Origin of the sequence: Buttiauxella sp. B2 (assembly GCF_006376615.1) — a bacterium.
Classification (GTDB): domain Bacteria; phylum Pseudomonadota; class Gammaproteobacteria; order Enterobacterales; family Enterobacteriaceae; genus Buttiauxella.
Genome location: NZ_VEXQ01000003.1, coordinates 57,672 through 288,357, shown reverse-complemented (window position 1 = coordinate 288,357; position 230,686 = coordinate 57,672). Strand labels below are relative to the sequence as shown.

The 230,686-nt window shown below is 49.4% G+C and carries 205 protein-coding genes and 1 riboswitch (2 of these 206 only partly in view); of the genes, 96 read left to right on the top strand and 109 right to left on the bottom strand.

The features are described from left to right. A protein-coding gene (yccS, locus tag FH968_RS06270; RefSeq protein ID WP_139878282.1) for a YccS family putative transporter crosses the window boundary here: on the top strand, positions 1–789 show its 3' portion. It extends 1,347 nt beyond the left edge of the window; the window shows 789 of its 2,136 coding nt (coding positions 1,348–2,136); the start codon falls outside the window, past its left edge; it ends in the stop codon at positions 787–789. Here yccS and FH968_RS06265 read toward each other — a convergent pair. Further along, a complete protein-coding gene (locus tag FH968_RS06265) occupies positions 786–1,400 on the bottom strand; it encodes a TfoX/Sxy family DNA transformation protein (RefSeq protein WP_139878281.1) in 615 nt (204 codons plus the stop codon). The two genes, yccS and FH968_RS06265, sit on opposite strands and share 4 nt — an antisense overlap. Before the next feature lie 219 nt (positions 1,401–1,619). Here FH968_RS06265 and sulA point away from each other — a divergent pair, with 219 nt between their 5' ends. Together sulA and ompA are read left to right on the top strand one after the other, a co-directional pair. Beyond that, positions 1,620–2,129: an SOS-induced cell division inhibitor SulA gene (sulA, locus tag FH968_RS06260; protein ID WP_139878280.1), complete on the top strand. Its 510-nt coding sequence runs from the start codon at positions 1,620–1,622 to the stop codon at positions 2,127–2,129. Between the two features lie 359 nt (positions 2,130–2,488). After that, positions 2,489–3,559 carry a porin OmpA gene (gene ompA / locus FH968_RS06255; RefSeq protein WP_139878279.1) on the top strand — a complete coding sequence of 357 codons (1,071 nt, stop codon included), beginning with the start codon at positions 2,489–2,491 and terminating at the stop codon, positions 3,557–3,559. Between the two features lie 110 nt (positions 3,560–3,669). Here the strand turns inward: ompA and matP are convergent, their stop codons facing one another. After that, entirely contained in the window at positions 3,670–4,122 is a 453-nt protein-coding gene (matP, locus tag FH968_RS06250) for a macrodomain Ter protein MatP (RefSeq protein WP_139878278.1), read from the bottom strand. A gap of 175 nt (positions 4,123–4,297) precedes the next feature. Here matP and FH968_RS06245 point away from each other — a divergent pair, with 175 nt between their 5' ends. Continuing rightward, positions 4,298–6,052 (top strand): Lon protease family protein, encoded by a 1,755-nt coding sequence (locus tag FH968_RS06245; RefSeq protein WP_139878277.1) that lies wholly within the window; start codon positions 4,298–4,300, stop codon positions 6,050–6,052. A 68-nt stretch (positions 6,053–6,120) separates the two neighbouring features. Beyond that, positions 6,121–6,639, top strand: coding sequence for a bifunctional 3-hydroxydecanoyl-ACP dehydratase/trans-2-decenoyl-ACP isomerase (fabA, locus tag FH968_RS06240; protein ID WP_139878276.1), 519 nt, complete (start codon positions 6,121–6,123; stop codon positions 6,637–6,639). A gap of 59 nt (positions 6,640–6,698) precedes the next feature. Here the strand turns inward: fabA and rmf are convergent, their stop codons facing one another. From rmf to rlmKL, 6 genes are all read right to left on the bottom strand, one after another. Then, a complete protein-coding gene (rmf, locus tag FH968_RS06235) occupies positions 6,699–6,866 on the bottom strand; it encodes a ribosome modulation factor (RefSeq protein ID WP_034456319.1) in 168 nt (55 codons plus the stop codon). Positions 6,867–7,134: 268 nt separating this feature from the next. Continuing rightward, positions 7,135–7,701 carry a membrane integrity-associated transporter subunit PqiC gene (gene pqiC / locus FH968_RS06230; RefSeq protein WP_139878275.1) on the bottom strand — a complete coding sequence of 189 codons (567 nt, stop codon included), beginning with the start codon at positions 7,699–7,701 and terminating at the stop codon, positions 7,135–7,137. Continuing rightward, entirely contained in the window at positions 7,698–9,338 is a 1,641-nt protein-coding gene (pqiB, locus tag FH968_RS06225) for an intermembrane transport protein PqiB (protein ID WP_139878274.1), read from the bottom strand. Before pqiB ends, pqiC begins: the two co-directional genes overlap by 4 nt. Further along, on the bottom strand, positions 9,328–10,596 hold the full coding sequence (gene pqiA / locus FH968_RS06220) for a membrane integrity-associated transporter subunit PqiA (protein WP_139878273.1): 1,269 nt from the start codon (positions 10,594–10,596) through the stop codon (positions 9,328–9,330). The genes pqiB and pqiA overlap by 11 nt, the downstream gene beginning before the upstream one ends. 14 nt (positions 10,597–10,610) lie before the next feature. After that, complete coding sequence (locus FH968_RS06215; RefSeq protein ID WP_139878272.1) at positions 10,611–12,518, bottom strand: ABC transporter ATP-binding protein; 1,908 nt, start codon at positions 12,516–12,518, stop codon at positions 10,611–10,613. Between the two features lie 5 nt (positions 12,519–12,523). Further along, complete coding sequence (gene rlmKL, locus FH968_RS06210) at positions 12,524–14,641, bottom strand: bifunctional 23S rRNA (guanine(2069)-N(7))-methyltransferase RlmK/23S rRNA (guanine(2445)-N(2))-methyltransferase RlmL (protein WP_139878271.1); 2,118 nt, start codon at positions 14,639–14,641, stop codon at positions 12,524–12,526. Between the two features lie 108 nt (positions 14,642–14,749). Between rlmKL and FH968_RS06205 the strand changes: the two genes are divergently transcribed. Continuing rightward, positions 14,750–15,862: a YcbX family protein gene (locus FH968_RS06205; protein WP_139878270.1), complete on the top strand. Its 1,113-nt coding sequence runs from the start codon at positions 14,750–14,752 to the stop codon at positions 15,860–15,862. On the opposite strand, the gene zapC is transcribed toward FH968_RS06205, so the two are convergent. Next, positions 15,859–16,401: a cell division protein ZapC gene (zapC, locus tag FH968_RS06200; RefSeq protein ID WP_139878269.1), complete on the bottom strand. Its 543-nt coding sequence runs from the start codon at positions 16,399–16,401 to the stop codon at positions 15,859–15,861. The two genes, FH968_RS06205 and zapC, sit on opposite strands and share 4 nt — an antisense overlap. A gap of 165 nt (positions 16,402–16,566) precedes the next feature. Beyond that, positions 16,567–17,577 carry a quinone-dependent dihydroorotate dehydrogenase gene (gene pyrD / locus FH968_RS06195; protein ID WP_139878268.1) on the bottom strand — a complete coding sequence of 337 codons (1,011 nt, stop codon included), beginning with the start codon at positions 17,575–17,577 and terminating at the stop codon, positions 16,567–16,569. A gap of 248 nt (positions 17,578–17,825) precedes the next feature. On the opposite strand from pyrD, the gene ssuE reads away from it, so the two are divergent. From ssuE to ssuB, 5 genes are read left to right on the top strand one after another with little or no spacing between them, the layout of a single operon-like run. Beyond that, positions 17,826–18,401, top strand: a complete 576-nt coding sequence (gene ssuE / locus FH968_RS06190; RefSeq protein WP_139878267.1) for an NADPH-dependent FMN reductase — start codon at positions 17,826–17,828, stop codon at positions 18,399–18,401. Then, on the top strand, positions 18,394–19,371 hold the full coding sequence (locus tag FH968_RS06185; RefSeq protein ID WP_139878266.1) for a sulfonate ABC transporter substrate-binding protein: 978 nt from the start codon (positions 18,394–18,396) through the stop codon (positions 19,369–19,371). The genes ssuE and FH968_RS06185 overlap by 8 nt, the downstream gene beginning before the upstream one ends. Next, positions 19,368–20,513, top strand: coding sequence for an FMNH2-dependent alkanesulfonate monooxygenase (gene ssuD / locus FH968_RS06180; RefSeq protein WP_139878265.1), 1,146 nt, complete (start codon positions 19,368–19,370; stop codon positions 20,511–20,513). Before FH968_RS06185 ends, ssuD begins: the two co-directional genes overlap by 4 nt. A 10-nt stretch (positions 20,514–20,523) precedes the next feature. Continuing rightward, entirely contained in the window at positions 20,524–21,315 is a 792-nt protein-coding gene (gene ssuC / locus FH968_RS06175) for an aliphatic sulfonate ABC transporter permease SsuC (protein WP_139878264.1), read from the top strand. Further along, positions 21,312–22,085: an aliphatic sulfonates ABC transporter ATP-binding protein gene (gene ssuB, locus FH968_RS06170; RefSeq protein WP_139878263.1), complete on the top strand. Its 774-nt coding sequence runs from the start codon at positions 21,312–21,314 to the stop codon at positions 22,083–22,085. Before ssuC ends, ssuB begins: the two co-directional genes overlap by 4 nt. 50 nt (positions 22,086–22,135) lie before the next feature. Here the strand turns inward: ssuB and pepN are convergent, their stop codons facing one another. Further along, the gene (gene pepN / locus FH968_RS06165) at positions 22,136–24,748 is read right to left on the bottom strand and encodes an aminopeptidase N (protein WP_139878262.1); all 2,613 of its coding nucleotides are present in this window, start codon (positions 24,746–24,748) and stop codon (positions 22,136–22,138) included. 777 nt (positions 24,749–25,525) lie between these two features. Between pepN and FH968_RS06160 the strand changes: the two genes are divergently transcribed. The 8 genes from FH968_RS06160 (at position 25,526) to FH968_RS06125 (ending at position 35,204) form a co-directional block, all read left to right on the top strand. Beyond that, positions 25,526–26,302: an RraA family protein gene (locus FH968_RS06160; RefSeq protein ID WP_223271290.1), complete on the top strand. Its 777-nt coding sequence runs from the start codon at positions 25,526–25,528 to the stop codon at positions 26,300–26,302. Positions 26,303–26,326: 24 nt separating this feature from the next. After that, positions 26,327–26,866: a prephenate dehydratase domain-containing protein gene (locus FH968_RS06155; RefSeq protein WP_139878261.1), complete on the top strand. Its 540-nt coding sequence runs from the start codon at positions 26,327–26,329 to the stop codon at positions 26,864–26,866. A gap of 46 nt (positions 26,867–26,912) precedes the next feature. After that, complete coding sequence (locus FH968_RS06150) at positions 26,913–27,311, top strand: cupin domain-containing protein (protein WP_139878260.1); 399 nt, start codon at positions 26,913–26,915, stop codon at positions 27,309–27,311. Between the two features lie 54 nt (positions 27,312–27,365). Further along, positions 27,366–28,769 (top strand): 3-deoxy-7-phosphoheptulonate synthase class II, encoded by a 1,404-nt coding sequence (locus FH968_RS06145; RefSeq protein WP_139878259.1) that lies wholly within the window; start codon positions 27,366–27,368, stop codon positions 28,767–28,769. Positions 28,770–29,253: 484 nt separating this feature from the next. Beyond that, positions 29,254–30,456: a nicotinate phosphoribosyltransferase gene (pncB, locus tag FH968_RS06140; protein WP_139878258.1), complete on the top strand. Its 1,203-nt coding sequence runs from the start codon at positions 29,254–29,256 to the stop codon at positions 30,454–30,456. Between the two features lie 174 nt (positions 30,457–30,630). Continuing rightward, on the top strand, positions 30,631–32,031 hold the full coding sequence (asnS, locus tag FH968_RS06135; protein ID WP_139878257.1) for an asparagine--tRNA ligase: 1,401 nt from the start codon (positions 30,631–30,633) through the stop codon (positions 32,029–32,031). Between the two features lie 596 nt (positions 32,032–32,627). Beyond that, on the top strand, positions 32,628–33,824 hold the full coding sequence (locus FH968_RS06130) for a porin (protein WP_139878256.1): 1,197 nt from the start codon (positions 32,628–32,630) through the stop codon (positions 33,822–33,824). A gap of 189 nt (positions 33,825–34,013) precedes the next feature. Continuing rightward, complete coding sequence (locus FH968_RS06125; protein WP_139878255.1) at positions 34,014–35,204, top strand: amino acid aminotransferase; 1,191 nt, start codon at positions 34,014–34,016, stop codon at positions 35,202–35,204. Between the two features lie 60 nt (positions 35,205–35,264). On the opposite strand, the gene FH968_RS06120 is transcribed toward FH968_RS06125, so the two are convergent. From FH968_RS06120 to cmoM, 7 genes are all read right to left on the bottom strand, one after another. Next, a complete protein-coding gene (locus FH968_RS06120; protein WP_139878254.1) occupies positions 35,265–35,912 on the bottom strand; it encodes an MBL fold metallo-hydrolase in 648 nt (215 codons plus the stop codon). Positions 35,913–35,952: 40 nt separating this feature from the next. After that, positions 35,953–36,501 (bottom strand): YcbK family protein, encoded by a 549-nt coding sequence (locus tag FH968_RS06115; RefSeq protein WP_139878253.1) that lies wholly within the window; start codon positions 36,499–36,501, stop codon positions 35,953–35,955. 181 nt (positions 36,502–36,682) lie between these two features. After that, a complete protein-coding gene (gene ldtD, locus FH968_RS06110; RefSeq protein WP_139878252.1) occupies positions 36,683–38,563 on the bottom strand; it encodes a L,D-transpeptidase in 1,881 nt (626 codons plus the stop codon). Between the two features lie 161 nt (positions 38,564–38,724). Then, a complete protein-coding gene (gene mukB / locus FH968_RS06105; protein ID WP_139878251.1) occupies positions 38,725–43,170 on the bottom strand; it encodes a chromosome partition protein MukB in 4,446 nt (1,481 codons plus the stop codon). After that, on the bottom strand, positions 43,167–43,883 hold the full coding sequence (mukE, locus tag FH968_RS06100; protein WP_139878250.1) for a chromosome partition protein MukE: 717 nt from the start codon (positions 43,881–43,883) through the stop codon (positions 43,167–43,169). The genes mukB and mukE overlap by 4 nt, the downstream gene beginning before the upstream one ends. Continuing rightward, positions 43,864–45,186: a chromosome partition protein MukF gene (gene mukF, locus FH968_RS06095; protein ID WP_139878249.1), complete on the bottom strand. Its 1,323-nt coding sequence runs from the start codon at positions 45,184–45,186 to the stop codon at positions 43,864–43,866. Before mukF ends, mukE begins: the two co-directional genes overlap by 20 nt. Next, a complete protein-coding gene (gene cmoM / locus FH968_RS06090; RefSeq protein WP_139878248.1) occupies positions 45,179–45,967 on the bottom strand; it encodes a tRNA uridine 5-oxyacetic acid(34) methyltransferase CmoM in 789 nt (262 codons plus the stop codon). Before cmoM ends, mukF begins: the two co-directional genes overlap by 8 nt. Before the next feature lie 132 nt (positions 45,968–46,099). Between cmoM and elyC the strand changes: the two genes are divergently transcribed. Next, positions 46,100–46,876, top strand: coding sequence for an envelope biogenesis factor ElyC (gene elyC, locus FH968_RS06085; protein ID WP_139878247.1), 777 nt, complete (start codon positions 46,100–46,102; stop codon positions 46,874–46,876). Here the strand turns inward: elyC and FH968_RS06080 are convergent. From FH968_RS06080 to FH968_RS06020, 13 genes are all read right to left on the bottom strand, one after another. Then, the gene (locus FH968_RS06080) at positions 46,856–47,749 is read right to left on the bottom strand and encodes a YcbJ family phosphotransferase (protein WP_139878246.1); all 894 of its coding nucleotides are present in this window, start codon (positions 47,747–47,749) and stop codon (positions 46,856–46,858) included. The genes elyC and FH968_RS06080 overlap by 21 nt on opposite strands. Positions 47,750–47,891: 142 nt before the next feature. Further along, positions 47,892–48,641: a 3-deoxy-manno-octulosonate cytidylyltransferase gene (gene kdsB / locus FH968_RS06075; RefSeq protein ID WP_139878245.1), complete on the bottom strand. Its 750-nt coding sequence runs from the start codon at positions 48,639–48,641 to the stop codon at positions 47,892–47,894. Next, positions 48,638–48,820, bottom strand: a complete 183-nt coding sequence (gene ycaR, locus FH968_RS06070) for a protein YcaR (RefSeq protein ID WP_034456356.1) — start codon at positions 48,818–48,820, stop codon at positions 48,638–48,640. Before ycaR ends, kdsB begins: the two co-directional genes overlap by 4 nt. 46 nt (positions 48,821–48,866) lie before the next feature. Further along, positions 48,867–50,102 carry a winged helix-turn-helix domain-containing protein gene (locus FH968_RS06065; RefSeq protein WP_139878244.1) on the bottom strand — a complete coding sequence of 412 codons (1,236 nt, stop codon included), beginning with the start codon at positions 50,100–50,102 and terminating at the stop codon, positions 48,867–48,869. Between the two features lie 51 nt (positions 50,103–50,153). Beyond that, a complete protein-coding gene (gene lpxK / locus FH968_RS06060) occupies positions 50,154–51,137 on the bottom strand; it encodes a tetraacyldisaccharide 4'-kinase (RefSeq protein WP_139878243.1) in 984 nt (327 codons plus the stop codon). Further along, complete coding sequence (msbA, locus tag FH968_RS06055) at positions 51,134–52,882, bottom strand: lipid A ABC transporter ATP-binding protein/permease MsbA (protein ID WP_139878242.1); 1,749 nt, start codon at positions 52,880–52,882, stop codon at positions 51,134–51,136. The genes lpxK and msbA overlap by 4 nt, the downstream gene beginning before the upstream one ends. A gap of 36 nt (positions 52,883–52,918) precedes the next feature. Next, positions 52,919–55,189, bottom strand: a complete 2,271-nt coding sequence (locus tag FH968_RS06050) for a ComEC family protein (protein ID WP_139878241.1) — start codon at positions 55,187–55,189, stop codon at positions 52,919–52,921. A gap of 203 nt (positions 55,190–55,392) precedes the next feature. Further along, positions 55,393–55,680 carry an integration host factor subunit beta gene (gene ihfB / locus FH968_RS06045; protein ID WP_034456367.1) on the bottom strand — a complete coding sequence of 96 codons (288 nt, stop codon included), beginning with the start codon at positions 55,678–55,680 and terminating at the stop codon, positions 55,393–55,395. 90 nt (positions 55,681–55,770) lie between these two features. Next, positions 55,771–57,516 (bottom strand): 30S ribosomal protein S1, encoded by a 1,746-nt coding sequence (gene rpsA / locus FH968_RS06040; protein ID WP_139878240.1) that lies wholly within the window; start codon positions 57,514–57,516, stop codon positions 55,771–55,773. A gap of 126 nt (positions 57,517–57,642) precedes the next feature. After that, the gene (gene cmk, locus FH968_RS06035) at positions 57,643–58,329 is read right to left on the bottom strand and encodes a (d)CMP kinase (RefSeq protein ID WP_139878239.1); all 687 of its coding nucleotides are present in this window, start codon (positions 58,327–58,329) and stop codon (positions 57,643–57,645) included. A gap of 342 nt (positions 58,330–58,671) precedes the next feature. Continuing rightward, complete coding sequence (aroA, locus tag FH968_RS06030; RefSeq protein WP_139878348.1) at positions 58,672–59,955, bottom strand: 3-phosphoshikimate 1-carboxyvinyltransferase; 1,284 nt, start codon at positions 59,953–59,955, stop codon at positions 58,672–58,674. 78 nt (positions 59,956–60,033) lie between these two features. Beyond that, positions 60,034–61,119 (bottom strand): 3-phosphoserine/phosphohydroxythreonine transaminase, encoded by a 1,086-nt coding sequence (gene serC, locus FH968_RS06025; RefSeq protein ID WP_139878238.1) that lies wholly within the window; start codon positions 61,117–61,119, stop codon positions 60,034–60,036. Positions 61,120–61,279: 160 nt separating this feature from the next. Next, the gene (locus FH968_RS06020) at positions 61,280–61,972 is read right to left on the bottom strand and encodes a DUF421 domain-containing protein (protein WP_139878237.1); all 693 of its coding nucleotides are present in this window, start codon (positions 61,970–61,972) and stop codon (positions 61,280–61,282) included. A 138-nt stretch (positions 61,973–62,110) separates the two neighbouring features. Between FH968_RS06020 and ycaO the strand changes: the two genes are divergently transcribed. From ycaO to pflA, 4 genes are all read left to right on the top strand, one after another. Next, a complete protein-coding gene (gene ycaO / locus FH968_RS06015; protein WP_139878236.1) occupies positions 62,111–63,868 on the top strand; it encodes a 30S ribosomal protein S12 methylthiotransferase accessory factor YcaO in 1,758 nt (585 codons plus the stop codon). Positions 63,869–64,274: 406 nt separating this feature from the next. Continuing rightward, positions 64,275–65,132: a formate transporter FocA gene (focA, locus tag FH968_RS06010; protein WP_139878235.1), complete on the top strand. Its 858-nt coding sequence runs from the start codon at positions 64,275–64,277 to the stop codon at positions 65,130–65,132. Between the two features lie 53 nt (positions 65,133–65,185). Beyond that, positions 65,186–67,468, top strand: a complete 2,283-nt coding sequence (pflB, locus tag FH968_RS06005; protein ID WP_139878234.1) for a formate C-acetyltransferase — start codon at positions 65,186–65,188, stop codon at positions 67,466–67,468. A 200-nt stretch (positions 67,469–67,668) separates the two neighbouring features. Continuing rightward, positions 67,669–68,409, top strand: coding sequence for a pyruvate formate lyase 1-activating protein (gene pflA / locus FH968_RS06000; protein WP_139878233.1), 741 nt, complete (start codon positions 67,669–67,671; stop codon positions 68,407–68,409). Between the two features lie 30 nt (positions 68,410–68,439). On the opposite strand, the gene FH968_RS05995 is transcribed toward pflA, so the two are convergent. The 10 genes from FH968_RS05995 to FH968_RS23645 form a co-directional block, all read right to left on the bottom strand. Continuing rightward, on the bottom strand, positions 68,440–69,588 hold the full coding sequence (locus FH968_RS05995; RefSeq protein WP_139878232.1) for an MFS transporter: 1,149 nt from the start codon (positions 69,586–69,588) through the stop codon (positions 68,440–68,442). Between the two features lie 289 nt (positions 69,589–69,877). Further along, positions 69,878–70,738 (bottom strand): dimethyl sulfoxide reductase anchor subunit family protein, encoded by an 861-nt coding sequence (locus FH968_RS05990; RefSeq protein ID WP_139878231.1) that lies wholly within the window; start codon positions 70,736–70,738, stop codon positions 69,878–69,880. Between the two features lies 1 nt (position 70,739). Then, positions 70,740–71,357, bottom strand: coding sequence for a DMSO/selenate family reductase complex B subunit (locus FH968_RS05985; protein ID WP_139878230.1), 618 nt, complete (start codon positions 71,355–71,357; stop codon positions 70,740–70,742). Positions 71,358–71,367: 10 nt separating this feature from the next. Further along, positions 71,368–73,812, bottom strand: coding sequence for a dimethylsulfoxide reductase subunit A (dmsA, locus tag FH968_RS05980; RefSeq protein ID WP_139878229.1), 2,445 nt, complete (start codon positions 73,810–73,812; stop codon positions 71,368–71,370). 356 nt (positions 73,813–74,168) lie between these two features. After that, a complete protein-coding gene (serS, locus tag FH968_RS05975; protein WP_139878228.1) occupies positions 74,169–75,461 on the bottom strand; it encodes a serine--tRNA ligase in 1,293 nt (430 codons plus the stop codon). Positions 75,462–75,553: 92 nt separating this feature from the next. Continuing rightward, entirely contained in the window at positions 75,554–76,897 is a 1,344-nt protein-coding gene (locus FH968_RS05970) for a replication-associated recombination protein A (RefSeq protein ID WP_139878227.1), read from the bottom strand. 8 nt (positions 76,898–76,905) lie between these two features. Further along, positions 76,906–77,517, bottom strand: coding sequence for an outer membrane lipoprotein chaperone LolA (gene lolA, locus FH968_RS05965; protein WP_139878226.1), 612 nt, complete (start codon positions 77,515–77,517; stop codon positions 76,906–76,908). A 163-nt stretch (positions 77,518–77,680) separates the two neighbouring features. Beyond that, on the bottom strand, positions 77,681–81,436 hold the full coding sequence (locus FH968_RS05960) for a DNA translocase FtsK 4TM domain-containing protein (protein ID WP_139878225.1): 3,756 nt from the start codon (positions 81,434–81,436) through the stop codon (positions 77,681–77,683). A 121-nt stretch (positions 81,437–81,557) separates the two neighbouring features. Next, positions 81,558–82,052 (bottom strand): leucine-responsive transcriptional regulator Lrp, encoded by a 495-nt coding sequence (lrp, locus tag FH968_RS05955; RefSeq protein ID WP_002439523.1) that lies wholly within the window; start codon positions 82,050–82,052, stop codon positions 81,558–81,560. Continuing rightward, positions 82,042–82,182, bottom strand: coding sequence for a hypothetical protein (locus FH968_RS23645; RefSeq protein ID WP_189389000.1), 141 nt, complete (start codon positions 82,180–82,182; stop codon positions 82,042–82,044). The genes lrp and FH968_RS23645 overlap by 11 nt, the downstream gene beginning before the upstream one ends. A gap of 372 nt (positions 82,183–82,554) precedes the next feature. Here FH968_RS23645 and trxB point away from each other — a divergent pair, with 372 nt between their 5' ends. The 5 genes from trxB (at position 82,555) to infA (ending at position 88,398) form a co-directional block, all read left to right on the top strand. Continuing rightward, positions 82,555–83,523, top strand: coding sequence for a thioredoxin-disulfide reductase (gene trxB / locus FH968_RS05950; RefSeq protein ID WP_139878224.1), 969 nt, complete (start codon positions 82,555–82,557; stop codon positions 83,521–83,523). Positions 83,524–83,654: 131 nt separating this feature from the next. Beyond that, the gene (cydD, locus tag FH968_RS05945) at positions 83,655–85,421 is read left to right on the top strand and encodes a cysteine/glutathione ABC transporter permease/ATP-binding protein CydD (protein ID WP_139878223.1); all 1,767 of its coding nucleotides are present in this window, start codon (positions 83,655–83,657) and stop codon (positions 85,419–85,421) included. Beyond that, positions 85,421–87,151 (top strand): cysteine/glutathione ABC transporter ATP-binding protein/permease CydC, encoded by a 1,731-nt coding sequence (gene cydC, locus FH968_RS05940; protein WP_139878222.1) that lies wholly within the window; start codon positions 85,421–85,423, stop codon positions 87,149–87,151. Before cydD ends, cydC begins: the two co-directional genes overlap by 1 nt. A 44-nt stretch (positions 87,152–87,195) precedes the next feature. Continuing rightward, positions 87,196–87,888: a leucyl/phenylalanyl-tRNA--protein transferase gene (aat, locus tag FH968_RS05935; protein ID WP_139878221.1), complete on the top strand. Its 693-nt coding sequence runs from the start codon at positions 87,196–87,198 to the stop codon at positions 87,886–87,888. Positions 87,889–88,179: 291 nt separating this feature from the next. Next, positions 88,180–88,398 carry a translation initiation factor IF-1 gene (gene infA, locus FH968_RS05930; RefSeq protein ID WP_002211347.1) on the top strand — a complete coding sequence of 73 codons (219 nt, stop codon included), beginning with the start codon at positions 88,180–88,182 and terminating at the stop codon, positions 88,396–88,398. A 107-nt stretch (positions 88,399–88,505) separates the two neighbouring features. Here infA and clpA read toward each other — a convergent pair whose 3' ends face one another. Further along, positions 88,506–90,779 carry an ATP-dependent Clp protease ATP-binding subunit ClpA gene (clpA, locus tag FH968_RS05925; RefSeq protein WP_139878220.1) on the bottom strand — a complete coding sequence of 758 codons (2,274 nt, stop codon included), beginning with the start codon at positions 90,777–90,779 and terminating at the stop codon, positions 88,506–88,508. A gap of 27 nt (positions 90,780–90,806) precedes the next feature. Beyond that, on the bottom strand, positions 90,807–91,127 hold the full coding sequence (clpS, locus tag FH968_RS05920; RefSeq protein ID WP_034456405.1) for an ATP-dependent Clp protease adapter ClpS: 321 nt from the start codon (positions 91,125–91,127) through the stop codon (positions 90,807–90,809). Between the two features lie 323 nt (positions 91,128–91,450). Between clpS and cspD the strand changes: the two genes are divergently transcribed. After that, positions 91,451–91,678: a cold shock-like protein CspD gene (gene cspD / locus FH968_RS05915; RefSeq protein WP_139878219.1), complete on the top strand. Its 228-nt coding sequence runs from the start codon at positions 91,451–91,453 to the stop codon at positions 91,676–91,678. A gap of 90 nt (positions 91,679–91,768) precedes the next feature. On the opposite strand, the gene macB is transcribed toward cspD, so the two are convergent. Both macB and macA read right to left on the bottom strand, forming a co-directional pair. Next, positions 91,769–93,715: a macrolide ABC transporter ATP-binding protein/permease MacB gene (macB, locus tag FH968_RS05910; protein WP_139878218.1), complete on the bottom strand. Its 1,947-nt coding sequence runs from the start codon at positions 93,713–93,715 to the stop codon at positions 91,769–91,771. Continuing rightward, on the bottom strand, positions 93,712–94,827 hold the full coding sequence (macA, locus tag FH968_RS05905; RefSeq protein ID WP_139878217.1) for a macrolide transporter subunit MacA: 1,116 nt from the start codon (positions 94,825–94,827) through the stop codon (positions 93,712–93,714). The genes macB and macA overlap by 4 nt, the downstream gene beginning before the upstream one ends. A 141-nt stretch (positions 94,828–94,968) precedes the next feature. Between macA and FH968_RS05900 the strand changes: the two genes are divergently transcribed. After that, positions 94,969–95,916, top strand: coding sequence for a VirK/YbjX family protein (locus tag FH968_RS05900; protein WP_139878216.1), 948 nt, complete (start codon positions 94,969–94,971; stop codon positions 95,914–95,916). 12 nt (positions 95,917–95,928) lie between these two features. On the opposite strand, the gene FH968_RS05895 is transcribed toward FH968_RS05900, so the two are convergent. Further along, on the bottom strand, positions 95,929–97,584 hold the full coding sequence (locus tag FH968_RS05895; RefSeq protein ID WP_139878215.1) for an ATP-dependent endonuclease: 1,656 nt from the start codon (positions 97,582–97,584) through the stop codon (positions 95,929–95,931). Between the two features lie 379 nt (positions 97,585–97,963). Between FH968_RS05895 and aqpZ the strand changes: the two genes are divergently transcribed. The 4 genes from aqpZ (at position 97,964) to hcr (ending at position 102,505) form a co-directional block, all read left to right on the top strand. Further along, positions 97,964–98,659 carry an aquaporin Z gene (gene aqpZ / locus FH968_RS05890; protein WP_139878214.1) on the top strand — a complete coding sequence of 232 codons (696 nt, stop codon included), beginning with the start codon at positions 97,964–97,966 and terminating at the stop codon, positions 98,657–98,659. Between the two features lie 172 nt (positions 98,660–98,831). Next, complete coding sequence (locus FH968_RS05885; RefSeq protein WP_139878213.1) at positions 98,832–99,731, top strand: lysine exporter LysO family protein; 900 nt, start codon at positions 98,832–98,834, stop codon at positions 99,729–99,731. Between the two features lie 143 nt (positions 99,732–99,874). Further along, positions 99,875–101,527 carry a hydroxylamine reductase gene (gene hcp, locus FH968_RS05880; protein ID WP_139878212.1) on the top strand — a complete coding sequence of 551 codons (1,653 nt, stop codon included), beginning with the start codon at positions 99,875–99,877 and terminating at the stop codon, positions 101,525–101,527. Between the two features lie 9 nt (positions 101,528–101,536). Continuing rightward, positions 101,537–102,505 carry an NADH oxidoreductase gene (gene hcr / locus FH968_RS05875; protein ID WP_139878211.1) on the top strand — a complete coding sequence of 323 codons (969 nt, stop codon included), beginning with the start codon at positions 101,537–101,539 and terminating at the stop codon, positions 102,503–102,505. Positions 102,506–102,551: 46 nt separating this feature from the next. Here hcr and FH968_RS05870 read toward each other — a convergent pair whose 3' ends face one another. Continuing rightward, positions 102,552–102,986: a DoxX family protein gene (locus tag FH968_RS05870; protein WP_139878210.1), complete on the bottom strand. Its 435-nt coding sequence runs from the start codon at positions 102,984–102,986 to the stop codon at positions 102,552–102,554. Between the two features lie 151 nt (positions 102,987–103,137). Here FH968_RS05870 and poxB point away from each other — a divergent pair, with 151 nt between their 5' ends. The 4 genes from poxB (at position 103,138) to FH968_RS05850 (ending at position 108,464) form a co-directional block, all read left to right on the top strand. Then, a complete protein-coding gene (gene poxB / locus FH968_RS05865; protein ID WP_139878209.1) occupies positions 103,138–104,859 on the top strand; it encodes a ubiquinone-dependent pyruvate dehydrogenase in 1,722 nt (573 codons plus the stop codon). 37 nt (positions 104,860–104,896) lie between these two features. Further along, positions 104,897–105,898 carry a low-specificity L-threonine aldolase gene (gene ltaE / locus FH968_RS05860; protein WP_139878208.1) on the top strand — a complete coding sequence of 334 codons (1,002 nt, stop codon included), beginning with the start codon at positions 104,897–104,899 and terminating at the stop codon, positions 105,896–105,898. Between the two features lie 17 nt (positions 105,899–105,915). Then, a complete protein-coding gene (locus FH968_RS05855; RefSeq protein ID WP_139878207.1) occupies positions 105,916–107,364 on the top strand; it encodes an SDR family oxidoreductase in 1,449 nt (482 codons plus the stop codon). Positions 107,365–107,456: 92 nt separating this feature from the next. Beyond that, positions 107,457–108,464 (top strand): NAD(P)-dependent oxidoreductase, encoded by a 1,008-nt coding sequence (locus tag FH968_RS05850; RefSeq protein WP_139878347.1) that lies wholly within the window; start codon positions 107,457–107,459, stop codon positions 108,462–108,464. On the opposite strand, the gene FH968_RS05845 is transcribed toward FH968_RS05850, so the two are convergent. Both FH968_RS05845 and FH968_RS05840 read right to left on the bottom strand, forming a co-directional pair. Continuing rightward, positions 108,465–109,295, bottom strand: coding sequence for an N-acetylmuramoyl-L-alanine amidase (locus tag FH968_RS05845; RefSeq protein ID WP_139878206.1), 831 nt, complete (start codon positions 109,293–109,295; stop codon positions 108,465–108,467). Then, positions 109,292–109,615: a heavy metal-binding domain-containing protein gene (locus FH968_RS05840; RefSeq protein WP_139878205.1), complete on the bottom strand. Its 324-nt coding sequence runs from the start codon at positions 109,613–109,615 to the stop codon at positions 109,292–109,294. The genes FH968_RS05845 and FH968_RS05840 overlap by 4 nt, the downstream gene beginning before the upstream one ends. Before the next feature lie 108 nt (positions 109,616–109,723). Here FH968_RS05840 and FH968_RS05835 point away from each other — a divergent pair, with 108 nt between their 5' ends. The 6 genes from FH968_RS05835 to artJ (FH968_RS05810) all read left to right on the top strand — a co-directional run bounded on the left by FH968_RS05835 (position 109,724) and on the right by artJ (FH968_RS05810) (position 114,238). After that, the gene (locus tag FH968_RS05835) at positions 109,724–110,251 is read left to right on the top strand and encodes a lipoprotein (RefSeq protein ID WP_139878204.1); all 528 of its coding nucleotides are present in this window, start codon (positions 109,724–109,726) and stop codon (positions 110,249–110,251) included. 222 nt (positions 110,252–110,473) lie between these two features. Then, on the top strand, positions 110,474–111,202 hold the full coding sequence (artP, locus tag FH968_RS05830; protein WP_115631865.1) for an arginine ABC transporter ATP-binding protein ArtP: 729 nt from the start codon (positions 110,474–110,476) through the stop codon (positions 111,200–111,202). A gap of 19 nt (positions 111,203–111,221) precedes the next feature. Further along, positions 111,222–111,953 carry an arginine ABC transporter substrate-binding protein gene (gene artJ / locus FH968_RS05825; RefSeq protein WP_139878203.1) on the top strand — a complete coding sequence of 244 codons (732 nt, stop codon included), beginning with the start codon at positions 111,222–111,224 and terminating at the stop codon, positions 111,951–111,953. Between the two features lie 5 nt (positions 111,954–111,958). After that, a complete protein-coding gene (gene artQ, locus FH968_RS05820; RefSeq protein WP_139878202.1) occupies positions 111,959–112,675 on the top strand; it encodes an arginine ABC transporter permease ArtQ in 717 nt (238 codons plus the stop codon). Then, on the top strand, positions 112,675–113,343 hold the full coding sequence (artM, locus tag FH968_RS05815; RefSeq protein ID WP_139878201.1) for an arginine ABC transporter permease ArtM: 669 nt from the start codon (positions 112,675–112,677) through the stop codon (positions 113,341–113,343). The genes artQ and artM overlap by 1 nt, the downstream gene beginning before the upstream one ends. A 163-nt stretch (positions 113,344–113,506) precedes the next feature. Then, positions 113,507–114,238 carry an arginine ABC transporter substrate-binding protein ArtJ gene (artJ, locus tag FH968_RS05810; RefSeq protein WP_139878200.1) on the top strand — a complete coding sequence of 244 codons (732 nt, stop codon included), beginning with the start codon at positions 113,507–113,509 and terminating at the stop codon, positions 114,236–114,238. Between the two features lie 86 nt (positions 114,239–114,324). Here artJ (FH968_RS05810) and rlmC read toward each other — a convergent pair whose 3' ends face one another. The 13 genes from rlmC to FH968_RS05745 all read right to left on the bottom strand — a co-directional run bounded on the left by rlmC (position 114,325) and on the right by FH968_RS05745 (position 126,611). Continuing rightward, a complete protein-coding gene (gene rlmC, locus FH968_RS05805) occupies positions 114,325–115,458 on the bottom strand; it encodes a 23S rRNA (uracil(747)-C(5))-methyltransferase RlmC (protein WP_139878199.1) in 1,134 nt (377 codons plus the stop codon). 45 nt (positions 115,459–115,503) lie between these two features. After that, positions 115,504–116,037, bottom strand: coding sequence for a YbjO family protein (locus tag FH968_RS05800; RefSeq protein ID WP_139878198.1), 534 nt, complete (start codon positions 116,035–116,037; stop codon positions 115,504–115,506). A 21-nt stretch (positions 116,038–116,058) separates the two neighbouring features. Continuing rightward, positions 116,059–116,904, bottom strand: coding sequence for a putrescine ABC transporter permease PotI (gene potI, locus FH968_RS05795; RefSeq protein WP_139878197.1), 846 nt, complete (start codon positions 116,902–116,904; stop codon positions 116,059–116,061). Further along, entirely contained in the window at positions 116,901–117,854 is a 954-nt protein-coding gene (potH, locus tag FH968_RS05790; RefSeq protein ID WP_139878196.1) for a putrescine ABC transporter permease PotH, read from the bottom strand. Before potH ends, potI begins: the two co-directional genes overlap by 4 nt. A gap of 9 nt (positions 117,855–117,863) precedes the next feature. Then, complete coding sequence (potG, locus tag FH968_RS05785) at positions 117,864–118,997, bottom strand: putrescine ABC transporter ATP-binding subunit PotG (RefSeq protein ID WP_139878195.1); 1,134 nt, start codon at positions 118,995–118,997, stop codon at positions 117,864–117,866. A gap of 157 nt (positions 118,998–119,154) precedes the next feature. After that, positions 119,155–120,267: a spermidine/putrescine ABC transporter substrate-binding protein PotF gene (gene potF / locus FH968_RS05780; protein ID WP_139878194.1), complete on the bottom strand. Its 1,113-nt coding sequence runs from the start codon at positions 120,265–120,267 to the stop codon at positions 119,155–119,157. Between the two features lie 506 nt (positions 120,268–120,773). Next, complete coding sequence (locus tag FH968_RS05775; RefSeq protein WP_139878193.1) at positions 120,774–121,253, bottom strand: YbjN domain-containing protein; 480 nt, start codon at positions 121,251–121,253, stop codon at positions 120,774–120,776. A gap of 110 nt (positions 121,254–121,363) precedes the next feature. Then, positions 121,364–122,266: a 30S ribosomal protein S6--L-glutamate ligase gene (gene rimK / locus FH968_RS05770; protein WP_139878192.1), complete on the bottom strand. Its 903-nt coding sequence runs from the start codon at positions 122,264–122,266 to the stop codon at positions 121,364–121,366. A 64-nt stretch (positions 122,267–122,330) separates the two neighbouring features. Continuing rightward, entirely contained in the window at positions 122,331–123,248 is a 918-nt protein-coding gene (locus FH968_RS05765; protein WP_139878191.1) for a LysR family transcriptional regulator, read from the bottom strand. Between the two features lie 66 nt (positions 123,249–123,314). Continuing rightward, a complete protein-coding gene (locus tag FH968_RS05760; protein ID WP_139878346.1) occupies positions 123,315–124,571 on the bottom strand; it encodes a nucleoside permease in 1,257 nt (418 codons plus the stop codon). A 43-nt stretch (positions 124,572–124,614) separates the two neighbouring features. After that, positions 124,615–125,448 carry a xanthosine phosphorylase gene (gene xapA, locus FH968_RS05755; protein ID WP_139878190.1) on the bottom strand — a complete coding sequence of 278 codons (834 nt, stop codon included), beginning with the start codon at positions 125,446–125,448 and terminating at the stop codon, positions 124,615–124,617. Between the two features lie 157 nt (positions 125,449–125,605). Beyond that, positions 125,606–126,328 (bottom strand): oxygen-insensitive NADPH nitroreductase, encoded by a 723-nt coding sequence (nfsA, locus tag FH968_RS05750; RefSeq protein ID WP_139878189.1) that lies wholly within the window; start codon positions 126,326–126,328, stop codon positions 125,606–125,608. Continuing rightward, positions 126,312–126,611 (bottom strand): YbjC family protein, encoded by a 300-nt coding sequence (locus FH968_RS05745; RefSeq protein ID WP_139878188.1) that lies wholly within the window; start codon positions 126,609–126,611, stop codon positions 126,312–126,314. The genes nfsA and FH968_RS05745 overlap by 17 nt, the downstream gene beginning before the upstream one ends. Positions 126,612–126,792: 181 nt before the next feature. Here FH968_RS05745 and FH968_RS05740 point away from each other — a divergent pair, with 181 nt between their 5' ends. Continuing rightward, positions 126,793–127,065: a GrxA family glutaredoxin gene (locus FH968_RS05740; RefSeq protein WP_139878187.1), complete on the top strand. Its 273-nt coding sequence runs from the start codon at positions 126,793–126,795 to the stop codon at positions 127,063–127,065. A gap of 40 nt (positions 127,066–127,105) precedes the next feature. Here the strand turns inward: FH968_RS05740 and FH968_RS05735 are convergent, their stop codons facing one another. Further along, entirely contained in the window at positions 127,106–127,471 is a 366-nt protein-coding gene (locus FH968_RS05735) for an inner membrane protein YbjM (protein ID WP_139878186.1), read from the bottom strand. Positions 127,472–127,772: 301 nt separating this feature from the next. On the opposite strand from FH968_RS05735, the gene FH968_RS05730 reads away from it, so the two are divergent. Together FH968_RS05730 and FH968_RS05725 are read left to right on the top strand one after the other, a co-directional pair. Next, complete coding sequence (locus FH968_RS05730) at positions 127,773–129,455, top strand: aspartate:alanine antiporter (protein WP_139878185.1); 1,683 nt, start codon at positions 127,773–127,775, stop codon at positions 129,453–129,455. Between the two features lie 284 nt (positions 129,456–129,739). Beyond that, complete coding sequence (locus FH968_RS05725) at positions 129,740–130,537, top strand: SDR family NAD(P)-dependent oxidoreductase (RefSeq protein WP_139878184.1); 798 nt, start codon at positions 129,740–129,742, stop codon at positions 130,535–130,537. 133 nt (positions 130,538–130,670) lie between these two features. Here the strand turns inward: FH968_RS05725 and FH968_RS05720 are convergent, their stop codons facing one another. Next, the gene (locus tag FH968_RS05720) at positions 130,671–131,906 is read right to left on the bottom strand and encodes an MFS transporter (protein ID WP_139878183.1); all 1,236 of its coding nucleotides are present in this window, start codon (positions 131,904–131,906) and stop codon (positions 130,671–130,673) included. 159 nt (positions 131,907–132,065) lie between these two features. Continuing rightward, a complete protein-coding gene (locus FH968_RS05715) occupies positions 132,066–132,611 on the bottom strand; it encodes a TetR/AcrR family transcriptional regulator (protein ID WP_139878182.1) in 546 nt (181 codons plus the stop codon). A 106-nt stretch (positions 132,612–132,717) separates the two neighbouring features. Here FH968_RS05715 and FH968_RS05710 point away from each other — a divergent pair, with 106 nt between their 5' ends. Together FH968_RS05710 and FH968_RS05705 are read left to right on the top strand one after the other, a co-directional pair. Then, positions 132,718–133,941 (top strand): MFS transporter, encoded by a 1,224-nt coding sequence (locus FH968_RS05710; protein ID WP_139878181.1) that lies wholly within the window; start codon positions 132,718–132,720, stop codon positions 133,939–133,941. After that, positions 133,938–134,753, top strand: coding sequence for a Cof-type HAD-IIB family hydrolase (locus tag FH968_RS05705; protein WP_139878180.1), 816 nt, complete (start codon positions 133,938–133,940; stop codon positions 134,751–134,753). Before FH968_RS05710 ends, FH968_RS05705 begins: the two co-directional genes overlap by 4 nt. 40 nt (positions 134,754–134,793) lie before the next feature. On the opposite strand, the gene FH968_RS05700 is transcribed toward FH968_RS05705, so the two are convergent. Next, positions 134,794–135,912, bottom strand: coding sequence for an anion transporter (locus FH968_RS05700; RefSeq protein WP_139878179.1), 1,119 nt, complete (start codon positions 135,910–135,912; stop codon positions 134,794–134,796). 2 nt (positions 135,913–135,914) lie between these two features. Continuing rightward, complete coding sequence (gene mntR, locus FH968_RS05695; RefSeq protein WP_139878178.1) at positions 135,915–136,382, bottom strand: manganese-binding transcriptional regulator MntR; 468 nt, start codon at positions 136,380–136,382, stop codon at positions 135,915–135,917. A gap of 190 nt (positions 136,383–136,572) precedes the next feature. Between mntR and mntS the strand changes: the two genes are divergently transcribed. Both mntS and FH968_RS05685 read left to right on the top strand, forming a co-directional pair. After that, on the top strand, positions 136,573–136,701 hold the full coding sequence (gene mntS / locus FH968_RS05690; RefSeq protein ID WP_139878177.1) for a manganase accumulation protein MntS: 129 nt from the start codon (positions 136,573–136,575) through the stop codon (positions 136,699–136,701). Between the two features lie 285 nt (positions 136,702–136,986). Then, the gene (locus FH968_RS05685; RefSeq protein ID WP_139878176.1) at positions 136,987–138,573 is read left to right on the top strand and encodes a phosphoethanolamine transferase; all 1,587 of its coding nucleotides are present in this window, start codon (positions 136,987–136,989) and stop codon (positions 138,571–138,573) included. Between the two features lie 109 nt (positions 138,574–138,682). On the opposite strand, the gene ompX is transcribed toward FH968_RS05685, so the two are convergent. Then, on the bottom strand, positions 138,683–139,186 hold the full coding sequence (ompX, locus tag FH968_RS05680; RefSeq protein ID WP_139878175.1) for an outer membrane protein OmpX: 504 nt from the start codon (positions 139,184–139,186) through the stop codon (positions 138,683–138,685). Positions 139,187–139,554: 368 nt separating this feature from the next. On the opposite strand from ompX, the gene rhtA reads away from it, so the two are divergent. The 6 genes from rhtA (at position 139,555) to ybiO (ending at position 146,211) form a co-directional block, all read left to right on the top strand. Then, entirely contained in the window at positions 139,555–140,442 is an 888-nt protein-coding gene (gene rhtA, locus FH968_RS05675) for a threonine/homoserine exporter RhtA (protein WP_139878174.1), read from the top strand. Positions 140,443–140,746: 304 nt separating this feature from the next. After that, positions 140,747–141,250 (top strand): DNA starvation/stationary phase protection protein Dps, encoded by a 504-nt coding sequence (gene dps, locus FH968_RS05670; protein ID WP_139878173.1) that lies wholly within the window; start codon positions 140,747–140,749, stop codon positions 141,248–141,250. Between the two features lie 364 nt (positions 141,251–141,614). After that, positions 141,615–142,361, top strand: coding sequence for a glutamine ABC transporter substrate-binding protein GlnH (gene glnH / locus FH968_RS05665; RefSeq protein WP_034457213.1), 747 nt, complete (start codon positions 141,615–141,617; stop codon positions 142,359–142,361). Between the two features lie 84 nt (positions 142,362–142,445). Beyond that, positions 142,446–143,105: a glutamine ABC transporter permease GlnP gene (glnP, locus tag FH968_RS05660; RefSeq protein WP_034456474.1), complete on the top strand. Its 660-nt coding sequence runs from the start codon at positions 142,446–142,448 to the stop codon at positions 143,103–143,105. Beyond that, complete coding sequence (glnQ, locus tag FH968_RS05655) at positions 143,102–143,824, top strand: glutamine ABC transporter ATP-binding protein GlnQ (RefSeq protein ID WP_139878172.1); 723 nt, start codon at positions 143,102–143,104, stop codon at positions 143,822–143,824. The genes glnP and glnQ overlap by 4 nt, the downstream gene beginning before the upstream one ends. 131 nt (positions 143,825–143,955) lie before the next feature. Then, positions 143,956–146,211, top strand: coding sequence for a mechanosensitive channel protein (ybiO, locus tag FH968_RS05650; RefSeq protein WP_139878171.1), 2,256 nt, complete (start codon positions 143,956–143,958; stop codon positions 146,209–146,211). Here the strand turns inward: ybiO and rlmF are convergent, their stop codons facing one another. Beyond that, positions 146,212–147,153, bottom strand: a complete 942-nt coding sequence (gene rlmF, locus FH968_RS05645; protein WP_139878170.1) for a 23S rRNA (adenine(1618)-N(6))-methyltransferase RlmF — start codon at positions 147,151–147,153, stop codon at positions 146,212–146,214. Positions 147,154–147,231: 78 nt separating this feature from the next. On the opposite strand from rlmF, the gene FH968_RS05640 reads away from it, so the two are divergent. From FH968_RS05640 to FH968_RS05600, 9 genes are all read left to right on the top strand, one after another. After that, positions 147,232–147,855, top strand: a complete 624-nt coding sequence (locus FH968_RS05640; protein WP_139878169.1) for a flavin reductase family protein — start codon at positions 147,232–147,234, stop codon at positions 147,853–147,855. A 178-nt stretch (positions 147,856–148,033) separates the two neighbouring features. Continuing rightward, a complete protein-coding gene (gene mcbA / locus FH968_RS05635; RefSeq protein WP_139878168.1) occupies positions 148,034–148,294 on the top strand; it encodes a DUF1471 family periplasmic protein McbA in 261 nt (86 codons plus the stop codon). A gap of 363 nt (positions 148,295–148,657) precedes the next feature. Further along, on the top strand, positions 148,658–149,644 hold the full coding sequence (locus tag FH968_RS05630; protein ID WP_139878167.1) for a TRAP transporter substrate-binding protein: 987 nt from the start codon (positions 148,658–148,660) through the stop codon (positions 149,642–149,644). A gap of 151 nt (positions 149,645–149,795) precedes the next feature. Beyond that, positions 149,796–150,293 (top strand): TRAP transporter small permease, encoded by a 498-nt coding sequence (locus FH968_RS05625; RefSeq protein WP_139878166.1) that lies wholly within the window; start codon positions 149,796–149,798, stop codon positions 150,291–150,293. After that, positions 150,293–151,594, top strand: a complete 1,302-nt coding sequence (locus tag FH968_RS05620; RefSeq protein ID WP_139878165.1) for a TRAP transporter large permease — start codon at positions 150,293–150,295, stop codon at positions 151,592–151,594. Before FH968_RS05625 ends, FH968_RS05620 begins: the two co-directional genes overlap by 1 nt. A gap of 162 nt (positions 151,595–151,756) precedes the next feature. Continuing rightward, on the top strand, positions 151,757–153,064 hold the full coding sequence (gene celB, locus FH968_RS05615; RefSeq protein ID WP_139878164.1) for a PTS cellobiose transporter subunit IIC: 1,308 nt from the start codon (positions 151,757–151,759) through the stop codon (positions 153,062–153,064). A gap of 7 nt (positions 153,065–153,071) precedes the next feature. Beyond that, positions 153,072–154,040, top strand: a complete 969-nt coding sequence (locus FH968_RS05610) for a N(4)-(beta-N-acetylglucosaminyl)-L-asparaginase (protein WP_139878163.1) — start codon at positions 153,072–153,074, stop codon at positions 154,038–154,040. Further along, the gene (locus FH968_RS05605) at positions 154,037–155,506 is read left to right on the top strand and encodes a leucyl aminopeptidase (RefSeq protein ID WP_139878162.1); all 1,470 of its coding nucleotides are present in this window, start codon (positions 154,037–154,039) and stop codon (positions 155,504–155,506) included. The genes FH968_RS05610 and FH968_RS05605 overlap by 4 nt, the downstream gene beginning before the upstream one ends. Beyond that, the gene (locus FH968_RS05600) at positions 155,481–155,786 is read left to right on the top strand and encodes a PTS sugar transporter subunit IIB (protein WP_139878161.1); all 306 of its coding nucleotides are present in this window, start codon (positions 155,481–155,483) and stop codon (positions 155,784–155,786) included. Before FH968_RS05605 ends, FH968_RS05600 begins: the two co-directional genes overlap by 26 nt. A 7-nt stretch (positions 155,787–155,793) precedes the next feature. Here FH968_RS05600 and FH968_RS05595 read toward each other — a convergent pair whose 3' ends face one another. Then, positions 155,794–156,615, bottom strand: a complete 822-nt coding sequence (locus FH968_RS05595; protein ID WP_139878160.1) for a helix-turn-helix domain-containing protein — start codon at positions 156,613–156,615, stop codon at positions 155,794–155,796. Positions 156,616–156,976: 361 nt separating this feature from the next. On the opposite strand from FH968_RS05595, the gene ybiJ reads away from it, so the two are divergent. Further along, positions 156,977–157,237 (top strand): DUF1471 family protein YbiJ, encoded by a 261-nt coding sequence (gene ybiJ / locus FH968_RS05590; RefSeq protein ID WP_139878159.1) that lies wholly within the window; start codon positions 156,977–156,979, stop codon positions 157,235–157,237. A gap of 106 nt (positions 157,238–157,343) precedes the next feature. Here ybiJ and FH968_RS05585 read toward each other — a convergent pair whose 3' ends face one another. Next, positions 157,344–158,678: an NCS2 family permease gene (locus FH968_RS05585; RefSeq protein WP_139878158.1), complete on the bottom strand. Its 1,335-nt coding sequence runs from the start codon at positions 158,676–158,678 to the stop codon at positions 157,344–157,346. 200 nt (positions 158,679–158,878) lie between these two features. Between FH968_RS05585 and adeD the strand changes: the two genes are divergently transcribed. Beyond that, positions 158,879–160,645, top strand: a complete 1,767-nt coding sequence (gene adeD / locus FH968_RS05580) for an adenine deaminase (protein WP_139878157.1) — start codon at positions 158,879–158,881, stop codon at positions 160,643–160,645. 38 nt (positions 160,646–160,683) lie between these two features. Here the strand turns inward: adeD and ybiB are convergent, their stop codons facing one another. Further along, positions 160,684–161,652 (bottom strand): DNA-binding protein YbiB, encoded by a 969-nt coding sequence (ybiB, locus tag FH968_RS05575; protein ID WP_139878156.1) that lies wholly within the window; start codon positions 161,650–161,652, stop codon positions 160,684–160,686. Between the two features lie 14 nt (positions 161,653–161,666). Continuing rightward, positions 161,667–163,832 carry an ATP-dependent DNA helicase DinG gene (dinG, locus tag FH968_RS05570; RefSeq protein ID WP_139878345.1) on the bottom strand — a complete coding sequence of 722 codons (2,166 nt, stop codon included), beginning with the start codon at positions 163,830–163,832 and terminating at the stop codon, positions 161,667–161,669. Between the two features lie 166 nt (positions 163,833–163,998). Between dinG and FH968_RS05565 the strand changes: the two genes are divergently transcribed. The 3 genes from FH968_RS05565 (at position 163,999) to FH968_RS23835 (ending at position 166,136) form a co-directional block, all read left to right on the top strand. Further along, the gene (locus tag FH968_RS05565; protein WP_139878155.1) at positions 163,999–165,120 is read left to right on the top strand and encodes a cupin domain-containing protein; all 1,122 of its coding nucleotides are present in this window, start codon (positions 163,999–164,001) and stop codon (positions 165,118–165,120) included. A gap of 83 nt (positions 165,121–165,203) precedes the next feature. Next, positions 165,204–165,959, top strand: coding sequence for a MerR family transcriptional regulator (locus tag FH968_RS05560; RefSeq protein ID WP_139878154.1), 756 nt, complete (start codon positions 165,204–165,206; stop codon positions 165,957–165,959). A 69-nt stretch (positions 165,960–166,028) separates the two neighbouring features. Beyond that, positions 166,029–166,136: a hypothetical protein gene (locus FH968_RS23835; protein ID WP_223271289.1), complete on the top strand. Its 108-nt coding sequence runs from the start codon at positions 166,029–166,031 to the stop codon at positions 166,134–166,136. Here FH968_RS23835 and FH968_RS05555 read toward each other — a convergent pair. The 5 genes from FH968_RS05555 to bglX all read right to left on the bottom strand — a co-directional run bounded on the left by FH968_RS05555 (position 166,117) and on the right by bglX (position 172,312). Continuing rightward, positions 166,117–166,848: an ABC transporter permease gene (locus FH968_RS05555; protein ID WP_139878153.1), complete on the bottom strand. Its 732-nt coding sequence runs from the start codon at positions 166,846–166,848 to the stop codon at positions 166,117–166,119. The genes FH968_RS23835 and FH968_RS05555 overlap by 20 nt on opposite strands. Beyond that, positions 166,832–167,791, bottom strand: coding sequence for an ABC transporter ATP-binding protein (locus FH968_RS05550; RefSeq protein WP_139878152.1), 960 nt, complete (start codon positions 167,789–167,791; stop codon positions 166,832–166,834). The genes FH968_RS05555 and FH968_RS05550 overlap by 17 nt, the downstream gene beginning before the upstream one ends. After that, positions 167,788–168,945: an ABC transporter permease gene (locus FH968_RS05545; RefSeq protein ID WP_139878151.1), complete on the bottom strand. Its 1,158-nt coding sequence runs from the start codon at positions 168,943–168,945 to the stop codon at positions 167,788–167,790. The genes FH968_RS05550 and FH968_RS05545 overlap by 4 nt, the downstream gene beginning before the upstream one ends. 13 nt (positions 168,946–168,958) lie before the next feature. Continuing rightward, positions 168,959–169,870: an ABC transporter substrate-binding protein gene (locus FH968_RS05540; protein ID WP_139878150.1), complete on the bottom strand. Its 912-nt coding sequence runs from the start codon at positions 169,868–169,870 to the stop codon at positions 168,959–168,961. Between the two features lie 144 nt (positions 169,871–170,014). After that, positions 170,015–172,312, bottom strand: coding sequence for a beta-glucosidase BglX (gene bglX / locus FH968_RS05535; protein ID WP_139878149.1), 2,298 nt, complete (start codon positions 172,310–172,312; stop codon positions 170,015–170,017). Positions 172,313–172,514: 202 nt separating this feature from the next. Between bglX and dld the strand changes: the two genes are divergently transcribed. Both dld and FH968_RS05525 read left to right on the top strand, forming a co-directional pair. Further along, positions 172,515–174,260 carry a D-lactate dehydrogenase gene (gene dld / locus FH968_RS05530; protein ID WP_139878148.1) on the top strand — a complete coding sequence of 582 codons (1,746 nt, stop codon included), beginning with the start codon at positions 172,515–172,517 and terminating at the stop codon, positions 174,258–174,260. 119 nt (positions 174,261–174,379) lie between these two features. Then, complete coding sequence (locus tag FH968_RS05525; protein WP_139878147.1) at positions 174,380–174,931, top strand: GNAT family N-acetyltransferase; 552 nt, start codon at positions 174,380–174,382, stop codon at positions 174,929–174,931. A gap of 18 nt (positions 174,932–174,949) precedes the next feature. On the opposite strand, the gene pbpG is transcribed toward FH968_RS05525, so the two are convergent. Then, a complete protein-coding gene (gene pbpG, locus FH968_RS05520) occupies positions 174,950–175,891 on the bottom strand; it encodes a D-alanyl-D-alanine endopeptidase (RefSeq protein WP_139878146.1) in 942 nt (313 codons plus the stop codon). 134 nt (positions 175,892–176,025) lie between these two features. After that, positions 176,026–176,613, bottom strand: a complete 588-nt coding sequence (locus tag FH968_RS05515) for a Yip1 family protein (protein ID WP_139878145.1) — start codon at positions 176,611–176,613, stop codon at positions 176,026–176,028. Between the two features lie 134 nt (positions 176,614–176,747). On the opposite strand from FH968_RS05515, the gene FH968_RS05510 reads away from it, so the two are divergent. Continuing rightward, entirely contained in the window at positions 176,748–177,317 is a 570-nt protein-coding gene (locus FH968_RS05510) for a DedA family protein (protein ID WP_139878144.1), read from the top strand. Here FH968_RS05510 and FH968_RS05505 read toward each other — a convergent pair. The 3 genes from FH968_RS05505 to FH968_RS05495 all read right to left on the bottom strand — a co-directional run bounded on the left by FH968_RS05505 (position 177,314) and on the right by FH968_RS05495 (position 180,309). Further along, positions 177,314–178,087, bottom strand: a complete 774-nt coding sequence (locus FH968_RS05505) for an SDR family oxidoreductase (RefSeq protein WP_139878143.1) — start codon at positions 178,085–178,087, stop codon at positions 177,314–177,316. The genes FH968_RS05510 and FH968_RS05505 overlap by 4 nt on opposite strands. 64 nt (positions 178,088–178,151) lie before the next feature. Further along, positions 178,152–179,597, bottom strand: a complete 1,446-nt coding sequence (mdtQ, locus tag FH968_RS05500; protein WP_139878142.1) for a multidrug resistance outer membrane protein MdtQ — start codon at positions 179,595–179,597, stop codon at positions 178,152–178,154. A 160-nt stretch (positions 179,598–179,757) separates the two neighbouring features. Then, complete coding sequence (locus FH968_RS05495) at positions 179,758–180,309, bottom strand: TetR/AcrR family transcriptional regulator (protein ID WP_139878141.1); 552 nt, start codon at positions 180,307–180,309, stop codon at positions 179,758–179,760. A 107-nt stretch (positions 180,310–180,416) separates the two neighbouring features. Here FH968_RS05495 and FH968_RS05490 point away from each other — a divergent pair, with 107 nt between their 5' ends. The 4 genes from FH968_RS05490 (at position 180,417) to FH968_RS05475 (ending at position 182,922) form a co-directional block, all read left to right on the top strand. Further along, positions 180,417–180,884 carry a nuclear transport factor 2 family protein gene (locus FH968_RS05490; RefSeq protein WP_139878140.1) on the top strand — a complete coding sequence of 156 codons (468 nt, stop codon included), beginning with the start codon at positions 180,417–180,419 and terminating at the stop codon, positions 180,882–180,884. 85 nt (positions 180,885–180,969) lie between these two features. After that, on the top strand, positions 180,970–181,707 hold the full coding sequence (locus FH968_RS05485; RefSeq protein ID WP_139878139.1) for a bifunctional 2-polyprenyl-6-hydroxyphenol methylase/3-demethylubiquinol 3-O-methyltransferase UbiG: 738 nt from the start codon (positions 180,970–180,972) through the stop codon (positions 181,705–181,707). A gap of 29 nt (positions 181,708–181,736) precedes the next feature. Further along, a complete protein-coding gene (yohP, locus tag FH968_RS24160; protein ID WP_370451476.1) occupies positions 181,737–181,895 on the top strand; it encodes a small membrane protein YohP in 159 nt (52 codons plus the stop codon). Positions 181,896–182,007: 112 nt separating this feature from the next. Further along, positions 182,008–182,922 carry a LysR family transcriptional regulator gene (locus FH968_RS05475; protein WP_139878138.1) on the top strand — a complete coding sequence of 305 codons (915 nt, stop codon included), beginning with the start codon at positions 182,008–182,010 and terminating at the stop codon, positions 182,920–182,922. A gap of 39 nt (positions 182,923–182,961) precedes the next feature. Here FH968_RS05475 and dusC read toward each other — a convergent pair whose 3' ends face one another. Beyond that, positions 182,962–183,894 (bottom strand): tRNA dihydrouridine(16) synthase DusC, encoded by a 933-nt coding sequence (dusC, locus tag FH968_RS05470; RefSeq protein WP_139878137.1) that lies wholly within the window; start codon positions 183,892–183,894, stop codon positions 182,962–182,964. A gap of 60 nt (positions 183,895–183,954) precedes the next feature. Then, complete coding sequence (rhlE, locus tag FH968_RS05465) at positions 183,955–185,328, bottom strand: ATP-dependent RNA helicase RhlE (protein WP_139878136.1); 1,374 nt, start codon at positions 185,326–185,328, stop codon at positions 183,955–183,957. A gap of 251 nt (positions 185,329–185,579) precedes the next feature. Between rhlE and cecR the strand changes: the two genes are divergently transcribed. Genes cecR through FH968_RS05440 form a run of 5 tightly spaced genes read left to right on the top strand, consistent with a single transcriptional unit; the run spans position 185,580 to position 191,246 of the window. After that, complete coding sequence (cecR, locus tag FH968_RS05460) at positions 185,580–186,275, top strand: transcriptional regulator CecR (RefSeq protein WP_139878135.1); 696 nt, start codon at positions 185,580–185,582, stop codon at positions 186,273–186,275. Then, entirely contained in the window at positions 186,265–187,263 is a 999-nt protein-coding gene (hlyD, locus tag FH968_RS05455; protein ID WP_139878134.1) for a secretion protein HlyD, read from the top strand. Before cecR ends, hlyD begins: the two co-directional genes overlap by 11 nt. Next, entirely contained in the window at positions 187,256–189,004 is a 1,749-nt protein-coding gene (locus tag FH968_RS05450; RefSeq protein WP_139878133.1) for an ATP-binding cassette domain-containing protein, read from the top strand. The genes hlyD and FH968_RS05450 overlap by 8 nt, the downstream gene beginning before the upstream one ends. Continuing rightward, positions 188,991–190,130: an ABC transporter permease gene (locus FH968_RS05445; protein ID WP_139878132.1), complete on the top strand. Its 1,140-nt coding sequence runs from the start codon at positions 188,991–188,993 to the stop codon at positions 190,128–190,130. Before FH968_RS05450 ends, FH968_RS05445 begins: the two co-directional genes overlap by 14 nt. A gap of 9 nt (positions 190,131–190,139) precedes the next feature. After that, positions 190,140–191,246, top strand: coding sequence for an ABC transporter permease (locus FH968_RS05440; protein WP_139878131.1), 1,107 nt, complete (start codon positions 190,140–190,142; stop codon positions 191,244–191,246). Here the strand turns inward: FH968_RS05440 and FH968_RS05435 are convergent. Next, positions 191,208–191,621, bottom strand: coding sequence for a YbhQ family protein (locus FH968_RS05435; RefSeq protein ID WP_139878130.1), 414 nt, complete (start codon positions 191,619–191,621; stop codon positions 191,208–191,210). The two genes, FH968_RS05440 and FH968_RS05435, sit on opposite strands and share 39 nt — an antisense overlap. A 132-nt stretch (positions 191,622–191,753) precedes the next feature. Here FH968_RS05435 and FH968_RS05430 point away from each other — a divergent pair, with 132 nt between their 5' ends. Genes FH968_RS05430 through FH968_RS05420 form a run of 3 tightly spaced genes read left to right on the top strand, consistent with a single transcriptional unit; the run spans position 191,754 to position 194,760 of the window. Further along, a complete protein-coding gene (locus FH968_RS05430) occupies positions 191,754–192,512 on the top strand; it encodes an endonuclease/exonuclease/phosphatase family protein (protein ID WP_139878129.1) in 759 nt (252 codons plus the stop codon). Next, on the top strand, positions 192,509–193,750 hold the full coding sequence (clsB, locus tag FH968_RS05425) for a cardiolipin synthase ClsB (protein WP_139878128.1): 1,242 nt from the start codon (positions 192,509–192,511) through the stop codon (positions 193,748–193,750). The genes FH968_RS05430 and clsB overlap by 4 nt, the downstream gene beginning before the upstream one ends. After that, positions 193,750–194,760 carry a YbhN family protein gene (locus FH968_RS05420; protein WP_139878127.1) on the top strand — a complete coding sequence of 337 codons (1,011 nt, stop codon included), beginning with the start codon at positions 193,750–193,752 and terminating at the stop codon, positions 194,758–194,760. The genes clsB and FH968_RS05420 overlap by 1 nt, the downstream gene beginning before the upstream one ends. Before the next feature lie 12 nt (positions 194,761–194,772). Here the strand turns inward: FH968_RS05420 and FH968_RS05415 are convergent, their stop codons facing one another. The 6 genes from FH968_RS05415 to moaA form a co-directional block, all read right to left on the bottom strand. Next, positions 194,773–195,483, bottom strand: a complete 711-nt coding sequence (locus tag FH968_RS05415) for a Bax inhibitor-1/YccA family protein (RefSeq protein ID WP_034456535.1) — start codon at positions 195,481–195,483, stop codon at positions 194,773–194,775. Positions 195,484–195,573: 90 nt separating this feature from the next. Next, positions 195,574–196,026 (bottom strand): molybdopterin synthase catalytic subunit MoaE, encoded by a 453-nt coding sequence (moaE, locus tag FH968_RS05410; protein ID WP_139878126.1) that lies wholly within the window; start codon positions 196,024–196,026, stop codon positions 195,574–195,576. Between the two features lies 1 nt (position 196,027). Then, on the bottom strand, positions 196,028–196,273 hold the full coding sequence (gene moaD / locus FH968_RS05405; RefSeq protein WP_139878125.1) for a molybdopterin synthase sulfur carrier subunit: 246 nt from the start codon (positions 196,271–196,273) through the stop codon (positions 196,028–196,030). Next, complete coding sequence (gene moaC, locus FH968_RS05400; RefSeq protein WP_139878124.1) at positions 196,266–196,763, bottom strand: cyclic pyranopterin monophosphate synthase MoaC; 498 nt, start codon at positions 196,761–196,763, stop codon at positions 196,266–196,268. Before moaC ends, moaD begins: the two co-directional genes overlap by 8 nt. Before the next feature lie 3 nt (positions 196,764–196,766). After that, on the bottom strand, positions 196,767–197,279 hold the full coding sequence (moaB, locus tag FH968_RS05395) for a molybdenum cofactor biosynthesis protein B (protein WP_139878123.1): 513 nt from the start codon (positions 197,277–197,279) through the stop codon (positions 196,767–196,769). Between the two features lie 55 nt (positions 197,280–197,334). Further along, the gene (gene moaA / locus FH968_RS05390; RefSeq protein ID WP_139878122.1) at positions 197,335–198,324 is read right to left on the bottom strand and encodes a GTP 3',8-cyclase MoaA; all 990 of its coding nucleotides are present in this window, start codon (positions 198,322–198,324) and stop codon (positions 197,335–197,337) included. Beyond that, positions 198,312–198,440: riboswitch (molybdenum cofactor riboswitch) on the bottom strand. Its footprint overlaps the gene before it by 13 nt. A 205-nt stretch (positions 198,441–198,645) precedes the next feature. Between moaA and yvcK the strand changes: the two genes are divergently transcribed. Continuing rightward, a complete protein-coding gene (gene yvcK, locus FH968_RS05385; protein WP_139878121.1) occupies positions 198,646–199,554 on the top strand; it encodes a uridine diphosphate-N-acetylglucosamine-binding protein YvcK in 909 nt (302 codons plus the stop codon). A 49-nt stretch (positions 199,555–199,603) separates the two neighbouring features. Here the strand turns inward: yvcK and uvrB are convergent, their stop codons facing one another. Further along, entirely contained in the window at positions 199,604–201,619 is a 2,016-nt protein-coding gene (uvrB, locus tag FH968_RS05380) for an excinuclease ABC subunit UvrB (protein WP_139878120.1), read from the bottom strand. An 816-nt stretch (positions 201,620–202,435) separates the two neighbouring features. Here uvrB and FH968_RS05375 point away from each other — a divergent pair. Then, positions 202,436–203,146 carry an ABC transporter ATP-binding protein gene (locus tag FH968_RS05375; protein WP_139878119.1) on the top strand — a complete coding sequence of 237 codons (711 nt, stop codon included), beginning with the start codon at positions 202,436–202,438 and terminating at the stop codon, positions 203,144–203,146. A 44-nt stretch (positions 203,147–203,190) separates the two neighbouring features. Here FH968_RS05375 and FH968_RS05370 read toward each other — a convergent pair whose 3' ends face one another. The 5 genes from FH968_RS05370 to bioB all read right to left on the bottom strand — a co-directional run bounded on the left by FH968_RS05370 (position 203,191) and on the right by bioB (position 207,538). Then, entirely contained in the window at positions 203,191–203,709 is a 519-nt protein-coding gene (locus tag FH968_RS05370) for an AlpA family transcriptional regulator (protein ID WP_139878118.1), read from the bottom strand. Between the two features lie 222 nt (positions 203,710–203,931). Further along, on the bottom strand, positions 203,932–204,615 hold the full coding sequence (gene bioD, locus FH968_RS05365; protein WP_139878117.1) for a dethiobiotin synthase: 684 nt from the start codon (positions 204,613–204,615) through the stop codon (positions 203,932–203,934). Continuing rightward, positions 204,608–205,366: a malonyl-ACP O-methyltransferase BioC gene (bioC, locus tag FH968_RS05360; RefSeq protein WP_139878116.1), complete on the bottom strand. Its 759-nt coding sequence runs from the start codon at positions 205,364–205,366 to the stop codon at positions 204,608–204,610. The genes bioD and bioC overlap by 8 nt, the downstream gene beginning before the upstream one ends. Further along, a complete protein-coding gene (gene bioF / locus FH968_RS05355; RefSeq protein ID WP_139878115.1) occupies positions 205,350–206,501 on the bottom strand; it encodes an 8-amino-7-oxononanoate synthase in 1,152 nt (383 codons plus the stop codon). Before bioF ends, bioC begins: the two co-directional genes overlap by 17 nt. Beyond that, a complete protein-coding gene (bioB, locus tag FH968_RS05350) occupies positions 206,498–207,538 on the bottom strand; it encodes a biotin synthase BioB (RefSeq protein WP_139878114.1) in 1,041 nt (346 codons plus the stop codon). Before bioB ends, bioF begins: the two co-directional genes overlap by 4 nt. Positions 207,539–207,627: 89 nt before the next feature. Here bioB and bioA point away from each other — a divergent pair, with 89 nt between their 5' ends. The 4 genes from bioA to FH968_RS05330 all read left to right on the top strand — a co-directional run bounded on the left by bioA (position 207,628) and on the right by FH968_RS05330 (position 211,571). After that, a complete protein-coding gene (gene bioA / locus FH968_RS05345) occupies positions 207,628–208,917 on the top strand; it encodes an adenosylmethionine--8-amino-7-oxononanoate transaminase (RefSeq protein ID WP_139878113.1) in 1,290 nt (429 codons plus the stop codon). Positions 208,918–208,987: 70 nt separating this feature from the next. Beyond that, entirely contained in the window at positions 208,988–209,668 is a 681-nt protein-coding gene (locus FH968_RS05340; RefSeq protein ID WP_139878112.1) for a type 1 glutamine amidotransferase domain-containing protein, read from the top strand. A gap of 14 nt (positions 209,669–209,682) precedes the next feature. Then, the gene (locus tag FH968_RS05335; protein ID WP_139878111.1) at positions 209,683–210,159 is read left to right on the top strand and encodes a kinase inhibitor; all 477 of its coding nucleotides are present in this window, start codon (positions 209,683–209,685) and stop codon (positions 210,157–210,159) included. 113 nt (positions 210,160–210,272) lie between these two features. Continuing rightward, positions 210,273–211,571 carry a putative acyl-CoA thioester hydrolase gene (locus FH968_RS05330; protein WP_139878110.1) on the top strand — a complete coding sequence of 433 codons (1,299 nt, stop codon included), beginning with the start codon at positions 210,273–210,275 and terminating at the stop codon, positions 211,569–211,571. 70 nt (positions 211,572–211,641) lie between these two features. On the opposite strand, the gene pgl is transcribed toward FH968_RS05330, so the two are convergent. Then, a complete protein-coding gene (pgl, locus tag FH968_RS05325; RefSeq protein WP_139878109.1) occupies positions 211,642–212,640 on the bottom strand; it encodes a 6-phosphogluconolactonase in 999 nt (332 codons plus the stop codon). Positions 212,641–212,782: 142 nt separating this feature from the next. Between pgl and FH968_RS05320 the strand changes: the two genes are divergently transcribed. Beyond that, entirely contained in the window at positions 212,783–213,601 is an 819-nt protein-coding gene (locus FH968_RS05320; protein WP_139878108.1) for a pyridoxal phosphatase, read from the top strand. A gap of 37 nt (positions 213,602–213,638) precedes the next feature. Here FH968_RS05320 and modC read toward each other — a convergent pair whose 3' ends face one another. The 9 genes from modC to FH968_RS05275 all read right to left on the bottom strand — a co-directional run bounded on the left by modC (position 213,639) and on the right by FH968_RS05275 (position 223,592). Then, on the bottom strand, positions 213,639–214,697 hold the full coding sequence (gene modC / locus FH968_RS05315) for a molybdenum ABC transporter ATP-binding protein ModC (RefSeq protein ID WP_139878107.1): 1,059 nt from the start codon (positions 214,695–214,697) through the stop codon (positions 213,639–213,641). Continuing rightward, positions 214,697–215,389, bottom strand: a complete 693-nt coding sequence (modB, locus tag FH968_RS05310) for a molybdate ABC transporter permease subunit (RefSeq protein ID WP_139878106.1) — start codon at positions 215,387–215,389, stop codon at positions 214,697–214,699. Before modB ends, modC begins: the two co-directional genes overlap by 1 nt. Then, positions 215,389–216,162, bottom strand: a complete 774-nt coding sequence (gene modA, locus FH968_RS05305; RefSeq protein ID WP_139878105.1) for a molybdate ABC transporter substrate-binding protein — start codon at positions 216,160–216,162, stop codon at positions 215,389–215,391. The genes modB and modA overlap by 1 nt, the downstream gene beginning before the upstream one ends. Positions 216,163–216,284: 122 nt before the next feature. Further along, positions 216,285–217,712, bottom strand: a complete 1,428-nt coding sequence (mgtE, locus tag FH968_RS05300; RefSeq protein ID WP_139878104.1) for a magnesium transporter — start codon at positions 217,710–217,712, stop codon at positions 216,285–216,287. 81 nt (positions 217,713–217,793) lie between these two features. Further along, complete coding sequence (locus FH968_RS05295) at positions 217,794–219,440, bottom strand: multidrug ABC transporter permease/ATP-binding protein (protein ID WP_139878344.1); 1,647 nt, start codon at positions 219,438–219,440, stop codon at positions 217,794–217,796. 84 nt (positions 219,441–219,524) lie between these two features. Next, positions 219,525–220,166: a DNA oxidative demethylase AlkB gene (alkB, locus tag FH968_RS05290; protein WP_139878343.1), complete on the bottom strand. Its 642-nt coding sequence runs from the start codon at positions 220,164–220,166 to the stop codon at positions 219,525–219,527. Further along, positions 220,166–221,236, bottom strand: coding sequence for a bifunctional DNA-binding transcriptional regulator/O6-methylguanine-DNA methyltransferase Ada (ada, locus tag FH968_RS05285; RefSeq protein WP_139878103.1), 1,071 nt, complete (start codon positions 221,234–221,236; stop codon positions 220,166–220,168). Before ada ends, alkB begins: the two co-directional genes overlap by 1 nt. An 81-nt stretch (positions 221,237–221,317) precedes the next feature. Further along, on the bottom strand, positions 221,318–222,358 hold the full coding sequence (gene apbE, locus FH968_RS05280; protein WP_139878102.1) for an FAD:protein FMN transferase ApbE: 1,041 nt from the start codon (positions 222,356–222,358) through the stop codon (positions 221,318–221,320). Between the two features lie 139 nt (positions 222,359–222,497). Continuing rightward, entirely contained in the window at positions 222,498–223,592 is a 1,095-nt protein-coding gene (locus FH968_RS05275) for a porin OmpC (RefSeq protein WP_139878101.1), read from the bottom strand. Between the two features lie 867 nt (positions 223,593–224,459). Between FH968_RS05275 and rcsD the strand changes: the two genes are divergently transcribed. Both rcsD and rcsB read left to right on the top strand, forming a co-directional pair. Next, complete coding sequence (rcsD, locus tag FH968_RS05270; RefSeq protein WP_139878100.1) at positions 224,460–227,117, top strand: phosphotransferase RcsD; 2,658 nt, start codon at positions 224,460–224,462, stop codon at positions 227,115–227,117. Between the two features lie 16 nt (positions 227,118–227,133). Beyond that, the gene (gene rcsB, locus FH968_RS05265; protein WP_139878099.1) at positions 227,134–227,784 is read left to right on the top strand and encodes a response regulator transcription factor RcsB; all 651 of its coding nucleotides are present in this window, start codon (positions 227,134–227,136) and stop codon (positions 227,782–227,784) included. A 108-nt stretch (positions 227,785–227,892) separates the two neighbouring features. On the opposite strand, the gene rcsC is transcribed toward rcsB, so the two are convergent. Then, positions 227,893–230,686 carry the 3' portion of a two-component system sensor histidine kinase RcsC gene (gene rcsC / locus FH968_RS05260; protein ID WP_139878098.1) on the bottom strand. 56 nt of this gene lie beyond the right edge of the window, so 2,794 of the gene's 2,850 nt are visible here — the last part of the coding sequence; the start codon falls outside the window, past its right edge — the gene reads right to left on this strand; its stop codon occupies positions 227,893–227,895.

Genomic DNA, 230,686 nt, shown 5'->3' with positions numbered 1-230,686 from the left:
GCTATCGGGCTTCCGGTGCTGTACTTCGTGCCGTCAATTGAAGGGCAGCTTATTTTAATCGTTATTACCGGCGTACTCTTCTTTGCCTTTCGCAATGTGCAATATGCTCATGCCACCATGTTTATCACCTTGCTGGTGTTGTTGTGCTTCAACCTGTTGGGTGAAGGGTTTGAAGTCGCGATGCCGCGTATTTTCGACACATTGCTTGGGTGTGCCATCGCCTGGGCCGCGGTAAGTTTCATCTGGCCTGACTGGCGTTTCCGTAGGTTGCCATTAGTGGTGGAACGAGCGTTCAACGCTAACTGCCGTTATCTGGATGCAATTCTTGAGCAATACCATCAGGGAAGAGATAACCGCCTTGAGTACCGAATTGCGCGCCGTGATGCACACAACAAAGATGCTGAACTGGCTTCGGTGGTATCTAACATGTCCTCTGAACCGCGTGTTTCGACGGATATGCGCGAAACGGGATTTCGCTTGTTGTGTCTCAATCACACCTTTAACAGCTATATATCTGCATTAGGTGCACACCGTGAAAAACTGGCTAATGAGGATATCCTGCTGCTGCTTGATGACGCAGTGTGTTATGTCGATGATGCACTTCATCACCTGCCCACCGATGAAGATAGAGTTCAAAAGGCGTTGCAGGGGTTGTCTGAGCGCATAACTTCGCTGGAGCCGCAACCAGATACCAAAGAGCCGTTAGTACTTCAGCAAATTGGCCTGCTGGTTGCGCTGTTGCCAGAAATATCCCGTCTTCAGCAACAAGTTTCACAACAGCACGATTAACGCATGTGCCGTTGCTGGTAAAGATGCCCCCACTCGACTAACTCCCGGCGTGTTGCAGCCGGGAGTGCAGCTTCATGAATACCACAGATAGCTCCAGCCAACGCCAACAAGACCTGCACACCGAGCCTTTTATTTCGGTTCCTCAGCTTAATCCACGAACGTTTCGCCCCATAAGCATGGAGGGTTCGCACATCAGCAATACCAGCTTCCCACAGCATCATTTCCAGGTTGTGCGTTAAATTCGGTAAATCTTTAAGGCGCTTTTGAGCTTTCTGGCGGGATTTTTCGCGACGGGCACTAAACAGGGCACCGGTTGAAAGTTGTAATAGCTTTTCCTGGTCGCGCCACAACTCTTCATCAATACGATAATAATTGAGTTCAATCGTGCGCCCACGTTTGTTGTAAACCAGAGGTGCTGACTCCCTTTTAACGAAATAAACCTCCGATTGTTCACACGCACGTAGATAAAGTTCCCCTTCGGAAACCATGGCAAACACAACATTCTCGACAGTTAAACTGTAACCACCAAATAGTGAGCGATAGCTAATATCGCCTAGAGAGGATAAACATTCTTTTGATTGATGAATCCTTGCATATGATCGCTTCTTCATGAATATATCCTTAAATATCATGCCATAATGCATCACGACGCTTATTACCGCGTCCTGTAACAGGAAAATAAGTAACCTGATGGCTGGCGGCAATCACATTCTTTCTTTCTGCAGATTTACGTGGTGAATTTGCGATATGCTTTCCGAAATTTAGATTGATCTTTGTTCTTATAGGCATTACTGTATATTCATACAGTAACCCATCAGGCGGGATTAACTATGCAATCACATAACGTTCTAACTCACGTTGCCACTGTTCCAACTTCTGCGCCTTCATCAGCTCAGTCATCAGTCGCTAACAACACTAGAGGGTTGATCAGTGAAGTGATTTACAGCGAAGATCAGCCATGGGTTACGCAGTTGGTGTTGTTGCCATTGCTTCAGCAACTTGGGCAGCAGTCGCGCTGGCAGTTGTGGCTCACACCACAGCAAAAATTAAGCCGTCAATGGGTGCAATCTGCGGGTCTTCCACTGACTAAAGTTATGCAGGTAAGTCAGCTAGATCCACTTTTTACCGTAGATGCTATGGTAAAAGCACTGCAGACAGGGAATTACAGCATTGTGATTGGTTGGTTACCGCAAGAATTAACTGACGAAGAACATCTACAGTTGTCCTCTGCTGCAGAAATGGGTAATGCTATTGGGTTCATTATGCGTCCGATGCGCACCTCGGAAACAGGTCATCGACCACGAACTGGTCTAAAAATTCATTCTAGTTTGTATCATTAAGTAAATTTCAGAGAAATCCTGGAACTTTTTCTCAACTACTGACAAATCATTGTGAATTATTGCGGATCCACGTCCCAAGCCGCTTCAGGCGGCCTTTCAGCAAATTCTTAGAGTGTGAATTACACACAAAGTTGTTATAAAATGTGTACAGAAATCGTTTTTTTTCATATGCCTGACGGACTTCACACTTGTAAGTTTTCAACTACGTTGTAGACTTTAGCTCGCTAGGGTTGCTCTTCATAACACCGATTGATCGGTAGAGTAACAAGGGAGCATAAACTCGGGCGAAGGATTTAACCCTGGGCTTTAGAGCGATTTTAAAGCTCATGGCCTTTTTGGATGATAATGAGGCGCAAAAAATGAAAAAGACAGCTATCGCGATTGCAGTGGCACTGGCTGGCTTCGCTACCGTAGCGCAGGCCGCACCGAAAGATAACACCTGGTACGCAGGTGGTAAGTTGGGTTGGTCTCAGTACCACGATACTGGTTTCTACGGAAACGGCTATCAGAACAACAACGGCCCAACCCACAGCAGCCAGCTTGGTGCTGGTGCGTTCGGTGGTTACCAGGTTAACCCGTACGTTGGTTTTGAAATGGGTTATGACTGGTTAGGTCGTATGCCATATAAAGGCAGCGTTGATAACGGTGCTTTCAAAGCGCAAGGCGTTCAACTGGCTGCTAAACTGAGCTACCCAATCAATGACGACCTGGACATCTACACTCGTCTGGGTGGTATGGTATGGCGTGCAGACTCTAAAGGTAACTACAACAACGGTACTACTCGTATCAGCGACCACGACACTGGCGTTTCTCCGCTGGCTGCAGTTGGCCTCGAGTATGCAATCACCCGTGATATCGCAACTCGCCTGGACTACCAGTGGGTTAACAACATCGGTGACGCGCAAACTGTTGGTACTCGTCCAGATAACGGCATGCTGAGCGTAGGTGTTTCTTACCGTTTCGGTCAGGAAACTATGGCTCCTGTTGTAGCTCCAGCTCCGGCTCCAGCTCCAGAAGTACAGACCAAGCACTTCACTCTGAAGTCTGATGTTCTGTTCAACTTCAACAAAGCAACTCTGAAGCCAGAAGGTCAGCAGGCACTGGATCAACTGTATACTCAGTTGAGCAACCTCGACCCGAAAGATGGTTCTGTTGTAGTTCTGGGCTTCACCGACCGTATCGGTTCCGACCAGTACAACCAGAAGCTGTCTGACAAACGTGCACAGTCTGTTGTTGATTACCTGATTTCTAAAGGTATCCCAGCTAACAAGATCTCCCCACGCGGTATGGGCGAATCTAACCCAGTTACTGGCAACACCTGTGATAACGTAGCTCCTAAAGCTAAACTGATTGATTGCCTGGCTCCAGATCGTCGCGTAGAGATCGAAGTTAAAGGTATCAAAGACGTTGTAACTCAGCCTGCTGCATAAGCTAAGTTACCGTTATAAAAAACCCCGCTTCGGCGGGGTTTTTGTTTTCTATTCTCTGAATAAAAGAGCTGAGACTTAAAGCACAGCGACATTACAGCTGTACATTAATATTACTCTTTACCAAGCAAAGCTTGGAGATCTTGTTTGAGAGAAGACATCTGATTCGCGTATTGCTCTTTACGCTCAGCATCCTCAATCAGTTGTACAATAGTTTCTGAGAGTGTGCACCCACGTCGATGAGCAAGCCCTGCTAGTCGCTGCCAAACCAAATACTCAAGGTCGATGGACTTTTTACGCGTATGCTGATGTTCAGCATTAAAGTGCCGTTTACGCCGCGCGCGAATAGTCTGCTTCATGCGGTTGTGGAGTTCTGGATTCATATGTTTCTCTATCCAGCTCAACACATGCACAGGCTCATTTTCCAGGCGTAGCAGTTCATCAACGGCTTCTTTTGCCGCACTAGCTTCGATGTAACGCGTGATAAGCTCGCCTTCGCGGTGTTTTTTTACCAGATACTTCCACTTCCAGCCGCTCTCGAGATTTTCCAACTGTTGGTATTTCATTGTGATCTCAGTGTGACCGTGTAACTCATTTCAGAATAACAGTTTTTTTTATTTTCGCTTACCTGAAAAATAAAAGCTGTGAACTAAGTAAACTTGTCACTCCGCATAAACCGTGTGCTGTCCTCCCTATTCTTGTATAATCGCGCCTTTGACATCTAATTAATAAATAGCGACTTTGACGACTAATCGACTTGAATGGCGTGCTCTTGTACCTGATACCGATAGCTATCAGGAAATTTTCGCACAGCCTTATGATTCCGAAACGGCCCCCTTCTCCGCTGTGCAACCACGTCTGTCTTACGGACTGGTACAACTCAGCCAACCGGTAGCCTCGGCCGATCTGATGCTGGTAAAAGCCGCTGAAGAAGCCGAATACCTTAACCTTATTGCCACTGCTGCGCGCGAATGCTGGTCTGCGGAAGATTCTCTGACTGGCGGTCATTATCTGATTGATGGTCAACGCATTACGTTACGCCCGGTTGAGTCCGTAGATGATAATTTTGCGGGTCAGGCCGAAGTCGTTGCGGCAGACTGGATCGAAGCAGATCAGCTATTTGGCTGCGTTCGTCAGTTTGCAGGGGAAATCACCCTGACTCCTGGCCTGGTTCACCGTGCAAATGGCGGTATTCTGGTACTGTCATTACGCAGCGTACTGGCACAGCCACTACTATGGCTGCGTCTGAAGCAAATGGTGACGCAGGGTCGCTTCGACTGGATTTCTCCAGATGAAACACGTCCGCTGCCAGTCAATATTCCTTCTTTGCCGCTGAGCCTGAAACTGGTACTGGTTGGTGAGCGTGAATCGCTGGCTGACTTCCAGGATATGGAACCTGAAATGTCATCTCTGGCCATTTACAGCGAGTTTGAAGAGAATCTGCAAATCGCCTCAGCTGATGATATGGCATTGTGGTGCCAATGGATTTATGCCGTTGCGAAATCTAAAGCACTGCCCGCACCAGCAACCGATGCCTGGCAGGTTTTCATTCGTGAAGCCGTGCGTTATACCGGCGACCAGGAAACGCTGCCGCTATGCCCATCGTGGATTGGTCGTCAGCTGCGCGAAGTTGCCGCGTTCACAGAAAATGAAACCTTCGATGCTGCTGCACTAACGCAGATGCTGGCTCAACGCGAATGGCGTGAAGGTTATCTGGCGGAACGCATGCAGGATGAAATCCTGCTTGAGCAAATCCTTATCGAAACCGAAGGGGAAATGGTTGGCCAGATCAACGCACTGTCGGTGATTGAGTTCCCAGGCCACCCTCGCGCATTCGGCGAACCTTCCCGAATCAGCTGTGTCGTGCACGTTGGCGACGGCGAATTTACTGATGTTGAACGCAAGGCAGAACTTGGCGGCAATATTCATGCGAAAGGCATGATGATCATGCAGGCATTTTTGATGTCAGAGTTGCAGCTCGATCAGCAAATTCCCTTCTCTGCATCGCTGACTTTTGAACAGTCTTATAGCGAAGTAGACGGTGATAGCGCTTCAATGGCCGAACTGTGCGCGTTAATTAGTGCACTGGCGAATGTGCCGATTTATCAGCATATCGCAGTGACCGGTTCAGTCGATCAGTTTGGTCGAGTACAACCCGTCGGCGGATTAAATGAGAAGATTGAAGGTTTCTTCCGTATTTGCCAGCAACGTGAATTAACCGGGCAACAGGGCGTTATTATCCCCGTTTCGAATGTGCGTCATCTTTGCTTGCATCAGGATATTCTCGATGCGGTAGAACAAGGCCAATTTACTATTTGGGCCATCGATGACGTCACGGATGCACTACCCTTATTAACAAATCTGCCCTGGGATGGCGAAGGGCAAAATACGCTTATGCGTGCGGTACAAGAGCGAATTGCTCAGGCATCCGCGCAAGACATGCGTCACCGTTATCCGTGGCCACTGCGTTGGCTTAACTGGTTCAACACAAACTGATCGGACTTGTTGAGCGTACACGTGTTAGCTAACATGCGTTCTTCATTATAAAAAGGCTTACTGTAAACATGGTAGATAAACGCGAATCCTATACTAAAGAAGATCTTCTTGCCTCTGGTCGTGGTGAACTGTTTGGCGCTGAAGGCCCTAAGTTACCTGCGCCACCTATGCTGATGATGGACCGCGTGGTCAAGATGACCGAGGACGGCGGTAACTTCGATAAAGGTTACGTTGAAGCAGAATTAGATGTGACTCCTGATCTGTGGTTCTTTGCTTGCCACTTCATCGGCGATCCAGTAATGCCTGGCTGTTTGGGTCTGGATGCCATGTGGCAGCTGGTAGGTTTCTACCTGGGCTGGTTAGGTGGTGAAGGTAAAGGCCGTGCGCTGGGTGTGGGTGAAGTGAAGCTTGCAGGCCAGATTTTGCCTACAGCCAAAAAAGTAACTTATCGCATTCACTTCAAACGCGTCATCAATCGCCGCCTGATTATGGGGCTTGCTGATGGTGAAGTACTGGTTGATGGCCGTGTTATCTACACAGCTACCGACCTGAAAGTAGGTCTGTTCAAAGACACTTCTGCTTTCTAGTCCTCTGAAATGCGAAACCTCCGCGCTGCGGAGGTTTCTTTCAACTAAAGAGACAGTGATTACGCGGTAACCGCCCTGTCTTCCATGGCTTCTCGCCAGCCTCCCATCCAGTACGACCTCTGATTCAGTGTCTGATAGGGACACATCTCTTTGGAGCGTCCGACGATACCTGCTTGATAACCACGTTGATGAGCCCGTTCCAGGCGATCTCGTTTTTGTCTCTTCATGCCTCGTTTCCCTCATTTCTTGATCTATCAAATGGATCTGGTGGAAAGAAAACAGTGGCTACAAAACGTGCAACCACATATAACGAATACCTCCAAAAGACGCCACCGTCAATGCGCAAAATTCACGCCAATGTCATAAATGTGAGCTACGCAGAAGAGTATTTGTACAAAAAATGTGAAATCGCACAGGTAACAAACTCATGTCAAAAGAAAAGCTGCGCCCCGTTTTGTCGACGGTTGACGCAGCTTTTTTGTGCTACCGAGGTGATTAATTAATGCGTGTCAGTTGGCTGGCAATGCTTTGAGCCTCTTGCTGCCAAGCCTGAGCTAACGTTTTTACCATGGAATCATAACCATCAGCTTGTTGCTTCAACTCAATGTGAAACGGACGTTTAATCAACTGTCCCTGGTGGTTGAGAAGCCATTCACCACTAACAATGACTTTGCCATCGTAATGCCCATGGAAACCCGTCACGTTAACACTCAGAGTATCCTGATCGTTGCCCAGTGGTTGTGACGCCACAACCCATCCCGGCAAAGCGCTGCTCAGATTGCTCACCAGTGTATTACGCAATTGCTGATCCAGCGGGCTTGCCCATAAATTGCTGGTAGCAATGACATACTGCACATCACTGGTCTGATAGACCACGCCGTTTCCGGCGAGATAATCTTGAACAGCAACCTGATCTACCCACAATAGATGTGTACCAGGCTGACTCACAGCCTGCATAGCAGGCGATGAGCTTTGAGGTAGCTGATAGTATGTCTTTCCATCGCCACTGCTACTACAGGCCGTTAAAACTAAAACAGCAACTAGCGGAAGCCATTTTTTCATTCTTTAGCCCTCTTCGGCTGGGGATCTTTTTTATCCTTCGCTTCAAAGACCAGCGAATTGCTCTTATCGTTCAGCGTTCTCAACACAGGTTGCAGCTCACGCAGAACCTGATCAAGACGCTGCATATCGCCTACCATCTTGTTGTAGGCCGCAGAACCCGGCTGGAAGCCCTGCATGCTGCGATTAAGCTCGCGCAGCGTTGTCTGCATATCTTCTGGCAACGATTGCATCGATTTATTCGACGTAATCTTATTAAGATTATCAAGTGTCTGCTGCAAGTGCTGCATAGTACGCTGGCTTTCAGCAAGCGATTTGGTGGTCTGTTCAATCATCGGATTCAGTGGCAAGTTATTAATCTTATCCAGTGTCTCCAGTAAACGTTGTTGGATTTGAGCCAAGCCACCACTCATGGTCGGGATAATTGGATAACCACTAAACGTCGTCATGCCAGTGATTGGCGGCGCTTTAGGGTAGAAGTCGAGATCGATGTACAGCGCACCGGTAACAATATTGCCTGTTTTCATCGAGGCTCTTAAACCGCGTTTAAGCAGTGCATCCAACGCCATTTGTATATCCGTTGTTTCGCCAACCATGTTCTGCAAACGCTCAGGCTCGATGCGAATCAATACTGGAATACGGAAATCATCATTCAATGCCTGACGCATGCCAGGCGTGAAGAATGGCACTCTTGCAACCGTGCCTAAACGAATTCCACGGAATTCAATTGGCGCCCCCGGTTGCAAGCCTCGCACCGAGTCTTTGAAGAACATCAGGTAATCAATATGCTTGGTATAAAGTGAATCCTGAATGCTTTTCTGGTCATCGAACAGTCTGAATTCACTACCCGGAGAAACGGGTTCACCTTGCTCCAGACTTTCTGGTACATCGAAACTCACACCACCGCTAAACAGCGTTGTCAGCGAGCCCATCTCTACACGCATACCTTGTGAAGATAAATCGACTGCCACACCGCTGTCTTTCCAGAAACGTACGTTGCTGGTGACCAGACGGTCGTTCGGCGCACCGATAAACAACTGATAACTAATAGCACGTTTTGCCGGATCGAAGGTGCTGGTTTCCACAGACCCAACGCGATAGCCACGGAACAGCACTGGGTCACCAGGAGAAAGTTGGCCCGCTTTATTGCTATCGAGCGTAATGCGAATACCCTTAGCGTCAGGTGGAGCAAGAGGAGGCGCATCCAGCAAGTCATATCGTGCAGGCTTCGCCCCTTTGGTTCCTGGTTGCAGTTCAATGTAAGCACCTGAAAGCAATGTGCTGAGACCCGAAATACCTTCACGGCCTATCTGAGGTTTTACCACCCAGAAAACCGAATCCTTATGCAACAGCTTTTCCATACCGGAATGCATGCGCGCAGTAATCTCTACATGAAGGAGGTCATCCGAAAGCACGGCGCTTTCTACAACCCCCACGTCAACACTGCGGCTTTTGATGGTGGTTTTACCACCTTCAATGCCTTCTGCATTGGTGGTAATGAGCGTGACTTCCGGCCCCTGGTGGCTATAGTGATAAAATAAGATCCACGCGCCAATCAGCACAGTAACGATAGGGAAAATCCATATCGGGGACCAGTTTTTTACCTTTGTTACTTTTGCTTCCCCGCTTTTATTTTCCATGCTCAGAAGACTCCTCATGAGTTGAATCCGGTGCGCGATCCCAGGACAAGCGAGGGTCAAAGGTCATCGCTGCAAACATTGTCAAAATAACCACTAGTGCAAACAGGACGGCCCCAATAGCCGGATAGATATTCATTAATCCTCCCATGCGTACCAGAGCCGATAAAACCGCAATCACGAAGACATCAATCATCGACCAGCGCCCGACAAACTCGACCACTTCGTAGATTAAATGCATCCTTTCACTATCACGACGCCCGTGGCCTTTTGCATCCCAACATAGCCACGCAATCGCCAACATTTTGAGCGTCGGTACCATAATACTGGCGATGAAAATGACCATAGCCACCGGATAAGACCCCTCGCCCCACAACAGGATAACCCCGGCAATAATCGTCGAGGGGATTTTGCTTCCCAGGACTTCGGTAATCATAATGGGCAATATGTTGGCAGGGAGATAAAGCATAATTGAAGTCAGCAACAGAGCGAGTGTCCATTGCAAACTGTGGCGACGACGAACATATCCCTTGGTGCCACAACGTGGGCAAACTTCCTGATCCTCAGGGACGATAGCTGTGCAGCATGGGCATGAACGTAACCCTTGTCTAATACCCGATATACCAACCTTCAGCGGTGCAGCAATAGCAGGTTCAGGGGCAATATCATCCCAAAGCCAACGTCTGTCCACACATTGGAACGCTCGCAGCTGTAAAATGCAAAACAGGCACCACGGTACAAAACTACTGCCGACGCCAATGTCACCATAGGCCATAAGTTTGACAAAACTCACCAATACACCGGCAAGGAAGATTTCAGCCATGCCCCAACTTTTTAGCTGGAACAGGATGCGAGCCAGCCGTTTTTTCAGCGGCAGCGGCATTGCCGCCTGATTAACCAACAGCAGAATAGTGATTAAGCAGAACGCAGGCACCGCTTGCACGAATGCCATAAAGAACGTGCCGAGGCTTGCGTAATCCTCGTTAAAAAGCACACCAGGAATTTCAAGCAATGAAACTTCACTGTTGATACCTGCGACTTTCATACTGATGAAGGGAAAAAGATTGGCGAGCAACAGCATAAACAACGCTGCCAACGCATACGCTGTAGGTCGTTGACGCGGCAAGGCCCATTGCGTAACCAGCGTGGTTTCGCAACGTGGACAGACGGCCTTATGGCCGTCTTCCAATTCTGGTAGTGCTACCAGTAAATCGCACTGTGAACACAATATGTGTGAACGATGGTGATGCGTGGCACACATATCGTGTCTCCTGGTTACGCGCCGTTTTTCAGAGCTTCAAGATATTCCCAACGTTCAAAAGCCTCTTCCAGTGCTTTTTCCGCTGTACTCAGGTCGCTCAGTGTTTTTTGCGTGGCATCGTGAGGCTGGTTGAAAAACTCAGCATCCCCAACCTTCGCTTGTAGCACTTCCAGTTCAGCCTCAAGTTGTTCAAGACGTTGTGGTAATTGCTCTAATTCACGTTGCAAGTTATAGCTTAGCTTGCTAGCTGCACGTTTAACAACTTCCGCCTTAGCGGGCTGGTTGTTTTGCACTTTTTCTGCCACAGGTTGGCGCAAAGATTGAGCAGACGCTTGCTGGCCTTTAGCATCGTGATAACCACCGACGTAGCGACCAATTTTGCCTTCACCTTCAAAAATCCAGCACTCTGTCACTGTGTTATCCACAAATTGACGATCGTGGCTCACCAGCATCACGGTGCCCTGATAGCCATCAATCAGCTCTTCTAGTAATTCGAGCGTTTCAACATCAAGGTCGTTGGTCGGTTCATCGAGAATTAACAAGTTACTTGGTTTAAGGAACAAGCGCGCCAGCAACAGACGATTACGCTCACCGCCTGACAACGCACGCACTGGCGTCATTGCCCGTTTTGGATGGAACAAGAAGTCCTGCAAATAGCCCAGAACATGGCGTGGCTTGCCGTTCACCATCACTTCTTGTTTGCCTTCCGCGAGGTTGTCCATCACAGTGCGATCAGGATCAAGCTCTGCGCGGTGCTGGTCAAAGTAGGCCACTTCCAGTTTTGTACCGCAATGTACGCGCCCGCTATCCGCTTTCAACTGATCTAACATCAGTTTCAGCAGTGTAGTTTTACCACAGCCGTTTGGCCCCACCAGCGCGATTTTATCGCTGCGTTGAACCTGTGCGGAGAAGTCTTTCACCAGCGCACGTTGGCCGATGCTGTAGCAAACATCTTCCATCTCAAAGACAATTTTGCCCGAGCGGGCTGCTTCTTCGACCTGCATTTTGGCACTGCCCAGCACTTCACGGCGCTCACTACGTTCGTTACGCATCGCTTTCAATGCGCGAACACGGCCTTCGTTACGTGTACGGCGAGCCTTGATCCCTTGGCGAATCCAGACTTCTTCCTGAGCCAGTTTGCGGTCAAACTCGGCGTTTTGCAGATCTTCAACGCGCAGCGCTTCTTCTTTCGCCAGCAGATATTGATCGTAATTGCCTGGATAAGAAACCAGTTTGCCACGGTCAAGATCGACAATACGGGTAGCCATATTGCGGATGAATGAACGGTCGTGAGAAATAAACACGATGCTGCCCTGGAACTCTTTAAGGAAACCTTCGAGCCAGTCGATCGCTTCAATATCCAGGTGGTTCGTTGGTTCATCAAGCAACAAGACGCGCGGAGAACTCACCAGGGCGCGGCCCAATGCCGCTTTACGCAACCAGCCACCGGACAGTGCAGACAGCTCAGTATCTGCATCCAGACCTAATTGCAGCAGCACTTCATTAATACGGCTTTCCAACTGCCAGAGATTCTGGTTATCCAGGATGTCCTGAATACGTGCCATCTCGTTGAGGTTTTTCTCGCTCGGATCGGTCATCACTTTATGAGAAATATCGTGATACGCCTTGAGGTGTTCAGCCTGCTCTTCAACACCTTCAGCAACGAAGTCATAAACGGTGCCCGCGACATTACGCGGTGGATCTTGCTGCAAACGCGCAACGATCAAATCTTGTTCATAAATCATGCGGCCGTCATCTAACGGCACTTCACGATTCAGTATCTTCATCAGCGTCGATTTACCGGCACCATTACGGCCCACTAAACAGACGCGTTCGTTTTCTTCAATGTGGAGTTCAGTGTTATCTAATAACGGTGCGTCGCTAAACGACAACCAGGCACCGTGCATACTAATTAATGACATAAAAATTAATCCTTGGCTGCGTGAGTAACGAGCCAGCAGTTATGAATTTGGCGATTACGGGCAAAGTCTTGCGACTGAGTTTTCTGAGTGATTTCCTGAGCGTTCAAGCCCAGATTAGCTAGCCCGTCAAAGTCCATTTTGAAGCCGCGTTTATTGTTGGAGAACATAATGGTGCCGCCATGGCGCAACAGACGTTTAAGGTCTTTCATCAGCACCAGATGATCGCGTTGGACATCAAAAGATTCTTCCATACGTTTTGAGTTCGAGAACGTTGGTGGATCGATAAAAATCAGATCAAACTGTTCGTCGGTTTCACGCAACCAGCCCAGGCAATCAGCCTGAATCAGACGGTGCGCACGGCCACTCAAGCCGTTAAGGCGCAAGTTACGCTCAGCCCATTCAAGATAAGTACGGGACATATCGACGGTAGTCGTCGTTTTTGCACCGCCTAAACCTGCATGAACAGTCGCACTACCGGTATAAGCAAACAGGTTGAGGAAATCTTTCCCTTTGCTCATTTTGCCTAGCATATGGCGCGCAATACGGTGGTCGAGGAACAAACCGGTATCAAGATAATCAGTCAGGTTAACCCACAGGCGAGCGTTATATTCGCTGACCTCCATGAAATGACCTTTCTCATCCATTTTCTGATACTGGCTTTTCCCTTTCTGGCGCTCACGGGTTTTCAGAATCAGTCTGTTGGATGGTAACTCAAGCACAGAAAGCGTTGCGGCAATAACATCAAACAGGCGCTGGCGTGCTTTATTCGCATCAACCGTTTTTGGCGGTGCATATTCCTGCACCACAACCCATTCGCCGTAGCGGTCAACAGCGACGTTATAGTCCGGCAAATCTGCATCATAAATTCGGTAGCATTCGATACCTTCCTGACGCGCCCATTTATCGAGTTTTTTTACATTTTTACGCAGGCGGTTAGCGTAGTCATCAGCAATCTGCCCTGATACCGCACCGGTGCTAGTTTCCGATAACTGGTAGTTTTTCTGAACGCAGTCCAGTGGGCCATTTTTCGCTTTGAACTGACGTTCTGCACGCAATTGCAGGCAGCTTAGCAAATCCGGAGATGCACTAAACAAGGACAAGTTCCAGCCGCCGAAATGGGTCTTCATGTTACGGCCTAACAAGCTGTGCAGAGCAATCAGAGCGGGCTCGCTATCCAGTCGCTCACCATATGGTGGGTTGCTGATAACTGTACCTGCAGGCCCTTCAGGCAGTGGATTACTCAGTTTTGCGACATCTCTCACTTCATAGCTGATGATATCGGCCAGGCCCGCACGGCGGGTATTGGCACGAGCACGTTCAATAACACGTGAGTCGTTATCAGAACCGTAGAAACGAGAGGTGTATTCGCCCAGACCTTTGCGCGCACGAACTTGCGCTTCGGTGATGATTTCTTTCCACAATTCCACATCATGGTTCGCCCAGCCAAGGAATCCCCAATGCTTGCGGTGCAAACCAGGCGCACGGTCAGTGGCAATCATCGCCGCTTCAATCAGCAACGTACCGGAACCACACATTGGGTCGAGCAGCGGTGTGCCCGGCTGCCAGCCTGAACGCATAACAATGGCTGAAGCCAGTGTTTCTTTAATAGGTGCAGCACCGGTGCTGTCACGGTAGCCACGCTGATGCAGGCCTTCGCCGCTCAGATCCAGCGCAATGCTGGCGGTATCTTTATTAAGCCAGACGTTAATACGCAAATCAGGTTGTTCGCGCTCAACATTCGGACGAGGTAAGTTTTTGCGCGTGAAGGAGTCAACAATTGCATCTTTCACTTTTAGCGCGCCGTACTGGCTGTTACGAATAACGTCGTTCAGACCGCTGAAATGCACTGCAAATGTGGCATCCGGCCCAAACAGCGCTGGCCAGTCGATGGTCTGTACGCCGAGGTACAAATCCAGATCGCTATAAACTTTGCATTCGTTTAATGGCAGCAGAATGCGGGACGCAAGGCGGCTCCACATCAAGCTTTGATAGAGCAGACGTGAGTCCCCCTGGTAATGTACGCCGCCCTGAACTACCTGGCATGCTTGCGCACCAAGGCCCTCCAGTTCAGTTTTTAATAGCTCTTCAAGCCCACGCGCCGTACTGGCAAACAGAGAATTCATATCGTCACTTAATCAGGTGTAAAAAGAAAATAGTGGCGCATTATAGCTAATCCGCCACGCATGTCATAAAGTTGCCCTCTTATTATTTTTACACGCATGGAGGGCGCAATGATTAACTTATCCCAACTTTATATTCATCCTGTGAAATCCATGCGTGGCCTGGCACTTTCGCATGCTCAGGCAACCGCCAGCGGTTTATCCTTTGACCGCATTTTTATGGTGACAGAACCCGACGGCACATTTATTACCGCGCGTCAGTTTCCACAAATGGTGCTGTTCACCCCTGCCATCACTCATGATGGTTTATTCCTTAGCGCCCCGGATGGTAGCTCCGCCACTGTCCGCTTTGCAGATTTTCAGCCAGACGCCGAACCAACTATGGTTTGGGGCAATCATTTCACCGCTCAGATAGCCCCCGACACAATCAACCAATGGCTAAGCAGCTTTTTTTCACGGCCAGTACAATTACGCTGGCTGGGCGAAACTTTAACGCGCCGCGTTAAACGTCATGAAGAAGTGCCACTGTCCTTTGCCGATGGCTTTCCCTTCCTGCTCACTAACGAAGCCTCTTTGCGCGATTTACAAAATCGTTGCCCAGCAAGCGTGAAAATGGCGCAGTTTCGCCCGAACATTGTGATAACTGGCGCGCAGGCGTGGGAAGAAGACAGCTGGCAGGTAGTGCGCATCGGTGATGTAACGTTTGATGTCGCCAAACCTTGCAGCCGCTGTATTTTCACGACTGTCAGCCCGGAGCGTGGACGTAAACACCCAAGCGGTGAACCACTTGCAACGCTACAAAGTTTCCGCACAGCGCTTGATAGTGGTGATGTCGACTTCGGACAAAATCTGATTGCCCGTAACACTGGCATTATTCGTGTCGGCGATGAGCTTGAAGTGCTGAAAACAAAACCGGCCAGAATTTACGGTGCGGGGGCCGTGGCTGAAGAAGTTGAACCCTTCGAGCAGCAAGAAAGTATGGTTGCCATTGACTGGCAGGGCCAGCAATTTCGCGGTAACAATCAGCAGATTTTGCTGGAACAACTCGAACAACAAGGTATCCGTGTGCCCTATTCCTGTCGGGCTGGAATCTGTGGCAGTTGCCGAATTAAATTAGTCAGTGGGGAAGTGAAAGCGTTGAAGAAAAGCGCTATCAGCGATGACGGCACTATCTTGTGTTGTAGCTGTATTCCGGCGGGTGATGTGGAACTGGCTGGAAATTAAACCGCTGTATCCAGACTAAGGTCGTTGCTTACCGGTTGCGGTCTTAATCTGTCGTTCATCACTTTAATCGCATCACCAAGCTGCATAGTGCGGCCAGCAAGCTGTAAGCCGGGTTGTGCCAGTAAACAAAGTGCGGCGTTATCGCCCGTTTCCACCACCAGCAGATTCACCTGCTGCATATCATCGCTCAACCATACACAAGCGGCATCGCCTGGTATCGGTTGCCAACATTCCCCATGGGAGAGGAAGTGCCAGCTTTTTGGCATTTGCGGCTTGAGATAACGAATAGCAACCAGCGCATTTAATACCAGTTCTGCACGCTGCTCTTTAGTTAAAATAAGCTCACGACATTTTTCTTCAAAGGAAAAGAACAAAGCGGCATCATCAACACAAAACCCTGTGTTTTCAAAGGCATCAGGTGTCAACATTTTACGAGGGAAACGCGAACGGAAAAGCATACCATTGGCTAAATCGAGCATCATGCGATCATGCTCTTCATCATAATACCAACGCCAATTATCGTCCGGTTTAATCCGCATAACTATTTGCCCTTTCGTCTATTCCTGCGATTTAAAATATCCTTATCGCCGCTTGGCTAATGAACACATTAATAAAAGACTAATATGTTCAAATTAGCAACAGTGATGGAATATAAAACAACCAGGGTTGAAAATAAAGCCCCGGTTGTCTGAAAGTAAAAATGATTAGAGACCTGAGACGATTTCTTTAATCAGCGGTGGGCCTTTAAATATGAACCCAGAATATATTTGAACCAATGAGGCACCTGCTGCCATCTTCTCGCGAGCGGCAATCACAGAATCAATACCACCCACGCCAATTATCGGCAAACGGCCATTTAATTCCTGCGACAGGCGACGAATAATTTCTGTACTCTTCAATTGAACCGGCCGACCACTTAAACCACCCATTTCATCGCAATATTTCATGCCCTGAACAAGGCTTCGATCCAATGTTGTGTTGGTTGCAATGACACCATCAATATTATGGCGAACTAAACTGTCAGCAACCTGGATCAATTCTTCTTCAGAAAGATCCGGTGCGATCTTCACAGCAACAGGCACATATTTATGATGTAATTCCTGGAGTGCCTTTTGTTTATTTTTAATCGCAGCTAAAAGATCATCTAGTGCATCACCGTATTGTAGCGTGCGTAATCCCGGAGTATTTGGGGAGGATATATTGATCGCAATATAACCAGCATATGGATAAATTTTATCCATGCAGATCAAATAGTCATCTTTACCCTGCTCAACTGGGGTGTCTTTATTCTTACCGATATTAATGCCCAGTACCCCATCGAAATGGGATTTTTTGACATTCTCAACCAAGTTATCAACGCCGTGGTTATTGAAACCCATGCGGTTGATCAAACCTTCTGCTTCTACCAGACGAAAGATCCGCGGCTTGTCATTTCCAGGCTGTGGGCGAGGCGTTACCGTGCCAATTTCAATTGAGCCAAAACCCATGGCACCTAGTGCATCAATGCACTCACCGTTTTTATCCAGACCAGCAGCCAGGCCAAGTGGATTCTTAAACGTCAATCCCATGCAGGTCACAGGTTTAGACGGCACGTTTTGACGCACCAGCCATTCGAGTGGTGTACCTGTTACACGACGCAATTGCTGAAATGTCACTTCATGAGCGCGCTCGGGATCGAGCTTGAAAAGGGCTTTACGAACGAAGGGGTAGTACATGAACACTCCAGAATTCCCAGTATGCAAACTGGGGCAGTATTATTAACGATAACGTCACCGAATGGAATTGACCTGCGACAAAAAAGGCCGTATCAGCGCAAACGTTTTCCTCTCCACTGTTAGTTATGCATTTTTTAGCAATTGTTTCCCACATAAATCATTTAGTGGAATAACACTTCTGCGCGATTATCACACTCAATTGTTATTAGTGTTATCTAAAAGCAAACAATTAGTTATAAGGAAACGATATGCGTGTGATCACCCTTGCTGGAAGCCCACGCTTCCCATCCCGTTCCAGCGCACTGCTGGAATATGCCCGCGAAAAATTAAGCGCTCTGGATATTGAGGTGTGTCACTGGCATCTGCAGAACTTCGCCCCTGAAGATTTACTGTACGCACGTTTCGATAGCCCGGCGTTATTAGCCTTAAACGAACAATTGCAGCAAGCCGATGGCGTGATCATCGCAACACCTGTTTATAAAGCTTCCTTTTCTGGAGCCTTAAAAACGCTGCTTGATATGCTGCCAGAGCGTGCCCTGGATAAGAAAGTCGTTCTGCCTTTAGCCACCGGTGGAACCGTAGCTCATATGTTGGCGGTCGATTACGCACTAAAACCCGTGCTCAACGCACTGAAAGCTCAAGAAATTCTGCATGGCGTATTTGCTGACGACAGCCAAATAACGGATTACCAGCACAAACCGGTGTTCAGCAATAACTTACAACAACGCCTTGATGGTGCTCTGGAAAATTTCTGGCAGGCATTACACCGTCGGGATTTTATTGTCGCCTCCCCTTTTAAAGCTCAAGGAGTTGCTCATGTTTAATTTGCTAAAACGAACCGCTCCCTGGCTAGCTCTTGCGGGTGCGCTAAGTTTGAGTGCCACACTTCACGCCACCGAAACAGGCCCAGAACAATTACGCATCGGTTATCAAAAAGGCTCGGTCAGTATGGTGCTGGCAAAAAGCCACCAGCTACTGGAAAAAGAGTATTCGCAAACTAAGTTCCAGTGGATTGAATTTCCCGCAGGCCCGCAAATGCTGGAAGCGTTGAATATCGGCAGTATCGATCTTGGTAGCACGGGCGATATACCACCCATCTTTGCTCAGGCCGCAGGAGCAGATCTGGTGTATGTCGGTTCTGAACCGGCAAAACCTAAAGCCGAGGTGATTCTGGTACCAGAGAACAGCCCGATTAAAACAGTCGCGGATCTCAAAGGTCATAAAATCGCGTTCCAGAAAGGCTCCAGTTCCCACAACCTGGTGTTAAGGGCGTTACAAAAAGCTGGGTTGAAATTTACTGATGTCCAGGCTGCGTATTTAACCCCAGCCGATGCACGTGCTGCCTTCCAACAAGGCAATGTTGATGCCTGGGCGATTTGGGACCCTTACTACTCCGCAGCGCTTTTAAATGGCGGTGTTCGTGTCTTAACGGATGGCAGCGAGCTTAATCAAACCGGTTCGTTCTATCTCGCCTCTCGTCCATATGCAGAAAAAAATGGCCCGTTCCTACAACACATTCTGAAAGCCTTTAGTGATGCGGATGCGTTGACCCGTAGCCAGCGCGACGCAAGTGTTTCATTGCTGGCAAAAACGATGGGTTTACCTGAAAACGTCATCGCGACCTATTTCGATCATCGTCCACCCACGGTCATTACGCCGGTTAGTGCAGAGACGGCCGCTAAACAACAGCAGACCGCAGATCTGTTCTATGAAAATCATTTAGTGCCTAAAAAAGTCGATATCCGCACTCGTATTTGGCAACCCACTGCTGCCGCTAAAGGAGATAAATTATGAGCCTCAATCTATTCTGGTTTTTACCTACTCATGGCGATGGTCACTATTTAGGCAGCAACGATGCAGCGCGCCCGGTTGATCATGGTTATCTGCAACAAATTGCCCAAGCAGCTGACAGGCTCGGTTTTACCGGTGTGCTGATTCCAACTGGACGTTCCTGTGAAGATGCCTGGCTGGTTGCCGCATCCATGATCCCTGTGACACAACGTTTGAAATTCCTTGTGGCGCTGCGCCCGAGCGTTGTTTCCCCAACTGTTGCCGCTCGTCAGGCCGCAACACTTGACAGACTTTCCAACGGACGTGCTTTATTTAATTTGGTCACCGGTAGTGACCCGGAAGAGTTAGCGGCAGATGGCGTGTTTCTCAATCATCAGGAACGTTATGAAGCATCAGCCGAATTTACTCATATCTGGCGTCGCGTATTGGAAGGCGAGACGGTGGATTACGAAGGAAAACATATTCAGGTTAAAGGGGCAAAATTACTGTTCCCTCCGGTGCAGCAACCCCGCCCTCCCCTCTACTTTGGCGGTTCTTCGGATGTGGCGCAGGACTTGGCCGCTGAGCAGGTCGATCTCTATCTCACTTGGGGCGAGCCACCGCATTTGGTTAAAGAGAAAATCGAACAGGTACGCGCTAAAGCCGCAGCCCGCGGGCGCACCGTGCGTTTCGGTATTCGCTTGCACGTTATTGTGCGTGAAACTAATGAAGAGGCATGGGATGCGGCTAATCACCTGATTTCTCAGCTTGATGATGAAACCATTGCTAAAGCGCAGGCGGCCTTTGCCCGTACTGATTCTGTCGGTCAGCACCGCATGGCGGCGCTGCACGGCGGCAAACGCGACAATCTGGAAATAAGCCCAAATCTGTGGGCAGGCGTTGGCCTGGTACGTGGTGGCGCAGGTACAGCGCTGGTAGGCGATGGTCCAACCGTGGCTGCACGCATTAACGAATATGCCGCACTGGGTATCGACAGCTTTATTTTCTCGGGCTATCCGCATCTGGAGGAAGCTTATCGCGTCGGCGAATTGCTGTTCCCACATCTCGATGTTGCGATTCCACAAATCCCACAGCCCCGCCAGATTCATGAGAAAGGTGAAGTGGTGGCAAATGATTTTATTCCACGCAAAATGGCGCAAAGCTAAGGAGACACCCATGAACCCATCAACGCACAAATTGTTGTTGAAACTGGCGCCGTGGGTGCTGCCTGTCGCCGTTATTGCGATATGGCAGATTTCTTCGAGCGCGGGCTGGCTTTCCACTCGTATCTTCCCTTCGCCAGAGGGTGTTGCTGCTGCATTCTGGAATCTCTCAGCCAGTGGTGAATTGTGGCAACACTTGGCTATCAGCTCATGGCGAGCGGTGATTGGTTTTAGCATTGGCGGTTCTTTAGGGTTAGTGCTTGGGCTGATAAGTGGCCTTTCTCGCTGGGGGGAGCGGTTGCTGGACAGTTCAATTCAGATGCTGCGCAATGTCCCGCACCTGGCGCTAATCCCACTGGTAATCTTGTGGTTTGGCATTGATGAGTCAGCAAAAATTTTCTTAGTCGCACTTGGCACACTGTTTCCGATTTACATCAATACCTGGCATGGGATCCGCAATATTGACCAGGGTTTGTTGGAAATGGCACGCAGTTACGGGTTATCCGGTTTTAGCCTGTTCACCCAAGTGATTCTGCCCGGGGCCCTGCCTTCGATTTTGGTCGGTCTACGTTTCGCATTAGGCCTGATGTGGCTGACTTTAATCGTCGCAGAAACCATTTCTGCCAATTCAGGGATTGGTTACCTGGCGATGAATGCCCGCGAATTCCTGCAAACCGATGTGGTCGTCGTTGCCATCATTCTTTATGCCCTGCTCGGCAAGCTTGCTGATATCAGCGCACAATTACTCGAACGTGTTTGGCTGCGCTGGCACCCGGCCTACCAGCTACAGGAGGAAAATGCATGAATACTGCTCGTTTAAATCTGGGAACTCCCCTACTCCTTAACAGCGTGACTAAACGCTACGGCAATAAAACTATTCTCGATGAACTCGAGCTACACATTCCTGCCGGGCAGTTTGTTGCAGTTGTTGGCCGCAGCGGCGGCGGAAAAAGTACTTTGCTGCGTTTGCTAGCAGGCCTGGAAAATCCCAATGGCGGTTCGTTAATTGCCGGAAATGCACCCTTGCGTGAAAGCCAGGATGAGACACGTTTAATGTTTCAGGATGCCCGCCTGCTGCCATGGAAATCAGTGATTAACAATGTCGGATTAGGATTAAAAGGAAACTGGAAAGTTGCAGCAGCAGAGGCTCTGGAGGCGGTTGGGCTTGCCAATCGAGCTACTGAATGGCCAGCCGCACTTTCTGGCGGGCAAAAGCAACGTGTGGCGCTGGCGCGAGCGCTGATTCATCGACCACGCCTGTTGTTGCTTGATGAACCGCTGGGTGCGTTAGATGCCCTGACACGTATTGAAATGCAGGAGTTGATCGTTTCTCTGTGGCAGGAACATGGTTTTACGGTGTTGTTGGTGACGCACGATGTCAGTGAAGCCGTCGCCATGGCAGACCGCATTTTGCTGATTGAAGAAGGAAAGATTGGCCTCGACCTGACCGTTGATTTACCTCGCCCACGGAAACTCGGCGTGGCCCGTCTGGCTGAACTGGAAGCGCAGGTTTTGGAACGCGTGATGAAACGGCAGGTTGTGGAAGAACCGGTACGTGTGGTACGCACCGGTTAAGTAATACTCTCACCCCGCCCGATAAAAGGAAGAGGGGTGAGAGCCAATGGCTACGCCAATGCTTTAGTGATTTTCTCGAACAAATCACCCGACAAGTTTTCCAGCCCTTTCAGCTGTTCCAGTGCCGCACGCATCATTTCCTGACGTTTTGCATCGTAACGTTTCAGTCGAATTAACGGCTCAATCAAACGTGACGCTACCTGCGGGTTACGGTGGTTTAGCTCGCTGAGCATTTCCACCATAAATTGATAGCCGCTGCCATCGAGCGCATGGAACGCCGCCGGGTTGCCCGCTGCAAACGCGCCAATCAACGAACGAACGCGGTTCGGGTTACCCATGCTAAATGAACGGTGGTTCAGCAACTCACGCACTTTGCTCAACGTATCAGTCGCCGGGCTCGTCGCTTGCAAGACAAACCACTTGTCCATGACCAAACCGTCCTGATGCCATTTCTCATCAAATGCAGCCAGCAGCTCTGTACGGCAAGGCAATTGCGCCGCAACTGAGGCAGACAAGGCGGCAATAGAATCCGTCATGTTGTCTGCACTTTGATACTGATTACGCACCAGTTGCTCAGCAAGCTGTTTCTCGCCAAAGGCCAGATAACGCAAGCAGGTGTTACGCAAAGCGCGTTTGCCGATATCCGCATGTTCAACGCGATACTCATCGAGTTTGTTAGCGTTGTACACCGCCAGGAATTCGTCAGCCAATTCGTTTGCCAGTGTACGGGTTAACGCTGCATGCACCGCGGCAATCGCCTGTGGGTCGATTTTCTGGAACAGTTCAGCAATTTCGTTTTGCGATGGCAGCGTCAGAATTTCTGCTGCCAGAGCCGGGTCAATCTTCTCATCCAGCAAAATTGCACGGAATGCATCAGCAACATGTAATGGCAGTGACAGAGGCTGGCCCTGTTGGCTACGGTTTACATTCAGTTTGATGTAGGTTGCCAACAGGCTTTGCGCAGCGTCCCAACGGGAAAAATCGTTGCGAGCATGGCGCATCAGAAACGTCAGTTGCTGGTCGCTCCATTTGTATTCCAGTTTCACCGGTGCTGAGAATTCACGCAACAATGACGGAACAGGCTGGAAATAGACGTTATCAAAGACAAACGTCTGCTCGGCCTGAGTCACATTCAGTACATGGTGAATCGGGTGGCCATTTTTTTGCAACGGAATCACTTTACCTTCGTTGTCATACAGTTCGATATCGAACGGAATATGCAGCGGGTGTTTTTCCTGTTGCTCAGCGGTTGGCGGCGTGGCCTGGCTGATGGTCAGCGTATACAGCTCATTTTCTGGGTCGTAGTCATCATGCACGGTAACCACTGGCGTGCCCGCCTGGCTGTACCAACGGCGGAAATGGGACAGGTCAACGTTTGACGCATCTTCCATTGCCTGAACAAAGTCATCGCAGGTCGCAGCGCTGCCATCATGGCGTTCAAAGTAGAGTTGCATCCCTTTCTGGAAACTCTCTTCGCCCAGTAACGTGTGCAGCATACGGATAACTTCAGAACCCTTTTCATATACCGTCAACGTATAGAAGTTATTCATTTCAATAACTTTATCCGGGCGAATTGGGTGTGCCATCGGGCTTGCATCCTCAGCAAACTGCATTGCACGCATGGTGCGCACGTTTTGAATGCGGTTTACTGCGCGTGAGCCAAGGTCGGAACTAAATTCTTGATCGCGGAATACGGTCAGCCCTTCTTTCAGGCTTAACTGGAACCAGTCGCGGCAAGTCACACGGTTACCGGTCCAGTTATGGAAGTATTCGTGGCCAATAACACGTTCGATGTCGAGGTAGTCTTTATCGGTTGCCGTTTCAGCACGCGCCAGAACATATTTGGAGTTAAAGACGTTCAGTCCTTTATTCTCCATCGCGCCCATGTTGAAGAAGTCCACGGCGACAATCATATAAATGTCGAGGTCGTACTCAAGACCGAAACGGGTTTCATCCCACTTCATTGACGCTTTCAGAGAAGTCATCGCCCAGCTTGCGCGGTCAAGATTGCCACGGTCGACAAATAACTCTAGTGCCACATCCCGGCCTGAACGCGTTTTGAAGGTATCGCGAAGAACATCGAAATCACCCGCCACCAGCGCAAACAGGTAGCAAGGTTTTGGGAAAGGATCTTGCCATTGCACCCAATGACGACCGTTGTCCAGTTCACCTTCGGCAATGCGATTACCGTTAGATAAAAGGAAAGGATACTGGGTTTTATCAGCAATGATTTTGGTGGTGAAACGCGCCAGAACATCTGGTCGGTCAAGATACCAGGTAATATGGCGGAAACCCTCGGCCTCGCATTGTGTGCAAAGCGCATCGCCGGAGAGATAAAGACCTTCCAACGCGGTATTGGTCGCAGGGCTGATTTCGTTAACGATGGTCAGCGTGAAGGTCTCTGGCAATGATTCAATAATCAATGCGCCCTCTTCCTGGCGATAATGCTCCCAGGCAGCACCGTTAACATCGATAGAAACCAGCGTCAGATCTTCACCATCAAGACGCAAAGACGCATCTGCTGCGCCCTGCCGGCTAATTTGGCTAATAGCAGTGACCAGGGTTTTTGTGGCATCAAGGTCAAAGGTCAAATCGATATCGGTAATCGTGTAATCCGGCGCACGGTAGTCGTGGCGATATTTGGCTTGTGGCTGTTGTGTCATAAAAAACCTTATACATCATCCGTAAGTTTGCGGAGTTCAGTCTATTCCTGTTGCTCGAATGTTGCCACGCAGAATCATCATCTTTTCTGGGCTTCTCACATGAATTGCTACATAAAGAAGAGATGACCCCTTCCTCTCAGTTGGAACCATCCTGATATCGATGTGTTCGTGAAAACGACCAGTACTGATGGGCTGTTTGCAGTACGAGTATCTGATGGTCAGTGCGAATAGTTAACTCAAATGCCACTGTTTATATTTTCATAATCCATCTTCAACACACGTTTGAGCAACATGGCGATAACCCGTTCAGAATGAACTAACCACCGCATTAATAATTCATATGTGTTTTAAAAACAAAACATCATTCCATAAAATAATAACTTCGGCGTAGATCAAAAAGTGCTTTTTATTAACTTTTAATTATCTAAATAAATACACCCACACTGACTAATTGTTATAGGTTAGCATGCTAATGATCTACTTCAGAACCATCACCTGAAGCAACATTTCCCATCCTTAAACACAAAAAACCGTTACTGCAAAACACGTTGGAATTAAATGAAATAAAATGTGTGAATTTTCATTTCTGGTTGTTTCAATAAAAAACAATCCACAAGGAAGAAACGTTATAGATTAGTTTGTTAATGATTTATATCTCATATCATCGCCCAGGTTTACAATATTTGATAATTACCAAGCCCACACTATTAGTTAGAGTGCTTTGAATTTCATGCTCTGTTATTAAATCAGATCTTGTTTTTTAAACATGCATATGACATGGAATTTCAGCGCAAAAAGAAGGTGTATGAATATCTACATCATGCTCTGATAAACTTAAGGACCGGAGTTGTTATGAATTTTGAACGATTACCTAAAAATATTTTGGCGGTGTTTCGAGAAAGAAAAATAAGTACATCTACTGTGGTAGATATTCTCGATGGGATGGGCACCGGCAACGTATTAACCTCAAAAATACGTGCTATTAATGGCGATGAACCATATCTCGTAGCACAGGCCTATACCGTTAGCTGGAAAATGGTGCGTAAAGGCAGTGACATTCTGCAGCGTCAACCGTCAACGTGGGAACAGGTCAAAGCATTTCTGGTTCCCGAACTTGAGTATGCCGATGGGCTGGTTTATGTAGCAGGCGGAGGTGAACTTATCACGGAGGCCGCGCTGGCTGGCGGGATGAGCTGTACTTACTTCGAAAAAATGGGTTTTTCCGGTGTCATTTTAGGGGGGGCGGTGCGCGATATGAAGGAGCTCAAAATGCTGAATATGCCAGTTCTGGCCAGCAATCCGATACCGACGGATACCCAAGGGGCGTATTTGGTAGCCGAAACAGGTACTCACTGTTTGATTGAACATATCACTGTTCATAGCGGTGATTTAATTATCGTTGATGCCAATGGGGTAGCTGTAGTACCAGCCTCCGCTATTGTTGAGGTTATGGAGAAAGCGTTGGCCATTGACAGTACTGAAAATACCATGTTGGAAAAAATCAGAGCAGGCGAACGACTACCAGAATTGATTAATTTTACCGGCCGTATTTAATCTTATTATTAATTAAGGACTGTCATGATAACCGTTCATACATTAGGACCGGCGGGAACCAATTGCGAAAAAGCTGCCCATCTCTGGTTGGAAAATAATAACCAGGGAGGCGAAGTGAGACTTCACCAGACGCTGGAATCCGCCGCAAAATATATGGAACAGAATGAGAATAATGATGTTCTGCTAGGGTGTATCGTATACCCATATTTGCATCATCTTGTTTTCAAAAATTTACAGCACCTCAAGCTCATCGACTGTTTTGTGATGGATACACATAATATGTTGCTCGCCAGTCGACTGGATAACGTCAGAAAAATAAAAAGTGTTGGTTCTCACCCTGCACCTCAGGATTTAATTCATCAAATTAAAGGTGTTGATAAGAATGTAGCTATTGAATTATTTAATTCGAATAGTGAGGCGGCAAAACAGTGTGCGGCAGGCACTGTTGATGGTTGTATAACCACATTACTTGCCGCTCAGCAATGCCAGCTTAATATTCTGGCTGATTTTGGCCCAGTCCCGATGGGTTTTTCCATTCATGCAAAAGTAAAACAATCTTTATAAACCTACGTTTCGTTTATTAATACGTATTTTAAAAGGAAATTAAATAATGAGTTTATATCTGAATAAAGACATGATTTCTTACGACATGGATCTGAATCGACCAGAGGGGACAGAAAGTAAGATCCAAGCGAAATTTGTACACGGTACAGATTTTACTATCGCTTTTTGGCAGTTCAAAACAGGTGCCCAAATCCCTGAGCATCAGCATGAACATGAAACAGCCACCACCATTCTCAAAGGTTCATTACGTCTGAATGTTGACGGTCGTACTGTTTATCTACACGCCGGTGATACGTTCATCATTCCATCATGGGCTGTTCACCATGCAGAAGCACTAGAGACCTCAGAAGTTATCGACGTTTACACGCCAGTACGGGAAGACTATGTGGCCCGACAAAACGGCGTTATAGAAACCTATCTGACCCGCTCCCAGACGGCAAAATAAAACCACTGCTGGCGCACATGCCAACGTTTGCTGTTGTCTTTTCCTAGGAGATACATGTTGCTTAAGCGTGATATTGATGTACTAACCGGTGACTCTTATCGAAGTTTCCCAGTATCGTTTCTGACTGAAATGAACCCTTTTTCACTCTCAGTTTCACGACAATGGCATCCTGCCTCCTGGCGTGATTTCCCCATTAGCCAGTTGCCGGTGTATCCGGATGAGCGCATCTTGCAGGATTATGAACGCCAATTACGGTCTAGCCCACCGTTACTACTCGCAACAGAAATCCGCCAGTTTCGCCATCAGATGGTTCAGGTTGCTGAAGGGAAAGCGTTTTTGCTGCAGGGTGGCGATTGTGCGGAATCTTTCGATGGTTGTCAGGCGACCACCATCCGCGATCATTGCCTGACCATGGCACAAATGGCAGGTTTAATTCACGAGTCCACCGGACTACCAGTAGTCAAGTTAGGGCGTATTGCAGGGCAGTTTGCCAAGCCACGTAGCCAACAAGAGGAGACTCGTGATGGGGTGACACTGCCCAGTTATCGTGGTGATATTATTAATGGTCAGGACTTTTCACTTCAGGATCGCATCCCTGACCCTCAACGTATGCTCCGAGCCTATTATCACGCAGCCGTGACCGTGAACTTGCTGCGTGCGATGAATACGTCCGTTTTTCCTGACTTCACAGAACCTAATTTCTCCCCAGACCGACGCGGGGATTCTGACAATTATTATCACCTGATGCGCGAGCAACTGCACGGCAGTTACCATCGTCATGTCCGCGATGATTATGCCGGTCGGCCATTGTTCATCAGTCATGAAGCGCTTTTATTACATTACGAAGAGGCGATGACTCGCAAAGATGCGGTAGATGGCACTTGGTATAACTGTTCAGCGCATATGTTATGGCTTGGTGAGCGAACCGGTGATCCCGATGGCGCACATGTTGAGTATTTGCGTGGCATCGGAAACCCAGTTGGTATCAAGTGCGGTCCAAATATGACAACAGAGCGTTTACTTGCACTGTTAACAATCATAGACCCTGATAAACAGCTGGGAAAAATCGTGTTGATCGCCAGAATGGGGAACGACAAAATCGATGAAAAACTCCCGCCATTGTTACACGCGGCCCGCATGAGCGGTCATCCGGTTATTTGGGCCATAGATCCCATGCATGGAAATACTCGCAACACTTTTTCAGGACATAAAACCCGCAGCTTTACCAGCATAGTAGAGGAGGCCCAGCGTTTTATTAGGTTGCTGCGGGAGGAAGGCATGCATCCTGGTTGCCTTCATCTTGAAATGACGGGAGGGGATGTCACTGAGTGTACCGGAGGGTTGCAACATATTGATGATCGCGATTTATCTTACCGTTATTTAAGCTCATGTGATCCGCGGCTTAACCGAGCACAGTCACTGGAATTAGCATTTCTGCTGGGGAAAGCATTGCGTTAAAGAATTGCACGTTCTTATTGCAACCCTGGATATATGTAATGAAAAGGATAGCGAGCACAGCACCTTTGAAGTGAGACGTACATAAACTTCAATAACAGATTCATCCGATATACCTCCCCCTGCCGCTAACCAGAGCAACAGGGGGATTCCGCCAAATCAAACAGTCTCGACGTAACACACGTGTACTGGGTGAGTATGCTGGGTGGATGCCAGGAACAAGTTGCCATACTCAACCAGTAATTATCATTCTAAGCCCCTCATGCCCCATAAGGGTCTGATGGGTAAAGAGTTAGCTGTTAATTCAAAGAGTTACCCATCTTGTTGATACATATGTATAACAAGCGGCACGAATTGCCATCGACCATAAAGTGCCCGTGTGTTGTGATCCAGGTTTAATAAACAGATAATCAGGGTATACTCCTGCGTCTTTTATCTGCTTAGCCCTTGATGGAAACGCTCCTGTGAGAGGATGCTGCAACGCGCCATGACACGACACGCTTCCCCAATTTTGCAAACGCTTCTGGATACTGACGCCTATAAGCTTCATATGCAGCAGGCAGTTTTCCACCGCTATCACGACGTGAATGTCGCGGCTGAATTTCGTTGCCGCGGCGACGATCTGCTGGGAGTTTATGCAGATGCCATCCGTGAACAGGTTGATAATATGCGCCACCTCGCGCTCAGCAACGAGGAGTTCACCTTCCTTGAAGGTTTGCCATTCTTTGAGGCTGACTATCTCTCTTGGCTGCGTACTTTCCGCTACGATCCCACTCAGGTACACATCAGCAATAACAACGGCCATTTAGACATTCGCCTGACCGGGCCGTGGCTGACAGTGATTATGTGGGAAGTTCCATTGCTTGCAGTGATAAGCGAAGTAGTACATCAACATCGCTCGCCGGGCGTTACCCCGCAAATGGCACTGGATAGTCTGGAAGCCAAGCTGGTCCAGTTCAAAGAGCTGACGGCAGATATCAATCTTTCTGCATTCCGCTTGATGGATTTTGGTACGCGCCGCCGTTTCTCGCGTGAAGTTCAGCAGGCAATCGTTGAGCGCCTGCAACAAGAAACGTGGTTTGTTGGCACCAGTAACTACGACCTGGCGCGTCGCCTGAATTTAACGCCGATGGGCACCCAAGCCCACGAATGGTTCCAGGCACATCAGCAAATCAGCCCCGTTCTGGCGAACAGTCAACGCGCAGCGCTTCAGGCCTGGCTTGACGAATATCCTCACCAACTCGGTATAGCACTTACAGATTGCATTACTATGGATGCTTTCCTGCGCGACTTTGACTTGTCTTTTGCCAGCCAGTATCAAGGGCTGCGCCATGATTCAGGTGACCCATTTGAATGGGGTGAAAAAGCGATTGCTCATTATGAAAAGCTGGGAATAGATCCGAAAACCAAAGTTCTGGTGTTCTCTGATAACCTCGATTTACCGAAAGCCATCGAGCTTTACCACCATTTCTGCGCGCGCGTGAATTTGAGTTTCGGTATCGGTACCCGTCTGACATGTGATATTCCGCAGGTCAAACCGTTGAATATTGTTATAAAGCTGGTGGAGTGCAACGGTAAACCTGTGGCAAAACTGTCCGACAGCCCTGGCAAAACCATTTGCCACGATAAAGCCTTCGTTCGAGCACTACGTAAAGCCTTCGATTTACCGCTGGTTAAGAAAGCTAGCTGATTCAAATAAATCTATGGGTGATATTCATTACGCCCATAGGTTTCTTTCTTTATTGTATTTCTTCGCCTCCTTTGATTTTTCTGCTTGTCTGTCGGCTCGCGACAGGTAACATAGATAACCCCCGATTGTGGGTAACTATTTTTTTGCCACTGACCATTTAATAGAGAGAAAAATATGAGCGTTGTGCCTGTAGCCGACGTACTCCAGGGCCGCGTAGCCGTTGACCAAGAAGTCACCGTGCGCGGGTGGGTGCGTACTCGAAGAGATTCAAAAGCTGGTATCTCCTTCCTCGCCGTTTATGACGGTTCCTGCTTCTCTCCTGTACAGGCCGTCATTAATAATTCTCTGCCTAATTACAATGATGACGTATTGCGTCTGACAACCGGCTGTTCCGTTGTTGTCACAGGCAAAGTTGTCGAGTCTCTCGGTCAGGGCCAGAGCTTTGAAATCCAGGCTACTCAAGTAGAAGTGACCGGTTGGGTTGATGATCCTGATACTTATCCAATGGCGGCTAAACGCCACAGTATTGAGTATCTGCGTGAAGTGGCCCACCTGCGTCCGCGCACCAATATGATTGGTGCTGTAGCTCGCGTTCGTCATACTTTGGCACAGGCGCTGCATCGCTTCTTCCATGAGCAGGGTTATTTCTGGGTATCTACACCGCTTATCACCGCCTCCGATACTGAAGGTGCTGGTGAGATGTTCCGCGTATCAACGCTGGATATGGAAAACCTGCCACGTACCGAAGCGGGAAAAATAGATTTCGATAAAGACTTCTTTGGTAAAGAAGCATTCCTGACCGTATCTGGCCAGTTGAACGGCGAAACCTATGCGTGTGCACTGTCCAAGGTTTATACCTTTGGTCCAACTTTCCGCGCTGAAAACTCCAACACCAGCCGCCATCTGGCTGAGTTCTGGATGCTGGAGCCAGAAGTAGCTTTTGCCAATCTGGACGATGTTGCAGGCCTGGCAGAAGCCATGTTGAAGTACGTCTTTAAAGCCGTGCTTGATGAGCGCATGGACGACATGCAGTTCTTCGCCGAGCGCGTTGACAAAGATGCAGTGGAACGTTTACAGCGCTTCATCGAAGCTGACTTCGCACAGGTTGATTACACCGACGCTGTTACAATTCTTGAGAATTGTGGTCAGAAATTCGAGAACCCTGTTTACTGGGGCGTTGACCTTTCCTCTGAGCATGAACGTTATCTTGCAGAGCAGCACTTCAAAGCACCGGTGGTTGTGAAAAACTATCCGAAAGATATTAAGGCCTTTTATATGCGCCTTAACGAAGACGGTAAAACCGTTGCCGCAATGGACGTGTTAGCACCTGGTATTGGCGAAATCATCGGTGGTTCTCAGCGTGAAGAACGTCTGGATGTGCTTGATGCACGTATGACTGAAATGGGTCTGAATAAAGAAGACTACTGGTGGTATCGCGATCTGCGTCGTTACGGCACCGTTCCACATTCTGGTTTCGGTCTTGGTTTTGAGCGTCTGATTGCCTATGTAACCGGTGTTCAGAATGTTCGTGACGTGATTCCATTCCCACGTACGCCACGCAACGCCAGCTTCTAAAAACTTCAATTATCCAAGGCCAGCAATTGCTGGCCTTTTTTCTATCTGCTCTACAAACGTCTTTTTTCTTCAACGAAAGTTAAACAAACGTCAATTTCAACCCCATTCTGCAACTCGCCAGTTACGAATTGTGTCTGCGAAACAAACAATCACAAAACACTCCCGTCTTCAGCTTGCTTACTGCTTCTCAGATTTGACTTAGCACATTCGGATAAATTTCACTCAGATGTCTGGACATCCAAAAATCACTCAAATAATGTACAAATGTAAGCAAAAAACAAACGAGATTCTCAGTTATATGAATTAAATATAAGTAATTCATATATATAGAATAAGAAAGATGAATTTTTAGACGAAGCGGCAAGGAAGTTTGAGATAGTTCACAAAGTTCCACAAAATACACATTTAGTTACACATAGTTTCTTTTTGTGACCAACTCTCGATGTTTGTAGCACTTTCAGGCTAGCGAAACGGTTTCATGGATGGAAAGATGCCTGACAGATACAGAAAGACACCAAACTCTCATCAATAGTTCCGTACAGAATTATTGACGGCAGTGGCAGGTGTCACAAAAAAACCAATGAGGGTAATAAATAATGATGAAGCGCAATATTCTGGCAGTGGTAATCCCTGCTCTGCTGGTAGCCGGTGCAGCTAACGCTGCAGAAATCTATAACAAAAACGGTAACAAACTGGACTTCTACGGTAAAGCTGTAGGCGAGCATGGCTGGACTACTAACGGCCACAGCACAAACGCTGACTCTACCTATGCCCGTATTGGCTTCAAAGGTGAGACTCAGATCAATGACCAACTGACCGGTTACGGCCAGTGGGAATACAACATGACCGCTTCCAACGTAGAGGGCGCTCAGAGCCAGGCTACTCGTTTGGCATTTGCAGGTATGAAATTTGGTGATGCAGGTTCCCTGGATTACGGCCGTAACTACGGTGCAATCTACGACGTAGCGGCTTACACTGATATGCTGGTTGTTTGGGGTGGCGATTCTTGGGCTGCTACCGACAACTTCATGAACGGCCGTACTAACGGTGTTCTGACCTATCGTAACAGCAACTTCTTCGGTCTGGTTGACGGACTGAACCTTGCTCTGCAGTATCAGGGTAAAAACGATCGTAACAGTCCTGTTACTGTCAACTATGACGACAATACTGGTACTCCGCAGTCGGTTAGCCTGAGCGGTAACGGCGCTAAAGCCAACGGTGAAGGCTACAGCACTGCTGTAACTTATGACTTTGCAGAAGGCTTCAGCGTAGCTGCTGGTTATGAAAATTCTGACCGTACCGATGCACAGAAGAATGCGCTAACAGCTGTTAACGCGACTACTGGTACTCGTTATAATGGCGGCGCAAGCGGCGATAATGCTGAAGCATGGTCTACAGCATTTAAATACGACGCAAACAACGTTTATGCAGCAGTTATGTATGCAGAAACTCAGAACATGACTCGCGAGCCTGATGCAAACTTTGCAAACAAAACTCAGAACTTTGAAGCTGTAGTTCAGTACCAGTTCGATTTCGGTCTGCGCCCATCCATCGGTTACGTACAGTCTAAAGGTAAAGACCTGGTTGGCCGTACTGCAAATGGTGCTACCTTCGGTGGTGGCGATGCTGACCTGGTTAAATACGTAGAATTGGGTACTTGGTACTACTTCAACAAAAACATGAACGTCTATGGTGCTTATCAGTTCAACCTGCTGAGCGATAATGACTACTCAAAAACAACGGGTCAAGATACTGATGACCACGTGACTGTTGGTATCGTTTACCAGTTCTAATTATCCAGCAACATTGTTGCGAGGATGGTTTAAAAACAGGGCTTCGGCCCTGTTTTTTTATGCCTGAAAAGATGAAAAAATTTAGTTGTGACGGAGGCTGTTTCTTTTTGTTGCAAACGGTTGGCATTTGCTAAAACAGCGGTTAACCTGAGAGCGTTACTCCCCTCGATATCACAATGGAAACCTGTCATGTTTGAGAACATTACCGCAGCCCCTGCTGATCCCATTCTTGGTTTGGCCGATCTGTTTCGCGCCGATGACCGTCCTACAAAAATTAACCTCGGCATTGGTGTTTATAAGGATGAAACGGGCAAAACTCCGGTTTTGACCTGCGTAAAGAAAGCGGAACTTTATCTGCTGGAAAATGAGAACACCAAGAACTACCTCGGCATAGACGGTATTCCTGAGTTTGGCAGTTGCACACAGGAATTACTGTTTGGGAAAGGTAACGCGCTCAGTGCTGCAAAACGCGCTCGTACTGCGCAAACCCCAGGCGGCACTGGCGCACTGCGTGTTGCCGCAGATTTCCTGGCTAAAAACACAACCGCTAAACGTATTTGGGTGAGCAACCCAAGCTGGCCGAACCATAAGAGCGTATTTAACTCCGCCGGTCTGGAAGTGTGCGAATATGATTACTATGACGCGCAGAACCACTCTTTGAATTTTGAAGGTCTGATCAACAGCCTGCAAGCCGCACAAGCTGGTGATGTGGTGTTGTTCCACGGCTGCTGCCATAACCCGACCGGTATTGATCCAACAGCTGAGCAATGGAAAACCCTGGCAGAAATGTCACTGGCTAAAGGCTGGTTACCGCTATTTGACTTCGCCTATCAAGGCTTTGCTCGTGGTCTGGAAGAAGATGCAGAGGGCTTGCGTATCTTCGCTGCAAGCCATAAAGAACTGATTGTTGCCAGCTCCTATTCTAAGAACTTCGGTCTCTACAATGAGCGTGTAGGTGCTTGTACCCTGGTTGCTACAGACGCAGATACTGTTGACCGCGCATTCAGCCAGGTGAAATCAGTGATTCGTGCCAACTACTCAAACCCACCAGCGCATGGTGCATCAATTGTTGCCACTATTCTCAGCAATGATGCTCTGCGTACCATCTGGGAACAAGAGCTGTCTGACATGCGCCAGCGCATTCACCGTATGCGTCAGTTGTTCGTGAATACTCTGCAAGAGAAAGGTGCAAACCGCGACTTTAGCTTTATCATCAACCAGAACGGTATGTTCTCGTTCAGCGGCCTGACCAAAGAGCAGGTACTGCGTTTACGTGAAGAGTTTGGTGTGTATGCAGTTGCATCCGGCCGTGTCAACGTTGCGGGTATGACGCCAGATAACATGGCGCCACTGTGCGAAGCAATTGTCGCTGTGCTGTAAGTAAATATCGACAAAAAAAGAGCCGCATTAAGCGGCTCTTTTTATTTCGGCAGACCGGTATTACCAGACTGGTAACTCATCTTGCAGGAATGGATTATGTAGGCGCTCGTAGCCAAGCGTAGACATCGGCCCATGACCTGGAATAAACGTCACATCATCACCCAGTGGCAACAATTTACGTTTGATAGAGTCAATCAACGCCGCGTGATTACCTTGTGGGAAATCGCTACGCCCTACTCCACCTTTGAAAATCACATCACCAGAAATCAGCAATTGAGATTGCGCATCAAAGAACACAACGTGGCCTGGCGTGTGGCCCGGGCAATGTAGAATCTGTAAAGTTACATTTCCCACCGACACGGTTTCACCTTCATTCAGCCAACGATCTGGCGTCAGTGGCAAACATTCTTCAAGACCAAACATTTGGCTTTGTGCCGGTAAACCTTGCAACCAGAATTCGTCTTCTTTTTCCGGCCCAACAACAGGAACACCGTAATGCTCGGCTAGTTCAGCTGCCGCTCCCACATGATCAAGATGACCATGTGTTAATAGGATCTGCGTGATTGTCACGCCTTTTGCTGCAACCTGCTGTTTGATCTTTTCGGCTTCGCCACCGGGATCAACCACTGCTGCCTGTTGAGTTTTTTCACACCAAATTAGTGAACAGTTTTGGCCGAAAGCGGTGACCGGAATAATGTGATAGTTCATGACGCTCCAATACCGGCAACACTCGCCGGATTCCGTTGTTTTACCAGCGCCTTAACGGCCCAGTATCAATATGCACAAAGTTGCTGCTTGGGTAGTATCCTACACCACCAGCGCGCATAGATAATGCTGCTTTGCGTACATTGCTTAACGAAATCCCTTCAATATGGAAATCCATTGCCTGGCCTTTGGTATGATAGCTCTTTTTTGCTACACCCCGGCTATGGGCACGTAACTCATTGTTGGTGTCCAGAGAGCGATAACCCGATACCAGTTGCACCGGTTTATTAGTTCCCAACAAGCCTTGCAAGCGATATAGCTGGTCAAATAATTTCGGGTCGATGGATTTAATTTTATTCGCGCGATAGTCGCGGAAGAAATGATTAAGCTTTGCTAATTCGTCCTGAATATAGCCTTTACCATCGAAAAATTCAGCTTTCAGAGACTCACCCGTATGAAGGTTATTAAGAGTCAGAATGCGCGGGCGCGGTGTTGAAAGCATAGCAAACGCTTCTGTTGGTAACAGCGAGGCACCTAAAGCCACGCCACCCAACGCCAGCAGCTTGCGGCGATTTGCGTCAAATTTGTCCATGATATCCAGGTCTACAAGTAAAAACGATCGAATAATACGCACTTCGGGCGCACTGCTCCGCACCTTAACTGCCAAAACAAAGTGAGTCAAGGCGTGCAAAACCCAGTAAAACCGGGCCTCGTAGAGGACCCGGGTAAGTTTTACAGTTATTACGACCGCTAATTCATTAGAATTACTGCATTTAGCGTATCAATAGCTCGGCTTTTGAAAGGATTTGTGCGCCAGATCGCGCGGTGAGATCATAATTGTAAATATCTGTACGGTACTGCGTGCGCCCATCATCCCCGACAAAAGCAGTCAGGTAGTAAAGGTTCACTGGGATAGTCTGGCGAATATTCACGTATTTAGTGCTGCCATCTTTCAGCTGGCTTGAAATTCGTGCATCGTTCCAACCTGCATCCTGCAACAACATGTTTGCCAGTTCAGAGGCTTTGTTGACCCTTACGCAACCAGAACTTAGTGCTCGCACATCTTTCTGGAACAGGGTGTGATTCGGCGTATCATGCAAATAAATCGCGTCAGAGCTTGGCATATTAAACTTGTAACGCCCTAACGAGTTCTGCGTGCCAGGTTTCTGCTGGAAGCGGAAAGGCAAATTGCTGGCAGTAATGGTTTCCCAATCAACATGCCATGGGTCGATAGCCTCAGCATTGTTACTCCAGCCACGTAGTACGCTATAACCGTGTCTATCTAGATAGCCTGGGTCCTGACGTACTTTTGGCAGAATATCGTTGCGAGCAAGCGTAGGCGGCACATTCCATGGTGGGTTAACGACCACATTATTCAGCGCGCTGCTCATCATTGGTGTTTTGCGATCAGGGCGCCCAACAATCACACGCGAAGCCAATACTTCACTTCCATTAAGGTAATAGCTCAGCGAATAGTTAGGAATGTTTACCATAATGCCGGTGTCCAGTTTCTTCGGCAGCAATCGCAAACGTTGAATATTTAATGCCACAAGCGACGCTCGCTGCTGTGGAGTCACATTCAGCCAGTCGCGAGTTAACTGCCCAATTGAACCGTCAACACCTAAACCCTGCCATTTCTGGAAACGCTTAACACCTTCAACCAACTCGCGGCTGTAGGCACTACGCACGGCGGGCGCTGATTTCTTTTTCGCCCCTGCCGCAGCATTAGGAATTTGCTGATCATTGGTATCACTATCTTGCTGAATGGCAGACGGGCTTACTACAGCAGCTGTATCGGGCGCGCTGTCACGTTCTGGAAGAGGAATTGCGGGTTCAGCTTGTAGCATGCCGGTTCGGGCAAGAATTTCACGCAGTGCAGGCACATCATTGCTCCACTGTCCTGGGCGCAGTGTTTCAGTGCCGGCCAATTGTGGCCATGGCCGTGAGTCACTGAGCAAATGCACCAATGACTGATGCAGTTTGGCGTATTGCGGGTGCTGAGGCGCTAATGTTTCAACAAAACTGACGAGCGTTCCTTGATCAACCGCCACCTGCCACTGGTTAATTACCGAAATGGGTGGAGTTTGCAGCTTGTACGGCTTAGTGCTGTACAACCAACGGTTACCTTCCGTTGGGATTCCATAAACAAATTGCAGGTAGCCCATCATCGCGTCAGACAACACGATATCGCGGGTTAAACCTGTTACGGAAGGGTCGGTAAGCAGCTCAACCCAAGTGGTGAATTGTGGCTGTATGCCAGAAATCGCCAGTTCCGCAAGCTGTTGCTGGAAAGCTTTTACCGCATCGCGATTCTCCCACATCGGTTTCATCTCGCGAGCAGCATAGAACGCCGATAGTGCATTCAGGTAAACCGGTGTGTAACCCGCAGGCAAATTAGCCACAAGTTGCGAGCGGCTTTGTGCGGCAGACATACCGGTTGAATTGAGTGGCAATACCCCCACCATGCCGGCGGTAGCGGCAGATTGTGGTAATGGCTGGTCTGGTAAGCTGCTGGGTTCAATACTCACCGCAGAGCTATCTGATGGAACCATGGCGGGCTCATCGGCCTGCGCCATAAACAGTGGAGCGAAACTTAGTGCTAGTCCAAACCCAAGCCCTGACAGTCGAAAGCCATGCAATTTTGTAAGCAACATCCCTGCCCCCTGTTTTCACTTTATATTTCACCCAGATTTGTCGCTGGGTTTTAATACCAGTATATAAACAGGAAAAACTATTTGCCCGCATAAATGTAAATAATATTAAAGATTAAGAAATCTCTCCGTAACAAAAAGCGGGCCGTAGCCCGCGATGATTATTACGTATCGATTGTGCCAGCCACCGGCTCGGGAAGCGGTGGCGCAAAGCCTCTGAGTCCTACAACGTGGACGTGTTCATGGTTCTGAACAACCTTACGCACCAGCTTATAGGTAGTGCCTTTTTCTGGACTAATGTTCTCTGGTGCTGCAATGATCAGTTGCATTTCAAGGCGTTCACACAGCTCAAACAGCGTCGCAATCGACTTCGCATCCAGTCGCGCCGCCTCATCGAGGAAGAGCAAACGGCATGGGGAAATGTCTTTGCCGCGCAGTCGGCGGGATTCTTCTTCCCAGCTTTGAACAACCATCACCAGAATCGACATCCCGGTACCGATAGCCTCACCGGTAGACAACGCACCACTTTCCGCACGTAACCAACCATCTGAACCGCGGTTTACTTCAACTTCCATTTCGAGATAGTTGCGGTAATCCAGCAGTTCTTCGCCAATGGTTTGCGGTGTACGTTGGCCCATATCGATTTGCGGGTTCAGGCGTTGATACAGTTTCGCTAACGCTTCCGAGAAGCTCAGGCGGTTACTGTTAAACAGATCCTGATGCTGCTCGTGTTGTTCAGAAAGCACATCCAGCAACATCGCATGTGTTTCGCGTACGTTCACATTCAAACGCACACTATTCACCTGACCGAATGATACGCTTTGCAGCCCCTGATTGAGCATACGGATACGGTTTTGCTCACGCTGAATAGTCTTGCGAATGATATTCGCCACGCTACGCGAACTGATTGCCAATTTTTGCTCACGCGAGGTCAGTTCTTCCGTCAGACGACCCAGTTCAATTTCCATCTGCTCGATGGCTTCTACCGGATCATCGGTACGGATAATGTCCTGACGGATACGTTCGCGAAGATGCTGATAAACCGCAACGAAGAACTGAATCTTGCGCTCAGGGCGTTTTGGATCTTCTGACATACGCAATACATCACGAAGATGTTCGTTATCTGCCACCGCCAGTCGCAACGCACCCAACGCTTTATCCGAGATAGAACGCAGCTCATCCCCAGTGACGTATGCCAGTTCACGGCGGTGCAGACGGCGCTCAACGCCATTGTCTTTCACCATGCGCATCACTGCACACCAGCCTGCTTTCGCCGTCACAACATGTTCACGCATTTCGAAATAGCTGCGCTCAAGTTGCTTCAGTTTGCGGTTGAGGTTGTTCATTTCTGCTTCGCAGTATGTCAGCGCTTTTTCAAGCTGATTACGACGAGAACGGTTGTTACTCAGCGCGGCGTGCAATTCATCACGGCGCGCACGTGCACGCTCTTCTGCACCGATATCAGCACGAACGCCGATATCCTGTAGTTCTTTATGCAGATCGGTTAACAACTCTTTTTTGGTATCAAAGGAGCTTTTAAGCGATGCCATTAATTGGCTGAACTGACTCAGCTGCTGGGCATGTTGGCGTAATGCTTCACGCGAACGTGTACGTTCTGCTTCAGCTTGCTCCAGACGGCTACGCAATTTCTCATTTAAATCGCTGTTACCATCAAGCATTGCTGCAGAGTCTGAGTAACTGAAGTGCGCACGGCGCTGCACTACCTCAGTCAGGGCAAACGCCTGCTGACGCGCATCACGCTGCACTTGTTGTGCGTACTGATAATCTTCTTTTAGCTGTTCAAACTGCTCAGGGTCGCTTTGCAAAACCGAGGCCACAGCTTCGAGTTTCGCAAGTGGGTTACCAAACTGGTGTAGGAAACGCGCGGCTTCTTCTGCTTCGTCGAGACGTTCACGAATTTCATCACAACGATCAGCCAGTGTTTCATCATTAAGCAAGCTGATTCGCGGCAACAGGCGATTGAGTTGGTCAACACCGTCTTTGGCCTGTTCATATTGCTGGCGCTGCTGCTGGTTGTCGTTTTCATGGCTGCTAATCGCACGTTCAACTTCGCCACGGCGGGTGTTGAGCTGACGAATTTCCGCTTCTGGGTCATTATCAAATGCCACGCCCAAATGCTGGCCGATGAAACGGCTAAATGCCTGGTGCAAACGCTGCGATTTCTGTACGTCAAACGACAGTGTAGCGAAACGCTCAGCCAGAGACTCACGTTCGGCATGCAAGTTTTCAAGGCGATTTTCACGTGCTGCACGGCCAAACAATGGCAATGTTGGCAAGCGAGAATAACGCCATTGGCGCTCGGCAGTTTTCACCAGTACTGCAGCATTCAGTTCTTCAACTGTAAACACGCTATCATCGAAGGAAGACGGGTCTCCTTCAATCAGATACAAGTCTTCCGGACAATCTTCCAGGTTGTCTAATTGCTCGCGAACCAGCGATAAATCTGGCACAACAATGGCGTGACGCGATGGCCCATACAATGCCGAGAAATACGGAGCATCTTCCAGGCTGATATCGTCATAAATTTCTGACAACAGCACGCCACCAAAACGTTCAGCCAACGCATTTAACCGTGGGTCTTCGGCACCACCAGGTTGGCTCAGGCGTTCAATTTCTTCGTCAATGGCACGTTTACGCGCGCCGACTTCATCACGTTCAACCGTGACTTCACGTTCACGCTCAAGTAACTGCTGCATGTATTCAGTAACATGCTGGCTGCTTTCAAACTGCTCGTGACTTTGTTCACACAGCTGATTAAGGCTGGTCTGCGCTGCGACCCAAATTGGCGCACGCAGTAGCAGGCGTTTTGTTTGCGCCTGAATCTGCTCTTGTTCCTGGCGCAAACTGGCACGTTGATCGCTTGCATCAGAAACGCGCTGCTGCAAGGTTGCGATGCGCTCAGAAAGTTCCTCGTGCAACACTTCCAGATCTTCAGGATCAAAGTGTTTGCCCTGGCGCTTGCAGAACTCAGCGAGCATACGCTCAGCTTCTTGCTGTTCGCGCAGGCGTTGCTCAAGCTCATTGAGACGGGAGCGTAGCGGCTGCACTTGATCCATCAGATGGCGCTGGTTATTGCTGTCACGTAATAATTCTCGTGCAACTTCCCAGGCTTCACTGCGGCTGACCGGCCCACTGATTGCTGTTACCAGCTGGTATGCGTGCTCAAACTGGCTATGCGCCGTTTGTGCAACACTCATTTTCTGTTCCAGAGTCAGCAGTTTTTCTGTTGTTTCCTGCTCTTTTGCCTGGAATGTTTCCAGCCATTCCTCCGCACTTTCTACGGTTAGATCAGGCAGGTGGCACAGTGAACTTGCTCGCTCAAGTGCCTGCAATGCTTGCTGGTATTGAATGGCACGGGTCTGCTGCACATCAAGTGCTTGCTGGTAATCGGCAAGCTGGTTTTTCAGCTCATCCACTTCCAGTTCAGCAGCTTCAGCGCGGGCCTCGTTCTCTTCTTGCTGTTCAGAAGCTTCAGCAACAATTTCATTTTGCTCTTCGAGGCGCATTTGCAGTTCATCGAGGTCTGCTTCGTAACGCTCGATTTTTTCCTGCTGGCGAATCGCCGTTTGCACCAGGTTCAAGTGGTCACTTGCCGCCTGATAATCCGTTTCCAGATCACCTTCTGAACCGCTGTGTTCTGCCAGTTCACGTGCCATTTCTACGTGTTTGTATTGCTCTGCAGCCAGTTGTTTACGGCTGGTCAATAATTCACGGCGGAACTCGAGCGCTTTATCCAGATGGATACGGCGTTCGTTGGCGTGACGCATGTAATCCGCTGCCACATAGTTGGTAGCTTCAGAAATCAAATGCTTGAACAGGTCACGGTCGGACTGAGTGACGCGAATTGCTTCCAGCGTCATGCGGTTTTCGCGTAATGCCGCTTCCATATCCTGGAAGGCTTTACGCACGCCACCGTTTTCTGGCAACAGATAGTCGCGCAGTGAACGGGTGATAGCACTGGAAATCCCGCCGTACAGCGAGGCTTCGATAAGACGATAGTACTTGCTACGATCTGAGGCGCTGCGTAGACGGCGTGCAACAATACCCAAATCAAACATCAGCGAGTGGTAATCAGTAATCGAGTTGAACTGTTTAAACTGCACGCCTTCGATGGCTTCAACTTTATCTTTCAGCTCTTGCAGGCTCAGTACGCGAGCCTGGCGCTCGTTCAGCGTTTCCGTCAGTAATTGAGTCGGCTGGATTGACGTCGGCAAACCCTGAATGGCGAACGGTTTGATGTCGACTTTACGGTCACGGCCAGCCACTTGTTGCAAACGCACACCGACCACAACACGCTGGTGACGGGAGTTAACCACATCCAACAATGAGTAACAGACACCCGCTTTTAATTTCCCGTGCAGACCTTTGTCGCGTGAACCTGATGTCGCTCCTGCTTCGGTGGTATTACGAAAGTGCAACAGCGTTAAGTCCGGAATAAGCGCGGTAACAAACGCCGCCATGGTGGTGGACTTACCGGCACCGTTGCCACCTGAAAGCGTGGTAACTAATTCATCTAAATCAAAGGTACGCGCGAAGAAACCATTCCAGTTAATCAGCGTTAGTGAGCGAAACTTTCCGCGTTCAATCATTCCTGTTCATCCTCCGCGTTATCCTGTGCAGCTTGCGACTCTTCAGTTTCATCATTGAGTTGCAAACGAGTTTCTACCGGCATCGCTTCTCCATCGCGGATCATGCGTAATTGCGCTTCACGCGCGTCGTCACCGGCACGCACATCTGCACCAAAGCGGAACACGGATTCGGTTATGCGGAATTTGCTGCTGTCGTGGCCCATAAACCAGATCATGCCCAAACGTCTTAAACGGGTTAACGATGCGCGGACTTTTTCTTGCAGCTTTTGACGGTCCAGATCTGAACCTGTGGAACGATTGTTTACCAGCTTAAGTAGTTTGCTTTCATCTGCTAGCGTCAACAGTTCATCGTAGAGTTCAGCCTGCGTGAAGATGCCTTCATTCGCGAGTCGCTCAGGGCTGAGATAGAGGTAACAAAGAATTTTACCGACCATCATGTCCAGCTCAGACAACACAGAGCGCGGAATCAGCGTAGTGGAGCGCGGACGCAAATAGAAGAAACCTTCCGGAGCGCGAATAAGCTCCACGTTGTAACGGGTGTAAAACTCTTCCAGTTCATCCTGGAAGTCCATCAAATAGGCATGATTATCCAGCTCATCGAGCCCAACGTGCCGTCCGGAACGTAATTGGCTATCGAGCGCCGGAAATAACGGATTGGCCAACGCCTGTGCCAGTTTTACTGGCATCACTTTTTCAATATTTGTTGATGACATGCGCCTGTACCTTGGCTCCGTAATCGTTAATTGCCTGCCACTGTGGCGGCAAGCCAGTAAAGTCTGCTTCAGCCACACCCAGACGTACCGCCTGGTCGACTACGATTCTCGCCACGTCGAAATGACGTGCGCGTGGGTATTGCGCCAAATAGTCCCGCATTACTACGCCTAAATCTAGCGGCACTTGTCTGGTTTTGTAGACCTGAAGTGCAGCTTCAATCATCACTGCGAGTTGTTCGCGGATTTCATTAAATTCTTCGAATTCCAGATCGCTTGGCAGCTCGCCCATCACTTCGTCGTCACGCAGCGTCATTTCTTCATCACGCATATCCAGCAGGCGATCGGCGTTGGCATAAGTCAGTGCCCAGGGTGCATCGAAATAATTCTGAACTGAGATGCGCAAACGCTGCGCAAAGACACGGTTTTTATCCATGTCGATAGCCGTACGAATGAATTTATGGACGTGGCGGTCATAGCCTATCCACAAGTCGATTGCTTGCTGGCCCCAACTGACAATACGGTCAAGTTTGCTTTGCAGATCAAATACCAGACGGTCAACAAAGTGCAGATCGTCACGCCCCAGAATAGAATCTTGAATGCGTAACAAGTTTGCCTGGAGTTTATCGCCAGCAGCCTCGAGGGTGTCTTGCAGCTCACGTAAGGTGCCGGAGGTTTCAGACAACAGCATTTCACAGCTGGAAATAGCAGCGCGCCAGTCTTTATTCAACAACTGCGCGATGTCATCTTTAACCTGTTGTTGGTGTTCATCCATGATGCGTTGGGTGAGATCGATGCTGTCAAAAATCTCGGCCACGGAGTATTTCAGCGGTGCAAAAACGTTGCGGTGCCAGTGGAATTCATCACCACCTTCGTCAGCCGAATCGGCGGCGCGTTTAAGTTCACCAGCCACAATCGATAGCTGCATAGATAAACGCAGCGTAGAAAACTCACGCTGACGGATGTAGTAATCGGTAATGCCAATACCGAGTGGAGTCAGACGATATATAGCATTACCTTCATTGATTTCGCTGACAAAACGGTTGATCAAACGCTGGCGCACCATGTCATTGATGGCGTTATTGGCGCGAACGTTAATAGTTTCGCTAGTTTGGTCAAAACCTTCACTCACATGACGGAAAGCGTCAATCAATTCGCCTTCGCTCATTTCACCGTCGAGCCGCTCACCATTTAACGTTGCGATCGCCAACAAGAACGTCAAACGCTCTGTCGGTAGCGAAATCGAATAGTCATTTTTCCTGGCCCAGGCAACCAGTTCCGGCACTGTCTGGGAAACATCACTCATAATTTTTCCTTGGCTCAAGCGGCTTGATAGCGGTTACGTGGATATAGCGGCCGAGGCTAACAAAAGGTTCCTGGCGGCAATAGCGCGTTTCCAGTTCAAGCAAATCGTCAAAACCATCGCGTTGTTTGTGCTTATCACGCAAGTAATCGTGGAACACTCGCACACCGGTTTTCCCGGTAATTTGCCAGCCAATTTGCTCCAGCCAGTGATACACCTGTTCTGGCTGCAGCGGATTGTCAGGAGAAAGCGTTTTGCGTTTATTCTTTTTCATGCCCTGAAGAACGTATTCGAAGTTTCCGACAAACATGTTCCGCATTAGCAAGCCGTTAGCATTGTAGAACATCAGGGATAAAGCACCGCCTGGTGCCAGACAATCCCATAACGTTTTGAGCACGGACTTTGGATCAACGACCCACTCCAACACCGCGTGAAACAATATCAGATCAACCGGCTTTTCCAAATGTTGACCAATATCCTGGGCGGAAGAATGTACAAAATGCATGTTATCGCTCACACCTTTCTCACTGGCCTGGATTTGGGCACGAGAAATCATCTCAGCAGAAACATCACAAAGCAGAACTTCATGGCCGCGTTCAGCAAGACCGCACGCGGTTTGCCCTTCACCACCACCGGCATCCAGAACCCGTAATTTTTCAGGTAGGGTGGACAGCAACACGTCAAGATCTTGCCATAAGATGGCCTGACGGAGTTGTCCTTTAGTTGTACCGTAAATGTTGCGTGAGAACTTCTCAGCAATGTCGTCAAAATTGCGGTCACGCACGGGTACGGCTCCATGGGGAAAGGATCATCTGAGAAAGTGGGTATTTTGGCACAGCCGAGCCAAGAATGAACCCGTCTGGTGTAATATCACCAGCGTTTACCTGCTGTATGGCTAAAAAAGGACCCATAATTCATGCTTTTTATCCTGAAAAAATTTATCGGTGGTTTGCTACTGCCCTTACCTTTTTTATTGTTGATGATGGGCACAGCACTTTGCTTGTTGTGGTTCACCCGTTGGCAAAGAAGCGCAAAAGCGTTGTTAAGCGTGAGTTGGTTAGTTTTGCTTCTGATTAGTTTGCAGCCGGTCGCCGACAAAATGCTTAAACCCATCGAAGATACTTATCCCACCTGGCGTGGTGATACGAAAGTAGATTACATAGTGGTGCTCGGCGGTGGCTATACATGGAACCCGGAATGGGCACCAAGTTCCAATCTCATCAGTAATAGCTTGCCACGCCTAGCTGAAGGAGTGCGTTTGTGGCAGACGAATCCTGGGGCAAAAATGATATTCACTGGCGCGCGTGCGATGACAAATCCGGTGAGTACCGCTGAAGCTGGTGCGCGAGTTGCGGAAAGTTTAGGGGTTCCGCGCTCACAGATAATCACGTTAGATGAACCCAAAGATACCGAGGAAGAAGCGGCTGCGGTGGCAAAAGCCATTGGTCAGCAGCCATTTTTATTGGTGACGTCCGCATCTCATCTGCCACGGGCGATGATTTTCTTCCAGAACGCGGGGTTGCATCCGCTACCGGCCCCCGCTAACCAACTGGCGATTGAATCACCGCTGAACCCATGGGAACGCATCATCCCATCACCGGTTTGGTTAATGCACAGCGATCGTGTTGGTTATGAAACCTTGGGCCGTATCTGGCAGTGGCTGAAAGGTCTGTCAGGAAATCCAGGGAAGTAGGTTTTTCGCTGCCATATCAAAGGCGGGCCGATTTAGTCGACCCGTCTGTACTAGTTGCGCTACACCATCCCACAACACATACAGCCAGCGCCGCCACAAGAACGACTCTGCAACAGGGGCTCGTTGCAGGTAATGCCACAGCAGGCTTTCCGACTGGCCTTGCTCATGTAGGCGAAATATTTCATATTCTCGCGGCGCCCACAGCGTCATTCCAGGATTGACCATTGCCAGCAATTGGTCACTGCGCCCGTCTTTCAACATACTGCTGAGTGTGAAGTTGCCATGTACCAGCACACAGTTGTCGTTAAAATCTTCAAACAAGCGTGGTAAACATTCACGAGTACGGAACAGAATGCGCCTGTCCTGCATGGTCAGGCCATTGCTTGGGTATTGATTGAGGGTTGCCCAAAGTGTTTCAACACGCTGCCGATACCATGAAGGCCATATATTTTCTTGCGTGCTATCGACGTTGCCAACACAACCGCGGCTATCGACACGATGCCAGGCGAGAAGTCCTTCAACGATTTGATCTTTGAGCTGTTCCCAGCGTTCTGGAGTGCGGGTTGGCGCTTCAACTGGAACTCCGCGCAAGCGCTCCATTAATAGCACGTCAGGCCCCGGCGTATCATCATGAGTCACTACACCGTAAACCACAGGTAAACGCACTGTGCCAGAACGCGCCAGCATGGACATTTTCCAGGCTAACTGGGCAGCAATGCCTGGGGTACTAAAACTTTTCGCCAGTAACGACATCGCATTCCCGTCACTGTCATACAGCGACCACAAGGCGGAGTTTGGCTGTTCATTAATACACTCTATCCGGCTTAGTTTTTCACCCAGCAGATGACTCAATTCCTTGCGTAGCAACTCCATGGCTTATTACCCCTTACAACACAGGTGTTTTTATAATGAGCTTGCAAACGCGTGATGTCATCACCTCAGATCAATATGCGTACAGATAATAAAAAACCGATGCTGGGCATCGGTTTTTCAAAGAATGAGAATGCGCAAATTACTACGAACGCATCGCTTCTCGTACTCGTTCCAAATCTTCTGGTGTATCAACACCAATACTCGGGATCTCTTTTGCGACAGCAACATGGATTTTTTCACCATTCCACAGTACGCGCAATTGTTCGAGCATTTCGATTTGTTCAAGCTGGCTTGGTTCCCAGGTCACATAACGGCGGATGAAACCTGCGCGGTAACCGTAGATACCAATGTGACGCAAAAGAGAATCACCAATCGTTTCACGCGACTGAGCAAAACGGTCTCTATCCCATGGAATAGTCGCACGGGAAAAATAGAGCGCATAACCCTGTGCATCCATGACCACTTTTACTGCATTCGGATTAAATGCTTCTTCAGCGGAGTCGATTGGTACAGCAAGTGTCGCCATACCCGCCTGGCTATTCGCCAGATTGCTGGCAACCTGACGAATAATCACCGGAGGGATCATCGGTTCATCGCCTTGCACATTCACAATCACGGTATCATCGCTAAAATTATATTTTTCAATAACTTCAGCAAGGCGTTCTGTGCCTGAATGATGATCGGCTCGGGTCATACAGACTTCACCGCCAGCAGCTTCAACCGCACGTGCAACATCTTCATGATCGGTTGCAACAATGATACGTTCAGCACCCGACTCACGAGCACGTTCAAGAACGTGTACCACCATCGGTTTACCGTTGATGTCTTTTAGCGGTTTGCCCGGCAAGCGTGTAGAAGCATAGCGAGCAGGAATTATTGCCACAAAACTCATGGATTTTTCTCGTCAGAAGTCAGAACTCGCGCTTCAGTCTCCAGGAGCACTGGAATACCATCGCGCAAGGGAAACGCCAGGTGATCAGGTTTGCAGATAAGCTCCTGCTTTTCCTGATTAAAGTAGAGCTTACCGTTACAAACCGGGCAAGCGATGATTTCAAGTAATCGATGATCCATGGTTACTCCAGAATGGCTGCCATCAAAGGCAACAGAATAGCATAACTCACTCGCTCTCCGGTCTAATTTCCCAGCCTTCACCCCATGACGAAGCTAATACAGCGGGAATATTTCCGAGGTGAATTTGCTTTGCACCTTGCCAGTTAGCAAAATCCGTAAGTGCCGTGTGCAAGCCGTTAATCAGTGACTGACCGGGCTTAACATCGTCTTCAAGATACAGACTGATAATTTCCAGCTCGTCAGTTTTACGATGCATTTTTGCATCCATTCGCCCCACCAATACCCCTTGATGTAACAGAGGGAGAACAAAGTAACCGTATTTGCGTTTTTCAGCCGGGGTATAACACTCAAGACGATAAGTGAAGTTAAACAACTCTTCGGCGCGTTTGCGATCCCAGACCAGGGGATCAAACGGCGACAGCACCGCGCTGTGAGTTGCGCGTAAAGTGTTTTGTTCAGCCTTAGCAAGCAAAGGATGTTGCTCACGGTGTAACCACATCTCGCCAATCCCTTCAACATCAACAGGTATAGCAATGCCATTTTCCTGCCACTGGGATAAAAGCGGTTTAAGCGGAGCTTTCCGCAATCGATAATAATCGGCAAGCCATTCTGGCCGGAAAATACCGAGACTACGTGCACTGTTTTCCAACATTGTTTGTTCAGCATCTTGCTGATGAATGAGATGTAAATCGTCATTCCAATGGGGCATTACACGCGAGGTAAGATCATACACTCGCTGAAAATTGCGCCGCTCAATCACCATCACTTTTCCGGCAGTGAACAGACCCTCAAGGTGCTTTTTATGCGGTTTCCATTCCCACCATCCGCCTGCCCCCTTACGAGGATGTTCAAAGTCAGCAGAGCGCACCGGGCCATTATTCTCAATATGCGCTAATAAGTTTTCTATTTCCTCGGCGTGTTCGGCCATCCATTCAGGGCGGTATTTCCACCCCATGCTTTCGGGATTCAGCATCCGATGGCGCACAAGTGAAAAATCTTCTCTCGGTAAAAAGCACGCTTCATGCGCCCAATATTCCATTAATTCGCCGCGAACCAAAGCGTCATCCAGCCAGGTTGATGGGAAGTTACCCAACCGGCTGAATAACACCAGATAAGGGCTGCGGGCGACAATATTGATGGTGTCGATTTGAAGCAGAGACATGCGGGAAATGGCAGCAACTACATCGGCAGGTCTGGGATGGCGACGAGGTTTTTGTAATAAGCCTTGCGCCGCAAGATGAAGATTGCGGGCTGCACGTAAAGTCAGTTGCGGTACAGACATGAAAGAGTCCCGTCGTCAGCAAACTCAAATTCTGGTGCGTTAACTTTTCGTTTAGTGCACCAGATCCAATAGTGACTGCAATAATGCGTCAGCCTGGGGTTGTGCTAAACGCGCATCAACCGGCAGATACCACCAGTTGTCGTGGCCCGTTACGAACGCACGGCATTTCACCGCATCTTTTTCCGTCATTAACAGGGTTTGCCCCGGCTGAACTAATTTCGCGACATCATTTTCGCTCAACGCTTGATGGTCCGCGAGACTCACTGTTCGAATCGGGGTAACACCACATTGCTCTAGAGTGGCAAAGAAACGCGGTGGATGACCGATTCCAGCCATTGCTATCACACTTTCTAGACTATGCACCGGACGGCGTTCACCACTCAGCAAATTAACCGCATCACCTGGTTGCAGCGTCATGGCAATTTCTCCAAACTGAGCGTTGCCACCGTTGGTAATAACAGCATCAACAGAAGCCAGTCGCCCTATTCGTTCGCGCATCGGCCCGGCCGGAAGCCACCAGCCATTGCCAAATCGCCTGACACCATCAACTACCACAATCTCTTTATCGCGTGCGAGTGCGTAATGCTGCAAACCATCGTCGGTGATAATCAGTTGTGGCTTTGCGTTATCCACCAGCATTTGGACCGCTTCACTTCGGCGTGGTGCAACAGCAACTGAAGCACCGGTACGCTGATAGATTAGAACGGGCTCATCACCAGCCTCGAAAGTCGTGGTGTTCTTGTTCAGCAATAACGGATAGTGCTCAGCTTTGCCACCGTAGCCTCGGGAAACAACGCCAACACGAATTCCGTGTTGCTGCAGTTGTTCAACAAGCCAAATGACCACCGGTGTTTTACCGTTGCCACCTGCAGTTAAATTTCCGACTACTACCACTGGCACAGGTGCACGCCAGGTTTTCTTTAGTCCTAATCGATAACTAAGGCCAATAGCTCCGCTCACCAGGCCGTACAGCCAGGAGAGCGGTAATAGCAAAAGGTAGAGGGGAGATTTTCCCGACCAAATGCGTTCTATCATGAACCGAATTGCATCCGGTGCAATTGGGCGTAAACCCCACGATGTTCAATCAGTTCTGCATGAGGACCGCGTTCAACAATCCGGCCATCTTCAACCACTACAATTTCATCAGCCTGTTCAATGGTTGATAAGCGGTGAGCGATAACCAATGAAGTGCGGTTCTTCTGCAATTCATCCAATGCAGCCTGAATTGCACGTTCTGATTCCGTATCCAACGCAGAGGTTGCTTCATCCAAAATCAGGATTGGGCTATCGCGCAATAGCGCACGAGCAATGGCGATACGCTGACGCTGACCACCGGAGAGCAGTACGCCATTTTCACCAATTATCGTATCCAGACCATCATCCATCTTACTGATGAAATCCATGGCATAAGCCATGCGAGAGGCTTTCTCGATATCTTCTCGGTTATATTGTTCGGTACGCGCATAGGCGATGTTGTTTGCAATGGTATCGTTGAACAAGTGAACGTTCTGCGAAACAAGAGCTACCTGATTACGCAAGGACGTTAAGGTATATTCGCGGATATCCACCCCATCGATAGTAATACTACCTTCCTGAATATCATAGAAACGCGTCATCAGGCTGGCGATTGTTGACTTACCTGAACCGGAGCGCCCAACCAGTGCCACGGTCTTACCTGCAGGAATTGTCAGGTTAATGTTACGCAACGCAGGCACTTCACGCCCAGGATAGGTAAAGGTAACTTCACGGAATTCGACATCACCTTTAGCACGTTCAATAACGCGTTTGCCTTCATCTTTTTCCTGTTCAGTATCCAGAATAGAGAACAGAGTCTGGCAAGCTGCCATGCCGCGCTGGAACTGAGCATTGACGTTAGTCAGTGATTTCAGTGGGCGCATCAGGGCAATCATTGAAGAAAACACAACGGTAATGGTACCGGCAGTCAATGTTTCCATCACACTTGGGAAGCTTGCAGCGTAGATAACAAAAGCCAGAGCCAAAGAAGCAATCAACTGAATGATAGGATCAGAGATAGACGAAGCAGAAACCAGTTTCATACCCTGGCGACGCATACGGTTGCTGACTTTGTTGAAACGCTCAGTTTCTACTTCCTGACCACCAAAGATCAGTACTTCTTTGTGTCCCTTCAGCATTTGTTCAGCGCTGGTCGTCACTTGCCCCATGGTGTTTTGCATGTTTTTGCTGATGTTACGGAAGCGTTTAGAAACCATGCGAATAGCAAAGGAAACTATCGGAGCCAGTACAATCAGAATCAGCGAAAGCTGCCAGCTATACCAGAACATCAACACGAACAGGCCAATGATAGAAGCACCTTCACGTACGACGGTTATCAATGCGCTGGAAGATGACGAGGCAACTTGTTCAGAATCATAAGTAATTCGTGAGAGCAGCGTACCTGTAGATTGCTGATCAAAGAATGAAACCGGCATCCCCATCATATGGCTGAACAGACGACGGCGCATATTCATTACGACCTGGCCTGAAACCCAGGAGATACAGTAGCTAGAAACATAGCTAGTCACACCACGCAGCACCATTAGTGCGATAACAACTAGCGGCATCCACAGCAGCACGGATTTATCCGTTTTTCCAAAACCATCATCCAGTAACGGTTTAAGCAAAGACAGCATATAGGTATCACTGGCAGCGTTAAGGATTAACGCAATACCAGCCACAATCAGACCAGGCTTGAAAGGAGCGATCATCGGCCAAAGACGGCGGAAGGTCTGCCATGTGGAAAGATCTTTATCGTTATGCATTCAGTAAACCAGCATTAGATGAAATAGCCGCATATTCTACCCATTATCCCGAGATACACCAAACCACTGATGATACCAACGGGGTGAAATTTGAGCTCTGAAGCTATTGATTTGCCATTTATCACTATTTATCTCGATAGTGAGTTGGCCTGATTGCGCCGTGTCATACCAAATGTAGCCCAACGACTTGTAGCGCTGAACAATTTTCCCTGAGGGTAAATGCCATGCGTTATAGCGCGATGCTGATGCCAGCGCAGCACTTCCAGAAACCGCGCGTAACAGCGGTAGCCCAGAAGATGTACGGCTTCCGTGATGAGGTACCTGAATAATATCAGCATGTAAGATACCCCATCGCCTCTTCAGCATAGCCAACTCTGCTTCAGCTTCCACATCACCGGTTAATAAAATGCGAAAATGCCCGTCACTGACCATCACAACACATGAGCCATTATTGCCTGTCATTACAGGCTGCGCTGGTGGCCAAAGGACCTGAAATAGCAATCCTTGCCACTGCCATTGCTCCCCTTGAAAACAAGGATGATGTCCTGCCCATCGCAAAGGACTACGAATGTACAAATTTGGCCACTCACGCTGCAAACTAAGTAAACCACCGCGATGGTCAAGGTGTTCATGGCTAATCAGTACCTGCTCAAGAGACAAATGATGCCAGCGTAACCAGGGAATAATGACTTGCTGAGCCGCATCGCCACTCGGCCAGGCATTTCCGGTATCGTATAAAAAGACTTTGCCTTGCCGAATAATAGCCATTGCCAGTCCGTGTCCGACGTCCAACATCGTGATTTGCCATGAGTCGTCTTTTTTCCCCGCCAGTATTCCAGGGGTAAGCACTGACAGCATCAGAACAATTATCGAGATATACGAACTACGCCACAGCGCAAGTCGATAGATAATGACGGCTAACCAACCACCTAAACTAAGAGTCTGGAAACGTTTATCGACGTCTAACCAACCGTCAGGTAACAGCGACAACGCAGTAAAAAGCAGCCCCAGCATTTGATCCACTAGCCACCACAAATGTTCTCCTAACCATGGAACACCAGTTAGCACTAACCCTGCTAGTAATAAGGGCACGACTGCAAATGAAATCAGTGGAACCGCCACTAAGTTCGCTAGTAGCGCACTGAGGCTGATGCCGTGGAAGATAAAAATCTGTATTGGCATCAGTAAAAGCATGATGCCAATTTGTAGATGCAATAGCTCTAAGGGGTAGCGATAGTACCATTTGGTAGATACCATACCTTCTGGAAGTGGCACCCATTGGTACCAAAAAATGAGTGCCGCTACCGCCAATGCCGATAGCCAAAAACTGTCTGACAAAACGGTCAGTGGATCATAAATCAGAATGCCTGCAATGCAGCAAAGCCAGACTTCCCACCCCGACCAAGACCTACCTTGCAGACGAAGCAGCAGCCAGATCACTACCCCGATTAATGCCCTCACAGCCGGAGGATTTCCCCCCGCGAGCCAGGTATAAATTCCTGCGGCGAGAACACTGGCGAGTAACGGCATTCTGAAGTGAATTCGGTGTGGAGGAAAACTCAGCTGTACCAAGCGAGCGATTAACCAACCAACCATCGCTGCAAGTGAAATGTGCATGCCGGATATTGCCATCAGGTGTGCAGTCCCACTCTGCCGCAATAAGTTTTTTTGTTCGTCACTCACTCCCGCACGTTCCCCAAAGGCCAATGCCAGAATGACGCCTTGATAAGGTAACGATTGGGTCGCATTTTCCACAGCAGAAAGCCACTGAGCACGAAAACTACACTGCTCAGTCATTCGATGAGACTCAATAATGCGGGCGCTTAAGGGCTGATGCTGCGCAAGAGCATAACGTTGGCTATCAAAACCGCCTTCGTTGAGCTGACCATGTACTGGCCGTAGACGCACTTTCATGCGCCATCTTTGCCCTGCACAAATACTATCTGATAAGTAACTGCCTTGAACCCTGATACCTACAGGCGGGAAAATTGTTCTTCCCTCTACCGAAATTATCTGCAGTTCATGATTTTGCCTACCATCACTACGGCCAATCACTGCTTCGATAGCAACTGGTTTGCTCGCCCATGCTTCAAAAGGTGTCAGACTTTCCCTGGCAGAAAATAGTGCCCAGCAAAAACAGAGCAAGCTTAAAGCAACATAACGCATGAATCGGCAAGGAGCTGCAGCAATACACAATGCAGCAACAAATAGTGCTGAAATAACCGGCAACTGTGGGATAGCAGGCAACCACATCAACGGTATAATGCCAATAATTACGCAAAAGCAGAGCCCAATTAGGTTCTTCACAGCCACCTCCGTGTTACAGGCAGTCTGAGTTATCTAATTGCTTGCGTCAGTCATGATTTATCGGCAATACGAGAAGGGTTCCAGGCATTTAGTGGGAATGTTAGGACCTGCTTCACGGTTTTGCGGGCTGGCTCTAAAAAAAGGATTTTAGACATAAAAAATGGCACCCGAGGGTGCCATTCTTGAGGAGTAAATCCGAAGATTTAATTACCATAAATGTTGGCGCGGTCACGCAACTCTTTACCTGGTTTAAAGTGAGGAACGTATTTACCTTCCAGATCAACTTTATCGCCAGTTTTTGGGTTACGTCCGGTGCGAGGCGCGCGATAGTGTAAGGAAAAACTGCCGAAACCCCGGATTTCAATACGCTCACCTTGGGCGAGAGTAGAGGCCATATGCTCCAACATCTCTTTTACTGCATCTTCTACAGCTTTCGCTGGAATGTGAGATTGCTGGGTTGCAAGTCTTTCTATCAATTCTGACTTGGTCATGATTCCTCCGGTTTCCTTTCAGGAAAATTAACTTACAGCTATCAATCGAACAAGGGCGGCCGTAGCCGCCCTGATTTAGTGCTCGGGCGATTACTCGCCTTTAGCTGCTTTAAATGCTTCAGCCATAGCGTTAGAGAAGTTCGGTGCATCTTCCTGTTTGTTGTTAACAGTAGCGATTGCATCTTTCTCGTCAGCTTCGTCTTTAGCACGAACAGACAGGCTTACAACACGGTTTTTACGGTCAACGCCAGTGAATTTAGCTTCAACGTCGTCGCCTACGCTCAGAACCAGAGTTGCATCTTCAACGCGGTCACGGGAAGCTTCAGAAGCACGCAGGTAGCCTTCTACGCCATCTGCTAATTCAACTGTAGCACCTTTCGCGTCAACTGCTGTTACTTTACCAGTAACGATAGTACCTTTCTTGTTCAGTGCAACGTAGTTGTTGAACGGATCTTCTGCGAGTTGTTTAACACCCAGGGAGATACGCTCACGTTCTGCGTCAACTTGCAGAACCACAGCCGCGATTTCGTCGCCTTTCTTGTATTCACGAACTGCTTCTTCGCCTGTAACGTTCCAGGAGATATCAGACAGGTGAACCAGGCCGTCGATGCCACCGTCCAGGCCGATGAAGATACCAAAGTCAGTGATAGACTTGATTTTACCTTCAACGCGGTCGCCTTTGTTGTGGGTCTCAGCGAACAGCTGCCATGGGTTAGATTTGCACTGCTTCAGACCCAGGGAGATACGACGACGTTCTTCGTCGATATCCAGAACCATAACTTCCACTACATCACCAACGTTAACAACTTTGGATGGGTGGATGTTTTTGTTGGTCCAATCCATTTCGGAAACGTGAACCAAACCTTCAACGCCTTCTTCGATTTCTACGAAGCAGCCGTAATCAGTCAGGTTAGTCACGCGACCAGTCAGTTTGGTACCTTCTGGATAACGCTTAGCGATAGCGACCCATGGATCTTCGCCCAGTTGTTTCAGACCCAGAGACACACGAGTACGCTCACGGTCGAACTTCAGTACTTTAACGGTAATTTCATCGCCAACATTCACGATTTCGCTTGGATGCTTAACGCGTTTCCATGCCATATCAGTGATGTGCAACAGGCCGTCAACGCCGCCCAGATCAACGAATGCACCGTAGTCAGTAAGGTTCTTAACGATACCTTTAACTTCCATGCCTTCTTGCAGGTTTTCCAGCAGTTGATCACGTTCTGCGCTGTTTTCGGATTCAATAACTGCACGACGAGAAACAACAACGTTGTTACGCTTCTGGTCCAGCTTGATGACTTTAAACTCAAGCTCTTTGCCTTCCAGGTGCAGAGTGTCACGTACCGGACGAACATCAACCAGGGAACCTGGCAGGAACGCACGAATACCGTTCAGCTCTACAGTGAAGCCACCCTTAACTTTGCCGTTGATGATACCGACCACAGTTTCAGCTTCTTCGTAAGCTTTTTCCAGCGTGATCCAAGCTTCGTGACGCTTAGCTTTTTCACGGGACAGCAGAGTTTCGCCAAAGCCATCTTCAACAGCGTCCAGAGCAACATCAACTTCGTCACCAACCTGGATTTCCAGTTCGCCAGCAGCATTTTTGAACTGCTCGATAGGAATTGCAGACTCAGATTTCAGACCAGCGTCAACCAGAACGATATCTTTGTCGATAGCAACTACTACGCCACGAACGATGGAACCCGGACGGGTTTCGATTGTTTTCAGGGATTCTTCAAAGAGTTGAGCGAAAGATTCAGTCATGTTGTTAATCTTCAAGGTTCTTTTGTTTAACGTCCATTTAGCATCCCGCCGAATGGGGTTGTTTGACATACCCCGCCATTGGCTCCATGCCGACAGGGTTTAGGTTACAGGGGTAAAAAACTACCCGATATGTCAGGATACCACTATGGCAATATCATGACAAATATGACAAAACACACACCAGCACAATATTTACTACTGTGCTGGTGTTAAAATTTTCTGCGCATAAGTCAGCGCTTGTTTGATGACTTCATCAATGGACATGCTGGTTGAGTCCAGCACCAACGCATCTGCGGCTGGCACTAACGGTGCTACTGCACGGTTACGGTCTCTGTCATCACGTTCTTTTATTTCTGCCAAAAGGCGCTCAAAGTTAACACTAAAGCCCTTTTCCTGCAACTGTAGCATACGCCTGTGAGCACGCTCTTCCGAAGAAGCATCGAGGAATATTTTTACCGGTGCATCAGGGAAAACGACAGTCCCCATATCACGCCCATCAGCAATCAGTCCTGGTGCTTCTCTGAACGCACGTTGGCGGCGTAATAACGCTTCACGCACTCGAGGGAAAGCAGCGGCTTGAGAGGCTGCATTAGCAACTTCCTGAGTACGGATTTCGGCGCTGACATCTTCCCCTTCGAGGATAACTTCCAGGTTGCCATTGTTAGCTACAAAGCGCACATCGAGGTGTGCGGCCAACGGAACCAATGCGTCCTCAGAGGTGACATCAACCTGGTGATGCAAGGCTGCCAATGCCAAAACTCGGTAAATTGCTCCAGAATCAAGCAGATGCCATTGCAAAGCTTCCGCCATGGCTTTACACAGCGTGCCTTTACCTGCGCCGCTTGGGCCATCAATCGTTATTACCGGGGCGGGTGCCGTCATCGTACTCTCCTTTCGCTGGAATTGCGGACCTAAAATATCAACGCCGAATATTATACGCCGCCAGAATCCTGACCGTTATCTTTCCTGCCAATTATCGTTGTTAATCAGGCTGAGTGTAGAAGAATTGCGCAACTTAGGTGCAAGCAGGCAGAAAGTCAGGTCGAAGAGTGTGAAATAGAGTTATTTTTTGGCTGCTGCGATACGGTCACAAATATGTTGTACATGTTCAGCTGAAACCGGGTGCAATAAGAACAGAGGTACGAAAACGGAATTTCATCAGGGAAGTATTTGTTACAGGAAATCGCTCCGGAGCATAGTGCCACCGGAGCAAGTTTTCACGTATTAAGCGAGCGTACTAATACGTGCCAGTTGTTCAAAATAGTCAGGGAAAGTTTTCGCGGTACATTTAGGATCAAGGATTGTGACTGGAGTGTCTGACAACGCCACAAGCGAGAAGCACATCGCCATACGGTGATCATTATAGGTACCAATTTCAGCGGCTTGTAGCTGTGCGGGTGGCGTTACAGTGATGTAATCTTCCCCTTCTTTCACAACTGCACCCACTTTACGCAACTCAGTAGCCATTGCGCTGAGGCGGTCAGTTTCCTTCACACGCCAATTGTAAATATTGCGCAGTGTGGTTGTACCTTTAGCAAACAAGGCTGCTGTAGCGATAGTCATCGCCGCATCTGGGATATGGTTCATGTCCATATCAATGGCGTTCAGTTCACCACGCTGGCATGAGATAAAATCATCACCCCAGGTGATTTTTGCACCCATTTTTTCTAGCACGTCAGCAAAACGAATATCACCCTGCACGCTGTTGCGACCAATACCGGTCACTTTCACCGTGCCGCCTTTGATTGCGCCAGCCGCCAGGAAATAAGATGCTGAAGACGCATCACCCTCCACCAGATAAGCTCCTGGTGAAACGTATTGCTTACCGCCACGAATAACAAAACTGCGGTAGTCGCGGTTTTCCACTTCCACACCAAAAGTTTTCATCAGGTGCAATGTGATGTCGATATACGGTTTCGATACCAGCTCACCTTTAATGGTGATTTCGGTGTCAGTTGCAGCCAACGGAGCTGTCATTAAAAGTGCTGTCAGGAACTGACTGGAAACGCTGCCATCAACAGAAACCTGACCGCCGCTAAAGCCACCACGTAAACGCAATGGTGGATAATTTTCCTGTTCCAGATAATCAATCTGAGCCCCACCCTGACGTAAAGCATCAACCAAATGGCCGATTGGGCGTTCTTTCATCCGTGGTTCGCCGGTCAGCACAATGTTATTGCTTCCCAGGCACAATGCCGCTGCCAGTGGGCGCATTGCAGTACCCGCATTACCTAAAAAAAGTTCCAGTTCACCTGCAGCTTGCAGTGAACCACCCATGCCAGTGACTTCACAACGCGTACGATCAGCAGAAAGCGTATAGCTAACCCCCAACGCTGTGAGTGCGTTAAGCATATGACGCACATCGTCGCTATCGAGCAAATTAGTCAGCTCAGTAGTGCCCGAAGCCAGTGCTGCAAGCAGCAGAGCACGGTTAGAAACACTTTTTGAACCAGGAAGATTAATCGTGCCGTCGACCAGTGCGATGGGTTGTAACGTCAGGGATTCCAGCATGGGGAAAATACTCTCAACTCAAACAGAATAAAAACCCCGCGAAACATGCGCGGGGAGAATAACAACGAGCAACGATTAACCGTGGCGACGTTCGAATTCGACCATAAAGTCGGTTAAGGTTTTTACGCCTTCAAGTGGCATCGCATTATAAATAGATGCACGCATTCCGCCCACGACACGGTGGCCTTTCAAGGCATGTAGACCGGCAGCAAACGACTCTTCCAGGAACACTTTATCTAGCGCGCTATCCGCCAACTGGAATGGTACGTTCATGCGTGAACGACTAGCCGAGGCGACATCGTTGCGATAGAAGTCACTTTTATCGATAACACCGTATAACAGTTCAGCTTTCGCCCGGTTAATTTTATCCATTACTTCCACGCCACCTTGTTCTTTCAGCCATTTAAAGACCAGGCCTGAAAGATACCAGGCGAACGTTGGTGGGGTGTTGAACATGGAATCGTTATCGTTAAGCACGGTGTAGTCAAGAATTGATGGGCACGCTTTATGCGCTTTACCAAGCAAATCTTCACGCACAATCACCAGTGTCAAACCAGCCGGTCCGATGTTTTTCTGCGCGCCTGCGTAAATCACGCCAAAACGGTTAACATCCAGCGGGTGCGACAAAATAGAAGATGAGTAATCAGCAACGACGACTTTATCGCCGAAGTCAGGCGTTTCATGGATTGCGATGCCATCAATGGTTTCATTCGGGCAATAATGCAAGTAGGCACTGTTTTCAGAAACTTGCCATTCGCTCATCGGTTTGATGGCGCGCAGGCCGTCGATTGTCACTTTGGCATCGATAACATTTGGGGTGCAGTATTTATGCGCTTCTTTTACTGCACTACTTGCCCAGTAGCCACCATCAACATAATCAGCCGTCGTTTTGTCACCCAGCAGGTTTAAGGGTACACCAGCGAATTGACCGCGACCGCCACCATGGCAGAACAAAACTTTGTAGTTCGAGGGGATTTGCAGCAGATCGCGAAAATCTTTTTCAGCTTCTTCAGCTACCTGAATAAATTCTTTACCACGGTGGCTAATCTCCATTACGGAGGTGCCTAAACCTTGCCAGTCGCAGAGTTCACTTTGCGCACGACGAAGCACGTCAGCCGGTAGCATCGCCGGGCCGGAACTAAAATTGTATACCTGAGTCATTTCCCCTCACCACGCTTAGAGCAATAAGTTTTATCACGATATCGGTTTTATCATTCAGATGCTGAGGCTGCAACGGTTAATCAGGCATGCCGGGGGAATGTGCGCAAAATCACACAACAGAATCAACTGGTCGCTGAAATAAACACCCGATAAACCTCCGTCAGGTCACTCGTGTGGCGGCACTGGCTTTGACCCAGTATTTGTGAGCACAACGCGGGCAAGGTGATTCATCGTAAGCGTTGAACGTCACCACTTCACTACAACGAATGCAGGCATATGCGGCATCTTCCGGCACTTTAATAAATCGCTCGCAACAAGCTTCAGGCAAAATAGGCAACCCTGGCTTGACGAGTTTATCCGGGAAGAAATAAACACTAATTTGACCGTTGGTTTCCAGTATCGCCAGACGGACTTGCCCTAGATGCTCCACACCCAGCAAGCGCAACTCCATAAAAAACTCAAATTCTGTCATGTTCTGAGCTTTCATCTTTTCCCAAGAAAACTCCCCTTCTTCTATGATGACCGACGGTTTTCCTTCAAACAAATTTTCAAGTTTTTCACTGTGGCTCATTAGCCACATTACCAGGCGGTAAAGCAGCCCCAGCGTGACGAAAACAATCAAAACCGGCAACATGGGAACGTCATGATAAAACGCCACATCCCCTGCCGCCGACCCAAGAGTCAAGATTATTAAGACTTCAAATAGCGACATCTGCCGTACGCCACGCCGCCCAGTTATCTTTAAAAACAAGAACACCAATATAAAGGTATAAAGACTGCGAAAAGCCACTTCCCAGAGAAAATCTAGCGGGACGTCGTTTAATGCCATTCTCTGGAGATCAAAGCTTTTCATTTTTACCGCCATTACAGTGAGTTACTGACAGTAAGCATAGCCTGTTATGCTAATGCCGCCTGCTTGCTGCTGACGATGGCGTCAGTATGCTAAAACCCGTATCATTGCGCGCTTTGCGTACGACAAAAGTGAAATCTCATGACTCAAACCTTTATTCCTGGCAAAGATGCCGCTCTGGAAGATTCCATCGCTCGCTTCCAGACCAAGCTCACTGATCTTGGCTTTAATATTGAAGAAGCCTCCTGGTTAAACCCGGTTCCTAACGTCTGGTCAGTGCATATTCGTGATAAAGACAGCGCACTGTGCTTTACCAATGGTAAAGGCGCGACTAAAAAAGCAGCGTTAGCTTCAGCTCTGGGTGAATATTTCGAACGTCTGTCGACTAACTATTTCTTTGCTGATTTCTGGTTGGGCAAAACCATCGCCAATGGCCCGTTTGTGCATTATCCGAACGAGAAATGGTTCCCAATTCCAGAAGATGAGCAACTGCCGGAAGGCATTCTCGACGATCGCCTTCGCGCGTTTTACGATCCTGAGAACGAAGTTACTGCGGGTATGCTTATCGACCTGCAATCCGGTAATGAAGAACGCGGTATCTGCGCTCTGCCATTTACCCGCCAGTCCGATCAAAAAACCGTTTATATTCCGATGAACATCATCGGTAACCTGTATGTTTCAAACGGGATGTCTGCGGGGAACACTGCAAACGAAGCTCGCGTACAGGCGCTTTCAGAAGTTTTCGAACGCCATATTAAGAATCGTATTATCGCCGAAAGCATCAGCCTGCCAGAAATCCCACAAGAAGTTCTGGCTCGCTATCCAGGCGTAGTTGAGTCAATTGCAACCCTGGAAGCTGAAGGTTTCCCAATCTTCGCATACGACGGTTCATTAGGCGGCAAATATCCGGTTATCTGCGTGGTATTGTTCAACCCGGCAAACGGCACCTGTTTTGCGTCGTTCGGTGCTCACCCTGATTTTGGTGTAGCGCTGGAACGTACTGTGACAGAACTACTTCAGGGTCGTGGTCTGAAAGATTTGGATGTGTTCACCCCGCCAACGTTTGACGACGAAGAAGTTGCCGAGCATGCAAACCTCGAAACTCACTTCATTGACTCAAGCGGTCTGATTTCCTGGGATATGTTTAAGCAAGATGCCGACTATCCTTTTGTTGACTGGACCTTCTCTGGCACCACTGAAGAAGAGTTCGCCACATTAATGGCAATCTTTGATGCAGAAGATCAAGAAGTCTACATCGCGGATTACCAGCACCTGGACGTTTACGCTTGCCGTATCATCGTTCCTGGCATGTCTGATATTTATCCTGCGGAAGACCTGCTGCTCGCTAACAACAATATGGGCTATCACCTGCGCGACACCATTCTGGCTCTGCCAGGAAGCGAGTGGGAGAAGCAAGATTATCTGAACCTGATTTCTCTGCTAGATGAAGAAGGCCATGATGATTTCACCCGCGTACGCGAACTGTTAGGCCTGGCAACAGGTAAAGACAATGGTTGGTACACGCTGCGTATCGGTGAATTGAAGGCAATGCTGGCATTGGCTGGCGGCGATACCGAACAGGCACTTATCTGGACTGAATGGACGATGGAGTTTAACGCGTCTATCTTCAGCGCCGAGCGTGCTAACTATTACCGTTGCCTGCAAACGTTGCTGTTACTGGCAATGGAAGAAGAACGCCAACCGTTGCAGTATCTGAATGCCTTCGTTCGTATGTATGGCGCAGAAACGGTAGAAGCGGCAAGTGCAGCTCTAAGTGGTGAGGCACCGTTTTATGGTTTGCAAGCTGTCGACGGTGATTTGAAAGCCTTCCCAGCCCACCAGGCACTGTTAGCTGCTTACGAAAAATTGCAACGCGCAAAAGCGGCTTTCTGGAAATAAAGCAACAAAACTAAACTCAAAGGTGCGTAAACCATAATGTTTACGCTATATTACGGGGCGATTTTTATTGCCCCGTAATTTTATTGGCAGTGTAATAATTTCACTTGTAACTCAATAGTTAAATATTGGTGAAATATTATTATTTTAAGCTACAAATAATGTTGCCAAATTATTGAAATACTCCATTCTAATTAACCCATCACAGGAGCGATGAGGCTAAATATCAAATTACATTATAAAATTTAAACTTTATTTTTATCATGAAAATCAACAATTTAAGCTGAAAAACAGCTAAACACCTGCTTTTTTCAGGCCTATAAGCTTGGCGAGATATGATCCATATCAAATTTTACTCTATAATGCTTTGTTAGTATCTCGTCGCCGAATTAAATAAGAGAGAGTTAGTGTGAAAGCTGACAACCCTTTTGATCTATTGCTTCCAGCAGCTATGGCGAAAGTCGCCGAAGATGCTGGCGTCTATAAAGCAACAAAACACCCGCTGACCACGTTTTATTTAGCGATCACTGCGGGGATGTTCATCTCGATTGCCTTTGTCTTTTACATCACTGCCACCACAGGCACTGCAACCATTCCATTTGGTATTGCAAAGCTAATTGGCGGTACTTGCTTCTCCTTAGGACTCATCCTGTGTGTCATCTGCGGCGCCGACCTTTTCACCTCTACGGTGTTGATTGTTGTTGCTAAAGCGAGTGGCCGTATCACCTGGGGTCAGCTAGCCAAGAACTGGGTTAACGTTTATATCGGTAACCTGTGTGGTGCTCTGATGTTTGTGGTGCTGATTTGGTTGTCAGGTATGTATATGACAGCGAACGGTGCGTGGGGTCTGAATGTGCTACAAACTGCAGACCATAAAATGCATCACACCTTTATTGAAGCTGTGTGCCTCGGTATTTTGGCTAACCTGATGGTCTGTCTGGCTGTCTGGATGAGCTACTCAGGTCGCAGTTTGATGGACAAGATGTTTGCTATGATCCTTCCGGTCGCCATGTTTGTTGCTTGTGGTTTTGAGCACAGTATCGCAAACATGTTCATGATCCCTATGGGTATCGTAGTGCGCAACTTTGCAAGCCCGGAATTCTGGACCGCTGTAGGGTCTTCTCCGGACAATTTCTCTCACCTAACCGTGTTGAATTTCATCACCGATAACCTGATCCCTGTAACTATCGGGAACATCATTGGTGGCGGTTTACTGGTTGGGTTGACGTACTGGGTAATTTATCTGCGCGGTGGCGACAAGCACTAAGTGCCGTCCATCACGCAGGGAATAAGAAATCCACATTAGAAGGTAGGTGTTAAATGTCCGAACTTAATGAAAAGTTAGCCGCAGCCTGGGAAGGTTTTACTAAAGGTGACTGGCAGAATGAAGTCAACGTGCGTGACTTTATTCAGAAAAACTACACCCCTTACGAGGGTGATGAGTCCTTCCTGGCAGGTGCGACTGACGCAACTACCGAGCTGTGGGACAAAGTTATGGAAGGCGTTAAACAGGAAAACCGCACCCACGCGCCTGTTGACTTTGATACCGACCTTGCTTCAACCATCACTTCTCATGATGCTGGTTACATCAACAAGTCCCTCGAAACTATCGTTGGCCTGCAGACTGATGCTCCACTGAAACGTGCAATTATTCCGTTTGGTGGCATCAAAATGGTTGAAGGCTCTTGCAAAGTATACGGTCGTGAACTTGACCCAATGCTTAAGAAGATCTTCACCGAATACCGTAAAACCCATAACCAGGGTGTGTTTGACGTTTATACCAAAGACATTCTGAACTGCCGTAAATCAGGCGTAATCACCGGTCTGCCGGATGCTTACGGCCGTGGTCGTATCATCGGTGACTACCGTCGCGTTGCGCTGTACGGCATCGACTTCCTGATGAAAGACAAATTTGCTCAGTTCAACTCTCTGCAGTCCAAACTGGAAAACGGCGAAGATCTGGAAGCAACTATTCGTCTGCGTGAGGAAATCTCAGAGCAACACCGTGCTCTGGGTCAGATCAAAGAAATGGCTGCTAAATATGGCTGCGATATCTCTGGTCCTGCTAAAAACGCTCAAGAAGCAATTCAGTGGACTTACTTCGGCTACCTGGCTGCGGTTAAATCTCAGAACGGCGCTGCAATGTCCTTCGGTCGTGTTTCCACCTTCCTGGATGCATTCATCGAACGTGACCTGAAAGCTGGCAAAATCACTGAGCTTGAAGCACAGGAAATGATTGACCATCTGGTCATGAAACTGCGTATGGTTCGCTTCCTGCGTACCCCTGAGTATGATGAGCTGTTCTCTGGTGACCCAATCTGGGCTACAGAATCTATCGCCGGTATGGGTGTAGATGGCCGTACTCTGGTTACCAAATCAAGTTTCCGCTTCCTGAACACCCTGTACACCATGGGGCCGTCTCCAGAGCCGAACATCACTATTCTGTGGTCTGAAAAACTGCCACTGAACTTCAAGAAATTTGCTGCTAAAGTCTCCATCGATACTTCTTCTCTGCAATACGAGAACGATGACCTGATGCGCCCTGACTTCAACAACGACGACTACGCGATTGCTTGCTGCGTAAGCCCAATGATTGTTGGTAAGCAAATGCAGTTCTTCGGTGCTCGTGCAAACCTTGCGAAAACCATGCTGTATGCAATCAACGGCGGCGTTGATGAAAAACTGAAGATCCAGATCGGTCCTAAAGAAGCGCCAATCATGGCTGACGTTCTGGACTACGACAACGTTCTTGACCGTCTTGATCACTTCATGGATTGGCTGGCTAAACAGTACGTCACTGCGCTGAACATCATTCACTACATGCATGATAAGTACAGCTACGAAGCGGCTCTGATGGCTCTGCATGACCGTGATGTTGTTCGCACCATGGCTTGTGGTATCGCGGGTCTGTCTGTTGCTGCTGACTCCCTGTCTGCAATCAAATACGCGAAAGTTAAACCAATTCGTGATGAAGACGGCCTGGCTGTTGACTTCGAAATCGAAGGCGAATATCCACAGTTCGGTAACAACGATTCTCGTGTAGATGACATCGCTGTTGACCTGGTAGAACGTTTCATGAAGAAAATTCAGAAACTGACTACTTACCGTAACGCTATCCCGACTCAGTCTGTTCTGACCATCACCTCTAACGTGGTTTATGGTAAGAAAACGGGTAACACCCCAGACGGTCGTCGTGCAGGCGCTCCATTCGGTCCAGGTGCTAACCCAATGCACGGTCGTGATCAGAAAGGTGCTGTTGCCTCTCTGACTTCCGTTGCTAAACTGCCGTTTGCTTACGCTAAAGATGGTATCTCTTATACCTTCTCTATCGTTCCTAACGCACTGGGTAAAGACGACGAAGTTCGTAAAACTAACCTCGCAGGTCTGATGGATGGTTACTTCCACCACGAAGCGTCCATCGAAGGTGGTCAACACCTGAACGTGAACGTGATGAACCGTGAAATGCTGCTGGATGCGATGGAAAACCCTGAGAAATATCCTCAGTTGACCATTCGTGTTTCTGGTTACGCTGTACGTTTTAACTCCCTGACTAAAGAACAACAGCAGGACGTTATTACCCGTACCTTCACTCAAACCATGTAATTCACGGTTTGTCTGAAAAGGCGTAGAATAAAGGCTCCACTCCGGTGGGGCCTTTTCTTATGTCAGAACCGGTTTTGCAAGATAACTGCTACGTTTAAACTATCTTGCAAAATTGATTCGACGCGGCAAGACTTTATTCGACCGCGCTCAACCTGGTTCTTGCTTTAAAAGCATGGACCAATACTGGAGAGAACACCGCAATGTCAGTAATTGGCCGAATTCATTCCTTTGAATCCTGCGGTACCGTGGATGGTCCCGGTATTCGTTTTATTACCTTTTTCCAGGGCTGCCTGATGCGCTGCCTGTATTGCCACAACCGTGATACATGGGATACACACGGCGGCAAAGAAATCACTGTTGAAGAGCTGATGAAAGAAGTGGTGACCTATCGCCACTTTATGAATGCATCAGGTGGCGGTGTAACTGCATCGGGTGGCGAAGCTATTCTGCAAGCCGAATTTGTACGTGACTGGTTCCGCGCTTGTCGCAAAGAAGGTATTCATACCTGTCTGGATACCAACGGTTTTGTACGCCGTTACGATCCGGTAATTGATGAATTACTGGAAGTTACCGATCTGGTGATGCTGGACTTAAAACAGATGAACGATGAAATTCACCAGAATCTGGTAGGTGTTTCTAACCATCGTACGCTGGAATTTGCACGCTACCTTTCTGATAAAAACATTAACGTCTGGATCCGTTACGTTGTCGTGCCTGGTTGGTCTGACGATGACGACTCCGCGCATCGCCTTGGCGAATTCACGCGTGATATGGGCAACGTCGAGAAGATTGAGCTATTGCCTTACCACGAGTTGGGTAAGCACAAGTGGGTGGCGATGGGCGAAGAGTACAAACTTGACGGCGTACATCCGCCGAAGAAAGAGACCATGGAACGCGTAAAAGGCATTCTGGAGCAGTATGGTCACAAGGTGATGTACTAGAAAAAAGGCCCTCGCGAGGGCCTTTTTTTATCAGGCGTGAGCAACTGGGGTTGTATGATGCCCTGCTTTGCGCAGTAACATCAGCAAATAAACAAATGCCACACCAGCTATCATGACAAACAGCAAATTGTCCGAGTAACTTTGCATTAGCATCGAAGTAAACGTCGGGCCAAGTAAACTACCCAGCGTGTAACTCAACAGTAATGCCTGATTCATCGCTACTAATTGGTGATGTTCAACTTTTTCGCAGGCCCAGGCCATTGCCACCGGGTAAAGCGTAAAACCTGCAGCCCCAAGTACAAACAAAGCTGGCCCCATCGCTGCATTGCTCAGCATCGCCATGCAGCCCAAAATGACGGTAAATACCTGAACACGCAGTACTAATAAACGACCAAAACGATCGGCCAGACGCCCTATCGGCCACTGCCCAATAATTCCGGCGCTAACCATCACTGCCATCCAAAAACCAATACCGGCATCACTGACACCCTGATGGTTTAAATACAGTGGCATTAACCCGTACAAAGAACCAAGAACAATCCCTGAAATGACGCAACCATTCACCCCCAGGCGGGCATGGCGCAGGCGTAGCATCGGCCAGATAGCCGTAGCTTCCTGGCTTTCGCTGCGGTCGTTCACTATACGAGTGAACAGCAAAGGAAGGATTGCCGTGAGTATAAGTGCAGTTACCCAAGGCAGAACGCTGGCTAAATCCGTTGGCATTTTGCTTATCATCAGTTGGCCCAGTACAGTGCCAACGTAATAAACCATCATGTATGCCGCCAGCAGGCGCCCACGGTTACGTGAAGTCCCGCTGCACATCAATGCACTTTCAACTACCACCCAAATCATCGCGCAACCAATACCCGCAATGAAACGCCACATCATCCAGCTCCAGAAGCCAACCATCAACCCCAGACCTACACAACCTATGGCAAAAATCAGAGAAGCAAGATAATAGCTACGGTTAAATCCCTGGCGCTTAATGAGCCAGCCAGTTATCAGTGTGCCCAACAAGTTTCCGGTAAAATACGACGAGCCGACCATTCCGACTTGCCAGGTTGGAAGTTGTTCGTGAGCTAACCAAAGTGGAACCAGGGTGTTCAAAACCGCAATCGCCAGGGTCAAAAGCATCAGACCACAGAGCAAAAGCATCACTGGCCGGGTATAGGTGGACATGTAAAAAACCGCGAGGAAGAGAATAAATTTGTGCGCATCATGCCACTGGAAAAATGATTGTCAATCCAGCGCCAGCGAGGCCTGGCACGATTTGAACGGTGTCGATTTGAAAAACTTATTCAACTTGTGAACGAAGCGCTGAATGGAAAGGCTATCTGACTGTTTTTGATGAAATCTGGAATTATGAATCGAGCTAGATTGGATGAAAAATTTCATGGTTAGTCGGATGATATTTTCTCATCGATGACAAAAAAATGCGCCCGAAGGCGCATTTAATATAGAGCGTCTGTTAGCTGGCTATCGCCATACCCACTGTCATATGCAAACCATAGAACACACCACGCCCGATTAGCTCCCCGGCAATCACCAATACGAAGGCAAATGCCAGCACGGCAGGACTTGCCATACCACCTTTAAGCTGCGGAACAACCCAGCACACCAAAGCCGCAGCCAACACCAGCAATCGCCACGACATCAGCGCCCCATATTGCGGCACAAGAGCAGAGGCTTGTGCAATTGAACTTTGAATCGTGGCCAAATCCATACCTTGCAACAGCACAACAGCCGTACTCACAACGACCGCCAGCAGCGAAATAACAGGCAAAATACGCATTCCCCAACCTGTTACACCTGCAACACGCAGAAGCAAATAACCAAGCAGCGGCCCACCAATAAACATCGTCAGGAAGAAACTGAGCGGCGTATAAACGCTGTACCATGTCGGTACAGTATCAATTAGATAAACCTTGCACATCATCCAGACGAAAAATACGCCCAAAATCATCGTCAAGACCATCCAGATTTTACCCAGCGCCTGCGGCATTTTGCCCAGCACGGTAATCAACCACCAGAAACCACCTACTGCAAAGAATACTGAGCCACTGGCAATTTCATTACTCAGCGCCGAATCACCGATGCGATTAAGAGAGTTAAAGGCGCGCAACGGTGAACCAAGGTGAAGAACAGAGGCCATAAAGCCAATCCCCATCAGCACCCACAAAACAATCATCGCCCAGTGCACACGCTTTTGTTGCGCACGATCAGAAACACCAGTCAGCAAAGCTAGCGCCATGACGATAAAACCACCGGCTACGCACTGCCCCAAAACCGTAAAGACCATTAGCGGCCATTCATGCCATCCGTTACCCATCTCACACCTCCTTCGGGTTTGCCAGATAGCCGGTTTTATCCCCACAAGGACGGCTGTTGGCGTTCGGTTTAATAACGATATTTGGCTTCGTAAAGTGTGCTGATGGCAGCGGGGCAATAGCCGCCTGCTCACCATACTTCTTACGCAGTTCGTCAATAGGAGCCATATCCAATGCACGCAACGGGCAAGACTCCACACAAATCGGTTTCTTACCCTCAGCAATACGTGAATAGCAGCCGTCGCATTTCGTCATATGCCCTTTTTCTGCGTTGTACTGTGGCGCACCGTATGGGCAAGCCATATGGCAGTAACGACAGCCAATGCAAATATCCTCGTTTACAACGACAAAACCGTCTTCACGCTTGTGCATTGCACCGCTTGGACAAACCTTGGTACAAGCCGGATCTTCACAGTGGTTGCAGGCAATTGACAGATAATAGGCGAACACATTTTGCTGCCAGACACCGTTGTCTTCCTGCCAGTCGCCACCTGCGTATTCGTAAATGCGGCGAAAGCTGACATCCGGGCCTAAGTTTTTGTAGTCTTTACAGGCCAGCTCGCAAGTCTTGCAACCGGTGCAGCGGCTGGAATCAATGTAAAATCCGTATTGAGTTGTCATCAGCTATTCCTTACGCCTTCTCGACCTGGACGAGGTTACTATGGGATGGGTTACCTTTCGCCAGTGGCGATGGTCGCTGGGTGGTCAACACGTTAATGCTACCGGCATGGTCAACTTTATTGGCATCCGGGCTGTACCAAGCCCCTTCCCCCATCGCGACAACACCAGGAATAATGCGCGGTGTCACTTTGGCATTGATTTGGACTTCGCCACGTCCATTGAAGATACGCACCATGTCGCCGTTTTTAATTCCACGTTGTTGCGCATCAATTGGGTTGATCCACATTTCCTGACGACAAGCCGCTTTCAATACATCGACGTTACCGTAGGTTGAGTGAGTGCGCGCTTTGTAGTGGAAACCAGTCATCTGCAATGGCCATTTCTTCGCGAGCGGATCGCCATAGTTTTCGAAGCCAGCACTGTAAACCGGCAGTGGATCGATAACGTCGCCTTCATTGAGTTGCCAGGTCGCCGCAATCTCAGCCAATTGCTCAGAGTAGATTTCAATTTTTCCGGACGGTGTGGTCAGTGGATTAGCGACAGGGTCTTCGCGGAAATCTTTATAGGCTACGTGATGCCCTTCAGGATCTCGTTTTTTGAAAATACCCTGCTTGCTAAACTCTTCAAAGCTTGGAAGTTCAGGGATAGCTTCCTGAGATTGTTTATACAGATGGCGCATCCACTCTTCTTGGTTACGACCCTCGGTAAATTGCGGCTCGACACCCATGCGTTTGGCAAGCTCAGTGGTCATCTCATAAATAGTTTTGCATTCAAAGCGCGGTTTGATGGCCTGGCCGGCAAAGATCACGTACGCCATGTTGCCGCAAGATGCATCGAGGCAGAAATCCATCTGTTCGGAAGCTGTGCAGTCTGGCAGCAAAATATCAGCGTATTTGGCTGAGGACGTCATGTGGTTATCAATCACCACAATCATTTCGCATTTTTTGTCATCCTGGAGGATGTCATGGGTGCGGTTAATTTCAGAATGCTGATTGATCAAACAGTTACTGGCGTAATTCCAGACCATTTTGATCGGCACATCGAGTTTATCTTTGCCACGCACACCATCACGTGTAGCGGTCATTTCCGTGCCACGCTCGATTGCATCGGTCCACAGGAACATAGATATACTGGTCTGTACCGGGTTTTCCAGCGTAGGCATACGTACGAAAGGCAAGTCATAAGAGCCTTCACGCGCGCCACTGTTACCGCCGTGAATTCCCACATTACCGGTCAAAATAGACAGCATCGAGATGGCACGAGAAACCAATTCGCCGTTTGAATGGCGCTGCGGCCCCCAACCCTGGCTGATAAACGCTGGTTTCGCCGTAGCGATTTCGCGGGCTAGCTGTATGATGCGTTCAGCCGGAATGCCAGTGATTTGGGCAGCCCACTGTGGTGTTTTCGCCAAACCATCAGCACCCTGACCAAGAATATAAGCCTTGTAATGGCCATTAACAGGGGCACTTTTTGGCAGCGTTTTCTCGTCATAGCCGACGCAATATTTATCAAGGAATGGCTGATCAACAAGATTTTCATTGATCATCACCCATGCGAGTGCGGAGATAAGAGCAGTGTCTGTACCTGGTCGAATCGGAATCCATTCATCTTCACGCCCGGCACCGGTATCGGTGTAACGCGGGTCGATAATAATCATGCGGGCGTTAGATTTTTCGCGCGCTTGCTCGAGGTAGTAAGTCACCCCGCCACCACTCATACGTGTTTCGCCTGGGTTATTACCAAACAACACAACCAATTTGCTGTTTTCTATGTCTGATGGGCTATTACCATCCGCCCAACCGCCATATGTGTAGTTCAGACCAGCGGCAATTTGCGCGGTTGAATAGTCACCATAATGGTTCAGATAACCACCGCAGCAGTTCATTAGGCGAGCGATTAATGTAGAGCCCGGTGGCCAAGAACGGGTCATCGTGCCGCCCAATGTGCCTGTGCCGTAATTCAAGTAAATAGCTTCGTTACCATACTCTTTGATAATGCCTTTCATGCTATTGGCAATGGTGTCGAAAGCTTCATCCCAGCTAATGCGCTCAAACTTCCCTTCGCCACGAGCACCAATGCGCTTCATTGGGTATTTCAGGCGATCGGCGTTATAAACACGACGGCGCATTGAGCGGCCACGCAGACAGGCACGAACCTGATGCAGCCCTTCGTAATCATCATTACCCGTGTTATCCGTCTCAACGTATTTGATTTCGCCATCAACCACATGCATACGAAGTGGACAACGACTACCGCAGTTAACCGTGCAGGCGCTCCAGACCACTTTTTCTGCAGCGGTTACAGTGTTTTCTGGTGTTTGGGCAAAAGCCATGCGGGAAAATGGTAAAGAGAAGGCACTACTTGCAGCGGCTAAGCCACCAATTGCGGTGGTTTTGACCAGCTTACGCCGGCTGACCTCTGCTGCGAGGATCGCATTAGGGGTTTTCTCAGTCATAATGACCTACTTATTATGCTCACAGTTGGGAATAAGCTGGCAGGGGTAACGCAGACATCGAACGGCCTGCTGCTCCATTGCACAGCCAAAGAGAGAAAGGAGTGTCGAGAAAAATTAGTGTTATACAGATTGGTTTTGCCGCGTCACATCATGTAAATCATGGCAACCAAATGATAAAAATCTTGAATGAATAGTTTTAAGGATCATCACTCGCTTTCTGCGACAATAATACTTATTAATGGGTATTTGTTATTGTTTGGCGTCAATAAAGGCAGATTATCTATGGGAATGAGAATATTTTCGGCATAAAAAAAGCGCCGGAAGGCGCTTTTTAAGAGCAAGATAACATCAACACATTAGCCGATGTACTCAAGCCCTTTCATGTACGGACGCAGCACTTCAGGAACTTCGATACGACCGTCAGCTTGTTGATAGTTTTCCAATACAGCGACCAGAGTACGACCTACAGCCAAACCAGAACCGTTCAGTGTGTGCACCAGACGTGTTTTCTTATCTGACTTGCTGCGGCAACGAGCCTGTAGGCGGCGCGCCTGGAAATCCCACATGTTCGAACAAGAAGAAATTTCACGATAAGTATTCTGCGCTGGCAACCAAACCTCAAGATCGTAGGTTTTAGCAGAACCAAAGCCGATATCGCCACTGCATAGCAGCACTTTACGGTATGGAAGACCCAGCAACTGCAACACTTTCTCAGCATGACCCGTCAGTTCTTCCAGAGCATCCATGGAGTCTTCCGGACGAACGATCTGTACCATCTCAACTTTATCGAACTGATGCTGACGAATCAGACCACGGGTATCGCGACCATAGGAACCCGCTTCAGAACGGAAGCATGGGGTATGGGCAGTCATTTTCAGCGGCAGAGAGTCTTCTTCAATAATCTCGTCGCGCACCAGATTGGTCAACGGGACTTCTGCGGTCGGGATCAGCGCATAATTGCTGCTGTCCGCTTCTTCATCCAGTGGGCGAGTATGGAACAGATCAGCACCGAATTTCGGCAATTGACCCGTACCGTACAGCGTTTCATGGTTCACCAGATAAGGAACGTAGTTTTCAGTGTAACCATGCTGCTCGGTATGCAGATCCAACATGAACTGGCTCAGAGCGCGGTGCATACGAGCGATTTGCCCCTGCATCACGACAAAACGGGAACCGGTCAGTTTCACCGCAGCGGCAAAGTCCAGACCTTTGGCCATTTCACCGAGGGTTACGTGATCGCGCACTTCAAAATCGAATTTACGCGGCTCGCCCCAGCGGCTAACTTCAACGTTTTCGCTATCGTCTTTACCCAAAGGCACGCAATCATCCGGGATATTCGGCAGAGTCAGCGCAATATCACGGATTTCAGACAGCAAAGAATCAAGCTCAGCTTTCGCTGCATCCAGCTCTTCACCCAACTGGTTGACTTGCAAACGCAGCGGCTCAATGTCTTCGCCACGCGCTTTCGCCTGGCCAATGGATTTCGATCGCGAGTTACGCTCAGCTTGCAGATTTTCAGTTTTGACCTGCAACACTTTACGACGCTCTTCCAGAGAGCGCAGCGTTTCTACATCCAGCTTAAAGCCTCGGCGTGCCAGTTTTTCAGCGACTGCGTCTGGCTCTGTACGCAGCAGATTGGGATCGAGCATGCTTATCCTGTGCTTATCGAATTGAAGGAGGGAGTGCGGCTACAGCCTGCAACCGCATTGATATTCTTGCTAACCTTACCGCAACGCCTGCTTTAGCGGTAGCGTTTTGTCGGGCTATTTTGATCCTGTTCAGCAAGCCAGGCGAGCTTTTCACCAATCTTGCCTTCAAGACCTCTGTTTGTCGGCTGATAATAGCGTGTTTGTGCCATTTCCTGCGGGAAGTAGACTTCCCCGGACGCATAGGCGTTGGGTTCGTCATGAGCATAACGATACTCCTGGCCGTAACCCATTTCTTTCATCAGCTTGGTTGGTGCATTGCGTAGATGAACAGGAACATCGTAATCCGGGCGTTCGCGAGCATCCGCCATCGCCGCCTTGAACGCGGTATAAACGGCATTACTTTTTGGCGCACAAGCCAGGTAGACAATAGCCTGAGCAATTGCGCGTTCACCTTCTGCAGGGCCAACTCGAGTAAAACAATCCCACGCAGAAATAGCGACCTGCATCCCTCGCGGGTCAGCATTACCCACATCTTCGGAAGCAATCGCCAGCAAACGACGAGCTACGTAGAGTGGGTCGCCACCCGCAGTGATAATACGTGCATACCAATACAGCGCTGCATCCGGCGAGGAGCCGCGCACCGATTTATGTAATGCAGAAATCAAATCGTAGAAACGGTCACCTTTATTATCAAAGCGCGCACTGCGTTCCCCTGCGATCTCAGTCAGCAGCGCAATTTGTAATTCACGTTTGCCATTCGCATTGGTTTCAGCCATATCGGCCATCATTTCCAATGTATTGAGCGCACGCCGCGCATCACCGTTTACCAGCTCCGCAATCGCCCGGCGAGTATCTTCCGGCAGAACAATATTTTGGCCGCCGTAACCACGAGCAGTATCGCTCATCGCTTGTTCGAGTACTTTTTCAATGTCTTCAGTGGTCAGCGATTTGAGCAAATAAACACGAGCGCGGGAAAGGAGTGCTGAATTGAGTTCGAATGACGGATTCTCGGTAGTAGCACCAATGAATGTGATCGTCCCGTCTTCGATATGAGGCAGAAAAGCGTCCTGCTGACTTTTGTTGAAGCGATGCACTTCATCGACAAACAGAATGGTGCGTCGACCCGCATTGCGGTTCTGGCGCGCACGTTCTATAGCCTCTCGGATTTCTTTCACACCAGAGGTGACAGCAGATATACGTTCTACATCCGCATCGGCATAGTGAGCAATCACTTCAGCCAGTGTTGTCTTGCCTGTACCCGGTGGTCCCCATAAAATCATAGAATGGAGATGCCCCGCTTCGATAGCTTTTGGAAGCGGTTTGCCTGGCGCTAGCAGATGTTGTTGACCGATATATTGCGCGAGGTTTTCTGGCCGCATACGCGCGGCCAGAGGTTTGAAGGTATTCTCAGAAAAATCGAGCGACAGGTTGCTCACTCATACCTCTACTTACGTTGGTCGTCCACCGTCACGCCTTTAGGCGGGGTAAACGTAAACTTACTCATATCCACCGCACCATTTTGCTGGGTTTTCAGCGCATAGCTGCTGCGTTGATCGTCTTGCTCAATCGCACTGAACTGATGGATAGTCCCGTCGTTTCCGACGTTAATAGTGAACTGCTTGAGGTTACCGGCGCTGGTTTTTGGCGTCAGCACAAAATCGTCACCACTTTGTTTGATGTTGTATTGCTGCCAGTCACTGCTTTGATTACGCGCAATCAGCATAAATGGGGTATTGCCGGTCGCATCTTTCAGCCAGGTTGCACTTACCTGCTCAACAAACGGGTTGTAGAACCACAATGTTTTGCCGTCGGAAACCAAAATACTTTCATCTGGCTGAGTCATATGCCAGTTGAATAAGTTCGGACGTTTCACCCACAAATCACCCTGGCCTTCCTGAACGGCGGCACCACTGCCATCTGTCACTTTCTGGGTAAAGCTGGCGTGGAAACTGCTGACTTTGTCCAGACGAGCTTTCAAGTCGCCTGCAGCGTCAGCCCAGGCAGCGGTTGCAGTCAGAGCAGTCAACAAAGCACAAGTTATAGCGATTTTTTTCATTATGATCCCTTAAAATTCATCCGCCACAAAGCGACTGCGCTGTGGCATTTCTGCTGCCCACTCTAATTGAGAGTTATTCCACAGCAACAGAAGAATAAGCTGATTTTCTAGTAATTTACCCTTCTTTGCAAAAGAGCCGCAACGGCGGTTCTTTTGCTCAGGGCTATTCGAATGGCGGTGGGGCAAGCACTTCCCGGTTACCGTTATGCCCTTGCGGGCTCACAATACCTTGTGCTTCCATTTGTTCAACAATTCGAGCCGCGCGGTTGTAGCCGATACGGAACTGGCGTTGAACACCAGAAATAGACGCTTTACGTTTTTCGACCACAAAAGCGACAGCCTGATCAAATAGCGGATCGAGCTCTTCATCACCGTCAAGACCACCACCAGCACCACCTTCACTTTCATTATCAGAAGTAATACCCGTGATATATTGTGGGCGACCACGTGCTTTCCAGTCCTGAACTACTGCATGAACTTCCTGGTCGCGAACAAACGCGCCATGAACACGAACCGGCAGAGTTGAGTTTGGACCAGAATAAAGCATGTCCCCCATCCCCAGCAGTGACTCAGCGCCAGCCTGATCCAGGATAGTGCGAGAATCAATTTTGCTCGACACGGTAAACGCAATGCGCGTTGGAATATTCGCTTTAATCAGGCCGGTAATGACATCTACCGATGGTCGCTGTGTTGCAAGCACCAAGTGAATACCTGCCGCACGCGCTTTCTGTGCCAGACGAGCGATCAACTCTTCGACTTTTTTGCCGACCGTCATCATCAGGTCAGCAAATTCATCGACCAGCACCACGATATACGGCAGTTTTTCGAGCATTGGATGTGCCACTTCCATGCTATCGCCAGGCTTCCAGAATGGGTCTGGAATCGGACGACCCATACGCTCAGCTTCCAGAATACGCTCGTTGTAGCCTGCGAGGTTACGCACGCCAAGCGCCGACATCAGCTTATAGCGACGCTCCATCTCGTTAACACTCCAGCGCAGCGCATTCGCCGCATCTTTCATGTCGGTGACCACTTCGGTCAACAGATGGGGAATGCCTTCATAGACCGACAGCTCGAGCATTTTCGGGTCGATCATGATGAATTTCACTTCATCCGGCGTGGCTTTGTACAGAATGCTGAGGATCATGGCATTCACGCCTACGGATTTACCTGACCCCGTAGTACCCGCCACCAGTAAGTGAGGCATTTTCGCCAGATCGGCCACTACCGACTCACCGCCGATATCTTTGCCCAGCACCACTGTTAACGGTGAAGGGCTATCGCGGAATTTGGCGCAATCGAGCACTTCACGCAGATAAACGGTCTGGCGTTTTTTGTTTGGCAATTCCAGACCAACGTAAGGTTTACCCGGAATAACTTCTACAACACGCACCGCTACCGTAGACAATGAACGCGCAAGGTCACGAGACAAGTTAGAAATACGTGCAGCTTTAACCCCTGGGGCTAAATCAAGCTCAAAGCGCGTGATGACTGGACCTGGCGAGTAGTCAACAACATCAGCTTTAATACGGTAATCCGCAAGCCTGGCTTCGACCAAACGCGCCATTTGCTCCAAAGCAAAGGTATCTACCGGCTCAACTTCTGCTGGCGGAGACGTCAGCAGATCCAGAGATGGCAACGGTGTAGTTGGGCGCTGCAACGGGCGATCGTCGCCATTACGCATCAGGAAAGGATGTATCAAACTTTCATGAATCTGCGGTGCGGCAGCTGTCGCAGGCTGTTGCTGTACGTTTTGTGGCTGCACATTGTGTTGCGGTTGTGCTGCCTGCCAATTTTGCGGTTGCTGAACGGGGGCCGGTTCTTCAACCGGGCTGAGTGTAAACAGCGGCTCACTTGGCCCATCGTTTACCAGCGTTTTCATTGGTGAGAAATCAAAATCATCCAGTGAGAACGGCACATTATTTGGCTGTTGTTGTTGAGCAGGAGAGTCTGAGTAACGCTGTTGCTGTTGAGCTGCAAATTGGCGAGCTAGCTCCGCCTGCTCGGCTTCATCCTCATCTACTTGCGATACATCATCTTCGTACTCTTCACCATAACGTTGCTGCTGTTGAGCTGCGAACTGACGAGCTAATTCATGCTGCTCCATTTCTTCAGCATCATCAATATAGCCATCTTCGCTGTCCATACCATTCTGGCGACGCGCTTCTTCTTCCGCCATACGCTGAGACGGTAGCTTTATCCCGTAGGAAGCAAGTTCGCGACGAGTCGGAACACGCACACGATTCGGGCGTGGCAATTGTGGGCCAATCCCCTCTTTCACCTGTGGGCGGGGTGCATCACTGGCAATACTGAATATCGGACTAAAGGCCGCAGCTGCACCAGCAACTTTTGCTACTTCTTTAACACCAGAAGGAATCCCGGAAGAAATAGCCGCGCTACCTGGAACAAGCATTTCTGGTGCTGCATCGAAAACCCCAGGCGGTGTTGTAGAGATCTGAGTCGTTTGGGCAAAAGCAGGGCTTTGATCATAGCCGTAGGGATTGGGCTTTGGTTCATTTACCGGCTGGTACCAGGCTGCCAATTGTTCACGTTCACGCGCTCTTCGCTCTTCTACTTCTTCGAAATGATAAATCGGTGGGCGCACCGCCGGTCTCATTTCTTCAACAGGCTCAGGTTGTGCGATGGGATCAACTGGAGCGGGTTCGAAATAACCAGTCTCAACAGGCAATTGCGCAGAAGCAGGTTGAATAGCATCAGGCTCTGACCAATGACTGGTGACGTGTTGTGGATTGTATTGATCCGTTGCACGAAGCCCATCATAACTTTCAGGCGCAGGGGCAATGACCGGCTCAGGTGTTACTGTGGTTGGAGCGGGTTCCCAGGCAATAGCAGGAGTATGTTCAACGGCTGGTGCCGGTGCTGTAACAGGAGCAATAGTTGCCGTAGGCATAACCGGTGCTGCATATGCAGTGTTCGCCATCGCAGCGGCAGCCGTAGCAGCCACGGGCGCAACGATAGACTGGCCGTGCAACAATGGATCGTATTCGTCGCTTTCCGGCAAGGTCGCTTTATTGCCTGAGAACAGTACGTCGTCTTCCGGCAGCGTTGCTTTGTTATTTGAAAACAAAACATCGTCTTCAGCATCGTCCATACGTTTACCGGAAAACAGCGCCGAGTCTGTTTTACGTGCGTTTGGATTGGCAAATTTTTCGGAGATGCGCTGCTTACGGGCTAATGCGCCGCGTAAAATACGCGCACGACGAGACTCACGCTTTTCTACTGCTGGCGCGTGTTCTTCATCTTCGTAGTCGTAATCATCGTCTTGCCAGGTGTTATCCCGGCGTGTGCGGTTACTGGCAAAAGTCAGGACGCTCAAGGTAGCACTGCCAATTTTCTCAGCAATACCAACCCAAGACCAGCCTGTAAAGAGGGTTAAACCTGCTGCCCATACACACAACAACGCGATAGTGCCACCACTGCTGTTAAGCAGGGGCATCATTGCAGTACTCAGTAAACTACCGATAACGCCACCCGAAGCGAAATACCAGATGTCATCTGCGTTAATCGCCGCAAGGCCACAAGCCGTTAGCACCATAGCCAACACGCCAATCAGGCGTAAGGAAACGGCAAAATAATCGACAAACTCTTCGCTATCACGATTGCGGAAAGTGAACCAACACGCGCCGATGATAATCACAGGGATGGTGTAGGCCATTATGCCAAAAATGAAAAGCAGAGTATCGGCCAACCACGCACCAGGCATCCCACCCAAATTATGGATAGGTTCGTGCCATGCGGTTTGTGACCAGCTGGGATCTGAAGGATTAAAACTAAGCAACGCCACCATCAAATAGACGGCAAAAATGGCAACAAGAAGCAATAAGGCCTCTAATGCCCGACGCCCGCTGCTGAGTTTCCTCAATGTAACTTCTTTTTCTTCGGTGTATTCCTGGCTCAAGTAAGACTCTCCAGGTCCTTAATAAATATGGAGAGCAACAGTGCCGAGTATTCCCGGCACTGTTGCTGTATGAATTACCAGGAGTGTAACCAAAATACGCAGATTTTGCACCTGGCCCGTGTTAACGGGTCTTAATTACCAGACGATTGCTTTGTTTGACCTCTTCCATGACCACATAGGTACGGGTATCGTTCACACCCGGCAGTCGCAACAAGGTTTCACCTAATAATTTACGGTACGCAGACATATCAGGTACGCGGGTTTTCAACAGATAGTCGAAATCACCGGATACCAAATGACACTCTTGAATTTCTTCAAGTTTTTGAACTGCAGAGTTAAATTGCTCAAACACATCCGGTGCGCCACGATTCAGAGTAATCTCAACAAAAACCAGAAGTGATGCATCCAGATAATGCGGGTTCAGCAGAGCTGTATAGCCCTGAATGAAACCCTGTCGTTCCAGACGACGCACGCGCTCAAGGCACGGAGTCGGTGAAAGCCCTACTCGCTTCGAAAGCTCGACGTTTGAAATACGTCCATCCTTCTGCAGCTCATTAAGAATGTTACGATCGATGCGGTCGAGATCTTTGCCAGGGCGCTTCTTACTATCTACCATTATTATTGTCTCTCTGTGTTCCTTCCTTCACCTGCCATAACCCGGTCAACGTCAATGTTCCGGGTGTACGTGAGAAGACCGGTGCCCAATGGCCGCCATCGACATCACTCATCGCGTCTGTCCACGCCATGAGTAAATTTCAATAACCCGGTAAAATTGCATCAGGTATGCGTGATTATTTTACTACTCTCACACCAAATGTTTTTCTTCCTCGAATGTTTTCGCAAATGCTTAGCGGATTGTCAAAGCAAAACATCGAAATTTAGTGGAACGTGCCATATATCTGGGGTACTTGACGATTATTCATCACTTTACCTGCGTGACTAATTACCCTGTTTAGATGGATTTTTATGCGGTTCATACCTATTCGCTTGTGGCTGATTGAGCACAGCTATTGCACATATAGTTAACACTTTCTCCAACACTGCCGTTGCACCCTTTTTTTAACCCGCCAAATTCCCTACAATCCCTCGATTGTCTGCCAACGAACAATGAGGATCTCATGGGCACCGCTAAACACAGTAAATTGCTAATTCTTGGCTCCGGCCCTGCGGGCTACACCGCAGCAGTCTACGCGGCACGCGCCAACCTCAAACCCGTTTTGATTACCGGGATGGAAAAAGGGGGTCAGCTAACCACTACGACCGAAGTTGAGAACTGGCCGGGTGATCCTAACGACCTGACTGGTCCTGCGTTAATGGAACGTATGCACGAGCATGCGACCAAATTCGAAACAGAAATTCTGTTCGATCACATTTCTAAAGTTGATCTGCAGAATCGTCCGTTCCGACTGACAGGCGACAGTGGTGAATACACATGCGATGCGTTAATCATCGCAACAGGCGCTTCAGCACGCTATTTAGGGTTGCCTTCTGAAGAGGCGTTTAAAGGCCGCGGTGTTTCCGCCTGTGCGACTTGTGACGGCTTCTTCTATCGCAATCAAAAAGTTGCGGTAATTGGCGGCGGTAACACCGCCGTTGAAGAAGCACTTTACCTGGCAAACATTGCTTCTGAAGTTCATTTGATTCACCGCCGCGACAGCTTCCGCGCCGAGAAAATCCTCATCAACCGTCTGATGGAGAAGGTGAAGAACGGCAATATCGTGCTGCACACTAACCGTACACTGGACGAAGTGACTGGCGATCAAATGGGTGTGAGCGGTTTGCGTCTGCGTGATGTACACAACACCGATACCACTGAAGAACTGGAAGTTGCAGGCTTGTTCGTGGCAATCGGTCACAGCCCGAACACGGCGATTTTTGCAGGTCAGTTAGAGCTTGAAAACGGCTACATCAAAGTACAGTCCGGTATTCATGGTAATGCAACACAAACAAGCATCCCGGGTGTGTTTGCCGCAGGTGATGTGATGGACCATATCTATCGTCAGGCGATTACATCCGCAGGTACCGGCTGTATGGCGGCACTGGATGCAGAACGTTACCTGGACGGCCTTGCCGAACAGAACAAGTAAATCTCGCCGCCCTCACAGGCAGTTTGAAGATACGTAAAGGCGACTGAATAGGTCGCCTTTATTTTGTCCTCGTTGTAACATTGCCCGCAAATTTTGCCTGATAATTCATTATCAACCTGCACTGGCAACCCATGAATAAGACCCGTCAACAAGAACTTAGCCGTTGGCTAAAAAACCAAAGTATTATCTCGCGCCGCTGGTTAGGACTTTCCCGTATTTTAGGGCTGGTCAGTGGGCTTTTGATTGTTGCACAAGCCTGGGTTTTAGCCCGGATGCTACAGCACATGATCATGGACGGCATCCCCCGCGAAGCCCTTTTACTGTTGTTCGTTATCCTGATACTGATTTTTGTATTACGTGCCTGGGTAGTGTGGTTGCGCGAAAAAGTCGGCTTTCACGCAGGGCTGCACATTCGCCAGGAAATTCGTCGCAAAGTGCTCAATCGCGTGCATGAAGCGGGCCCGGCCTGGATTCAGGGTAAACCTGTTGGTAGTTGGGCAACCCTGCTGCTTGAACAGATTGAGGATATGCACGATTACTACGCACGTTATCTGCCGCAAATGTCGCTTGCGGTAATGGTTCCAGTGCTGATTTTAATCGCAATTTTCCCATCTAATTGGGTCGCAGCACTTATTTTGCTGTGCACCGCCCCACTTATCCCGTTGTTTATGGCTATGGTGGGAATGGGAGCGGCCGATGCTAACCGCCGTAACTTCCAGGCACTCGCACGCTTGAGTGGGCATTTCCTTGACCGCTTACGCGGAATGGAAACGCTACGCCTGTTTAACCGTGGTAGTGCGGAAACAGAAAATATTCGCACCGCTTCTCAAGACTTCCGCCAGCGGACCATGGAAGTTTTACGCCTCGCGTTTCTTTCTTCCGGCGTGCTGGAGTTTTTCGCCTCTCTTTCGATTGCGTTGGTCGCGGTTTACTTCGGTTTCTCATATCTCGGTGAGCTTAATTTTGGCCACTACAGCACAGGCGTAACGCTATTTGCGGGCTTTTTGGCACTGATTCTGGCACCTGAGTTTTTCCAGCCATTACGCGACCTGGGCACTTTTTATCACGCAAAAGCGCAAGCAGTCGGTGCCGCAGATAGCCTGATGACATTCCTTGATGCGCCGTTACAACAGCGTAAACAAGGTAACGCACAATTTAATAGTAATGACCCCATCAGCATTGAAGCACGTGATTTGGTTATCACATCATCCGAAGAAAAACCACTCGCCGGGCCACTGAACTTTACCCTCTCAGCCGGACAGCGTGTGGTGCTGGTTGGGCAAAGTGGTGCGGGGAAAAGCTCTCTGCTAAACGTGCTATCTGGTTTTTTACATTATCAGGGGCAGCTATTAATCAATGGCGTTGAGCTTTCAGAGCTTGACCCTAAATGGTGGCGTGAACAACTCAGTTGGGTTGGGCAAAATCCTCAACTCCCGGCACCCACTATCCGTGAGAATGTTTTGTTAGCCGCACCAGATGCCAGCGCTGAGCGCTTAGCTGCCGCACTAGACAAAGCCTCCGTCAGTGAGTTTTTGCCATTATTACCTCAAGGAATTGACACGCCACTTGGTGATTCCGCAGCGCGTTTGTCGGTCGGACAAGCGCAACGTGTTGCCGTCGCCCGCGCCTTACTGATGCCATGTGGATTACTATTGCTGGACGAACCGGCCGCAAGCCTGGATGCCCACAGCGAACAACGTGTGATGGATGCGCTGAGCACCGCCTCACGTCAGCAAACCACATTGATGGTGACGCACCAGTTGGATTACATCAATGGCTGGGATGAAGTGTGGGTGATGCGAAATGGTCGCATCGTGCAGCAAGGTAATTTTGCAACGCTTGCCTCTCAGGAAGGCCCGTTCGCTACATTACTGGCTCATCGCCAGGAGGAGATTTAATGCGCGCGTTACTCCCCTATCTGGCGCTTTATTGCCGCCATAAATGGCTGCTGACACTTGGCGTGGTACTAGCAATTATCACGCTTCTGGCAAGCATTGGTTTACTGACACTTTCCGGCTGGTTCCTGTCGGCTTCAGCCGTGGTCGGTGTAGCGGGTATTTATAGTTTTAACTATATGCTGCCCGCGGCGGGCGTGCGTGCAGGTGCTATTACTCGTACTGCGGGGCGCTATTTTGAACGTCTGGTCAGCCACGATGCAACGTTCCGCGTGCTCCAGCATTTGCGCGTTTCCACATTCAGCAAACTACTTCCCCTATCCCCTGCTGGGCTGGCACGTTTTCGCCAGGGTGAATTACTCAACCGCCTTGTCGCAGACGTTGACACTTTAGATCACTTATATCTGCGCGTGATTTCGCCAATAGTTGGGGCATTTGTGGTGATTTTGGTGGTCACTTTCGGTTTGAGCTGGCTGGATGTTCATCTGGCTCTCACGCTCGGCGCTATTTTGATGGCGACATTGATCTTGTTACCCCCCGTATTTTATTACGCTGGGAAATCAACGGGTGAAGCGATTACGGTGCAACGCGGGCAATATCGTCAACAACTCACAGCCTGGTTACAAGGCCATGCTGAGCTCACTATTTTTGGTGCGACGCAACGTTACCGCCAGCAGCTTGATAAGACAGAAGATAGCTGGCAAGAAGCGCAACGCCGTCAGGCGGAGCTTACTGCGCTCTCACAAGCTGTAATGCTGCTTATTAGCGGTGCCGCAGTAATATTGATGCTGTGGATGGCAGCAGCAGGCGTTGATGGGAATACAACACCTGGCGCACTCATTGCGCTGTTTGTGTTCTGCGCGCTCGCCTCCTTTGAAGCACTGGCTCCGGTCACAGGAGCGTTCCAACATTTGGGGCAGGTTATCGCGTCTGCATTGCGGGTGACTGAAATCATCAGCCAAAAACCAGAAGTCGTTTTCTCGCAGCAACTTCATGCAGTACCTGAGCGTGTCGCACTGGACATTAGCAATCTAAGCTTTGCCTATCCTGAGCAATCTCAAATGGCGCTACGCGACGTTTCACTTAACGTTACAGCAGGCCAGCATGTCGCTATTTTGGGCCCAACAGGCTGTGGTAAATCGACGTTGCTTCAGTTGCTGACTCGTGCCTGGGAACCGCAACAAGGCGAAATTCGCCTGAATGGTGAAGCACTATGCCAATATGATGAAACAGCGCTACGCGCGTCCACCAGCGTCGTATCACAACGCGTTCATTTGTTTAGCGCCACCTTGCGTGACAACCTTTTGCTTGCCGCTCCACAGGCCAAAGACGAAGAATTAAACCAGGTTCTTACACACGTTGGTCTTGATAAATTGTTAGACGATGCAGGCCTTAATAGCTGGCTGGGTGAAGGTGGCCGACAGCTCTCAGGTGGTGAACTGCGCCGCCTGGCGATTGCGCGTGCGTTACTGCACGATGCACCGTTGTTCTTATTGGACGAACCGACAGAAGGTCTGGATGCTGAAACTGAGCGTCAGATTCTTGATTTACTAACTGAAGTGACCAAAAACAAAACGGTATTAATGGTCACTCATCGTCTGCGCGGACTTGCTGATTTCGACAATATAATTGTGATGGACAACGGAAAAATTATTGAGCAAGGTAATCATGCCGATTTAATGACTAGCGGTGGGCGTTATTATCATTTCCACCAGCGTTTGCAGGCTGTGTAATTGGTCTATTATCAATACTTATTGCTCCCTGGAGTTCAGAAGTCATGCGCCTTATTCAGCTTTCCCGTGACTCAATTGCCTTCCCTTCACCGGAAGGCGCGTTGCGTGAACCTAATGGATTACTGGCGCTAGGGGGCGATTTAAGTCCAGCTCGTTTGTTGATGGCTTATCAGCGCGGTATCTTCCCGTGGTTTTCGCCAGGCGACCCGATTTTATGGTGGTCGCCCGATCCGCGCGCAGTGCTTTTTCCTGAGCAGTTTCACCTGAGCCGCAGCATGAAGCGTTTCAATCGCAAATCTCCATACCGTGTAACGCTTAATCATGCATTCGAGCGCGTAATTGGTGATTGCGCCGATGACCGCGATGAAGGCACATGGATTACCCCTGACATCATTGATGCCTACGTACGCCTGCATGAATTGGGCCATGCTCATTCGGTCGAAGTCTGGGAAGGTGATGAATTGGTTGGCGGAATGTATGGCGTGGCGCAAGGTGCGTTGTTTTGTGGTGAGTCGATGTTCAGCCGCAGGGAAAATGCCTCGAAAACGGCGCTGCTGGTATTTTGCCAGCACTTTATGAGTTATGGCGGCAAGCTTATTGATTGTCAGGTACTTAATACTCATACCTCATCGCTGGGTGCAATAGAAATCCCTCGACGCGAATATCTGGAGCATTTGTCCATATTTCGCTCACATCATCTCGCATCTTATTGCTGGGTACCACAAATCCTGTCGTAACGATAATGTTTACGGCACATTACTGTTAAGAGTGTTATAATTAGCCCCGCAGAGTGAGCTCTGCTCATTACCCCGCCGCCGTTTGGGATTAGCTTTTACAGGGACCGCCCATCGTTTATCTCTTTGCAGCCCTCATCGTAAGCGCCAACAGTGCAGCTTTTGAGTGGGTTTTGGGTAATGCGCAAATTGCACTTTCGCTGGTGATTTCACCAACAATTCTTTACATGATACGTGAACTTGGGCATTATCTTGCCGGTTCAAAACTATGGTAGTGATACCCTCGAGGATTAGATGGCCAAAGAAGACAATATTGAAATGCAGGGTACCGTTCTTGATACGTTACCTAACACCATGTTCCGCGTTGAGCTGGAAAACGGGCACGTGGTAACCGCTCATATCTCCGGTAAAATGCGTAAAAACTATATCCGCATCCTGACGGGTGACAAAGTCACTGTAGAGCTGACCCCGTACGACCTGAGCAAAGGCCGCATTGTCTTCCGTAGTCGCTGATAGTTTTATTTAGCGCTGCGTTAACAGGCGGCGTAAACAATTTAGTAATAGAAAGGCCAGGTTAATAAATAACCTGGCCTTTTTTTATTGCGTCATTAATTAACTAATTAGTGTGCCGCTTCCGGCTTATGCTTCTGCGCGCTATGGAAGTCATAAATCAGTTTCTGATTATCTTTATCCAGCGCGACCGTCACCTGACCACCATCCACCAGTGAACCAAATAGCAGTTCGTTGGCGAGTGGTTTTTTCAGGTTGTCCTGAATAACACGCGTCATTGGGCGAGCACCCATCGAACGGTCATAGCCTTTTTCTGCCAGCCAATCACGTGCTTCCTGGCTCACTTCCAGAGACACACCTTTCTGATCCAACTGCACCTGAAGCTCGACAATAAATTTGTCGACCACCTGGTGAATCACATCCGTAGACAGATGGTTGAACCAAATAATGTTGTCCAGGCGGTTACGGAATTCTGGGGTAAAGATCTTCTTGATCTCTTCCATCGCATCGGTGCTGTTGTCCTGACGAATCAAGCCAATAGACTTACGTTCGGTTTCGCGAACACCTGCGTTGGTGGTCATGACCAGAATCACGTTACGGAAATCAGCCTTGCGCCCGTTGTTATCGGTCAGCGTACCGTTGTCCATTACCTGCAATAGCAGGTTAAAGACATCCGGGTGCGCTTTTTCGATTTCATCGAGCAGCAACACGGAGTGAGGATGTTTAATCACAGCATCCGTCAACAGACCGCCCTGGTCGAAACCAACGTAACCTGGAGGTGCACCAATCAAACGGCTCACGGTGTGGCGTTCCATGTATTCCGACATATCAAAACGCAGTAACTCAATGCCCAGCGATTTCGCTAACTGAACGGTCACTTCCGTTTTACCCACACCTGTTGGCCCAGCAAACAGGAATGAACCCACTGGTTTATGATCGTGTCCTAATCCAGCACGGCTCATTTTGATGGCTTCGGTTAATGCCTCAATAGCTTTATCCTGACCAAACACTAGCATTTTCAGACGCGAATCAAGACTTCTCAGCGTGTCGCGATCGCTTGCTGAAACACTCTTCTCTGGGATGCGAGCAATACGTGCAACCACGGTTTCGATGTCTGCGACATTGACCGTTTTCTTACGTTTACTCACCGGCATTAGGCGGCTACGCGCACCCGCTTCGTCTATAACATCAATGGCTTTATCTGGCAGATGGCGATCGTTGATGTACTTCACTGCCAGTTCTACCGCCGCACGAATCGCTTTCGCGGTATAACGCACGTCATGGTGCGCTTCGTATTTCGGTTTCAAGCCGTTAATGATTTGTACAGTTTCTTCAACGCTTGGCTCAGTAATATCAATCTTCTGGAAGCGACGAGCCAGAGCACGGTCTTTTTCGAAGATATTGCTGAACTCCTGGTAAGTGGTTGAACCGATTACGCGGATCTTGCCACTCGACAGCAGGGGCTTAATCAAGTTCGCTGCATCAACCTGCCCACCAGACGCTGCACCCGCACCAATAATGGTATGAATTTCATCTATAAACAGGATGCTGTTCTGATCCTGCTCGAGTTGTTTAAGCAACGCTTTGAAACGTTTTTCAAAGTCCCCGCGGTATTTAGTGCCCGCCAGCAACGAACCGATATCGAGTGAGTAAATCGTGCAATCAGCAATCACTTCAGGAACGTCGCCCTGCACGATACGCCAGGCAAGCCCTTCAGCAATCGCGGTTTTACCTACGCCTGACTCACCCACTAACAGCGGGTTATTTTTACGACGACGACAAAGAACCTGAATAGCGCGTTCGAGCTCTTTCTCGCGACCAATCAGCGGATCTATCCCTCCCACACGTGCAAGCTGGTTGAGATTGGTGGTGAAGTTTTCCATACGATCCTCCCCGCCTGCTTGCTCTTCATTGACCGGATTTTCTGCACCCGGTGCCTGGTTAGGTTCGTCTTTACGTGTTCCGTGAGAGATAAAGTTGACCACATCAAGTCGGCTAACTTCATGTTTACGCAGCAGATACGCTGCCTGAGATTCCTGCTCGCTGAAAATAGCGACCAGCACGTTTGCACCAGTCACTTCACTGCGACCAGAAGACTGGACGTGGAACACCGCACGTTGCAGCACACGCTGGAAGCTAAGCGTAGGTTGAGTGTCACGCTCTTCTTCACTGGCTGGCAGAACCGGTGTGGTTTGTTCGATGAAGGCCTCGAGTTCCTGTCGCAGCGCCACCAGGTCTACGCTACACGCTTCCAGCGCTTCACGAGCTGATGGGTTACTGAGCAATGCCAGTAACAGATGCTCGACAGTCATAAACTCATGTCGGTGCTCGCGCGCTCTGGCGAAAGCCATGTTTAAACTGAGTTCCAGTTCTTGATTGAGCATAGGCACCTCCCCCAAATTTTGCCTTCTTCAGGCTTTTTCTAGCGTACACAACAATGGATGCTCATGCTCCCTTGCATACTGGTTCACTAACGCGACTTTGGTTTCCGCTACTTCTGCAGTAAAAATGCCACAGATAGCTTTACCCTGATAGTGCACAGTGAGCATCAATTGCGTTGCACGTTCTACATCATAAGAAAAGAACTTTTGCAGCACGTCAATAACAAATTCCATCGGCGTGTAGTCATCGTTCATTAACATAACTTTATACATCGAAGGTGGTTTCAGCGCTTCGCGCAGTTTATCACCCACTAGCTGGTCAAAATCCAACCAATCGTTCGTCTTACCCATTGCAAATCGTCATCATGTTTAATCGCCCATTGTCATTAAGGCGAAGCCCATAGGTTGAGTGTAATACGCTTTCAATTAACGTGACTCATCATGTTCAAAAGGGACAGTAATTCGCAATCGAGAGCTCTGTCACATTAATCACAATAGCGTTAACTGCTTCAAATTTTTGATTCATTTTCGCTCGCCCCCCCCTGTGCAACGCTTGACGACATGGTTAATTTATCTACATTGTACAAGCGTGAGTTGGCGAGGTTTTGAACAGCCCGTCCTCACCCACCGGTTCATTCCATCTCACTTATAAGATTTACGAAGGATGTAGAAGCATGGAGACGGGTACAGTTAAATGGTTCAATAACGCCAAAGGGTTCGGTTTTATTTGCCCTGAGGGCGGCGGCGAAGACATCTTCGCTCATTACTCCACCATTCAGATGGATGGTTACAGAACGCTTAAAGCCGGACAAACAGTCAGGTTTGATGTACATCAGGGGCCAAAAGGCAATCACGCCAGTTTGATTGTGCCTCTGGAACTCGAAGCAGAGGCGGTAGCCTGACCCTTTTATTTCATTGTGTACATCCCCAAGTCAAAATGCCAGCCCATAGGCTGGCATTTTTATAACCAAACGTAATACCTCAGATGAAAATCATTCACGCGCCAGTGCGTCAATAGGATTCAATCTCGCGGCATTTCTCGCCGGTAGCCAACCAAAAATAATTCCTGTGGCAGTCGAACAGGCAAACGCTGTTAACAGTGCCATCGGTGAAAAACCAATTTCCCAACCGGGCAATACCAACTGCAAAGTGAAGGCAATTAACAGGGATAATGATATCCCCAACGCGCCGCCCACCAGGCACACCAGCACAGCTTCAATCAAAAACTGCTGCAATACATCGCTTGCGCGAGCGCCGACCGCCATGCGAATGCCAATCTCTTTGGTTCGCTCTGTCACCGACACCAGCATGATATTCATTACGCCAATCCCACCAACTAATAACGAAATCACCGCCACTAATGTCAGGAACAGCTGAAGAGTACGTGTGGTCTTTTCCGCCGTTTTCAACAGGCCATCCATATTGTAGGTGAAGAAATCCTTCTTACCGTGACGCAGTTGCAACAAACGGTTGAGTTGCTGCTCGGCTTCGTGGCTGTTATAGCCTTCGTTCACGCGCACCGTGATGGAGTTCAACCAGCTTTGCCCCATCACACGTCCGGCCATGGTGTTATAGGGCAACCAGACACGCAGAATTTTGCTACTGCCAAACATCGACTGCTTCTCTTGCACCACACCAATCACCGTTGCAGGCATATTCCCCACCAACACGATTTCCCCAACGACTTTGGCTTTATCAGGAAATAGCTGGCGCTTGGTATTGCTGTCCAGTACTACCACCTGTGCACGGCCTGCTAGTTGCTCGTCGTTAAACGTATTGCCTTCGCTGAAGGTCATCCCATAAACGTTGAAATACTGGCTGCTGACGCCGTTCACACTTGCGGCGGCATCTACGTTGCCATAGCGCACCCGTAAATTGCTCGACAGCGAAGGCGTTGCAGAGCTAACCCACGGCTGTTGGCTAATCGCTGCCAGGTCATCATATTTTAGAGCCTGCTGATATTGCGGATCGTCGTCGCCAAAATCTTTGCCAGGATAAACATCAATCGTGTTAGTGCCAATAGAGCGAATATCCTGCAGCACCATCTGTTTTGCCGCGTCGCCGACAATCACAATCGACACCACCGAAGCAATACCAATAATGATGCCGAGCATGGTCAACAGCGTGCGCATTTTATTCGCCGCCAGCGCAAGCCACGCCATTGTTAATGCTTCACGGAAACTGCTGATGGTTTGCTGGAATGCCGAGTTGGTCGGCTGGATTTTCACTTCTTTCTGCGCAGTAGGTTGCTGCGCCACCGACGGTGGATTACTGATAATTTCGCCGTCGCGAATTTCGATAACACGCTGCGCCTGGGCCGCAATAGACGGGTCATGTGTCACGATGATGACCGTATGGCCCTGTTCGCACAGTTGCTTTAACGTCGCCATCACTTCTTCGCCAGAATGGCTATCCAACGCACCGGTCGGTTCATCGGCAAGTATCACCTGCCCACCGTTCATTAAAGCACGTGCGATACTGACACGTTGCTGCTGCCCACCTGAAAGCTGAGACGGTCGATAATCAACACGATCAGCAAGCCCGAGGCGCATTAGCAAAGCACGTGCTCGTTGTTGGCGATACACGCGCGCAGTCCCGGCGTACACGGCTGGCACTTCCACGTTTTGTGTTGCATTCAGATGCGACAACAAATGATAGCGCTGGAAGATAAAACCAAAATGTTCGCGGCGTAACGTAGCAAGCGCGTCGTTATCAAGCAGCGCGACGTCCTGCCCGGCGACTTTATAGCTGCCGCTGGTCGGTTTATCCAGGCAACCGAGAATATTCATCAGCGTTGATTTGCCCGAGCCTGATGTCCCGACAATCGCCACCATTTCACCGGTTTCAATGGTGATGTTAATGCCTTTAAGCACCTCAACTTGTTCGTCACCCGACGGATAGCTACGGCGAATATCCCGTAGCTCAAGCAGTGCCGTCATAGCGAGCTCCCGGGTGATGTTCGCCCAATGACCACTTCTTCGCCTTCAGTCAGGCCGTTGGCGACTTGCACTTGAGTGTCATTACGCATCCCGATAGTAATTTCCCTGTCACGGGTTTCGCCGTTGCGCAGTACAGAAACTTTATAGCGGCTATCGCCAACCGGTTCGCCAAGTGCGGCAAGAGGAATGGTTAACACGTCTTTCACTCCACCCAGTTGAATATGCACTTGCGCCGTCATCTCCAGACGCAACACTCCTTTCGGGTTTGGAACTTCAAACCGGGCGTTATAGAAAATAGCTTCGTTCACCTTCACCGGAGTGGGTAGAATATCGATAAGTACCCCTTCATAGCGCGTCAGGGGATCGCCAAGAACGGTGAACCATGCTTTTTGTCCCGATTTAAGATGAATAACATCGGCCTCGGAAACCTGCGCTTTCACCAGCATGGTGCTAAGGTCTGCAAGCGTCAGAATATTCGGCGCTTGCTGTGCAGCAATCACCGTCTGGCCTTGTTTAGTGGTGATTTCAGTGACTTCACCGGCCATTGGCGCAACAATCTGTGTGTAATCGAGATTGGTTTTTGCCGTATCTAAAGACGCCTGATTACGTTTAATTTGTGCATCAATAGTCCCGATTTGTGCCTGCCTGACTTCAAGATCGGTCACCGCCGTGTCTAGATCTTGCTGCGATACAGCCTGCGTTTTTGCCAGAGCTCGTTGGCGATTTAACGTCACCTGCGCCAGTTTGGCTTGTGCAACCGCCTGGCGTCGCTGTGCGCGTAACTCCATTAACGTCGCTTCAACTTCCTTAATTTGGTTTTGCGCCTGTTCTGGATCGATAACCCCTAACAGCTGATCTTTTTTAACTTTATCGCCAATATTCACCGACAACGTTTTTAACTGCCCACTGACCTGCGCGCCCACGTCAACTTTACGCAACGCATCAAGCTTACCCGTTGCGAGCACGCTTTGTTGCAGCTCACCTTTACGCACAATCATGGTTTGATAAACCGGCGCAGGGGCATTTAAAAACTGCCAAAGCCAAATACCAAACAGCAATACCAACATGCCCAGAAGCCAATAACGTTTTTTTATTTTTCCCTTGAATCTCATAGGTATCCTGCAAACAGACTGGCTAATTAAATAGAGTATCAACAAAAGTCGCGAACCCGTAACAGCCTGGTCGGTGATTGAATATTCGTTGAGCTAACAAATGGTGAAATTACACCATTGCTCCTCAACCTGGTTTCAATTATGTCGCCAATTACCGTAGACGAATTCATATCAACCACTCAACTCAATGGCTGGCAGTTGTTTCTTTCCTTAGCAAAAGGACAATGGATGCCGGGAAGTGCCTGGAGTGACCCGGCTTATCGTCGGAAGTTTGTCCTTCGCTCGCTGGCAAGCCCGCTGGTTACCGCGCGTTTACTGACCGATTTATCACAGCAACCTTTGTTACAAAAGCTACTTACCGTGCAACCAGGCCTGCCTTGCCGGGTTCATCGCCCATATTTGGCGGCGAATTTTAATCGCAAGGCGGCGGTTAAAGCATTGTCTTTTCACTATCACGTACTGGCTCGTGCGCTACCTGAGCGCTTGTTGCAACAGCACTATTCAGCCAGCGGTGCGCATCTGGCAACAATAACGGGTAAAGATGAGAACTTCTACCATCTTGATTTATGCGCCATCGCTAATGTCGATAAAGAAGGCGAAGCGACGATAATCTTGACCCGACATGATGGCGTTACCCTCGCGGGATTAACGTTCACGCTATGCCAGCACCTGGGGAAATCCACTTTGTTTATTGGTGGATTGCAGGGCGCGAGAAGCGATACCCCGCATGAATACATTCAGCACGCCACTAAAGCATGTCACGGTTTATTCCCTAAACGTCTGGTACTTGAAGCTGCCAGTCTGCTTGCTCGTCATTTAGGCGTTAGCCAAATTCTGGCGGTGAGCAACAGTGCGCATATCTACCGTTCATGGCGCTATTTGAAAAAGAAAAAAGACAAAATCCATGCCGATTACGATAGCTTCTGGGAGTCGATGAACGGTGAGTTATTGCATGGGGGATTTTTTGATCTGCCACTGGGCATGTCACGTAAACCCATTGAGGAAATTGCCAGCAAGAAACGGGCTGAATATCGTCGCCGCTTCAGTTTGTTGGATGACATGATGGAACAAATTGCAGATAAACTTTAAGCTCTGGCCGGGCTAATCTGCCCGGCCACGCGCAAGCCATAAAACGCGTGAAAACATTTTACGCAGCAATGACGGCACAGCATCCACACCTCGTCTTCCTGCTTCCATCGCCACTTCAATTGCCAAATCAGGTTTGGAAGAACGATGAATGGCTTTCACGATAACTCGACGCATATTCATCGGCACATTTTCGGGAATTTGTGCCACGCGATGAAAGACATCGGCAAAACCCTGACGGTACATGAAATGTTCCATGTCCATTGCTGGCAGTATCGTTAAATGGTCGCGCTCCTGGTCGCGGTCATTTTCCAGAATACCGCGCACCGTGGCTGCGTATTTTTTCCCGGCTTCATCACCATCCACCAGAACATGCCATTCAATACCCATACGCCGAGCAAACTTAATTAATGGGCGAAGTCCCGACTGCGCAAACTCGATAACCTTCACCCCTTCAGCATCGAAATGATGCCCGCACTGACGCGCCAGTTCGTTCATCACCCACACTTCCGTTTCTCCCTCTACCAACAGCCAACAACGCGCAAACAAAGAGGAGGCTCGATTAAAGCGAATATGAAACGCAATGCGACGGCTATCTTCAGCATTCATCCCACCGGGGCCCAGTCGCCAGGCGGCAACTTTTGAGGACTCACGCACCAGGCGGCAGACGTTTTCCACTGGAGTGAGCGATAATAGTTCGCCGGAGTTAGTGGTGGTGATTTTTTGCAGTGGCAGCAGGTTTAATAAATGCCAGGCCACCGACAACATAATGGGATGCAGACGCGTTTCAGGATCTTCCACCAGCAATAATGGACGAGCATCTTTATCCAACGCCACGCTGCCTTTTGCTTGCAGCAACGTTGAAAACATCCCAAGCAAAATCATGCGGTGAGCGCGGCTATTGGGTTTGTCTATCATGCGGTTGATGATATCCAGATAACGCCAACTGCGTTGTTCATCATGCGAATGACGCCGTAATAAACGATGCCGCGCCACAGCACCCTGCTCCGAAAAATAGTGCTCAAGCAATTGCACCATTGCTGACAAACCCTGGCGTAGCTGTGCATCAGTAAGATTTTGCGGACGCGACACCAGCTCACGCGCCAGAAAATCAAGCTGCCGTGCAGTCATTTCTGTTTCGGGCATTGCGGGAATGCTGTCATTGCGTAAGCGCCGCATAAAACGCGCATCACGCAAACGCAGAACGGGATTAAGGCGTATGATTTGTTTTGCCATGTCATCGATGTCATCAAACTCAATGGCATGGCCTTTGTTATCAAGAAAACTGCGCATTGTCATAATGGAGCCGTCTTCTGCAAGCTCTCCGACCAGGCGATACAATATGCGCTGATAACCATCACTCCCTTCTACCCACACAGGCCCAAGCGAACGATAACGCCGCCCAAGATGATGGCCAGGCGCCGTCTCCCGAAATGTCAGCACAATGTGCAAATGGTGTTCCCTGCCTTGCACATCGCCTGGCGGGAAATAGAAGTCATCACGATTGAAGTGATAAAGCGTTTCATGCGGGGACAACAGCAAGGTTAGTGCATCCAGCAAGCTGGATTTACCCCACGCGTTTTCACCGATCAACACGTTATTCTGCTCGAGCATTAACGAAAGACGGTTAATACCCCTGAATCCGACTATCTCCACACGCTCGAGGAACATAACCCCTCCGGATTGGTTGATGCTTTCCTTACTACAATCAACTATACCCTAAATAGTTCAAGATGCCGCGAGGCAGAGAACGAAGATGCCATTACCTGTTACTTGCCCAACAGTCATAAAGTGCGATCAATACAAGAACATTCTTATTTTATTAATAATCCCTCGATACTTCCAACGTACTTATTATTAATGGAATACCATATCATTGCCCCAAATCAATTTTTTCAGAATTAGTAGACTAGTTCTAACTTAACGAATTCATTAATATTACTGCTCTTTTATTATTAACGTTACGTCACTAATAGTTGTAAAAACAATAACCGGGGAGATGCTGTTATTTATCTCACCCGTGATTCATTTTTTAATTACAGAGGTGGTTATGCTCAGGAAATTAGCGGCAGAATTCTTTGGTACGTTCTGGTTGGTATTTGGTGGTTGTGGCAGTGCGGTGCTGGCGGCCGCATATCCTGAATTAGGGATAGGTTTTGCCGGTGTTGCATTAGCATTTGGTTTAACTGTATTAACGATGGCTTATGCCGTTGGGCATATTTCCGGTGGTCACTTTAACCCGGCGGTAACTCTGGGTTTATGGGCTGGCGGTCGTTTCCCGGCAAAAGAAGTAATTGGCTATATTGTTGCACAAGTCATTGGCGGTATCGTTGCGGCCGGTATTCTTTATTTAATTGCCAGCGGTAAAAGTGGTTTCGATGCAGCGGCAAGCGGCTTTGCTTCAAATGGTTATGGCGAACATTCGCCAGATCATTATTCCATGCTATCCGCAATTATTATTGAAATCGTATTAACCTGTGGCTTCTTGATTGTCATTCATGGCGCAACAGACAAATTTGCTCCGGCAGGTTTTGCACCGATTGCTATCGGTCTGGCTCTAACCCTGATTCACTTGATTAGTATTCCTGTCACCAATACCTCAGTGAACCCCGCGCGTAGTACTGCGGTTGCCATCTTCCAGGGTGGTTGGGCACTGCAACAGCTGTGGCTGTTCTGGTTGATGCCAATCATTGGCGGTATTTTAGGTGGCTTGATTTACCGTACATTGTTAGAAAAACGCAACTAATTCGCTGTAGCTTCCCAGGGCGGATAAACACAAGCTTTATCCGCCCTGGGTAATTCCTCCCATAGCGTACCGCTCCTGCATAAAAACCCTCTTTTTTCGTAGCTTTACTCGTTCCCTTTCTTTGGGTAGTGTGACATACGCCGTTACTTCTATTGCAAGGATTGTCCGCACCATGTTTTCGGGATTGTTAATTATATTAGTACCGCTGATCGTCGGTTATCTCATTCCTCTCAAACAAACCAGTCTGTTAAAACTCATTAATCGCCTATTGAGCTGGATTGTGTATGTGATTTTGTTTTTCATGGGGATCAGTCTCGCTTTTCTCGACAACCTGGCAAGTAACCTGCTGGCGATATTTCATTACGCGGCGGTCACCGTCGTGGTTCTATTACTCTGTAATGCTGCGGCACTGCTTTGGCTTGAACGTTCCATGCCATGGCGACACAACCACGAGCAAGAAAAACTCCCCTCTCGAATTGCAATGGCTCTGGAATCACTAAAACTGTGCGGCGTGGTGGTCGGTGGTTTCCTGGTCGGACTGACGGGGTTACCGATACTGCATCACGCAACCGACGCCAGCGAATACACACTGATCTTCCTGCTATTACTGGTAGGTATTCAACTGCGAAATAGCGGCATGACGCTAAAGCAGATTGTGCTCAATCGCCGTGGCATGATTGTCGCCGTAGTCGTCGCCCTCAGCTCACTGGCGGGTGGTGTTATCAATGCCTTTATTCTCGACCTGCCGATTAAAACTGGATTGGCTATGGCATCAGGTTTCGGTTGGTACTCGCTTTCCGGTATTTTGATGACGGAATCCTACGGGCCAGTGATTGGCAGTGCCTCGTTCTTCAACGATCTGGCGCGAGAGCTGGTTGCTATCATGCTGATTCCAGGTCTGGTGCGCCGCAGTCGCTCAACTGCACTTGGGTTGTCTGGTGCTACATCAATGGACTTTACGCTGCCAGTATTACAACGCAGCGGTGGTCTGGAAATTGTGCCAGCAGCAATTGTTCACGGGTTTATCCTTAGCTTGCTGACACCTCTGCTAATGGCATTTTTCGCCTCCTGATACCTCGTTGGCGGTAGGTTCCTGCCGCCAAATTTGCGCTAAATCAATCTCCATCTAAGTTGCATGAAAAATCTCTTTTCCCTATGTCGCACTGAGCATAACCTTAAACATGTATATTAAATATAACTTTAAAAGGTACGATCATGTTTTGTGTGCAATGTGAACAAACAATCCGCACCCCAGCGGGCAACGGCTGCTCTTACGCGCAGGGCATGTGCGGTAAAACAGCTGAAACGTCAGATCTGCAAGACCTGTTGATCGCCACGCTGCAAGGTTTATCCGCCTGGGCACTGGCTGCACGTGAAGTGGGTATCATCGATCACGAGATTGATAACTTTGCACCGCGTGCCTTTTTCTCAACCCTGACCAACGTTAACTTCGATTCCCCACGTATCGTCGGTTACGCGCAAGAAGCCATCTCGCTGCGCGAAACTCTGAAGGCTCGCAGCCTCGAGATTAACCCGAACATTACCGTTACCCATCCAATGGCTGAACTGCAATTAGTCAGCAACGATTTGGGCGACCTGCAACGTCAGGCGGCTGAATTTGCGCCAAACCGCGATAAAGCAGAAATTGGTGAAGACATTCTGGGCCTGCGTCTGTTGTGCTTGTACGGCCTGAAAGGTGCCGCTGCGTATATGGAACACGCCCACGTACTCGGCCAGTACGACAACGACATCTACGCGCAATACCATAAAATTATGGCGTGGCTCGGCACCTGGCCTGCTGACATGGGCGCACTGCTTGAGTGCTCCATGGAAATCGGCCAGATGAACTTCAAAGTGATGAGCATTCTGGATCTCGGCGAAACTGAGAAATACGGGCACCCAACGCCAACGCAAGTAAACGTTCGCCCTGTTGCAGGCAAATGTATTTTGATTTCCGGCCACGACCTGAAAGATTTGTACCACTTGCTTGAGCAAACTGAAGGTACAGGCGTCAATGTCTATACCCACGGCGAAATGCTGCCAGCACACGGCTACCCTGAACTACGCAAGTTCAAACATCTGGTCGGTAATTACGGCAGCGGTTGGCAAAACCAGCAGGTCGAATTCGCCCGCTTCCCAGGCCCTATTGTGATGACATCAAACTGCATCATTAACCCGGAAGTAGGCTCCTATACCGACCGCATCTGGACACGCAGCATTGTCGGCTGGCCTGGCGTTAGTCACCTCGAAGGTGATGATTTCACCTCCGTAATTACGCAAGCACAGCAAATGGCTGGTTTCCAGTACAGCGAAATCGAACACCTGATTACGGTCGGTTTTGGCCGCCAGACTTTACTGGGTGCCGCCGATACGCTGATTGACCTGGTGAGCCGTGAAAAACTGCGCCATATATTCCTGGTTGGCGGTTGTGACGGCGAACGTGGCGAACGCAGCTACTTCACTGATTTTGCTACCAGCGTGCCAAAAGATTGCCTGATCCTGACACTTGCCTGCGGTAAATATCGCTTCAATAAACTGGACTTCGGCGATATCGAAGGTCTGCCACGCCTGGTGGATGCGGGTCAGTGTAACGATGCTTACTCTGCAATTATCCTTGCGGTAACTCTTGCCGAAAAACTGGGTTGTGGTGTGAACGACCTGCCGCTGAGCCTGGTGCTTTCCTGGTTCGAGCAAAAAGCGATTGTTATCCTGCTGACCCTGCTGTCGTTGGGCGTTACGAATATTGTCACCGGCCCAACCGCACCAGGCTTCCTGACGCCAAATCTGCTGGCTGTGCTGAACGAGAAATTTGGCCTGCGTGCCATTACCACCGTTGAGCAAGATATCGAACAGTTGATGAGCGCATAAGGAGAAGCCATGACTATGCCAACGCCGCTGTGCCCGTATCGCATGCAGGTACATCATATTCACCAGGAAACGCCGGATGTCTGGACGTTATCGCTGATTAATCACGATTTCTATCCATACAAAGCTGGGCAATATACGCTGGTGAGCATTCGTAACCGTGATGAAACGCTGCGTGCTTATACCATTTCGTCCACACCAGGACTCAGCCCATTCGTGACGCTGACAGTCCGTCGTATCGAAAATGGCGTTGGTTCCGAGTGGCTAACCCAGGATGTGAAAGTTGGCGATTATCTGTGGCTGTCTGAAGGCCTGGGTGAATTTAGCTGTGAAAACCTGGCGACCAACCGTTATCTGTTGATAGCGGCGGGTTGTGGCGTGACGCCGATTATGGCGATGCGCCGCTGGCTGGCAAAACACCGCCCGCAGGCAGACGTGCAGGTTATTTATAACGTTCGTTCGCCGGAAGATGTCATTTTCGCACAGGAATGGAGCAACTATCCGCTGACGCTGATTGCTGAAAATAACGCGACACAGGGTTTTATCGCCGGGCGTTTAACGCATGAAATTCTTGCGGCAGTACCGGATATTGCTTCACGAACCGTCATGACCTGCGGCCCCGCGCCGTATATGGAATTGGTCGAGAAAGAAGTTAAAGCGCTGGGTGTGAGCGAATTTTACTCTGAAAAATTCTTTACCCCAGTTGCGACCCCCGTACAAAGCGGTTTGAAATTCACCACATTAAAACCTCTGCGCGAGTTCTACGCACCAGTCGGCAGTACGTTGTTGGCAGCGATGGAAAGTAACAGCATTCCGGTGAATGCGGCTTGCCGCGCTGGCGTATGCGGGAGTTGCAAAACCAAAATCGAATCGGGTGATTACACGGTAAGCAGCACCATGACCCTGAGCGAGGCAGAAATTGCTAACGGTTATGTATTGGCTTGTTCATGCCACCCGCAAAGCGATTTAGTGATGGCGTAAACCGTATTTAATAGGCAGGGAATGCAACATTTCCCGCCTATTAAACTCATCGCCAGGCTGAGTTTTCTGCCAGAGAATAACGCCCCGCACCTGAAAACATCACCGCAATAGCCCCCAGGAAGAAATAGACCAGGCTTTCAATTGCCCAGGTCCCTGTTTTATCGAGCATAAACGTCTTATCCGTTCCCACCAGCAACCAGGCAACCACCATAGTAAACGCCAGCACAAGTGCAGCAGGACGCGTCAACACGCCAAGAATGACCAAACAAGGCGCAACAACTTCCCCGATCAAAACGCCATAGGCGATAAACTCAGGTAGCCCGTGGGAAACCAGCATGCCTTTAATCGGCCCAACCCCATCAAATAATTTATGTAGGCCATGAAAAAGCATTAACCCACCAACGGCCAGTCGCAAGATTAACTTCCCCAAATCATCCTTTGCCAGTGCACCATTTACTGCATTTAACAATTTATTAACCATTTGAAATGCAACCCGTCCTGAGTGATAACGAGAATAATTTACACTTAATATTCTGTTACAGATACCCCCTGAATTAGAAGGGCATTATCCGGCCAGTTCAGCGACTTGGGCTACGCTTATTAGTTCGACCATCATGTGACAAGGAGAACCAATGAAACAGAACGTAGCCGCATATCTGGCAAAAACGCTCGAAAGTGCGGGAGTGAAACGAATCTGGGGTGTCACTGGCGATTCCCTCAATGGGCTAAGCGATAGCCTGAACCGCATGGGCACCATTCAATGGATGCCAACGCGCCATGAAGAGGTCGCCGCTTTTGCCGCAGGTGCGCAAGCGCATCTTTCAGGTGAACTAGCGGTGTGCGCTGGTTCCTGCGGGCCTGGCAACCTCCATTTAATTAATGGTCTGTTCGACTGCCATCGCAACCGTGTTCCGGTGCTGGCGATTGCCGCACATATTCCCTCCAGCGAAATTGGCAGCGGCTATTTTCAGGAGACACATCCAGAGGAGTTATTCCGCGAATGCAGCCATTACTGTGAACTGGTGTCATCCCCGGAACAAATCCCGCAGGTTCTTGCGATTGCCATGCGCAAAGCGATACTAAACCGTGGCGTTTCAGTCGTCGTGCTACCGGGCGATGTGGCGCTTAAGCCCGCGCCTGAAACCGCCAGCACGCACTGGTACCCGGCTCCACAACCCATTGTTGTACCGCCACACGACGAGCTGAAAAAACTGGCGCAGCTGCTGCGATACCACGACAACATTGCCCTGATGTGCGGCAGCGGTTGTGCCGGTGCGCATGAAGAACTGGTGCAATTTGCCGCCAAGCTTAAAGCGCCGATTGTTCACGCATTGCGCGGTAAAGAACACGTTGAGTACGATAATCCTTATGACGTTGGCATGACTGGGCTGATTGGTTTTTCATCGGGGTTCCACACCATGATGAACGCCGACACGCTGATTCTGCTCGGCACGCAATTCCCTTATCGTGCCTTCTACCCCACTGATGCAAAAATTATTCAAATTGATATCAACCCTGGCAGCATCGGCGCGCACAGCAAAGTGGATATGGCGCTAGTCGGGGACATTAAAGCCACACTTGCGGCATTGATTCCGCTTTTGGAAGAAAAAACTGATCGCAGCTTCCTCGATAAAGCGCTGGATAATTACCGTAAAGCGCGTGAAGACCTGGACGAACTGGCGCAACCTGGCGATGGCAAAATTATCCATCCGCAATATGTTGCACAGCAAATCAGTAAATATGCTGATGAAGACGCTATTTTCACCTGCGACGTCGGCACACCTACTGTCTGGGCTGCGCGCTATCTGAAAATGAACGGCAAACGCAGGCTGATCGGTTCCTTTACCCACGGTTCGATGGCCAACGCCATGCCACAAGCACTGGGCGCAAAAGCGACAGCACCAGACCGACAGGTTATTGCCATGTGCGGCGACGGCGGTTTCAGCATGCTGATGGGGGATTTTCTTTCAGTGGTGCAAATGAAACTGCCAATCAAAATCGTGGTGTTCAACAACAGCGTGCTGGGTTTTGTGGCAATGGAAATGAAAGCCGGTGGTTACCTGACAGACGGCACAGAATTACACGATACTAACTTTGCCAATATCGCCACTGCCTGCGGTATCACCGGTATTCGCGTTGAAAAAGCAGCGGATCTGGATAACGCCCTGCAACGCGCCCTGAGTATTGATGGCCCAGTACTAGTAGACGTTGTTGTCGCCAAAGAAGAGTTAGCTATCCCACCACAAATCAAACTTGAACAAGCCAAAGGGTTCAGCCTCTATATGTTGCGCGCCATCATCAACGGACGTGGTGATGAAGTTATCGAACTGGCGAAAACCAACTGGTTCCGGTAAAACAGAGGTTTATTGTGGATAATAATAAGGACCCACCGTGATTGATTTGCGCAGCGACACAGTAACCCGCCCGAGCGATGAAATGCTCAAACGTATGATGGCCGCACCAACTGGTGATGACGTATACGGTGATGATCCTACCGTCAATGAATTGCAAGATTACGCGGCCAAAATAAGCGGCAAAGAAGCAGCGCTATTTCTACCTACCGGCACCCAGGCAAACCTGGTGGCTCTGTTAAGCCATTGCGAGCGCGGCGAAGAATATATTGTTGGGCAACTTGCGCATAATTATCTCTATGAAGCCGGTGGTGCTGCGGTATTAGGCAGTATTCAACCGCAACCAATTGATGCCAACCCTGACGGTTCTCTGCCGCTTGATAAAGTTGCCGCGAAAATCAAACCTGACGATATCCACTTTGCACGCACTAAATTACTCAGTCTCGAAAACACTCATAACGGCAAAGTATTACCGCGCGAGTACCTCAAACAAGCCTGGGAATTTAGCCGCAACCATAACCTGGCATTGCATGTTGACGGTGCGCGTATCTTCAATGCCGTGGTGGCATATGGCTGCACGCTTGAAGAAGTGGTGCGCTATTGCGATACCTTCACGATTTGTCTCTCAAAAGGCCTGGGAGCACCTGTCGGTTCACTTTTAGTCGGTAGCCGTGAATACATTAAGCGTGCAACTCGCTGGCGCAAAATGGTCGGTGGTGGCATGCGTCAGGCAGGCATTCTGGCGGCTGCAGGTTTATATGCTCTTGAGAATAACGTGCAGCGCTTGCAAACCGACCACGACAACGCCCATTGGCTGGCAGGGGAATTACGTGAAATTGGTGTCGATGTCACTCGCCAGGATACCAATATGGTGTTTGTTCGCGTTCCGGTTGAGCAAGCCGAAAGCCTCGGAAATTTCATGAAAGAGCGAGGCATTTTGATGAGTGCCGGGCCAATCACTCGTTTGGTGACTCATCTTGACGTGAACCGCCAGCAGTTGGCCGAATTGGTTTCCCACTGGCAGGCATTTTTACAGCGTTAAGCTGAGGATCAAGGACGATGACACAGCCACAAAACATTTTGGTGCTCGGCGCAAGCGGCTATATCGGGCAGCATCTGGTGCCTAAGCTTACACAAGCTGGGCACCATGTCACTGCTGCTGCAAGGCGCGTTGAGTGGCTGGAGAAACAACCCTGGCCTGACGTCATTTGTCGCCATGTCGATTTACAGTGGCCAGAAACACTCCCCACACTGCTGGAAAACGTCGATACCCTTTATTATCTGGTACATAGCATGGGCGACGGTGCAGATTTCGTTGCCCATGAACGCCAGACCGCTCTCAATTTGCGCGATGCATTGCGCGCATATCCCGTAAAACATCTTATCTTTCTGAGCTCACTACAAGCCGCAGAAGGCGATGGTGATTCAGAGCATTTGCGCGCACGCCAACTCACAGCCGATATTTTGCGTGATTCAGGCGTTCCGGTGACAGAGATCCGTGCTGGCATTATTGTCGGCGCCGGCTCAGCCGCCTTCGAAGTGATGCGCGATATGGTTTATAACTTGCCGGTACTCACGCCTCCGCGCTGGGTTCGTTCGCGCACCACACCCATTGCGCTGGAAAATTTGCTGCATTATTTAACCGAATTGCTTAATCATCCTTCGCAGGAAAATCGAGTATTTGAAGCCGCCGGGCCAGAAGTACTGAGCTACCAGCAACAATTCGAGCGCTTTATGGCTGTCAGTGGCAAAAAGAGGCCGCTTATACCCATTCCCTTGCCGACCAGTTGGATCTCAGTATGGTTTCTCAACATGATAACGTCCGTGCCACCCACCATTGCTAAGGCACTGATCCAGGGATTGAAGCACGATCTTCTGGCTGACGATCGTGAATTACGCGCGTTGATCCCACAACCGCTCCTAACTTTTGACGATGCGGTGCGAGCAACGCTTGAAGACGAACACAAGCTGGCAAACTCACAGGACTGGGGTTATGACGCTCAGGCGTTTGCACGTTGGCGGCCAGATTATGGTTATTTCCCTAAACAGGCAGGTTGCACACTCACTACCTCTGCTGAAGTGGCAGACTTATGGCAGGTGGTTAATCAAATTGGCGGGAAAGAGGGTTATTTCTTCGGCAATATTTTGTGGCAAACCCGTGGTTATATGGACCTTTTAGTCGGTCACAGGCTGCCAAAGGGCCGTCCGGAACGGGAAATGCTCGAAGTTGGCGATCGAGTCGATAGCTGGAAAGTCATCATTGTTGAGCCGCAAAAAGAGCTGACTCTCTTGTTTGGGATGAAAGCGCCTGGGCTTGGGCGTCTGTCCTTCACACTGCGCGACCACGGCAAGCATCGCTCGCTGGATGTTCGAGCCTGGTGGCATCCACACGGAACCGCAGGCTTGTTCTACTGGTTGGTAATGATTCCCGCACATCTGTTTATTTTCCGTGGCATGGCCCGCCGGATTTGCCAACTTTCCGAACAATTGTCACATAAAGTCCGTTAAGAGTTCCTAATCTTTGGCTTTCCCCATTGCAAGCACTGCCATTTCACGGAAAAATGCGCAGCGTAAATCTCAATTATCATGAGTTGGTCGACATGAAGGTACTGGTAACGGGCGCCACCAGCGGTTTAGGCCGAAACGCGGTCGAATATCTGCGAGCAAAAGGCATCAGCGTTCGCGCAACCGGGCGAAATGAAGCCATGGGCAAACTGCTGGAAAAAATGGGTGCAGAGTTCGTTCATGCTGACCTGACTGAATTGGTGTCTTCGCAAGCCAAAGTGATGCTGGCCGATGTCGATACGCTTTGGCATTGCTCGGGCTTTACCTCTCCGTGGGGAACACAGGAAGCATTTGATCTTGCAAACGTCCGTGCCACCCGTCGTCTGGGCGAATGGGCCGTTGCCTGGGGTGTGCGCAACTTTGTGCATATTTCCTCACCGTCGCTCTACTTCGATTACCATCATCATCGCAAGATCAAAGAAGATTTTCGTCCGGTTCGTTTTGCCAATGAATTTGCTCGCAGCAAAGCTGCCAGCGAAGAAGTGATTCAATTATTGGCGCAATCAAACCCGCACACACGCTTCACCATTTTGCGTCCGCAAAGTTTGTTTGGCCCGCATGACAAAGTCTTTTTCCCACGTCTGGTGCAGATGATGCGCCGCTATGGCAGCGTGTTGTTACCACGCGGCGGTGAGGCCATGGTGGATATGACGTATATAGAAAATGCGGTGCATGCAATGTGGCTTGCCACCCAATGTGAAAGCCAGCCGTCAGGACGGGCATATAACATCACCAATATGGAAGCGCGCCCATTACGTTTTATCGTGCAAAAGCTAATTGATGAGTTAGAGATTAAATGCCGGATTCGTTCTGTGCCGTATCCGATGCTGGATATGATTGCCCGCAGTATGGAGCGTCTTGGCAGTAAGTCGGCCAAAGAACCGGTGCTCACTCACTATGGTGTGTCAAAACTGAATTTTGATTTAACGCTGGATACTACTCGCGCTGAAACCGAGTTGGGTTATCAACCCATAGTCACGCTGGATGAAGGTATTAAGCGTACCGCACTCTGGCTCAGAGACCACGGTACGCTGCACCGTTAGTTATCCTTGCCCGTATTTCTCAAGCAATGCCTGGGCAATAGCCTGAGTTTGTGCATCCGCCACGCCAGAATATTGGGCTGGGCGGAAGTGCATCTGGAAAGCACGAATCACCCGCTGCTGCTGCTCTGTATTCATTTCCGGCGTCACCTGATAACCATAACGCGATAGTAAATCGAGTACATTTAGCGTATCGACAGGTTCATAAGGCGAACGCCCATTCAAATAAAATGCCACTCTTTGCGCGTCAGGCCAGGCGCCAATACCCTGTTTTGCTAGTTGCTGCCATGGGAATAACGGACCGGGATCGACTTTACGTTGCGGTGCGATATCAGCATGCGCAACGACGTTCTGAGGCTGGATTTGATAACGATTAATTATCTCTTTCGCTAACTTTTCCAGCACTGAGATTTGCGGGGCGTTAAACGGATAAAATTGTTTTACCCCGCCCTGTCGGGTGTAGCCTTTATTTTCCAGCTCAATGCCAATCGACGTATCATTAATACGCGTGGCTCCACGCCAAAAACTTACGCCAGCATGCCAGGCCAGTTCACTTTCCGGCACCAGTTGCCAGATAACCGGTTTACCACCAGAGACAGGCGGCGTGTCGGGTATCAGATAGTGAGAACTGACATTTTGGTCGGTTAAAGTGGCTAACGAGCCGGTGAAATCGTCAGCGGTGTAGTGAATAACCAGCACTTTTACGCGTGGATAAGCAGCCTGAGCCTGTCGACGCGTATCAACTTTATAATCACCCTTATCGACAATGCCTGTCTCACTAGCACAACCCGCCAGCAACGCTGCAATTAACAAGATGGCAAGACGGCCTTTCATCGACGGGTTTTTACCGCAGTGCCGGTGACGCTCACCATCAGCATGCTTCCATCTTTGCCAACCGTTTCGTAGTCGATATCAATACCGACAACAGCGTTAGCCCCTAATCCTTCCGCCTGTTCCTGCAATTCTTTAAACGCTATTTCGCGTGCTTTGCGTAACTCTTTTTCGTATGCGCCGGAACGGCCACCCACGATATCGCGCACGCCCGCAAAAAAATCGCGGAAAATATTGGCGCCAAGAATCGCCTCTCCAGTGACAACGCCACAGTATTCTGTGATGGCCTGCCCTTCGAGCGTTGGGGTAGTTGTAAATTGCATAAGCTTCTCCTCTCTTTGTATCAATATCTTAGCGCATTGCCTGCCACGCATTTTGACAACGATACGCTATGCTAAGTTAGTCCCTCCTGAGAAGATAAGGAAATAAAAATGCGCAGCTCAGTTTTGGTTCTTCTTCCGTGCGCTCTGTTACTCACGGCCTGTACTACCAGCGTCACTCCCGCGTTTAAAGATATTGGCACCCGCAGCGGCCCTTGTATTGAAGGCGGCCCGGATAGCGTGGCGCAGAAGTTTTACGATTATCAAATAAGCCATAAAACGCAGGGGAGCAGTGCGATCACAAACTTACGCCCGTACTTGAGTGATTCACTGGCGCAGCAAATGCAAAAAGCCAGCACTTCACCCAACGCACAAAATGAATTTATGCGCAGCAATATGTTCACCAGCAACGCTGATGGCGTAGACACGGCTGAAGTGGCCTCCTCGTCAACTATTCCCAACACTGACGCACGTAATATTCCGCTGCGTGTGAAACTCACAAAAGGCAGCCAGAACTGGCAAGATGAAGTGCTGATGATTCGTGAGGGGCAATGCTGGGCGGTCGATGACGTACGTTATCTCGGCGAAAACGGCCATGCACCTGCAGGTAGTCTGCGCCAGGCGATCGAAACAGAGTAAAATATCGTCTTAAACATTCTCAGGTGGGAAAGGTAAACCCTGTAAATAGTCTGGATTTCTTAAATATCTCCGACATTTATTCTTACCTCCTTCCCGCCTCGCTATATTGTGCTACTTTTAATGCATGTGAATAGTTATTTTTAGGTTTTAACGCACAAAGATTGCATAACTATTCTGTTAAAGGTACCCTTTCCGGCTTCAATTGCTATTCAACTTATGCGCATGAGTATTCAACTAAACGGCATTAATTGTTTTTACGGCGCGCATCAGGCGCTGTTCGATATCACCCTTAGTTGCCCACAGGGCGAAACGCTGGTGTTACTGGGCCCAAGCGGCGCAGGCAAAAGCTCGCTTCTGCGCGTACTCAATCTGCTTGAGATGCCGCGTTCAGGGCAACTCACCATTGCAGACAATCATTTTGACTTTGCTAAAGCGCCTGGAGATAAAGCCATTCGTGAATTGCGCCGCAACGTTGGTATGGTATTCCAGCAATACAATCTTTGGCCTCATCTCACCGTGCTACAAAACCTGATGGAAGCGCCTTGCCGCGTCCTCGGTATTAGTAAAGATGAAGCACGCCAGCGTGCCGACAAGCTGCTTGAGCGTTTACGCCTAAAACCTTATATGGACCGTTATCCGCTCCACCTTTCCGGTGGCCAGCAGCAGCGCGTCGCGATTGCCCGTGCATTGATGATGGAACCACAGATCCTGCTGTTTGATGAACCAACCGCAGCACTGGACCCAGAAATCACCGCACAAATCGTCAGCATCATTCGTGAATTGGCAGAAACCAATATCACACAGGTCATTGTTACCCACGAAGTGGAAGTTGCGCGTAAAACCGCAAGCCGCGTGGTGTATATGGAAAATGGCCACATAGTCGAACAAGGCGATGCGAGTTGCTTCGCAAAACCGCAGACCGAAGCGTTTAAATTCTATCTGTCACACTGATGTATCCGGGAAAATAATCATGAAAAAAGTTCTGCTTGCCACACTATTAGCCAGCCTGAGCCTTTCCGCGACGGCTGCACAAACTATTCGTTTTGCTATGGAAGCATCTTATCCTCCGTTTGAATCTATGGATGCCAGCAACAAAATTGTTGGTTTCGATGTCGATTTGGCGAACGCACTGTGTAAAGAGATTGATGCGACCTGTACTTTCAGCAACCAGGCATTTGATAGCCTGATCCCAAGCCTGAAATTCCGCCGTATCGACGCAGTTATCTCTGGTATGGATATCACCCCTGAGCGTGAAAAGCAGGTACTGTTCAGCAGCCCGTATTATGAAAACTCTGCGCTGTTTGTCGGCCAGAAAGGAAAAATTGCTGATATCAATGCGCTGAAAGGAAAAAAAGTGGGTATGCAGAACGGTTCCACGCATCAGAAATTCATCATGGATAAACATCCGGAAATCACCACTGTTCCTTACGACAGCTACATGAATGCCAAGCTGGATATGGAAAGCGGCCGTATTGACGCGGTATTTGGTGACACGGCTGTGGTTACCGAATGGCTGAAAGCCGATCCTAAACTTGCCGCTATCGGCGATAAAGTAACGGATAAAGACTACTTCGGTACAGGCTTGGGCATCGCTGTTCGTCAGGGCAACACTGACTTGCAGGCGAAGTTCAACACTGCGCTGGAAAAAGTAAAGCAAGATGGTACGTACAAATCCATCTACGAAAAATGGTTCCAGAAGTAATCTGAATGAACGAAATGTTTACTTTAGCGAGCGCCGCCGGGATGACCGTCGGCCTTGCCGTTTGTGCGCTGATCATCGGCCTGGCTCTGGCGATGATTTTTGCCGTATGGGAGTCCGCGAAGTGGCGTCCGATAGCCTGGCTGGGCTCAGCTTTGGTTACGGTACTACGTGGCCTACCTGAAATTCTGGTGGTGCTGTTTATTTATTTCGGCTCCTCGCAGTTACTGCTGATCCTCTCAGATGGTTTTGTACTCAACCTCGGTTTTGCGCAAATCCCTCTCCAGTTACAAATTGAGAATTTCGATGTCAGCCCGTTCCTGTGCGGTGTTATTGCGCTTTCCCTGCTCTACTCGGCTTATGCCTCGCAAACGTTGCGTGGTGCACTTAAAGCTGTGCCTATTGGCCAGTGGGAATCCGGCCAGGCCTTAGGCATGTCGAAAGCAGCGATTTTCTTCCGTCTGATCATGCCGCAGATGTGGCGCCATGCGTTGCCAGGTTTAGGTAATCAGTGGTTGGTATTGCTGAAAGACACCGCGCTGGTGTCGCTGATTAGCGTGAACGATTTGATGTTACAAACTAAGAGTATCGCCACCCGTACCCAAGAGCCGTTTACCTGGTATGTGGTTGCTGCCGCGATCTACCTCGTGATCACCCTCATCAGCCAGTACGTTCTTAAACGCATTGACCAACGAGCGACACGTTTTGAACGGAGACCCGGCTGATGCTTGAGTATTTACCGGAATTGTTGAAAGGCTTGCACACTAGCCTGACTCTCACCGCGGCATCGATTGTAGTCGCGTTGATTTTATCGCTGTTTTTCACCATCGTTTTGACGCTGAAAACACCGGTACTGGTCCACATTGTCCGCGTCTATATCACCCTGTTTACCGGTACGCCTTTGCTGGTGCAAATCTTCCTGATTTACTACGGCCCAGGTCAGTTTCCGTCTATTCAGAACTACCCGGTATTATGGCACCTGCTTTCCGAGCCATGGTTATGTGCATTGATTGCGTTATCGTTGAACAGTGCGGCCTACACCACTCAACTGTTTTACGGTGCCATTCGCGCCATTCCTGATGGCCAGTGGCAGTCGTGTGGCGCATTAGGAATGAGCAAGAAAGATACCCTCGCTATTTTGCTGCCTTATGCATTTAAACGTGCCCTTTCTTCTTACTCGAATGAAGTGGTGCTGGTGTTTAAAAGTACCTCTCTGGCGTACACCATTACGCTGATGGAAGTGATGGGTCACGGGCAATTGCTGTATGGCCGCACCTACGATGTGATGGTGTTTGGCGCCGCAGGCCTGGTTTATCTGGTAGTAAACGGATTATTAACCCTGTTAATGCGCGTGATAGAACGCCGAGCTCTGGCATTTGAACGCCGCAATTAATCGGTAACCATTCAGTCAAGAAAAGCGGGGATCCCCCGCTTTTTTTACGCCTCGAAAAATATAATTATACGTTTTATTTGCATATAAATTCATTTGCTGGCATGATTTTTTAATGCCGGGAAACGGTGAAAACAATAAAACATGACAGACGGGAGCTACACACATGAAGAAGTTTATTTTGGCCGCCATGTTCGCTACAGCCGCATTCAACGTGGCTGCAGCCGACAAAATCAACTTTGGTTCTTCGGCCACTTATCCGCCATTTGAATCACTTGATGCCAACAATCAAATCGTCGGTTTTGATATCGACCTGGCAAAAGCTTTATGCAAACAAATGCAAGCAGAATGCACATTCACTAACCATGCCTTTGACAGCCTTATCCCATCGCTTAAGTTCCGGAAATATGATGCGGTGATTTCAGGTATGGATATTACGCCGGAACGTAGCAAGCAGGTTTCCTTCACCACACCGTATTACGCCAACTCAGCGGTCGTCATTGCTAAAAAAGGTGCGTTCAAATCTTTTGATGAATTGAAAGGTAAACGTATCGGCATGGAGAATGGCACCACGCACCAGAAATATCTCCAGGATAAACATCCGGAAATTAAAACCGTCTCTTACGATAGCTATCAGAATGCAATTATCGACCTGAAAAATGGCCGTATTGATGGGGTATTTGGCGATACCGCAGTGGTCAATGAGTGGCTGAAAACCAATCCACAGCTGGGTACCGTTGGTGAGCACGTTACCGACGCACAATACTTCGGCACAGGTCTTGGCATTGCTGTCCGTCCTGATAATCAGGCGCTGTTAGCCAAACTGAATACCGCTCTGGCCGCGATTAAAGCTGACGGGACTTATCAGAAAATTAGCGAGCAGTGGTTCCCGCAGTAAAAGTAATAGCGTAGGTCGAATGCCGCAGACCTACTAAAAGACAGGTGTTTTGCAGGGTGGATTAGCGACCAGCGACATCCACCACGTTAATCTGTAACTTTCACCAACAGCGCCAACACCTCGTAATGTGCCGTGTGCGGGAACATATCGAATAACTGAACTCTTGCGACCCGATATTCCGCCAGCGAAGCAATATCCCGCGCCATGGTCTGCGCGTTACAGCTTGAATAGATGATGTACTTCGGTGCCATATTATTGAGGAAGTAACACAACGCCTGGCCAATCCCCCGCCGTGGTGGATTCACCAGCACGAGGTCGGGCACATCTTGTTGTTCAGTGGCAAATTTTGTGGAATCCAACGCCTGAAAGTGAATATTCGTTAACCCGAGTTTTTCCGCTGATTGCCGTGCGCAGGCAATCGCTTCTGGTGCGATTTCTATCCCGGTCAGTTTCATGTCCGGAGTCGCGCAATGCAGCCCAAATCCACCAACTCCGCAGAATAAATCCCACATATGTTTGACCGGTAATTCACCGACCCACTCTCGCGCTGTCGCATACAAAGAAGCGGCAACCGTTGGGTTGGTCTGGAAAAAACTTTGTGGCCGGATATATAACGGTACGCCATTGAACTGTTCTTCGAGCGCATGCTGTTCGGTAAGGTGGATTTCATGCTCGCCTTCCATAATTGCCATATGCACAGGCTGGATGTTGGCAGAAATCACTTTTAACTGCGGAAGTTGTTGTTGCAACCAGGGCAATGCTGTTCGCAACTGTTCCAGTTTGGCTTCTGAGCGCAGGACAAAGCGCAGCATCATGTCACCATCAAACCTACTTTCCGTCAACAGCAGGTATTTCAGTTCACCACGTTTGCGCGCCACGTTGTAGGGCGTCAGGCCTGCGCGGGCAATAAAAGGTTTCAGTGTGGCAAATACTGCCTGAAATGATGCTGGATATAGCGGACATTCGGTTAAATCTTCAGGTGTACCATCGCGATGCAGCATCCCCAGCAACGGTTTTTCTACGCTGCCGCTGGCAACCATCTTGGCTTTGTTGCGAAACGCTTGTTCAGGGCCGCTTATCGGCACGCGCCAGTCTTGCACCGCAATACCCTTCAGCAATTGCTGAAGTTCATTCATTTTGGTGTTGAGCTGTTCGGAAATCGGCTGTTCAATCCACTGACAAGAACGACAGCGATTAGCCTGATATAGCGCGCAATGCATAATTAAATCCTGAAAACCTGGGGCGCAGATTGTAGCACTACTCAGTTATTGAAGTTTAAAAAAAAGCCGACTGCGCGAAGGGACGAATAACAAAAATAGAACCAATAAGTCGGGCAGTTTTTGGGTCATTAACGAACGAAAAATCTCACGTTTTGACTCGCCGGGGATGCTGAAAAGTTCCGGATACCCCCAGCCAAGGGATGCCGCCCATAAATAACCTACTGCAATAATCTGTGTGGTGAGAAATACCCAGCGCCCCCAATTTCGCCCTTTCATAATGACAAACGCGCAACGTAATTCGACACACAGCATGACCAGACTGCCAAGGAAAATCAGCGTCAGGCTCCAGGTTTGTACACTGCGATGAACAAAATCAATAACCCCACGGACACCGAGCATGTTTAAAAGCAACATGAGATCGAGCATGCGCGTAGTGAGAATAGCAATTGCCGCCACCAGCACTAATGTGGGCGCGTTCAATTTAGCTTGTGTTTGACTTCGTTTCCTAAAAATTTCTGCAAACCTCGTGTTCCATACGATACAGTGCCGCGTCGGGCGCGGCACTGTGGGGCATATCATTACAAATTTTAAGTAGTTAGGCTATACGCGCCTTGCTCGCTGGATATCGCGCAGACGCTGTTTTTCAGCTCGAGCCATAAACCACCAGGCTATCAAGCCAATCACACCCACGACTCCCAAAATTATAGACGCCAGCGCGTTAATTTCAGGATTAACCCCCATTCTTACACTTGAGAATACCAGCATCGGTAATGTCGTTGCACCTGGCCCTGAGACAAAGCTCGCAATAACCAAATCGTCGAGCGATAACGTAAATGCTAACAGCCAGCCAGAGATAATCGCCGGAGCAATCATCGGAACGGTTATCACGAAGAAAACCTTCAACGGAGTCGCACCTAAATCCATTGCCGCCTCTTCAATTGAATGATCTAGTTCTCTTAAACGCGAACTGATGACCACCGAGACATATGCAGTACAGAATGTGACGTGCGCAAGCCATATCGTCAACATGCCGCGATCGCTTGGCCAACCAATGGCATGCCCTAAGGCCACAAACAGCAATAGCAGCGAAAGACCAGTGATGACATCAGGCATAACTAACGGTGCGGTGAGCATAAAAGCAAATCCCGTTGAACCTCGGAACTTACCAAAACGCACCATGACTACCGCCGCGATAGTCCCGAGGATCACCGCCGCAGTCGCCGCCGCTGCCGCAATAGTTAAGCTGAGTCCCACGGCGCTCATCATTGCGGAGTCCTGGAATAACTCGACATACCAGCGCGTCGACCATCCCGCCCAAACAGTAACCAATTTTGAGCTGTTAAATGAATAGATAACCAGCATCAGCATAGGTGCGTAAAGGAAGGTGAAGCCAATCACCAAAATCAGAATACGCCACGGTGAACGTACTACTGGTAAATTGTTCATGAGTGGTCCTCCGCAGCTTTATTCTGATATTTATGGAACCACATAATCGGCACAATCAGCAGAATGAGCATGGTTATCGCCACTGCGGACGCAACCGGCCAATCGCGGTTATTAAAGAATTCCTGCCACAACACGCGGCCAATCATAATGCTGTCTGGTCCGCCAAGAAGTTCAGGGATAACAAACTCGCCCACCGCCGGAATAAAGACCAGCATCGAACCGGCGATAATGCCGCCTTTGGTTAATGGCACAATAACGCTGAAGAAGGTTTTCAACGGGCGAGCACCCAAGTCTAAAGACGCTTCCACTAGCGAGTAATCGAGTCGCGTCAATGCGGTATAAATCGGCAACACCATAAATGGCAGATAGGCATAAACAATCCCGATGTAAACGGCGAGATTGGTATGCAGAATCACCAGTGGTTGGTCGATAACGCCCAGCCACATCAATACGTTGTTCAGTACGCCGTTGTTTTTCAGTATTCCCATCCACGCATAGACGCGAATCAAAAATGATGTCCATGACGGTAGAATCACCAGTAACAACAGAATGTTACGCGTTGATGATTTACTGTGCGCCACCGCCCATGCCAACGGATATCCCAGCAGCAAACAGCAAATGGTAGAAATCCCGGCAACTTGCAGTGACTGCAAATAGGCTTCCGCGTATAACGGATCGTCGGTTAACTGAAGATAGTTCGCCAGATTCAGCGCCAACGAAATCTGATCGTCAGCCCAGGTGATCAGATCGGTATAAGGCGGAATGGATCGTGCTATTTCTGCAAAACTTATCTTAAAAACAATCAAAAACGGTAGCATGAACAGCAAAATCAGCCAGAGATACGGCAATGCAATGACCAACTTGCGACCATGGCGCATTTGCGTTTTCGCCAGCCACAATTTTAAACCGCTTGCCGGTGGCTCGGCCGGGCGTTCAGTAATCGTGCTCATTTCGCCCCCTTAAACCGTGAGAACCACACAACTTTCAGCATCCCAACACAGACGAACTTCGTCACCCCATGTCGGCATCCCCTTCCGATTACGGTGTTCGTTTTGCAACTGTGCACTGATCATCTGGCCGCTTTTCAGGCGTACGTGATAAATCGACAGGTCGCCAAGATAGGCAATGTGCACCACTTCTCCGACCGCGAAGTTGTAGCCGTCAGCAGGCGGCTCGTCACACAGCATCACTTTTTCCGGGCGAAGCGCGACATATACCGGAACACCATCGACAACGGAAACATCCGGATCAACTTTGAGTAAATGCACAAGCCCTGGGCTATCAATCACCAGGCCATCTTCCTGGCGATCTTTTAGCAAACCTTCAAAGACGTTTACTGAGCCGATAAATTCAGCGCTATAGCGCGTCGCTGGATGTTCGTAGACTTCCTCCGGCTCGCCAATTTGTTCGAACTTGCCGCGATTCATGATGGCAATACGCCCCGCCATGGTCATCGCTTCTTCCTGGTCATGCGTCACCATCACGCAAGTCGCACCCACTCGCTCCAGAATATCGACCACTTCGAGCTGCATACGGTCACGCAATTTTTTATCCAGCGCGCCCATTGGTTCATCAAGCAACAACAACTTAGGTCGCTTTGCCAAACTACGAGCAAGTGCCACGCGCTGACGTTGCCCACCTGAAAGCTGGTGCGGTTTACGCCTGGCATACTCCTGCATATGAACCAACGTCAGCATTTCCTGTACACGCTGAGTGATTTCATTTTTCGGCAATTTATCTTGCTTGAGTCCAAACGCAATGTTCTGCTCCACCGTCATGTGTGGGAAAAGCGCATACGACTGGAACATCATATTAATCGGGCGCTGATACGGCGGCACATGTGACAAGTCGACACCATCAAGCACGATTTGTCCTGCGCTCGGCTGTTCAAAACCCGCCAACATGCGTAGCAACGTTGATTTACCACAGCCGGATGGCCCGAGCAGCGCAAAAATTTCGCCTTTATAAATAGTCAGATTGACATCATCAACGGCATGTTGCCCGTCAAAGGACTTGGTGAGGTTGCGAACTTCAAGCAGCGGGGTAAGCGCTTTACGAGTTTTCGCTTGCGGACGAGGAGTTGCGTCGTTCAATTATGTTGCTCTCCGGCAAAAGCAAAGAAAATGGTACGACCCGGTTGCCGTACTCATAACGAGACAGAGGCCAGGAGCCTCTGTCCGTATTGGGGCACACGCACCATTTGGGTGCGCTACCCCGTTGCAGCCCGTGTTAACTCTCTAACAGGTTTACTTATTTCCCAGTTTTAACTTTAGTCCACGCACGGGTAATCACACGATCAACTTTTGGCGATTGCACGCCCTGGGTGAACAATTTGGCACGCACATCAGCGGGTGGATATATTCCCGGGTTATCACGAATCTCAGCGTTCAGCAGCGGAGTCGACTCTTTATTCGCATTCGCGTAATAAACGTGATTACTGATATTCGCTACTACATCTGGTCGCATCAAATAGTTCAGGAACTGATACGCTTCGTCTTTATTTTTCGCATCAGCTGTCATAGCGAACATATCGAAGTAAACCATCGCGCCTTCTTTAGGAATGGTATAAGCAATATTCACGCCATTTTTTGCCTCTTTAGCACGGTTTGCCGCCTGGAGAATATCGCCGGACCAACCAATCGCTACGCAGATGTCGCCGTTAGCCAAATCGTTGATGTATTGGGATGAGTGGAAATAGCGGATCGACGGGCGCAGTTTTAGCAGCAGATCGTTCGCTGCACCGGTGTAATCTTTTGGATCGGTGCTGTTAGGATCTTTGCCCAGATAATGCAGCACACTGGCGTAAACTTCACTCGGTGCATCGAGGAAGGAAACACCACAGCTTTTCAGCTTCTCAAGGTTTTCTGGTTTCAGAATTAGATCCCAGCTATTAACCGGCGCATCTTTACCCAATACCGCTTTAACTTTATCGACGTTATAGCCAATCCCCGTAGTAACCATCATGTAGGGAATGCCGTATTTATTGTCGTGGTCGTTATGCGCCACCAACTTGAGCATTTCTGGATCGAGATTTTTATAATTCGGTAATTTACTTTTATCAAGAGGCTGGAAAATACCGGCCTGAGCCTGACGTTCAAGGAATTGTGAAGATGGCACTACAAGATCATAACCCGTGCTGCCCGCCATCAACTTCCCTTCCAACACTTCGTTGGAGTCGAAAACGTCATATACCACTTTAATACCGGTTTCTTTGGTGAAGTTTTCTAGCGTGTCCGGCGCGATATAATCTGACCAGTTATAAACGTGCAGCGTCTTTTGTTCAGCGGCAAACGTGGTGACAGAAACTGCCATCAACAAACCCGCCACCACACCCGACAACAATTTTTTACGTTGGGCGAACATATTTCATTCCTTCTGAATAAAGGGTAAATCTCGCTTTCGCGAGCATAATTTACTCAATCAAACTTTTTACCCAAAATAATTCGAGTTGGGGGAAGGCGGCAAGAAAGCGAATCCCGATGAGCTTACTGTAGTAAGTGATTCGGGTGAGCGAGCGTAGCCAACGCACCAACAACTTGAAGTATTACGGGTATACGCATTTAATTTCCGCATTTGTTACATGCAAGAATCATGCATCTCTATTCAAACTGCAGTGAAAAAAGGATGGAATCCCCCCTGCATACGTTGCACGCTTTAAGCGTTCCGCAAGAATAACTGTAGCCAGAGTTAGTGACTATAGCCCAGGTAAAAAAGCGCCTTATATCAATTTTTTAAGAATAATACGTCTATGCTGTAGCCCAGAACTGGCTCTATTGGCGAGAATAATGCTGGATAAATACTGTTAAGGCAGAATAAAAAATCGCGGAACGCAGCGGTTTTGGCAACCGCTGCGGTTAAGAATGAAACGATTAGTGTAGAAAGTGGGTTTGAATAATTGTGCCGTCTTGCTCTTCGTCTTCAGAGATATAGAGCAACTGGTTTGCACAGGCTTCCAGAATAACCATCGAGATTTGCTCTTCGCTTTGTTTAACAAAGGCTGCGAACTGTTCGCGGGTAATTCCGACTGATACCTGCAGTGACTGGCAAACCACGAGTTTAGGTAAATTATCATCCTGAATATCCAAAAACGCTTTCACTGTTAGCGAACTGGCGTTAATAGACGAAAGATCTGATGCCAGGGGCAGCAAAGCGGAAGGCTTTACCTCTGCCAGAGCTGAAAACAAGACGATATCATCGACCAGGTCGATTTTCGCATCGTAGACACCATCAAAATTCTGCATATGCGGCAGATGGAGCGCCTGGCAAGTATCGCACTCGAAAATGGTCACACCGATATCGTCAAGCCAGCGGCGTAAGATGTCCAGAGTAGGGACAACGAGTGAATCCATAAATGCCGTAGCCTCTTCTAAAGGGGGGGGGTGGATGAGTCGCGCCATAGCTTACGCAAAAAAAGCGCCTCATACTATTATTATGCGCCCAGTTGCCATGATGCTCGGCATCAGCCGCCCGTTTTCAGACAGTAGCCAGGCTGTGCTTGCTGCTCAATCCACTTGATCATTAACGTGGCAATATCCACGCCGCTCGTTTTTTCAATGCCTTCAAGACCAGGGGATGCGTTAACTTCCATAACGAGTGGGCCACGTTCGGCACGTAAGATATCGACCCCGGCAACATCCAGCCCCAACGTTGCGGCTGCGTGTAACGCAATTTCACGTTCGCGTTCCGTAATCGTGACCTGATTTGCCACACCGCCACGGTGCAAGTTAGAGCGGAAATCACCCGGTTTGGCCTGTCTCTCAATAGCGGCCACTACAGTATTGCCCACCACCAGACAGCGAATATCTCTGCCCTTCGCTTCTTTCACATACTCTTGCACCAGAATATGCGCATTCAGGCCACGAAACGCATCAATCACGCTTTCAGCCGCCTGTCGTGTTTCTGCCAGCACCACACCAATCCCTTGCGTGCCCTCCACCAGCTTCACTACCAACGGCGCACCGCCAACCATGTCGATTAAGTCGCTGGTGTCATCCGGGGAATGTGCAAAACCGGTTACCGGCAAATCAATTCCTTGTCGCGCCATTAGCTGTAATGAGCGCAATTTGTCACGCGCACGAGTAATCGCCACAGATTCGTTGAGCGGATAACTTCCCAGCATCTCAAACTGACGTAAAACGGCGGTGCCGTAAAAGGTAATCGCTGAACCGATGCGTGGAATGACTGCATCATAATGAGGAAGTTGACGACCCTTATAATGCACAGACGGGGCGGCCGGGTTGATGTTCATATAACAAGAAAGGGGATCGATAATTTCGACGACATGACCACGGCGAGACGCCGCTTCACGTAGACGTTTACAAGAATAAAGCGTTCCATCCCGGGATAAAATGGCGATTTTCACCTTACACCTCAGCGCTTCCAGTCCAATAATGACAGCGCGAACATCATAGCACTGCCATTACGTTTCAACGAACGGGCAATGTATCCGGCGACTGTTTTAACACATCAATTAAATGACGCGTTGTGGATGCCAGATGATGCGGGTCGTACACCACATACAGATCTGCGGGGATCGCTTTAATCAGCGGGCGAAACGTAACACCCGGCCAGTTCATTTGCGCGTAGCTGTCGGCCATTATCGTCAGCCCCATACCGATGCTGACCAGCGCCAGTACGGTCTGCGGCTCAACTGCTTCTCTGGCTATTCGCGGTAAGAACCCGGCTTCACGACAAACACCTTGCAAGAAGGTCCAGTCAGAATGCACTGCAGTCATGGTGACAAAGGCTTCGTGTCGCAATTGCTCAATATCAATAGCGGATTGTTTAGTTAGCGGATGCTTTTCCGGCAAAGCGACTAAGAATGTAGCGTCATGAAGTTTTTCGCTGCGCAAACCAGGTGGTGGATTGGTTTCCATACGCCAAATACCCGCGTCAATTTCATGGCGTTCTATCAAAGAAATCTGATCGCCTGGTGACTTTTCACGGAACAAGATATCGATGGCGGGGAAATCAGCAATAAACTGCTGTAACCCAAGACGCAATCCGCCCCAAATGGCGGTGCCAACAATTCCGAGATGAATACGCCCACCTTCACCACGCCCAATTTGTTCGACGCGAGCTAATGCCAGGTTAGCGCTATCCAGCAGACGGCGGGTTTCTTCCAGTAATATCTCCCCAGCATAGGTCAGTGCAACACTTCGTGAATGACGAATAAATAAAACCGTACCGAGCTGAGATTCTAATTCTTTGATGTGGAAACTGAGCGGTGGCTGGGACATGTTTAGCCGCGCGGCTGCTTTACCGAAATGCAGCTCTTCCGCCACTGCCTGAAAATAGCGCAGCAATTTTAAATCGGTACGGTAAGTTCGCTGTGAAATAGTCATGGGGCTCCCTTTGCTGGCAGCCCCATACGTTATCACTCATGCTGCTTGCTGTAATCCAGGCGACTGCTAATGTGCGACCGGTGCCGAAGCCTTGAGCGATGGGTTGTGGCGATACTGGAAGCTGAAGTGGAAAATTACCGCCAGCACTAAAGCATATCCGGCGAACACCAGCCAAATTGTGGTCCAGTCTTTGACACCATCAACACTAAAGTAATCCACGACGTATCCGCTGAGAATTGCCCCGAGGTAAGCGCCAATGCCGTTAACCATCGTCATAAACAACCCCTGAGCACTGGCACGAATTCGTGAGTCAACTTCTTGTTCCACAAACACTGAACCGGAAATATTGAAGAAATCAAAGGCACAGCCGTACACCACCATCGACAGCAGCAATAGTACGAAGCCAAACGCAGAAGGGTCACCCCACGCAAAAAGTGCAAAACGCAACACCCAAGCCACCATACTCATTAACATCACTTGCTTAATTCCAAAGCGACGCAGGAAGAATGGAATAGTGAGAATAAACGCCACTTCCGACATTTGAGAAACCGAAAGCAAAAGTGATGGATACTGCACCACAAAACTATTCGCAAACTCAGGCTGACGAGCAAAATCATGCAGGAATGGGTTACCGAAGGTATTGGTAATTTGTAGTACTGCACCTAATAACATGGCGAACAGGAAGAAAACAGCCATGCGTGGATTTTTGAATAAGACGAAAGCATCTAATCCCAGCCGGCTAACCCAGGTACGAGATGCCCCACCCTTCGCGACAGGAATCGTTGGCAGCGTCAGTGAGTACAGCGCCAATGCCAGCGAGGCTCCAGCTGCAATATACAGCTGAAGATTACTAAGCTCGAGGCGCATCAGGCTCACGGTCCACATTGCAGCAATGAAGCCTATGGTGCCAAAGACGCGGATCGGTGGGAAATGGCTGACAGTATCCAGACCAGCTTTTTCGAGACTGGCATAAGAAATGGTATTGGACAGAGCAATAGTTGGCATAAACGCCATTGCGTTACCCAACATTATCCAAAACATCAACCCAGGCTGGTTAATGCTGGCCGCCCAAGCCAACATTACCGCACACACCAGGTGGCAGAGCGCATACACACGATTCGCAGGCAGCCATTTATCAGCAATAATACCGACAATCCCCGGCATTAATAATGCGGCAATACCTTTGGTGCTGTAGACCATGCCCACATCTGCCCCTCGGAATCCGAGGGTATTAATCATGTAAGAGCCAAGCGTAACCAGCCAGGCACCCCAAATGAAGTACTGCAAAAACAACATGATTTTCAAGCGCGGTTGAATCGCCATACAGTTAATAGCCATGTGTTTTACCCGGTATGTTGGAAGTGCCTCAGGCGAGTTTGCCGAGGAAACCGCAGATCAGATTGATGAAGTTCTGGCGCGAAAGTGCCGCAGCTGCCAGGGTTTGCGCGTGAGAAAGTTGCACGCAGCCCAGGCCTTCTGCTAGGTTAGTAATCGCTGAAACCGCAACCACTTTCAGGCCACAATGGCGAGCACTGATAACTTCAGGCACCACAGACATACCAACCACATCACCGCCGATGATTTGCATCATGCGGATTTCTGCTGCTGTTTCAAAGTTCGGGCCAGGATAGGAAACAAACACACCCTCAGTCAGTGGGAAGCCCTGCTCTTTAGCCACCTGCTGCAATACGCCACGATAATCGGCGTCATACGCATTTGCCAAAGAGAAGAAACGCTCACCGAAACGGTCGTCGTTAGGGCCAACCATCGGTGTGCCAGGCATGGTATTAATATGGTCGTTCAGCGCAACCAAGCTGCCAGGGCTCACTTCAGGGCGCAATGAACCAGCGGCATTGGTTGAGAACAGGATTTCACAACCCAGCAATTTGAAGGTACGAATTGCGTTAGTCATCACTGACATACCGCGCCCTTCATAGAAGTGACCACGCCCTTTCATACAAGCGACCGGCACGCCTGCTAGCATTCCTACAACCAACTCACCCGCATGGCCGTGTACGGTGCTAACCGGGAAACCGGGTAACTCGTTATACGGAAAAACGACAGGCTGTTCGATTTTTTCAGCCAGCTCACCAAGGCCAGAACCCAAAATGAAAGCTACGCGTGGCACAAGCCCATTAATGCGGGAACGGATAATGTCTGCGGAGTAAAACGGGGAGTTATCAAGTGTGGTCATCGGCATTGGGTGCTCCTTGTCTTTATGTCGAATTAATCAGGTTAAGCGTTACTTACTCTGTTATACCGACTGACAACTGTGCTTCACCAATACCGTTTGACCGGGTGATTGATAGTAAAAATGTATTGATCGACGATGACAGCCGTCGTCACCGCCTGGCCGATTAGCGAGTTGCCCAACCTTGCTTATGTAGATAATCCAGAATGAAAGGTCGGTTTTCTCGAATGATAGTGCGACGAATATGGTCACTCCATGTATCGCGACGTGTGTTGCTGCCACGCGAAAGATAGTATTGCGCCATCTCTTCGTCGTACTGTTCCAGCTCTTTTGCATCAACCGGCTGATAGCAATTCTCATGCATTATCATGGCGGTGGGCATTCGCGGTTTGATGCCGTGGTCTTCATCAGGCCAGCCCAGACACAGGCCAAAGAGCGGCAGAACATGTTTTGGCAAAGCCAATAATTCGGTGACGGCTTCAATACTGTTACGAATACCGCCGATGTATACACCACCTAAACCTAACGATTCCGCAGCCGTAAAAGCATTTTGTGCCAGCATCGCCGTATCAACTACGCCAAGCAGCAATTGCTCCGCAAGCCCCAGTTGCGCTTCCGGGCAGATTTGCAGATGGCGATTAAAATCGGCGCAGAATACCCAAAACTCTGCCGCCTGCGCCACATGCTGTTGGCCACCTGTCAGCGGAACAAGCTGTTCACGCAAGGATTTATCGGTAATACGAATAATCGAACTGCATTGCAAAAAGCTGGAACTGGAGGCCGCCTGAGCACTGGCAACAATCGCTGCACGCTGTTCGTCGGTGATTGGCGCGTCGGTATAACGACGAATGGAACGGTGTGAACGCAGCAGATCAATGGTCGGCGTCATCGCGTTTATCCTTTGGTTTGTCTGAAAGAGATTTATCGAGTCGAGGATGGTCTTTAGTGAGCAACGGCGCAACGTTTTGAGCCATCGCCCATACCATGAAAGCTGCTGCTGGCAGCATTAGCGCAATGCCCAAAAACACCATGACAATAGCTGCTGTAGCGCTCCCTACAGGGGCGGGCAATGCCACGTAACCATTCAGGGACAGATAGGAAATTAGTAAAAAAGCAATACCGATAACTTCGAGGATTAATACCGGTTTCGGGAGTGCACCGAGTGAACGCATCCGCTTGTCTCCAGAGGCAATTGTCGGTCCAGTATAACCTGATTCCCCTCCTTTTTACGCCGATGTCATAGGTGGCAAATATCAAACTAACAGGCAAGACCTTCTTTTCATTCCTGGCGGTTAGCGGCATTATAGTTGCCATTCGCCGGTTCGCTCGGCTTCAAAAAATAAAGGAGTTTCCATGTTTGCAGTAATCTTTGGCCGCCCTGGCTGCCCATATTGCGTTCGTGCTAAAGAGTTGGCTGAGAAATTGACCGCTGAACGTGACGACTTCAACTTCCGCTATATTGATATTCATGCGGAAGGGATCAGCAAAGCCGATCTGGAAAAAACTGTTGGTAAACCTGTTGAAACCGTACCGCAGATTTTCCTCGATCAGAAACACATTGGCGGTTGCACTGATTTCGAAGCTTACGCTAAAGAACATCTGAATTTGTTCCAGAACGCGGAATAAGCAACAGACCAAAAAAAACCGGCTCAGTGAGCCGGTTTTTTTATCGCCGCTGACGGCGGAGCACACTACGCACAAACAAGTAGCACAATGCTCCAAGAGCACACCAAAACACCGCACTAAACATCCAGGCCATTTCTTGCCAAAACGTTCGCGTTGGCGATAACCAAAAGTGAATGATTAACAGACAAAGCGGTGAGGCCAGGACTGCGCCAATCAGCGGTTTGATCACTCGGCCATGGCGTGAAAACACGCTAGCGATAACACCCGGCAGGATAAAAAACAACAACCCCCAATCTGAGTGCCTATCACCCGCGTAGCTATTGACAACACTGAGTTTCTGAGAAAGAAACACGCCAACAAACAACACGAAGCAACAAATAATCCCAAACCAACGTTGTCCACGCATGAACAGGCATCCCCCTGACGATCGCTTGTATCGAACTTAAATTTACGGTTCTGCCAGCAGAACCCTGCCCCAGTCAGATAAAGTCTTAGCAATCCATGCTAAAAATACGTAGTGCAATTAGTACAATATTCTTACTAGCCGTTAAACTTCATTAAGATTAAACTAATGGCTATTATCAGGTCTGCGCACTGGATATTTTAATGCAGAGAAAATACATTAGATTACGTCGTAATTAGTAGAAACCCTAACCCAAAAAACCATCTCTTTCAACAAGTTACTCGTAAACAAGAAGTTATCCTTCGTGAATATAAACGTCGCAGATTTGTTAAGCGGGAATTACATCCTGTTATTATTTGTTGTTCTGACCTTAGGATTATGCCTGGGAAAATTACGCCTTGGTTCAGTCCAACTGGGTAATTCCATTGGTGTTTTAGTGGTCTCTTTATTGCTCGGCCAACAACATTTCTCTATTAACACAGAGGCTCTAAATCTGGGTTTCATGTTGTTCATTTTTTGTGTTGGCGTGGAAGCTGGACCCAACTTTTTTTCAATTTTCTTCCGCGATGGCAAAAATTACTTGATGCTGGCACTGGTGATGGTCGGAACTGCCATGCTGCTGGCTTTAGGATTAGGGAAGTTCTTCGGTTGGGATATTGGCCTCACCGCCGGTATGCTCGCAGGTTCGATGACCTCCACCCCGGTGCTCGTCGGTGCGGGTGATACTTTGCGCCATTCTGGGGTCACCGGAGCTCAGCTAGCCACTTCATTAGACAACCTGAGCCTTGGCTATGCACTGACCTATCTTATCGGTCTGGTCAGTCTGATTGTCGGCGCACGTTACCTGCCTAAACTTCAGCACCAGGATTTACAAACCAGCGCCCAACAAATCGCCCGTGAACGTGGTCTTGATACAGACGCGGCACGCAAAGTTTACTTGCCTGTAATTCGTGCTTACCGGGTGGGTTCTGAACTGGTTGCCTGGGCTGATGGTAAAAATCTGCGTGAGCTGGGCATTTACCGCCAGACTGGTTGCTACATCGAACGTATTCGTCGTAATGGCATTCTGGCAAACCCGGATGGTGACGCGGTGCTGCAAAAAGGTGATGAAATCGCACTTGTGGGCTATCCAGATGCACATTCACGTCTTGATCCAAGCTTCCGTAACGGTAAAGAAGTTTTCGACCGTGACCTGCTGGATATGCGCATCGTTACTGAAGAAATAGTAGTGAAAAACCACAATGCAGTGGGGCGTCGCCTTGGGCAATTAAAGCTGACCGATCACGGTTGTTTCCTGAACCGTGTAATCCGCAGCCAGATTGAAATGCCTATTGATGACAGTATTGTGCTTAACAAAGGTGACGTATTGCAGGTGAGCGGCGATGCTCGTCGTGTGAAAACAGTGGCAGAGCGTATCGGCTTTATCTCGATTCACAGCCAGATTACCGACCTGCTCGCGTTCTGTGCCTTCTTCATTATTGGCTTGATGATCGGCATGATCACCTTCCAGTTTAGCTCCTTCAGTTTTGGTGTCGGTAACGCAGCAGGCTTGCTGTTTGCGGGGATCATGCTGGGCTTCTTGCGAGCCAACCACCCTACTTTCGGCTACATCCCGCAAGGTGCGCTGAATATGGTGAAAGAGTTTGGTCTAATGGTCTTTATGGCGGGCGTAGGGCTGAGTGCTGGTAGCGGCATTGGCAATGGTTTAGGGGCAGTTGGCGGGCAAATGTTGGTAGCAGGGCTTATCGTCAGTCTGGTCCCAGTCGTTATCTGCTTCCTGTTCGGCGCATATGTTTTACGTATGAACCGCGCATTGCTGTTTGGCGCAATGATGGGCGCACGTACTTGCGCACCAGCAATGGAAATCATCAGCGACACCGCACGCAGCAATATTCCAGCACTTGGCTACGCCGGAACTTACGCTATCGCTAACGTGTTGTTAACGTTGGCCGGGACTCTTATAGTAATCATATGGCCCGGTTTGTGATCCATGCCACAGACAAAGAAAAAATATTTTTTTAAGAAAGAGCGAACTTTTTGCCGGGGGCAAAGTCTTAATTAGTGCCACTGCTTTTCTTTGATGTCCCCAATTTGTGGAGCCCATCAACCCCGCCTCTTTGGTTCAAGGTTGATGGGTTTTTTATTGCCTGAAATTCATGAAGCTTTCGAATTATCCGCGGCTTCGCCTCTGAACTTACCTTCATCACCCGTTTGCGCAAAGCGTGTATTGCACATAATTTTTAATGATGTGGGCTGATGAGGAAATACGCGATGTTGGTTAAAGACAAAGTAGCTGTGATCTTCGGTGGAAGCGGTGCGATTGGCGGTGCAATTGCGCATACCATGGCACGCGAAGGGGCGCATGTGCATCTTGTTGCACGTAATCAAGATAAGCTGGACCGTGTTGCTGGCGAAATCCGCACGGCAGGTGGAATGGCCGAGACATTCGTCATTGACGTACTCGACGAGAAGTCCACAAGCGAACGAATTGCGCGCCTTGCCCAACAAACCAATGGTTTTGACTTAGTGGTCAACGCAACGGGTTTTATGCATAACCAGGGCAAAGGAATCGAGGAATTATCCCTGGCCGAATTCATGCAGGGAATAGATCCGTTCCTTACTGCACAATTCAACATTTCAAAAGCGGTTATTCCCCACATGGGCGGTGAACGTGCGGGAACCATCCTGACGGTCGTTGCTCCCGCAGGCACAATGGCAATTCCAGGACACCTCGGCCATATCGTCGGCTGCGCGGGTATTGAAGCATTCGTCAAGGCTCTTGCCAGCGAACTTGGCCCCAGGAACATTCGCGTCATCTGTGTTCGGTCTCATGCGATTGCTGGTGCGGTTCAAGCAGGATCCTATACCGGCGAAGTGTTTGCGCCAAAGGCACAGGAAATGGGGTTAACGGTGGAACAGTGGCTTGGTGGTGCTGCACAAAGCACTATGCTCAAGCGTCTGCCAACACTTTCACAAGTTGCCGAACTCATGACATTTCTGGCATCGGATCATGCAGGCGCAATGACAGCAACGGTGGTCAACATGACTGCTGGTACAACAACCAGCTGATGCGCTAGAGGCGGAAAATATTGGCAATCACTCTATTTCCGCCTCTCCTCACCAATGGGTTAATCGATCGATAAAAAAGTAACGCGTTATTTTTATCAATCAGGTTGTATGAGTTGGTTTTTATTATCTAAAATTAATCACTCTTTTTAATATTCAAATAATTACCCTCACATCTTCCCAGAAAATGATTCACACCCAGCATACAAATCATCACCATAAATCCGCTGCCAGAGCTGAGATACAGTACCCACGCTGGGTCAAAGTTATCTGCCGCAAAGCCTGCCGCTACAGGCAAAATCAATGTGATAACCAATTGAAGACGCCAGGACTTCGCCATTGCCCTTCCGGTGAGTGCGACAGGAAAGGTTCGCATAATGTTCAGAGTCGCCAGAACATAAACGATATTAGTGAAAATATGCGCCATGACGATAAGCAGCATCGCCAGCCATTGTCTGTCAGTTATAGAAACCAATGTGTAGCAACCGATAAACAGCGCAAGGAAAGTGACAAGGATATTAAGCTTACCCGTGTGGCGTTGCAGTTGTGCTTCAGACAACAGCAGAGGGCCAATAAGCTGCCCAACACTGCGAGCCAGCAACAACATCAGCCCTGAATCGGCGAATGAGCCGCTAAAGTTCGGAGCCAGCGCGGGTAACAATGCCATTGCGGGTGCGCCAACTAACGCGAGCGAAGGAAGCAGCAGCAAACTCCGACGCTGTAACTGAGTCAACCCTCGCCAGTTGAGTACCAGTACAAGATTTCCATGTTCCGGTGTGCTAACAGGTTGATATGCCTTGTGAGCTGCGAATAGCAGTAGTATCCCAAACACAAAACTCAGAGCATCCAATGCAAGAATAGCGAATGTAGGTATCCGGCCATAAAGAAGCGTCCCTATTCCTATGCCAAGAATGACGTTTGCCGCAAATATAAAGGTTTCCATTCCAGATGCAGCAGGAAGCTCGGCAAGTTTGAGGCCACTCTTTAATGTCTGGCTCAACACCGGCACCATCATACCACCCGCAAAAGCAGCCACGGCTTGGCTCGACAGCAGCAGAACTTGGTTATCGCTAAACAATGACCACAGAGGTAAAGCAAGCCCTGCAAATCCGGTAATTTCACTCAATATCAGAACAGGAATCGGTGGCATTTTAGTCAGAAGTCGCTCTGCCAAATAGCTCCCTGGAATACCAGGCGCTAACGCCAGAATATAGGCAAGAGTCAATGCAGATGGTTTAGCTTCGAGCGCGAGGAGTTTGCCAAATACAATCACATAAGTCAGACCATTTCCGATAGAGGAAAGGAGTAATGCCGCGCCCAAGAGAGCAAACCAGCGATGCTGGCGAAGTGTACGCAGAATGAGAAAAAACATAGGTTATCCCTTATCAACAAGCACAAGTAACTCGCCGACGATGGCGTCGGTTCTAAAGCTGTGTTTATCGTTAAGGGAACAACTACATTGGTAAGAAACTCATATTGAAGAACCGATTCAAACTCTAGCTAACAAAATGCAGAAAATCACCTGCCAATTTTATCCCACAATTTTCGCCAGCATTCTGGTGAGATCTTCGCGGCTCAATGGATGCCGGTCAGTCACGTAATGCAGCGTCATACCTTCGATAAATGCGTCCAGCGTTCGGGCGGTAATGGGGTCAAAGAAAGCCTCCAGCACTTGCTGGCTGCGGCACATCCAGTCCTGCATGATGATTTTTAGTTCAGGGTTACGATTGGCGTAGGCATAAAGTTGATACATTACTTGCAGATTATAAGACGTAGCAATTTTCTCTGCGCAAATCATATCAACGATTGCTTCGCAGGCCTCGTCGCGATTACGCGCGTGCTCCATACGGGTTCGATACTCCTCGGACATTTGATGCGCGAATTGCGTGAACGCCTCACTCAATAGTGATTCGATACCCTCGAAATAGTACGTCATCGAGCCTAACGAGACACCCGCCGCCTCGGCAATTTTACGGTGCGTGATATGGCTAATGCCATGTTCTACCAGCATATCCAGCGTGGCTTGTAAAATACGTCCACGTCTGTCGGGATCGTTGCGGCGTGGGGCTTTGATCATGTTTATCGCTCGGTAAAATCGGACTAAAAAGAGTTTACCAGGCAATATGTACAAATGTACACAAACTTGCTAGTGTAATTTCCATTCGTCGCCAACCGGTATTTCCATGTCTACCGCCATTAGTAATCGCAAAGCCACTCAACGTCGCACCTGGGCATTATTCGCCTTTTTCTTCCTTCCCGGTTTGGTCATGGCCTCATGGGCTACACGCACCCCTGCAATCCGAGATACGCTGAGTGTTTCGACTGCCGGTATGGGGATTGTGTTGTTTGGCCTGTCGATTGGATCAATGAGCGGCATCCTTTGCTCCGGCTGGCTGGTTAAGCGTTTTGGTACACGCAATATCATCCGTAGCGGCATGACATTAATGGTAACGGGCATGATGGTGATGGGCGTTGCGCTGTTCCTCTCATCCCCAATCTTGTTCGCCATTGGCCTGGCTATTTTGGGTGCGGGACTGGGTTCGGCTGAAGTTGCGATGAACGTAGAAGGTGCCATTGTTGAAGGATTGCTAAAGAAGACCGTGTTACCGATGATGCATGGTTTTTACAGCCTTGGAACACTGGCGGGTGCGGGTATTGGTATGAGTTTAACCGCCTTGAACGTGAGCGCATACGGACACCTGTTGGTGATTGGTCTGGTGGTTATCACGCCAATTGTTATTGCAATCAGCGCGATTCCACATGGAGTTGGAAAGAATAATGCAGATGCTGATGCCGACACCCCACTCGAATCTCACCCGCCCTTTTATAAAGATCTGCAATTGCTATTAATTGGCACCATTGTGCTGGCAATGGCCTTTGCTGAAGGCTCTGCGAACGACTGGCTACCCTTGCTGATGGTGGATGGCCATGGTTTTAGCCCGACATCAGGCTCAATGATTTATGTCGGTTTTACCCTGGGGATGACAGTTGGTCGCTTTACCGGTGGCTGGTTTATCGACCGTTATAGCCGTGTGTCGGTGGTTCGTGCCTGTGCGATGATGGGTATTTTAGGCATTGGCTTAATCATCTTTGTCGATAACACTTTTGTAGCCGGTATTTCCGTCATTTTATGGGGATTGGGTACCTCGCTCGGTTTCCCATTAACGATTTCTGCCGCAGGCGATACCGGACCTGATCCCGCAACTCGCGTCAGTGTCGTCGCAGCTTCTGGTTATATTGCATTCCTGGTGGGGCCGCCGCTGTTGGGCTTCCTCGGTGAACATTACGGCCTGCGTCTGGCCATGCTGGTAGTACTTGCATTGATGGTTGTCGCAGCGCTAGTTGCGAAAGCTGTCGCTAAACCTACAGACCCTGTTACCCACTTGCTTCAACGGAGAACTCGATGAGTGTGAAATTAATTGCCGTCGACATGGATGGTACGTTCCTGAACGATAAGAAAGAGTACAACCGCACGCGTTTTGCTGAGCTGTATGCGCAGATGAAGGAGCAAGAGATTCGTTTTGTGGTCGCCAGTGGCAATCAGTATTACCAGTTAATTTCATTTTTCCCGGAGATTGCCCACGAGATCTCATTCGTTGCGGATAACGGCGGTTGGGTGGTTAGCGAAGGTAAAGACATCTTTAACGGTGAGCTGACGAAACAGCAATTCAACACAGTTATCGACCACCTGCTAACGTTGCCTCATGCGGATATCATCGCCTGTGGGAAGCACAATGGTTATACCCTGAATAGTTATGACGATGCGTTTATAAAAATGGCGCGTACGTACTATCACCGTCTTGAGTTAGTCGATGACTTTTCAGGGCTCGACGACGTGTTCTTTAAGTTCGCGCTAAATCTGCCGGACAACTTGTTAGACGACACCATGTGTTCGCTGGAAGAAATACTCGAAGGCATTATGGTGCCGGTAACCAGTGGCCATGGCTCTATTGACCTGATTATTCCAGGCGTTCATAAAGCCAACGGTTTGCGGATTTTGCAGGAAAAATGGGGTATTGATGACAGCGAGGTCGTTACCTTTGGCGACGGTGGCAATGACATTGAAATGCTCCGTCAAGCCAAATTCGGTTTTGCGATGGCTAATGCGCCCGAAAAAATTAAGCAGATTGCGTCTTATCAGGCCGGGCATTGCAACCAGCAAGCCGTGCTGGATGTGATTGAAAAGGTACTGAAAAAAGAAGCGCCGTTTAACGAATGATGTCGTTGAGGGGCTGAAAAGCCCCTCTCGCTTTTTTAGTCTACAGCTTCTTCATAAGCAGCAACAAGCCGTAACCTACAGCCGCCGCCCACAACAACATCGGCAAAGAATAGTAGTGAAAACGTATCCAGATACGGCGATCGTTAGCCATGCGTAGTGCAATCAGGTTGGCAAGCGACCCTGGCAACAAACCGAAACCACCGATGTTCACCGCAAAAGCAAGTAACACGGAATCTGGAACGTAATTCAGCAGCAAAATGGTCGAGGGAACGTTACTGATCACTTGCGACAAACCGATTCCCAGTGCAAATAGCCCACCACTAGAAAGCTGGTTTATTCCCGCTAAAGCGTGTTGCAACACCGGAAGCTGGGTTATTAGATAGACGTCAATAAACATCACTATAAAGACCAGTAGTAAGCTCCAGTCGATACTTAACAACACGCGGCGCGCCAGCAGTAAAAAGCCCACGGCGACAACCGCTAGCCCCCAAACTTCCTGCTTCAATTCCAATGCAACAATAAAGACAACATAAAACGCCACGCAACTTAATACGAGGCGCGGCTGCCATTCGTGCCTTTTATCGTGAATTTGATAAATGAGTTTTTTCCTGGCAAAGCAGAACCAACAAAGCGCCAACAGGCTGATCATTATCGCCAACGCAGCAGGAGCCATCTGCCAGGTAAATTCGCCAAACGACAAGCCAGAACGTCCCCACAGCAAAATGTTCTGCGGATTGCCAATTGGCGTCAGCATTGAGCCTGCATTAACCGCCAATGCTTCAAATATGATCAATCGGTTAATGGGGATTGCACATAGTTTTTTAAGCGTAATAGTCAATGGCACGATAATAAACAGTGCAACATCGTTGGTCAGAAAGGTTGAAAGCAGCGCCGCAGCGCTGACTAAAAACATCGCAAGTGTTCGCTCGTTGGAAAAACGCTTCACCATGCGGCGACCTAACACGTCGAAATAACCGCTCAGCTCCACACCTTTGGTCAACATCATCAGCCCCGCAAGAGTAATGATGGTGTGCCAGTCGATGGCATGAACCCAGCGTTGCGGGTGAAAAGGTACAGCAAAACTCAGTACAACGCCTGCGAGGAGTAATAGATGAAGAAAACGATCGCGAACAAACGGACGAAGCAGGTTTTGCAGCATGACTACTTGAGTCCTCGTTGTTCGCTAAACAAGCGAAAAGCTTCAAGCGTCTCTTCACTAACGTGATGCTCAACACCTTCTGCGTCGATCCTTGCAGTTTCCGGGCTAATACCCAACGCGAGGAAAAAGTTTTCGACTATCTGATGACGCTCCCGGCTGATTTGCGCCAGTTTTTCACCTTCAGCAGTCAAAAACACGCCACGCCACGGAATTTGTTCGATTAACCCAACCGAGGCTAGTCGCTTTAACATTTTTGCAACCGTAGGTTGAGAAACTCCGAGGCGTGCCGCCATATCAACCTGGCGTACTTCCCCTACTTCACGAATCAAATCTGAAATCAGCTCAACATAGTCATCAATTAATTCGCGACGGTGCGCTTCCCGAACCTGTCGAAAGCCTTCTACATGCACTTCAACGTTTACCAACTGCGTCACTTTCTCTTTATTTTTTTGGCCAGGCGTACGGCTCATGATGCTTCCTCAATGCAGTGGCGCGGCATCGTCCAATGACGACATTTAGCCCATTGTAAACCAGCATCACGCAAGCACAAAAATTTAACGAATTAGCAATAGCTATACAATATAGCCTGTGCTATATCTGTATGTAATGCAGTCAGCCTTGAAAGGAATTAAGGGCAGAAAAAATAGACTGGAGGGTTGTATGAATGAATTTAAGAGGTGCATGAGCGTGTTTACACATACCCCGTTTCAGGTGCGGCTAATGCTGCTCAATATGTTATGTGAATGGGTTTCAGGGAAACCACAGCAGGGCGAAAAACCAAAGCCATAGGCAACCGCCCTGCCGTCTGCAAGTAAATTTACATATCAATAGATCCCGCGAATAGCTTCGTTTTCCGTGCTTTAACCTTACCATTTGTCGGATTTGCTACCTGCTTCGCAAAACACATTTCGCTTATCAGTTGATCTTCTTATCGTACCGCTCTATCTTCTTGCAGCCCTGTACATGAAGCGGCTCGCAGATGCGGTCCAAACTCCCTTCTTTTTCCGTCTGTCAGGCAGGTTCTTACCCTCGTCGCCAGGGTTTTCGCATGGCGTTTAGTTGATCTCGGTAAACATGAATTTAACGGTTAAAGATACCCTGACGATCCGCGCAATTGCGCTTAATCCGTGGACTGGTTTTTATTTCCTTCAGTCATTATTGATTAACTTCGCACTCGGTTATGAATTTAGCGTTCTGTATGCAGTGGCATTCAGTTGCGTATTACTGCTGCTTTGGCGCAGTGCACCAAAATTCCAGAAGGGATTGCTGGCTATCTGTAGCGTAATTGCAGCGATGTATTTCCCATTTGGCCAGGCTTATGGCGCACCAAACTTTAATACCCTACTTGCTCTGCATTCGACCAACTTTGAAGAATCCACGGAGATAATGACTATCTTCCCGTGGTACAGCTATTTGGTATCGGTATTTATTCTGGCGCTTGGTGTGATTGCCGTGCGCCGTAAAATCGCTCCAAAGAAAAGAACATGGTGCCATTTCGACAGCTTATGTCTGGTCGTCAGCATAGTTTGTTTCTTCGTCGCGCCGGTACAAAACCTGGCATACGGCGGAGTATTTAAAATCAAAGATTCCGGTTATCCGGTTTTCCGCTTTGTTAAAGATGTTATCGTTAACAACCAGGAAGTGATTGACGAGCAAACGCGTATGCAGGCTTTCGCACAAATGAAAGACACCTGGAATGTGCTGGCGGTGAAACCGAAATATCACACCTATGTAGTGGTGATTGGTGAAAGTGCACGACGCGACGCGCTGGGCGCATTTGGTGGCCACTGGGATAACACCCCTTTCGCAAGCCAGGTAAACGGCAATCTGTTTATGGATTATGTCGCCGCCAGTGGCTCCACGCAGAAGTCACTAGGCATGACACTCAACCGCGTCATTGACGGCAAACCGCAATACCAGGACAGCATTATTACGTTGGCAAACCGCGCAGGTTTCCAGACCTGGTGGTTCTCAAACCAGGGTCAAATTGGCGAGTACGACACAGCCATTGCCAGTATCGCCAAACGTGCCGATGAAGTGCATTTCCTGAAAAATGGTGATTTTGAAGCGGATAAGAATACGCGTGATGAAGCATTGTTGAAGATGACAGCACAGGTGTTTGCAACCCCGCGCACCACCCCACAATTAATTGTGCTGCATTTGATGGGTTCGCATCCGCAAGCTTGCGATCGTACTCAGGGTAAATATAAAGATTTTGTACAGTCGAAAGAGACGTCTTGTTATCTCTATAGCATGACGCAAACCGACGACCTGCTAAAGCAGCTTTACCAGCAGTTGCAAAACAGCGGCGAAACTTTCTCGTTAGTTTACTTCTCCGACCATGGACTGGCTTTCAAAGAGCGTGGCACAGATGTGCAATATCTGGCGCACGATGACGAGTACCAGCAAAACTTCCAGGTGCCGTTTATGGTGCTTTCAAGTGATGATAAAGAGCATCGCCAAATAAAAACGCGTCGTTCAGCGAATGATTTCCTGAATTTCTTCTCGGCATGGACAGGGATTAAAACCAAAGAGTTAACGCCGAAGTACAAGTTCATTTCTGAGCAAAACGCAGGGCCAACCTTCATCACAAACTTTAAGCTTAAGAAGGTGGACTATACTCATCTGCAGACGGATGTGTTCGAAACCCGTACGCGTTAACCTTATTGCCCTGATTAATTGGCGTTGTAGTGTCAAATAAGACGGGGAATTTCAGGTAAAAAAAATCCGCCACTTGGGCGGATTTTTATTTTCACTCGTTAAAGTGAAATTAGAAGCGGTAACCCACGCCTGCGATCCAGGTGCCAACATCAACGTTACGGATGCGGCTCTGCTCGTAGGAAACGTCAAGAGCAACGTTTTCGATTGGGTTAAACTGCATACCTGCGCCGTAAGAGAAACCGTAATCGCTGGTGTCAGCTTTAGCTGGGTAGTTAGTAGACTGGAATTTACCGTAACCCACACCAACTACACCGTAGATGCTTGCCCAATCGTTGATGCGGTAAGCAGGACCAGCAGTGATGCCGTAGTATTGTGATTTGTTATACTGACCAGCGTCACTGTTGTTTTTCTCGGTGTAAGTGAAAGAACCGATGTAACCCAGCGGGGTGTCGTTTTCATAACGGTACTTCAGGTTGAAACCGCCAGCTTTGTTGGCTTTGCCCTGCATATCGCTTTGTGCGTAGCCGCCAGTTACGGTGCTAGCTGCAGATGCGGTACCAACGGAAACGGCCAGAACACAAGCCAGTGCTGAAAGACATGCAATTTTTTTCATAATCCACCTCAAATGTGCTTCAAGTAACTTCTAAGCTTTTAATATATCAAATTTATGTATGAAACTCTGCGATATTTACGTTGTCTAATGATTTCTTTCATGTAACAGAACGTTTCCGTTACATTGTAGCCCCTTCAAATCACAGTCTTTTTATCAAAAAGTGCGACAATTATTCGCATGAACAGCCACATCGTCATCCAGATAATTCTTAAACTTATTTGGGCGAAAATTACGCAAAAACACGATTATGGTACTGCATCAGTTTATTATTTTTTTCAATGAATTCTCAACGAGCCATAACTTATTCATTTACACTGGGGTTACTTTTATTTTTTGACTGAAATCGACACTGACTTACAGGAAGCAGGATGCCGTTATCGCCACGCAAGACCCCCGTTTGGTTACCCATCGTCGTACTTTTGATTGCCATGACCTCCATTCAAAGTGGCGCATCGCTTGCAAAATCATTATTCCCGTTGGTCGGCGCACCAGGTGTGACCGCACTGCGTCTGGCTTTGGGTACGTTGATTCTGGTGGTCGTGTTTAAACCGTGGCGATTGCGCTTTAAAGCGGAGCAACGAATCCCTTTATTGATGTACGGACTCGCACTCGGAGGAATGAACTACCTCTTCTATTTATCTATTCAGACCGTACCTCTCGGGATTGCAGTAGCACTTGAGTTCACAGGCCCACTTGCCGTGGCTTTATTCTCATCGCGCCGTGCCGTGGATTTTGTCTGGGTGATTTTAGCGGTGCTGGGTTTGTGGTTCCTGTTGCCGCTAGGGCAGTCTATTTCAAGTGTTGATTTAGTTGGTGCTGCGTATGCGCTGGGAGCTGGGGCTTGCTGGGCAATTTACATCCTGTTTGGCCAAAAAGCAGGCGCCGACCACGGCCCGGCAACGGTGGCTTTCGGTTCACTCATTGCCGCAATTATTTTTGTGCCAATTGGCGCATGGCAGGCAGGTGAAGCCTTATGGCACTGGTCGCTTGTACCGCTAGGTCTTGGTGTGGCGATTTTGTCTACGGCACTGCCCTACTCGTTGGAAATGATCGCCCTTACTCGTTTACCGACACGTACTTTTGGCACGCTGATGAGTATGGAACCAGGGCTTGCGGCATTGTCTGGTATGTTGTTCCTCGGTGAGCATCTGACTCTGATACAGTGGCTGGCATTGCTATCCATTATTGCCGCGTCAGTGGGGTCAACGCTTACGCTCAAGAAAGAAACTCAGATTACCAGCGTCGATGTAAATTAAACCCCTCATTATTCACCGTGGTTTTTGTGACCACAGTGAATATTTACTGCCGTTCAATCACTTATATTCTGTAATATCACCACTAGAAAATAATAATTATTCCCATGAAACGCTCATGTTTTGTTTATTCCCGTTACGCCTCGCAACATTTAATTAAAAGTAATTTATTAACAATGAGTTACTAAAATCCATTCTGCCTCTGCTATTTATCTGATAGGTTTTACCTGCTCCATTGAGTCCTAAATCCGGTGCTATACTTATTCCCGGTAATTCATTGGATATAACATCACGAGGACGAAAGATTATGACTACCGCTAAACTGGTAAAAACCAAATCTACCAACCTGCTGTATACCCGTAACGATGTTGCAGACAGCGAAAAAAAAGCCACCATTGAGCTGTTAAATCGCCAGGTCATCCAGTTCATTGATTTGTCGTTGATTACCAAACAAGCGCACTGGAATATGCGTGGCGCAAACTTTATCGCCGTTCATGAAATGCTCGACGGCTTCCGCACAGCAGTGACCGATCACCTTGACACCATGGCAGAACGCGCCGTTCAACTCGGAGGCGTAGCTCTCGGTACAACACAGGTTATTAACAGTAAGACGCCCCTGAAAAGCTATCCGCTGGACATTCACACCGTTCAGGATCACCTGAAAGAATTAGCAGATCGTTACGCGATTGTGGCGAACGATGTTCGTAAGGCGATTAGTGAGGCGAAAGACGAAGATACCGCCGATATTCTTACTGCTGCCTCGCGCGATCTGGATAAATTCCTGTGGTTCATTGAGTCAAATATCGATTAATTGCTAGCAGATTGTTACTTCATCCTCCCGCCAGTGGGAGGATGAATGCACTGTTTTAGCGCATAAAATTGTTTAACCCTGCCGCATAAGTTGCTCATTTGTAATAATCACCTCACACAATCGTTAACAGATGATTGTTTTGCCGCCGCTATTTGCGGTAAAACTAGACTTCAACACTTCCTCTCACTTTACGCACCAAAAACGGGCACCATAACAGTGCATTGCAACTGGCTTGCAACCATTATTGTGCAATGTTACATATTCACATCCTTGCAAAAACAGTAGGTTGAAAACCTGGCATGATTCTTCCATGTTGCGGCTTACTGATGCAGGGGATTGCCCCATGGACAAACAAGGAAATGCTATGAAGTCGATTTTGAAAGTTTCACTGGCTGCACTGACCCTGGCTTTCGCGGTTTCTTCCCACGCCGCTGATAAGAAACTGGTCGTCGCGACCGACACCGCATTCGTTCCTTTTGAATTCAAACAAGGCGACAAATATGTCGGTTTTGATATCGATTTATGGGATGCCGTAGCAAAAGAACTCAAACTGGATTACACCCTCAAGCCAATGGATTTCAGCGGTATCATTCCTGCGCTGCAAACCAAAAACATTGACCTGGCGCTTGCGGGTATTACCATCACTGAAGAACGCAAAAAAGCTATCGAATTCTCTGACGGCTACTACAAAAGCGGCCTGCTGGTAATGGTTAAAGCTGATAACGACTCAGTAAAAAGCGTGAAAGATCTCGATGGTAAAGTTGTTGCAGTCAAGAGCGGCACCGGTTCTGTTGATTACGCGAAAGCCAACATCAAAACCAAAGACCTGCGTCAGTTCCCGAACATCGACAACGCATACATGGAACTGGGCACCAACCGTGCTGATGCTGTACTGCACGATACGCCAAACATCCTGTACTTCATCAAAACTGCAGGCCAGGGCAAGTTCAAAGCTGTAGGTGATTCTCTGGAAGCACAGCAATACGGTATCGCCTTCCCTAAAGGTAGCGATGACCTGCGCGTTAAAGTCAACGGTGCTCTGAAGACGTTGAAAGAGAACGGCAAGTACAACGAAATCTACAAAAAATGGTTCGGCACTGAACCAAAATAATAATTCTAAAGTTATTACGTAAGACCTCAGGGGCGGCTTTCGCCCCTGCTATTTTTGAACCACGGTATACAACAGGAACACATCATGGAGTTTGACTGGAGTGCCATTTGGCCTGCAATCCCGCTTTTGATTGAAGGCGCCAAAATGACTTTGCTGATTTCGGTCATCGGGTTATTTGGCGGTCTGATTATTGGTCTGGTAGCGGGTTTCGCCCGTACTTACGGCGGCTGGATTGCCAATCACATCGCATTAGTTTTTATTGAAGTCATTCGCGGTACGCCAATTGTCGTACAGGTAATGTTTATTTACTTCGCCTTACCCATGGCTATCCCTGACCTGCGCATCGATCCCTTCAGCGCAGCTGTCGTCACGATTATGATCAACTCCGGTGCCTACATTGCGGAAATCACCCGCGGTGCTGTGCTGTCGATTCATAAAGGTTTCCAGGAAGCAGGTCTGGCTCTCGGCTTGTCTAAGCGTGAAACTATTCGCCACGTGATTATGCCGTTGGCGCTGCGTCGCATGCTGCCACCATTGGGTAACCAGTGGATTATCAGCATCAAAGATACGTCGCTGTTTATCGTTATCGGTGTAGCTGAATTGACTCGTCAGGGGCAAGAAATCATTGCCGGAAACTTCCGTGCGCTGGAGATTTGGAGCGCCGTTGCGGTCTTCTATCTGATTATTACTTTGGTGCTGAGCTTCGTGCTACGTCGCCTTGAAAGAAGGATGAAAATCCTGTGATTGAATTTAAAAACGTTTCTAAGCACTTTGGCAAAACCCAGGTGCTGCACAATATCGACCTCGACATTAAACAGGGCGAAGTGGTGGTTATTATCGGGCCGTCAGGTTCCGGTAAATCCACACTGCTGCGTTGTATCAACAAACTTGAAGACATCACCAGCGGTGACCTGTTTGTTGATGGTCTGAAAGTTAACGACCCCAAAGTCGATGAGCGCCTGATTCGTCAGGAAGCAGGTATGGTGTTCCAACAGTTCTATCTGTTCCCGCATCTGACCGCGCTGGAAAACGTCGCTTTTGGTCCGACTCGTGTCCGTGGCTTGAAAAAAGACGCTGCCGATAAACTGGCTAAAGAGTTGTTAGCAAAAGTTGGTCTGGCAGAACGCGCTCATCACTATCCGTCGGAGCTTTCTGGCGGTCAGCAACAGCGTGTGGCGATCGCCCGTGCGCTGGCTGTTAAACCAAAAATGATGCTGTTTGATGAACCCACCTCAGCACTTGACCCAGAATTGCGCCATGAAGTTCTGAAGGTTATGCAGGACTTGGCTGAGGAAGGTATGACGATGGTTATCGTCACTCACGAAGTGGGATTTGCCGCCAAAGTCGCATCACGCCTGATATTCATTGATAAAGGTCGTATTGCTGAAGATGGTAATCCGCTTGAGCTGATTGAGAACCCGCCAAGTCAGCGTTTACAGGAATTCTTGCAGCACGTTTCTTAATAGTCCCCCTCACCTTCTCTTTGGAGAGAGGGTGAGGGCGTTCCCACACCAGATAATTCCCGTTTTCCAGTCCCCCAATCCCCACCTTCTATACTTATTCCTTTGCCTGACTTTTCGTTCGGAGGAATGCCGTGCCGCTACTCTTGCTACTGCTGTGCATGTTTAGCTTTCAAATACAGGCTGTCACTCTTCCGACCGCGGCTGTTGCCGCATCCGTTCAACAAAACACAGCCGCACCATCAGTTGAGCCCAATCTTGAAGAAAAAAAGAAAGCCTATTCAGCTCTGGCCGATGTGCTGGATAACTCGCAATCGCGAGATGAATTGATTGGGCAATTGCGTAAGGTGGCCGCCACACCGCCGCCGGAACCTGTTCCTTCAATCGTTCCGCCCGAGCAACTTAGTGAGGACAAAACTGTTCTCGAGAATGTTACCGATGTCAGCCGATACTACGGCGGCGAGCTTGCACAACGCTTTGCCCAGCTACACCGCAATATCATGGGTTCACCGCACAAGGCATTCAATCAACAAACCTTTTATAACGCCCTGACGCATTTTACGATGCTCACCGTCTCCGTTTTCGCCTTCTATCTGTTGATTCGAGCCTGCATGACCCCAGTCTGGGCGCACATGGGAAAATGGGGGCGCAAAAAGAATCGTGACCGTTCGAGCTGGTTTCACCTGCCACTGATGATCATCGGCGCATTTATTATTGATTTACTGTTACTGGCATTAACGATACTCGTCGGGCAAATCTTCAGCGACATGATGAACGCAGGCAACCGCACCATTGCCCGTCAGCAAGGGCTGTTTCTGAATGCCTTTGCGCTTATTGAATTTTTCAAAGCGATATTGCGTTTAATTTTCTGCCCACGCTTTCCTGATCTCCGTCCTTTCCCGGTATGCGACCAAAAAGCCAGGTACTGGAACCTTCGCCTGTCAGGATTAAGCAGTCTGATTGGTTACGGGATTCTGGTCGCAGTGCCAATAATCTCCAACCAGGTGAATGTGCAAGTCGGTGCAATAATCAACGTAGTGATTATGTTGTGCATCACGCTTTGGGCGCTGTATCTCATTTTCCATAACAAACGCCAAATCCAACAAAGCCTGATTCAATTAGCTGACCGCTCGATGGCATTTTTCAGTTTGTTTATTCGGGCCTTCGCGCTGGTTTGGCACTGGTTGGCAAGCGCCTACTTTGTGACGCTGTTTTTCCTCTCGCTATTCGATCCGGGAAATAGTCTGAAGTGGATGATGGCAGCGTCGCTGAACAGCCTGGCAATCATCAGTATTGCGGCATTCGTTTCAGGGATGTTGTCGCGCTGGTTGGCAAAAACCATCACCCTTTCACCCCAGGTGCAACGTAACTACCCTGAGCTACAAAAACGACTTAACGGCTGGATTTCCGCAGCCCTGAAACTGGCGCGTATTCTGACGGTCTGCGCAGCAGTAATGATGCTGCTCAATGCCTGGGGCATGTTTGATTTATGGGCGTGGATTTCCAACGATGCTGGTGAGAAAACCATTGATATCCTTATCCGCATTGTACTGATTTTACTGTTCTCAGCTGTCGGCTGGACTTTGTTGGCAAGTTTGATTGAAAACCGCCTGGCGTCTGATATTCATGGCCGCCCGATGCCAAGCGCCCGTACCCGCACACTGCTCACGCTATTTCGTAATGCGCTAGCAGTAGTAATCAGCACTATCACAATCATGATTTTACTTTCGGAAATTGGCGTGAATATAGCCCCATTACTGGCCGGGGCTGGCGCGCTAGGTTTGGCGATAAGTTTCGGCGCACAAACTCTGGTGAAAGATATTATTACCGGCGTCTTTATCCAGTTTGAAAATGGGATGAATACAGGCGACTTAGTGACGATTGGACCGATAACCGGTACTGTCGAACGGATGTCGATTCGTTCCGTGGGCGTGCGCCAGGATACCGGGGCGTATCACATCATTCCGTGGTCCTCGATAACCACCTTCGCAAACTTTGTCCGTGGCATTGGTTCATTTGTCGCGAACTATGATGTTGAGCGCCAGCAAGATGTCGATAAAGCGAACCGAATTTTGAAAGAAGCCGTCAATGAACTGATGGAGCAGGAAGATATTCGTAAGCTGGTGATTGGCGAGCCGTCTTTTGCAGGTATCGTCGGGTTGACCAACCAGGCCTTTACCGTGCGTGTATCGTTCACCACGCAACCTCTGAAACAGTGGTCGGTGCGATTCGCTTTAGATGGAATGGTGAAAAAACACTTTGACGCGGCAGGTATTCGGCCGCCAGTGCAAACGGTGCAGGTGATGCAACCTCCTGCGGATGCGACTCAAGCGCTTCAGGACTCGCAGGTAGCAGCGGGAACACTGCCACCTGCAAATCCTACGGTATGACTATTTGTATCGCATAGCAGCCCAACGAGCGCGCTGTGCGTCGTTCATAAAGGTCCAGGCAATGAAACGACTCTGTTTCTGCCCCTGGGCCATTTCTTTCTTCACCACTTTCTCAACGCCAGCTTCCTGCAAAGCGCGATAAATCAACGGCAGGTTCTCGCCGCGTGAAACCAACGAGCTGAACCACTGCACCTGACGGGCAAACGCTTTGCTCTCGTTAACCATCTGGGTAACAAATGCCACTTCGCCACCTTCACACCACAGCTCTTGCTCCCGGCCACCAAAGTTCAGCACAGCATCTTTGTCCTGACCGAGGTTAACGCGCTTACGTTCACTACCGCTACGGGCAGCCTGCGCGGAATCGTGGAATGGTGGATTGCACAATGTGGCATCAAACATTTCATTCTTATGAATCACGCCCGGCAAAATTGCGGTTGGCGTTTTCTGGCGACGCAAACGAATCAGACGCGTCAGCCCTGGGTTGGCATCGATAATTGCCGTGGCGTTGCTAATCGCTTCAGGATCGACATCCGTTCCGGTAAAGCGCCAGCCATATTCATGTTGGCCAATCAGCGGATAAATGCAGTTCGCACCGACCCCCACATCCAACACAGAAGCCTGCGAAGGCACCACGCCACCGTTACCTTCTGCCAGTAAATCGGCCAGGTGGTGAATGTAATCAGCACGGCCTGGCACTGGAGGGCAAAGAAAACCTTCTGGAATATCCCACTGTTTAACACCGTAGAAATGCGCTAGCAGCGCCTGATTCAGCGCTTTCACCGCCATAGGGTCGGCAAAATCAACCGTGGTCTCGCCATGTGGGCCTGGGCGTAAAAACGCGCTCAGCGCCGGGCTACTTTGCTCAAGTGCCGGGAAATCATAACGGTCACGATGACGGTTGCGTGGGTGCAGACCCGGTTTGGTGGTGGCAGGGGTTTTCATTGCAGCTTCTCCTTGTGTGGGCGCGTAAGATACTCTGTGAAGCCTGATGGGTAAATAATAAATCAACAAAGGTGCGCTATGTCTAAACGCTATTACTACGAACCTTCTAACGGTCACGGTTTACCACACGATCCACTCAACGCCATTATCGGCCCCCGCCCAATCGGTTGGATTGCTTCGTACAATGAGCAAGGAATGCGCAATCTCGCACCATACAGTTTCTTTAACTGCTTTAATTATCGCCCACCGATTATTGGTTTCGCCAGCAGCGGCTGGAAAGATAGCGTGCAGAATATCCTTGAAACGAAAGAGTTTGTCTGGAATCTCACCACGCGTGAATTAGCCGAACAGATGAATGAAACCTCAGCCACATTGCCACGTGGTGAAGATGAGTTTGCTCGTGCCGGTTTAACCGCAGTCGCAGGACGAAAAGTTAAAGCCTGCCTGGTTGCCCAAAGCCCGGTCAACTTCGAGTGCCGCCTTTCACAGTGTATTCAGTTAACAGGTGCAGACGGTACGGCTATAAATACCTGGCTGGTGCTGGGTGAAGTTGTAGCAGTTCATATTGATGAAGCGTTGTTAAAAGACGGTATTTACCAGACCGCGCTGGCACAACCCGTACTGCGAGCGGGTGGACCATCGGCTTATTACACCATCGATGAAGCCCACCGTTTCGATTTAATTCGCCCAGACGCACGATAAAACCAACAAAATCATGATCCTGTATCTAACTGATTTGTAAGTATTTCGTCAAGAAATGTCGTTCAAAAAACAAGCACAAGTCCATCAATTTTTTGCGTCTTTTATTTGTCGCATTACACCTACACTTTTAGTGTTGATGATTTTTTAATCGACCCCTAAAAGTGATGAGGATGTGATTATGAAAAAATTGCTGTATTTTTCTGCGGTTGTCACCCTTGCGGCATTACCGTTTGCTACCATGGCAGCCCAGGAATTGTCTTCGGACAACACCGGCCCACTTCGCCCGGCAGGAACCGTTTCTGTCAGCGGCGCGGCGAACCTTGACGATCTACAAGCCAAACTTGGTGAGAAAGCGAAAGAAGAAGGTGCAAAAGGTTTTGTTGTTAACTCTGCTAGCGGTGATAAGCGTATGTTCGGCACCGCGACTATTTATAAATAGCCTGCTGAGGTTATCCCCGGGGTATCAATAAAAACGGTTTCCATATTTGGAAGCCGTTTTTATTGGCAATTTATATCATTCCAATTAATTCCAAAACAAATAACAATGGTAAATCCGAAGTATCACATCGGTAATTTCTTGCTATCATTTTTTGGACAATTAAACCAATTCTCTTGCGAAATGCAAAATATTTCCCAATTAAAGAATAGAGGGTGAGCGAGAACACAAAAAACAGCAAAAGCATTACGGTTAATTGAAAAATGTGAAGTCGGCATAGCATTGTTATCGGACAAATATCATAAGCTGTCATACAACAATGTGAACTTCTAATCGCTACTTAACATTTTTGCAGGGAGCATTTTCATGAAATTTCTAACCTTACCTCGCCAACTGCTATGCGCCTCACTTATTACACTCTGTGCCACAGGTGCAAATGCTGCAGACAAGATAACCTTGAAGCTCGCTCATAACCTGGAACGCAGCCATGTAGTACACCAGGCTTTTGAAGAACTGGCCAAAGAGGTACAACAACTTTCTGACGGCAATATACGTATTCGCATTTATCCTAGTAGCCAAATGGGCAGCGCCCGCGAAACACTAGAGCTGTTGCAAAATGGTGCGCTAGATATGACTAAAGGTTCTGCCAGTGATTTAGAATCTTTCGACAACACTTATGCTATTTATAATTTACCGTACTTATTTAAAGACCAGGCGCATTTTGATCGCGTGGTATTTGGTGAAGTCGGTAAAGAAATTATGGACTCGACAAAAGATAAAGGTTTCTTTGCTATTTCAGCTTATGTTGCTGGCACCCGTAGTTTTTACGCGAAAAAACCAATTACCAAACCAGAAGATTTAAAAGGGCTAAAAATTCGTGTGCAGGCCAGCCCAACAACACTGAAAATGGTTGAGCTAATGGGGGGTTCGCCAACACCTATTTCATTTGGTGAGGTGTACACAGCCATGCAGCAAGGCGTGGTAGATGGTGCGGAAAATAACGTTCCGTCATGGGTTCAAACTCGCCATATCGAAATCGCCAAAGTGTTCTCTGAAGATGAACATACCTCTATTCCTGACTTCCTCGTTATCTCCACTAAAACCTGGGCCAAGCTCTCCCCAGAACAGCAGCAAATTCTGATCACAGCGGCGAAAAACTCCGAAGCATATCAACAAAAACTTTGGGCAAAAGTCGATTCAGATTCACGTGCTCAGGCTAAAGCAATGGGCGCAACGATCCTGGCCGTTGATAAAGCCCCATTCCGCGCAGCAGTAAAACCGCTGTATGACGACTTCGCCAAAGATCCAAAACAGGCTGCACTGCTGGCTAAATTCGAAGCTGCGGCTGAGTAATTTTGGCGTCGTATACCCATTAGCATACAAGTTGCAGGTAGGCGTTAACGACGCCCCTGCAGCTTAAACGGATAACGGGTATAGGGTAGATATATTGCGGGTAAAGCAACTTCACCCGCATTGGCAAAGCTAATTTTCTCAGGTATGAAAAATGATACTTAAGCCCATCAAGCTTGCGGTAGACCGAACTATTGCCACCTTTTCAGTACTGGTGATGATAGCGTTGGTTTTCTGTGTGGTATGGCAGGTTTTCAGCCGCTACGTACTTAATCAGCCCAGCACATTGACGGATGAACTGGCACGTTTTCTGATGATTTGGGTCGGGCTGCTCGGCGCGTCATATACGGTTGGCGCCCAGCGCCACCTGTCCATCGATTTTCTTGCAATGATGCTGCCAGATAGCAAAAAGCCACTGCTTGGCATCCTCATCAACACGCTGGTTATGTTGTTCTCCGGAATGGTCATCGTCAACGGCGGGTTGAAGCTCATTGAAAAAACATTAGCCACCTCACAGCTCTCTGCGGCACTGCAAATCCCTATGGGTTATGTCTATATCGTGTTGCCATTAAGTGGCGCGATCATGGTGTTTTACTCACTCTACTTTATCTTGACCGACGCCCAGTCATTAGTCTGCAAAGAGGGTAAATAATGGAAACTTACATCGCCCTCACCTTATTTGGCGCGTTCTTCGTTCTGGTGTTTATCGGAGTTCCCATCTCATTTGCAATTGGGATTGCCACTGTATCTTCCATGCTGTTGATGTTCCCGTGGGATATCGCAGTGATCACCGTTTCACAACGCCTGGCAAATGGCCTGGATAACTTCGCATTGCTGGCGATTCCGTTCTTTATTTTTGCCGGTACGCTAATGAACAGCGGCGGAATAGCCATCAGGTTAATAAACCTGGCGCAAATTATGGTTGGCCGCATTCCGGGTTCTCTGGGCCACGTTAACGTGCTGGCGAACATGATGTTTGGTTCGATTTCCGGTTCAGCTGTTGCCGCAGCGGCAGCCGTCGGAGGCACGCTGTCTCCGATTCAAAATAAAGAGGGTTACGATCCGGCGTTCTCAACCGCAGTTAACGTTTCATCCTGTATTACGGGGTTGTTGATCCCACCTTCTAACGTTCTGATCGTCTTCTCACTTACTGCGGGTGGCGTGTCGGTAGCCTCGCTGTTTATGGCTGGTTATTTACCTGGCATATTAATGGGCCTATCGATAATGCTGGTCTGCTGGATTATTTCTAAGCGACGCGGCTATCCGGTGTCTGCACGCCCAACTTGTGCGATGGCTGCAAAAGCGTTCCTGGATGCGCTGCCAAGTTTGCTGCTGGTGCTCATTGTCATGGGTGGGATTCTGGGCGGCGTATTCACCGCAACGGAAGCCTCAGCAATCGCTGTGGTATACACTTTCGTGCTCTCGGTGCTGATTTACCGTGAAGTGAAATGGCGCGATTTGCCGAAACTGATTCTGGATTCGGTGGTCACAACTTCCATTGTTCTGCTGCTGATTGGTTTCTCTGTCGGCATGTCCTGGGCAATGACCAATGCTGATATTCCGTATATGATCAGCGACACGTTAATGGGTATCTCGGATAACCCGCTGGTTATTCTTCTGCTGATTAACATCGTTTTGCTGATTGTCGGCATCTTTATGGATATGACGCCTGCGGTGCTGATCTTTACGCCAATCTTCCTGCCGATTGCGCAAGAGTTGGGTATGGATCCGGTTCATTTCGGCATCATGATGGTGGCGAACCTTTGCGTTGGATTGCTGACACCACCGGTCGGTAGCGCACTGTTTGTGGGTTGCTCCATCACTGGGGTTAAAATTCAGAATCTCATCAAACCACTGCTGCCCTTCTACGCGGCATTGTTTGTCTCGCTGATGTTGATTACCTACATCCCGTCGATTTCTCTGTTTATTCCAAGACTGCTGGGATTGATGTAAAACCTGCCTTTGAAAGCGGCTTTTTAGCCGCTTTTTATTTTAAGTAATCACATGATACTTTTGTCAGGTATCTGTGAATTATCTCACTTTATTCGCCGCTAACAATGACTACTGTATGCAACACAAGAATTGTCTCTTGTGATTACTTACGGAGCGGTAATAATGAAAAACCTGATGGCCGCAATAGAAGCAAAGCTGATGCCGCTAGCGGGACGAATGGCACAACAACGCCATCTCGGAGCCATTCGCGATGCGTATATCTCGTTTATGCCATTTATTATTGTTGGTTCAATCCTGCTGGTTATCTCCTCTTTCCCAAGCACTGCTTATCAACAGTTTATGGCATCGATTTTTGGTGAAGGCTGGTCTGCCACCATCGAAATTCCGTTTAATGCCATTTTCTCTACCATGGCGGTGTTTATCAGTTTCCTGGTCGCCTATCGCCTGGCCGAACGCTATGACATCGACAAAATGTCGGCCGGGATTTTGTCGCTGTCGTGCTTTTTAATCCTCACCCCTTTTGCTAAGACTCAGGAGATTGGCAATCTGATCCCGATGGAGTGGTTGGGATCAAAAGGATTGTTTGTGGCAATGCTGGGTGCTCTTGCCAGCACTGAACTGTTTGCCTGGATGCTGCGCCAAAACTGGGTGATTCGTATGCCCGACGGCGTGCCACCTGCGGTGCAGAAATCATTTGCCGCACTGATTCCTTCTCTGCTGATTCTGGTTATTGCGCTCGCTATACGCGTGCTGTTTGCCAGAACGGATTACCACACCATTCACCAGTTTGTTTATGAAGTCCTCGCCACGCCAATTCGTCACTTTGGCACCTCGTATGTCGGCGCATTGTTTACCTGCTTTAGCATCACCAGTTTGTGGTCTGTCGGTATTAACTCCGGCTCGATGGTCAACGGCATCCTGCGTCCTTTCTGGATGGAAAACCAGATGGAAAACCTGGCCGCAACACAAGCCGGTTTGCTGCCGCCGCATGTCGTGACCGAGCAGTTCTACGACATGATTTGGATGGGGGGCGCGGGTGCAACTTTGTCTCTGGTGATTGCTATGTTGCTGTTTGCCCGCAGCCAGCATATTAAAAATGTTTCGCGTCTTGCCGTAGGCTCCTCCATCTTCAACATTAATGAGCCAGTTTTGTTTGGCCTGCCAGTCATAATGAACCCGATAATGCTTATCCCGTTCAACCTTGTCCCGCTGGTACTGGTCACCGTGCAATACATCTCGATGTCACTGGGTTGGGTCGCTACCACCACCGGTGTGTACATCCCATGGACGCTGCCTCCGGTGCTAAGCGGATTTATCGTTACCGGGCATCTCAGTGGCGCAATCATTCAGCTTATTAACCTACTTATAGGCGCCATCATCTATTTGCCATTCCTTAAAGTTGTGGACAAGCAATATCGGGCCAATGAAACACAGGCTCTTGTCTCATCAACTAAACCCGCCACGGAGTAAGTAAAACATGACGTTATCGACAAACTGGGGCGTGATAGCGACCTGGCGCATGGCCTGGGAAGGGGTCAGTGAAGCCGCACGTTTGTTACAGGGGAAAAGCGAGGCCAGCGAGGCTGCTGTACGCGCTGTCACTTGTGTGGAAGATTACCCTTACTACAAATCCGTCGGTTACGGCGGATTGCCAAACGAGCAAGGTGTTGTCGAACTCGACGCAGCGTTTATGGACGGCTCAACGCTTGCCATTGGCGCCGTCGCCAGTATCCGCGACATCGCCAACCCTATTCTGGTCGCGCAGGCATTAAGCCGTGAACGCTTTAATAGCTTTATGGTGGGTGAAGGTGCCCAAACCTGGGCTTTCAACCAAGGCTTCGAACGCAAAAACATGCTGACGGACCGCGCCCACCAGCATTACCTGAAACGTAAACGTGAAACGCTGGATCGGGGTTTGAGCCCCTACACTGGGCACGATACGGTTGGCGTGATTACTCTCGACCAGAATCAACAAATGTGTGTCGCGACATCAACCAGCGGACTGTTTATGAAGCGTCCAGGCCGTGTAGGTGATTCGCCCGTCTCCGGTTCAGGTTTTTATGCCGATAGCCAGATTGGTGCCGCAACAGCGACCGGTCTAGGCGAAGACTTAATGAAGGGCTGTATCAGCTACGAAATTGTCAGCCGTATGGGTCGCGGCATGTCGCCACAACAGGCGGCTGAATCTGCGGTTTACGATTTGGAAAGTCAGCTTATTTCCCGATTTGGTCGCGCTGGGGATTTGTCGGTGGTGTGCATGAATAATCGCGGAGAATACGGTGCCGCTACCACCATTGATAACTTCTCGTTTTCGGTTGCCACTCCCGCGCAAATACCGACGGTTTTTTTGACCACACGCGAAGGAAAACACACGCTGATTCGTCCTGCAGATCAGGCCTGGCTTGACGCCTATCGGCAACGTATCACCGCGGAGGAGATTATATGAGATGCCAGGTTATAACCCTTGCACAATACCCAGCAAATGCGCATTTGATATTGTGGAAAACGCATACACCTTCGTGGCCAGACACGCTGTACCCACTGCTTGGTGAAATGGCGCATTCTGATGAACCGCAATCCACCACTTTTGGTTTAAACGGACACTGCCAGCAACTTACACTTTTGCCTTCAAATCAGATTGAGCACCCTGAAATCCTGCGCCAGTTAACTGAAAGCCTCAGCACACTTTTACCCAACCCAATTTCGCATCCCATCGCGCTGGATATTTCCGCTTTTAATCTGGCAGACCGCACTGTTTTTGCTCGCCTGCGCACACTGTTAGTTGCAGTGATGAATCGCTTTTATCAGCTCCCACAATTGGGCTATCGTCAGCAGCAACAAGAAAGTAATGGGCAACTTTGGCTTCTGGTTACAGAGCACAACGCGCTTGCCACTGAGCTGGCTGTGCAAACGCAGGCCATTACTAAAGGGATGTTGTTATCCCGCAAGCTTTCCGACACACCTGCAAACGACTGTCGCCCAAAGGATATTGCACAGCAAGCTGCTAATTGGGCAAACGCTCATCCTCAGACGCACTGCGATATTCTTGATGAAAATGCCATTCGCGAGCTGGGTATGGGTTGCCTTGATGCAACAGGAAAAGGCAGTAACAACCCGCCACGTCTGGTAACACTGCGCTGGCAAGGTGCGTCAGAAAATGCACCATATTATGCGTTTGTCGGCAAAGGTATTACTTTCGATACCGGTGGGCTGTGGCTCAAAGAAGGCGAAGGGATGCGCACCATGAAATATGATATGTGCGGTGCCGCTGTAGTCTTCGGGATGATGGAGATAGTCAAAACGCTGCAACTGCCACTTAATGTGGTCGCAGTAATGGCACTGGCAGAAAACATGCCGGGTGAAAATGCCATGCTGCCTGGAGATGTGGTGAAATCCCACGCCGGTCACAGCGTTGAAATTATTAACACTGATGCCGAAGGCCGTCTGGTGCTGGCTGACGCACTCAGCTATACCGCAACGCGCTTTAATCCGGCAGCATTAATTGACGTCGCCACATTGACCGGTGCGGTGGTTAAAGCGCTGGGTTACAACATTTCCGGCCTGATGAGTAATAACGCGCAACTCAGCCAGCAGCTACAACTGGCAGCAAACTTAACCCAGGACCGAATCTGGCCGCTACCACTCGATGAAAGTTTTGACTCACAGGTCAAAAGCCATATTGCCGACCTCACCAACACGCCACCTAATAATGCTGCTATAGCTGTCTGCGCCGCCCAATTTTTGAGTAAGTTCTGCCATCAGTCGCCGTGGGCACATTTAGATGTCAGCGGCACCGCACTTAGCCGCGGTAAATTCACGCAGGCCAGTGGCCGCCCTGCTCTACTACTGACGCAATACTTACTCGACCTTTGCAAAGGAAACAATAATGAAAAAGATTCTACTGGTATGTGATTTAGGGATGTCGACCAGTCTGGTCGTCAAACGAATGCAGGAAGCCGCCGCAAAACGCGAGCTTGATGTTGAGATTCAGGCAAAAGGAATTAGCGATTTTAAAAACGCGATCAACAGCTTTGACTGCGCTTTACTCGGCCCACAAATTGCTTACAAGCTGGCAGATTGCAAGCAACTCGCCGCCCCGCTTAATAAGCGCGTTGAAACCATTAATATGATGGACTACGGGATGGTCAACGGCGAGAAGATCCTCGATCACGCTTTGAGTTTGATGGATTAAACTCGAACTATTTAGCTTTTAGCCACGCAGCCGGCGTGAGATTCTTCAACCGGCTGCGGATAATTCGATGATTCAGCAAATCCTCAAATTCTAGTAACACAGCACCAAACCCTAACCGTTTATCGTAACGCTCACCGTTCAGTAACTGTTCCAGTGGCTGTGCCCATTCACCACTTGCCGCCCGCTCCTGCCACGCTTCTGGCAGTACTTCATGTAATGGAACCTGAAGCTTTTCAGCCAGTTTCCGAGTGAGCTCAGTAGAACGTGAAGTCAATGAAAGTACCTGCAACAACAAACCCTGCTGCAAAAAGCCTACCAGCGCATCAAGCGGTTGTTCCTCACCTCGCTCACGCAGCGCCACAGCAAGAAAACCAGAAACCGGGTCGCTGAAAGCCAGCAACAAGCCGTGCTTATGGCTAATACTTTCCGGCAGAGGGAATACGTCAAGGTGAAGATGCCCGACAGGTTGCTTCAAATCAGGTTTTGTCAGACGCGATTGTTGCCAGTTTTGCAGCATTCTGCTGACACTCGCACGGGAAATACCCTGCTGTACCAGCAATTGCGCGGCTTCCAGAAGCTCATCAAGAGAAAGAGACAGACGCACACGCAAAAAGACCAGTATGGCTTCTTGCTCATGACTCAAAGCGCGATGAATAGTATTCGGCCGATGAGATTTGTCATAACAGTCATCTCGCTTACGCCAACGCCTGACGGTATCCACAGAAATATTCAACTCTTCAGCCAAATCACTGTCGGATTTTTCAGAACTCTGAATATATTTGCGAGTACGCGGCGTCGTGGTGGCGTTGGAGTGCAGCTTAATCTCCATCAAACCTCTTTTGGCAAATGGTTAAGTAAAGTCTTCATTATAAAAGCAAGTTAGCGTGCGAAAAGAGCAAATAAGCACATTGTCGTAAAAAGAGTGCGCAAGCGATTGCAAGCCAGAGATGACCAGTAGCAGCAAAAAAAGTAGCAAAAGATGCGGAAAAATAAGTGTGAAGCAGATCACACAAACAGTAATGATAATTCGCTCGCTAATCATCACTTATTTCAATGGTTTAGATTGGATTCAAAAATTTTGAATAAGGTCGTCAATTCTATTCGATTTATTATTCTGCTTAAAAGTGTGACCATAATCACATCGACGGAACAACGTCACCTTAAACAGAATAACCTGCGAGATATTAACTATGAAAACCATCAAATATGCTGTAGCTGCTATTGCCCTTACTACTCTTTCTTTCGGTGCGTTCGCTGCACAATCTATCACCCAATCTGAAGCTCAGAACTTAAATAAAGTGGGTGTAGTTTCAGCGGATGGCGCAACAACTCTGGATGGCCTGGAAGCAAAACTGGCTGATAAAGCACAAGCGGCTGGCGCAAAAGCGTACTCGATCACTTCTGCTAACACCAACGGAAAAATGAGCGGTACTGCGGTTATCTACAAGTAATCCTGCTGTATTGCTTTGATTAACCCTCATTTTTGGAGCGCTGCTCCACCCAGCTTGACTTTGTTATTACCCTTGTTGCCCGCGGCTCTTTACCGCGGGCTTTTTTTTAATCTACAAACGCAATTTTAAGCGCAAACAACAATGCTACAGCCACTACGCAGATATTTAGCTCGCGTAACCGCCCGGTGAAAAGCTTCATAATGCAGTACGCCATAAATCCCAGCGCAATGCCCTCCGTTATAGAAAAGGTAAACGGCATCATGACAGTGGTAATAAATGCCGGGACCGATTCAGTTAAATCATTCCAATCGATGCGTGCAAGGCTCGCAGTCATTAACACGCCAACAAAAATAAGCGCACCAGCTGTTGCATAACTCGGCACCATTTCTGCCAGCGGGGAGAAGAACACTATCAATAAAAACATTACTCCCACCACCACGGCCGTTAATCCGGTGCGCCCGCCAACAGCTACCCCTGAAGTACTTTCGATATAGGCCGTAACGGAAGAAGTACCAATATATGCACCGACGACAGAACTCAGGCTATCGACATACAGCGCTTTACTCATCCCTGGAAAGGTTCCATCACTTTTAATCAAACCCGCTTTATCGGTAACACCAATGAGCGTTCCAGATGAATCAAATAAGTTAATTAACATAAAAGAAAAAATAACTCCTGCGAGATCCAAGGATAGCGCACCTGTCAAATCCACCTGCCCCAGCACACTAGTGATATTCGGCGGAATAGAATAAATACCACTAAAATGAACATCACCGAAGAATAACCCGCAGCAGGAAGTTATAATAATAGAAATTAGTACAGCCGCATGGAAATTACGTGACGACAACACCGCGATAATAAAAAACCCAAGTATACCCACTAATACACCATGTGAACTCAAATCACCTATACTGACTAATGTATCTTTATTGGCGATAATAATACCGGCATTTTTCAGCCCCATAATGGCGATAAATAGACCAATGCCACTGGTAATACCAACTCGTAAACTTATTGGTATATTGGCGATCATCCAGTAGCGTATGCGAAAGAGTGTTAGTAAAAATAGCCCGACAGCCCCCCAAAAAATAGCCCCCATTCCTACTTGCCAGGTCAACCCGAAAACCCCCACAACAACAAAAGCAAAAAAGGCATTCAGCCCCATAGCGGGAGCCAGCGCTACGGGAAGATTGGCCACAACCCCCATCGCTATACTCCCTACACCCGCGATCAAGCAGGTCGTAACAAACACTACCTTAGGGTCCATATGTGCCGCACTGAGAATTTGCGGATTCACAAAGACAATGTATACCATCGTTAAGAAGGTCGTTAGGCCAGCAATAATCTCAGTACGCATACAGGTGCCATGCTGAGCAAATTTAAAAAAGCTCGCAATGCCACCAGAGTCGGAGGGTTTAATTTCACTCGTTTCATTATTCATTTTTTCATCCGTCTAGGAAAGGGACTTAACTAAAAGCTGTCGCAACATATATCTCTCTTAAATCTAATCTATTCACTTAATTTTATTCAGTGAAGCTAATCACATTTTTTACCGGGGCGTACCGCTAGACTAAATTTTATATTTTATGGAGTTTCGATAATTATTTTATCAATTTAATAAAATCAAAATGAGAAAATAATATGAATAATGGAATTAACGCAAAGTATCATCAGGTCAGCAGGAAGGAATTGCAGGAAATATTGGCCACAGCCCGTAATGGCGCACCTGCGGATTATATTATTGATAATATTATGGTTCTCGATTTAATAAATGGTGGCGAAATCCCCGGACCTATTGTAATAAAAGGAAAAACTATCGTTGGTATTGGCCCGGAATACCAACACACCCCAGCCCTTCAGCGCATCAACGGGAATAACACCGTTGCAGTGCCAGGTTTTATCGACGCACATCTGCATATTGAATCGAGCATGATGACACCGATAACCTTTGAAACAGCCACCCTGCCGCGCGGCTTAACCACACTGATTTGCGACCCGCATGAAATCGTCAATGTTCTCGGGGAAAAAGGAATTGAGTGGTTCGTGCGTTGTGCCGAACAGGCGCAACAAAACCAATATATCCAAGTCAGTTCCTGTGTACCAGCGCTTGCCGAAAGCGACATCAACGGCGCGGAGTTTCCTCTACACGCGATGCTGAAATGGCGCGATCACCCCTTAATCACAGGGCTTGGTGAGATGATGGATTATCCTGGCGTGATTGCCGGAAATGATACGATTCTCGATAAAATAGATGCCTTTCGTCATCTGACGCTTGATGGTCACTCACCCGGCCTGCGTGGCAAAGCGCTCAATGCCTATCTTTGCGCTGGAATAGAAAACTGCCATGAAACCCATACTCTGGAAGAGGGGCGTGAAAAACTCATAGCCGGCATGGCGCTGATGATTCGTGAAGGTTCCGCCGCACGAAACCTGAATACCCTTGCGCCACTGATCAATGCGATGAATAGCCCACAGTGCATGTTGTGCACCGACGATCGCAACCCTTGGGAGATCGCCCATGAAGGGCATATTGACGCCCTAATCCGCCGCCTGATTAACCAACACCACGTGCCTGTATACCTGGCGTACCGCGTTGCCAGCTGGTCAGCCGCCCGCCATTTCGGCCTGAAGCACTTGGGTTTACTGGCTCCGGGAAAACAAGCAGACATCGTTCTGCTGAGCGATGCGCGTAACGTTACCGTTCAGCAAGTGTTTATTAAGGGTAAACCAGTTTGCACGGAGCAACTCCACGATCAGGAAGCTAAACGTCATCACCAGTCATTACCCCCGATAGGCAATACCGTGCATCGCCAAAGGATAACCACCAATGAATTAACGCTAAATTTAGTTCCCGGTACTCGCTACCGGGTGATTGAGGTTATCCCAAATGAACTTATCACTCATGCGCGGGAATTTACCTGGTCCGATGCAGGTTTCGGCGAGAAGGATATCTGCTATCTGGCAGTCCTGGAGCGCTACGGACATCAATCACCGCCAGCCGTTGGCCTGCTGTCAGGCTTCGGTTTACGCAGCGGCGCACTGGCTTCAACCGTCAGCCACGACAGCCATAATCTGGTCGTAATAGGTCGCAATCCAGCCGAAATGGCCATGGCCGTGAACCAAGTAATTAAAGATGGCGGCGGGTTATGTGTAGTGGCAAACGGCAAGGTTGTCAGCCATCTGCCTTTGCCGATTTGTGGTTTGATGAGTGAGCAACCCGCTCACGTTCTGGCGCAGAAAATTGATGAACTCAAAGCCGCTTGCCGTGACTGCGGAATAACCTTAGATGAGCCGTTTATTCAAATGGCATTTCTGTCATTACCGGTAATCCCATCACTGAAACTTACCAGTCAGGGGCTTTTCGATGGCGACCACTTTTGTTTCACCGAACTGGCGATAAAAGAGTAGCTTGTTTTCTGGCCCGCGGCCGGGACGGGCCTTGAAAATCAGTAGCTTTGCATCACTCGCGCCAGCGCATCTTCCATGGTTTGCTCTTCACCTGTCGCCAACAGGCAGCAAGCCATTTGCGTTTTTAATGATTGTGGGATGGGTTCGACTCCTGCAACACAACGTTCAATCCAGCGTGCGGTAATTTCTGGGTCTTTCCCGGATGGCAACACAACGTCTTCATCACTGGTTTGCGTCTGACGTTCGCTGACTATCCGCGCGCCATGGCTGTCGATAAGCGTAATCTGCGGGCAGCGTTGTGGATTGGCATACACTTCCCCTTCAGTACCGTGCATCAGCAGGCCGCGTCCACCGATATCAGCAAAGAACTTCGCCACTTTTGGAACATATTCAGGATGAGAAACACTTGCCAGACGCAGTGCCGTATCTTCTTCAAACGGTGTCGCCAGTTTCGCAAGCGTGTGCGCACTGTTACGCACCCCCATACGCCAACGCATTGCGAGTTGATCTTCCATCGGTGGGCAGAGGGCGCTTATCGGGATGTAGACCGGATGGTGCGACTCCAGTTTGGCTTGTGCCTGCCCCGCGAGTCGCGTGGGTTCAATGCCCATCAGCGTAAAAATAGTTTCGCTTACCACCCGCGTAGGATCGTGGCTTACGCCATGCACCACCACAGGGAAACCCAGGCGGTTAAGCAGCATCGCCAGCAATGGCGTGAGGTTTGCTTGTTTGCGCGCGCCATTATAGGAAGGGATCACGATGGGCATCGGCTTGTTAACCGGCGGCGTTAGAGAAATGATGTGGTGCTTCATTGCGTCATAGAAGCCGAGCATTTCTGCCTCACCTTCGCCTTTGATACGCAGTGCAATCAGCACGCCGCCCAGCTCAAGCTCCGGCACTTCTCCTCTGAGCATGTGGGCATATAAGCCACGAGCGGTGTCAAAATCCAGATCGCGTGCATGGTTCTTACCGCGCCCGACTTCTTTAATGATCTTACGGTAATCCACTCAGACTCTCCTTTCTATTTCTTGTTCTTGCTTACACGTTTGCGCCGCACCGTCTTTTTCGGGGTGGTATCAATCAGTTTAGCCGCTGGTGCTTCGGGCTGACTTATCGGAAACACCGGCAATGCACCCAATAAACGCGGACCATAATTTTTGGTCAACAGGCGGCGGTCGTAAATCACCACCTCACCATAACAGCCGTGACTACGAATTAAACGTCCAACTTGTTGAATAAGATTAAATGAAGCGCTCGGTAAACTCTGTACTTCAAAAGGATAGCGTTTCAGGGTTTTTAACCATTCACCTTCAGTGAGCACGACCGGGCTGTCGATAGGCGGGAAGGCTATTTTATGGATATGCACCTGGCTGAGTAAGTCGCCCTTTAAATCCAGGCCCTCCGCAAAGGACTGCAAACCAACCAGCACGCTGGTTTCACCTTGTTCTACGCGTTTGCGGTGCAACTCCACCAGCCGGTAACGTGGCATATCGCCTTGTACTAATAATGTCAGCCGCAGATCGGTGACATGCGTCAGGAACACTTGCATCGCGCGGTTGCTGGCAAATAACACCAGCATGCCTTTATGCTCACCTTTTGCGAGCTCAGCGCGGAAAAACGCTGCCATTTCAGCCAAATGCTGGGCTTCGTTTGCCATCGTCGGCTCTACCGTCAACTGCGGGATCACCAATTTGCCTTGCTCGACATGATTAAACGGCGAATCCAGGGCGATAAAACGATCACCCGCTTTTTCGCTCAGGCCGCTCATCTCTTGCAAACGATCGAACTTGTTGAGCGATCGCAACGTCGCGGAAGTGATTATCACATGCGGTACGTTGCGCCAGACCAGCTTTTCGAGTTGATCGCTGACGCGGATCCCTACGCAATGGAAGTACAAATGTTGCTGCCCTTCGCGGATATCACGTGTCACCCATTTTGAAACCGGCGCACCCGATGCCTGTTCCATCGCCGAAAGCCGCCACAGTTTGCTCTGCGTTTCGAAGTAGCCCAATGCGCGGTTCATGTGTAATAACGAGCGATGCAAACGCACAATATCGTGCGTACCGGTTTTTTCGCCCAGGTCGTTAAGCAAGGCTTCTGCAAGGCCGCGCAACCCTTCCATTAGTTTCGCCAGCCGTTTGCAAATCACCATGATTTCTTCAGGCAAAACACCCATTTCAAAGCGATGCTCAGCTTCTTGTTCACCAGGCAACCACAACGACACGATGCCGCTAAACGAGCTCAGCAGTTCATGGATCTCATCGCAATGATTGGTCAAGCGTTCGGGCGACGTCAACGGTGGTGGGCTTTTCGGGCGGAACTGCGCCATGCAGGTTTCCACCAGTTTGGTGAATAAATCGAACTGCAAACGGCTGTAGCCAGGCGTGACTTCGGCACTCATTTCCAGCGCATCGCGTGCGACATCCGGCAAATGGTGGCCTTCGTCTAAAATCAGCAGCAGGTTTTTCGCTTCAGGCAGAACCGCGTCACTTTCCATGGCGGCCATCACTAGCGCGTGATTCGCGACCACGACTTCGGCATCGTCAATTTCACGGCGCGCCACAAAGAACGGGCATTCGCGATACCAATGGCAATTACGCCCAAGGCAGCTGGCTTTGTCAGTACTCAGGCGGCGCCACAGATCATCTTCAATGTTTTGCGAAGTATGATCGCGTAGGCCGTCCCATTTGTAAGCATCAAGGTCCGTTTTCAGTTTTACACAGCGCTGTTGCTCGTCTTTGCTGGCAGGAGCAAGTTCATCTTCCAGAAAAGCCAGCAGATCGCCCTGCGCCAGATTATCCGTTGCCAAAGCAGCAAGATTGCGCGGACAGACATAGCGCCCACGGCCAAAGGCTGCTGTGAATTTCAGGTCGGGGATAATTTTGCGTAGCAGCGGCAAATCTTTGCTAAATATTTGATCCTGAAGAGCAACGTTGGCTGTGCTGACCACCAGTGTTTTTTGCTCGCCTCGCGCAATAGCGATGCCGGGAATCAGGTAAGAAAGTGTTTTACCCACGCCAGTTGGAGCCTCAATCGCCAGATGACGACCTTCCTCACCCGCGAGCGTTTTCGCCACTTCGGCAATCATTTGCCGTTGCGGTGGACGCGGAATAAAGTCCGGGATCTGTTGCTGTAACGCCTTATACCAGGCGGCGATTTGCGCTTTTTGCGCGGAGGACAAGGCCATGGAAACCACTTTTACTGTATAAACAGCCACTATTGTCCCACTTTTTGCGGCGGGGCTGTATTGTTTTTTCTGCGCCAGTCTCACCGGTTGCCTTGACTCATGACAAGGCGGCGGATAGCGAACCTTCTCTATAATCGAGCCTGTTTATCCTCCACTGGTATCAAAAATGGATTATCAACTCAATTTAGACTGGCCTGAGTTTATGGCGAAATACTGGCAGAAAAAGCCAGTCGTGTTAAAAAATGCGTTCCCTGATTTTGTCGATCCGATTACCCCGGATGAATTAGCCGGTCTTGCTATGGAAGCAGAAGTGGATAGCCGACTGGTCAGCCATATCAACGGTCAATGGCAGGCGGCCAACGGGCCTTTTGAACATTTTGACGATCTGGGTGAAACCAACTGGTCACTGCTGGCACAGGCCGTTAACCACTGGCATGCACCGTCTGCTGAATTGGTACGTCCTTTCCGCGTGTTACCTGACTGGCGTTTAGACGATTTGATGATCTCTTTCTCCGTACCTGGTGGTGGTGTCGGCCCGCATATCGATCAATATGATGTGTTTATCATTCAGGGAATGGGCAGCCGTCGCTGGCGCGTGGGTGACAAACTGCCAATGCGTCAGTTCTGCCCGCATCCTGCATTGCTGCACGTTGATCCCTTCACGCCAATCATTGATGAAGACCTTGAACCGGGCGACATTCTCTATATTCCGCCAGGTTTCCCGCATGATGGCTTCACTCATGAAACGGCCCTCAACTATTCCGTTGGTTTCCGTGGGCCAAATGGCCGTGATTTGATCAGCAGCTTTGCTGACTACGCGCTGGAAAACGATTTAGGTGGCGAGCATTACAGCGATCCTGATTTAACCTGCCGCGAGCATCCGGGCAAAGTTGAAGGCTACGAGCTTAATCGCCTGCGTGACATGATGATGGACGTTATCAATCAGCCGGAAGATTTCAAACACTGGTTTGGCCGTTTCGTCACCACGCCTCGCCACGAACTGGACGTTGCGCCAGCCGAACCGCCATACCAGCAAGATGAAATCGTCGATGCGTTACTCGGTGGTGAAAGCCTGACTCGCTTGAGTGGTCTGCGCGTACTGAACGTTGACGGTGAGTTTTTCGTGAATAGCGAACCGATGGAAGCACCCGTTCCTGCGGCAGCTGATGCACTGTGCCGTTACACCACGTTGAGCCAGACAGAACTGGGTGATGCGTTGCAGAACCCGGAATTTGTGAATGTTCTGACTGAGCTTGTGAATCAAGGCTACTGGTACTTCGAAGATTAAGCATTTGTTGCTAATAATTACACAGAGTCCATACCACTGACTACAGTTATACGGGGGCTTCCCGGGTCGACTGTGGGGATAACATGGCGCTTTATACGATTGGTGAAGTGGCTTTGCTTTGTGATATCAACCCCGTAACGTTGCGTGCCTGGCAACGGCGTTACGGGTTATTAAAGCCGCAGCGTACCGATGGCGGTCACCGCTTATTTGACGATGCCGATATCGATCGTATCCGCGAAATCAAACACTGGATTGAAAACGGCGTTCAGGTCAGTAAGGTGAAAGCCTTATTGAGCGGTGAGCTTCAGGATGTAGAAAGCGGTTGGCGTGAACGCCAGGAGCTATTACTTCACCATTTGCAAAGCGGTAGCCCCCATCGCTTACGCGCCTGGATTGCTGATATTGGCCGTGATTATCCTGCTGAAATCCTCGTTCACCAGCTTTACAGCCCTCTACGCCGCCGTCTGCAATGCCAACAAGTGACTCTCAATACACTACTGAGCCTTTTAGATGGTGCACTGATTGGTTACATCGCGCTTTGTCTCGCCTCGGCACGTAAACGCAGTGGTAAAGACGCCTTACTAGTAGGCTGGGACACGCCGGATACTACGCGGTTGTGGATGGTAGCGTGGATGGCAATTCAACAAGGTTGGCGCGTAGACGTGCTGGCACATCCACTGCATCAATTGCGCCCAGAATTATTCGCTCAACAAACATTATTAGTGTGGTGTGGTGATTCACCGACCACCAACCAGCTCGACCAACTCGAGTTATGGCGTTGCTCCGGGATGCAAATTTTCCCCCTGATGAGTAACGGCCATTCATCCACTCACGCGTAAAGTAAACTTAATAGTTCATTAACAACCCCGCTTCATCTTATAATCGCCCCTGTAATTTATGGAGCGAATATGAAACTGACTAAAATTGCCTTAGTAAGCGGTATGCTGGTAATGGCTATCGGCGGGATTGGCGGCGTGATGCTGGTAGGTTATATCGTTATCCTTCATGGCGCGTGATGTAACGTAGCAGACGTTCAAACAGGCGGTCGACAACAATGGCGGCCAGCGCGACTAACAATGCGCCCTGAATGACATAGGCGGTGTTAAAGCCGCTCAGCCCGATGATTATTGGCGAGCCCAATGTGCTGGCACCCACGGTTGAAGCAATTGCCGCGGTCCCGATGTTAATAATCACCGAGGTGCGGATCCCCGCCAGAATCACGGGCGCTGCCAGCGGTAACTCCACTTTACGCAGCATCTGCCAGCGGCTCATCCCAGCCCCCACCGCAATCTCTTTCGTCGCTTCCGGCACTGTCCCCATTCCAGCCAGTGTTCCCTGTAAAATCGGTAGCAAACCATATAGCACCAGCGCAATAATCGCGGGTTTCTCGCCAAATCCCATCACTGGCACAGCAATCGCCAGCACTGCTACAGGAGGAAATGTCTGCCCTGCGGCGGTAATCGTTTCAACCAGCGAGCGGAACTCGAACCCCGCCGGGCGCGTCACGGCGACTCCCAGCCCAACGCCCACCACGATTGCCACTACGCTAGAAATCCCCACCAGCATGAAATGTTTTATCGCCAGCGCCATAAAACTGTCTTGCTGATACAACGGTCTTTCCAGTTCCGGAAACAACCAGCTAAATAGCGCGCTGCTGTATGGCAGAACGACCAGTAACGCGACAAACAACGCAATCAGCCACAGCAAAGGGTCACGAAGCAGACGCATCTTCACCTCGCAGCTCTTCACCGCGAACTAAATCGCTAAAATGTAATACGCCGCAGGGCTCACCTTGCCGATTAACCACCGGCAACTGCTGGCACTGGCGGTAAACAAACAGCGATAATGCCTCGCGCAATGTAATAGCTTCGCTAATCGCCTCGCCATCTAACCGCTCATCTGTTCGCACACGGTCGGCAACCAGGCGTTGTGACAACAGCCGCACGCCCAGTTCGCTGCGACCAAAGAAATCACGTACAAAATCCGTCGCAGGACGGGTTAATAATTCCAGCGGCGTCCCTTGCTGAATCACCTGCCCGTTATCCATCAGCACAATTCTGTCGGCAAGCGTCAGCGCCTCGTCAATATCGTGAGTCACCAGCACGATGGTGCGCCCTAACAGTTGATGAATACGGATAATTTCTTGCTGGAGCGCCCCGCGCGTGACCGGATCCAACGCGCCAAACGGCTCATCCATTAATAAGACTTCCGGGTCAGCCGCCAGCGCGCGTGCCACGCCGACACGTTGCTGCTGCCCACCAGAAAGTTGATGGGGATAGCGGTCACGAAATTGCGCTGCTTCAAGGCCAAGTAAATCCAGCAATTCATCAATACGCGCAGTGATTCGTGCTTTCGGCCATTTCAGCAGTTGTGGCACAGTGGCAATGTTTTGCGCCACGCTCCAGTGAGGAAACAAGCCGATGGACTGAATTGCATATCCCATTCTGCGGCGCAGCGTTTTAGCGTCAAAGTTGCGGATTTCTTCCCCGGCAAAACGAATGCGTCCTGTGTCGTGTTCCACAAGACGGTTAATCATTTTCAGTGTGGTGGATTTCCCAGAGCCAGAAGTCCCAATCAGCACCGTAAATTCCCCTTCCTTAATGTTCAGAGACAAATCGCTGACTGCCGCCTCGCCCTGGAAGTACTTGCTGACATTTTCAAATTCGATCATGGCTGTTTTTCCTCAAGTAATGAGATAAACAGTTTAAAAAACGCATCCAGAATAACCGCCAGAGCGATAACCGGGATCACGCCAAGCAACACTAAATCCAGCGCACTACTGAGCAATCCCTGGAAGATAATCGCCCCGAAACCACCGGCACCAATCAGCGCTGCGATAACCGTCATACCTATTGTTTGAACACAGACTACTCGCAGACTACGCAATAAAACCGGTAGTGCTAGCGGTACCTCGGCCTGCCAGAAGATCTGCCAGCGCGACATACCCATCCCTTCGGCACATTCAATGATGTTGCGCGGAACATGCTGCAAGCCTGCAACTACGCCACGCACCAAGGGTAAAAGCGCGTACAGCACCAGCGCGATTAACGCCGGCGCCACGCCAATTCCGCTCACGCCAACAGAACCTAACCACGGTACTAATTTTACCAGTCCTGCCAAAGGCGCAATCAGCAGGCCAAACAGCGCCACGGAAGGTACGGTCTGTATCACATTGAGTACTGAAAACACTGAAGATTGCCAGGCTTGTCGTGTATAGCAAAACACGCCCAGCGGCACGCCAATCAACAAGGCGGGCAACAAAGTACCGAGCAGTAAAGCCAGGTGCCGAGTCAGTGCATCGTCAAAAACATCCTGGCGATTGGCGTACTCTTTTAACAGCGACAGATCGGCAAAATAGCCGCTCCACAACAGCGCTAGCGGCACAATCCAAATCTGTAAATTCAGCAGTAGACGCCGCAGCACTTTGGGTGTCAGCCTGTTGATTGCATCAGCGCACAGTAGCAAACACAGCGTTAGCGATAGCCACAATCCGCTACCGGGTGAAGTACGCGCAAGCGTGCTGCCCTGTTGGGCAAATTGCGATGCGGTATGCCCCATCACCACCAGAATGATGATAAAGAGCAACTCACCCACCAGTAGCGTAAGTAACAACGCAAGCGGCCTGCAAGGCACAAAGATGAGACTTGCCAGAATGAGAACCGGAAGGGAGAGAATCAGCCAGGCATACGCGGGGAGATAGCTAAGCGCAAAAGACTCTCCGGAAACCAGGCGGTTGGGTGCAAAGTTGATAAACGGTAATGCAGCGCCCGCTACCACCAGCAATATCACCAGTAGTAGCAGGACGCGATTATGAATTATGAGCAAACACACATCCTCGTTACTTCACAAAACCTTTCTGTTTCAAATAATCTGCAGCTACTTTTTTAGCGTCCAGCCCTTCCACCGCAATACTCGCATTAAGCTGTTGCAGCGTTTTTTCATCAAGAGACGCAAACACCGGTTTCAACCAGTCACCCATTTCTGGATAGGCTTTCAGCACGCTTTCACGAACGACAGGCGTTGGAGCGTAAATCGGTTGTACGCCTTTTGGATCGCTCAATGTTTGCAAGCCAAGTGCCGCGACTGGACCATCGGTGCCGTAAGCCATTGCGGCGTTCACACCCGAGGTTTGTTGAGCGGCGGCTTTAATGGTCACAGCAGTATCACCACCGGCCAGCGACAACAATTGCGGTTGTTCGAGTTTAAAACCATAGGCTTTTTCAAAGGCAGGCAGCGCATCGGAGCGTTCGATAAATTCAGCAGAGGCAGCCAGTTTGAATTCACCACCTTTTTTCAGATAAGCGCTAAGGTCATCAAGCGAGGCAAGTTTGTTTTTTTCGGCCAGATCTTTTCGTACTGCAATAGTCCAGGTGTTGTTCGCCGGAGCGGGCGTTAACCACACCAGGTGATTTTTTTCGGCATCGAGTTTTTTAACTTTCTCATAGCCAAGTTGCGCATTTTTCCATGCAGCATCGTTTTCATCTTTGAAGAAAAATGCCCCGTTGCCAGTGTATTCCGGGTAAATATCCAGCTCACCTGCGGTTATCGCCCCACGCACCACCGGAGTGGTGCCTAACTGCACTTTATTGACTGTTTTGACACCGTGGCTGTCCAGCACCTGCAAAATGATATTGCCTAGCAGGGATCCTTCGGTATCAATTTTAGACCCGACTTTTACCGGTTCCGCGGCCTGTGCTCCTGCTGCCAACAACACTAATCCCGCCATGCTCCAACGCGCTGATAAGTTCATCGTGCTTCCTCGCTGTTTTTCTTTGCTTAAAAATCATGGAGTCGCAAAAGTTTAGTCGAGATTTGAAAGGTTGTTGGAACGAAGCGGTCAGAATAAGAAAAGAGCCGATAAACCGGCTCTTTTCTTGGCAGAGTGACAAGAAAATTACTTAAGTTCAAACTCGCCATGTTTCACGCGGGCTGAATCAAGTCCGATAAACACATCGAACTTACCAGGCTCTGCAACGTGCTTCATCTGCGCGTTCCAGAACTTGAGTGCTTCAACGTCAATCGGGAAGCTCACGGTCTGTGTTTCACCAGGTTTGAGCATTACTTTCTTAAAGCCTTTCAGCTCTTTAACCGGGCGGCTCATCGATGCAGTAACATCATGCAAATACATCTGCACAACGGTTTCGCCTGCACGGTCACCGGTGTTTGTCACCTCAACCGACGCTTCGACTTTGCCATCAGCCTTCATTGTCGGCGCAGACATTTTCACGTCAGAGACGGTGAACGTGGTGTAGCTCAGGCCGTAACCGAACGGGAACAGCGGACCGTTGGCTTCATCAAAGTAGCGAGAAGTATATTTGTTTGGTTTTTCCGGATTGTACGGACGGCCAGTGTTTAAGTGGCTGTAGTACGTTGGGATCTGCCCGACAGAACGCGGGAAGGACATCGGTAATTTGCCTGATGGGTTGTAGTCACCAAACAAGATATCAGCAACGGCGTTGCCACCTTCGGTACCGCTATACCAGGCTTCCAGCAGCGCATCTGCTTGTTGATTTTCTTTGACCAGCGCCAGTGGGCGACCGTTCATCAACACCAATACCAATGGTTTGCCAGTGGCTTTCAGTGCGGCAATTAAGTCACGTTGGCTTTGCGGCAGAACAATATCGGTACGGCTGGAGGCTTCATGCGCCATACCCTGCGCTTCACCCACCACAGCCACAACAACATCAGCAGATTTCGCCGTATTTACCGCTTCGTCGATCATCGCTTGAGCAGAACGAGTATCAACCTGAACGGCTGGTTCGTACTGGTTCAGGAAAGCCACAATGTCTTTCTCGTCGGTGACATTCGCGCCTTTCGCTACCACGATTTTCGCGCTATCACCTACGGTATTTTTAATCCCCTGCAACACGGTGATGGTTTGGTCGGCAACCCCTGCGGCAGACCAGCTTCCCATCATGTCGCGTTTGCTATCAGCCAGTGGGCCAACCACCGCAATAGTGCCGGATTTTTTCAGCGGCAATGTTTGCAGACGGTTTTTCAGCAACACCATGCTTTCGCGCGCAACGATGCGAGCGTCATTGCGATGCAAACGGCTTTCAGCGTTGGTATCTTCCGGGTCGGATTCTTTCGGCCCTAAGTGGCTATACGGGTCATTAAATAGCCCCATATCGTATTTCACGTTCAGAACATGACGTGTGGCGTCATCAAGTTCAGCCATAGGTACGGCACCGCTTTTCACCAACTCTGGCAAGTATTTGCTGTAGTACTCATCGCTCATACTCATGTTGATACCGGAGTTCAGTGCGACACGCACCGCATCTTTCGGATCGCTCGCCACACCGTGTTTAATCAGCTCTTTGATGGCACCGTGGTCAGAAATGGTGATGCCTTTAAATTTCCACTCATCGCGCAGCAAATCTTTCAGCAGCCAGCTATCAGAAGACGCCGGGGTTCCGTTGAGGGAGTTCAGCGCTACCATCACGCCACCGCTGCCAGCATCCAGAGCGGCTTTATATGGCGGCATATAGTCGTTGAACAAACGCTGGGTACTCATATCTACCGTGTTGTATTCCTTGCCCCCTTCCACTGCACCATAGGCGGCAAAGTGTTTCACACTGGTCATCACCGAGTAGCGGTCTGCCGGGCTTTTGCCCTGCATCGCTTCAACCATAGTGCGCCCCATAATTGAGGTCAGATATGTATCTTCACCAAAACCTTCAGAGACACGGCCCCAGCGCGGATCGCGTGACACATCAACCATTGGTGCCCACGTCATGTTCAGGCCATCGTCTGCAGCTTCATAGGCAGAAATGCGGCCAACCGTTTTCACAGCATCCAGATTAAAGGACGAGGCTAAACCAAGGCTGATTGGGAACACAGTGCGTTGGCCGTGAACCACATCATAAGCAAAGAATAATGGGATTTTCAGGCGGTTAAGTTCCATCACCTGGTCTTGCATGGTACGGATATCGTGGCGGGTAACAGTATTGAAGATAGCCCCGACTTGCCCGTCTTTTATCATCTCGCGAATGGCTTCTTTCGGGTTATCCGGCCCGACGCTGATCAACCGTAACTGGCCGATTTTTTCATCGGTGGTCATTTTTTTCAGTAAATCAGTGACGAATGCATCACGCGCCTCTGGCGTTAATGGGTGCGGGCCGAACATTTCGTTAGCCAGCGCGGGTTGCAACGCAAGACTAACTGCGATACTTACAGAACAGAGCCATTTCATCGACATTACTCTTTTGCTCAGGCCGCCACTAAGGGCCGCACGAAGTGATAAGACGTGCAGTGTGCCACAAGGTTAAAGCAGTAAGAAGAGTAGCTCTGAGGTTAAATGCTGATTTTTAGACCATTTCAGAGTAATGATTATAGTTTTGCGAACTATGCTTGAGAGCGAGTTTATATTTTGTCATGCCACAAGGAGTGGATTAATGTCTGACCCTACCGATACTCAAAAACAAACATTTATTAATGAGCTGAATCGCCTGATTGGCAGCCAGCATGTTTTAACTGATTCAGCCAAAACTGCTCGTTATCGCAAAGGTTTCCGCTCCGGCCAGGGTGAGGCACTTGCGGTAGTTTTCCCCGGCACACTGCTTGAGTTATGGCGTGTGCTGAGCGTGTGCGTCAGCACCGATAAAATTATTCTGATGCAGGCCGCCAACACAGGTCTGACAGAAGGGTCGACGCCAAATGGCAACGATTACGATCGTGAAATTGTGATTATCAGTACCTTGCGACTGGATAAATTGCAGCTGCTGGATGGGGGTAAGCAGGTTCTGGCATTCCCTGGCAGCACGCTGTATCAACTGGAGAAAGCCCTTAAACCGTTAGGCCGTGAGCCGCATTCGGTGATTGGTTCTTCATGTATTGGTGCATCAGTGATTGGCGGGATTTGCAATAACTCGGGCGGTTCGCTGGTTAAACGTGGACCGGCCTACACCGAAATGGCGCTGTATGCCCGAATTGACGAGCAAGGCAAATTAACGCTGGTGAACCATCTGGGCATCGACCTTGGCGTGACGCCTGAACAAATCCTCGGCAAGCTCGATGATGAGCGGGTGAAGCCCGAAAATGTGCTGCACGACCAGCGCCAGGCATCCGATAAAGATTATGCCGAACGCGTGCGCGATGTAGACGCTGATACCCCATCACGCTTCAACGCTGACCCAAACCGTCTTTTTGAAGCCTCTGGTTGTGCCGGGAAACTGGCGGTATTCGCCGTACGCCTTGATACCTTTGTGGCAGAAAAGCAAAACGAAGTGTTTTATATCGGCACCAATAAACCCGAAGTGCTGACCGAGATCCGCCGCCACATTCTGGCTAATTTTGAAAACCTGCCGGTGGCAGGCGAATACATGCACCGTGATATCTACGATATTGCCCAAGTGTATGGCAAAGATACCTTCATGATGATTGACAAGCTCGGCACCGACAAAATGCCGCTGTTCTTCACCCTGAAAGGCCGCACCGATGCTTGGTTTGAAAAAGTCCCGTTCATTAAACCTCACTTCACCGACCGTGTATTGCAACGCCTGAGCGGCTGGTGCCCGAGCCATTTACCACCGCGCATGAAAGAGTGGCGTGGCAAGTACGAGCATCATCTCTTACTGAAGATGTCCGGTGAAGGTATCGCCGAAGCGCGAGACTGGCTGGAGAGCTATTTCCAGCAGGCCGAAGGCGGCTTTTTCGTCTGTGCGCCAACCGAAGGGGCAAAAGCATTTTTACATCGTTTTGCGGCCGCTGGTGCCGCCGTGCGTTATCACGCCGTTCATGCCAATGAAGTGGAAGATATTCTGGCGCTCGATATCGCCCTGCGCCGTAACGATCAGGATTGGTTTGAAAAGCTACCGCCTGAGATAAGCAATCAGATAAGCCACAGCCTCTATTACGGCCACTTTATGTGCCATGTTTTCCATCAGGATTACATCGTGAAAAAAGGGGTTGATGTACATGCGCTGAAAGAACAGATGCTCGAATTGCTCCGTTCTCGCGGTGCGCAATATCCGGCTGAACATAACGTCGGACATTTATACGAGGCGCCCGCTAGCTTAAAACAGTTTTATAAGGAAAATGACCCCACGAACAGTATGAATCCAGGGATCGGTAAGACTACTAAGCATAAATGGTGGGAAGAGAAGGCTTGTAGCCATACACATCACCAAGATCCTCATTAACTTATGCTGTCAACCACCAGAACAGGGGCTGTTTTTCGCTGATTTTTCGTACTAGATTAAAATACCGCAAGGTGGTGTGACCTCATGCCACTTTGATTTTTTGCGTACAGGAGCAATAAATGTCAGTGCTGGAAACATTGCCGTTTGCACGGTTACAAGTTCGTGACGCAACGCCCGACGATATCCCGGCCATCACCGCCATTTATGAATGGCACGTACGACATGGTCGTGGCTCTTTTGAAGAAACGCCCCCCACCATTTCCCAAATGGATGAACGCCTGCAATCCGTACTTAAGCAAGAACTCCCCTGGCTCGTCGCCCTGCATAGCGGAATTGTGGTGGGTTATTGCTATGCGACCGTCTATCGCCCTCGTCCGGCATATCGATTTACGATTGAGGATTCAGTTTATATCGACGCCAGCATGACCGGACAAGGCGTGGGCCGTGAGCTGTTAAGCCATCTTATTGACCGTTGTGAGCAAGGGCCGTGGCGGCAAATGGTGGCAATTATTGGCGACGGTGAAAACAACACGGGTTCATGCCGTCTGCACAGACAGTTGGGCTTTGAAGTCGTTGGGCAGTTACGCAGCGTGGGATTTAAGCTTGGTGGCTGGAGAGATACTTTGATTATGCAGCGCCCGCTCAATGATGGAGACAGGACGCTGCCCTAATTTCATGCCGATGACTGATTAATCGTCGAGCGCATTCCCTTGTGTACTGTTGCTCGCCATCTGCGCGGCTTTTTGTTTTTTATAAGCCAGCGCGGATTCAGGAACGGGTGTCACCTTGCCGCTTTCCATCCAGTTGCGTAGGCGGTTAGCATCTGCAAAGTGGGTGTATTTCCCAAATGCATCCAACACCACCAGCGCCACCGGACGATTATTAATCATGGTGCGCATCACCAGGCAATGCCCTGCGTTGTTGGTAAAACCGGTTTTGGTCAGCTGAATATTCCATTTATCGTTGTAAACCAAATGGTTGGTATTACGGAACGGTAGGGTATATGCCGGATTGGTGAACGTTGCCATATCTTCTTTGGTGGTGCTCAACTGGCCCAGCAACGGATACTGCTTTGAAGCAATCAGTAGTTTGGACAAGTCACGCGCCGTAGAAACGTTTTGAATCGACAGTCCTGTCGGCTCGACATAGCGCGTTTGCGTCATGCCCAGTGATTTCGCTTTCGCATTCATAGCACGAATAAACGCGTTATAACCGCCAGGATAATGATGGGCAAGGCTTGCCGCTGCACGGTTTTCCGACGACATTAATGCCAGTAACATCATGTCCTTACGGTTGATTTTGCTGTTCAAACGCACGCGGGAATAAATGCCTTTCATTTCTGGCGTTTGGCTGATGTCGACGCTCAGCATTTCATCCATCGGTAATTTCGCATCCAGCACTACCATCGCGGTCATCAATTTGGTTATCGAGGCAATTGGGCGCACTAAATCCGGATGGCTGGAATATAAAATCTTATTGGTTTGCAGATCGACGATCATGGCGCTGCCGGAGGCGATTTCCTGGCTGGCACTGACGTGTTGTGCGGTGGCTTTATTCGCAGCCTGAGAAGCGAATGGTACAGCAATCATCAGCGCAAGGCTGAGCAACGATAGACGGATTTTTGTCGGCATGGTGACACTTCTGTAATTATTCAGGTATGGAATGTGCCCATCGAATCTGTTCACAGCGTGTATGAATAGAGCGGGGCGTCAGCATAATACTCTGACGCCCCGGAAAACTGCCACAATTGAATCGTAAGCGATTATCAAAATAGTTTGTACCCGTAGCCCCACAGAATCACACTCAGGGCTAAGAGCACTTCAAGTACCAGCACACCAATGGCGAGCGTTGAGCTAGAAAAGCTCATCCCCTCTTCTTTATTGATGCCAAGGAACTCGGGTACGCCCACATAGAGCAAATAGCCGGTATAGATTAGTGCTGCGGCACCGACCAGAACACACAGCCAAACCAGTGGATACAGGGCAACAAGGCCGCTTAGAAACAGCGGGGTTGCGACATAACCGGCAAACACCATACAACGAGCAAGCGATGGCCGTTGCGGGTAATTACGCGCCATCCACCAGATAACGCGCCCCATGACAGCAATACCTGCCAACATCAGTGCATAAAACAGTACACCTAAATAGAACCCGGTAAACATCGACAATTGAACAAACGTACCATCACCAAAATTCCAGCCGATTTGGGTTGTGCCAATAAACGCACAGATAACCGGAATGGCCGCCATGATTAACACATGATGGGTGTAGTGATGAGAGACCGTTTCGTTCTCGCGTTTTATTTCCTGCATTTCACGATTAGGATGGGAAAATAGCCCCCAGACATGACTCATAACGCCTCCTGACATGTCAAAAAAAAACGATTGAGCACCTTTAAAGTATAATGCACAGCGCTAGATTGTTTTTTAAACAGTTGAAAATAATTGGGCATCAGGGGTACGACGGTAAGGAGTGATATAATTCTGTTATGGATATAAATAGTTTGGTTGAACATTACGGTTATGCAGCTCTTATCTTGGGCAGCATGGCTGAAGGGGAAACGGTGACGCTTTTGGGCGGCGTTGTGGCCCACCAGGGACTGCTAAAATATCCGCTGGTTATTCTGTCCGTGGCGTTGGGCGGTATGATTGGCGATCAACTGCTGTATTTGATTGGCAGGCGCTTTGGCGGCTCAATTACAGAGCGCTTTAAAAAGCATCAAAAGAAAATCGTTAAGGCGAAGAAACTGATTAACCGCCACCCATACTTGTTTGTGATAGGTTCGCGCTTTATGTATGGCTTTCGCGTGATTGGGCCCGTGTTGATTGGAGCAAGCCATCTCCCCCCTAAAATCTTCCTGCCTCTAAACATTATTGGAGCTTTGATTTGGGCAGCCCTTTTCACCACCCTTGGTTATCTCGGTGGCGAAGTTGTTGGCCCATGGCTACATAACCTGGACCAACATATTAAGCACTGGGTTTGGCTTTTGGGCGTGGTTGCCGTGGTGTGGCTGGCGCGGTATTGGTTTAAGCGCCGCGAGAGCAAACGGCAGGATTAATTTTTCGGTTTGAAATGCGGGTTTGCGAACATAAAGCCCCCATCGACAATAAACGATTGTCCGGTGGTATAGCTGGCGCTGTTTGAGCACAACCACGCGACCAGGCTCGCAATTTCTTCGGTCTCTCCTGCCCGTCCTAACGGGATCTCAGGTATTTTGCTCCTGGTCCCATCGCCTTCACGCATGTTGTTCATTGGGGTGGCGACTGCTCCCGGTGCTACGGCATTGACCAAAATATTGTGATGAACCAGTTCCATCGCCATTGATTTAGTCAACCCACCCAACGCATGCTTGGCCGCTGTGTAAGCGCAGGCTTCAGGAAGCGGTGTATGCTCGTGGACGGACGTAATATTCACGATACGCCCGCCCTGGCCTCGTGCAACCATCGCGCGCGCGACTTTTTGCGAGCATAAAAAAGCACCGTCTACATCCACGGTGAACAGCTCACGCCATTCTTCCAGCGAGACATCCAGGAAAGGATTTTTGTTCATGGCACCGGCGTTGTTCACCAGCGCGTCAACGCATCCGAAGCGACGAATTAATTCATCAATACCCGCAGCACCCTCAGGAAGATGAGCAAGATCGAGCTGAACTGTCTCAGCCCGTCGACCAAAACCTCGGACCTGACGCGCCGTTTCTTGCGCACCTTGCTCATCAGAATGCCAGGTGATACCGATGTCGTAACCCTGTTCGGCCAGTATCAGTGCACATTTTTTACCGATACCCGAATCTGATGCCGTGACAATAGCCACTTTGTTAGCCGCACTCATCACCACCTCCAGGCTGTTTTGAATCCATACGTAATTATAGGAGGTGGCGCGAGAGTCGCGTTTGTTACGCTTTACCAGCCTGATAACCGCCACCTAATGCGGAAATTAACTGCACATCGGCATTAAGCCACTGGCCATGGAGCTGAATGGCTTTCGCCTGTTCCGAGAGGTCCGGTAGTGTCGCAGCACTCATTCTGGCACCCGAAATCATGCCCGCGTTAAACCGCAACTGCGCGAGGGTTTTGAGTTTATTCGTCCCCTGCAATATGGTGAGCTGATGTTGGCTTTCAGCCGCGACCGCATTCAACTGGCTGGCGGCTTTTTCTACGTCATTCACCGCACCCACTACCGCTTTGTTATAGCTGGCAATCGACAAATTGCTCTGCGCGCGCACAATATCGAGGTTGGCGTTCAAACGACCACTGTCGAAAATAGGTAACGATAAGCCTGCTACCGCTCCATATTGCTGAGCTGAACCACGGAACAAATCGCTTAAATGCAGCGCATCGTTTTGTAAGAAAGCACTCAGGTTCACGTCCGGATAAAACGCGGCTTTAGCGGCATCGACGTTGCTAAGTGAAGATTCGATATACCAGTGCGCTTCCTGAAGATCAGGGCGACGCGCCAGCAGTTCATATCCCATTTGCTCTGGCACATGGCTTTTCACTTTTGGTAGAGATGCGCGTTTGATATTGGATGCTGCATGTGCGTCGCCAGTAATTGCGGCGAGCTGTGCTTTGGCGATGTTAATACGACCATCAATATTATCCAGTTGCTGCTGGGTTTTCACGAAATCAATATTGGATTCGACATCGTCAACTGATGAGTTAATTCCCTGGGCATAAAGACGAGTATCCACATCAACAATATTTTTCTGCGCCGCCAGGGTTTGTTGTTTCACATCTTTTAGTGCCAACAGCGTTTGCATATCCCAGTACAAGCGCACCACGTTTGCTGAAATAACTTGTTTCGCCTGGGCAAGCTCCGCCTGTTTGGCTTTCATTACGCCCACCCTGGCTTCTACTTCCGCGCGGTTCTTACCCCACAAGTCCAAATCCCAACTGGCGGTTAGCCCAAAAGTCCCGTTGGTGTAATACGGCCCAGTGGTACCTGCTGCGGGGTCAGTCAGGGCAAATGGCCCCATCAAACCTTCCTGTGACATTTTCTGGCGTTCGATATCGGCTGAAAAATCCAACTGCGGGCCATCGTTGGCTTCCTGCATGTGAGTCTGCGCCTGCGCAAGCTTAATGCGTTGTTCAACCACGGTCAGATCTGGCGAGTCTTTAAGAGAACGCTCAACAAGTGTATCTATCTGGCTGTCGTGGTAATCACGCCACCAATCACTGCCCGGCCAACCGTGAGCCAACTCAGGAGGCAGTTTGGTATCAAGCTGTCGTTGTGGAATTTTTTGCGCCAGAGCTGCATCTTCATTGTGCATAGGAGCACAGGCGGACAAAACGAGCGTTAACATAGCGCCAGTTGCCGCAAGCGGGAAACGTGAGGAGATCATAAGTAGCCACAGAATAAAAAGAAGGGCTTAGGGTACGCATTCCCAAACACAAAATTTTAGGTATCAGTGGCAATACACAGATGGTTAATAAGAGATACATTTTGGAACTTATTAACAGTAGTTATTATATTCAAACAATAAATAACCATAGAACGCATCATCACAACGCATTAAGCCAATCACCCAACATTTTTACCGCAGCATCAGCTTGTCGCTCGCGTTGAGCTTTCACAATTGCACCGTCAATTAACATGGCGATCATTTCTGCTTGATAGCGCCCGGTATCAGAATCGGCCAAATACTGCGCCAGAACATCAACCATCTTCTGTTTGTGGCTTTGAGCCATGATCAGACTTTCGGGCAAAGCATCTGCCAGTTCAACGGCAGTATTAATGAACGCACAACCGCGAAATGAATCATCACAAAACCATTCTTTGAGCGTGGCACAAAGAGCCGTAGCAAAATCGTTATTTACCGCCATTTCACGGGCTAATGAATCACTAAACCAACTCATCCAGCGTTCGTGTCGAAACTCAAGAAATGCGCGAACTAAATCGTCCTTCGAGGGGAAATGACGATAAAACGTCACTTTGGTGACTCCGGCTTGTTTAATGATTTTATCGATACCCGTAGCTCGAATACCGTCACGATAAAATAGATCATGCGCCGTTTGTAAAATTCGCTCATTCGCACTGGGCTTTGTTATAGACATCATTCCTCCTGATTTCGTGCCTATCATGCAGCAAGTAGACAAGTCTGTCTACTTGGCATAAGGTAATTACGTAGACAGACTTGTCTACTTATTTTCTGGAGAACAATATGACCGTTAAAGCACCTACCCCACCCTTCACGTACAAAACGGCATGCGAAAAAGTACGCCTTGCTGAAGACGCATGGAATAGTCGCGATCCAATACGTGTTTCACAGGTTTATTCATTGGATACGCGTTGGCGTAACCGTGCAGAATTCGTCTTCGGGCGTGAAGCGGTCGTCAGTTTCTTGCAACGCAAATGGCAGCGCGAGCTGGATTATCGCTTAATCAAAGAGTTATGGGCATTTGATAACAATAGAATTGCCGTGCGTTTTGCTTATGAATGGCACGATGACTCCGGGAACTGGTATAGAAGTTACGGCAATGAAAATTGGGAATTCAATGAACAAGGTTTAATGATAAACCGCCATGCCTGCATCAATGATTGCCCAATTAAACCCGAGGAGCGTACCTTTCACTGGCCGTTGGGACGACGCCCTGATGACCATCCAGAATTAAGCAGCTTTGGCTTCTGAGCGCGGACATAGCAGACGCTTTCCCATGGCCGAAAACTTCACTAGACTTCTTCTGCCATTTACGGCTTTGCGAACAGGAGTTGCAATGACACAGAACATCTACGACAACCCGGCATTTTTTGAAGGATACGCCACGCTCGACCGCTCCATAAAAGGGCTGGATGGCGCGCCGGAATGGGCAGCCATGCAAACAATGCTACCCGATTTGCAGGGCAAATCCGTGGTGGATTTGGGCTGCGGTTACGGTTGGTTCTGCCGCTTTGCCCGCGATAACGGTGCGGCGCATATTGTGGGGTTGGATGTCTCGTTGAAAATGCTGGAAAAAGCCCAGGAAATGACAACAGGCGATGGCATTGTTTATCGCTGCGAAGATCTCGAACAGTTGCACCTGGATGCGCAAAGCGTCGATCTGGTTTACAGCTCGCTGGCACTGCATTATCTGGAAAATATTCCTGCACTGTTCGCCACGCTTTATCAGGCCCTGGTTCCCGGTGGCATGCTGGTGTTTTCTGCGGAGCATCCGATTTATACCGCACCACTACAACAGGGTTGGCTGGCTGATCAGTCCGGGCAAAAATCCTGGCCGGTAAATCACTATCAGCAAGAAGGTGTACGCATTAGCAACTGGTTTGCCGATGGCGTTAAAAAGCAGCATCGCAAACTTTCAAGCTGGATAAATACACTAATTGCCAGCGGGTTTGTTCTCGAAAAGCTCGATGAATGGGGCCCGAGTGCCGAACAAATCGCACAAAATCCAGGGTTAGATGAAGAAAAAGAACGGCCAATGATTTTCCTGCTCGCCGCACGTAAACCGCTAATCTGATTACCTACAATTTATCTCAATTTCCGTTCATGGGGAGGCAATGCCCCCTCTCCGTGCATCTTTGCCTATACTGTTTAGACACTAGCCAGAGACAGGGAGCATTGATGAAAATTATTTTATGGGCAGTTCTGATTATCTTTATTATCGGCTTACTGGTCGTTACCGGCGTGTTCAAAATGATTTTCTGATGACTGTGGGTGCCACTCTGGTGGTACCCCTTTTTATTTCCTCAAATAGTCACTTCAACTTGCGGACAGTATTGGTGAAGCATTATTATCACTCCAATTGATTGGAGAAATAATGACTATCAAAGAAAGTGATTTCCGCAAAATCGATCTCAACTTGTTGATTGCTTTTGCCGTATTGTTTCGCGAACAAAGCGTTTCGCTGGCAGCCGATAAACTGCATTTAGGCCAACCTGCTGTGAGTGGTTCACTCGCACGCTTGCGTGAAATGTTTGATGATCCGCTATTTATTCGCAGCGGCCACCGCATGCAGCCTACTGCCCGTGCAACAGAGTTGCATACCGAACTGATGCCGCTGCTTGAGCAATTGCAAAGTGCGCTATTTCAGCAGGCTGAGTTCAACCCCGCCAGTGCAAAAGCGACCATCACCATCGGCATGACCGATTGGGTGGAAATGTGGCTGATGCCGCGTCTGGTTCCTGCGTTAGCTAAACATGCTCCGGGAGTGCGCCTGAACGTGGTCGCAAGCGATCCGTTTACTGACGCACAGCGTCTGGAAGGGGGTGAACTGGATATGGCAATGAGTGTGGCCAATCTGTCTGCCCGCTGGATGGAACGCGAATTGCTGACGCCGATGGAGTTTGTCACGCTCTGGCATCCGTCGCAGTTACAGCTCAAAGCTCCTCTGTCTGCTGAAGTTTATGCTGCACAACAGCATGTATTGGTGAGCTATCGTGAAGCCACCAGCAGCCATATCGACACGCTGTTAGCCAAGCAAGGGCTGAAGCGTGAGATAAGCTATACCACACCGCATTTTTCAGCATTACCGGGTTTGTTAAGCATGATGCCTACGCTTGCAACGGTGCCGCAGGGGCTTTGTGAGAACTGGCAGCAGATTTGGGGTTTTTGCAGCAGCCCCGTTCCGCTGGAACTGGCTCCGTTTGAAGTGGCGTTACTGTGGCATCAACGCCACAACAGTGATGCGGCGCTGATGTGGGTTCGTGGGTTTATTAAGCGTTTGGTGGGGTAACTCGCTTCAAACTCTTACCGTTACTTGCAATCAACATAGCTAAAGCCGCTGAATCGCCAGCGCAATATCTTTTGAGGTTTTCAATGTGCGAATTTCGCTGAAAACCTCTGTTGCTTCAATGTACTCTTTACGCAAATACCCAAGCCACTGCTTGATACGCGCAACGTGATACATACCGGTATCACCCTGCTTTTCTAGCTGACTGTATTTTTGCAGCAGTTTTATTACGTCTGGCCACGGCATACGCGGCTCGTTGTATTTAATCACACGGCTTAAGTTGGGGACGTTAAGTGCGCCTCGGCCAATCATTACGGAATCGCAGCCCGTTGCCACCATACAATCCTGCGCACTTTGCCAGTCCCAGATTTCACCGTTCGCAATCACCGGAATCGACAAGCGTTTACGGATTTCACCGATCGCCGCCCAGTTAATACGCTCGGCTTTATAGCCATCCTCTTTGGTGCGCCCATGCACCACAAGCTCGGAGGCACCCGCCTGTTGCACCGCATCAGCTATTTCAAACTGATGCGAATTGCTATCCCAACCAAGGCGAATTTTAACGGTGACGGGCAAATGCGCAGGCACCGCTTCACGCATGGCTTTTGCGCCACGGTAAATCAGGTCAGGGTCTTTTAGTAGTGTGGCCCCACCGCCGCTTCCGTTCACCAGTTTGGATGGGCAACCGCAGTTGAGATCAACGCCCCAGGAGCCGAGTTCCACAGCACGGGCAGCATTTTCGGCCAGCCATTGCGGATATTGTCCAAGCAATTGGACACGAACTAACGTTCCAGACGAGGTGCGACTGGAGTGATGGAGTTCAGGGCAAAGTTTATGGAAAGATTTTACCGGCAAAAGCTGGTCAACCACGCGCAGAAATTCGGTGATACACAAGTCGTAGTCGTTGACCTCGGTCAGCAATTCCCGAACCAGTGAGTCGAGAACCCCTTCCATTGGTGCCAGTAGCACGCGCATAACGTTACCCGATAAAAAAAGAGGCGCTATGTTAGCGCCTCTGATTGAGTTGGCAAAGCCTTAGTTAGATGCAGCAGGCTTACGCGGTGGACGACGACGTCCGTTTGCGCCAGCCGGTTTTGCAGCACCGTCACCGTGTGGTTTGCCGGAACGGCGCGGTGCGCCGCTGCGGTCTGAAGGTGCGCTGCTACCATTGCCACCACGACGTTGACCCTGGCCCTGACCGCCGCCGTTTCCACGACCGCCGCCACGCTGCTGCTGGCGACCGTTAACAATCGGCTCAGCAGGAATAGATGGGTCTACTTCGTAACCAGGCAATGCCATACGCGGAACTTCACGTTTCAGCAGGCGCTCGATATCACGCAGCAGTTTGTGTTCATCAACACAAACCAAAGACAGCGCTTCACCGGTTGCTGCCGCACGGCCAGTACGGCCAATACGGTGTACGTAATCTTCCGGTACGTTTGGCAGTTCGTAGTTCACAACGTGTGGTAATTCTTCGATATCAAGACCACGTGCCGCGATATCCGTTGCTACCAGCACACGAATGCCACCGTTTTTGAAGTCAGCCAATGCGCGAGTACGTGCGCCCTGGCTCTTATTACCGTGGATAGCTGCCGCGGTGATACCGTCTTTACCGAGCTGTTCTGCCAGATGGTTCGCACCATGTTTAGTACGGGTAAATACCAGCACTTGCTGCCAGTTACCTTCACCAATCATCTGCGACAGAAGTTCTCTTTTACGTTTCTTATCAACGAAATGAACATGCTGTGTCACTTGCTCAGAAGCGGTATTACGACGCGCGACGGACACTTCTTCCGGGTTATGCAGCAACTTTTCTGCTAGCCCTTTAATCTCATCAGAGAAGGTCGCGGAGAACAGCAAGTTCTGGCGACGCGCTGGCAGTTTTGCCAGTACACGACGAATATCGTGGATAAAGCCCATGTCCAGCATGCGGTCAGCTTCATCCAGTACCAGGATTTCAACCTGATCGAGTTTCACGGCGTTCTGGTGTTCCAGATCCAGCAGACGGCCAGGCGTTGCCACCAGCACATCCACACCGCTACGCAGTTTCATCATCTGCGGGTTAATGCTCACGCCACCGAATACTACCAGCGAACGGATGTCCAAATATTTGCTGTAATCACTTACGTTTTCACCAATCTGCGCTGCCAGCTCACGGGTTGGCGTCAGAATTAGTGCACGCACAGGACGACGGCCTTTCACATGTGGCTCTTTATCGACCAGGCGCTGCAACAGCGGCAGAGTAAAACCTGCGGTTTTGCCGGTGCCAGTTTGGGCACTAGCCATCAGGTCGCGGCCCGCTAAAACTACCGGGATCGCCTGACGTTGAATAGGGGTAGGCTCACGATAGCCCTGCTCTTCCACTGCACGCAGAATATCGGCGTTTAAGCCGAGAGAATCAAAAGACATAGGTACTCCAGAATCGCCCTGACCGCGAGGTGCGGTGTAGTTTCCAGGGGTTCGTATGACGCCAGTCATTCTGGCGCAAGAGAGGGGCACAAACCACGGTGCCGTAAGCCGCGCAGTGTAACAGGTTTTGTGACTTTGCGCACAAATTCTATTTTTTGATGCATTCACAAGATAAATGTTTGGTACTGGACAGAAGAATTCATCGAGCCTACTCTTAATCAATCGATTGATTAACTTTTTAAGAGGTCGGTATGAACGCCACACCGACGCCTGCGACCTCCCGTGGTGAGCAGGCCAAAAACACGCTAATTTCCGCCGCTATTGCACAGTTTGGTGAGTATGGATTGCATGCCACCACTCGCGATATTGCCGCACTTGCCGGGCAGAATATCGCAGCCATCACCTACTATTTCGGCTCAAAAGAAGAGCTTTATATGGCATCTGCACAGTGGATTGCTGACTTTATCACCCACAACTTCAAGCCTCATGTGGAACGTGCTGAAGCCATTCTCAGGCATCGGCCGTCAGATAAAATACAAATCCGCGAGCTTATTCATACCGCGTGCGACCATATGATAGTTCTGCTGACCGCGGACGAAACACTGAATCTCAGCAAGTTTATTTCCCGCGAACAACTCTCCCCTACTGCGGCTTACCAACTGATTCACGAACAAGTGATTGCACCGATGCACACGCATCTCACATACCTGGTTGGGCGCTATACCGATCGCCGCCCGGATGACACCGAAACCATTCTCCATACACACGCGTTGCTCGGGCAGGTGCTGGCTTTTCGTCTGGGACGAGAAACTATCTTGCTACGCGCCGGGTGGTCAGCGTTCGATAAGGACAATGTGAAGCTAATCAGCGATGTGGTACACAGCCATATCGATTTCATTTTGCAAGGGTTATCAATGGAACGAGGAAAAACCAGCAATGAAAAGTAAAAAGCCGATAGTTATCGTGGCAGTAATCGCGCTCATAGCTGCGGGACTGGCCGGCTGGATATGGTACAAAAACCAGCAAGACCATGGCCTGACGCTATACGGCAACGTGGATATTCGCACCGTCAATTTGAGCTTCCGCGTTGGCGGGCGTCTTGCGGCTTTGCAGGTAGATGAAGGTGACACCATCAAAGCGGGTGAAACACTCGGCGAGTTGGAAAAAGGCCCGTATCAAAACGCCCTACTTCAGGCACAGGCAAACGTGGCGGCAGCACAGGCCAAATTTGACCTGATCATTGCCGGTTACCGTGACGAAGAAATCGCGCAGGTCGCAGCACAGGTCAATCAGGCCCAGGCGGCATTTGATTACGCGCAGAACTTTTATCAACGCCAGCAAGGTTTATGGGCCAGACGTGTTATTTCTGCCAACGATCTGGAAAATGCACGTTCATCAAGTGACCAGGCCAAAGCCACGCTGAAAGCTGCGCAAGATAAGTTAAGCCAGTACCGTACAGGTAACCGCCCGCAAGAAATTGCTCAGGCGCAGGCAGACCTGCAACAAGCGAAAGCACAGCTAGCTCAGGCTCAGTTAGATTTACAGGACACCACGCTAATTGCCCCCTCTGATGGCACTTTACTGACCCGTGCCGTGGAGCCTGGCACTATGTTGAACGCCGGAAGTACCGTACTGACTCTTTCCCTGACTCGCCCAGTTTGGGTACGTGCTTATGTTAGCGAAGTCAGTCTGAATCAAGCGAAACCGGGCACAGAGTTACTGGTTTACACCGATGGCCGCCCAGATAAGCCTTATCACGGCAAAATTGGCTTTGTCTCCCCTACAGCAGAATTCACACCTAAAACCGTCGAGACCCCCGACTTACGAACTGACTTAGTTTATCGCCTGCGCATCATCGTTACCGATGCCGACGACGCGCTTCGCCAGGGAATGCCTGTGACTGTGAAATTCAACAGTGAGAAAACACATGAGTAGCCAGGACGGTATCATTACCCTGAAAGGGTTAATGAAACAGTTCCCAGGCCAGAAAAAGCCCGCCGTTGCGAGCCTGAATTGTGAAATTCTCACCGGGGCGGTTACCGGCCTGGTCGGCCCGGATGGCGCGGGAAAGACCACGTTAATGCGTATGCTGGCAGGCCTGCTCAAGCCAACCGAAGGAACAGCAAGCGTTATCGGGCTTGATCCAGTGGAGGATGACCGGGCATTGCATGCCGTATTGGGATATATGCCGCAAAAGTTTGGCCTGTATGAAGATTTAACGGTGATGGAAAACCTGAATCTGTACGCCGACTTGCGCAGCGTGACAGGGGCTGAGCGCGAAGCTACGTTTAAACGGCTTCTGGAGTTTACCGCGCTGGGCCCGTTTACTCGCCGTCTTGCCGGTAAGCTTTCTGGCGGTATGAAACAAAAACTCGGCCTTGCCTGCACTCTGGTCGGCCAGCCAAAAGTGTTACTGCTTGATGAACCCGGCGTCGGTGTTGACCCCATTTCGCGCCGTGAACTGTGGCAAATGGTGCATGAGCTGGCCGGGGACGGCATGTTGATTTTGTGGAGCACCTCGTATCTCGACGAAGCCGAACAGTGTCGTGACGTGTTGTTGATGAACGAAGGTGAGTTGTTGTATCACGGCGCACCGAAAGAACTGACTCAGCAAATGGCCGGGCGGTCGCTGCTGGTAAGCCATCACGAAGAAAATAACCGTAAGCTACTACAACGGGCTCTGAAATTGCCGCAAGTCAGTGATGGCATGATTCAGGGGCGTTCGGTTCGTCTTATCCTCGCTAAAGATTCCTCCGTTGATGAACTTACCCAAGCTCTTCATGTGCCACAAGAGAACATCTCACAAACTGAACCGCGCTTTGAAGATGCATTCATCGACCTGCTTGGCGGCGCGGCGACACAAGAATCCCCGCTGGGTAAAATTCTGCATACCGTGGAGGGCAGCCCCGGAGAAACGGTTATCAAAGCCGAGGCGCTCACCAAAAAATTCGGTGATTTCGCCGCGACGGATCACGTCGACTTCACGGTACAACGCGGTGAAATTTTCGGTCTATTAGGGCCAAATGGCGCAGGAAAATCCACCACATTTAAGATGATGTGCGGGTTGTTGGTGCCCACTTCAGGTAAAGCGCTGGTACTGGATATGGACTTAAAAACCAGTTCAGGAAAAGCGCGCCAGCACCTTGGTTATATGGCACAGAAGTTTTCGTTGTACGGCAACCTGACAGTCGCGCAGAACCTGAGGTTTTTCTCGGGTGTATACGGTCTGCGTGGCAAGGTGCAGGACGAGAAAATAAACCGCATGAGCGAAGCCTTTAGCCTGCAACCGATTATGAACAGTTCAACCGATGCGCTGCCGCTCGGGTTTAAACAACGCCTGGCGCTGGCCTGTTCGTTGATGCACGAACCTGACATTCTGTTTCTTGATGAGCCAACGTCGGGCGTCGACCCTATTACTCGCCGCGAATTTTGGCTGCACATCAATAGCATGGTGGAAAAAGGGGTGACCGTAATGGTGACCACGCATTTTATGGATGAAGCAGAATACTGCGACCGGATCGGGCTGGTTTATCGGGGGAAACTGATAGCCAGCGGCACGCCGGACGCACTTAAAGAACAAGCGGCCAGCAACGAGCAAACTGACCCAACCATGGAGCAGGCATTTATTACGCTTATCCATCAATGGGATAAGGAGCACGAACATGAGCGAGCATAACCAGGCCGTTTCCTGGCGACGCGTTCGCGCCCTGTGTGTGAAAGAAACACGCCAGATTGTGCGCGACCCAAGCAGCTGGCTGATTGCCGTGGTGATCCCGTTGTTGTTGCTGTTTATTTTTGGTTATGGCATTAACCTCGACTCCAGCCGTTTGCGCGTCGGGGTTTTGCTCGAACAACAAAGCGAAGAGGCGCTGGATTTTGCACACACCATTAGCGCCTCGCCCTATATCGACCCGACGATTAGCGATAATCGCCAGCATCTTATTCAACTGATGCAGGCAGGGAAAATCCGCGGTCTGGTCGTTATCCCGCCAGACTTTGCGCAAAACATGGCGCGAGTCGGTAACACAGCCCCAGTGCAGGTCATCACTGATGGCAGTGAGCCCAATACCGCCAACTTCGTGCAGGGTTACATGGAGGGGATTTGGCAAATCTGGCAGCAGCAACGGGCTGAGGATCGCGGTGAAAAATTTGAACCGCTAATCGATGTGCAACTGCGGTACTGGTTTAACCCGGCGGCTATCAGCCAGCATTTTATTATTCCAGGGGCTGTGACCATTATCATGACGGTGATTGGTGCAATCCTCACCTCGCTTGTCGTCGCGCGTGAATGGGAACGCGGCACCATGGAAGCCCTACTCTCAACGCAGGTAACGCGCACAGAACTGCTGTTGTGCAAACTGCTGCCTTATTACGTGCTGGGTATGCTGGCGATGCTGCTGTGTATGCTGGTTTCGGTATTTATTCTCGGCGTGCCCTACCGAGGTTCACTGCTGATTTTATTCTTCATCACCAGCCTGTTTTTGCTCAGCACGCTCGGTATGGGGTTGCTGATATCCACAATCACCCGTAACCAGTTTAATGCCGCACAGGTGGCGTTAAACGCCGCGTTTCTACCATCAATTATGCTGTCCGGTTTTATCTTCCAGATTGACAGCATGCCCGCGATTATCCGCGCGGTGACTTATATCATTCCGGCGCGTTACTTCGTCAGCACGCTGCAAAGCCTGTTTCTGGCGGGGGACATTACAACCGTGTTAGTCATCAACGTCTTGTTTTTAATTGCCTCAGCGGTGATGTTCATCGGCCTGACGGCACTTAAAACCAAACGTCGTCTTGATTAAGGGAAGGCTATGTTTTATCGACTCTGGACACTGATTCGCAAAGAGCTGCAATCCTTGCTGCGCGAGCCACAAACGCGCGCGATATTGATTCTGCCCGTTGTTTTGCAGGTGGTTCTGTTCCCGTTCGCCGCCACTCTTGAAGTAACCAACGCCACCATCGCGATTTATAACGAGGATAATGGTAGCCATTCCGTTGAGCTCACCCAGCGTTTTGCTCGCGCCAAAGCGTTTAGCCATGTGTTGCTGCTGAAAAGCCCACAGGAAATCCAGCCCACTATCGACAACCAAAAAGCGCTGCTGTTGATTCGCTTCCCGGCCAATTTCTCACGCGACATAGCCAGCCAGCAGCAAGCAAAACTGCAAATCATTCTTGATGGGCGTAACTCTAACAGTGCCCAAATAGCCGCGAACTACCTGCAACAAATTGTGAAGAATTACCAACAGGAACTGGTGTCCGGGCAGCCGAAGCCGAACAACAGCGAACTGGTGGTGCGCAACTGGTATAACCCAAACCTGGATTACAAATGGTTTGTAGTGCCGTCGCTGATTGCGATGATTACTACCATTGGCGTGATGATTGTGACTTCTCTTTCCGTAGCCCGCGAACGCGAGCAAGGCACGCTCGATCAACTACTGGTTTCCCCACTGGCGACCTGGCAAATATTCGTTGGCAAAGCCGTGCCTGCGCAAATTGTAGCTATCGGCCAGGCCACCATTGTGCTGGGCGTTGGGATATGGGGTTATCACATTCCGTTTTCCGGCTCGCTGCTGCTATTTTACTTCACGATGCTCATTTACGGTTTGTCGCTGGTGGGATTTGGTTTGTTGATTTCGGCACTCTGTTCCACACAACAACAGGCGTTTATCGGAGTGTTTGTTTTCATGATGCCAGCAATTTTGCTCTCGGGTTATGTATCCCCGGTTGAGAACATGCCGGTATGGTTGCAAAACCTGACATGGGCGAATCCGATTCGGCATTTCACCGATATCACCAAGCAGATTTATTTGAAGAACGCGAGTTTTGACATCGTTTGGGGAAGTGTGTGGCCACTATTAGTGATAGCGGCCACAACGGGTTCAGCGGCGTACTGGATGTTTCGGCGTAAAATTGCCTGAGGTTTTTTTATCTTTGGCAAACAGCGAATAGATAATTGGGCCTGCAATCATTGCAAGCCCTGCGCCTGCCAATAAAAATTTGTTCTCGACAACGCGTGACAGCAGCCACAGCGCAATCATTGCGGAGCCGAAATACCAGGTGGTAGTCAACTCTTCAAGAAAATCGCCAATATCACGTAAACGTCCGGTGCGCACACGCTGCAGGGCGAACATCAAAATAACCGTTGCCGCATACACCAGGCATAACCCAATGCCGACGTGAATCAAGGTGGCGGTTTTCCAGCCAACGAGCAGCGCAAAGACCACTGAAAGGTGCAGCATTATCTGCCAGCAGCTTAGGCCTGTTGTCACTTGCACACGTTGTTGCCATTTCATTATTTCTCTCCTGGCCGCTATTTCCTGTTATTCAGAGTACCGCAGTATGCGGAAAATTCCGTAACCCGGCACCTATTTGTGACAGAGACTACACTTTATTTTCATCAGGATGTTAACAATGCCGGGAGAAGCATGGGTAATAAGGCTCAGCACTTTTCCTTTAAAGTGCTCACAATTAATACACACAAAGGCTTTACCGCACTCAACAGACGTTTCATTTTGCCGGAGTTGCGTGATGCGGTGCGTGCGGTTTCTGCCGATATTGTCTGTCTGCAAGAGGTTATGGGCGCACACGCTGTCCATCCGCTGCACATTGAAAATTGGCCAGATACCAGCCATTACGAATTTCTTGCCGACACGATGTGGCATGATTTTGCGTATGGCCGCAACGCGGTTTACCCCGAAGGCCATCACGGCAATGCGGTGTTATCGCGCTTCCCTATCCACCATTTTGAAAACCGTGATATTTCGGTCGCAGGCCATGAAAAACGAGGCATGTTGCATTGCCAGATGAATGTGCCGGGCGCGAATATCCGCGTACATGTCATTTGTGTGCATCTCGGTTTGCATGACGAACACCGCCGGGCGCAGTTAAAAATGTTGTGTAAACTGGTGAATGAACTCCCGGAAGGTGAGCCTGTAGTCGTTGCCGGTGATTTTAATGACTGGCAGCAGCGCGCCAATTTACAGTTAAAACAGACCGGTTTAGATGAAGTTTTCACCCGTGCGTGGGGTCGCCCGGCACGCACCTTCCCAGCCCGTTTCCCGCTTCTTCGTCTTGATAGAATTTATGTGAAAAATGCTTCCGCTAGTGCGCCGACGGCCCTACCGTTACGCCAATGGCGGCATCTCTCGGACCATGCGCCATTAGCCGTGGAGATTCATTTATGAAAAATAACTGGCGCGACGGAAACCGTATTTCATTACTCGAAAACGGCGACCATTTTTTCCCGGCGGTGTTTAAGGCCATCAACCATGCTCGCAGTAAAGTGATTCTTGAGACATTCATCTGGTTTGAAGATGATGTCGGTCGACAATTACATGACGTCTTACTGAATACTGCTAAACGCGGCGTTAGCGTGGAAGTTCTGCTTGATGGCTACGGTTCACCGGATTTAAGCGATGAGTTTGTTAACCAACTCACCGCGGCAGGTGTCATGTTCCGTTACTACGATCCTCGCCCGTTGCTGTTTGGTATGCGCACTAATTTGTTTCGCCGTATGCATCGTAAAATCGTGGTGGTAGACAGTGAAGTCGCTTTTGTCGGCGGCATTAACTACTCCGCTGAGCAAATGAGTGATTACGGCCCGGAAGCCAAGCAGGATTACTCGGTGAAAGTTGAAGGCCCGGTCGTGGACGATATCTATCAATATGTAATTTCCCACCTGCCCGACCAGAGCAATAAACGCCGTTGGTGGCGTCGGCGTAATCCGGCACAAGAAAATCTCAAACCCGGTGAAGCGCAAGCCTTGTTTGTCTGGCGTGACAACAACCTACATCGTGACGACATAGAGCGTTACTACCTGAAAATGCTCAGCAAAGCGAAACGTGAAGTGATTATCGCTAATGCTTATTTCTTCCCCGGTTATCGGCTGTTACATGCAATGCGCAACGCATCACGTCGTGGCGTATCGGTAAAACTGATTGTGCAGGGCGAGCCGGACATGCCGATTGTGAAAGTCGGCGCACGTCTGCTGTACAACTACCTGGTGCGATCGGGCGTGAAAATATATGAATACCATCGCCGCCCCCTGCACGGGAAAGTTGCCCTGATGGACGACCACTGGGCAACGGTAGGCTCCAGTAATCTTGATCCGCTGAGTTTGTCACTAAACCTGGAAGCCAATCTGATTATCTATGACCGCACCTTCAATGGCACATTGCGGGAAAACCTGAGCGGCCTGATTGCCAGGGATTGCCATCCTGTCGACGAGTCGATGTTGCCTAAGCGGACGTGGTGGAACCTGGCAAAAAGCGTGTTGGCGTTCCACTTTTTGCGCCACTTCCCGGCGATGGTTGGTTGGTTACCTGCGCATACACCTCGCCTCTCGCAAGTTATGCCTCCTGCGCAGCCCCATATTGAAACGCAGGACAGAGTTGAGGCAGAAGATCAAGGGGTAAAATACTGATGTCGCATTCGCATCCAAAATGGCGCAAAGCAAAGAAAATTCTCACCTGGCTCTTTTTCATTGCCGTCATAGTGCTGTTGGTGGTGTATGCAACGAAGGTAAATTGGGATGAGGTTTGGGAGGTTATTCGCAACTATAACCGCTTCGCACTGTTTAGTGCGGTTGGGTTAGTCATTCTGAGTTACCTGATTTACGGCTGTTACGATTTACTGGCGCGGGCATATTGCGGACATAAATTGGCGAAACGGCAGGTCATGCTGGTGTCATTTATCTGTTACGCATTCAACCTGACGCTGAGTACCTGGGTCGGCGGTATTGGCATGCGTTATCGGCTTTATTCACGCCTGGGGCTACCCAACGCCACCATTACGCGCATCTTCTCGTTGAGCATTTCGACCAACTGGCTGGGTTACATTCTTTTAGCTGGCGTGATTTTTACCGTTGACGTGGTGCAACTACCGAATCACTGGTACATCGATGAGACAACACTGCGGGTTTTAGGTGGCGTACTACTGGCTATTATTGCGGTGTATCTGTGGTTTTGTGCCTTTGCCAAACATCGCCATATGACGATAAAGGGCCAGCGACTGGTACTGCCATCGTTTAAATTTGCCCTGATGCAGATGGCTATTTCGAGCGCCAACTGGATGGTGATGGGGGCAATTATTTGGTTATTGCTGGGTCAGGACGTGAGTTATTTCTTCGTATTAGGTGTGTTGTTGGTGAGCAGTATTGCTGGGGTGATTGTGCATATTCCTGCAGGAATTGGTGTGCTGGAAGCGGTGTTTATTGCGTTGCTGGCCGGAGAGCATGTCAGTAATGGCACTATTATTGCTGCATTACTGGCTTACCGAATGCTCTATTTTATCGCCCCACTGCTGTTAGCGATTGTTTGTTATTTATGGCTGGAGAGTCGGGCGAAGAAGATACGGGTGAAGAACGAAAAGGTTTTAAACTGCCCTCACCCAACCCCTCTGTCTGAGAGAGGGGGAAAACAATCGTCGGGATGAGGGCTGTTTGAATTAGCGACGGTTACCGAAAATACGCAACAGCATCAGGAACAGGTTGATAAAGTCAAGATACAGCGTCAGTGCGCCAAGAATCGAATACTTACGCATGGTTTGCGTATCACGCGTATCGATTTGTTCGCCGATGTTTTTCAGCTTTTGGGTGTCATAGGCTGTCAGGCCAACAAACACGATTACACCGATATACGTCACAGCCCACATCAGTGCCGTGCTTTTAAGCCACATGTTCACCAGTGATGCCAGAACGATACCGATAAGCGCCATAAACAGCATGTTGCCAAAACCACTCAGGTCACGCTTGGTGGTGTAACCGTACAGGCTCATGGCACCGAACATGCCACCTGCGACCACGAAGGTGCTGGCGATGGACGAGTAGGTGTAAACGATAAAAATACTCGAAAGCGTCAGACCCGTTAATGCCGAATACAGCATAAACAAGCTCGTCGCCATACCCGCGCTGAGTTTATGCACCATGCCCGAGAGCACAAATACCAACCCCAACTGCACGATAATCAAACCGAAGAAAGTGATTTTGCTGGAAAAAACGAATTCCATTACTGCTGGAGTATTCGCCGCATACCAGGCGACAAATGCCGTCAGTAACAGGCCGCAGGTCATCCAGCCATAAACTTGTGCCATGTATGCCTGCAAACCGGTACGGGCTTGCTGCACGATGGTGTCATTGGAACGTGGGAATCGATCCATGATGCTTCCTTAAGTGAAGTCAATAAACCTGAATATTGGGCAACTTAGCCCACCGTTATTAAGATTAACACATCCCACCCCGCGTGCACGCTACCAGCGCTTTGCAGCCTGCTTATCGCTTTCGCGTGATTCAACCCAGCGGTCACCGTCAGTCGTGGCTTCGCGCTTCCAGAACGGTGCGCGTGTTTTCAGATAATCCATAATGAATTGTGCAGACTCGAACGCGGAATTACGGTGCGCACCAGTGACACCAACAAAAACAATTTCGTCACCTGGCCACAATTCGCCAATACGGTGAATCACACTCACGCGCTGCAGCGGCCAGCGTTTGCGCGCTTCTTCAATAATTTCTGCCAGCGCCTTTTCAGTCATACCTGGATAGTGTTCGAGCGTTAAAGCACTCACGCTATCGCCAAGATTGTGATTACGAACTTTGCCGGTAAACGTCACCACGGCACCGTCTTCATCACATTGCGCAAGCCACTGGTATTCATCGCCAACATTGAAGTTTTCGTGGCTGACGCGGATTCGGGTGTTTTCCATTTCAGCCTCCAGTGACCGGCGGGAAGAATGCGACTTCGTCACCGTCGGTAAGCGGATGGTCAAAACTCACTAATGTCTGGTTTACCGCAGCCAACAGCTTTCCCGACTCCAACGCCAGCGCCCAGCGTTCACTTTTGGCTGCCAGGTTTTGGCGCAATTGTTCGACATCACCAAAAATGGCGTCCAGTTGCAGGCTATCGCAGTCAACAAGCTCACGCACCTGGGCGAAGAAAAGTACGTTAATCATTACTTTCCACCTTGCTTTCCACCTTAAAGTCGCCCGACTTGCCACCGCTTTTTGCCAGCAGGCGAACCGGGCCAATCACCATGTCTTTTTGCACGGCTTTGCACATGTCATAAATGGTTAACGCAGCAACCGACGCGGCAGTTAACGCTTCCATTTCAACGCCAGTTTTACCCGTCAGACGGCAGACTGATTCAATGCGCACACGGTTATGTTCAGGCTCAGCGGCTAAATTTACTTCGACTTTGCTGAGCATCAGCGGGTGGCAAAGCGGGATCAAATCCCAAGTGCGTTTCGCCGCCTGAATACCGGCAATTCGTGCAGTAGCAAACACATCACCTTTGTGATGGCTGCCCTCGATAATCATGGCCAGCGTCTCGGCTTCCATGGTAATGAACGCTTCTGCACGTGCTTCACGTACGGTTTCTGCTTTGGCGGAAACGTCGACCATGTGCGCTTCGCCAGCAGCATTAATATGGGTCAGTTGCGACATAGTTTATTTCTTGATGTGTGGGTGGAAATTACAAGGGCGCACGCGGGCATCCAACTGTGGTTGGATGATATTTTCCCAGGCTGTGTGGCAAGCTTTGGTAGAACCCGGCATGGCAAAAATCAGCGTACGATTTGCAATACCTGCCAGCGCGCGCGATTGCAGCGTTGACGTGCCTATCTCTTCAAAAGAGAGCATGCGGAATACTTCACCGAATCCTTCGATTTCACGGTCAAACAGCGGCAGCAATGCTTCGGGAGACTGATCGCCTTCGGTAAAACCAGTGCCACCGTTAACCAGCACGACCTGAACATCTTCATCCGCTATCCACTGTGAAACCTGGGCGCGAATTGCGTAGCGATTTTCTTTCACCATCACTTTAGCGACAACTTTATGACCCGCTTCCGTAGCGGCCTCATGCAGATAATGTCCTGAGGTGTCGTCTGCTTCACCGCGACGGCTTGAGACGGTCAGAATAGCAATATGTAGTGGGATAAATTCGCTGCTCACCTGGCTCATTGATATCTTCCTTTTTTATCTGGTTTTACCCGTTGATTTGCTTTTACCCACCACATTACCCACCAATATAGGACAGATTCTGAGTGATGCCGGTATCGCCATCATGCAGGAAATGGGTCTGCTTTTTGTGCGTTAAGGCCTCGGCAATTCGCGCTTCGAGTTCGTCGATTTGCCCGTCATCTGCCAGCAAATCACGCAAAGATATGCCCTGCTCGCCAAATAAACACAAGTGCAAGTTGCCTACCGACGACACGCGCAGGCGGTTACAGCTGGCACAAAAGTCTTTTTCATACGGCATGATCAAACCAATTTCGCCCTGATAATCTGGGTGGCAGAAAACTTGCGCTGGGCCATCGCTACGGCTACGTAGTTGGTGAACCCAACCGCGAGCCAGCAATTGGTCACGAATAGTTTTGCCGGAAATGTGATGTTTGCGGAACAGTTCGCCGCCGTCGCCAGTTTCCATCAGTTCGATAAAACGAAGCTGGACAGGACGCGGTTTTATCCACGCGAGGAAGGTATCGAGTTCATGGTGATTCACGCCACGCATCAGCACAGTGTTCACTTTCACGCGCTCAAAACCTGCGGCAAAAGCGGCATCAATGCCGTCCATCACCTGGCGGAATTTATCCTGCCCGGTAATCGCCTGAAACTGGCGAGCATCGAGGCTATCGACGCTGACATTCACCGCCGTCAGCCCGGCATCACGCCATTGCTGGATATCACGCGCAAGACGATAGCCGTTGGTAGTGACCGCAATCTGGCGAATACCTGGGTTTTCGCGTACAGCCGCGATGATGTCAGTGAAGTCTTTACGCAAAGAGGGTTCGCCGCCCGTCAGACGCACTTTTTCAGTACCGAGGGCCGCAAATGCGCGCGTGACGCGACGAATTTCATCGACGTTAAGGAAGCTTTTATTTGCCACGCCGTGAGGTTTGTAGCCATCAGGTAGGCAATAGTTGCAACGAAAATTGCAAACGTCAGTAATTGACAAACGCAGGTAAAAAAACTTACGAGCGAAAGCATCGGTAAGTTGGGTAGCCATGTACACCTTCCAAATACGGGAGATGCAGGCATTTCTTTCTGCACCCTGGTGACTCAAGGTCACGGCCAAAGCACCATATCTTTCGACTTAGGTCCTGAGGCTTAGTGTGTGTTAGAGCGATAGTAGCGCGTGATGACATTATTCGCCATAACAGGTTTCGCTATATAAATATATATATAACGAGCTAATCGCTTAATTTCGCCACAGGCTACGCGAAAAGCGAACTTTTGCTTTGATATACATCATTAACGCCGGATGCTGAATCGTATTTTGAGATCTTTTGCGCTACCTTATTTCGATAGTTCGTCATAAGGAATAGTTATGCGCAATCGTACGTTTGCGGATTTGGACCGGGTGGTCGCCCTTGGCGGCGGGCACGGTCTGGGCAGGGTCATGTCGTCCCTCTCCTCTTTGGGTTCACGTTTAACCGGCATTGTTACCACCACTGATAACGGCGGTTCTACGGGGCGAATTCGACGCTCTGAAGGGGGTATTGCCTGGGGTGATATGCGCAACTGTTTAAATCAGTTAATTACTGAACAAAGCGTTGCTTCGGCTATGTTTGAGTATCGTTTTGGTGGTAATGGCGAACTATCGGGGCATAACCTCGGAAATATGATGTTAAAGGCGCTAGATCACCTCAGCGTGCGGCCTTTAGAAGCTATCAACCTCATTCGCAACCTGCTAAAAGTGGATGCATTTCTGATCCCAATGTCCGAACAGCCGGTTGATTTGATGGCAACAGATGCAGACGGTCATTTTATTTATGGTGAAGTGGATATCGACCAGCTTTCCTCACCGCCACAGGAATTATCGCTTTACCCCAAGGCACACGCTACTCGCGAAGCGGTGCAGGCCATTGCTGAAGCTGATTTGATTCTGATTGGTCCTGGAAGTTTTTACACCAGTCTAATGCCGATATTGCTACTTGAGGATATGGACCAAGCGCTGCGCCGCACTCCAGCGCCGGTCGTTTTTATTAGTAATCTGGGTAAAGAGCTGAGCACCGCCGCAGCCAGTCTCTCGCTCGGGCAAACATTAGACATAATGGAACAGCGAGTAGGTAAACGTATTGTTGATGCGGTGGTGGTTGGCCCGCAGATTGATGTTTCTGAAATTACTGACCGAGTAATAATTCAGGAACCGCTGGAAGCGCGCGATATTCGCTATCGTCACGACAGGCAATTGCTTCGCCAGGCGTTGGAAAAAGCCATTCAGCAACTCGGATAAACCCATTGTTCACGGCGGGTAAAATGCTTACCCGCCCAATAATTGATAATTACGAAGTCGCTATAAACAACTGCCGTAACTGATGAAGTTGGTCACGAATTTGAGCTGCTTCTTCAAACTCCAGATTCTGCGCATGTTCCAACATCTTCCCTTCTAACTGATGGATTTTCTGTTGCAGTGCTCTAGGTGTCAGAATGATTTCATCATCTTCAATCACGCTGCGAGCTTTGCTCTTCATTCTGCCTTTAGTTTTCGCCATCCCTTCACCAAGCTGAAGAACATCCACAACTTTCTTGTTCAGCCCTTGCGGTGTAATACCGTGATCTTCGTTATAGCGCTGTTGCTTCTCACGGCGGCGTTCCGTTTCGCTAATTGCTTTCGCCATTGACGCAGTAATTTTGTCGCCATAAAGAATGGCTTTACCGTTGATGTTACGCGCCGCACGGCCAATGGTCTGAATGAGTGAACGCTCGGAACGCAGGAAGCCCTCTTTATCGGCATCCAGAATCGCCACCAGCGACACTTCAGGCATGTCTAGCCCCTCACGTAGCAAGTTGATGCCCACCAGCACATCGAACTCACCAAGACGCAAATCACGGATGATTTCCATACGCTCGACGGTATCGATGTCTGAGTGCAGGTAACGAACCCGTTCTCCGTGTTCCTCAAGATATTCCGTCAAATCTTCGGCCATACGTTTGGTCAGCGTAGTGACCAAAACACGTTCGTTAATTTCAACGCGCTTTCGGATTTCAGAAAGCAGATCGTCAACCTGAGTACCAACCGGACGAACTTCAATGATGGGATCCAGCAAACCGGTTGGTCTGACGACCTGATCGACAACATCGCCGCCAGATTTTTCCAGCTCGTAGTTGCTCGGCGTTGCCGAGACATAGATAGTCTGTGGGGCAAGCGCTTCAAACTCTTCAAATTTCAGCGGACGGTTATCAAGCGCTGACGGTAGGCGGAAACCATATTCCACCAGCGTTTCTTTACGCGACCGGTCGCCTTTGTACATGCCGCCGATTTGCGGAATGGTGACGTGGGATTCGTCGACCACCAGCAAGCCGTCTGCTGGGAGATAATCGAACAGCGTTGGCGGCGGCTCGCCTGGGCCACGGCCAGAAAGGAAGCGTGAATAGTTTTCTACCCCTGAGCAGTAGCCCAGTTCGTTCATCATCTCTAAATCAAACTGGGTACGCTGTGCAAGGCGCTGCTCTTCAAGCAATTTATTGTTTGCCAGCAGGACTTTTCGACGGTCAGCCAGTTCCACTTTGATCTCTTCCATCGCTTGTAAAATACGTTCACGCGGTGTGACGTAGTGCGATTTAGGGTAAACGGTGAAACGCTGAATAACATTGTCGATTTGCCCGGTCAGCGGGTCAAACAACGAAAGCCGCTCAACCTCTTCATCAAACAACTCGACACGTAGCGCCAGGTCATCCGACTCTGCCGGGAAGATATCAATCACTTCACCACGAACGCGGAATGTGCCACGCTGGAATGCCTGGTCGTTACGGGCATATTGAAGCTCAGTAAGGCGACGTATAATCGAACGCTGGTCGATGATCATCCCTTTGGTGAGATGCAGCATCATCTTCAGGTACAAGTCCGGGTCGCCCAGGCCATAAATCGCCGACACCGAAGCCACCACAATCACATCACGTCTTTCCAGTAAGGCTTTGGTCGCTGAAAGACGCATCTGCTCAATATGCTCATTCACGGAAGAATCTTTTTCGATAAAAGTATCGGAGCTCGGCACATAGGCTTCTGGCTGGTAGTAGTCGTAATACGAGACGAAGAACTCTACCGCGTTATCAGGAAAGAACTCTTTCATCTCGCCGTACAACTGAGCCGCAAGAGTTTTGTTCGGCGCCAGAATCATAGTGGGGCGTTGCAAATCAGCAATCACATTCGCCACGGTAAAGGTTTTACCTGAGCCGGTCACACCCAACAAAGTCTGATGTGCAAGCCCATCTTCCAGACCCTCTTTGAGTCGGCGAATGGCCTCGGGCTGATCGCCAGAAGGTTTGAATGCTGAATTTAATTTGAACGCTTTACTCATGAAGAGGCTACCTGATGAAGAAACGAGCGGGCCGGAGGATAATTTTACTCGGCACAGGAAATTTTGCCAGAAAATTATACTGGATGAAAAACCAGTTCCTTACTGTTGAGTTTATGGTACTTAGCCACTTTGCCGTTTGGTTCGCCGGTAAAATACTCAACTGTCAGATATTTCAGCTGACCAAAATGGTTATCCCCAGATTTTTTTACCTTTTAACATTTGTCAAGCAGTGTCATAAAAGCGTAAGGAACATCTGCGGCACTTTTATTACAACGATTGATTTTATTAAACACATTGATTTTAAACAGTTATTTGTAAAAGTTTGGTTTCGCGTCAATTCATGCGCAAGCCGCGCCCGCTCTCGCTTACCACAAGTTTTCTAACTCTAATGCACATGGTTATCCACAGGAATAGTGGATAACTGCTCTCAGCCCTTTTGCGGCGCAGACCGCAAAAAACCCTAAATTCTCTGTGTCGGGCCTGAAAAATATTTTTCACGATTATTTTTAGTCTTTTTTTATCGGCCAACGACCTACTATTTCTTATGATCCTGCTCACGAATTACGCATTTGTATGGAGCAACACAGTGACTTTGCACCAAACACACCAAAACCCGGCACCGACAAAGTGCATCCCGTTTTTTAAGTCGTAGAGGACGAAGGTTTATTCATCCTTTTTCATGAGCCTTTTCCCAAAGTTGCAATGTTCTGGCGTGCTCTCCGGTTAGTGGCAAGAGAATTGCACTGTTTAACCTCGTCATACTTCGTGTTGCAGAAATAGCACTGCGTTGTTAACCCTGCCTGAAGGAGAATGCTGATGTTGAGTCTGCGTGCTGTTAATCAGTTTTATGGTGCAAGCCATATTCTGTGGAATCTGGATCTTGAGCTGACACCTGGTGAGTGCACCTGTGTTCTCGGCGCGCCCGGAATGGGTAAAACAACGCTGGTTAACTGCATCACAGGTTATTTACCAGTGCAGAGTGGCAGCATTACCTGGCTTGAGGCGGGCCACCCACCGCAGGATTTACTCACCCAGCCTATTGAAGGCCGGGCAGCGCTGGGAATGAGCTATGTCGCACAAGACAGACGAATATTTTCCCAACTGAGTGTTGAGGAAAACCTGCACATTGCGCTGTTGGCCGCGAATGTACACAAACGCTCCATACCAGGCATGGTGTATGAGCTTTTTCCTGAGCTCTATATTGTGCGCCATGCTCGTGGAGGTGACCTGTCCGGCGATCTTCAACAGCAACTGGCTTTGGCTCGAGCGTTAGTGACAGAACCCAAACTACTGATCCTTGATGAACCCACTTTTGGTAGTGGCCAGCGTTTTATCCATGAGTTAGGTAATATCATCCGAAGGTTAAGCCGGGACTTTGGTCTGACGATTCTGTTGGTCGAGCAGCGGTTGTCGTTTATTCGTCGCGTTGCGGACCGATTCTGCCTGCTTCACCGAGGCCGTAATGTGGCGCAGGGAAACGTAGCACTACTTGATGACAAGCTTGTCTCCAGCTGGATAGATTCATAATGGTTTGTCACTGACGGCAAGAATTACCCAGCTGGATTCTGCCGTCACAATTGGCCCAGTTGTTTCTGTACATTCGGATCGAGAAAGGCAAGTTCCCGTTGCAAATTGCATTGCCGTGTAATGGCCGAGAGCTCTAACAGTGGTAAAGGCACTTTTGAAATCCCTGCATCGCGCATCCAACGCAGCACCGATTCCAGATGCCAGATAGCTGTTTTACCGTCATGCACCGGCTGCGGGAAAGCCTCCCGGCTCACCATGACCTTACGCATGTACTGTCGTGAAAACCCCAGCAGTTTCGCAATATCCGTCAGCCCAACCAGATCGGGCATCACTTCGACCAATGCAACGCCCGGAATAATCCGCTTAACGTCTTTGATTGCTGAAACAACTGCCTGTTTTGCATCTTGTTCTTCACGAATAAAATTCAATGCAATACGCCCAGTTACCCCTACGCCAACCAGCGCGTCATCACAACCTTGCGCACCCAACGCTTCAACCCATTCGGCAGGATTCTGGCCTTTTTCTGGCAACGTAAAAATCAATGTGAAACTAAACTCTGACATGTTCTGCACCTTGAAACTTAATGTCTGATGACTGGGGGCAGGCTTTGTCATTAAGCCTCCTGTCCATACTCTTAACAAAGTTGTCAACTGACAATATAAATTAAAGAATAATCTACTCGTGTCCGGTTTTTCTTCAAAAAGAAGCTCTGAGCGTTGGCAGTTTCAGGAAGAGTGCCCGAAAGATTTTTCGGGCGTTGCAGAAATGTACTGAGGGTTTGTGAACTAAGCCGAAAGAAGGGAAATATCCAAATGGTTACCGAAAACCGTTTGTTCATCGATATTTGGGTAGAAAGGAATCTCCCCCAACATCGGCGCTTTTAAAACATCACACAACGTAGCGATATACTCTGCATGGCGCTTCCCCGTGGGTTGAACGTCGTTGGCAACCCATCCAGCCAGACGCAACCCTGCGTGTTGCACTGCATGCGCGGTTAACATTGCATGATTGATACAGCCCAGTTTTATCCCAACAACCAGGATGACTGGCAGTTGTTCTGTTATCACCCAGTCAGCAAAAGTTGTGCTGGCAGAAAGTGGCGTAAACCAGCCGCCCGCCCCTTCAACCTGTAACCAGTCAGCCTGAGTTGAAAGCGCTTCAAGGCCCGCGGAAAGCTGTGAAAACTCAATGGGCCGCTGTTCTTGTGCACTCACAATGTGTGGGGATGTCGGCTCCAGAAAGGCAAACGGGTTAACCTGTTCATAATCTAATTTGACGCAGCTATTACGCTGTAGCGCCAGCGCATCGCCGTTGCGAATGCCTTGCGCTGTCATCTCACTTCCCGATGCGACGGGTTTATAGCCTGCGGTACGGTAACCCGCCTGAGTTGCGGCCTGAAGCAAAGCACAACTGGCGACTGTTTTACCGATTTCTGTATCGGTCCCGGTAACAAACCATTTTTTAATCACGTTCAATGACTCCACAAACGAGTTGCCAGGTTAAGGGGAATTGCCCCTCTTTTTGTGGCCAGGCAAGGCTTAATTTTTGCAATTGTTGGCGGGTCATTAATGAGGCTTTACGCCCATCATGAAGGTGCGTCGCCCCAATGCCTTTTAGCGAGTGCATGGCACTCAACACGCTATCGTACGATTGGCTAATCTCATGAATTTGCAGCGAGCAGCGCCAGCCTTCGCAAGCATCCTGAATACTTGTGAAAGGAAGAAACTGGTTGGCGTGAGGCCGTTCATCTACCGCTTGCCACGCCGTGTGCAGCTCGCACATTGAGCCCGCAGCAAGCGTGGTAAATGCCACCCAACCGCCAGAGCGAGTGACACGATAAAGCTCTCTCAAACCGCTGCGCAACTCATTACACCACTGCACTGCCAAATTGCTCCACGCCAGGTCAACATGCCTATCGGGAAGATTTATGGCTTCGATATCACCTTCAAGGTAACGGTCCGCACAGCCTTGTTGTTCGGCATGGCTGAGCATGGTGGCAGAGAGATCCAAAGCCGTCACATGGCAACCTTTTTCACGCCACGCCCGGCTATACCAACCGGTGCCACATCCTGCATCCAGTACGGTTGATATATCCCGGCCTTCAAGCATCTCGGTAAGCAATGTGCCGCTAGCGCGTTGCAGTTGCGCATGGCAGTCATAGGTGGTTGCTGCACGTCCAAATGCGGCAGCGACGGCGGCTTTATTAACGTGTCGCGTCATACAGCGCCTCCAGTAGACTGTCGATATCATCAGAAGTATGGCTGGCCGTTAATGTCACACGCAGCCTTGCGGTACCTGCCGGCACGGTTGGTGGGCGAATTGCCGTCAGCCAAAACCCTTGTTCACGCAGGGTAGCTGCCAGGTTCACCGCAATCTGGTTTTCACCCACAATCAGGGGCTGAATGGCGGTTTGCGAGGCCATGAGTTTCAGCGGCAATTGCTCGGCTCCTTTGCGGAAACGAGCAATATTGGCCTGCAATTGCACACGCCTTGATTCATTACGACGAACCACATCTAACGCAGCTGATAACGCATAAGCCTGCGCAGGCGGCATAGCGGTGCTGTAAATAAGATGTCGGGCAAATTGCAGCAAATAATTCGCCATCGGCTCGCTACACAGAACGGCGGCCCCGCTTACACCAAAGGCTTTACCAAACGTCACCACTAATATATCTGGCTGAACCTGTTGTTGATAACAGCTCCCGCGCCCCTCGCTGCCTATCACGCCGATACCATGGGCATCATCAACCATCAGCAACCCACCGACATAACGGGTCGCTTGTGCAATTTCAGCCAAAGGCGCCGCGTCACCGTCCATGCTGAACACACCTTCGGTGATCACCAGTTGTTCGCCATCAGTTTGCTGCGCTAACAGTGTTTGCAGTGATGCCACATCATTATGGGCAAAACGCCGCAACTGCGCTGGGCTGTGCATCGCCGCTTCCAGAAGTGATGCGTGGCTAAGTTTATCGGCGATGATGCTGTCGGTTTTTTCAGCCAATGCAGCAATCACCGCCTGGTTGGCTGCAAAACCTGAGATAAACAGTAGCGCTCGGGGAAACCCAAGCCAGGCAGCCAACTGCTGTTCAAATTGCTGATGCGCTTCGTTATAGCCAGTGACATGCCCGGAACCACCGCTTCCGACACCGTAAATCTCAGCCCCCTGCTGCCAGGCGGTAATTACTTCGGCGTGCTGGCTGACTCCCAGATAATCGTTGCTGGAAAAGTTCAGGTAACGGGTGCCGTCTTGCACAAGGTAGCGTGCGCTACCTTGTTGGTTAGCCAGGCGGACTCGAAAGCTGTCCGTTGCGCGCCGCTGTTCTAACGCACTGTCGATTCTGCGCTGCCAGCTCATACTGCCGCCGCGTTGTAGTAATTCTCCGTATCCGCTGAAAGCAATTGATTGGTCAGCTGCTGCTGTTGTTCGTTATCGCCAGCATGGGTGGTGGTTTGCTGTGGGTTCAACCCAAGTTTGCGGAACAATTGCAGGTCTTTGTCTTCTTCAGGATTTGGCGTAGTAAGCAGCTTGCAGCCGTAGAAAATCGAGTTTGCACCAGCCATAAAACACATGGCCTGAGTTTGTTCGCTCATCTGTTCGCGCCCGGCAGAAAGCCGCACGAAAGAGGTTGGCATCATGATGCGTGCCACGGCGATGGTGCGAATGAAATCAAACGCATCGACGTCTTCGTTATCTGCCATCGGCGTACCTTTCACTTTCACCAGCATGTTGATGGGCACGCTTTCCGGTGGCGTCGGTAAATTGGCTAATTGCAGCAGCAATCCGGCGCGATCCGTTACCGTTTCTCCCAAGCCAACGATGCCGCCAGAGCAAACTTTAATTCCAGCACCACGCACTTTATCCAGTGTATCGAGGCGTTCCTGATAGGTACGAGTGGTAATAATATTGCCGTAGAATTCTGGAGAGGTATCAAGGTTATGGTTGTAGTAATCAAGCCCTGCTTGCGCAAGCCTCTGCGCTTGCGCGCCAGTTAACGTACCGAGCGTCATGCAGGTTTCCAGCCCCATTTCGCGCACGCCCTGCACCATTTGCTCAAGATACGGCATGTCCCGGTCATTCGGGTTTTTCCAGGCGGCCCCCATGCAGAAACGGGTAGAGCCGGCATTCAATGCCTTACGCGCCGAATCCAGAACTTGCTCGACTTCCATCAGGCGCTCGGAGGCAAGCCCAGTTTTATATCGCGCACTTTGTGGGCAATATTTGCAATCTTCCGGGCATGCACCGGTTTTAATCGACAGCAGCGTGCTGACCTGAACATGGCGAGGATCAAAGTGCTGACGGTGAATCTGTTGCGCTTCAAACATCAGTTCGAGAAAAGGTTTTTCAAATAAAGCAGTGACCTGCGACATTGACCAGCGTGCGTGGTGAGCCATTGGGCGTCTCCAAAAAGGGTGTTGTTAGCCGTTGATTGACGTTATACTCGTAAACCTAAATCTTTTTCAAATGGTTTACAAGTCACCCTATGACCCCTGCTGATTTAGTGTTCGACCAACAACATATCTGGCACCCGTACACTTCTATGACCCAACCATTACCGGTTTATCCCGTTGTGGCGGCTTCAGGCTGCGAATTGCAACTTGCTGATGGTAAAGCCCTTGTTGATGGGATGTCATCGTGGTGGGCTGCGATTCATGGCTACAATCACCCGCGCTTAAATCAAGCGATGAAAGACCAGATTGACCAGATGTCACACGTGATGTTTGGCGGTATCACGCACCCGGCAGCTGTCGCGCTGTGCCGTAAACTGGTCACCATGACGCCAGAAAATCTTGAATGCGTGTTTCTTGCTGACTCAGGTTCTGTTGCCGTCGAAGTCGCGATGAAAATGGCATTGCAGTACTGGCACGCAAAAGGTGAGCCACGCCAACGATTTCTTACCTTCCGTCATGGTTACCACGGCGATACTTTTGGTGCGATGTCAGTCTGTGACCCGGATAACTCGATGCACAGTCTGTGGCAGGGTTATCTGCCGGAGCACTTGTTCGCCCCCGCGCCAAATTGCCGCTTTGACAATGAGTGGGACGAGATGGACATCGTGCCTTTTGCGCGTTTGATGGCCGCACATCGCCACGAAATTGCCGCCGTCATCCTTGAGCCGATTGTTCAGGGTGCGGGTGGAATGCGTTTTTATCACCCTGAGTGGCTACGCCGTATTCGGCGCATGTGTGACCGTGAAGGAATTTTGCTGATTGCCGATGAAATTGCGACTGGTTTTGGTCGTACCGGCAAACTGTTTGCCTGTGAACACGCAGGGATTTCACCGGATATTATGTGCCTTGGTAAAGCGTTAACCGGCGGCACGATGACGCTTTCCGCCACACTAACCACACGTTTGGTCGCAGAAACAATTAGCGACGGCGAAGCCGGTTGCTTTATGCATGGCCCAACGTTTATGGGTAATCCGCTGGCCTGCGCGGTCGCTGCGGAAAGCCTCGCATTGCTGGAGGAAGGTCACTGGCAGCAGCAAGTGATTGCGTTGGAGCAGCAGTTGTTGGCAGGACTTAAACCTTTGCAGGAATGCGAGCAAGTAGCGGATGTGCGCGTGCTTGGTGCGATTGGTGTGGTAGAAACACATCATCCGGTAGATATGGCAGCACTTCAGGGATTCTTTGTTGAACAAGGTGTTTGGATTCGCCCGTTTGGGCGTTTAATTTACTTGATGCCGCCTTACGTCATCAACCATGAGCAGCTGGCCAAACTGATTAACGCCGTAGCAGAAGCTGTAGAGAATCCTGCATTTTTCAAAAACTGAGAACCAGCAATACGCTCGTTGATGCACTACACTTCGAGGATCTTTTCATGCGCCCAACAGGGAGACTTAGATGAAAATCCTCATGGTTTTAACCTCGCACAATCAACTAGGTAATACAGGCAAACCCACAGGCTTTTGGCTTGAGGAGTTTGCCGCGCCGTATTATGTCTTTCATGATGCGGGGCTGAACGTGACGCTTGCCTCGCCAAAAGGTGGGCAACCGCCGCTCGATCCCAAGAGTGACGAACCAGACGCGCAAACGGATGATACTCGCCGTTTCCGAAACGACACGGCTGCACAGAAACTGTTAGCCAATACCGAAAAGCTTGAAAGTATTCACGCCGATGATTTTGACGCTGTTTTTTATCCCGGCGGCCACGGGCCATTATGGGACCTTGCTGAAGACCCACATTCAATCAAATTGATTGAGCAATTTTGGGCGGCAGGTAAACCAGTCGGTGCGGTATGCCACGCGCCTGGTGTATTGCGCAAAGTGGCAAAACCGAACGGCACACCATTGGTTAAAGGCAAACGGGTGACCGGTTTTACCAATAGCGAAGAAGAAGGCGTTGGCTTAACCGCTGTCGTCCCTTTCCTGGTGGAAGATGAACTGAAAAAAGCCGGTGGTTTGTTCGAACGTACCGATGACTGGGGCGAATTCGCAGTAGTTGATGGGCATTTGGTTACTGGACAAAATCCGGCGTCTTCAGCGATTGCTGCTGAAGAACTGCTGAAATTACTTAAACTCTGATGAGCAGGAGCGCTATGAAACTCATTAGTCAGGACATTAAAGAAGGCGAAAAGCTCCCCCAACGCCACGTTCTTAACGGCATGGGCTACGAAGGCGACAATATTTCACCCCATCTGGCGTGGGATGAGGTCCCTGCGGGAACCAAAAGTTTTGTCGTCACGTGTTATGACCCGGACGCACCAACAGGTTCTGGATGGTGGCACTGGGTTGTGGCGAATCTACCTGCTGATACTCGCGTGCTGCCACAAGGCTCCGGCTCGGATTTAGCAGACTTGCCAGAACCGGCAATTCAGACGCGTACCGATTTCGGCCAAAGCGGATATGGTGGTGCGGCACCGCCAAAAGGTGAAACCCATCGCTATATTTTCACCGTTCACGCCATCGACGTTGAACAACTCGAAGTTGACGAACAGGCATCGGGTGCCATGGTGGGTTTTAACGTCCATTTCCACTCATTAGGAAGTGCTTCTATAACCGCGATGTTCAGTTAATCCTCTTTTTATGAAGCCGATTTGCACAATCGGCTTCCCGTTTCGCTCAACTTAGTATAAAAAAGCAGACTTTCAGATCCCCCCATTTTTATTTGCATTGCAAGGAGCAAGCCTTGAACACATTTTCGGTTTCTCGTCGGGCAGCCGTGCTCGCTTTTGCTGTGGCTTTGTCTGCCTGTAGCTCAACACCTCCGGAAGACCGCCCTTCTACGCAAGTGGCGCCAGGAACTCAGTCTCGTCCCGTTTTATCGTCCGATGAAGCGCAGAACTTTGTTCAGACACGTTATTTCTCTTCTAAGAATAAAGATGAAGCGCCGTGGGCGCCGTCATCTATTCGTGTTCCGCAGCAGCCTGACTTTGTTGTCGGTGCCGCCGGTGGCGAAGGTGTAACGCATACGTCGATTCAGGCTGCAGTTGATGCCGCGATGATGAAACACAGCAACACTCGCCAGTACATCGCCATTCAGCCAGGCGAATATGTCGGTACAGTTTATGTTCCAGCCGGTTCCGGTAGCGTGACTTTGTACGGCACAACGGATAATGCCAGCGATGTAAAAATCACTATGCCGCTGGACTCAGAAATCGATGTGAATACCTGGCGTCGTGCGGTTAACCCATCAGGCAAATATATGCCGGGTAAACCAGCCTGGTACATGTTTGACAGCTGCCAGAGCAAGCGCAATGCCACCGTAGGCATCATGTGTTCTGCCGCTGTCTGGTCACAGAACAATGGTTTGCAGATGCAAAACCTGACCATCGCGAACACCCTGGGTGACAGCGTTGATGCGGGTAACCATCAGGCCGTAGCATTGCGTACCGACGGCGACAAAGTCCAGTTGAACAATGTTCACCTGCTGGGCCGTCAGAACACATTCTTCGTTACTAACAGCGATGTGCAAAACCGTCTGTTAAATGACCGCCAGACCCGTACTTTAGTCACTAACAGCTACATTGAAGGCGATGTAGATGTGGCTTCGGGTCGTGGTGCTGTGGTGTTCGAAAATACCGACTTCCGTCTGGTTAACAGCCGTACAAAAGAAGGCACCGTGTTTGCACCTGCTACGTTGCCGAATATTTATTACGGTTTCCTGGCCATCAATAGCCGCTTCACCGCTGCTGGCGATAACGTCGCCCAACTGGGCCGTGCATGGGATGTTGAGGCCAGCGAAAACGGTTATACCGCAGGCCAGACTTCCAATGGCCAGGTTGTTATTCGTGACAGCGTGATCAACGAAGGTTTCAACACTGCGAAACCTTGGGCCGATGCCGCAGGCTCTAAGCGTCCGTTTACCGGCAATATCGGTACGAAAGGCGAGAAAGGCGAAATCCAGCGCGATCTGAATGACGTTAATGCAAACCGCATGTGGGAATTCAACAACCGTGGCGTAGGCAGCCAGGTCGTTGCTGAATAAACATAAGCGTTATGCTTAGAACAAAAAACCTCGCAATCGCGAGGTTTTTTTATGCCTAATCATCAAACGATTAGTGCGCGTTTACGACTACCCACATCGGCCCTTGCCCCACGGCATAACGGCCTTTTTCTTCCAGCAAACCTTGCTCACCCGTTATCTGGTAAACCGCAATATGATGCGATTTTTGGCCGGCTGCAATCAGGTACTTACCGCTGTGGTCAATATTGAAGCCGCGTGGTTGGGTTTCAGTCGGCTGATAACCTTCCACCGCCAGTACGCTGCCATCTTCTGACACGCTAAATACCGTGATGATGCTGGCGGTACGATCGCAAGTGTAAAGATGGCGACCATCAGGCGTGATGTGAATATCTGCTGCCCAGCGGGTGTCAGAGAAGTCTGGTGGCATGATATCGAGCGTTTGCACGCATTCAATTTTGCCGTAGGCGTTTTTCAGCTCCCAAACATCCACAGAGCCATTCAATTCATTAACACAGTAGCCGTATTGTTGATTCGGGTGGAACACCATATGGCGCGGCCCAGCTCCTTCAACGGTGATCACTTCAGCCGGATTCTGCGCGACCAGTTTGCCGTCATCAGACAAAGTAAACTGGCAGATACGATCTTGTTTCAGAGCAGGAACCCACAGCGTGCGGTTGTCCGGGGTAATGTTGGCTGAGTGGCAACCTTCTAACCCTTCAACCGTATCGACAACTTCACAAGGTTTGCCATCGGCACCCAGACTTACAACGCTTACGCTGCCCGAATTGTAAGAGGCACTGAACAGGAAACGGCCCTGATGGTCAGTAGAAATATGTGTTGGACTGCCCGGTATTGCCGTCACACCCGCTTCGGTGAGCGTGCCATCGTCCGGAGTGATGCGGTAAGCAATAACGCGAAACTCAGGGCGCACACCAACGTACAAGTAACGTTTATCAGGGCTGATGACCATCGGCTGAACCTGGCCTGGCACATCAACCACCTGCACGAGGGTCAGCTCACCGGCTTGATTAAGTTGCCAGACGTGAATTTGCTGGCTTTCCGGGCTGGCGGTATAGACTGTTTGTTTCATGAAATCTCTCTCCTCCCAACGTCTTGAGTAATAGTCACAAGGGTAGTGCGTTTTGCCGCTTCGTGTTGCCATTTTGAACAACGCCGCAAGCGGTGTAACATCGGCACAGGCCTTATGATTCTGAATTTGACTGGAACCTTTAATGACTTATCGCGTAATCGCCCTTGATCTTGACGGCACGTTACTCACGCCGCAAAAAACCATTCTTCCTGAATCACTGACAGCTTTACAACGCGCACGTGACGCTGGCGTGAAAGTTGTCATTGTGACGGGCCGTCATCACGTTGCCATCCATCCTTTTTATCAGGCACTGACTCTGGATACACCTGCAATTTGCTGCAATGGTACTTATTTGTATGATTATCATGCGAAAAAGGTACTTTCATCCGATCCATTGCAACCTCAGCAGGCTAACCAGTTGATTGACTTGCTTGATACCCACAATGTTCATGGGTTGATGTATGTCGATGATGCGATGTTGTATCAGGAACCAACCGGGCACGTCTTGCGTACTGAAAACTGGGCCAAATCACTGCCTGAAGCTCAGCGTCCAGTGTTCCGCCATGTGAACTCACTACGCCAAGCTGCACATGACGTGGACGCAATTTGGAAGTTTGCCCTGACCGATGAAGACACCGTTAAATTGCAAGATTTTGTCCAGGTGGTTGAACAGCAGCTTGGCCTGGCTTGCGAGTGGTCATGGCACGATCAGGTTGATGTCGCGCAAACCGGCAACAGCAAAGGCAAACGTCTGGCGCAATGGGTTGAGTCGCAAGGCTTATCAATGAGCCAGGTGATTGCGTTTGGTGATAACTTTAACGACCTGAGTATGCTGGAAACTGCCGGGCTTGGCGTTGCAATGGGTAATGCCGATGACGCAATTAAAGCGCGTGCAGATTTGGTGATTGGTACCAATCTTGAGACTGGAATTGCCGAAACGATTTATAAGTATTTGTTGTAGTCTTTTAGGCGGGTAAGCGTGCGTACCCGCCTATCAATCATGCAGTTATCGAAACACTTTTGATTTGCGCATACAGCCACTGGCCTGGTTTTATTGAGAGTTCATCACGCGCCCACGGGCTTATGCGCGCCCATAATATTCTTGAGCCCACTTCCAACTGCACTTCAACCTGCCCTTCATCGTCAAAACACTGTGCGACTTTTGCACGCAGCACGTTACGAATACTGCTGTTCACCGGGGGTTGAAGAACCAAAGAAACGTCCGATGCCTGAATACGAATACGTAATGACGATTGCAGCGGTTTATCCAGTTTATTCACCCACAGATGCTGGTCACCTAGCGCCAGTGCGGTCATCGAATAATGCGGATGGTGCTCCATTACGGTGACTTTTAGCACACTGCTTTGTTGCTCTTTTGGCAACCACGGGTGCATCACACTGCTGCCCCACACCGCTTCCAGATTGCCAAATGCTTTGACTTCACCGCCGTCAAGCACCAGCACTTTATCCGCCAAATGGACGATTTCTTCCAGAGAGTGGCTAACGTAAAGCATCGGGATATTAATTTCGCGTGCCAGACGTTGCAGATACGGCAGCAATTCGCGCTTACGCGGGATATCCAGCGAGGCGAGCGGCTCATCAAGCAGCAGCAACTCTGGCGCAGTTAACAATGCACGGCCAATCGCCACACGCTGTTTTTCACCACCGGACAGGCTCCACGGGAAACGTTCCAACAGCGGTTCAATGCCCAGCAGAGCGACCAGTTTATCAAACTGCCCGGCAGCACTTCTTGGCATGCCATATTTCAGGTTGCCACGAACACGATAATGCGGGAACAGACGCGCATCCTGGAATACGTAGCCAATGCGGCGTTTTTCAGGTGCCAGGAAACGTTTATTTTCAGCATCGCTCAATACGCGATCGTTAAGCACGATTCGACCTTGTTGCGGGTGAGTCAGGCCGCTAATAGCATTAATAAGCGAGGTCTTCCCAGCGCCAGAAACACCAAATACAGCAGTAATTCCCTGCCCCGGTAAGGTTTCATTAATCACTAATCGGTGGTCGCCCAGCGTTTGAACAAAATTCAGCTCCAGCATCAGAGTGCCCCTATCCGTTTACGGCTCTGTCGCGCTAACCATTCCGCCACCAGCAAAGACACCAGTGCCAACACAATAGAAATCACGCACAAACGCGCCGCAGCGCTTTCACCACCGGGCGTTTGAATCAGGGTATACATTGCAGAAGGAATGGTTCGGGTTTCACCAGGAATATTCGAAACGAAGGTAATGGTCGCACCGAACTCACCAAGTGCACGCGCAAATGCCAGCACTGTTCCAGCAATAATGCCAGGCAAGGTCAGCGGCAGTGTAATAGTGCAGAATACGCGCCAGCGACCAGCACCCAGCGTGCGTGCGGCCTGTTCGAGTTTCATATCCACACTTTCAAGCGCCAGGCGAATCGCGCGGACCATCAGCGGGAAGGACATCACCGCTGCGGCAAGTACGGCACCGCGCCAACTGAACGCAAAGGTGATACCAAAGACGTCGTAAACCCAGGCTCCGATAACACCACGTCGGCCCATTGCAATCAGCAATAAATAGCCGACAACCACCGGAGGAAGAACTAATGGGAGATGGATAATACTGTCGAGTAAGGCTTTACCTGGGAATCGGCAACGCACCAGCACCCAGGCAAAGAAGACCCCAAAAGGAAGACTAAACAGCACCGCAAGGGTTGAGACTTTCAGGCTCAGCAGTACCGCCTGCCATTCGGGATCGGTCAATATCATTATTTTGTCGTAAATCCGTAACGTTGGAAGATAGCTGCAGCTTCCGGTCCTTTAAGATAGGTGTAAAACGCGCTAACCGTTGGGTTGTCGTGGCCTTTTACAATGGCAATCGGGTATTCCACTTTCTTGTGCGAATCTTCAGGGAATGTACCCACTACTTTCACGCCTTTGCTTGCCACCGCGTCAGAACCGTAAACGATACCAAGTGGTGCTTCATCACGTTCAACCAGCACCAGCGCGCCACGTACGTCTTCAGCCGGAGCAAGTTTCGGCGAAAGCGTATCCCAGGCACCTAATTTTTGCAGCGCTTCTTTAGCGTAAATACCCGCTGGAACGTGGTCTGGATCACCAACTGCCAGGCGGCCGCCATTCAGCAAGGCCGTCCAGTCTGTTTTAGCATTGATCGCCACATCGCCAATTTTACTGGCTTTAGGAGCAACAACAACAAGGCTGTTACCGAGAAGAGTTTCGCGTGTGTCAGCTTTAATCGCATCTTTGCTCACTGCGTAATCCATCCATTTCTGGTCAGCAGAGATGAATAAATCAGCAGGTGCACCTGCTTCAATCTGGCGTGCAAGCGTTGAGGATGAAGCGAAAGAAGAAGCGATTTCGACGGTTTTGCCTTTCTGATATTGAGTTGCAATATCCTGCATCGCATTGGTTAAAGATGCTGCTGCAAAAACGGTAATTTTGCTGTTATCGGCGAATGCTTGCCCTGCGAGGCTGACGCTCAATGCTGCGCCTAATGCCAGACGTACCCACTGCTTAGCCATGTTTTACTCCACTGAGTTTCGTTATGTACTACACAATATAACGATGCAAGGCGCTAAATTACAGAACTTATCGGCAGGATCAGCGGAAAGTTTACCTTCCACGAATGTTCACTCCACCAGGACTAGAGCAAAAAGATCGTCGCGAGCCCGAGGAAAATAAAGAACCCGCCGGTGTCGGTGATAGCAGTTATCATCACGCTTGAGCCAACCGCGGGGTCTTTTCCCATGCGCGTCATAACCATCGGGATCAAAACGCCCATCAATGAAGCAACCAACAGATTAAGCACCATTGCCAGCGTCATTACGGCACCTAAAGCAAGATCATCGTAAAGTAACCAGGTAACACAACCCATTACTCCACCCCAGATAATACCGTTAAACAAGGCAACACCCAGCTCACGGAGCACCAGGAATGAGAAGTTGCCCGGCTGAATATGTTGCAGGGCGAGCGCCCGCACAATCATGGTTATTGTCTGGTTTCCTGTGTTGCCGCCAATACCCGCAACAATCGGCATCAGAGAAGCCAAAGCCACCAGTTGGGAAATGGTATGTTCAAACATACCAATAACCCGGGATGCAATAAACGCAGTGCACAGGTTTAAGGCAAGCCATGCCCAACGGGCTTTTACCGCTTTGCTGACAGGTGCGAACACATCTTCTTCAGCGCTCAAGCCACCCATTCGACGTAAATCGGTATCGGTTTCTTCGTAAACCACGTCAACGATTTCATCAATGGTCAGGCGGCCAATCAGTTTGCCGCTGCTGTCGATAACTGCCGCACTGACTAAGTCATCACGTTCAAAGGTACGCGCAGCGGCTTCATCGTTGTCTTCAGGGGCGAAACAGGTGGGATTGTCGTCCATTACGTTTGCGACCAACGTCTGCGGCGCGTGTAACAAAATTGTGGTTAACCCCAGTTCACCAAGTAGTGTTTTGTCGCGCGTGGTCACAAAAACTTTATCGGTGTTTTGCGGCACTTTGCCACGTAAACGCAGGAAACGTTGCACTACCGCCAGCGTGACATCAGCCCGCACAGTGATGACTTCGAAATCCATGATCGCGCCGACACTGTGCTTTTCAAAGTGCAGCACTTGTCTTACGCGAGCGCGTTGTTCTTGCGGCAAGGTCGCCAGCAAGCGCCCCATCAAGTCACGAGGCAGATATTGTGCGAGGTAAATCTGATCGTCGATATCCAGCGGGTGAATGACATTGAGCAACTCTTTGTCGCTCATCCCATCAATCAAATCGTCCCAGACGGTTTCAGAGGCTTCAATCAGCACTTTGCCACGTTGGTCTTCTTTTACCAGGCTCCATAACGCATGGCGTTCTTCTGTCGGCAAGGCTTCCAACACATCGGCAAGATCGGCTGCAGGCAGTCTTGCCACCAGCGTGACTATTTCTGAAATATCTTGCTCAGGGGTTTGTGAGTCAGGTGGCGGCGACTTGCTCAGAATGCCAGTGGCAACCGCTTTATTGGTTAACAGAATTTGGAGGATTCGGGCTCGGTCTTGCGCACGCTGTTTAGTGCTGTACTTTGGAGTGACTGACATCTGGCAGTTTTCCCTAATTGCGACGAGCTTAGTTATAGCGCATAAAACAAAAAACCAGCCGATTAAGGCTGGTTTTATTGATTAACTTTCGGTTCGGGCGACCGCATCGCGTGATGCTTGCTCACGTTCATGACCGGTTAATTCGCTCAACTGACCTTGTCGCATTTCCAGTAAGCGGTCGGCATGAATGAAGTAATGGTCATCATGGCTGATAGCGAAAATGGTTTTGCCCATTTGCTGCATTAACGGTAACAGCGTCTGGTAGAACTCGCGGCGGAAATGCGGGTCCTGGTCGGCGGCCCACTCATCAAGCAAAATAATGTCACGTTCCTCTGCCAGTGCCAGCAATAATGCCACGCGTTTGCGCTGCCCTTTAGAGAGTTTCAGATTGAGAATGGTACCGTTTTCCAGCTCCAGCTTGTTGTTCATTTGCAAGCGTTCAAGCCAGCCGGCAACCAGTTCTGGATTAGCCTGTTTACCTTGCGGGCCAAGCAAACGGTCGAACAGCCAGACGTCAGTAAATACCGCAGAGAACAGTTTGCGGTAATCGTTTTGGTTACTGGCATCAATCTTTTTGCCATCCAGGTAAATAGCACCGGATACCGGTTGGTAAAGCCCAGTCAGTAACATCGCTAAGGTGGATTTTCCACTGCCGTTTCCACCAATCAGGAACAGCAATTCACCACGTTCAATTTTAAGGTTCAGCGGCCCTACGGAGAACGTGTTGTCGCCGTACTGGAATACCACATCACGCATTTCAAGCGTTTGCCAGCGGGCAGGCTCAAGGCTTCGTGGGAAATTAGCTTCGTATGGTGCGAGATGGAATTTATTGAGTTTGTTGAACGCCACCTGAGCTGTCAGCAAAGTGGGTAGCGCACCAACCGCCGACAGCAACGGCGTGCGTAAGAACAGCAGCGTAAGGGAAAACGTTGCCGCAACGTTGGTATCTGACCAACCGAGGCTGTTCGCCATCCAGAACACCAGACCGATGGCGCCGAGCATCATAATGTTCGACCAGTTCACAGCACTCAGGTGGAAGGTATCGGCACGAATGATATGGCGACGGTAATCTGTGGCGTGCGGAGTATAGATGTCTTCGTACACGCGCTCAGCACGTTCGCGGTTTAACGCCAGTTCTTTGCGTCCTTCAATGACAGTCTGATAATCGTTATAGAGTTGGTCTTCAACTTCACGCAGGTGCGCCAGGTGTTTATAGACACGCGCTACCAGCACATAGCCACCAAAGATGGTTATTGCGACCCATATCGCCGTCACGCCAAGCATTTTTGGCGACAACCACGCCAAATAGGCTGCTGAACCGAAGGTCAAAATAATGCCCTGAACCAGTTCAGGCAGGCGCACAAAAGCAATAGTAATATTGCGAACGTCGCTGGTTAAACCGGCCAGAAGTGCTGCACTGCCAAGCTGTTCAACGCGCTCGACGTGGGTATCCATCAGGCGCTTAATAAATTCACTGCGCAGGCGGAAGACGAAATGGTGGCCAAGAGTGGTCAGTGCCAACTGTGAGCCCAGGGTCACCGCCATTAATAGCAGTAACAAGCCGAGGAATTCAGGCAGCACCGAAAGGGAAATATCAGGCGTTTCGATCAGTCGTAGATTGATAAAGGCGATCAACCCGATACCCAGTGCTGCACTGAGCAGGCTGAGTGCCATCACCATCAAGAAAGGCCAGCGATATTGCCGGTAAACCACACGCAAAAGTTCCATCATTCACTACCCGTAAATCGAAAACAGCGAGCAGTTTAAACGCCAACGTCCTAACAGCAAGAATAATTCTTATTTATATTCGCTTTATCGAGTGTGACGGAATGTGAGGTTAAAGCGGTATTCGCCGGTTAGAGGATGGAGCGCTGCTTTAAGCGGTAAAATACCATGATAAAACAGTCGTGAAGGCCCACCCCATACCACTACATCGCCATGTTCAAGCATGACTCTTTTTAGCGGAAAGTTACGTTTAAGCCCACCAAACTGAAATACAGCGGGTAAGCCAAGAGATACCGAGACAATCGGCTTTTGCAGGTTTAGTTCGTCTTTATCCTGGTGAAGCGAAAGTTTTGCCCCCGGTGCGTAGCGGTTAATCAGGCAAGCATCGGGCGCAAAATCGGGATATCCCGCAGCAGTGGAGGCCGCGTCTGATAATTTTTTGAAAATACCCGGCATATCAGGCCAGGGTTGCGATGTCAGCGGGTCCATCGTGGAGTAAAGATAGCCATGTCTGTCAGTCGTCCAACCGACTTCGCCACAGTTAGTCATTGCCACAGACATAGTGTACCCGCCAGGCGTCACCATCTGGCGAAAAGGGGAGATTGCAGCGAGCTGCGCAATTTGCGCGAGAAGTCGCGGCGCATCCGCACAGGCAAAGCGACGTAGAATCACCGCCCCTTCCGCTAGCGGCTCTTGCCATGGCATTTCATCGGCAAATAAATCGAGCATCATTCCTCCCGCTGTTCGGCCTCAATATCAAGAAGTTGGCGCTTACGTTCAACACCCCAACGGTAACCAGAAAGCGCACCGTCGTTACGCACAACACGATGGCAGGGAATAATCACCGCCAGTTTATTTGCGGCACATGCACCCGCCACGGCACGCACCGCCTGCGGTTTACCAATGCGCTGGGCAATGTCGCGGTAGCTGGCCGTTTGGCCTGCGGGGATATCGCGCAATGCCTGCCAGACTTGCTGCTGAAACGCGGTGCCCTGAATATCCAGCGGCAGCGCAAAATGCTGGCCGGGGTGTTCAAGGAAACTCACGACCTGCGCCACATTCCGGGCAAAAGCTTCGTCGCCCGCTTTTAAGGAAGAATGTGGGAATAACATTTCCAGTTCATGAACCAGTTCTTGCGCATCATTCCCTAAGAGTATGGCGCAAATACCCCGCTCACTTTGTGCGACCACAAACTCACCCAGCCTACAAGAACCCGCCACAAACTGAATCATCGTGCGTTCTCCACCCTGCCGATATTGTTTAGCCGTCATCCCTAACACCTCGTCCGCTTGCTGGTAAAAGTTACTGCCAGATTGATAACCCGCATCGAAAATTGCTCGAGTGACGAGTTCACCTTGCGTCAGTTGTTCGCGCAGACGTTTTGCTCGCAGCGCTTTTTGCCAGGCGTGAGGTGTTAATCCCGTGACTTGCTTAAAAAGCCGGTGAAAGTGAAATGGACTCATGGCAACTTGCGCGGCTAATTGAGCAAGAACCACCGGCTCACTGCTGGTTTCGAGAATACGGCAGGCTTGAGTGATGCGGTCGATACGCTGCTGTTCCGGCGCAAGTTTGTCTGGCTGGCAGCGTTTGCACGGACGAAAACCTGCGTCGATTGCCGCTGCTACGGTTTTAAAGAAAACCACATTTTTGCGTAGCGGATGGCGTGCGCTGCAAGAAGGACGGCAGCAAACTCCGGTTGTCTTAACCGCAAAAATAAACTGCCCGTCAGCACGGCTATCGCGGGTTTCCACGGCCTGCCAGCGGCTTTCATCGGTGGCGTTGTCAAAAAGATCTTTCATGACTGGCTCCTTTGTTTTGCTGTCACGATACGACTTTGACAGCTTCACCGCGCAGTGAAACCCGCAATCTTGCTTTCTAATTTACTCGCTTAACAGGAAAGTCTTAAACTGCGGCGACATCCAGGTGGTAAAGCTGTCACCTTCTTTGGTTATCAGATAAACCGCCAGCCCTTCTTTTTCCGCAACCTGTTTTGCTTTGTCGGTACCCAAAACCATTAGGCCAGTGTCCCAACCATCGGCTTCCATTGCGGTAGCTGAAATCACCGTCGCAGATACTAATTTGTGCTGAATTGGATGCCCTGTTTGCGGATCAATGACATGCGACAGGCGCTTGCCATCCAGCTCATAATAATTTCGATAGCTTCCTGACGTGCTGATGCCATGTCCATTGAGATCAACCACCGCCTGCACAGCATTTTCACGGTCGGTTGGCTTTTGAATAGCCACCCGCCAGGCTTTACCATCAGGATTGGTACCTCGCGTCACAACAGCGCCACCAACAGAAACCAAATAACGACTAATACCATTTTGTTCCATTAGGCGCGCCAGATGATCGGCCGCATAACCCTCGCCCATCGTCGAAAGATCAACATACAAACCTGATAGATCTTTCTGTAACCACTGCTTACCAGCCTGGTTAATTACTGTCAGGTGGTGCAAACCCGTTAATGCTTTCGCGGCGTCTATTTGCGCCGGATCAGGCGTTTTAATGGGTTGTTTATCCGGGCCAAATCCCCAGAGATTCACCAGTGGGCCAACGGTGATATCCATTGCTCCGTCTGTTTTTGCGCCGATGCGCAAAGCCATGGTCACAATATCGCTCATCGCTTCAGTAACCGGATAAGGCTCGGTCGATGGCGACTGGTTAAAGCGTGATAATGCAGAATCCTTTTTATAGGTCGATAACAGGCGATCGTCGCCGTCTAATTGCGCCTGAATTTTTTCACGCAATTCATTCTGGCGGGCATTGTCCACTCCCGCGAGGCTGGCACGCCAATATGTCCCCATGGTTTTGCCTTCCAGCACCATGCCGGTATTGCCTTTAGCCGTTGGGTTATCACAGCCTGATAGTGCGCCCAATACTATGGCAAACAGGCCATAGCGTAGTAATCGTAAGTCCATTGTTTGTCTCTCCTGTTTGAGCGAAAAAGGGTACACCAATTGGCAAAAAATGTGGTTAAAAGTGAACGGTTGTTGAGGATTCAGACGTAAAAAAGGCGCCCTAAGGCGCCTTTCACATCTAATTCTGCGAGAGCAGTAATTAGAACTGGTAAACCAGACCCAGTGCTACGATGTCATCAGTAGAGACGCCAGCGTTGCGGGTGAAGTTGTTTTCGTCCAGCAGGTTGATTTTGTAATCAACATAGGTGGACATGTTTTTGTTGAAGTAGTAAGTCGCGCCAACATCAACATATTTCAGCAGGTCTTGATCGCCATAACCTTCGATGTCTTTACCTTTGGACTGCAGGTAAGCAATAGAAGGACGCAGGCCGAAGTCGAACTGGTACTGAGCAACAACTTCAAAGTTCTGTGCTTTGTTAGCAAAGCCCTGGTCGCCAGCGCGAGTTGCGTTGTAGGTCTGAGTATACTGAGTAGCCAGGTATACGTTGTTAGCGTCATATTTCAGACCGCCAGTATAGGTTTCAGCGCGGTCGCCTTCGCCTAACCACTGACCGTTGTTCTGTTCAGAGGTACGCTTGGAGCTAGAGATAGCTGAACCCAGGCTGAAACCTTCGCCCAGATCATAAGTCAGGGAACCGCCGAAGCCGTCACCGTTCTGTTTCAAGACACCACGACCATTCTGGGTGGAACCTTCGCCAGAAACGCTACCGTTTTTACCCTGGTATTGCAGAGCAAAGTTCAGACCGTCAACCAGACCGAAGAAGTCGGTGTTACGGTAAGTTGCAACGCCGTTAGCACGAGACTGCAGGAAGTTGTCAGAACCGTAGGTGTCGCCGCCAAATTCTGGCAGAACGTCGGTCCATGAAGTTACATCGTAAACAACGCCGTAGTTACGGCCGTAGTCGAATGAACCGTAGTCAGAAAAACGCAAACCGGCGAAGGCTAAACGAGTCCATGCTTGATCAGAACTACCTTCAGTATTGTTAGCCTGAACGTTGTATTCCCACTGACCGTAACCAGTCAGTTGGTCATTAATCTGAGTTTCGCCTTTGATGCCAAGACGCATATAGGACTGATCACCGTCAGCACCTTTGTCATCAGAAAAGTAATGTAAGCCATCTACTTTACCGTACAGATCTAATTTGTTGCCGTCTTTGTTATAAATTTCTGCCGCATGAGCGGTGCCTGCTACCAGCAATGCTGGAATCAGGAGGGACAGTGCTTTAACTTTCATGTTATCAACCCTCTGTTATATGCCTTTTTATATGCCACTGCTTACTGATTGTTTTTCCAATCAGTCGGCTAACCCATTGTCCAAAACAAATACAGATTAATCCAATCCGAATATGATACTAAAACCACATAGATGTTTCATTTATCTATATAGGTGTTTCAAAATGTAAATATGAGGGAACTTTTTTCAGCACGAAAAGACAATAATACAAGCACTAATCGTCAAAAAAAATAAAATGAATAGATAAAACAGTAAGATATGTAAAATTAACATTCGTAGCACTGAATGATAAAACACACCTGTCATTTATATATAAAATACATCCCGCTATCATCATTAACTTTATTTATTACCGTCATTCAACTTTGAATGTCTGTTTACCCCTATTTTGGACCGGATGCTTGCATCCGGTTTTTTTTTACGCTTCTTTACGTAACTTTAACCATTTTGTGCTACTCCTGCCAAAAAGTAACGACTATTAATAAATCCTCCCTGCCCACCCTTCAAAACCAGCTTAGCCATACGAGAATTTGCTTAGAAGTGATACTCAGGAATAGAAAACTATTTCAAAAAAAATAATTGTACAGGTGAAATAAATTTGTACAAAAACACCTCAGAAGATTGGTGAAAATATATCCCATTTATGCCTGTTATTTTGGCGAATTATCAACAGCCTGGAAAAGTGCGAATTTCGAATTATACTCGTTGGGTTTTCAACACAATCAATGACGCCAGAGCCTGATACAGGTATTCTTATCTACAGGTATGCGGTTTTTTTGTTTACAGCTCCAGCCTGTACAATGCCTGCCTGCTGGCAGAACAGTCGATTTTTTAAGTGGCGAATGCTCGCCGGGTTGCGCACTAACAATGAGTCAGTCAGACAGTATGATCCCTAATAAATTCTCGCTTATCCCCGGCAATATCACGCGCTTCTTCTTTTTATTAATCGTGGTGTTATTGGTGGCGATGGGCGTTATGGTGCAAAGCGCCGTCAACACCTGGCTGAAAGATAAGAGCTACCAGATTATTGATATCACCCATGCGTTGCATAAGCGGGTTGATACCTATCGTTACGCCACCTGGCAAATTTATGACAACATCGCTGTGTCAACGGCACCGGCAAGTGACGGTTTACAGGAAACGCGCCTGCGCCAGGATGTTTACTATTTAGAAAAACCGCGCCGCAAAACTGAAGCCCTGATTTTTGGTTCCCACGATAGCTCAACGCTGGATATGACCCAACGGATCTCCACATATCTTGATACGCTGTGGGGTGCTGAAAATAGCCCGTGGTCGATGTACTATTTAAACGGTCAGGATAACAGCATGATCCTGGTCTCTACTTTGCCGCTCAAAGATCTCTCATCCGGTCTTAAAGAAAGCGGTGTGGGTTCGATAGTTGACTCCCGTCGCGCTGAAATGCTTCAGCAGGCAAACGCACTGGATGAACGTGAAAGCTTTTCCCCATTGCGCAATCTGGCATGGCAAAACGGCCACTACTTTACTCTTCGTACCACCTTTAACCAGCCGGGCCATCTGGCAACCGTTGTGGCGTTTGATTTACCTATCAACGATTTGATCCCGCCGACAATGTCGCTGGATAGTTTCCGTCTGGAAAATAATGATGCCCAGCTTCCAGTCAATAGCTCAGATAAAGAAGGCCCTGATAGCGTCACCATTAACTTTAATGGTACGAAAATTGAAATAGCCTCCCCGCTTGCTACAACTCAGCTTAATCTGGTGTGGCAGGTGCCGCTTGGCACCTTGCTGATGGACACCTTGCAGAATATTTTACTGCCGCTATTGATCAATATTGGCCTGCTGGCACTGGCGTTATTTGGTTTCACGACTTTCCGCCAACATGCTGCGCGCCCTACCGAAGTGCAAAACGACAATGGCGAATTACAAATCTTACGTGCATTAAATGAAGAGATTGTCGCGCAATTGCCACTTGGCCTGTTGGTGCATAACCTGGATTCAAATCGCACGGTCATCAGCAATAAAATTGCCGACCATCTGCTGCCGCACCTGAATCTGCAAAATATTATTGCCATGGCCGACCAGCATCAGGGGGTCATTCAGGCGACTATCAACAATGAACTCTACGAGATTCGCCAGTTCCGCAGCCAGATCGCACCACGTACGCAAATCTTTGTGATTCGCGATCAGGATCGCGAGATTCTGGTGAACAAAAAACTCAAACAAGCCCAGCGCTTATATGAAAAAAATCAGCAGGGGCGAATTACGTTCATGCAACACATTGGTGAAGCGTTACAGCAACCGGTGAAAAATATTGCTGAACATGCAAGCAGTCTAAACTCGCCAGAAGCACAGTCTGTCGCCAATGAAGCACAAAATATTTTGCGTCTGGTGGATGAAATTCAGTTACTGAATATGCTGGAAACCGATGTATGGAAAACCAATGCTACGCAGTTCGCCATCCAGCCATTAATTGATGAAGTTGCGCTGGAGATGCTGCCGATTATTAAGCGCAAAGGCTTGCAACTGCTGATCAACAATCACCTGGCAGCGGATGAAGAACGTCATGGCGACCGCGAAGCACTGCGTAAAGTCCTGCAGTTATTACTTCATTATTCGGTGACAACGACCCACATTGGTAAAATCACGCTGGATATCACAGAAGAAGAGTCCGGTCCTGACCGCCTGCTGTTCCGCATTCTGGATACCGGCGACGGCATCAGCAACGGTGAAGTCGACAATCTTCATTTCCCGTTCCTTAACGAAACCAGTGAAGATCGTTACGGGCAAGCTAACGGATTGACGTTCTATCTCTGTGACCAATTGTCACGCAAACTGGGCGGGCATCTGAATATCAAAACTCGTGAGGGCATTGGTACACGCTATAATCTGCACATCAAGATGACCGCTGAACCGCAGAATGTAGAGCAAGAAGAAAAGCTACTTGATGATGTGGTGGCGATGGTTGATATCACCTCAAATGAAGTACGAAATATCGTCACTCGCCTGCTGGAAAATTGGGGTGCGCAGTGCATAACGCCGGATGAAAGACTGGCAAGTCAAGAATTTGATATCTTCCTGACAGATAATCCGTCTAATCTTACATCTTCGGGTTTGCTTTTAAGCGATGATGAGAACGGAATGCGGAAACTAGGCCCAGGCCAGTTCCGGGTTAATTTTAATATCAGTAATGCCATGCAGGATGCGGTGTTACAACTGATAGAAGAGCAACTGGCGCAAGAGGGTGTTTCGGAGTCACCGTTAGGTGGCGATGAAAATGCGCAACTTCATGCCAGTGGCTATTACGCGCTGTTTGTCGACACAGTACCGGAAGATGTTAGGAGATTGTATACTGAATCTGCGGCGCATGATTTCGCAGCATTAGCGCAGACAGCTCATCGATTGAAGGGGGTGTTTGCAATGCTCAATCTGATACCCGGCAAGCAGTTATGTGAAACGTTAGAGCATCACATTCGTGAAAGTGATGCTACCAACATACAAAAATATACCAGCGATATTGACGCTTACGTCAAGAGTTTGCTGTAGCAAGGTAGCCTATTACATGAACAGTATGAACGTAATTATTGCCGACGACCATCCGATTGTCCTGTTCGGCATTCGTAAATCACTCGAGCAGATCGAGTGGGTGAATGTTGTCGGCGAGTTTGAAGATTCCACAGCGCTTATCAATAACTTACCAAAGCTTGATGCCCATGTTTTGATAACCGATCTCTCAATGCCTGGCGACAAATACGGCGACGGCATTACGCTTATCAAGTACATCAAGCGTCACTTCCCTAGCATTTCTATCATCGTTCTGACGATGAACAACAACCCTGCTATTTTGAGTGCGGTATTAGAGCTTGATATCGAAGGGATTGTATTGAAGCAAGGTGCGCCAACTGACCTACCCAAAGCGCTGGCAGCATTGCAGAAAGGTAAAAAATTCACCCCAGAGAGCGTTGCTCGTCTGCTGGAAAAAATCAGTGCTGGCGGTTATGGCGACAAGCGTTTATCTCCAAAAGAGAGCGAAGTATTACGCCTGTTCGCAGAAGGGTTCCTGGTCACCGAAATTGCGCGCAAACTGAACCGCAGTATCAAGACCATCAGTAGCCAGAAAAAATCTGCAATGATGAAACTGGGCGTGGAGAATGACATCGCCCTGCTGAATTACCTTTCTTCTGTAAGTCTGTCCCCGGCTGATAAAGAATAAACGCTGAGGCAGTGTGTCGGATGCGCAATGCTCATCCGACCAACGAGAAAGTTATTGTAAGGTGGATTAGCGCAAGCGACATCCACCATTTTTCAATTAATTAACGCACTACCCCCTGCTATTACGAACGCGGTCTGCATAAAGATCCACCGTCTTTTTGAGGATATCCAGCGTCACCGGTTTCGACAAACAGCTATCCATTCCCGACTCCAGACAACGTTGCTTCTCTTCTGCCAGTGCATTTGCTGTGACACCTACGACCGGTAACGTCAAACCTAACTGACGAATTCGCTGTGTCAGACGATAGCCATCCATATTTGGCATGTTCACGTCGCTGAGCACAATATCGATATGATTTTTGCTCAACACATTGAGAGCATCTACACCGTCGTTCGCCGTTTTACATTGATAACCCAATGACCCCAGTTGATCGGCCAATAAACGCCGGTTGATAGGGTGATCGTCGACAACGAGGATCATCATGTCATCGTTTTGTTCATTGTTGTCTGAAGGTACAGGTGCTGCGCAATCCGCACCCGGCACATTAACAGTAACGCTATAGATACGGCCCAATAGCAGCATGAGGTCATGAGGTGCTGCAAGGCTATGTAGCCAGCAACCCGGTGATGCTTCGATTGGAATACCAATATGGCGACGGCTGAAAATAATCGCCGCGCGCCCTTCCCAGACTTTTTCCAGTTCATCATCGGTTATCAAAATATCATCGCTATCCGGTGTTTCCCCTTCATACTGATGAGCGTCGATACCGTTTCTGGCTAGCAAAGACTCCAGATAATGGTTCAGCGAAGCATTACGCACCGCCAACCAACACCGTTTGTTCACCAACCCTTCCACCTGCTCTTGCTCGGCATAATTCGCACTGTATAACGGAATGCGGATGGTGAACTGGCTACCCATGCCGACTTCAGTATCAACGGAGATATCGCCATCCATCATGCTGATTAACTTCTCACAGATAGCAAGGCCAAGCCCGGTGCCCTGGAAGTTATGCTGCACGCCGGTGCCAACCTGGAAGAACGGATCGAATAAGCGCGTGACCTCTTTGGCCGGAATGCCCACGCCCGTGTCGCGTACACGTAAAGAGAGATAATCTCCTTCAACGCTGACATGCAAAATAATGCAGCCGATATCGGTAAATTTGATGGCGTTGCTAAGCAAGTTGGAAATCACCTGCTGCAAACGCATCGGGTCGCCTTGCAGGGTCAACGGTACATCCGGTTCAATAAAGCAGTAGAGGCCAAGTTGTTTACGCACCACCAGCGGTAAATAGTTCGCGGTAATGTGGCTCATTACTTCACGCGGTGAGAACTCGCGCGGCTCTATTTTTAACTGTTCTGATTCAATCTTCGAGAAGTCGAGAATATCACTGATGATTTTCAGCAACAGACTCGAAGAGTTGTTCATCGCCGTAACCAGGCGATCCACCCCTTTAGGCAGTTCCTTGGTTTGCAGCAAATCAAGGTTACCAATTATGCCATACAGAGGGGTGCGTAATTCGTGGCTCACCGTTGCCAGGAACATGGATTTTGACTGACTCGCCTGCTCAGAGGCTTGTGCCATTTCCTGAAGCGACTCTTCCATTTTGACGCGTGCGCTAACATCCACCAGCACGCAAATCGCCACGTTTTCATTGCGATAACGAGAATGGACAAAGCTAATCTGCAAGTTTGTATGGCTACTCGTGAGCACATCGACAAAGTTAACCTGCTGGCCGCAGATAATTTGCGTTAACCGCTGCCGGTCTTCGTGGGTCAGCATGTTGAGATAGTTGTGTGCCAGTTCATTACTCAGAATGTTAGTCCCATCCTGAGTGCGCAGAATGCAGATCCCCACCGGGGCCGAAGCCACTATTTTACGGTTGAACTGTTCGTGTTCTTCCAGGCGTAGGGCGTCATTTTCCGCGGGAATAAATATCCGTTTTTCATACATGCGTGCCAGGGTGAACAGCACAACCCCGACCAGAAGATTTAGCAGCACGGCATTGAGAATCAGCATGCGGATACTCTCAAGCACCATATCCACAGGTACGGAGTACACCACGCTCATTGATGACGGCGGTAAGTTCTTCTTGAGAATAAATTGCTTAAAACCTGCGGTGTAGCCAAACCATGAACGCTCTTGCACCCATTTACTTTCAGGCTCAATACGCGCTTCCGGGCCGGTAAGTGAAATCAACGGATGGCTGTTTTCATCAAGAATGGTTACGCCAATCGGCATTGAACCCGGCGAAAGGAAGTTTTCCATGCGAATGGTTTGTTCAACACCTAGCAACGCCTGTAAACGGTTAGCGAGATAAACAGGAGTAAGCGTGTAGAAATACCCCACACCTGGACGAGCACCCTGGCCAATCCAGTAAATGCTATTACTGCGTTCATCTTGCGGCGCGTTACGATATTTCATGATGCGTTCATGCAATGCTTTCAGCGCTTTTTCACGCTCAAGAGGCATTTCACGCAGCCCGAAATCCGCCATGCAGAGATTGTCGCCGCCAATTAAAAAGACACGATTGAGATCATAGGCCGCAGAGAAGTTGTCGCGCCAATAGCGTAAAAACCACGCCAGCGATTGTAATGAAGTGCGCCATGTCGTACTGACGGCTGAACAGTCGGAGTCTGGGAACAGCGGCATGAAACTCGGCGGGTCGACTTTGTTATCATCGTTTTCAATAGTCGGTAATACGCCATTGGTGGCGGTAAGACGGTTTTCCGCGATGTATTTTAGCTCTTTGACTACATCAGACGTACGTTGAATGTAACGCTGCGCCTGATCAAAGCTGATGTTAAATTCCTGACGAATCTCTGACTCTTTTTCATGTAGGGCATTCACGATGTAGAACACCGAAAAGAGTGCAATCAACAGCCAAAGCAATAAAGCCAGAGCC

Coding starts and splice junctions, on each gene's coding strand:
- FH968_RS06265 (WP_139878281.1), bottom strand. CDS start 1,400: ATGAAGAAGCGATCATATGCAAGGATTCATCAATCAAAAGAATGTTTA.
- sulA (WP_139878280.1), top strand. CDS start 1,620: ATGCAATCACATAACGTTCTAACTCACGTTGCCACTGTTCCAACTTCT.
- ompA (WP_139878279.1), top strand. CDS start 2,489: ATGAAAAAGACAGCTATCGCGATTGCAGTGGCACTGGCTGGCTTCGCT.
- matP (WP_139878278.1), bottom strand. CDS start 4,122: ATGAAATACCAACAGTTGGAAAATCTCGAGAGCGGCTGGAAGTGGAAG.
- fabA (WP_139878276.1), top strand. CDS start 6,121: ATGGTAGATAAACGCGAATCCTATACTAAAGAAGATCTTCTTGCCTCT.
- rmf (WP_034456319.1), bottom strand. CDS start 6,866: ATGAAGAGACAAAAACGAGATCGCCTGGAACGGGCTCATCAACGTGGT.
- pqiC (WP_139878275.1), bottom strand. CDS start 7,701: ATGAAAAAATGGCTTCCGCTAGTTGCTGTTTTAGTTTTAACGGCCTGT.
- pqiB (WP_139878274.1), bottom strand. CDS start 9,338: ATGGAAAATAAAAGCGGGGAAGCAAAAGTAACAAAGGTAAAAAACTGG.
- pqiA (WP_139878273.1), bottom strand. CDS start 10,596: ATGTGTGCCACGCATCACCATCGTTCACACATATTGTGTTCACAGTGC.
- FH968_RS06215 (WP_139878272.1), bottom strand. CDS start 12,518: ATGTCATTAATTAGTATGCACGGTGCCTGGTTGTCGTTTAGCGACGCA.
- rlmKL (WP_139878271.1), bottom strand. CDS start 14,641: ATGAATTCTCTGTTTGCCAGTACGGCGCGTGGGCTTGAAGAGCTATTA.
- FH968_RS06205 (WP_139878270.1), top strand. CDS start 14,750: ATGATTAACTTATCCCAACTTTATATTCATCCTGTGAAATCCATGCGT.
- zapC (WP_139878269.1), bottom strand. CDS start 16,401: ATGCGGATTAAACCGGACGATAATTGGCGTTGGTATTATGATGAAGAG.
- pyrD (WP_139878268.1), bottom strand. CDS start 17,577: ATGTACTACCCCTTCGTTCGTAAAGCCCTTTTCAAGCTCGATCCCGAG.
- ssuE (WP_139878267.1), top strand. CDS start 17,826: ATGCGTGTGATCACCCTTGCTGGAAGCCCACGCTTCCCATCCCGTTCC.
- FH968_RS06185 (WP_139878266.1), top strand. CDS start 18,394: ATGTTTAATTTGCTAAAACGAACCGCTCCCTGGCTAGCTCTTGCGGGT.
- ssuD (WP_139878265.1), top strand. CDS start 19,368: ATGAGCCTCAATCTATTCTGGTTTTTACCTACTCATGGCGATGGTCAC.
- ssuC (WP_139878264.1), top strand. CDS start 20,524: ATGAACCCATCAACGCACAAATTGTTGTTGAAACTGGCGCCGTGGGTG.
- ssuB (WP_139878263.1), top strand. CDS start 21,312: ATGAATACTGCTCGTTTAAATCTGGGAACTCCCCTACTCCTTAACAGC.
- pepN (WP_139878262.1), bottom strand. CDS start 24,748: ATGACACAACAGCCACAAGCCAAATATCGCCACGACTACCGTGCGCCG.
- FH968_RS06160 (WP_223271290.1), top strand. CDS start 25,526: ATGGAATTTCAGCGCAAAAAGAAGGTGTATGAATATCTACATCATGCT.
- FH968_RS06155 (WP_139878261.1), top strand. CDS start 26,327: ATGATAACCGTTCATACATTAGGACCGGCGGGAACCAATTGCGAAAAA.
- FH968_RS06150 (WP_139878260.1), top strand. CDS start 26,913: ATGAGTTTATATCTGAATAAAGACATGATTTCTTACGACATGGATCTG.
- FH968_RS06145 (WP_139878259.1), top strand. CDS start 27,366: ATGTTGCTTAAGCGTGATATTGATGTACTAACCGGTGACTCTTATCGA.
- pncB (WP_139878258.1), top strand. CDS start 29,254: ATGACACGACACGCTTCCCCAATTTTGCAAACGCTTCTGGATACTGAC.
- asnS (WP_139878257.1), top strand. CDS start 30,631: ATGAGCGTTGTGCCTGTAGCCGACGTACTCCAGGGCCGCGTAGCCGTT.
- FH968_RS06130 (WP_139878256.1), top strand. CDS start 32,628: ATGATGAAGCGCAATATTCTGGCAGTGGTAATCCCTGCTCTGCTGGTA.
- FH968_RS06125 (WP_139878255.1), top strand. CDS start 34,014: ATGTTTGAGAACATTACCGCAGCCCCTGCTGATCCCATTCTTGGTTTG.
- FH968_RS06120 (WP_139878254.1), bottom strand. CDS start 35,912: ATGAACTATCACATTATTCCGGTCACCGCTTTCGGCCAAAACTGTTCA.
- FH968_RS06115 (WP_139878253.1), bottom strand. CDS start 36,501: ATGGACAAATTTGACGCAAATCGCCGCAAGCTGCTGGCGTTGGGTGGC.
- ldtD (WP_139878252.1), bottom strand. CDS start 38,563: ATGTTGCTTACAAAATTGCATGGCTTTCGACTGTCAGGGCTTGGGTTT.
- mukB (WP_139878251.1), bottom strand. CDS start 43,170: ATGATTGAACGCGGAAAGTTTCGCTCACTAACGCTGATTAACTGGAAT.
- mukE (WP_139878250.1), bottom strand. CDS start 43,883: ATGTCATCAACAAATATTGAAAAAGTGATGCCAGTAAAACTGGCACAG.
- mukF (WP_139878249.1), bottom strand. CDS start 45,186: ATGAGTGATGTTTCCCAGACAGTGCCGGAACTGGTTGCCTGGGCCAGG.
- elyC (WP_139878247.1), top strand. CDS start 46,100: ATGCTTTTTATCCTGAAAAAATTTATCGGTGGTTTGCTACTGCCCTTA.
- FH968_RS06080 (WP_139878246.1), bottom strand. CDS start 47,749: ATGGAGTTGCTACGCAAGGAATTGAGTCATCTGCTGGGTGAAAAACTA.
- kdsB (WP_139878245.1), bottom strand. CDS start 48,641: ATGAGTTTTGTGGCAATAATTCCTGCTCGCTATGCTTCTACACGCTTG.
- ycaR (WP_034456356.1), bottom strand. CDS start 48,820: ATGGATCATCGATTACTTGAAATCATCGCTTGCCCGGTTTGTAACGGT.
- FH968_RS06065 (WP_139878244.1), bottom strand. CDS start 50,102: ATGTCTGTACCGCAACTGACTTTACGTGCAGCCCGCAATCTTCATCTT.
- lpxK (WP_139878243.1), bottom strand. CDS start 51,137: ATGATAGAACGCATTTGGTCGGGAAAATCTCCCCTCTACCTTTTGCTA.
- msbA (WP_139878242.1), bottom strand. CDS start 52,882: ATGCATAACGATAAAGATCTTTCCACATGGCAGACCTTCCGCCGTCTT.
- ihfB (WP_034456367.1), bottom strand. CDS start 55,680: ATGACCAAGTCAGAATTGATAGAAAGACTTGCAACCCAGCAATCTCAC.
- rpsA (WP_139878240.1), bottom strand. CDS start 57,516: ATGTCAAACAACCCCATTCGGCGGGATGCTAAATGGACGTTAAACAAA.
- cmk (WP_139878239.1), bottom strand. CDS start 58,329: ATGACGGCACCCGCCCCGGTAATAACGATTGATGGCCCAAGCGGCGCA.
- serC (WP_139878238.1), bottom strand. CDS start 61,119: ATGACTCAGGTATACAATTTTAGTTCCGGCCCGGCGATGCTACCGGCT.
- FH968_RS06020 (WP_139878237.1), bottom strand. CDS start 61,972: ATGAAAAGCTTTGATCTCCAGAGAATGGCATTAAACGACGTCCCGCTA.
- ycaO (WP_139878236.1), top strand. CDS start 62,111: ATGACTCAAACCTTTATTCCTGGCAAAGATGCCGCTCTGGAAGATTCC.
- pflB (WP_139878234.1), top strand. CDS start 65,186: ATGTCCGAACTTAATGAAAAGTTAGCCGCAGCCTGGGAAGGTTTTACT.
- pflA (WP_139878233.1), top strand. CDS start 67,669: ATGTCAGTAATTGGCCGAATTCATTCCTTTGAATCCTGCGGTACCGTG.
- FH968_RS05995 (WP_139878232.1), bottom strand. CDS start 69,588: ATGTCCACCTATACCCGGCCAGTGATGCTTTTGCTCTGTGGTCTGATG.
- FH968_RS05990 (WP_139878231.1), bottom strand. CDS start 70,738: ATGGGTAACGGATGGCATGAATGGCCGCTAATGGTCTTTACGGTTTTG.
- FH968_RS05985 (WP_139878230.1), bottom strand. CDS start 71,357: ATGACAACTCAATACGGATTTTACATTGATTCCAGCCGCTGCACCGGT.
- dmsA (WP_139878229.1), bottom strand. CDS start 73,812: ATGACTGAGAAAACCCCTAATGCGATCCTCGCAGCAGAGGTCAGCCGG.
- serS (WP_139878228.1), bottom strand. CDS start 75,461: ATGCTCGATCCCAATCTGCTGCGTACAGAGCCAGACGCAGTCGCTGAA.
- lolA (WP_139878226.1), bottom strand. CDS start 77,517: ATGAAAAAAATCGCTATAACTTGTGCTTTGTTGACTGCTCTGACTGCA.
- lrp (WP_002439523.1), bottom strand. CDS start 82,052: ATGGTAGATAGTAAGAAGCGCCCTGGCAAAGATCTCGACCGCATCGAT.
- FH968_RS23645 (WP_189389000.1), bottom strand. CDS start 82,182: ATGGCGTGGACAGACGCGATGAGTGATGTCGATGGCGGCCATTGGGCA.
- trxB (WP_139878224.1), top strand. CDS start 82,555: ATGGGCACCGCTAAACACAGTAAATTGCTAATTCTTGGCTCCGGCCCT.
- cydD (WP_139878223.1), top strand. CDS start 83,655: ATGAATAAGACCCGTCAACAAGAACTTAGCCGTTGGCTAAAAAACCAA.
- cydC (WP_139878222.1), top strand. CDS start 85,421: ATGCGCGCGTTACTCCCCTATCTGGCGCTTTATTGCCGCCATAAATGG.
- aat (WP_139878221.1), top strand. CDS start 87,196: ATGCGCCTTATTCAGCTTTCCCGTGACTCAATTGCCTTCCCTTCACCG.
- infA (WP_002211347.1), top strand. CDS start 88,180: ATGGCCAAAGAAGACAATATTGAAATGCAGGGTACCGTTCTTGATACG.
- clpA (WP_139878220.1), bottom strand. CDS start 90,779: ATGCTCAATCAAGAACTGGAACTCAGTTTAAACATGGCTTTCGCCAGA.
- clpS (WP_034456405.1), bottom strand. CDS start 91,127: ATGGGTAAGACGAACGATTGGTTGGATTTTGACCAGCTAGTGGGTGAT.
- cspD (WP_139878219.1), top strand. CDS start 91,451: ATGGAGACGGGTACAGTTAAATGGTTCAATAACGCCAAAGGGTTCGGT.
- macB (WP_139878218.1), bottom strand. CDS start 93,715: ATGACGGCACTGCTTGAGCTACGGGATATTCGCCGTAGCTATCCGTCG.
- macA (WP_139878217.1), bottom strand. CDS start 94,827: ATGAGATTCAAGGGAAAAATAAAAAAACGTTATTGGCTTCTGGGCATG.
- FH968_RS05900 (WP_139878216.1), top strand. CDS start 94,969: ATGTCGCCAATTACCGTAGACGAATTCATATCAACCACTCAACTCAAT.
- FH968_RS05895 (WP_139878215.1), bottom strand. CDS start 97,584: ATGTTCCTCGAGCGTGTGGAGATAGTCGGATTCAGGGGTATTAACCGT.
- aqpZ (WP_139878214.1), top strand. CDS start 97,964: ATGCTCAGGAAATTAGCGGCAGAATTCTTTGGTACGTTCTGGTTGGTA.
- FH968_RS05885 (WP_139878213.1), top strand. CDS start 98,832: ATGTTTTCGGGATTGTTAATTATATTAGTACCGCTGATCGTCGGTTAT.
- hcp (WP_139878212.1), top strand. CDS start 99,875: ATGTTTTGTGTGCAATGTGAACAAACAATCCGCACCCCAGCGGGCAAC.
- hcr (WP_139878211.1), top strand. CDS start 101,537: ATGACTATGCCAACGCCGCTGTGCCCGTATCGCATGCAGGTACATCAT.
- FH968_RS05870 (WP_139878210.1), bottom strand. CDS start 102,986: ATGGTTAATAAATTGTTAAATGCAGTAAATGGTGCACTGGCAAAGGAT.
- poxB (WP_139878209.1), top strand. CDS start 103,138: ATGAAACAGAACGTAGCCGCATATCTGGCAAAAACGCTCGAAAGTGCG.
- FH968_RS05855 (WP_139878207.1), top strand. CDS start 105,916: ATGACACAGCCACAAAACATTTTGGTGCTCGGCGCAAGCGGCTATATC.
- FH968_RS05850 (WP_139878347.1), top strand. CDS start 107,457: ATGAAGGTACTGGTAACGGGCGCCACCAGCGGTTTAGGCCGAAACGCG.
- FH968_RS05845 (WP_139878206.1), bottom strand. CDS start 109,295: ATGAAAGGCCGTCTTGCCATCTTGTTAATTGCAGCGTTGCTGGCGGGT.
- FH968_RS05840 (WP_139878205.1), bottom strand. CDS start 109,615: ATGCAATTTACAACTACCCCAACGCTCGAAGGGCAGGCCATCACAGAA.
- FH968_RS05835 (WP_139878204.1), top strand. CDS start 109,724: ATGCGCAGCTCAGTTTTGGTTCTTCTTCCGTGCGCTCTGTTACTCACG.
- artP (WP_115631865.1), top strand. CDS start 110,474: ATGAGTATTCAACTAAACGGCATTAATTGTTTTTACGGCGCGCATCAG.
- artJ (WP_139878203.1), top strand. CDS start 111,222: ATGAAAAAAGTTCTGCTTGCCACACTATTAGCCAGCCTGAGCCTTTCC.
- artQ (WP_139878202.1), top strand. CDS start 111,959: ATGAACGAAATGTTTACTTTAGCGAGCGCCGCCGGGATGACCGTCGGC.
- artM (WP_139878201.1), top strand. CDS start 112,675: ATGCTTGAGTATTTACCGGAATTGTTGAAAGGCTTGCACACTAGCCTG.
- artJ (WP_139878200.1), top strand. CDS start 113,507: ATGAAGAAGTTTATTTTGGCCGCCATGTTCGCTACAGCCGCATTCAAC.
- rlmC (WP_139878199.1), bottom strand. CDS start 115,458: ATGCATTGCGCGCTATATCAGGCTAATCGCTGTCGTTCTTGTCAGTGG.
- FH968_RS05800 (WP_139878198.1), bottom strand. CDS start 116,037: ATGATATGCCCCACAGTGCCGCGCCCGACGCGGCACTGTATCGTATGG.
- potI (WP_139878197.1), bottom strand. CDS start 116,904: ATGAACAATTTACCAGTAGTACGTTCACCGTGGCGTATTCTGATTTTG.
- potH (WP_139878196.1), bottom strand. CDS start 117,854: ATGAGCACGATTACTGAACGCCCGGCCGAGCCACCGGCAAGCGGTTTA.
- potF (WP_139878194.1), bottom strand. CDS start 120,267: ATGTTCGCCCAACGTAAAAAATTGTTGTCGGGTGTGGTGGCGGGTTTG.
- FH968_RS05775 (WP_139878193.1), bottom strand. CDS start 121,253: ATGGATTCACTCGTTGTCCCTACTCTGGACATCTTACGCCGCTGGCTT.
- FH968_RS05765 (WP_139878191.1), bottom strand. CDS start 123,248: ATGACTATTTCACAGCGAACTTACCGTACCGATTTAAAATTGCTGCGC.
- FH968_RS05760 (WP_139878346.1), bottom strand. CDS start 124,571: ATGGCGATTCAACCGCGCTTGAAAATCATGTTGTTTTTGCAGTACTTC.
- xapA (WP_139878190.1), bottom strand. CDS start 125,448: ATGCCGATGACCACACTTGATAACTCCCCGTTTTACTCCGCAGACATT.
- nfsA (WP_139878189.1), bottom strand. CDS start 126,328: ATGACGCCGACCATTGATCTGCTGCGTTCACACCGTTCCATTCGTCGT.
- FH968_RS05745 (WP_139878188.1), bottom strand. CDS start 126,611: ATGCGTTCACTCGGTGCACTCCCGAAACCGGTATTAATCCTCGAAGTT.
- FH968_RS05740 (WP_139878187.1), top strand. CDS start 126,793: ATGTTTGCAGTAATCTTTGGCCGCCCTGGCTGCCCATATTGCGTTCGT.
- FH968_RS05735 (WP_139878186.1), bottom strand. CDS start 127,471: ATGCGTGGACAACGTTGGTTTGGGATTATTTGTTGCTTCGTGTTGTTT.
- FH968_RS05725 (WP_139878184.1), top strand. CDS start 129,740: ATGTTGGTTAAAGACAAAGTAGCTGTGATCTTCGGTGGAAGCGGTGCG.
- FH968_RS05720 (WP_139878183.1), bottom strand. CDS start 131,906: ATGTTTTTTCTCATTCTGCGTACACTTCGCCAGCATCGCTGGTTTGCT.
- FH968_RS05715 (WP_139878182.1), bottom strand. CDS start 132,611: ATGATCAAAGCCCCACGCCGCAACGATCCCGACAGACGTGGACGTATT.
- FH968_RS05710 (WP_139878181.1), top strand. CDS start 132,718: ATGTCTACCGCCATTAGTAATCGCAAAGCCACTCAACGTCGCACCTGG.
- FH968_RS05705 (WP_139878180.1), top strand. CDS start 133,938: ATGAGTGTGAAATTAATTGCCGTCGACATGGATGGTACGTTCCTGAAC.
- FH968_RS05700 (WP_139878179.1), bottom strand. CDS start 135,912: ATGCTGCAAAACCTGCTTCGTCCGTTTGTTCGCGATCGTTTTCTTCAT.
- mntR (WP_139878178.1), bottom strand. CDS start 136,382: ATGAGCCGTACGCCTGGCCAAAAAAATAAAGAGAAAGTGACGCAGTTG.
- mntS (WP_139878177.1), top strand. CDS start 136,573: ATGAATGAATTTAAGAGGTGCATGAGCGTGTTTACACATACCCCGTTT.
- FH968_RS05685 (WP_139878176.1), top strand. CDS start 136,987: ATGAATTTAACGGTTAAAGATACCCTGACGATCCGCGCAATTGCGCTT.
- ompX (WP_139878175.1), bottom strand. CDS start 139,186: ATGAAAAAAATTGCATGTCTTTCAGCACTGGCTTGTGTTCTGGCCGTT.
- rhtA (WP_139878174.1), top strand. CDS start 139,555: ATGCCGTTATCGCCACGCAAGACCCCCGTTTGGTTACCCATCGTCGTA.
- dps (WP_139878173.1), top strand. CDS start 140,747: ATGACTACCGCTAAACTGGTAAAAACCAAATCTACCAACCTGCTGTAT.
- glnH (WP_034457213.1), top strand. CDS start 141,615: ATGAAGTCGATTTTGAAAGTTTCACTGGCTGCACTGACCCTGGCTTTC.
- glnP (WP_034456474.1), top strand. CDS start 142,446: ATGGAGTTTGACTGGAGTGCCATTTGGCCTGCAATCCCGCTTTTGATT.
- rlmF (WP_139878170.1), bottom strand. CDS start 147,153: ATGAAAACCCCTGCCACCACCAAACCGGGTCTGCACCCACGCAACCGT.
- FH968_RS05640 (WP_139878169.1), top strand. CDS start 147,232: ATGTCTAAACGCTATTACTACGAACCTTCTAACGGTCACGGTTTACCA.
- mcbA (WP_139878168.1), top strand. CDS start 148,034: ATGAAAAAATTGCTGTATTTTTCTGCGGTTGTCACCCTTGCGGCATTA.
- FH968_RS05630 (WP_139878167.1), top strand. CDS start 148,658: ATGAAATTTCTAACCTTACCTCGCCAACTGCTATGCGCCTCACTTATT.
- FH968_RS05625 (WP_139878166.1), top strand. CDS start 149,796: ATGATACTTAAGCCCATCAAGCTTGCGGTAGACCGAACTATTGCCACC.
- FH968_RS05620 (WP_139878165.1), top strand. CDS start 150,293: ATGGAAACTTACATCGCCCTCACCTTATTTGGCGCGTTCTTCGTTCTG.
- celB (WP_139878164.1), top strand. CDS start 151,757: ATGAAAAACCTGATGGCCGCAATAGAAGCAAAGCTGATGCCGCTAGCG.
- FH968_RS05610 (WP_139878163.1), top strand. CDS start 153,072: ATGACGTTATCGACAAACTGGGGCGTGATAGCGACCTGGCGCATGGCC.
- FH968_RS05605 (WP_139878162.1), top strand. CDS start 154,037: ATGAGATGCCAGGTTATAACCCTTGCACAATACCCAGCAAATGCGCAT.
- FH968_RS05600 (WP_139878161.1), top strand. CDS start 155,481: ATGAAAAAGATTCTACTGGTATGTGATTTAGGGATGTCGACCAGTCTG.
- FH968_RS05595 (WP_139878160.1), bottom strand. CDS start 156,615: ATGGAGATTAAGCTGCACTCCAACGCCACCACGACGCCGCGTACTCGC.
- ybiJ (WP_139878159.1), top strand. CDS start 156,977: ATGAAAACCATCAAATATGCTGTAGCTGCTATTGCCCTTACTACTCTT.
- FH968_RS05585 (WP_139878158.1), bottom strand. CDS start 158,678: ATGAATAATGAAACGAGTGAAATTAAACCCTCCGACTCTGGTGGCATT.
- adeD (WP_139878157.1), top strand. CDS start 158,879: ATGAATAATGGAATTAACGCAAAGTATCATCAGGTCAGCAGGAAGGAA.
- dinG (WP_139878345.1), bottom strand. CDS start 163,832: ATGGCCTTGTCCTCCGCGCAAAAAGCGCAAATCGCCGCCTGGTATAAG.
- FH968_RS05565 (WP_139878155.1), top strand. CDS start 163,999: ATGGATTATCAACTCAATTTAGACTGGCCTGAGTTTATGGCGAAATAC.
- FH968_RS05560 (WP_139878154.1), top strand. CDS start 165,204: ATGGCGCTTTATACGATTGGTGAAGTGGCTTTGCTTTGTGATATCAAC.
- FH968_RS23835 (WP_223271289.1), top strand. CDS start 166,029: ATGAAACTGACTAAAATTGCCTTAGTAAGCGGTATGCTGGTAATGGCT.
- FH968_RS05555 (WP_139878153.1), bottom strand. CDS start 166,848: ATGCGTCTGCTTCGTGACCCTTTGCTGTGGCTGATTGCGTTGTTTGTC.
- FH968_RS05550 (WP_139878152.1), bottom strand. CDS start 167,791: ATGATCGAATTTGAAAATGTCAGCAAGTACTTCCAGGGCGAGGCGGCA.
- FH968_RS05540 (WP_139878150.1), bottom strand. CDS start 169,870: ATGAACTTATCAGCGCGTTGGAGCATGGCGGGATTAGTGTTGTTGGCA.
- bglX (WP_139878149.1), bottom strand. CDS start 172,312: ATGAAATGGCTCTGTTCTGTAAGTATCGCAGTTAGTCTTGCGTTGCAA.
- dld (WP_139878148.1), top strand. CDS start 172,515: ATGTCTGACCCTACCGATACTCAAAAACAAACATTTATTAATGAGCTG.
- FH968_RS05525 (WP_139878147.1), top strand. CDS start 174,380: ATGTCAGTGCTGGAAACATTGCCGTTTGCACGGTTACAAGTTCGTGAC.
- pbpG (WP_139878146.1), bottom strand. CDS start 175,891: ATGCCGACAAAAATCCGTCTATCGTTGCTCAGCCTTGCGCTGATGATT.
- FH968_RS05515 (WP_139878145.1), bottom strand. CDS start 176,613: ATGAGTCATGTCTGGGGGCTATTTTCCCATCCTAATCGTGAAATGCAG.
- FH968_RS05510 (WP_139878144.1), top strand. CDS start 176,748: ATGGATATAAATAGTTTGGTTGAACATTACGGTTATGCAGCTCTTATC.
- FH968_RS05505 (WP_139878143.1), bottom strand. CDS start 178,087: ATGAGTGCGGCTAACAAAGTGGCTATTGTCACGGCATCAGATTCGGGT.
- mdtQ (WP_139878142.1), bottom strand. CDS start 179,597: ATGATCTCCTCACGTTTCCCGCTTGCGGCAACTGGCGCTATGTTAACG.
- FH968_RS05495 (WP_139878141.1), bottom strand. CDS start 180,309: ATGTCTATAACAAAGCCCAGTGCGAATGAGCGAATTTTACAAACGGCG.
- FH968_RS05490 (WP_139878140.1), top strand. CDS start 180,417: ATGACCGTTAAAGCACCTACCCCACCCTTCACGTACAAAACGGCATGC.
- FH968_RS05485 (WP_139878139.1), top strand. CDS start 180,970: ATGACACAGAACATCTACGACAACCCGGCATTTTTTGAAGGATACGCC.
- yohP (WP_370451476.1), top strand. CDS start 181,737: ATGGGGAGGCAATGCCCCCTCTCCGTGCATCTTTGCCTATACTGTTTA.
- FH968_RS05475 (WP_139878138.1), top strand. CDS start 182,008: ATGACTATCAAAGAAAGTGATTTCCGCAAAATCGATCTCAACTTGTTG.
- dusC (WP_139878137.1), bottom strand. CDS start 183,894: ATGCGCGTGCTACTGGCACCAATGGAAGGGGTTCTCGACTCACTGGTT.
- rhlE (WP_139878136.1), bottom strand. CDS start 185,328: ATGTCTTTTGATTCTCTCGGCTTAAACGCCGATATTCTGCGTGCAGTG.
- cecR (WP_139878135.1), top strand. CDS start 185,580: ATGAACGCCACACCGACGCCTGCGACCTCCCGTGGTGAGCAGGCCAAA.
- hlyD (WP_139878134.1), top strand. CDS start 186,265: ATGAAAAGTAAAAAGCCGATAGTTATCGTGGCAGTAATCGCGCTCATA.
- FH968_RS05450 (WP_139878133.1), top strand. CDS start 187,256: ATGAGTAGCCAGGACGGTATCATTACCCTGAAAGGGTTAATGAAACAG.
- FH968_RS05445 (WP_139878132.1), top strand. CDS start 188,991: ATGAGCGAGCATAACCAGGCCGTTTCCTGGCGACGCGTTCGCGCCCTG.
- FH968_RS05440 (WP_139878131.1), top strand. CDS start 190,140: ATGTTTTATCGACTCTGGACACTGATTCGCAAAGAGCTGCAATCCTTG.
- FH968_RS05435 (WP_139878130.1), bottom strand. CDS start 191,621: ATGAAATGGCAACAACGTGTGCAAGTGACAACAGGCCTAAGCTGCTGG.
- FH968_RS05430 (WP_139878129.1), top strand. CDS start 191,754: ATGGGTAATAAGGCTCAGCACTTTTCCTTTAAAGTGCTCACAATTAAT.
- clsB (WP_139878128.1), top strand. CDS start 192,509: ATGAAAAATAACTGGCGCGACGGAAACCGTATTTCATTACTCGAAAAC.
- FH968_RS05420 (WP_139878127.1), top strand. CDS start 193,750: ATGTCGCATTCGCATCCAAAATGGCGCAAAGCAAAGAAAATTCTCACC.
- FH968_RS05415 (WP_034456535.1), bottom strand. CDS start 195,483: ATGGATCGATTCCCACGTTCCAATGACACCATCGTGCAGCAAGCCCGT.
- moaE (WP_139878126.1), bottom strand. CDS start 196,026: ATGGAAAACACCCGAATCCGCGTCAGCCACGAAAACTTCAATGTTGGC.
- moaD (WP_139878125.1), bottom strand. CDS start 196,273: ATGATTAACGTACTTTTCTTCGCCCAGGTGCGTGAGCTTGTTGACTGC.
- moaC (WP_139878124.1), bottom strand. CDS start 196,763: ATGTCGCAACTGACCCATATTAATGCTGCTGGCGAAGCGCACATGGTC.
- moaB (WP_139878123.1), bottom strand. CDS start 197,279: ATGAGCCAGGTGAGCAGCGAATTTATCCCACTACATATTGCTATTCTG.
- moaA (WP_139878122.1), bottom strand. CDS start 198,324: ATGGCTACCCAACTTACCGATGCTTTCGCTCGTAAGTTTTTTTACCTG.
- yvcK (WP_139878121.1), top strand. CDS start 198,646: ATGCGCAATCGTACGTTTGCGGATTTGGACCGGGTGGTCGCCCTTGGC.
- uvrB (WP_139878120.1), bottom strand. CDS start 201,619: ATGAGTAAAGCGTTCAAATTAAATTCAGCATTCAAACCTTCTGGCGAT.
- FH968_RS05375 (WP_139878119.1), top strand. CDS start 202,436: ATGTTGAGTCTGCGTGCTGTTAATCAGTTTTATGGTGCAAGCCATATT.
- FH968_RS05370 (WP_139878118.1), bottom strand. CDS start 203,709: ATGTCAGAGTTTAGTTTCACATTGATTTTTACGTTGCCAGAAAAAGGC.
- bioC (WP_139878116.1), bottom strand. CDS start 205,366: ATGACGCGACACGTTAATAAAGCCGCCGTCGCTGCCGCATTTGGACGT.
- bioF (WP_139878115.1), bottom strand. CDS start 206,501: ATGAGCTGGCAGCGCAGAATCGACAGTGCGTTAGAACAGCGGCGCGCA.
- bioB (WP_139878114.1), bottom strand. CDS start 207,538: ATGGCTCACCACGCACGCTGGTCAATGTCGCAGGTCACTGCTTTATTT.
- bioA (WP_139878113.1), top strand. CDS start 207,628: ATGACCCCTGCTGATTTAGTGTTCGACCAACAACATATCTGGCACCCG.
- FH968_RS05340 (WP_139878112.1), top strand. CDS start 208,988: ATGAAAATCCTCATGGTTTTAACCTCGCACAATCAACTAGGTAATACA.
- FH968_RS05335 (WP_139878111.1), top strand. CDS start 209,683: ATGAAACTCATTAGTCAGGACATTAAAGAAGGCGAAAAGCTCCCCCAA.
- pgl (WP_139878109.1), bottom strand. CDS start 212,640: ATGAAACAAACAGTCTATACCGCCAGCCCGGAAAGCCAGCAAATTCAC.
- FH968_RS05320 (WP_139878108.1), top strand. CDS start 212,783: ATGACTTATCGCGTAATCGCCCTTGATCTTGACGGCACGTTACTCACG.
- modC (WP_139878107.1), bottom strand. CDS start 214,697: ATGCTGGAGCTGAATTTTGTTCAAACGCTGGGCGACCACCGATTAGTG.
- modB (WP_139878106.1), bottom strand. CDS start 215,389: ATGATATTGACCGATCCCGAATGGCAGGCGGTACTGCTGAGCCTGAAA.
- modA (WP_139878105.1), bottom strand. CDS start 216,162: ATGGCTAAGCAGTGGGTACGTCTGGCATTAGGCGCAGCATTGAGCGTC.
- mgtE (WP_139878104.1), bottom strand. CDS start 217,712: ATGTCAGTCACTCCAAAGTACAGCACTAAACAGCGTGCGCAAGACCGA.
- FH968_RS05295 (WP_139878344.1), bottom strand. CDS start 219,440: ATGGAACTTTTGCGTGTGGTTTACCGGCAATATCGCTGGCCTTTCTTG.
- alkB (WP_139878343.1), bottom strand. CDS start 220,166: ATGCTCGATTTATTTGCCGATGAAATGCCATGGCAAGAGCCGCTAGCG.
- ada (WP_139878103.1), bottom strand. CDS start 221,236: ATGAAAGATCTTTTTGACAACGCCACCGATGAAAGCCGCTGGCAGGCC.
- apbE (WP_139878102.1), bottom strand. CDS start 222,358: ATGGACTTACGATTACTACGCTATGGCCTGTTTGCCATAGTATTGGGC.
- FH968_RS05275 (WP_139878101.1), bottom strand. CDS start 223,592: ATGAAAGTTAAAGCACTGTCCCTCCTGATTCCAGCATTGCTGGTAGCA.
- rcsD (WP_139878100.1), top strand. CDS start 224,460: ATGAGTCAGTCAGACAGTATGATCCCTAATAAATTCTCGCTTATCCCC.
- rcsB (WP_139878099.1), top strand. CDS start 227,134: ATGAACAGTATGAACGTAATTATTGCCGACGACCATCCGATTGTCCTG.